This window comes from Salmonella sp. 741265050_HSA (assembly GCF_046569445.1).
Taxonomy (GTDB): Bacteria; Pseudomonadota; Gammaproteobacteria; order Enterobacterales; family Enterobacteriaceae; genus Salmonella; species Salmonella enterica.
In genome coordinates this window covers 1-225,240 of the sequence record NZ_JBKFSV010000004.1, presented here as the reverse complement: position 1 = coordinate 225,240, position 225,240 = coordinate 1, and the positions used below count along the sequence as shown (strand labels likewise).

Below are 225,240 nucleotides of genomic sequence, written 5' to 3'. Positions count from 1 at the left end.
ACGTCGCCATCCGGCAGTCACAAAACAGTACCCGTCCGTAGGCCGGATAAGACGCTTCGCGTCGCCATCCGGCAGTCACAAAACAGTACCCGTCCGTAGGCCGGATAAAACGTTTCACGTCGCCATCCGGCAGTCACAAAACAGTACCCGTCCGTAGGCCGGATAAGATGCTTCGCGTCGCTATCCGGCAATCAGATGAGCGTTATCAGGACACCAGCAACTGGTTCATACGGCGGATAAACTGGTTCGGATCTTCCAGCGTACCGCGTTCAGCGAACAGCGCCTGATCCAGCAGCAGCTCGACCCACTCTTTAAACTGCGCTTCATCCTCGGTATCGGCAGTGCGTTTGACCAGCACATGATCCGGGTTGAGCTCAAAGATGTATTTCACTTCCGGCACGGACTGACCGGCCGCGGCGAACAGTTTCGCCATCTGGGTGCTCATTTCATCCGCATCGGTGGTGACAATCGCCGGCGTGTCGGTTAAACGATGCGTCAGACGCACCTCTTTCACGCGATCGCCCAGCAGGGTTTTGACACGCTCCACGAACGGCTCAAGCGCCTTTTCCGCTTCTTTCGCGTTTTCGTCGACTTCATCCGCCAGTTTTTCGATGGACTCATCGGCTTTAGCGACCGACTGGAATGCTTTACCGTCAAACTCGGTCAGGTAGTTCATCATCCACTCGTCGATGCGATCGGAGAGCAGCAGCACTTCGATGCCTTTCTTACGCAGCAGCTCCAGGTGCGGGCTGTTTTTCGCCGCCGCATAGCTGTCTGCGGTGATGTAGTAGATTTTTTCCTGCCCTTCTTTCATCCGGGAGACGTAATCTTCCAGCGACACGGTCTGGGCGGAAGAGTCGGTATGGGTAGAGGCAAAGCGCAACAGTTTAGCGATCGCTTCCTGGTTGGCGTGATCTTCCGCCGGGCCTTCTTTCAGCACCAGACCGAACTGTTTCCAGAAGGTTTGGTATTTTTCCGCGTCGTCTTTCGCCAGTTTTTCCAGCATTTGCAGGACGCGTTTGGTCAGAGCGCTACGCAGATTACGCGTTACCGTGCTGTCCTGCAGGATTTCACGGGAGACGTTCAACGGCAGGTCATTAGAATCAATCAGGCCGCGCACGAAACGCAGATAGTTCGGCATGAACTGCTCGGCATCGTCCATAATGAACACGCGCTGTACGTACAGCTTCAGACCATGTTTGTGATCGCGGTTCCACAGATCCCACGGCGCCTGCGATGGGATATACAGCAGGCTGGTGTACTCCTGCTTACCTTCCACGCGGTTGTGGCTCCAGGTCAGCGGATCGGTGAAATCATGCGCGATGTGCTTGTAAAACTCGTTGTACTCGTCGTCTTTAATTTCCGACTTGTTGCGGGTCCACAACGCCTGAGCCTTGTTGATTTTCTCCCAGGAAATCACGGTTTCGCCGTCTTTTTCTTCCCGTTTTTCAATCTCTACCGGCAATGCGATGTGATCGGAATATTTACTGATAATTGAGCGTACGCGCCAGTCATCGAGGAATTCATCTTCGCCTTCACGCAGGTGTAAGGTGATTTCCGTACCACGGTCATTTTTGGTGATATCGGCAACGGTGTATTCGCCTTCGCCTGCCGATTCCCAGAACACGCCATTTTCCGGCTTGTCGCCTGCCGCACGGGTACGTACGGTCACTTTATCGGCCACAATAAACGCGGAGTAGAAGCCTACGCCAAACTGACCAATGAGCTGGCTATCTTTCGCCTGATCGGACCCCATTGATTCGAGGAAAGATTTGGTGCCGGACTTGGCAATGGTGCCTAAGTGGTCAATCACCTCATCACGATTCATCCCCACGCCGTTATCGGCAATGGTCAACGTACGCTTATCTTTATCGAAAGAGACGCGCACACGCAGCTCGCCATCTCCTTCATACAGATCCGGGTTTGACAGAGCGCGGAAACGCAGCTTGTCCGCCGCATCTGAGGCGTTAGAGATGAGTTCACGCAGGAAGATTTCTTTATTGGAATAAAGAGAATGGATCATCAGGTGCAGAAGCTGTTTAACTTCTGACTGAAAACCACGCGTTTCTTGTCCTTTCATGTGGATAGACCTCAACAATGCCATTTTTAATGGTAAAAATACGTTGAGGGTGAGATGGGGACAAGCGGGTGTGATTTCAAGCGGAGGCCGCGAATGCCGCCTCCGTTTGTTCAGAAAATAATCTTATGGCGTCCCGCCAGCGAGTGGGACAGCGTCGTACCGTCGACCATCTCCAGTTCGCCGCCAACCGGCACGCCGTGGGCGATACGACTGGCTTCGACGCCGGCCTCCGCGCACAGCTCGGCAATATAATTCGCGGTAGCCTCCCCTTCAACCGTCGGGTTGGTCGCGAGGATCAGCTCACTGATTTTTTCTGACGCCAGCCGCTGTTCCAGACGATCGAGACCGATATCATCCGGCCCGATGCCGTCCAGCGGCGACAGGTGGCCCATCAGCACGAAATACCGCCCGGAAAATTGCCCGGTCTGCTCAATGGCGTAGATATCCGCAGGACTCTCCACCACGCAAATCTGGCCGTTTTCCTGACGCCGCGGGTTCGAGCAGATATTACAGACATCCTGCTCGGTAAAGGTACGGCAGTCGGCGCAGTGGCCGATTTCCGACATCGCCCGGGTCAGCGCCTGCGCCAGGCGCATTCCGCCGCTGCGATCGCGCTGCAACAGGGTAAACGCCATCCGCTGCGCCGACTTAGGGCCGACGCCCGGAAGGCAGCGCAACGCTTCCATAAGCTGAGTTAACAGCGGACTGGTTTGCATCAGAATGGCATCTTAAAGCCTGGCGGCAGTTGCATACCGGAAGAGACGGAAGCCATCTTCTCTTTTTGCGTCTCTTCAATGCGGCGCGCCGCATCGTTGAAGGCCGCAGCGACCAGATCTTCCAGCATCTCTTTGTCATCTTCCAGCAGGCTTGGGTCAATTTCCACGCGGCGGCAGTTATGCGCGCCGTTGATGGTAACCTTCACCAGACCCGCGCCGGATTCGCCGGTCACTTCCAGCTGCGCAATCTCTTCCTGCATTTTCTGCATTTTTTCCTGCATCTGCTGGGCCTGTTTCATCAGATTGCCCAGACCGCCTTTTCCAAACATAAGCTCTCTCTCTTGATGGTTCACAATCGCAAGCCAGGCTTACGATCAAATGGGGCGGATACTCTCTTCATCCAGCTCGGCGTCGAAGAATCGACGCAGCGTCTGAATGTTATTATCCGCGATAATTGACTCACGCGCTTGCGCGAGTTTCTCTTCATAAATAGCCTGACGCCATTCCAGCGGCGTACGCACCGCGGGATTATCATCTTCAACGATGGTCAGTTCAACCGTCGTTCCCGTCAGATCGCTGAGCGCTTGCGCCAGCTTTTGCTGCGCGCCGCTGGAATTGAGGTGCCGCTGCGTCGAGCGCAGATGCAGACAAACCGCGTTGCCGTTCTGCTCCTTCCAGGCATTAAGCGCCACCTGCTCCACCAGCTTAGGCAAAGAAAGCTGGCTTACCTGCGCCGCCCACGGATCGCGCTCAATCGCTTCCGCCGCCAGTTTAGCCGCCAGCTCCGGCGTTTTTTCATGCTCCAGAGCTTTCTTAAGCGCTTTTGGCGTAGCCACCACTTCTTTGGTTTGTACTACCGGCGTGGTGGCCTTCCAGCGATAAGCCTCTTTCTTTACTGGTGCCGTTTCCAGCGCAGACGGCGCCGGGCGCGCCTGTACGCGCTCCGAAACCGAGGCCAGCCGCTCCAGCGCAGAGTTATTCACCGGCCGCGCGCGGGATGCGGCTGCCGGTTCACTCTTTTTTGTTTTGGTTACTCCCTGCGCGCGCTGTAGCTGATTGCGCGCCGCCAGCACCTGACTGGTAGACGCCGGCAGTGGCGCTGGCGATGTCTGCGGCGCGGGCGCCGACGGCTGCTGCACCTGCGGCGGCGTCATTACCGCCGTTGGGGCCACGGGCGCAAAAGACTGCCGCGGCGTTTCAGGCTCCGGCAATGGCATACGCGGGTGAAACGCCAGCGCACGCAGTAACGTCATTTCAACGCCCATCCGCCGGTCCGGCGCCCAGGGCAATTCTTTGCGACCAATCAACAACGTCTGATAATAGAGCTGAAGATCGCCGGGAGGCACCGTCCGGGCAAGTTCGCGCATCCGTTGCTCGATAGCCGCCATATCGCTGCCTAACGCGGCAGGCGAAAGTTGCACCATCGCAATACGGTGCAGCAGGCTAAGCATTTCGACCAGCAGCGCTTCCCATTCAATACCGCGCGCCGCCGCCTCGTTGATAAGCGACATGACGCGTTCGCCGTTAGCGTCAACCACCGCCTCGACTAATGACAAAGCCTGGTCGTCGTCCAGCGTACCGAGCATGGCGCTTACCGCCTGCGTCGAAACCTGCCCGTCGCCGCTGGCGATCGCCTGGTCAGTCAGACTTAATGCATCGCGCAGGCTGCCGTCAGCCGCCCGTGATAACAACTGCAACGCGCGGGGTTCGTGAGCGATATGTTCCTCATTGAGAATATGCTCAAGCTGATGGCGAATCTGTTCAACATCCAGCGCTTTGAGATGAAACTGTAGGCAGCGCGACAAAATGGTCACCGGCAGCTTCTGCGGATCGGTGGTCGCCAGTAAAAATTTCACATGCGCTGGCGGCTCTTCAAGCGTTTTAAGTAACGCATTAAAGCTGTGGCGCGACAGCATGTGGACTTCATCGATCAGATAGACTTTAAAGCGACCGCGCGCAGGCGCGTACTGGACGTTATCCAGCAGGTCGCGGGTGTCTTCGACTTTGGTACGCGATGCGGCGTCAATCTCAATGAGATCGACAAAACGCCCCTGCTCAATTTCCCGACAATTATCGCAAACGCCGCACGGCGTCGCGGTAATACCGGTTTCGCAGTTCAGCCCCTTCGCCAGCAGTCGGGCGATAGAGGTTTTACCGACGCCGCGCGTGCCGGAAAAAAGATATGCGTGATGAATGCGCCCTAACGACAAGCCGTTCGCCAGTGCGGTCAGCACATGTTCCTGGCCGACGACGTCAGCAAAGGTTTGTGGGCGCCATTTTCTGGCTAAGACCTGATAACTCATTGGCAGGCTCTGAAACGCTGGAAGGTGGATTCATAGAAGGGTAATGCTAACACAACCTCGCCGATACAGCGAGGTTGTCTCTCTGGCTAAAATAGCAGTGCGGATAGCCTGAATCAATGCCCTGGAAACGGCACCAGGCTATAACAGGTAATCCCCTGCTTTTCCAGACGCTGCTCGCCGCCCAGATCGAACAAATTGATGATGAACGCCGCATCGGTGACTTTCCCGCCCAGACGACGGATCAGCTTCACGGTCGCCTCAATGGTGCCGCCAGTCGCCAGCAGATCGTCCACGACCAGCACGTTGTCGCCAGGTTTAATCGCGTCGACATGGATTTCCAGCTGATCGGTGCCGTACTCTAATTCATAGGTCTCGGCAATAGTTTCACGCGGTAATTTGCGCGGTTTACGTACCGGAACAAAACCAACGCCCAGCCCAAGCGCAACCGGCGCGCCAAACAGGAAGCCACGCGCTTCGGTGCCGACCACTTTGGTGATACCCGCATTTTTATAACGCTCAACCAACAGTTCAATACTGAGCGCGTAGGCTTTCGGGTCTTCCAGTAAGCTGGTGACATCACGGAAAAGAATGCCCGGTTTCGGGTAATCCTGAATGCTTTTGATGCTGTTTTTGAGAAACTCAAGCTGCTGTGCAGTCGCGGTCATGGATATATGCCTGCTAAGTACGGTGTTACTCACGGCGCAATACTTTTCAGTCAGGGGTAACGCTCGGTTACTCTTTGACCGCCTGCGCCTGTGCTCGAAAACGGTCGAATTTACTGGCTGTGAACGACAATTGCAACAGCGATTCGTGTGCTTCAGCGCTTTTGTTGCTTTTCATCAATCACCGGTATCCGCCACATAAAAATCAGCAGGCAGGCCAAAATAACCAACAGCAGCACCCGCACCCACATCATATTCACCAGCCACAGCGAGATACCAAAGGTCAGCAATATCAACGCGATCGCTCGCGGTTTCGCTCCCGGCGGCATGGCCCGATAGCGCTGCCAGTGGCGCAGATAACCGCCAAACCATGAGCGGTATAACAACCAGGCATGGAAACGCGGCGACGAGCGGGCGAAACACCAGGCCGCCAGTAAAATGAACGGCGTAGTCGGCAACAGGGGCAAAACCACGCCCAGTGTCCCTAATACTACCGCCAGCCAGCCAATGATGATTAAAATAGTACGTTGCATAATGCGAATCGTTATCAAACAGAAGGCTACTGTAGCACAGCCTGTCTTATTTTCATCGGGGTGTTGAATTGAAAACCGCTATGCTGTTACAGACGCTGGAAGAGAGGCTGGCGACGCTACGCCAACGCTGCGCGCCGCTGGCGCAACATGCGACGTTAAGCGCGCGCTTTGACCGACACCTTTTCCGTACCCGCAGTACTCTGTTGCAGGGATATCTGGAAGAGGCTGACGCCAATCTCGCCGCGTTGCGTCAGGCGGTAAAACATGAGCAACTGCCGCAAGTCGCCTGGCTGGCGGAACATCTGGCTTCGCAACTGGAGGCGATATCGCGTGAAACCGCCGCCTGGTCGCTGCGCCAGTGGGACACCGCCGCGCCAGGGCTTGGCCGTTGGCAGCGCAGACGAATACAGCATCAGGAGTTTGAACGTCGACTACTGGCGATGACACAGGAGCGCAAAATTCGTCTGGCGCAGGCGACCGGCCTTGTCGAACAACAAACGCTGCAAAAGGAAGTCGAGATCTATGAAGGACGGCTGGCGCGCTGCCGACATGCGCTGGAGAAAATAGAAAACGTACTGGCGCGTTTAACCCGTTAACCCTGGAGAAAGTATGTCGCTTGAAAATGCCCCTGATGAAGTCAAACTGGCCGTGGATTTAATTGTGCTGCTTGAAGAGAATCGCTTACCGGCACGAACGGTGCTACGCGCGCTGGAAATAGTTATGCGTGATTATGAAAACAAGTTAAAAAGTACGGAAGACGACTCGCAAACAGAGTAATTGCCCGCTGGTTTGTCCTCGTTGTCGCTGACAGAGTGGTCGCTACCGTCAGGCAACAAGGGATGGGTCATGGAACGTCTACCCACCACGCCGCACGATGCGGTATTTCGACAAATGCTGATGCAAAAAGAGGTCGCCCGCGACTTTCTGGCTCTCCACATGCCAGAAGACTTTCTTGCAATCTGCGATCTGGATTCACTGAAGCTGGAGTCGGGGAGTTTTGTTGAAGACAATTTACGCAGCCGCTATTCAGATATTCTCTACTCTCTGCATACCCAACACGGCCCCGGGTATGTTTACGCGCTCATTGAACATCAGAGCAAATCAGACCGGCTGATGGCTTTTCGCCTGATGCGGTACGCCATTGCCGCCATGCAGCGTCATCTGGATGCCGGTCATGATACCTTGCCGCTGGTGGTACCAATCCTCTTTTATCACGGTCCGGAAAGCCCGTGGCCCTATAGCCTTAACTGGCATAATATGTTTGTGAAACCGGATATGGCGAAGGCCTTATACAGTCATGAATTTGCGCTGGTCGACCTGACGACAATGCCGGATAATCAGCTTTTGCAGCATCGGCGGATAGCGATGTTAGAGCTCCTGCAAAAACATATTCGTCAACGCGATTTAAGCGAACTGCTCGACCCCCTTATCACGCTTTTAACGCAGGATTATTTGACGGACGCGCAGCTCAGTGTGCTGATCAACTATATGTTGAAAGCAGGAAACGCCGCAGAACCCGGAGCGCTGATTCGTCAACTGGCGCAGGGCGCGCCGCAGTATAAGGAACAACTGATGACAATAGCGGAATGGCTGGAAGAAAAAGGCCGAACGGAAGGGTTGCAAAAGGGTCTGCAAAAAGGCCTTGAGCAAGGGTTAGCACAAGGCCGTGAGGCCGAAGCGCGCGCTATTGCCCGCAAAATGCTTGCCAACGGGCTGGAACCCGGGCTCATCGCCAGCGTCACCGGCATTACGCCGGAAGAGCTTTCTACGCTTTCACATTAGCGGCGCCGCGCGCACTCATAAAGCGCGCAGCCCACCGCCTTTTAGCTTGCCGTAGGCGCCAGATCGCCGCCGTTGAGATCGCGCTTCACTTCAGTGACTTCGTCGCCCTTCGCGTTATGCAGATGCACCTCAAGCTGGTTAAAGGCGATATTGATATCATTTTCACGGCACAGTCGATCGATCGCGCGGTTCAGTTCATCCACCGTATGGCTACGATCGCGCAATTCACGCACATACAGACGCAGTTCATGATCCAGAGTGCTGGCGCCAAAGGTGGTGAAGAATACGGCAGGTTCCGGATCGTGCATCACCTTCGGATGCTCCATCGCCGCCTGTAGCAGGACTCTTTTCACTTTCTCCAGATCCGAGCCATAAGCCACGCCAAGCCGGATCACCAGACGAGTCGTGGTATCGGAGAGGGACCAGTTAATCAGCCGCTCCGTTACGAACGCTTTGTTCGGAATGATCACTTCTTTACGATCAAAATCGGTAATAGTGGTGGCGCGAATACGAATCTTACTGACCGTGCCGGAGTAGGTGCCGATCGTTACCGTATCGCCAATGCGTACCGGACGTTCGAAGAGGATGATTAAACCCGAGACAAAGTTACCGAAGATCTCCTGTAGCCCAAAGCCGAGACCCACCGACAACGCCGCCGCCAGCCACTGGAGTTTATCCCACGAGACGCCGAGCGATCCGAATACTGTCATCGCGCCAACAGCGATAATGACGTAGTTAAGGATCGTGGTGATCGCATACGAAGCCCCCTGGCGCATATTCAGACGTGAAAGCACCAGCACTTCCAGCAGGCCGGGTAAGTTGCGGATGAGCGCCCAGGCCACCATCGCGGCAATAATGGCGAATAGCAAGCTGCCCATCGTCACGCTTTTCACCACCGCAGCGCCAGCTTCGGAGCCGTTGTAGTGCCACAGCGTGATGCTATCAAGATAGCTGAATACGGTGATCAAATCGGACCAAATCGCCCAGAACATAACGCCGAACAGGGCAAGCATTAGCAGCATCGTGATACGTAATGTTTGCTGGTTAATCTGCTCCAGCGCGATGGTGGGTTCTTCCTGTGGCTCCGCGCCTTCCGCTCCCTCTTTTACCAGGTTCTGACGACGAGCCAGCGCGCGTCGCCAGGCAATCCGGCGTGCCGCTACGCTTAACCCGCGCAGCACCGTTTGATAAAGCAGGTTCCAGATAATGACCAGATAGACGGTTTCAATCCAGCGTCCCGCCAGGCGCAGGGTGGTATAGAAATAGCCGGTCGCCGTTAATACCATTAACGCCACCGGAATGATGGAAAGAATCGTCACGGTCACCAGTCGAATGCCGTGAGATTCTTTATCGCGCCAGCTTTCCCGGCACAGTGGCCACACCAGCAATGTTATGACCAGCAGATTGAGGAAAATAACCGCCTGCCCCAGCACGTCATCCATCAGATTCAGCGGCGACAACTCCGCCACCACAGACCAAAAGTGCAGCGGCAGCAATGCGAGGCTAATGCGTACAATCTGGCGACGCCAGTGGCTGGTCAACTGCGCCGGCATACCAAAATGGCGTATCGCCACGCCCTCTTTTTCCAGCACCTTCCAGCACAGCCCAAAGACCAGCCAGAACATTGCGAGCTTTTTACTAAAGGCCCAGAGCAGATCGCTGATATTTAGCTGCATGGTCAGCAGGATCAGTCCAAGCGCGAGGATAATCAGACACACCGGCAGCGCGCGGATCAGATCGATCAGAATAGCTTTTGGCGTATTGAGTTGACTATCGTTACGCAACGATCCCACGGCGGCGGCCAGCTTCTGTTGATACGCTTTTAACCATTTCAGACGCCAGCGGATTAAACCGGCGATGAGCAAGAGCGGCAACCCGGCCAAAAAAGCAATAAATACCGCGGGCCAGGCTTTTTGCCAGTTCACCGTGATTTTCATGGCGCTGAATTGCTCTTTTAACGTTTGGGGGAACGCTTTAAGCCAGTCCCAGTCCATAGGGCGGTTACTGTTCACCCAAAAAATCTGCTGCGTCAGAATGGCTTTCAGATTTTTCGAGACGCTCATCAACTGCTGCTGGTTAACTTGCAGGTTAATCGCCATCATCAGCTGGTTACCCAACTGTTTATTTAGCTGATCCAATAGCTCACGGCGCATCTCCACCACCTGAAGCAACGCATCATGAACTTCATCATTTACCTCGCTGGTATGCCCCTCCTCCAGCTTGTCGACAAAGGCATCGCTTTGGAATAAGGCATCACGCTGCTGGTTGATTTCAAACTGCTCCAGACGCAAATCCGCAATGCGGTTGGTCATATCTTCGAGTTCGTCGGCGGAGGGCAAGGTTTGCTGCTGTTGATAAAGAATACGCGACAGCAACAGGCTGCCTTTTAAGACGGCAATCTGTTCTTTGATATTTCTTTCCGACTGCAGCGCGCGATCGAGCCAGTTTTTTACTTTAATGTTTTGCTGCATCAACATATTGCCGTTTTCGGTCGCGACAATCAGACGCTGGCTGAGTTGATGGTTAATATCCAGTTCCTGTTTTACCAGCGGGTTCGCCTGGATACGCGCCGTTTCGTCCGGCGAAATGGCCTCCTGGGCCGTTTTTTCCGTTAGCGTAAGTCGTTTACTGTTGACCGCCTCCTGTAAAAGTTGAAGCTGATGTTCAAGGCGATTACTGTTGGCCGTCACGTAATCCCGCTGTTTTTGCAGGGTGTCCTGCAAAACGGTATTTCCTTCAAGACTCTTACGTTGCTGGTCGATCTGCGCATTAAGCAGCGCCTGTTGTGCCTGTAATAACACCTGTTGGCTGGGGCGAAGCGCGGCTTCGCCGACGTTATTGCCGTCCAGACGGTTACGGATTTGCTGTATTTGCTGTGAGGCGGTATACATGGCGTTTTGCACGCGCTCAGGCTGGGTCTGTAGCGAAACAAGCTGGCTGTTATAAGCGGCAAGATCGTTTTGCGAATTTTGCAAATCATCCAGTACCTGCGCCACGCGCAGCTCAAGCTGACGTAGCGAAAGCGCACTCAGCGTTTTTCGCATTTCATCATCATTATCGACGTCGCTCAGCGCATTCAACGCAGCCGTCGCCTGACGCATTTTTTCAGGCGCCTGCGCCACCTTCTGCCGTAGCTGTACGGTCTCCTCTTTCACCCGCTCGATTTTATCCAGCGTAGCTAACGTATCAATAAGGTCCTGCTGGACAAGCTTATCCTGGGCGGAGAGATCTTTTTGCTTATTCAGCGTATCCAGCTGGTTTTGCACATCTGCTTTTGACGGCAGGTCGCCATTCGTTTGCCCCCGGGCAAATGCCAGAGACTGACAGGACAGCAGGATAATAAGGACGCTAATTGTAATAAAAACAAAATGCTGTGAACGTTTATAAAGCTGCAACATAGTCATGAGAATGAAGTGTCTGAACCGGCAAGCAGACCGGAAATAATTGAGTCGCAAGAATATCACGCCTGTAACAAACAGAATAGCGACACAGAAAATGTCCAGGAGTTTTCCTGGAATATTATCAGGGGGAGCCGTTGAACGTCGACGCGCGCAGCGTCGGACACAATTGATACATCTCCAGCAGGATCGTGACGTAGGCGCGAGCTTCTTTTTTTAAATCAAACGTTTGCGGTGCAAATAACCAGTTTTCCATGAGCCCTGAAATAAAGCTGCGCATCAGTATCGCCGCACGACGGGTCAGCAGATTTTCAGGCAGCATTTTAGCATTAATACAATGTTTTAACGTTTGTTCAATCCGATCGTAACTTTCCAGACAAAGGCTACGTTGCGCCTGTTGAACCACAACCATTTCTCCGACAAACTCACATTTATGGAATATAATCTCCATCAATAAGCGGCGTCGTTCTTCTGTTACAGTAGCTTCAAGAATATGAACTAAAATTTCTCTTAATACAGATAGTGGATCGTCGGGGAATTTTGCCTGATACTCAATCTCAAGCTCACCAATATTGGATTCTGATAGCTCCCAGATCTCACTGAATAAATCCGACTTATTTTTGAAATGCCAATAGATTGCGCCGCGCGTCACGCCAGCAGCGTTCGCAATCTCCGCCAGCGAGGTTGCTGATACGCCTTGCTGCGAGAACAAACGCAGGGCCACATCCAGGATGTGTTGTCGTGTCTCCAGCGCTTGTTGTTTGGTTTTTCGTGCCATATGTCGGTGAATTTACAGGCGTTAGATTTACATACATTTATGGATGTATGTACCATAGCACGACGATAATATAAACGCAGCAATGGGTTTAAGGACCTTTGACCATTGACCAATTTGAAATCGGACACTCGAGGTTTACATATGAACAAAAACAGAGGGTTAACGCCTCTGGCGGTCGTTCTGATGCTCTCAGGCAGCTTAGCGCTAACAGGATGTGACGACAAACAGGACCAGCAAGGCGGCCAGCAGATGCCAGAAGTTGGAGTTGTCACACTAAAAACGGAACCACTGCAAATCACAACTGAACTTCCGGGTCGTACCGTTGCTTACCGTATCGCCGAAGTTCGCCCACAGGTAAGCGGCATTATCCTGAAGCGTAATTTCGTTGAGGGAAGTGATATCGAAGCGGGAGTCTCTCTCTATCAGATTGATCCTGCGACCTACCAGGCGACTTACGACAGCGCTAAGGGCGATTTGGCAAAAGCGCAGGCCGCCGCGAATATCGCTGAACTGACGGTGAAGCGTTATCAAAAGCTGCTGGGTACGCAGTACATCAGTAAGCAGGAATACGATCAGGCGCTGGCTGACGCGCAACAAGCGACTGCCGCCGTTGTCGCAGCAAAAGCCGCCGTTGAAACCGCACGTATCAACCTGGCGTATACCAAAGTCACCTCACCGATTAGCGGTCGTATTGGTAAGTCATCCGTAACGGAAGGCGCGCTGGTACAGAACGGTCAGGCGTCGGCGCTGGCGACAGTGCAGCAGTTGGACCCTATTTATGTCGATGTGACCCAGTCCAGCAATGATTTCCTGCGCCTGAAGCAGGAGCTGGCAAATGGTTCGCTGAAGCAGGAAAACGGCAAAGCGAAGGTCGATCTGGTGACCAGCGACGGTATCAAATTCCCGCAATCCGGTACGCTTGAATTCTCCGACGTTACCGTTGACCAAACCACCGGATCTATTACTTTGCGCGCCATCTTCCCTAACCCGGATCACACCTTATTGCCAGGAATGTTCGTTCGCGCACGTCTGCAGGAAGGGACAAAACCGACGGCATTACTGGTTCCACAACAGGGCGTTACCCGTACTCCACGCGGCGATGCCACGGTGCTGGTGGTTGGCGCTGATAACAAAGTGGAAACCCGCCAAATCGTCGCAAGCCAGGCGATCGGCGATAAGTGGCTGGTGACTGACGGATTGAAAGCGGGCGACCGCGTAGTCGTCAGCGGGCTGCAAAAAGTCCGTCCTGGCGCACAGGTTAAAGTGCAGGAAATTACCGCGGATAACAAACAGCAAGCCGCAAGCGGTGATCAACCTGCTCAGCCTAGGTCTTAACTTAAACAGGAGCCGTTAAGACATGCCTAATTTCTTTATCGATCGCCCTATATTTGCGTGGGTGATCGCCATCATCATCATGTTGGCAGGGGGGCTCGCGATCCTCAAATTGCCGGTAGCGCAATATCCGACGATTGCGCCACCAGCAGTGACGATCTCCGCAACCTACCCTGGCGCTGATGCGAAAACGGTACAGGATACCGTCACGCAGGTTATCGAACAGAATATGAACGGTATCGATAACCTGATGTATATGTCCTCCAACAGTGACTCCACGGGGACCGTGCAGATCACACTGACCTTTGAATCCGGCACCGATGCGGACATCGCGCAGGTTCAGGTTCAGAACAAGTTGCAACTGGCAATGCCGTTACTTCCCCAGGAAGTACAGCAACAGGGCGTGAGCGTTGAGAAGTCCTCAAGTAGCTTCCTGATGGTAGTGGGCGTCATTAACACCGACGGCACCATGACCCAGGAGGATATTTCGGATTACGTTGCCGCCAATATGAAAGATCCGATCAGCCGTACCTCTGGGGTGGGCGACGTCCAGCTGTTTGGTTCGCAGTATGCGATGCGTATCTGGATGAATCCGACAGAGCTGACCAAATACCAACTGACGCCGGTCGACGTGATTAACGCGATCAAAGCGCAGAACGCCCAGGTCGCGGCAGGTCAGCTCGGTGGTACGCCGCCGGTTAAAGGCCAGCAGCTTAACGCATCGATTATTGCCCAAACGCGTCTGACCTCAACGGATGAGTTTGGCAAAATCCTGCTGAAGGTGAATCAGGATGGCTCCCAGGTTCGTCTGCGGGATGTAGCGAAAATTGAGCTTGGCGGCGAAAACTACGACGTCATCGCGAAATTTAACGGTCAGCCAGCGTCAGGTCTTGGCATCAAACTGGCTACCGGCGCCAACGCGCTGGATACCGCTACCGCTATTCGCGCCGAACTGAAAAAAATGGAACCATTCTTCCCGCCAGGGATGAAAATCGTCTACCCGTATGACACCACGCCGTTCGTGAAGATCTCTATTCATGAAGTGGTAAAAACGCTGGTCGAAGCGATTATCCTCGTGTTCCTGGTGATGTACCTGTTCCTGCAGAACTTCCGCGCGACGTTGATTCCGACTATTGCGGTTCCGGTGGTGTTGTTGGGAACCTTTGCCGTGCTTGCGGCATTCGGTTTCTCGATAAACACGCTGACGATGTTCGGGATGGTGCTCGCCATCGGCTTGCTGGTGGATGACGCCATCGTGGTGGTCGAGAACGTCGAACGTGTTATGACGGAAGAAGGCCTTCCGCCGAAGGAAGCGACGCGCAAATCCATGGGCCAGATTCAGGGCGCATTGGTGGGTATCGCGATGGTACTGTCGGCGGTATTTATTCCGATGGCCTTCTTTGGCGGCTCAACCGGGGCAATTTATCGTCAGTTCTCTATCACCATCGTATCGGCGATGGCGCTGTCGGTGCTGGTCGCGCTGATCCTGACGCCCGCGCTGTGCGCGACGATGCTCAAACCCGTCGCCAAAGGCGATCATGGCGAAGGGAAAAAAGGCTTTTTCGGCTGGTTTAACCGCCTGTTCGATAAGAGCACGCATCACTACACCGATAGCGTAGGGAATATTCTGCGCAGCACCGGGCGTTACCTGCTGCTCTATCTCATTATCGTCGTCGGTATGGCTTATCTGTTCGTTCGTCTGCCAAGCTCTTTCTTGCCGGATGAAGACCAGGGCGTATTCCTGACAATGGTCCAGCTCCCCGCCGGCGCGACGCAAGAGCGCACACAAAAAGTGCTGGATGAGGTCACGGATTACTATCTGAACAAAGAGAAAGCCAACGTTGAATCGGTATTCGCCGTCAACGGCTTCGGTTTTGCAGGGCGCGGTCAGAATACCGGTATTGCATTCGTGTCGTTGAAAGACTGGGCCGATCGTCCAGGCGAAAAAAACAAGGTTGAAGCGATTACCCAGCGGGCAACCGCAGCGTTTTCACAAATTAAAGATGCGATGGTCTTCGCCTTTAACCTACCGGCGATTGTTGAACTGGGCACCGCAACCGGGTTTGACTTCGAGTTGATTGACCAGGCGGGACTTGGCCATGAAAAACTCACCCAGGCACGTAATCAGTTGTTCGGCGAGGTGGCGAAATATCCTGATCTGCTGGTCGGCGTTCGACCTAACGGCCTGGAAGATACGCCGCAGTTTAAAATCGATATCGACCAGGAAAAAGCTCAGGCGCTGGGCGTGTCTATTAGCGACATTAATACCACGCTGGGCGCAGCATGGGGCGGCAGCTATGTAAACGACTTTATCGATCGCGGTCGTGTGAAGAAAGTTTACGTGATGTCCGAAGCGAAATACCGCATGTTGCCGGATGATATTAACGACTGGTACGTTCGTGGTAGCGATGGTCAGATGGTGCCGTTCTCCGCATTCTCCTCTTCCCGCTGGGAATATGGTTCGCCACGTCTGGAACGCTATAACGGTCTGCCTTCGATGGAAATTCTGGGTCAGGCGGCGCCGGGCAAGAGTACCGGTGAAGCGATGGCGATGATGGAAGAACTGGCCAGCAAGCTGCCGTCAGGCATTGGGTATGACTGGACCGGGATGTCCTACCAGGAGCGGTTGTCCGGCAACCAGGCCCCTGCCCTGTATGCTATCTCGCTGATCGTCGTCTTCCTGTGTCTGGCGGCATTGTATGAGAGCTGGTCTATCCCGTTCTCCGTAATGCTGGTTGTTCCGCTTGGGGTTATCGGCGCGCTGCTGGCTGCGACCTTCCGCGGACTGACTAACGACGTTTACTTCCAGGTGGGCCTGCTCACAACCATTGGGTTGTCGGCGAAGAACGCGATACTTATCGTCGAATTCGCCAAAGACTTAATGGATAAAGAAGGGAAAGGTCTGGTAGAAGCGACGCTGGAGGCCGTCCGGATGCGTTTGCGCCCGATTCTGATGACCTCGTTAGCGTTCATGCTGGGGGTTATGCCGCTGGTTATCAGTTCCGGCGCGGGTTCCGGCGCGCAGAATGCGGTAGGTACTGGCGTACTGGGCGGGATGGTAACGGCAACCGTACTGGCTATTTTCTTCGTACCGGTCTTCTTCGTGGTGGTACGCCGCCGCTTTAGCCGTAAAAGCGAAGATATTGAGCATAGTCATTCGACAGAACATCGCTGATTTGCCCACTGTTGATAAGGCCGCACAAGCGGCCTTTTTTACGCAAAAATCATAAAATACGCTTATTGTTAGATTGATTATTTCTTGCCATATTAATAAAAGGTATAATCCTTACTGCGTTAAAGGTTTTTCTTAGGAAAGTTGGCCATTTCTTAATTCAGCCATTAATTAAGAAATATTAAGAATATTCCTGGCTATTTTCTCCTGTCAGAGTCTATTGTTTTAGCCTGAAAAGCTAAAAAACGTTAACCCAATGATTACACAAACAATAAAACTGGTTCCTTTTTAGGCGACCGACGATCACTGTTAAAATTCGAAAAAGTATGGCAACACGCGGCTTTCACGCAATTGTAATTTTTCGTAATATGACGATGAAAAGTTTTTTAGAGTAGATTATAGTTAAATCATAAGGTGACGTGGGAAGTACCAGGTTAGTTAGTTGTATCCATCCCGAAGGTGTTCGGTTAGTTTAAGCCACTAAAAAGGGGATGCATTATGGACGAATACTCACCCAAAAGACATGATATAGCACAGCTTAAATTTCTTTGCGAAACCCTGTATCATGACTGTCTTGCAAACCTTGAAGAAAGCAACCATGGCTGGGTTAATGACCCGACCTCAGCAGTCAACCTGCAGCTCAATGAGCTGATAGAGCATATTGCAACTTTCGCGCTTAATTATAAAATTAAGTACAATGAAGACAATAAATTGATTGCGCAGATAGATGAATACCTGGACGACACCTTTATGTTGTTCAGCAGCTATGGTATTAATACGCAGGATTTGCAAAAATGGCGTAAATCGGGCAACCGCCTGTTCCGTTGTTTCGTCAACGCCACCAGGGCCAATCCTGTTAGTTTGTCTTGTTAAAAATTATTACAATCATAGGTAGAATTTATGTCTGATAAACCATTAACTAAAACTGATTATTTGATGCGTTTACGGCGCTGTCAGACAATTGACACTCTGGAGCGCGTCATTGAGAAAAATAAATATGAATTGTCCGACAATGAGCTGGCTGTATTTTACTCAGCTGCGGATCACCGTCTTGCAGAATTGACGATGAACAAACTCTACGACAAGATCCCCTCTTCAGTATGGAAATTCATTCGTTAATCACGCTACATTACTTTTTAGAGAACACGCAGGTGTTATCTGCCTCCTCGTTCTGGCTAATAACACAACGGGCTATTATAGAACAGTGATATAGATCACATACCAATAGCAGGGAACGTTCCCTCTAATACTTTATTATTGCTTCTATTGCGATAATATCCACCAAGGGGAGCGCGCGATGAGTGACGAAAAACAAAAAATGATCGCTGGGGCACTGTATTGCCCGACCGATGAAACTTTATGCCAGGATCGACTGCGGGCGCGTCAACTCATCCATCAATACAATTATACTACGCCTGATGAAATAAATAAGCGTCAGGCGATTTTACGCGACCTGTTGGGTCGATGCGAAGACGCCTATATTGAACCTTCCTTTCGTTGCGACTACGGCTATAATATTTTTCTTGGTCACTCCTTTTACGCTAACTTCGACTGCGTCATGCTTGATGTTTGCCCAATTCATATTGGCGATAATTGTATGCTCGCGCCAGGGGTACATATCTATACCGCCACGCACCCGCTGAACGCCGTCGAACGCAACAGCGGCAGAGAATTAGGTAAACCCGTCACTATTGGAAATAACGTCTGGATAGGCGGACGAGCCGTCGTTAATCCTGGCGTAACCATCGGCGATAACGTCGTCGTCGCTTCAGGCGCTGTGGTGATAAAAAACGTACCGCCAGACGTCGTGGTAGGCGGAAATCCGGCGCGAATCATTAAAAAATTGTAGTCAAAATGATAACTGTTATGCTAATTCGTGGTTAATCTGTTACTTTTTTCACGTTACACCTCCCTTTAAAATGGGCTGTTATTACCTCCTATGTCGCAGAAATCATGAAGGCAAAAGATGACAGAGATACAGCGCCTGCTTAGCGAAACTATTGATGACTTAAACGTCCGTGAAAAACGCGATAACAGGCCGCGTTTTAGTATCAGTTTTATCCGCAAGCATCCTGGGTTATTTATCGCGATGTATGCAGCCTGGTTTGCGACGCTGGCGGTCATGCTGCAATCAGAAACGCTGGTGGGGTCAGTGTGGCTGTTAGTGGTGTTATTTATCGCATTTAATGGCTTCTTCTTTTTCGACATCGCCCCGCGTTATCACTATAACGACATCGATGTGCTGGACCTCCGGGTCTGTTACAACGGCGAATGGTACAACACCCGCTTTGTTCCCCCCACGCTCATTGAGACGATTCTTCAGTCTCCACAGGTGGATAATGAACATAAAGTCCAGCTGCAAAAAATGGTTGCCCGTAAGGGCGAACTTTCCTTCTACGATATTTTTACGCTGGCCCGCGCAGAAGCCAGCCGGTAATAAAAAAGTGCGCACCCTCCCTGGTACGCACTGCTTTCCCTGAACCGTTGGTTTTTTAACGTCTTTTTTTACGCCCCTGAACCGCCTTAAAACGCGGATTTGTTTTACAAATCACGTATAAGCGTCCTTTGCGTTTGACTATCTGGCAATCCGGATGCCGTTGTTTTGCATTGCGAAGTGAGTTTAACACCTGCATTTCATTTACCCCTTTTAGCGCCGATAAAATGACCGAAACGTTTCTGGAAGCGTGCGGCGCTACTTTCGCTATCAAACGTTTTCTGTCTACCGGTATAAAAAGGATGCGATTTTGATGACACATCAATAGTGACATACGGATATGTCACGCCGTCCAGTTCGATTTCACGTTCAGTTTTGATAGTTGATCCCACTTTCACATATTCATTTGCGCTGGTGTCGTGAAATACGACGGTGCGGTATACAGGATGAATATCAGGTTTCATTGCGCTCTCTCAGTTATGTTATAACATAACAATAAAATACGCTATCAACGCTCCTTTTTCAACCGGTAAACATTCACGATCTCTTCCTGGCGGCAAAAGCAACGTGGCGTAACGCGTTAGTCTGGCCCCTGTATCTGTAAAATCGATAAAATAGCTTTATCATTCGAGGGCGCGATTTACGATCGGATATACTTTCTCTACGCTGTGTTTATAAGGACATCACTGTGACAACACGACATCTGGTCAGCCTGGTAACGGGAGTGCTTATCCTGTCTGTCCTTTTCCCGATAGGATTGAGCCTGTGGCTGGCGCACCGTCAAGTTGAAAAAAGGTTTAACGAAGAGCTGGATATCTTCTCGTCCCGGGTGGCGCTACGTACAGAAAGGGTCAGTGACCAGGCAAAAGCCGCGTTAACGCATATTGCCTCCTTTAAAGGCGAGCCCTGCAGCAGCACCCATTTACTCGCCATGCGCCGCGTGTCTTATAGCTTTCGGTATGTCCAGGAAGTTCTGTATCTTAAAAATTCGATTCCCGTTTGTTCCTCACTTGAAAAAGAGAGCCATATTCCCGCTTTCCCTCCGCCTATGAAAATCACTCGCGACGGTTATCGCACCTGGTTTACGGCGCAAAACGATCTGGGTATAAAACGCTATATGGCGGCACTCGGGAGCGACAGCTATATCGTGATGATCGACCCGGCATCCTTTATCGATGTGATTCCGTTTGGCGCATGGCCGATTGACGTCGCTATTATTGGCCGGGAACGCAATACTGTGGTTGCCAGCAGCGGTAACCTTGACCCCGCTATTCTTCCGCTCATTCACCATGAGACGCCCCTGCGGCTGGAAAACCGAGGCATTCAGTATGCTATTCACCCCTTTCCGGAAATGGGCATTACTATCGTAAGCTGGGCACCGACCGCTCCGCTGGAAAGGAGCTGGTATCGACAGGCATTTATCTGGCTACCGGCGGGCATCGTAACGGGTCTGCTGGCCGCGGCCTTTATTCTGCGTATTTTGCGTCGGCTACAGTCGCCCCGCCACCGTCTCCAGGATGCGATAGATAATCGCGAATTTAACGTACACTATCAGCCTATTGTCTCCCTGAGCAGCGGAAAAATTGTCGGTGCCGAAGCCTTAGCTCGCTGGCAACAGACGGACGGCACCTTCCTTTCGCCGGAAATTTTTATCGCGCTGGCTGAACAAACCGGGCTCACGGAGCCGCTAACCCGGCTAATCATCGAAACCGTTTTTGAAGACATGGGAAGTTGGTTAAAGTCCCATCCCGAACAACATATTTCAATCAATCTTGAGGCATCCGATCTGGCGTCGGAAACGTTGCCGACGCTGTTAAGCACGCTGCTGAACCGTAGCCAAATTTCTCCGTCGCAAATCGCGCTTGAATTAACAGAACGCGAGTTCGCCGATCCGAAAACCAGCGCGCCAATTGTCGCCAGATACCGTAACGCGGGACATTCAATTTATATTGATGACTTTGGCACCGGCTATTCCAGCCTCAGCTACTTACAAAATCTGGATGTAGATGTCCTTAAAATTGATAAATCTTTTGTCGATGCGCTGGAATATAAAAACGTCACGCCGCATATTATTGAAATGGCGAAAACGCTCAAACTTAAGATGGTCGCAGAAGGCATCGAAACGATCAGGCAAGAACAGTGGCTACGCCAGCATGGCGTACATTATGGTCAGGGCTGGTTATACAGTAAACCCCTACCCGCTACGGCATTTATTCTTTGGGCGGAACAGCGGCTATAACGTCGCACAGCAGAAAAGAACAGTGTGGAGAGGCACAAATGGGTGGGGGCCCTGCCAGCTACATCCCGGCACACGCGTCATCTGCCTTGGCTGCTTCCTTCCGGACCTGACCTGGTAAACAGAGTAGCGTTGCGGGAGAACCAACAGAGCCCCCATTGAGAGCGTTGTGAACCAACGCGCAGGCGCATTATCACTGCTATATCGTGCAATTGCAACCCATCAGGCATCGGATGCTGGTTTCTTGCGCATCCGGGCTTTCCTCCCCCCTTATTCCAGATTATCCTGAAGCATTAACGCAGGATTCTATTATGGATATTCAGGACACATTTCCTCAACGCGTCTGGCAAATCGTCGCTTCGATCCCGGAAGGATTTGTCACGACCTACGGCGATGTCGCCCGGCTTGCCGGTTCGCCTCGGGCAGCGCGTCAGGTCGGCGGAGTTTTAAAACGTCTGCCGGAAGGCAGCACTTTACCATGGCATCGGGTGGTGAACCGCCACGGCGCAATATCACTTACCGGGCCGGATCTACAGCGGCAACGTCAGGCATTACTGGCGGAAGGCGTGGTGGTGTCGGGAAGCGGACAAATCGATTTACAACGCTATCGCTGGGTGTATTAACCCTCTCCGTAACGGAGAGGGTTGGCGCAGGATTAATACTGGGTAGGCGCAGGAACGGCAGAAGACGGATTGACCTGGGTCGGTGAGGTCGATGGAACCGTCGTCGTCGCACCGCCGCTGGCCTGCACAGGCACCGCCGTTTGCTGTACCGGTACCAGCGTCAGATCCGCTTTAGTGCCGCCATTATTAATCACCGGTTTCACGCTATCGGTAATAAATACCAGCTTATTATCAACGGTGATGGCCGCGCTCAGGAGAATGCGCGCGTTAGGTTGAATATCTGATGGGTTAAACGGCAACACAAAACTGAAAGGCGCCTGTTTACCTTCGGTACGTACCGCTTTTTGCGACAGCACCTTAGACGGCGCATCAGCCAGCGAAGCATCTGAAAGCGTCACGGTCAGCACCGCATCTGGCGGCAGAGCGACCTTCTGGCGGATCCAGACGGTACCGGAAACATTGGGTTGCTGAATAGTAGACTGGTTAGCTGTAATCGACATGTTAGGGTTTGGCGCAGGCGTCTGGATATCAGCGCTTTTATCAGCGCAGGCCGCCAGAGATATCGCAACCGCTAAACCACTTACGATGTGCACGAGTTTCATTCAATTCTCCTTATCATCAATGCACCAGCAGGCCTTTCCCCCCGCCGGAAGAGTGGTTAACAGAAACATAACGTGATTAAGTGTGGCACATGTCACTCATTTTTGCCTGGAATTGGTCTGTTATTCAGACTTTTGTACCCATCGGACCACTTGCAAAATTGCGTTATACTCTGCCCTACCTCGCTTCGGCATCGTTGTCACCTGGAGAGTATGTATGAGTCAGACACTGAATAATTTGCTGACATTATTGAATCTGGAAAAAATTGAAGAAGGACTCTTTCGGGGCCAAAGTGAAGACTTAGGGCTGCGCCAGGTATTTGGCGGTCAGGTGGTGGGCCAGGCGCTCTATGCCGCCAAAGAAACGGTGCCGGAAGCGCGACTGGTACATTCATTCCACAGTTATTTTCTGCGGCCAGGCGACAGCCAAAAACCCATTATCTATGACGTAGAAGTGCTGCGCGATGGGAACAGCTTCAGCGCCCGCCGCGTTGCCGCTATTCAGAACGGGAAACCCATCTTTTATATGACCGCCTCATTCCAGGCGCCGGAACCGGGTTTTGAACATCAAAAAACCATGCCGACGGCAGTCGGGCCGGAAGGACTACCGTCAGAAACGGAAATCGCGCAATCGCTGGCGCATTTACTGCCGCCGATTCTGAAAGAAAAGTTTCTCTGCGATCGCCCGCTGGAAATTCGTCCCGTCGAATTTCACAATCCGTTGAAAGGTCACGTCGCCGCGCCTGTGCGTCAGGTATGGATTCGCGCCAACGGCACCGTTCCGGATGACATTCGCGTCCATCAATATTTACTGGGATATGCCTCGGATCTGAATTTCCTTCCCGTCGCGCTTCAGCCTCACGGCATCGGTTTTCTGGAAAAGGGCATTCAGATCGCCACTATTGATCACTCTATGTGGTTCCATCGTCCGTTCAATTTTAATGAATGGCTACTTTATAGCGTGGAGAGCACTTCCGCCTCCAGCGCCCGGGGCTTTGTTCGCGGCGAGTTTTATACTCAGGATGGCGCGCTGGTCGCTTCAACCGTGCAGGAAGGGGTAATGCGTAATCACAATTAAAAAACATGCCGCTATGCGGCGTTAATGGCCTGATGACGCTGCGCTTATCCGGCCTACAGTAGACTGGGTAAGCGCAGCGCCATCAGGCATGTTGCGCAATCACGCGTTATACGCATTCTCGCCGTGACTGTTCACATCCAGCCCCTCGCGCTCCTGCTCTTCCGGTACACGCAGTCCAACAAAGATATCCGCCAGTTTGTAACCAACAAACGCGACAACACCGGACCAGACGACCGTAATAGCAATACTTTCCAGCTGTACCATCACCTGATGTCCCATCGTAACGCCGTCGACAAAGCCAACGCCGCCCAGCGAACTGGCGGCAAAAACGCCGGTCAGGATACAGCCGACTATTCCGCAAACGCCGTGAACGCCAAATACGTCGCACGGATCATCTACCCGTAGCAGACGTTTAAGCATGGTGACTCCCCACAATCCCGCCAGACCCGCAATAACGCCGATAACCAGCGCGCCGCCAACGCCAACATAGCCACAGGCTGGCGTCACGCCGACCAGACCGGCAATCGCGCCGGAACAGGCTCCCAGCAGGGAAGGCTTACCGCGTAGCGTCCACTCGCCGATAATCCACCCCAGAATCGCGGCGGCGGTCGCCACCACGGTGTTCACAAAGGCCAGCGCTGCTATCTCGTTTGCGCTCCCCGCAGAACCCGCGTTAAATCCAAACCAGCCGATATATAGAATCGCAGTACCGGTAAAGACCATCGGCAGGTTATGGGGTTTAAATGCTTCTTTCCCAAAGCCGACGCGTTTGCCAATTAAATAAGCCCCCACCAGCCCGGCGATAGCGGCGTTAATATGCACCACCGTACCACCGGCAAAATCCAGCGCGCCGTGAGCAGCCAGCAGGCCGCCGCCCCACACCATGTGCGCAATCGGGATATAAGAGAGCGTGAACCACACCACGACAAAAATCAGCACCGCCGAAAAACGAATACGCTCCGCCAGCGCGCCGACAATCAGCCCGACGGTAATACAGGCGAAAGATCCCTGAAACGCGACATGAATATACTGATAAATCGTACCCGTTACCGCCGTCAACGCGATATTCTTCAACATCGCCCCATCGGCATTACCGAAGAAATGATTCCCTTCGCCAAAAGCCAGCGAATAGCCGTACACCACCCATAAAATACAGACCAGCGCAAAGGTGACGGTCACTTGCGTTAACATTGACAGCACGTTCTTGGCGCGAATTAATCCGCCGTAAAACAGCGCGATACCCGGTATCGTCATGAACAGCACCAGCGCGGTGCAAATCATCATAAAAGCACTATCCGCTTTATCGGCAACCGCTGGCGCGGCTATCGTTAGCCCAGGCAGCAGCGCCATTGAAGCCAGTGTGGTTTTTATCATCGCTATCTTCATTTTTTCATTTCCTGTTGCTGTGTGGCGGGTCTTACAGCGCTGCTTCGTCAGCTTCGCCGGTACGAATCCGAATAACGCGCATGAGCTCCGCGACGAAAATTTTGCCGTCGCCAATTTTTCCGGTGTAAGCCGCTTTACTGATGATATCGATCACCTCTTCCAGTTGGTCGTCGGCGATAGCCACATCAATTTTGACCTTCGGCAGGAAATTCACGCTGTACTCCGCGCCGCGATACAGTTCGGCGTGTCCTTTCTGACGGCCAAACCCTTTCACTTCGGTGACGGTCAGTCCCTGAATGCCAATGGAAGAAAGCGCCTCCCGCACGTCCTCCAGCTTGAACGGTTTGATAATCACGGTAACCAGCTTCATAGAACCCTCCAGTCAGAATTAGGTAACGGCTGCCGCCGCGCATGGACTCTTCAGAATGGATATTGCAAAGGATGTGCCAGAAGCTGGCGAGCGAGGAAAAGCGCGGTTAGCGGCGCGTCTTTATATTGACGCGCCCCAAAATCGAAGCAGGGAAAGAAAAACGCACCACGACGGTGCATAATGGGCGAGGCTTTGCCCTGTGGCGCCAAACCTTACGCCGCAGGGCCGGGTTCTTCGTGTACGCTGGCGGCTAACTCCTCGCCAACTAACTGTAATTGATACATTTGCCAGTAGCGCCCTTGCGCCGCCAGCAATTGTTGATGCGTCCCGCGCTCCACCGCCTGGCCGCGATGGAGAACCAGAATGGTATCTGCCTCCACGATTGTCGATAGCCGATGGGCAATAACCACCAGCGTGGTGCGCTCGCGAATCGCCGCCAGCGCCTGCTGTATCGCCTGCTCCGTGCCGGAATCGATGCTGGCCGTCGCCTCATCAAGAATTAATATTTGCGGGGCGTCAACCAGCACGCGCGCCAGCGCCAATAGCTGTTTTTGCCCGACGGACAGCGTATTTCCCTGCTCGCCGAGATGCGTATGCAGCCCGTCGCTCAGCCCGCGCGCCAGGTCTGCCAGTTGTACCGTTTCCAGCGCCTGCCACACCTGCGCCTCGGAGACATCGCGCCCCAGCGTCACATTAGCCAGAAAGGTATCCGCCATCACTACCGGGTCCTGTTGAACCATCGCCACGCCCTGGCGTAAAACGCGATGATTAAGAGAGGCGATTTCTCGCCCATCCAGCCGAATTTCGCCTTGTGTCAGGGGGTAATACCCCATTAATAAGCTGGCGAGCGTGCTCTTCCCGCTGCCGGTGTGCCCCACCAGCGCCACAAAGCTACGGGACGGTACTGAGAGCGTAATGTCCTGTAAAACAAGATTATCGTCGCGGTAAGCAAACGACAGATGATCAATATCAATCGCCCCGCTTTGTAACGGCCTGTCGTCGCTGCCATAGCGCTGGCGCGGGCGATCCATCAGTTCAAAAACACGCTCTCCCGCCACAACTGCCTGCTGTAGCATGGATTGCTGGGTGGTCAGTTCAATAAGCGGCTCGTTCAGACGTGACAAATAGCTAATGAACGCATACAGCACCCCGACCTCAATCGTGCCGGCAGACGTAAAGCTGAAAAGCATTAACAAACCGCACAAAATGAGCGCAGAAAAGAGGCTAAGCAGCGGACGCAATAAAAAGCCGTCCAAGCGCAACGTCTGCATTCGCGCCATATAGTGCGAGCGGCTGGCCTCGCCCATGCGTTCGCCGAAGCGCGCCTGCTGGCGAAACTGCTGTATTACGCTCATCCCGTTGATGATTTCGTTAAAGCCGTCGTTAATATCCGCCAGGTATGCCCGCACGCGGCGTACAATCGGCGTGCTGTAGCGCTGATAAATGACCATCACGGTCAATACCGCCGGAAAAATCAAAATCGCCACCAGCGCCATCCGCCAGTCAAGGCTGAACATGGCGACCAGCATGGCGCCGATCAACGCCGCGCTACGTAATACCGTTGCGACGACCGTGACGTACAGATCGCGGATGACTTCCGTATCGTTGGTCACGCGTGAAATTAATTGTCCGACAGGCTGCGTGTCGAAGGCGCTTAGCGGCTGGCGCAAGGCGGCATCCATGACGTCCGTGCGCAAGGACTGAACCACGCCAACGGCCGCCCGGTTAAATAATAAAGACTGGGCGTAATGCAGACCCGCCGCCAGAAATTGTAGCCCCACATAGGCGGCCGCCAGCCCCGCGACCTTGCCCAACGGTAAATGGTGGCGGGCCACCATGTTATCAATGAAATAGCTGATCAACAGCGGACCGCTAACCTCCGCCGCCGCCGCAATCCACAGCATCATCACCGCGACAGAGAGCGGTTTTCGCCATGGCGAGCCATACGCCAGCAACCGTTTCAGCGTCGGCCATAGCTGTCCAAAACTACGCATTCACCGCCTCCTCGCCGCGTTCCGGCGCGTCATCCAGCGCGGCCTCCAGTTGCTGATAGCGATACATATCGCGATACCAGCCAATCTGCTGCGCCAGTTGATCGTGATCGCCGCGCTGAACAACATGACCATGTTGCATAACGATAATTTCATTGGCGTCGGTCAGCGCGGATAAACGATGCGCGCTGATGATGACCGTACGCCCTTCGCCCCACTGGCGCAAATTATGCAAAATCTGATGCTCCGTGCGACCATCTACTGCTGAGAGCGCATCATCAAGAAGCAGAATTTCCGCATTCAACAGCAGCGCTCTGGCAATCGAGATACGCTGTTTTTGCCCTCCCGATAACATGACGCCACGTTCACCTACCTGCGTGTCGTAGCCCTGAGGCAAACGGAGAATATCCTCATGTACGCTGGCTAAACGCGCCACCTGTTCAATCTCCTCCTGAGTCGCCTCCGGGCGTCCGAGCGCAATATTATTGGCAATAGAGTCCGAGAACAAAAACGGCGTCTGGCTGACGACCGCCAGTCGGCTACGCCAGCTATCCAGTTGCAGATGCGTCAACGGCACGTCATGGAAACGGATCTCTCCCTGCGTCACATCAAAATGGCGCTGGATAAGCGACAATATTGTGCTTTTCCCCGCGCCGGTCGGACCGCATATCCCCAGCATCTGACCCGGTTTAAGACGAAAGTTCACATTCTCCAGCGCCGGATGCGTCGTTTGCGGATAGCAAAACTCACGAATGGCCGCCGTCAGTTCGCCGCGCCCCGCCGGGACCGGCTCTTCGCCATCCTTAACTACCGGCGCTTCCGCCAGCATGGCGCGGATGCGGCTGTATGCGGCGCTACCCCGCTCCACGATATTAAACATCCAGGCCAGCGCCAGCATCGGCCAAATCATCAACCCCAGATACATCATAAAGCTGGTGAGTTCGCCCAGCGTCAGGCTGCCGTTAACCACCATCCAGCTTCCGCCGCTAATCGCGAGCAGGTTCGCCATGCCAATGGCGATGTAAATGGTTGGATCAAAACGCGCGTCAATACGCGCCACGCGCATATTTTTCTTGCCGGTATCTTCGGCATCCGCCGCAAACAGCGAAGACTGGCGATCCTCCAGACCAAACGCTTTGATCATGCGGATGCTGGTCAGACTCTCCTGCGTGCGGTCGTTCAGGCTGGAGAAGGCGGCCTGCGCCAGTTTGAAATAATCATGCAGCCGATCGCCGTAACGTTTGATCATCAGCGCCATAATCGGCATCGGCAACAGCGCTAATAGCGTTAGCTGCCAGCTAATTTGCGTCGACATGACAATCAGTACCGCACAGCCCATTACCAGCGAATCAACCAGCGTCAGAACGCCCTCGCCCGCCGCAAATACGACGCGATCCACATCATTCGTCGCACGCGCGATAAGATCGCCCGTCCGATGGCGCTGATAAAATTCAGGATGCTGACGACTCAGCTGGCGATAATAATCTTCACGCAGTTCGACGGCTAATTGATAAGAAGCGCCAAATAGCAGCACGCGCCAGACATAGCGCAACAAATAAACCACTACGGCGATCAGGGCAATGGTGCCAATCCACATCGCTATTCGGCCTGGAGTAAAATGCTGTGCGGTTACGCCATCCACGACAATCCCCACCACTTTGGGCGGGATCAGCTGAAGCATCGCAATAAGCATAAGCAGGGCCACCGCGCCAAGATAGCGACGCCATTCCCGGCGAAAGTACCAGCTTAATTGAGCAAATAATCGCACGCGTTATTTCCTGATATGATTTCCGGCAATACCGGGAGAATTATTCAATGGGCAGAGAGGTGGTGTACTTAATCTGTTCCATCGCAAAACTGGAGGTGACGTCTGACAGTCCAGGGACGCTATTGACCAGACGTTTATAGAAGTCGTCATACCGCTTCATGTCGGCCACCTGAACTCGCATCAGATAGTCGTATTCCCCCGCCATCCGCCAGAAGCCAAGCACTTCCGGCATCTCAGAGACGACGGTCACGAACCGACAGTACCATTCACTGCTGTGGTGCTGCGTTTTTATCAACACAAAAGCGGTTAACCCCAGCCCCAGTTTTTCCGGGTCCAGCAGCGCGACCCTGCCAAGCAGGATACCGTCATCTTCCAGGCGTTTAAGCCGCTTCCAGCAAGGCGTTGTCGTCAGATTAACGGCATCCGCCAGCGCCTGCAAAGAGAGGGTACAGTCCTGCTGCAATAAGCAAAGCAGTTTACGGTCAATTTTATCTAACATACCCACTCCATAGAGAATATTTTTCTCCTTACATTGTAATTTAAAGGCCAAATAGCAACAATTTTTTCCGTACTTTTCGCTACTCTTGGCACAAAATGATAAATGGATATTAATGATGAGTAGCAATTGGGTTAAAAATGCCATTAATGAAATTAACGCTGACCACCAGCGCTCGGCGGATACGCATCTTATTCGTTTGCCCCTGTCGGCATTTCCAGGTATCCAGCTTTACCTGAAAGACGAAAGCACGCATCCCACCGGTAGCCTCAAGCATCGTCTGGCGCGCTCGCTGTTCCTTTATGGACTGTGCAATGGCTGGATTAAAGAAGGCACTCCGATTATTGAAGCGTCATCAGGCTCAACGGCGATTTCCGAAGCCTGGTTCGCGCGTTTACTGGGACTGCCGTTCATCGCCGTCATGCCCGCCTGTACCGCAAAACGTAAAATCGAACAGATTCAATTTTACGGCGGCCACTGTCATTTAGTGGAGAGCGCCTGCGAAATTTATGCCGCCTCCGAGCGGCTGGCGCATGAACTGAACGGTCACTATATGGACCAGTTTACCTACGCAGAACGAGCTACCGACTGGCGGGGCAACAATAATATTGCCGACAGTATTTTCCGCCAGATGCGCAACGAACCCCATCCGGTACCGCGATTTATCGTCATGAGCGCCGGAACGGGCGGAACCTCTGCGACGATTGGGCGCTATATTCGCTGCCAGGGCTATGATACTCAGCTCATGGTGGTGGATCCGGAAAATTCCGTCTTTTTACCTTACTGGCAGGATCGCGACGCTTCATTACGCAGCCCGGTGGGCAGTAAAATTGAAGGAATTGGTCGTCCGCGAGTAGAGCCTTCTTTTATTCCGGATGTCGTGGATGAGATGCTGCGCGTGCCGGACGCCGCCAGCGTTGCCACCGCACACTGGCTGGAAACGCAGCTGGGCCGTAAAGTCGGCGCCTCTACCGGCACGAATATGTGGGGAGCGCTGCAGCTTGCGGCCCGGATGCGCGAGGCTGGAGAAACCGGCGCTATCGTGACGTTATTGTGCGATAGCGGCGATCGCTATCTGGATACCTATTACCATCCGTCCTGGGTTAGCGACCATATCGGCGATTTGACGCCGTGGTCAGCGGCCATCGCAAAATTACTTACCGGCGACTAGAAACCAAAAAAAAGCCAGACTGAATGTCTGGCTTGCTGGAAGAGATCTCTCATTCGGGGGAATAAGGTAGATGCGGATTGTCCAGCCAATGCGTCAAAAAGTGTGATACCGCTTGATTACCACAATGTCCGATAACCGAAAGGTGTGGCAGCGCGGCGATAAGCTGCGGCATGGCATTGCCCATAATGAGCCCCCGCCCGACGCTGCCCAGCATTTCCCGATCGTTCATCGCGTCGCCAAACGCCATGCAATCTGCCAGTGAAAGCCCTAAATGGTTGCTCAATACCGCCAGCGCCGATCCTTTATTGCACCCCAGCGGTAGCACTTCCAGGCAGTCGACGGCAGAGAAACAGAGGTGCGCGCGTTCTTCCAGCGCCTCATTGAGCTGAATGCGCAAACGGATCAGATCGTCATGATCGCCGCAAAAACAGATCTTCGTCACCTGATGGGCCGGAATACTTTTTATATCGATAACCTGATAACGAAAGCCGCTGTAGACGTGCGCCTGGAGTAGCGCGGGCATCTCCTGGCCTGTAAACCAGCCGTTGTCATTAAACACATGCATACTGGCTCGGGTATCCCAGGCATGGTGCATCACCGTATCGGCAACCTGAGGATCGAGATCCTGACGATGCAGCACGTCGCCTTCCAGCGAGTGAATTCGCGTCCCGTTACCGGTAATAAGATAAGCATCCAGTGAAAGCGTCCCCAGAATATGCCGCATCTCCAGCACATGACGACCCGTAGCGAATGTCAGGGTGATATCGCGTTCGCGCAGACGCGACAGCGTGGCGATCGTTTCTCTACCCAAATGGTGATCGGACATTAATAACGTGCCATCCATATCAAATGCTGCCAGACGGGCCATCTCTTTCTCCACACTGTGACGCGGTTAACTTGTTGTTCAGTATTACCTGAGATATACGGAAGTAATAGTGAACAGATAAAAGGAAGTGTTCCGGGTTTCTATGAGGCTACTGAATCGGCTTAATCAATATCAACGCCTCTGGCAGCCTTCCGCCGGGGAAACGCAACATGTCACCGTTAGCGAACTGGCCGAACGCTGTTTTTGTAGCGAGCGCCATCTGCGAACGCTGCTGCGTCAGGCCCAGCAGGCGGGTTGGCTAAGATGGGAGGCGCAGTCCGGGCGCGGGAAACGTGGACGGCTCCAGTTTCTGGTCACGCCGGAATCGCTCCGCACCGCCATGATGGAACAGGCGCTGGAAAAAGGGCAGCAGCTCAACGTACTGGAACTGGCGCAACTGGCGCCGGGCGAGTTACGGGCGATGCTCCAGCCTTTTATGGGCGGCCAATGGCAAAACGATACGCCGACATTGCGTATTCCCTACTATCGTCCGCTTGATCCGCTGCAGCCGGGTTTCCTGCCAGGACGCGCGGAACAGCATCTCGCAGGGCAAGTTTTTTCCGGGTTAACGCGCTTCGACCGCGACAGTCAATATCCTTGCGGGGATTTGGCGCATCACTGGGAGGTTTCCGCCGACGGTTTACGCTGGGATTTTTATATTCGCTCCACGCTGCACTGGCATAATGGCGATGCGGTGGACACCGCGCAGCTACACGAACGCCTGGAAAGGCTGCTTACCCTACCGGCGCTAAGCAAATTGTTTATTAGCGTCGCACGGATCGAAGTAACGCATCCTCAGTGCCTGACCTTTCTCCTTCACCGACCTGATTACTGGCTGGCGCATCGTCTGGCGAGCTATTGTAGCGGTCTGGCGCATCCTGACCTGCCGCTTATCGGCACCGGTCCTTTTCGCCTGGCGTTGTTCACGCCGGAACTGGTGCGTCTGGAAAGTCATGACCATTATCACCTCAGCCATCCGCTGCTGAAAGCGATTGAATTCTGGATCACCCCGCAACTGTTTGCCCAGGATCTGGGCACCAGTTGCCGCCATCCGGTGCAGATTGCCATCGGCAAACCGGAAGAGCTGGCGACGCTGAGTCAGGTAAGTAGTGGTATCAGTCTTGGCTTTTGTTATTTAACCCTCAAAAAGGGCTCACGGCTCAACGTACAGCAGGCGCGGCGTCTGATACATATTATCCATCATACTTCGCTGCTGAAAACCTTACCGGTAGATGAGAACTTGATTATGCCAAGTCAGGGGCTGCTACCCGGCTGGACAATCCCGCAATGGCAGGACGTTGATGAAACGCCATTGCCGAAAAAACTTACCCTGGCGTATCACCTTCCCGTAGAGCTGCATACGATGGCGGAACAGCTTCGACATTACCTGGCGACGCTCGGCTGTGAGTTAACGTTGATTTTTCATAATGCCAAAAACTGGGATAACTGCCCTGCGTTGGCGCAAGCGGATCTGATGATGGGCGACAGGCTGATCGGCGAAGCGCCGGAATATACGCTGGAGCAGTGGCTACGTTGCGATCAGATCTGGCCACATGTCCTTGACGCGCCTGCGTTTTCCCATCTGCAGGCTACGCTTGACGCTCTGCAAATTCAGCCCAATGAAAAAGATCGCCGCGCCGCGCTACAACAAGTTTTTGCCAACCTGATGGATGACGCCACACTTACGCCACTATTTAATTATCACTATCGCATCAGCGCCCCACCGGGCGTTAACGGCGTTCGACTCACCCCTCGCGGCTGGTTTGAATTTAGCGAAGCCTGGCTTCCTCCGCCTTCGCCGTGAAGAAGCTGGTCGGGATTATCCGTACGCGTTACCATATTGGCTTTCGTCATTGATCAGGATAACTATGAAACGCGCCGTTGTTGTATTTAGTGGAGGTCAGGACTCCACCACTTGTCTGGCGCAAGCGCGGCATCAGTATGATGAAGTGCATTGTGTCACGTTTGATTATGGTCAGCGCCACCGCGCAGAGATTGATGTCGCGCGCGCACTGGCGTTAAAACTTGGCGCACGCGCGCATAAAGTGCTGGATGTCACTTTGCTGAACGAACTGGCGGTCAGCAGCCTGACGCGGGATAGCATTCCGGTGCCGGACTATGAACCGAACGCTGACGGTATCCCCAATACTTTCGTACCGGGACGCAATATTCTCTTTCTGACGCTGGCGGCGATTTACGCTTATCAGGTCAAAGCCGAAGCGGTGATCACCGGCGTTTGCGAGACCGATTTTTCCGGCTATCCAGACTGTCGCGATGAGTTCGTCAAGGCGCTGAATCACGCGGTGAATCTGGGCATGGCGAAAGATATCCGTTTCGAAACACCCTTAATGTGGATTGATAAAGCTGAAACCTGGGCGCTGGCCGATTATTGGGGCCAACTGGATTTAGTTCGCGAAGAGACGCTGACCTGCTATAACGGCATTAAAGGCGATGGCTGTGGTCATTGCGCAGCCTGTAATCTGCGCGCTAACGGCCTGAATCATTATCTGTCGAATAAAGCGGCGGTGATGGCGGCAATGAAGCAAAAAACCGGGTTAAGGTGATTGTTTTGCCGGATGGCGGCGCACGCGCCTTATCCGGCCTGGCGATATGCACCATGGTCAATATCGCCAGGTCTGATCAGTTCAACGCCATCAGACAGCGAGGCGTTATTGCACCATCTGTTCCAGCTTTTCACGCAATTCGCCTTCCAGCGGCAGCGCTTTTTGCGTTTTTAAATCAATACAAACAAACGTGATGAGCGCATCAGCCACCACCTGCCCTTCTGGCTCCAGCGTAATCGTCTGGCTTAATACGCCGCTTTTACCGTTAAGCTGTTGTACCTGGCTGGTCACGGTCAGTAGATCGCTCAATACCGCCGGGCGACGGTAATTTATATTGATGTTTACCACCACAAAGGCAATATTGCGGGCCGTCATCCACTGAAAGCTGTCGCTGTTTTCCAGCCCATCCCAACGGGCCTCTTCCAGAAACTCCAGATAGCGGGCATTATTAACATGTTGATAAACATCAAGATGATATCCACGAACTTTGATTTGTGTTTGCATAGCGCAATAACCTTACGTTGTTGTTATAAGTAAACGACAAGTACAGAGGTCATAACTGGTATGACCTCTACAGTCTGGCAAATTTTGGCCACTGTGCAAGTGATTACAATGTTAAAACTGCCAGATTACGCTCCACCAGCGCGCTTCCCATTCCCGGCACCTGCTTTAAATCATCCACCGTTTTAAAAGGACCATACTCCTCCCGATAGCTCACAATAGCCTGCGCTTTTTTCAGCCCAACGCCGTTCATCACCCGCGCCAGATCCTCCGCAGACGCGGTATTAATGCTCACCCTGGTACCTTCATCATCGCTGGCTTTAGCAGGTAATGCCGCTTTGGCGGAGGATGAAGAAGGCGTATCCGCTTTTGTTTCCACTGCTGCATTTTTTGCGACAGGCGTCGCCGCCAGCGCGCTATGGGCCATGCCCGCGCAGGTTAAAGAAAGTGTAATAAGCAGTGCTTTAATTCCGTGTTTCATACTGTTTTCTCCTTGTTTGTTAACAGTGCAGCCACGATAGCGGGGCGGAGAAAAACGAACAAACGGCAATTCTCAGAAATGGAAAAGGCCGCGAAAGCGGCCTTTGTGGGATACAACGTTTTGCAATTTTTTGCGAAGCGCCTCGACGATTACTGCTGTTCCAGAGCGTCGCCGATTTTGATTTTCGCCTCTTTACGCAGATTGCTCATCAGCGCCTCAAAGACAATTTGCGCATTGTTCTGCGTGATGCCCTGCACCATCGCTTTTTTCTGCGCTTCCGGCATGGCGCCCGCTTTCACCTCGTCAAACGCCAGCAGAACGACGTTACCCTGCATATCGTTCGCCACGCCATAAACTGGCTTATCTTTCGTCGGAAGGCTTAACGCAAAGGCCGCCTGACTCACCGGATCCTGACTGGTACGACTTAACGTTTTAGGCTCGCCAAAACTCAGACCCGCCGCTTTCATCGCTTCCGCGCCTTTGCCCGCTTTCAGCTCGACCAGCAGTTTTTCCGCATCCAGCTTCGCCTGTTGTTCCGCTTTGTTATGCTTCACCAGGGCAGTGACCTGTTCTTTCACTTCTGCCAACGGCTTCACGGCTTCAGGTTTATGTTCGCTCACGCGCACAACAAAAGCCCGGTCGCCATCTACGGTGATAATGTCTGAATTCGGCCCCGGCGTACCGTTTTCGCCTACCAGACCGCCATTAAAGATAGCATCGGCTACCGGTTTGAAGTTCAGCTCTTCCGGTAAGGTGTCACGGCTAAACCAGCCGGTTTCAACCGCTTTTACGCCAGCGACCTGTTCAGCGCCTGCTAACGACTCATTGTCGTTGCTTGCCGCATCGCTCACCTTCTGCTGCAACGCATAGTAAGCATCCAGCGCTTTTTCTTGTTTCACTTTCGCGGCAATGTCGTCGCGAACCTCGCTTAACGGTTTCACTTTGGCAGGCTGAATATCATCCAGACGCGCCACCAGAAAACCGACAGACGACTTAATCACGCCAGATATCTGGCCTTTTTCTTTTAATCCGGCGTTTTTCAGTTCCGGCACCGTGGCAGACTCTTCCAGCCAGCCCATATCGCCGCCATTACGCGCAGAGATGATATCGGTAGATTTCTCTTTCGCCAGCGTGGCGAAATCTTCGCCCTTGTTCAGCGCATCCAGTACCGCTTTCGCATCATCTTCCGTTTTGGTCTGAATAATGCTGTAACGAATACGCTCCGGCTGAGTAAACTGATCTACATGCTGGTCATAATAGGCCTGAATATCCGCATCGCTGACCGGTGCCTGCATCGTCGCGGCATCCAGCTTGATATAGCTTACGCGGAACTGTTCCGGCGTCATAAAGCGGACTTTATTCTGATCGTAGTAGCTGGACACTTCCTGATCGGTCACCTGCTGCTTCGCCGCCAGCGCGTTGACATCAATAACGGCTTCACGCACCACGCGCTGTTGAGAGACTAATGCCGCCAGTTCGTCGGTTTCCCCTTTCAGCATAAAATCAGTACCGGCCACGCCGTTGATCAGTTGCTGAGTGGTAAGCTGGTTACGCAGCGCCTGAGCGTACTGATCGGCCGTCATTCCCATCTGATTCACAATCGCGTTATAGCGGTTGTTGTCAAACTTACCGTCCACCTGAAAAGCGGGAGTGGCGAAAATCGCCTGCTTTACCTGCTCATCGCTGATGCCCAGTTTCAGTTCGCGGGAATATTGATCCAACAGCGCTTCGTCTATCAGACGATTCAGCACCTGCTGGCGCAGGCTTTTCATGTAACCTTCGTTGGCCGCCAGTTCAGAATACCTGTCGCCCAACTGCTGCTGCATACGGTTACGTTCGTTATTAAACGCATTCTCAAACTGTGCCCGGCTGATTTCCTGGCCATTCACTTTTGCGGCGTAGTTATTGCTTCCGCCAATCAGGTAACCACTAACGCCGGTCAAAATGAACGACACGATAATGATAACGAAAATAATCTTGAGCACGAGACTGTTTGCAGCCGTGCGTAAGCTGTCCATCATGGTGTAACCACACTCCGCTGTAGGTGACTTTACACTTTATCTTTCAGGCGGCTTCTCTGCTGGCAACCGAGTGATTCGCTCAGTAGCCGCGTCGACGCAACCTGAATGATTTGCGTATAGAGACTTCACGCGCATCGCATTTTCTGAACGCGGCGCACAAAAGCCTATTGTGACAAGAAACGAGGGCAATTGTCAGCCCGCAACGCACAGAAAGTCCCGAATCGCCAATAAAAAAGGCACATCAGTTGATGCGCCCTTGTACTTTGTCACATCCCCCGAGGGGATCACGCTTAGTTTACCGCGTCTTTCAGCGCTTTACCTGCACGGAAACTCGGCACTTTGGCAGCGGCGATGGTGATCTCTTTACCTGTTTGCGGGTTGCGACCAGTACGGGCAGCACGCTCTTTAACAGCAAAAGTACCAAAGCCTACCAGTGCAACGTCATCCCCTTCTTTCAGAGATTCGGTAACAGAAGCAATAATCGCATCTAACGCACGTCCAGCCGCAGCCTTAGAGATATCAGCCCCTGCAGCAATTTTTTCGATCAGTTGAGATTTATTCACTCTTCTCTTCCTCTTTATAATTTATATCGCACCTGAATCCTTCGAAGTACGACCGCGCAGCAGTTATATCAGGCCTGCCACGCCCTTACAACACCCGTTAATGGTGGCAGACCCAATCAACCATCTAAATTAGCTATACAAAAAAAGGCTGGCAAGTCCGAAATAGCCTGCCAGCCCTGTTTTTATTAGCGCTATTTGCGCGAGGTCACTATTTTGCGGTTACAACCTGCATTCCAGACGGTTCGTTTTGCAGAGCAAGCGTCAGAACTTCCTCAATGCGCTTCACAGGATGAATATCCAGATCGGCAATCACGTTGTCCGGAATTTCCTCCAGGTCACGTTTATTTTCGAATGGAATTAAGACCGTTTTAATCCCGCCGCGATGCGCCGCCAACAGTTTTTCTTTCAGGCCGCCGATCGGCAATACCTGACCACGCAGCGTGATCTCGCCGGTCATTGCCACATCTGCGCGCACCGGATTACCGGTCAGGCAGGAAACCAGCGCGGTACACATCGCGATACCGGCACTTGGACCGTCTTTCGGCGTTGCGCCTTCCGGCACGTGAACGTGGATATCGCGTTTTTCGTAAAAGTCCGGATTAATACCCAGTTTTTCCGCGCGCGCGCGCACCACGGTCAGCGCCGCCTGAATGGATTCCTGCATCACTTCACCGAGCGAGCCGGTGTAGGTCAACTTGCCTTTGCCCGGTACGCAGGCGGTTTCGATGGTCAACAGATCGCCGCCCACTTCCGTCCACGCCAGGCCCGTCACCTGACCTACGCGGTTTTCGCTATCCGCGCGGCCATAATCAAAGCGCTGCACACCGAGGTAGTCGTGCAGATTATCGCCGTTAATTTCGATATGTTTTAACGACTTATCGAGCAACAGTTGTTTAACCGCTTTGCGGCACAGTTTGGAGATTTCACGCTCCAGACTACGCACGCCCGCTTCACGCGTGTAATAGCGGATAATACCGATAATCGCGCTATCGTCGACCGTCAGTTCGCCTTTCTTCAGCGCGTTACGCTCGATCTGCTTCGGCAGCAGGTGACGTTTAGCAATATTCAGCTTCTCATCTTCGGTATAACCGGACAGACGGATCACTTCCATACGATCCAGCAGCGGCGCCGGAATGTTCATGGAGTTGGAGGTGGCGACGAACATCACATCGCTGAGATCGTAATCCACTTCCAGGTAATGATCGCTGAACGCCACGTTCTGCTCCGGATCCAGCACTTCCAGCAGTGCGGAAGCCGGATCGCCGCGCATGTCAGAAGACATTTTGTCGATCTCATCGAGCAGGAACAGTGGGTTTTTAACCCCCACTTTGGCCATTTTTTGGATCAGTTTACCCGGCATAGAGCCAATGTAAGTCCGGCGATGACCGCGGATTTCCGCTTCATCACGCACGCCGCCCAGCGCCATACGGATGTATTTACGCCCTGTTGCTTTAGCGATGGACTGGCCCAACGAGGTTTTACCTACCCCCGGCGGCCCCACCAGACACAGGATCGGCCCCTTGATTTTATTTACACGGCTTTGAACCGCGAGATACTCAAGGATGCGGTCTTTCACGCGCTCCAGACCATAATGGTCAGTATCGAGGATTTCCTGCGCCTGACGCAGGTCTTTTTTGACCTTGCTACGCGCATTCCACGGCACCTGCACCATCCAGTCGATGTAGCCGCGCACCACGGTCGCTTCCGCCGACATCGGAGACATCATTTTCAGCTTCTGCAGTTCCGCTTCCGCTTTCTCTTTCGCCTCTTTCGGCATTTTCGCCGCGTCGATCTTACGCTTCAGCGCTTCGTTTTCGTCCGGCGCGTCGTCCATCTCGCCAAGTTCTTTCTGAATCGCTTTCATTTGCTCGTTCAGATAGTACTCGCGCTGGGATTTCTCCATCTGCTTTTTCACGCGGTTGCGAATGCGTTTCTCAACCTGCAGCAGATCGATTTCAGATTCCATCATCGCCATCAAATATTCCAGACGTTCGTTAACGTCGGACATCTCCAGTACGGACTGTTTATCCGCCAGTTTCAGCGGCATATGCGCGGCGATGGTGTCAGCCAGACGTGCAGGGTCGTCAATGCTATTGAGTGACGTCAGCACTTCCGGCGGAATTTTTTTGTTCAGCTTGATGTAGCCTTCGAACTGGCTGATAGCGGTACGCACCAGCACTTCTTGTTCTCGCTCATCAATGGCTGGCGAATCAAGGTACTCCGCCTTCGCGGAGAAATGTTCGCCGTTGTCAGACAGCGCGGAAATACGCGCGCGCTGTAACCCCTCGACCAGCACTTTTACGGTGCCGTCAGGCAGTTTCAACATCTGCAAAATAGAGGCCACGGTCCCGACGGTGAAAAGATCGTTTACACCCGGCTCATCCGTTGATGCTTCCTTCTGGGCGACCAGCATGATTTTTTTATCATGGTCCATAGCCGCTTCCAGACAACGGATAGATTTTTCCCGCCCTACAAATAAGGGTATGACCATGTGCGGATAAACCACCACATCGCGCAAGGGCAATACGGGGATTTCAATGCGTTCAGAACGCTCAGGATTCATAGAGCTCTCTCTTAGTTTAGTGTCCGCCAGGTAATCAGATAGTATAGCTGTGCTCCATACCACCTATAACATGTACGTCAGTATATGGGGATGTTTCCCACACATTCAACGGCGTGTTTACAGGAAAAACGAAAGGGGAGATAAAATCCCCCCTTTTTTGGCTAACTGATTGTATGAATGTTTAATTATTCGCCAGAAGCCTGCGCTTCCGGTTTGCCGTAAATCAGCAACGGCTTACTCTGACCGGCAATAACGGACTCGTCGATCACCACTTTTTCGACGTCTTCCATAGATGGCAAATCGTACATGGTATCCAGCAGCGCCGCTTCGACGATAGAACGCAGACCACGGGCACCGGTTTTACGCGCCATTGCTTTCCTGGCGATAGCGTCCAGCGCTTCGTCACGGAATTCCAGATCGACGCCTTCCAGGTTAAACAGCGCCTGATACTGCTTGGTCAGCGCATTTTTCGGCTCTTTCAGGATTTGAATCAGCGCTTCTTCGCTGAGTTCGTTCAGCGTCGCCACCACTGGCAGACGACCGATAAACTCAGGAATCAGACCAAATTTGATCAAATCTTCCGGTTCAACCTGCGACAACAGCTCGCCTTCGCTGGCTTTGTCGGACTTCGCTTTCACCGTCGCGCCAAAACCAATGCCGGAGCCGGTTTCAACACGGTTAGCGATCACTTTATCCAGACCGGCAAACGCGCCGCCGCAGATAAACAGAATCTTAGAGGTATCTACCTGTAAGAACTCCTGCTGCGGATGTTTGCGACCGCCCTGCGGTGGAACCGCGGCGACGGTGCCTTCGATCAGTTTCAGCAACGCCTGCTGTACGCCTTCGCCGGAAACATCGCGGGTAATGGACGGATTGTCTGATTTACGCGAAATCTTATCGATTTCATCAATGTAGACAATCCCACGCTGCGCTTTTTGCACGTCGTAGTCGCATTTCTGCAACAGTTTCTGAATGATATTCTCGACGTCTTCCCCCACGTAACCCGCTTCGGTTAGCGTGGTCGCATCCGCCATAGTGAACGGCACATCCAGCAAGCGCGCCAGCGTTTCCGCCAGCAGCGTTTTACCGGAACCGGTCGGTCCAATCAGCAGAATGTTGCTTTTGCCTAACTCGACGCCATTGCTGGTATCGCCGTTACGCAGACGCTTGTAGTGGTTATAGACCGCCACCGCCAGCACTTTTTTCGCCTGCTCCTGGCCGATAACGTAATCGTCCAGGTGAGTACGAATTTCATGCGGCGTCGGCAGCGCACTACGTTCACGGTGCGGAGCAACTTCTTTAATTTCTTCGCGAATAATGTCGTTACATAAATCGACGCATTCGTCGCAGATATACACGGATGGACCGGCAATCAGCTTGCGCACTTCATGCTGGCTTTTGCCGCAAAAAGAGCAGTACAACAATTTGCCCGAGCCATCTTTGCGTTTATCTGTCATGAGTCAAAACCTCTTCTTTGTTCTTTGTGCCGCACACGACGACGCAAATGCCATTCTCAGGCGCAAGCCGCTAATCAGCGTTGTGCCGCCCTTCATTAGTATATACACAAAATCATTCGAGCTACATCAAGGCGGCAACTCAGCGACTCCGCAGGCGCTTACATAAGTAAGTCACTGGGAGGCGCGCTGGCAGCCAACACCGAGGTAGCGTGAAGGATGAAGTGTATAGCGGCACACTTGCGTCCAGGGCATCAATTACGATGGGTCAAAATTGAGTCAACCAAACCGTACTCTACCGCTTCAGGCGCGGAGAGGAAGCGATCGCGCTCAGTATCACGTTCAATCTGCTCAAGAGATTGACCCGTATGATGCGCCATAAGTTCATTCATGCGCCCTTTTACTTTCAAAATTTCGCGGGCGTGAATTTCAATATCCGTCGCCTGGCCCTGATAGCCGCCCAGCGGCTGGTGGATCATGACGCGAGAGTTCGGCAAGCAGAAACGTTTGCCTTTCGCCCCGGCAGTCAGCAAAAACGCCCCCATAGAGGCCGCCTGTCCCATACAAATGGTGCTGACGTCTGGCTTAATAAACTGCATGGTGTCATAGATGGACATCCCCGCAGTAATTACGCCGCCAGGAGAATTAATGTACAGATAGATATCTTTTTCCGGGTTTTCCGCTTCCAGGAACAGCATCTGCGCCACGATCAGGTTAGCCATATGGTCTTCGACCTGGCCGGTCAGAAATATGACGCGTTCCTTAAGTAGACGAGAATAGATATCAAAAGAGCGCTCACCGCGTGAGGTCTGTTCAATGACCATCGGCACCAGCGCCATATGAGGGGCCAAATTATCTCGTTCTCCGCTGTATGACATTTCCGTCTCCTGGATAAAAATTGAAAAAATCTGCTGTACTGATTGTAACCTGATGGACGGATTATCAGCCAGTCCCTCTGTAATGGGTACGGCATCGCCATAATTCAAGCATAACAATCTTTTGCTCTAACGCTAACACTGAAACGCGGTTTTCGCACCCTTACCATGCAAAATGCGTGACAAAAAAAACCCGTCACTGAAAGGTGACGGGTTTTTGTGCAAATTTCGTGCTTTTAACGCGAAAAATTACGCCTGCTGGTTCATCAGCTCATTGAAGGAAGTGGCTTTTTCAGACACTTTCGCTTTTGCCAGAACCGCTTCAACAGCCTGTTCTTCCAGAGCGACGTTACGCATATTGTCCATCAGCTCTTTATTTTTGCTGTAGAACTCAATCACTTCTTTCGGATCTTCGTAAGCAGACGCCATCTCTTCGATCAGGCCTTTAACGCGTTCTTCGTCCGCTTTCAGCTCGTTGGTACGAATGACTTCGCCGAGCAGCAGACCGACAACTACACGACGCTTAGCCTGTTCTTCGAACAGTTCGCGCGGCAGCTCCAGAGCCTGTTTCTCGTTACCACCAAAACGCTGCGCAGCCTGACGACGCAGAACGTCGATTTCGCTGTCGATCAGCGCAGACGGTACGTCGATGTCGTTAGCTTTTACCAGACCTTCGATCGCCTGAGACTTAACGCGGTTACGCACCGCGCCTTTCAGCTCGCGTTCCATGTTTTTACGTACTTCAGCGCGCAGACCGGCTACGGAACCATCTTCAACGCCGAAACGTTTGATGAATTCTTCGGTCAGTTCCGGCAGTTCGCGTTCTTCAACTTTCTTCAGGTTGATAACGAACTTAGCCGCTTTACCTTTCAGGTTTTCAGCGTGGTACTCTTCCGGGAAGGTCACATCGATAGTGAACTCTTCGCCAGCTTTGTGGCCTTTAACGCCGTCTTCAAAGCCCGGAATCATACGACCCTGGCCCATCGCCAGAACGAAATCGGTCGCTTTGCCGCCTTCGAACTCTTCGCCGTCTACAGAGCCGGTGAAATCGATGGTCACGCGGTCTTCCGCATCCGCAGCGCCGTCTTTTTCTTTCCAGGTCGCCTGCTGCTTACGCAGGGTGTCCAGCATCACATCAACGTCAGCGTCGGTGACTTCAACAACCGGTTTTTCAACTTCGATAGACTCGAGGCCAGTCAGCTCAACTTCCGGATAGACTTCAAACTCGACGGAGTAAGTGAAGTCTTCACCCACTTTGTATTCGCCCGGAACATAGTTCGGCGCGCCTGCCGGGTTAATTTTTTCTTTGATGATCGCGTCAACGAAGTTGCGGCTCATCAGATCGCCCAGCACGTCCTGGCGAACAGAAGCGCCATAACGCTGAGCGACGATATTCATCGGTACTTTGCCTTTACGGAAGCCGTCAATACGTACTTTTTTCGCTACGTTGACCAGCTCGCTTTTTACAGCGGTCTCGATGCTGTCAGCAGCGATTGTAATCGTTACACGGCGGCCAAGGCCCTGAGTGGTTTCAACTGAAACTTGCATCTTGTTACCTCAAAAAATCACAGTGCTCGGTCAACTCTACTCCGCAAGCACGTGCTATTTGCTTCGCGGAACCGGGATGTTCTCATAATCAATCACATTCCCTGTCGTCAGAATCATCCCGAAGACGTTCATATATAAGACGGCGCATTATAGCGGCATCACTTTTGTGAGTCGAGAACGGTGATTGTGCGATGCTGCGGCGGTTTTCACAATTCTCGGCTAATTTTTGTCTGAATACTGTACGACACGCTCAAAATTCAGACAAAACAAAACGGCCCGCAGGCCGTTTTCACATAATTCTGTAGCAACATACTGGAAAAGCGGAGGTAGTTGCAAATCCGTTTTGCTACGCGATGCTTCCCGCGCCGCGACAAGGAGGCGACGCGAAGATAGTATCCTGCAACCCTTCCCACTCTTTGAGGGTATAAGTATGCAGTGCCAGCGCATGTACGGTTGTGGAGAGTTCCGCCGTTAACGTACCGTAAATCATCCGATGACGATTAAGAAAACGTTCGCCTGTAAAGCGATCGCTCACCAGCACGACCTTAAAATGGCTTTCCGATCCTGCAGGAACATTGTGACGATAGCTTTCATCCACAACTTCGAGAAACACGGGGTCGAACGCTGTCCTTAATTTTTCTTCTATTTGCTCACGTATCATCATGAAAATCTCCTCCGACAACGCTGTGATGTCACCCATCCCTTTAAATACTAGCCGCTTTTACCGTTTCCATTACAGCATGACAACAAAAATTTAGCTTTCGTCTGATTATTTCAGCCAAACGTATGAAGTTTACTGCCTTAATCATTCTTTTAGCGCTCAAAATCCCCGCTCGCGCCGTTATCAATACCAAATCGGACATTACGACGAATTTACCTGCGTTGACCACTTCCCCTCGCCGTTAGCGGTGTTATGATGGCGGGAATTTTTACCTATCACGTTTTAAGCGTCATTGAGAGCCTGAATATGTTAAAAAAACTTCTCTTTCCGTTAGTCGCTCTGTTTATGCTGGCAGGATGCGCCACACCGCCGACAACCATTGACGTCGCGCCGAAGATCACCTTGCCACAGCAGGACCCGAGCCTGATGGGCGTCACCGTTAGCATTACCGGCGCGGACCAGCGCCAGGATCAGGCGTTAGCGAAAGTCACGCGTAACAACCAGCTGGTAACGTTAACCACCTCCCGCGATTTACGCTTCCTGTTACAAGAAGTCCTGGAAAAACAGATGACGGCGCGGGGCTATATGATCGGGCCTAACGGCGCGGTTAATCTGCAGATTATTGTTAACCAACTGTATGCTGATGTTTCCCAGGGCAGCGTGCGCTACAACATCGCGACCAAAGCGGATATCGCGATTATTGCGACCGCGGCAAATGGCAGCAAGATGACCAAAAACTATCGCGCCAACTACTCTATTGAAGGGGCGTTCCAGGCCTCTAACCAGAATATTGCCGACGCGGTGAACAGCGTTCTGACCGATACCATTGCTGATATGTCTCAGGACACCAGTATTCACGATTTTATCAAGCAAAATGCCCGTTAATAGCAACAACAAGACCCGGCAGAAGCCGGGTCTGTAGATGCCTATGTCAAGTCAATATTTACGTATTTTCCAGCAACCGCGTTCAGCCATTCTGCTGATATTGGGTTTTGCCTCTGGCCTCCCGCTGGCGCTCACCTCCGGTACGCTACAGGCGTGGATGACCGTCGAGAATATCGATCTTAAAACGATTGGCTTCTTCTCGCTGGTTGGTCAGGCCTATGTGTTTAAGTTTCTCTGGTCCCCGCTGATGGACCGCTACACGCCGCCTTTTTTAGGTCGTCGTCGCGGTTGGTTACTCGCCACCCAACTGTTGTTACTGGCGGCGATTGCGGCGATGGGCTTTCTTGAACCCGGCACGCAGCTACGCTGGATGGCGGCGCTGGCGGTGGTGATTGCTTTTTGCTCCGCCTCGCAGGATATCGTGTTCGACGCCTGGAAAACCGATGTTTTACCCGCAGAAGAACGCGGCGCTGGCGCGGCAATCAGCGTGCTTGGCTACCGGTTGGGGATGCTGGTTTCCGGCGGACTGGCGCTATGGCTGGCCGATCGCTGGCTCGGCTGGCAGGGCATGTACTGGCTGATGGCGGCATTGCTGATCCCCTGCATTATCGCCACCTTACTGGCGCCGGAACCGACCGATACTATCCCGTCCCCGAAATCGCTGGAACAGGCCGTCGTCGCGCCGCTACGCGATTTCTTTGGCCGTAATAACGCCTGGCTGATTTTACTGCTCATTGTGCTTTATAAACTGGGTGACGCCTTCGCCATGAGCCTGACCACCACCTTTTTGATTCGCGGCGTCGGCTTTGACGCCGGCGAAGTCGGCGTGGTCAATAAAACGCTGGGCCTGCTGGCGACGATCGTCGGCGCGTTATACGGCGGCATATTAATGCAGCGTCTTTCGCTGTTTCGCGCGCTGCTGATTTTCGGCATTTTGCAAGGCGCGTCCAACGCCGGTTACTGGTTGCTCTCCATTACCGATAAAAACATGTTCAGCATGGGCGCGGCGGTCTTTTTCGAAAATCTGTGCGGCGGGATGGGGACTGCCGCCTTTGTCGCCTTATTAATGACGCTATGTAATAAGTCGTTTTCCGCAACACAGTTTGCCCTACTGTCGGCCCTCTCCGCAGTAGGCCGCGTTTATGTTGGTCCTGTAGCGGGCTGGTTCGTTGAAGCGCACGGCTGGCCGACATTCTACCTCTTCTCGGTTGTCGCCGCCGTTCCCGGGCTGTTACTGTTGCTGGTCTGTCGGCAAACGCTGGAATATAGCTGGCAGAGCGAGCGTTTCATTCCCCGCACGCAATACCGTGGCGCCTACAATTTCGCGCTTTCAATCCTGCTCGCGGGCGTCGCTTTGCTGGCGGTCTGGGTACTCCTGCTGACCATGAACGCGGTGGATTACACTAACTTCTCATTCCTGTCCGGATTGCTTGAGACTGCGGTAGCGGTTGCCGTGTGCGGCATTGTCTTTGGCGGGTTACTGGATTACCTGGCGCTACGAAAAACACGCCTGCTCTAAAACATTATTTGCCGTTGTAATAACGACCCGGAATTATAACGGCTAAATAACCATCAATTGATAAAAAATATATTTGTCTTTTTGTGCGCAACAGAATTTTGGAAATTATTGGTAATTTCTACGCTACCTATTTTCTTTACACGATTCAGCCGATTAAATTTAAATTTCCGCCGTTGATTGTCCTTTTATTGATAAAAAATTGTTAAGTAATTGTTTTATTTTTACATTGGTTATACCAATTATCCCTCAACATCCCACTTACAGACCTCATCCGTTATAACGCAAAGTTTCAACAGTGTCTTAAAGTTATTTCGACATACTTGGCAACATATGTGACATGCGCGGCAGAACTTGGTAACACAGAACCAATCATGTTTACAGTAATGTAACCTTACCGTAAAATGCCCCTACACTTTAAACGCCACCAGGTCCCGTGGAATTGAGGTCGTTAAATGAGACTCAGGAAATACAATAAAAGTTTGGGATGGTTGTCATTAATTGCAGGCACTGCATTACTCAGTGGCTGTAATTCTGCGCTGCTGGATCCCAAAGGACAGATTGGACTGGAGCAACGTTCGCTGATACTGACGGCATTTGGCCTGATGTTGATCGTCGTTATTCCCGCCATCTTGATGGCTGTTGGTTTCGCCTGGAAGTATCGTGCGAGTAATAAGGATGCGAAGTATAGCCCGAACTGGTCACACTCCAATAAAGTGGAAGCTGTGGTCTGGACGGTGCCTATCTTGATCATCATTTTCCTTGCCGTACTGACCTGGAAAACCACGCACGCGCTTGAACCAAGCAAGCCGCTGGCGCATGACGAAAAACCGATCACCATCGAAGTGGTTTCCATGGACTGGAAATGGTTCTTCATCTATCCGGAGCAGGGTATCGCCACCGTCAACGAGATCGCCTTCCCGGCGAACACGCCGGTTTATTTCAAAGTGACCTCCAACTCCGTGATGAACTCCTTCTTTATCCCGCGTCTGGGTAGCCAAATTTATGCCATGGCCGGTATGCAAACACGTTTGCATCTGATCGCCAACGAACCCGGAACCTACGATGGCATCTCCGCCAGCTATAGCGGCCCGGGCTTCTCTGGTATGAAGTTTAAAGCTATCGCCACCAAAGACCGCGCAGAATTCGACCAATGGGTCGCAAAAGCGAAGCAGTCTCCGAACACCATGAATGATATGGCGGCGTTCGAGAAAGTGGCTATGCCAAGCGAGTACAACAAGGTGGAATATTTCTCCAGCGTGAAACCAGATTTGTTCAAGGACGTTATTAACAAATTCATGGACCACGGTAAGAGCATGGACATGACCCAACCTGAAGGTGAGCACAGCTCGCATGAAGGAATGGAAGGTATGGACATGAGCCACGCGGAATCCGCCAACTCCAAGGGTTGAGGAAGATAAGATGTTCGGAAAATTATCACTGGATGCAGTACCGTTCCATGAACCTATCGTCATGGTAACGATCGCTGCAATTATCGTCGGGGGACTGGCGATACTGGCAGCGATTACTTACTTCGGTAAGTGGACCTACCTATGGAAAGAGTGGTTAACGTCAGTTGACCATAAACGCCTCGGCATCATGTATATCATCGTCGCGATTGTGATGCTGTTACGTGGTTTCGCCGATGCCATCATGATGCGTAGCCAGCAGGCGCTTGCCTCCGCCGGCGAAGCGGGTTTTCTACCGCCGCACCACTACGATCAGATCTTTACCGCTCACGGCGTAATCATGATCTTCTTCGTGGCGATGCCCTTCGTTATCGGTCTGATGAACCTGGTGGTTCCGCTGCAGATCGGCGCGCGCGACGTTGCGTTCCCTTTCCTGAACAACCTGAGCTTCTGGTTCACCGTTGTCGGCGTTATCCTGGTTAACCTCTCGCTGGGCGTGGGTGAATTCGCGCAGACAGGGTGGCTGGCTTATCCGCCGCTATCGGGAATAGAGTACAGTCCCAGCGTCGGGGTCGATTACTGGATATGGGCGTTGCAACTCTCGGGTATTGGTACGACGTTAACCGGTATCAACTTCTTCGTGACGATCCTGAAGATGCGTGCGCCGGGTATGACAATGTTCAAGATGCCGGTCTTTACCTGGGCCTCTTTGTGCGCCAACGTACTGATCATCGCCTCTTTCCCGATTCTGACGGTTACCGTCGCGTTGCTGACCCTGGATCGCTATCTGGGCACCCATTTCTTTACCAACGATATGGGCGGCAACATGATGATGTACATCAACCTGATTTGGGCCTGGGGCCATCCGGAAGTGTACATTCTGATTCTGCCGGTCTTCGGGGTATTCTCCGAAATCGCAGCGACCTTCTCGCGTAAACGTCTGTTCGGCTATACCTCGCTGGTTTGGGCGACCGTCTGTATTACCGTACTGTCGTTTATCGTTTGGCTGCACCACTTCTTCACGATGGGCGCAGGCGCGAACGTTAACGCCTTCTTCGGTATCACCACCATGATTATCGCCATCCCGACCGGGGTGAAGATCTTCAACTGGTTGTTCACCATGTATCAGGGCCGTATCGTCTTCCATTCCGCAATGATGTGGACCATCGGCTTTATCGTGACCTTCTCGGTCGGCGGTATGACCGGCGTTCTGCTAGCGGTACCGGGCGCGGACTTCGTCCTGCACAACAGTCTGTTCCTGATTGCGCACTTCCATAACGTGATCATCGGCGGCGTGGTGTTTGGCTGCTTCGCGGGTATGACCTACTGGTGGCCGAAGGCGTTTGGCTTCAAGCTGAACGAAACCTGGGGTAAACGCGCCTTCTGGTTCTGGATTATCGGTTTCTTTGTAGCCTTTATGCCGCTGTACGTACTGGGCTTCATGGGCATGACCCGTCGCCTCAGCCAGCAAATTGATCCGCAGTTCCATACGATGCTGATGGTTGCCGCCGCCGGCGCCGCGCTGATTGCGCTGGGTATCCTGTGCCAACTGATTCAGATCTTCGTTTCTATTCGCGACCGCGATCAGAACCGCGATCTGACCGGCGACCCATGGGGTGGCCGTACGCTGGAGTGGTCAACCTCGTCTCCGCCGCCGTTCTATAACTTTGCCGTTGTGCCGCACGTTCACGAACGTGACGCCTTCTGGGAAATGAAAGAAAAAGGCGAAGCGTACCAACAGCCTGGACAGTATGAAGAGATTCATATGCCGAAAAATAGCGGTGCCGGTATTGTTATCGCCGCCTTCGCGACGGTATTTGGCTTCGCCATGATCTGGCATATCTGGTGGCTGGCGATAGTGGGTTTCGCAGGCATGATCATCAGCTGGATTGTAAAAAGCTTTGATGAAGATGTGGATTACTACGTGCCGGTCCCGGAAGTCGAAAAACTGGAAAACCAGCATTTCGATGAGATTACTAAGGCAGGGCTGAAAAATGGCAACTGATACTTTAACGCACGCGACTGCCCACGCGCACGAACACGGGCACCATGACGCAGGCCAGAACAAAATCTTCGGATTTTGGGTCTACCTGATGAGCGACTGTATTCTGTTCTCTATTCTGTTTGCTACCTATGCCGTTCTGGTGAACGGCACCGCTGGCGGCCCGACAGGTAAGGACATTTTCGAACTGCCGTTCGTTCTGGTTGAAACCTTCCTGCTGTTATTTAGCTCCATTACCTACGGCATGGCGGCGATCGCCATGCACAAGAACAACAAGAGCCAGGTTATCTCCTGGCTGGCGTTGACCTTCTTGTTCGGTGCCGGATTTATCGGGATGGAACTCTATGAATTCCATCACCTGATTGTTAACGGTATGGGCCCGGATCGCAGCGGCTTCCTGTCTGCGTTCTTCGCGCTGGTCGGCACGCACGGTCTGCACGTCACTTCCGGTTTGATCTGGATGGCGGTGCTGATGGTGCAAGTTGCCCGTCGCGGTCTGACCAGCACTAACCGTACCCGCATCATGTGCCTGAGCCTGTTCTGGCACTTCCTGGATGTGATTTGGATTTGCGTATTCACTGTTGTTTATCTGATGGGGGCGATGTAATGAGTCATTCTACCGAGAGCGGCGGCGCATCCCACGGCAGCGTAAAAACGTACATGACCGGCTTTATCCTGTCGGTCATCCTGACGGTTATTCCATTCTGGATGGTGATGACCGGCGCTGCCTCTCCGGCCGTTATTCTGGGATCTATCCTGGCAATGGCAGTGGTGCAGATTTTGGTGCATCTGGTGTGTTTCCTGCACATGAACACCAAATCTGATGAAGGCTGGAACATGACGGCCTTCATCTTTACCGTGCTGATCATCGCCATCCTGGTTGTGGGCTCCATCTGGATTATGTGGAACCTCAACTACAACATGATGATGCACTAAGAGCGGCGAGTATGATGTTTAAGCAATACCTGCAAGTAACGAAACCAGGCATCATCTTTGGCAACCTGATCTCGGTGATCGGGGGATTTCTGCTGGCTTCAAAGGGCAGCATTGACTATCCCCTGTTCATCTATACGCTGGTCGGGGTGTCACTGGTTGTGGCGTCGGGTTGTGTATTTAACAACTACATCGACAGGGATATCGACAGGAAGATGGAAAGGACCAAGAATCGGGTGCTGGTCAAAGGCCTGATTTCTCCTGGCGTCTCGCTGGTATACGCCACCCTGCTGGGTATTGCTGGCTTTATGCTGCTGTGGTTTGGCGCTAATCCTCTGGCCTGCTGGCTGGGGGTGATGGGCTTCGTGGTCTACGTTGGCGTGTACAGCTTGTACATGAAGCGTCACTCCGTTTACGGAACGCTGATTGGTTCTCTCTCCGGCGCAGCGCCGCCGGTGATTGGCTACTGCGCCGTAACGGGCGACTTTGACAGCGGCGCGGCGATCCTGTTGGCTATTTTCAGCCTCTGGCAGATGCCGCACTCTTACGCCATCGCCATTTTCCGCTTTAAGGACTATCAGGCGGCCAATATCCCGGTTCTGCCGGTGGTAAAAGGAATCTCAGTCGCTAAAAACCACATCACGCTGTACATCATTGCGTTTGCCGTTGCAACGCTAATGCTAACGTTGGGCGGTTATGCTGGTTACAAATACCTGGTGGTCGCCGCGGCGGTCAGCGTTTGGTGGCTCGGCATGGCGCTACGCGGTTACAAAGTGGAAGATGATAAGGTCTGGGCGCGCAAGCTGTTCGGCTTCTCTATCATTGCGATTACCGCGCTGAGTATCATGATGTCCGTTGATTTTATGGTGCCGAATTCGCAGAATCTGCTGACTTACGTCTGGTAAGTTCATCGTCACCTCTTCTATGCCGGATGGCGGCTTATGCCTTATCCGGCCTACAAAAGCAAGTTACCTGTAGGCCGGATAAGCGACGTGAGTATCGCCATCCGGCATTTTTCGTCTCTCGTGGCCTACCCTCACCACCACAACATTTGTTAATAAAGCGCATATTTACCCAACCAACCTGGCGCTTTACACTAGGTGCGAATTTCATACAGAGGTGGCAATGAACGATTATAAAATGACGCCAGGGGAGCTGCGTGCCACATGGGGTTTAGGGACCGTCTTTTCGTTGCGTATGCTGGGCATGTTTATGGTTCTACCAGTACTGACCACATACGGTATGGCGCTACAGGGTGCCAGCGAAGCATTAATCGGCATTGCGATCGGCATTTACGGGCTGGCGCAGGCTATCTTTCAAATTCCCTTTGGGCTGCTGTCCGACCGCATTGGCCGCAAACCGCTGATTGTCGGCGGACTGGCGGTATTTGTCGCGGGTAGCGTCATTGCCGCGCTCTCTCACTCAATCTGGGGCATTATTCTGGGGCGAGCGCTACAGGGGTCCGGCGCTATTGCCGCCGCCGTCATGGCGCTCCTGTCTGACCTCACCCGCGAGCAAAACCGTACCAAAGCGATGGCGTTTATCGGCGTCAGCTTTGGTATCACCTTCGCGATTGCGATGGTATTAGGGCCGATTGTTACCCATAGTCTGGGATTGAACGCGTTGTTCTGGATGATCGCCGCCCTCGCCACCCTGGGCATTCTTCTGACGATCTGGGTGGTTCCCAACAGTACCAACCATGTGCTGAATCGCGAATCCGGGATGGTCAAAGGCAGCTTCAGTAAAGTGCTGGCGGAGCCGAGGCTGCTCAAGCTCAATTTCGGCATTATGTGTCTGCATATTTTATTGATGTCCACCTTTGTCGCCCTGCCCGGCCAGCTTGCCGATGCCGGTTTTCCTGCCGCCGAACACTGGAAGGTGTATCTGGCAACCATGGTGATCGCCTTTGCCGCCGTCGTGCCTTTTATTATCTATGCTGAAGTCAAACGGCGGATGAAGCAGGTATTCCTGTTCTGCGTGGGGCTCATTATCGTCGCAGAAATCGTGTTATGGGGAGCGGGCCAGCATTTCTGGGAGCTGGTGATTGGCGTACAACTCTTTTTCCTCGCCTTTAATCTGATGGAGGCGCTGCTGCCTTCGCTTATTAGCAAAGAGTCGCCCGCGGGGTATAAAGGAACGGCGATGGGCGTCTATTCTACCAGTCAGTTTCTTGGCGTGGCGCTTGGCGGCTCGTTGGGCGGCTGGATAGACGGCACGTTTGATGGGCAAACCGTTTTTCTTGCCGGGGCCGTACTGGCGATGGTATGGCTGGCGGTGGCAAGTACCATGAAAGAGCCGCCCTATGTCAGCAGCCTGCGCGTGGAAATTCCTGCGGATATCGTTGCTGACGACAGGCTAAAACAGCGACTGTTGGCAATGAAAGGCGTAAGCGAAGCGCTGATCGTGGCGGAAGAGCATTCCGCTTACGTCAAAATCGACAGCAAAGTGACCAATCGCTTTGAAGTTGAACAGCTTATCAGCAAAGGATGAATGCTGCATTGCCGGATGGCGGCTAGGCTCTATCCGGCATAACAACTTAATCGCGGAAGTTTTTGAACTGGAACGGCTGGCCCAAATCGCCGCCGCGAACCAGCGCCATTACCGATTGCAGATCGTCACGTGATTTGCCCGTCACGCGAATCTCTTCCCCCTGAATTTGCGCCTGCACCTTCAGTTTGCTGTCTTTAATCAGCTTGACGATTTTCTTCTGCACGGCGCTTTCAATGCCCTGCTTCAGCTTCGCTTCCACATACCAGGTTTTACCGCTATGCACGAACTCGTCCGGTACATCCAGCGAAGCGCCTTCAATACCGCGTTTAAGCAGCTTGGCGCGCAGAATATCGAGCAACTGATTGACCTGGAAATCGGACTCGCTCAGCACCTTGATGGTTTTATTGGCATCGTTCAGTTCAATAGTCGCCTCTACGCCACGAAAGTCAAAACGAGACTCAACCTCGCGAACCGCGTTATCCACGCCGTTACGCGCTTCCTGCAGATCAACTTCAGAAACAATATCGAAAGATGGCATCTTTTCTTCTCCCTTCATTTTCGTTGCGTTGCATAATACCTGCAACGAGGCTTAACGAGAAGCTTAGCTGATGACGCTATAATTAGCGCCATAACACCTGGCGCTGTTGCAGGTGAGGAGGAACAATGAAAATTACTGTACTGGGATGCGGAGCCTTAGGACAACTTTGGCTTTCGGCACTGTGCAAACACGGACATGATGTACAGGGCTGGCTACGGGTGCCACAACCTTATTGCAGCGTAAATCTGATCGATACCGATGGTTCCTTTTTCAACGAATCACTGACGGCAAACGATCCGGATTTTTTGGCGAAGAGCGAACTGTTATTAGTCACGCTGAAAGCGTGGCAGGTTTCCGACGCAGTACGAACCCTGGCGTCAACCCTACCGGTGACGTCGCCTATCCTGCTCATTCATAATGGAATGGGAACCATAGAAGAACTGCAAAATATCCAACAGCCGATGTTGATGGGGACTATCACCCATGCTGCGCGCCGCGACGGTAATATCATTATTCATGTCGCTAACGGTACTACGCATATTGGCCCGGCGCGCGAGCAAGACGGCGATTACAGTTATCTCGCCGATATCCTGCAGGGGGTACTGCCCGATGTCGCCTGGCATAACAATATCCGCGCAGAGATGTGGCGCAAACTGGCGGTCAACTGTGTTATCAACCCGCTCACCGCGCTTTGGAACTGCCCGAACGGCGAGCTGCGCCATCATACTGATGAAATCAACGCGATTTGCGAAGAGGTCGCCGCCGTGATTGAACGTGAAGGCTACCACACATCGGCAGACGATTTACGCTATTATGTTGAGCAAGTGATTGACAGTACGGCAGAAAACATCTCATCCATGTTGCAGGACGTGCGCGCCATGCGCCATACCGAAATTGACTACATCACCGGTTATTTACTCAAGCGCGCCCGCGTGCACGGTCTCGCCGTTCCGGAAAATAGCCGCCTGTTTGAAATGGTAAAGCGAAAGGAGAGTGAGTATGAGCGCTCAGGCACTGGTATGCCTCGCCCCTGGTAGTGAAGAGACCGAAGCGGTCACCACTATCGATCTGCTGGTTCGCGGCGGAATCCACGTCACTACCGCCAGCGTCGCCAGCGATGGCAACCTGACGATTGTCTGCTCGCGCGGTGTAAAGCTACTGGCGGATGCGCCGCTGGTTGAAGTTGCCGACGGCGATTATGACATCATCGTGTTGCCCGGCGGAATTAAAGGCGCCGAGTGCTTTCGCGACAGCCCGCTGCTGGTCGAAACCGTAAAACAGTTTCACCGCTCCGGGCGCATTGTCGCAGCCATTTGCGCCGCAGCCGCCACAGTGCTCGTGCCGCACGATATCTTCCCTATCGGCAATATGACCGGTTTTCCAGCGCTGAAAGATAAGATCCCCGCCGAACAGTGGCAGGATAAGCGTGTGGTGTGGGATGCGCGGGTAAAATTATTAACCAGCCAGGGACCGGGTACCGCTATCGATTTTGGTTTGAAAATCATCGACCTGTTGGTTGGTCGTGAAAAAGCGCATGAAGTGGCTTCGCAACTGGTGATGGCGGCGGGGATTTATAACTACTACGAATAAGAATGATTGCCGGATGGCGGCGTAAACACCTTATCCGGCCTACAAATGTGCAAGAACCGTCGGCCCGGTAAGCGTTGCGCCACCGGGCAATACTCAGCTTCCGTGCTGATTAGAACCACGGCGATCCGCTCATCACATTGCAATAAAACAGCATTCTTCCCGCCAGCTCACCGGTCACAATGAAGGCGATCCACGCCCAACTATGCACACCGTAGCGCAAACGAGAAACGCCCCATACCGCGACACAAAGGCTGGCGCATAACTGCCACCAGAGTAACGGGCTTGCAGCATCAGCGCCCGGAACACGGTATCGGACCCACAACGCGCCTGCGCTCAGCACGATGCCAAGCACAATGCCTCCCCGACACAACGCTGAAAACGAGTTATACCAATAACTATACGCCACCGCGACGCTCATAAAACCAAGCAGTACCGCCGTGCCCAGGAACCCCACCGGCGTAGCGACCGTGTGCCACAGCGGATGCAGCGCCATCTGATAATAGACTTGCGACGTCACCAGAATAGAAGCCAGCCCCACCAGCGCCGTCACCCCGCCCAAAATGCGCACCAGATAATGATTCGGCTTAAGCCAGCCTAACGCTAACCAGCAAAACATCGCGCCATTCAGCAAAATAAAGGCTATCACTTCCCGGCTAAGCCAGGACTTGCCTAACCCAACCAGCGAGCGGTATGCGCCAGCAGGTGTCCCCAGATGCACGAGAGAGGCCAGTGAACCTGTCACCGTAACGATCCAGAATAGCAACGCTAACAGGCGCTGCTGTTTTGCACTAAATTTCGCCGAGCTGAAATGCTGACACAGCGTTAACGCCAGCACGCCACCAATTCCCCATTGCGCGAAAACGGTGAAAAAGACCAATGGCAATTCATAGTGTTCCATTTTTCGCTCCTTAGCTCCGCGCCGGAATAATGACGATATTAGGTCCGCTGAGATTGTGATCCGGCAAGCCGTAGCGTTTTTCCAGCACCGTCCACTCCGTAGTGTATTCTTTGCGTAGCTCCTCAATATCACCAAAGCGCAGCACGCCTGCCGGACAGGATTCCACGCAGCGCGGCAGCAATCCTTCATCCAGCCGCTCCGCACACAGATTACACTTACTGGTTTTTCCCTCTTGCGGATCGTAAACCGGCGCGCTCCACGGACAGGCCATGATGCACATCCGGCAGCCAATACAGCGTTCATGATCCTGTACCACAATACCGTCCGCCCGCTTGGTATACGTGCCCGCCGGACACACCTTCATACACTGGGGATCGTCACAATGGTTGCAGGACATGCTGATAAACGCCTGCGTGTTGGGTTCATCGGTACGGCATTCGCGCACTCGACGCCATAACACGCCAAGCGGCGTCATATTTTCGGATTTGCAGGCCATGCTACAGGTCTTGCAGCCATAACAGTTCTGCATATCGATAAGAAATCCATATTGCTTCGTCACGATTAAGCCTCCCTTCTCACATCAACCAGTGTGCTGTTACAACAGTGTCCGTTGCTCAATAGCTCCACCTGATCGTTGGTCACATGGCTACTGCTTCCGCCCTGCTGCTCCCACCAGCCATTATCGAGGCTCACCACGCCTTGCTTAATATGCGTTGTGACGTCGGCAATGGCCCGGTGCTCGCCACGATGGTTGAAGACGACGACCCATTCTCCCGCCTTAATCTGGCGCTGACGCGCATCTTCCGGATGGATCATCACGTTAGGGCGATTACGCTGAACTTCCAGAATCCATTCATTCATACCATGACTGGAATGCACGCTACGCGCCAGTTTGCGCTGTACCGCCATCAACGGATATTGGCGGGCAAGTTCTGGCGATCCTTTCACCGACTCGCTGACCTGTTTCCACGTCACTACGGGCAGAAATTGCTTTTTCGCCCACTCCTCAATATAAAAATGGGCCTTGCCAGTAGACGTGCGGAACTGACCATCTTTGAAGGGAACCCAGTCCTCCTCAACGGGACACACCGGTCCTTTCTTCAACATTTCACGGGTGATACCCGATCCTTTAAGACAGGCGTCGATATAGTGCTCGATGGGTTGATTAAACACCTCGCCAAAACCAAAACGTTCAGCCAGACGGGCAAAAATCCAGTAGTCGGGCTTTGCTTCTCCAGGCGGCTCTACCGCTTTTTCCATTAACTGTACATAGTGGCTGCGCACGCCCGCCATTAAACTGACATCTTCAAAAATCGTCGTGACGGGCAGCACCAGATCGGCATACAACGCAGACGAACTCATCAGGTTATCCGCTACCACGACAAACGGTACTTTTTTAAAGGCCTCCCGGACCTGATTAGTATTGGGAAGTTGCGTCATCGCGCCCAGCGTCATGTTCCACCAGAACTTAATAGGATGCGGTTTTTCATTAACGATCCAGTCGCCGATTTTAGGAATGGGAATCGGGGGGATTTTTGCCGCATGGGACGCAGGAGGAATAATCGGCGAAAATTTTGCCATCTGTCTGACGCCGCCAGCATCACAAACGCCCGCGCCACGTTTACCGATATTGCCAGTGATCAATGCCAGGTAAAACTGGCTGGCGGCGACATAGGTGCCAAACTCCGTTCGCTGCGCCCCTGACATATTCTGGATAATCATCGCCGGCTGGGTAGAGGCATAGTCGCGCGCCAGGCGTAACACGGTCTGCGCAGGCACGTCGGTTTCGGTTTCTACTTTCTGCGGCGTCCAGGGTTTCGCCTGTTCCCACACCGCATCCAGCACCGTGGTAAATGCGCTATTGGTCGGCAGCTCCTCGCTGAGCAGTGCCGGAACCACGCCCGCTTCATCATGCCGCTTCAACGTTTTGGTCACGGTATCAAAGACCAGATAGCTATCTTTATCCTGTGGATCGGCGCGCATGAGCTGCTGTTGGTCATCCACCAGATACACCGCGCCCGTATGCGCGCGCAGAAAATCAGCATCGTGCCGCTTTTCCTGCATAATAATGTTAATCATTCCCAGCGCCAGCGCGATATCCGTACCGGGGACAATCGGCACCCACTCGTCCGCTTTGGCTGCGGTTTCATTAAATCGGGGGTCGATAACCACCAGCCGCGCCCCATTACGTTGCGCCTGCGAATAATGTTTAAAATAGGCGTGCATGGTCACTGCCGGGTTATTTCCCCAGCACAGGATATAACGACTTTCGGCTATTGTGTCGCGGGTATCGGCATAGCGTAAACCGACCATCGGCATCATAGCCGCAGTGACGGCGGCGCAGCATAACGATCCGGCATGTTTTGTCGAGCCGCCCAGATAATCAAAAAATGCCTTACCCATATCATTCTTGATGGAGTCCATGTTCCCTGATGCGGCAGTCAGTAATAAACCTTTGTTGCCGTCCGTAGCGAGGGTTTCGCGAATTTTCTCCTCAATTAAATCCAGCGCCGCATTCCAGGTAATCGGTTTAAATTTGCCTTCGCCTTTTTCTCCCGTCCGCAGCAAAGGTTGTGTCAGACGTAACGGGTGGTACACCCATTTCGTGCGGCTAATTCCGCGCAAACAGCACTTCACGTTGAAACCTTTCGTCGCTTCGATTTTCATTAAGCGATCTTTCCATACGTAAGCGGTGAGATTGCAGTGCAGACACTCCATGGCACAGGTCGACTGAAATGTGCGGTAATCCGACGCCTTCAGGCGAAAACGCGGCAGCGGCGTACCGTTAGCCTGCCGTAACGTTAGAAAACTCGCGCTCAACGAGGCCAGCCCCACGACTCCCAACCCTTTCAATAAGGTTCTTCTTTTTAAACGAATATGACGTAATGCTTCCATGATTCAATCTCCAGAATATTCACCATTAGTGAACCAAAGTACACCATTGATTAACTTGAGATGTATCAAGATCTAATCACTTAGTGGTAGATCTTTTTAAAAGGCAAAAGCAGTCATGATTTCCCGCACGATGGTATAATTGCGGGGAATTTGAGAAGAGAAAAAATATGGCTGAAATATCTCAAGGCGTGAATTCGGTTGATATCGCCGTTAACATTCTGACTTTTGTTGCCAGCCAGAACGGTCAGGCCAGGGCTATTGATATCGCGACAGGCTGTAACCTGTCTAAAAGCCGCTTACATAAATATCTGGTCTCCCTGTGTCGTACTGGCATGTTATGCCAAAATGAGAAAGGGCTTTATTTGTTGGGCGCAACGCTACGCCAACTGGTAGAAAGTCGTTCATTTGAACACGATCCGATCCGCGACCTTAACAACGTATTGATCACGTTTCGCGATACCTTTAATCACTCCACCGGCGTTGTGGTGGCGACGGATGCCGGGTTAGTGCTTAAACATTATCATCGCAGCTTCCGTAACGTTGATATCGATTTTCTTCCCAATACGCCGGTTCCGCTCCACGCCAGCGCCGCAGGGCAAATATGGATGAGTTTTTCCGGCTTTGAGGCGCAAGACAAAACGCAAGCAGAGCTGATTAGCCAGGCAAAAATGAAGGGTTATGCGGTTCGCTACAATCCAACGCAAGGGATCCCTGGCGCGCAGTCTATTGCCTGCCCGCTTCTGGATAGTAAAGAGAAGTTAATTGCGATTGCGGTGACGATGGGATTTTTTAGCACAGAAGCCATTCCAGATATCGCCAGCCAGCTACTACACGCGCTCGCCCCTCTGCATTAACGGGAGGCGCTTTGCCCCGGCGCGTATCGGTCCGGGGCAAATGGTCATTACGGGCGATACACCTTCACATTGGCAAACCCCTGCTCGCGCAGATAGAGCGCCTGCAGGCGACTCATTACGCCGCGTTCGCACCATAGCAGCCAGGTTTTGCTCTGATCGAGGTCGCCAAATTTAGTGCTCAGCTTGTAGAAAGGCAGCGAAACCACGTCGACGCCTTCCACTTTCAGCGGCTTGTCATCCTGCTCATCGACAGAACGGATATCCAGAATCACATCGTTGGCGCCAAAACCGCTCACGGTTTCTACTTCCACCACCTCCTGCTGGGTCTGCTGGGCGATTTCACGAATATCGACGTTGTTCGCTTCTTCTACCACCTTATCGAGAATACTGAAGTCGAAATTTTCTTCTTCGGCTTCAATTTTCGCTTTAATGGCTTTCACCGTCGGACTTTTTGAAATCACGCCACAGTATTCCGGCATGGTACGGGCAAAATCTTCCGTACCAATCTGGCGCGCCAGGTTGATAATGTGCTCTTTATCGTAAGAGATCAGCGGGCGCAGGATCAGCGTGTCAGACACGTTATCGATCAAGCGCAAGTTGGTTAGCGTCTGGCTGGACACCTGGCCCAGCGCTTCGCCGGTCACCAGCGCCTGTACGCCGTAACGTTCCGCCACTTTCGACGCCGCGCGTACCATCATACGTTTGAGCACCACGCCCATCTGGCCGTCGTCAACTTTCTCCAGAATCTCGCCGACCACCGGTTCGAAGTTAATCGCCACAAAACGCACGCGATGGGAGCTGCCAAAGCGGTTCCACAGGTAATGCGCCACCTGGCGAACGCCGATTTCATGCGCCGCGCCGCCAAGGTTAAAGAAGCAGTAGTGTACGCGGCAGCCGCGACGCATCAGCATATAGCTGGAGACGCCGGAGTCAAAACCGCCGGAGATCAGCGACAGCACATCTTCCTGGGTGCCAATCGGGAAACCGCCAATACCTTCATAACGCCCTTTGATCAGCAGCAGGCGATCATCTTCCACTTCCAGATGCACCGTCACATCCGGGTTAGTGAGCTTCACGCGCGCCGATTCAATATGCTGATTTAATCCGCCGCCGACATAGCGCTCCACCTCAATGGAGCTAAACTCATGCTTACCGCGACGTTTTACGCGCACGCAGAAGGTTTTGCCTTCAAGCTGCTCGCGATACTGCGCCAACGCTTTCTCGAAAATGTCGTGCATATCGGTGAACGGCACATCTTCGACTTCAAGAATATGGTGGATCCCCGGAATGCGGGTCAGCGCGTCGCGAATCGCCAGACGCTGGTTTTCATCTTTGGCGCGAACTTCAATGTTATCCCAGTGACGGACAACCGCGAGGGTCTCATCGTAGTGCTTTAAAACGTTACGGATGTTCCCGGTTAAAATTTTTATAAAGCGCAAACGCACAGATTGGCTTTTGATAGTGATTTCCGGGAACAATTTAATGATAAACTTCATGGCGGCAATGGTTCTTTAGCAAGCTATCTAAGGCTTGTCGTGGAGAAATAGTACAGCAGCCCATACCTACGGCTGCATCCAGGCGCAGAAGTATATCACTATCACGGACATCTTGCGCATTTCCCCTTACCATTGCGCGTTATTTGCTTATCAGTGTGAGTCCGTTACCATAGACTTGTACTGCCATTACAGAGAGTCAAACAGTCATCATGCCGAAGAAAAATGAGGCGCCCGCCAGCTTTGAAACTGCGCTGAGCGAGCTGGAACATATTGTTACCCGCCTGGAAAGCGGCGATTTGCCGCTGGAAGACGCGCTGAATGAATTCGAGCGCGGCGTACAACTGGCGCGTCAGGGGCAGGCAAAACTGCAGCAGGCGGAACAGCGCGTGCAAATTTTGCTGTCTGATAATGAAGAGGCTTCACCTGAGCCTTTTATCGCGGATAATGAGTAAATGGACTTTACGCAGCAGCTACAGGCTTGCGTAACGCAAGCGAATCAGGCGCTGAGCCGTTTTATCGCGCCACTGCCCTTTCAGAACACTCCCGTGGTCGAAGCCATGCAGTATGGCGCATTATTAGGCGGTAAACGCCTGCGGCCATTTCTGGTTTACGCCACCGGTCAAATGTTTGGCGTCAGTACGGCAACGCTGGATGCGCCAGCTGCGGCGGTCGAATGCATTCATGCCTATTCGCTGATCCATGACGACCTGCCAGCAATGGACGATGACGATTTGCGTCGCGGCCTGCCGACTTGCCATATTAAATTTGGCGAAGCCAACGCAATCCTGGCGGGAGACGCGTTGCAGACGCTGGCGTTTGCCATTATCAGCAACGCGCCGATGCCGGAAGTCGCCGATCGCGATCGTATCGCGATGATCGCCGAACTGGCAAACGCCAGCGGTATCGCCGGTATGTGCGGCGGTCAGGCATTGGATCTGGCGGCAGAAGGCCAGCGGATCACTCTGGACGCGCTGGAACGCATTCATCGCCATAAGACCGGCGCGCTCATTCGCGCCGCCGTTAGACTTGGCGCATTGAGCGCGGGCGATAAAGGACGGAATACTCTGCCGATACTTGACCGCTATGCAGAGAGTATCGGCCTTGCCTTCCAGGTTCAGGATGACATTCTGGATGTGGTGGGCGATACTGCAACGTTAGGTAAACGTCAGGGCGCAGACCAGCAGCTTGGCAAAAGTACCTACCCTGCACTTCTGGGTCTTGAGCAAGCCCGGAATAAAGCCCGGGACCTGATAGAGGACGCCCGTCAGTCGTTACATCAGCTGGCCGCGCAATCACTGGACACCTCGGCACTGGAAGCGCTAGCGAACTACATAATCCAGCGTGATAAATAAACCCCATATCCAATGAGCTTGCGATGAGTTTTGATATAGCCAAATACCCTACCCTGGCATTGGTCGACTCCACCCAGGAGTTACGACTGTTACCGAAAGAGAGTCTGCCGAAACTCTGCGACGAGCTACGCCGCTACTTACTCGACAGCGTAAGCCGTTCCAGCGGGCACTTCGCTTCCGGGCTGGGCACGGTAGAACTTACCGTGGCGCTGCATTATGTCTACAACACCCCGTTTGACCAGCTAATCTGGGATGTTGGACACCAGGCTTATCCACATAAAATCCTTACCGGTCGTCGCGACAAAATCGGCACCATTCGCCAGAAAGGCGGTCTGCACCCGTTCCCGTGGCGCGGAGAAAGCGAATACGATGTGCTGAGCGTTGGGCATTCCTCCACCTCCATCAGCGCCGGTATCGGTATTGCCGTGGCGGCGGAGAAAGAAGGCAAAGATCGCCGCACCGTCTGTGTGATAGGCGACGGCGCCATCACCGCCGGTATGGCGTTTGAAGCAATGAATCACGCAGGCGATATCCGGCCCGACATGCTGGTCATTCTGAACGACAATGAAATGTCGATTTCGGAAAACGTCGGCGCGCTCAACAACCATCTGGCGCAGCTACTTTCCGGTAAGCTTTACTCTTCTCTGCGCGAAGGCGGAAAAAAGGTCTTCTCCGGCGTACCGCCAATTAAAGAACTGCTCAAGCGTACCGAAGAACATATTAAAGGCATGGTTGTGCCGGGCACACTGTTCGAAGAGCTGGGCTTTAACTACATCGGGCCGGTCGATGGTCACGATGTCATGGGGCTTATCAGCACATTGAAGAACATGCGCGACCTGAAAGGCCCGCAGTTCCTGCATATCATGACCAAGAAAGGCCGCGGCTATGAGCCCGCGGAAAAAGATCCGATCACTTTCCATGCGGTGCCTAAATTTGATCCTTCCAGCGGATGTTTGCCGAAAAGCAGCGGCGGTCTGCCCGGTTATTCAAAAATCTTCGGTGACTGGCTGTGTGAAACTGCCGCCAAAGACAGCAAGCTGATGGCGATCACCCCGGCAATGCGCGAAGGTTCCGGCATGGTGGAATTTTCACGTAAATTCCCGGATCGCTATTTTGACGTCGCCATCGCCGAGCAGCATGCCGTCACCTTCGCCGCAGGTCTGGCGATTGGCGGCTATAAGCCCGTCGTGGCGATCTACTCTACTTTCCTGCAACGCGCCTACGATCAGGTTATCCATGACGTCGCTATCCAGAAACTGCCGGTCATGTTCGCCATCGATCGCGCCGGTATCGTTGGCGCGGATGGACAAACACACCAGGGCGCGTTCGATCTCTCCTATCTGCGCTGCATCCCGGATATGGTGATCATGACGCCAAGCGACGAAAACGAATGTCGCCAGATGTTATTTACCGGGTATCACTATAACGACGGCCCGACGGCAGTACGTTATCCACGCGGTAATGCGCAGGGCGTGGCACTAACCCCGCTGGAAAAACTGCCTATTGGTAAAGGCCTTGTGAAGCGTCATGGCGAAAAACTGGCGATTCTGAACTTTGGCACCTTAATGCCTGAGGCGGCGAAAGTCGCCGAAGCGCTGAACGCCACGCTGGTCGACATGCGCTTTGTTAAACCGCTGGACGACACGCTAATTCTGGAGATGGCCGCGCAGCATGACGCGCTGGTGACGCTGGAAGAAAACGCCATTATGGGCGGCGCTGGCAGCGGCGTAAACGAAGTGCTAATGGCCCATCGTAAACCTGTACCTGTGCTGAATATCGGTCTTCCGGATTTCTTTATCCCGCAAGGAACGCAGGAAGAAGCCCGCGCGGAACTGGGGCTCGACGCCGCAGGCATTGAAGCCAAAATCAAGGCCTGGCTGGCATAATCCCCTCTTTGCTCCTGCTATGCTTGAAGAGTGACGGGTATAACAGGAGCGGAGTCATGCAATACAACACGTTAGGAAATACAGATCTTCGGGTGTCCCGCCTTTGTCTGGGCTGCATGACATTCGGCGAGCCGAGTCGCGGCAATCACGCCTGGACGCTTCCCGAAGAGAGCAGCCGTCCCATCATCAAGCGCGCCCTGGAGGGCGGCATTAACTTTTTTGATACCGCCAACAGCTACTCCGACGGCAGCAGCGAAGAGATTGTCGGTCGCGCGCTGCGTGATTTCGCCCGGCGCGACGAGGTGGTGGTAGCGACGAAAGTCTTCCATCGCGTCGGCGATCTGCCGGAAGGATTGTCCCGCGCGCAAATCCTGCGCTCTATTGACGATAGCCTCACCCGTCTGGGAATGGAGTATGTCGATATCCTGCAAATCCACCGCTGGGATTACACCACGCCGATAGAAGAAACTCTGGAAGCGCTAAACGACGTGGTGAAGGCGGGTAAAGCCCGCTATATCGGCGCTTCCTCAATGCACGCCTCACAATTTGCCCAGGCGCTGGCGCTACAAAAACAACACGGCTGGGCGCCGTTTGTCACCATGCAGGATCACTATAACCTGATCTACCGCGAGGAAGAGCGTGAGATGCTACCGCTGTGCTGGCAGGAAGGCGTCGCCGTGATTCCGTGGAGCCCGCTGGCGCGCGGGCGCTTAACTCGCCCCTGGGGAGAAACCACGGCCCGCCTGGTCTCGGATGACGTGGGCAAAAATTTATACGCTGAAAGCGATAAAAATGATGCGCAAATAGCGGAACGGCTGACTGGCGTCAGCGAGGCGCTTGGCGCAACGCGAGCGCAGGTTGCGCTGGCCTGGCTACTCAGCAAACGAGGCGTCGCCGCGCCGATTATCGGCGCTTCGCGTGAAGAGCAGTTAGATGAGTTGCTGAATGCCGTTGATTTAACGCTCAAACCGGAGCAGATTGCCGAACTCGAAACACCGTACAAACAACATCCGGTGGTGGGATTTAAATAATCTGCCATTGCCCGATGGCGCGGCGCTTATCGGGCCTGCGAAATCGACATATTGTTCGGGGGTAGGCCGGATAAAGCATTTACGCCGCCATCCGGCAAACCCTTTAAATAATACCGAGCGGCCAGTGATGACCGATAAAATACAGTATGCCGGCGGATATCACCCCGGCGACGATATCATCGATCATAATCCCCATGCCGCCGTGCACGTTGCGATCAAACCAACGGATCGGCCAGGGTTTCCACATATCCAGAATGCGGAAAATAACGAACCCGGCAGCCACCCACTGCCAGTCCGTCGTCGGCAACGCCATTAGCGTTATCCACATACCGATAAATTCATCCCAGACAATACTGCCGTGGTCGTGTACGCCCATATCTTTCGCCGTCTGATGGCAAAGATAAACGCCAATGCAGATCCCAAACATCACGACCAGCGAATAAAGCTGCCACGGCAGAAACGTCATCAAATACCAGAAGGGGATCGCCGCCAGCGAGCCCATCGTGCCCGGCACCACGGGGCTCAGCCCGCTGCCAAAGCCGGTAGCGAGCAGATGCCACGGATTGCGCAAATTCAGGCGGCTTTTCGCAACATCTTTATGGCGTGGCAAAATGGTCATATCCTTTCCAGTCAAAGGTGACAGGCATTCCGTCACGTACAAAATTCAGCCCTTCAATATCTGCGCTCATTTGACCTATGCAGGTAAAGGGAACACCCAGTTGACCAATGGCGACATCCAGCGCGCCACGGTTCAGTTCCGGCACCGTAAAGCACAGCTCATAGTCTTCGCCGCCGGAAAGCGCCCAACGCAGCGCCTGCCCGTCATCAACATGGCGCATCATCGCATCGGATTTTGGCAGCGCATCAACATCTACTCTTGCCCCACAGCCGCTGGCCTTGACGATATGCCCCAGATCGGAAATCAAACCATCGGAAAGATCGATAGCCGCGCTGGCGATATCACGCAGCGCCTGGCCGTGTAAAATACGCGGCGTCGGGCGTAAATGCCGTTGAATTAAATAGTGAGCGTCTGTCTCCTCCGACACCTGTAGCCGGTTTTGCAAAACCGCCAGCCCGGCAGCGCTGTCGCCCGGCGTACCGGTGACATAAATCCAGTCGCCCGGCTTCGCGCCAGATCGCTTGAGCGCGCGCCCTGCCGGGATATAACCGTGGATACCCAGCGTCATCGACAGCGGTCCACGCGTGGTGTCGCCGCCAATGAGCTGCATATCGTAGTAATTCAATAGCGCAAACAGACTGTCGCTAAAAGCCTCCAACCACGCCTCATCCACTTCCGGCAACGTTAACGCCAGCGTTAACCAGGCCGGATCGGCGCCCATCGCGGCCAGATCGCTTAAATTCACCGCCAACGCTTTATAAGCCAGATCGGCAGGATCGATATTGGGGAGGAAGTGGTTGCCCGCCACCAGCGTATCGGTACTGATCGCCAGGGTCTGCTTTTCAGGAATATTCAGGAGCGCGCAATCGTCGCCAATACCGGTTTCAACATCAAGACGAGAGCTTCTTACACGGTCAAAATAACGGGCAATCAGGGAAAACTCGCCACATGCCATACGTTATGCCTCAGCAGAAAAAAAGAAAAGGCCGGAGACGGCGGGTATCGATCGCCCGCTATCTTTCCGGCCTGTGAATCACTTTTTGTTGGGACGAATCACCGGAGCTGCTTTATCCAGTACGCCGTTGACGAATTTGTGGCTGTCTTCAGCGCCAAAGGTTTTCGCCAGTTCAATCGCTTCGTTGATGGCCACTTTATAAGGCACATCGCTGCGTTTTGACAGCTCAAACAACGCAATACGCAGCACGGCTTTTTCAACCTGTCCCAGCTCTTCAAGCAGGCGGGACAGATAGGGTTTCATTAAACCATCCAGGTACGCGCTGTTAGTCGCCACCCCGGACAGCAGTTCACGGAAATAGAGAACGTCGACGTCTTTTACGTCCTGTTCCGCCAGGAACTGGTATTCAACATCAGCGATGTCGTTCTGGGACAACTGCCAGGAGTAAAGCGCCTGGACGGCACACTCACGGGCGCGGCGACGAGCAGCAGGTTTCACGGAATTCCCCTTACAAAAAATCAGGCCTTAATGGCTTTCAATACATTAATCATTTCAAGCGCGGTCAGCGCAGCTTCTGCGCCTTTATTACCGGCTTTTGTACCAGCACGTTCGATGGCTTGTTCAATACTCTCGGTGGTCAGAACACCAAAGGCTACCGGCACGCCGCTGTCCTGGGCAACGCTTGCCAGGCCATTGCTGGCGCCGCCTGCCACATATTCAAAGTGCGCAGTCCCCCCGCGAATCACGGTTCCCAGCGCAACCACGGCGTCATATTTACCGCTTTTCGCCAGCGCTTCGGTCGCCAGCGGCAGTTCATAGGCGCCAGGCACCCACACTACGGTAATATTATCATCTTTTACCTGACCAATACGCGTCAGGGCATCAACCGCGCCATCCAGCAGGCTGTCGTTGATAAACTGATTGAAACGCGCAATAGTGATGGCGACACGAGCGTCAGGGGCTGCAACGTTAGCTTTAATAATGTTCATATTCTCTCTTCCAGGGTTCATTTGGCCCCGCAGGGGGGCGGATTTTATCATAATAATTTGAGCGCTGCTCCCCTTTCGACGGGAGAACTCATGCGCTCACCATATGCAGGCAAACATCCGGGCCGACATGACGTATTTCGCTGAAGGTAAATTGCGGCGCGTCGGCGAGCTTCTCAAGCCCCGGCAATTCGCATAATCCCCGCGCCTGGGTTCCCAACAATTTAGGCGCGACATAGACAATCAGTTCATCCACCAGCCCGGCTTGCAGCAACGCGCCCGCCAGTCCCGGTCCGGCTTCAACCCATATGCTATTAATCTGCTGCCTGCCTAACTGCATCATCAGCACAACCAGATCCAAATGTCCGTTGTGCGCCGGCACGCTGATAGTACGAACCGCATCGGGCCACGCGCGGCTATCTTCCTGGGTACGCGCGATCCACGTTTCGCCAGGCTGCTGCACAATACGATGCGCAGGCGTTACCCGGTTTTGGCTGTCGATAACAATTCGCACCGGCTGGCGCAGATTTTCCTGCGGGTAAGACGCCTGCGTAGAAGCGTCTAGCTCCGCCCAACGCACCGTCAAGGCCGGATCGTCAGCCAATACCGTCGCGCTACTGGTTAAAATAGCGTGACTTTGCGCACGCAAGCGCTGAACGTCGCGCCGGGCCTGCGGCGAGGTGATCCACTGGCTTTCGCCGCTGGCCATCGCCGTCCGTCCATCCACGGAGGCACCCAGTTTAAGCTGAAGATAAGGGAATCCGGTACGCATCCGCTTGAGGAAGCCTTTATTGAGCGCCTCCGCTTCACTCATCATTAACCCGTGGCTGACCGCAATACCCGCCTGTTGCAGGCGATACAGCCCGCGCCCGGCGACCTGTGGATTTGGGTCCTGCATCGCGGCGACCACGCGCGCGACGCCGGCCGCAATCAGCGCATCGCAACATGGCGGCGTTCGCCCATGATGGCTACAGGGTTCAAGCGTGACATAGGCGGTTGCGCCTTTGGCTTTTGCGCCCGCCATCCGCAGAGCATGGACCTCGGCGTGCGGCTCTCCGGCGCGATGGTGATAACCTTCGCCGACGATGTCGCCATTGTTAACAATGACACAGCCGACATTAGGGTTCGGGTGAGTGGTGAAACGTCCACGCTGCGCCAGTTTGAGCGCTCGCGCCATGTAAAACTCATCCTGCATGGCTTAGTCCTGTAGGCGAGCGATTTCTTCGCCAAAGTCTTTGATATCTTCGAAACTGCGATAGACGGAGGCAAAGCGAATATACGCGACTTTATCGAGTTTTTTCAGCTGCTCCATGACCAGGTTGCCAATCATCTTGCTGGGAACTTCACGCTCCCCAGTAGCACGTAATTGTGACTTAATATGGTTCAATGCCATTTCAACATCATCTGCGCTGACGGGTCTTTTTTCCAGCGCTCTCAACATGCCGCTACGCAGCTTATCCTCATTAAAGGGTTCGCGCACATCGTTGCTTTTTATCACGCGCGGCATGACCAGTTCAGCCACTTCAAAGGTCGTAAAGCGTTCATTACACACCAGACACTGCCGACGGCGGCGCACGGACGAGCCCTCGCCTACAAGACGAGAGTCAATGACTTTGGTATCTACGGCGAAACAAAATGGGCAATGCATACGGCGTCCTGACCAGATGATTTAGAAAACACTATTTTACCCTGAACTGGCGCGACAACAAAGGCGGAGCGCTTTTGAGATAAAGGATCGGTGCCTTTGTGCATATAGCGCACTACCATTACGCTATCGGACCACGAAGGAAATGATCGACATGACAAGACGTTACCTAAGAATTCTCCTGGTGGGAAGTCTCTTGAGCCTGACCGCCTGCGCGCCGCAGAGCGAAGTTCGCCAGATGCATCAAAGCATTAGCACCCTGAATAAAGAGATGACCCAACTGAATCAGGAAACGGTAAAAATTACCCAACAAAATAAGCTGAATGCGGAGTCAACCCGCGGCGTCTATTTGTTGCCTGGCGCCAATACGCCTGCCCGGCTGGAGAGTCAGATCGGTACGCTACGTATGACATTGCTGGAGATTACGCCTGTCGCAGACGGCGCTCACGCAACGTTACGCATTCAGGGCGAGTCCCGCGATCCGCTGCCGGCATTCAGCGCTACCGTAGAGTACGGGCAAATTCAGGGCACTACGGAGAACTATCAGGAGGTGAATGCACAGAGCCTTCTGGTAAATGCGCCTGCCAGCTTGCTGGCGCCCAGTGATGTCAATATTTCGTTACCGTTGAAGGGGATCACTCCGGCGCAGTTAGGCTTCATTCGCATCCATGATATTCAGCCTGTTAATCAATAAACGTTCTGGCGGAGCGTTTTGTGCGTTCCGCAACATCCCCGCGCGACTTTTGTTGCCCTACTGACATTTCCGTCATTTATGACATGGATTGGTAATATTCATGAAAGATAGTACTGTCGCCGCGCCTAAAGTGCGCAAACGTGAACGCAATCGATTACGTAAATGATAGATATGTGAAACAAGACATATTTTTGTGAGCAATGATTTTTATAATAGGCTCCGCAGAAACACGAAATATTTAGAAACGCAAATTGCGTTCTTTTCACTCCCGCAAGGGATTTCAAACAGTGGCATACATATGAAAAAAACTTTACTCGCAGTCAGCGCAGCGCTGGCGCTCACCTCATCTTTTACTGCTAACGCAGCAGAAAATGATCAGCCGCAGTATTTGTCCGACTGGTGGCACCAGAGCGTAAACGTGGTAGGCAGCTACCATACCCGTTTCTCGCCGAAATTGAACAACGACGTCTATCTGGAATATGAAGCATTTGCCAAAAAAGACTGGTTTGATTTCTACGGCTATATCGATATTCCCAAAACCTTTGATTGGGGTAACGGCAACGATAAAGGTATCTGGTCCGACGGTTCTCCGCTGTTCATGGAAATCGAACCGCGTTTCTCGATTGATAAGCTGACCGGCGCAGACCTGAGCTTCGGCCCGTTTAAAGAGTGGTATTTCGCCAACAACTACATCTACGATATGGGCGATAACAAAGCCAGCCGCCAGAGCACGTGGTATATGGGTCTGGGGACCGATATCGACACCGGCCTGCCGATGGGCCTGTCGCTGAACGTGTATGCGAAATATCAGTGGCAAAACTACGGTGCTTCCAATGAAAACGAATGGGACGGCTACCGTTTCAAAGTGAAATACTTCGTCCCCATCACAGATCTGTGGGGCGGTAAACTGAGCTATATCGGCTTTACCAACTTTGACTGGGGATCTGATTTAGGCGACGATCCGAACCGTACCAGCAACTCCATCGCTTCCAGCCATATCCTGGCGCTGAACTACGATCACTGGCACTACTCGGTCGTTGCGCGTTACTTCCATAACGGCGGACAGTGGCAGAATGGCGCCAAACTGAACTGGGGCGACGGCGATTTCAGCGCGAAATCTACCGGCTGGGGCGGCTACCTGGTCGTGGGTTACAACTTCTAAACCTGCAAAAAAGGCCAGAGGTCGCCCTCTGGCCCGTTTCGGGCGCATGCGGCCATCCGGCGGCGAGTCGCGCCCACTTCACATTACTTCCGGCGATGCCACCAGCCTAAAAACAGACCTGTCGCAATCCCGACCAGCGTTGGTGCCGCCAGATCGTGCCAGATAGTAATGCTCAACTCTGTGAGCGTCATATTGCCGCCTTTGTGTCAACGCAAAGCAGAAATGTCCCCTTCGCAACAAAGCAGAAGTGTCCCCCTGACAGGTTTATTCGTCCCTTTTTGACTGAGATGATTTTGCTCTTTCTCTTGCTCGTCTTGATTGCCAGGGGTGGTCTGCTGCCGGTTTGACGTAATACTTCGATTTCAGGCTATGCCGAAGATTATCAACACGCTCATGCACGCTCTTTTCATCATCAAGCGGGAGTGGGGGCGGCCCATCAATATATTTTTCCCACTCCAGTAATTTTCCGTCGTTCAGGATGCTGAGTCTGCCATCAAATGCTTCGCATACTGTCACTGTGGCATGCCGAAGCCGGTAACCATGGCCCACGTTCTTCAGCTGGTATTCGCTGGATTTATACTGGAATGTCAGATTTTTAGAGAGGATACGGGAGCTCTGATAACTGAGAATGAAATCAAGTTCCTCCGCGCTATGACGAAGCGCCTGATGCGCATTTTCAGTATCGGCAGGCTGGATAGCAAACCGCTTGTTATAGGCGGTGATAAATTCTGGCAACCACGCATTGGCGCTCGCGATATCGGAGATATTCTGCAGGCGTAATTCTTTAACCAGCCGATCCTGGAGTGTCTGATTCGCCCGTTCCACCCGGCCCTTTGCCTGAGGCGTATTCGCATGGATAGGCTCTATTCCCAGCGTTTTTATTGCCCGGGTAAACTGGGTCAGTTCCCCTTCGCGATCGGGATTATTCACCCTGAATATACTGTGTTTGTCTGAATAAAGTGCCAGCGGTATACCATGCTGCGTGACATACTTCCCCAGCGTTTCCATATAAGCCTGAGTGGTTTCAGCAGGGGCAAAGCGCAGCCCCATCAGTGCGCTCGTGGCATCATCAATAAACACGATTAGCGTGCAGCGAGGCCCCCGGTCTTCAAACCAGTGATGCGGTGAACCATCTATCTGGATCAGCTCACCATAACAGGGGCGACGTTGACGTCGTTGATGGATACGGGCCGTTTTACGCCGCTTCTCCCGCCAGAGGTTTTCCGCAATCATCCATTTACGCAATGTCTCGGTGGAAAGGGACAAGCCATGCTCTTCATGGAGTTTTTCACCGGCAAGGGTGGGCCCAAAATCACGGTATCGTTCTTTCAACAGGGAGATGACATGGGTCCGGAACTGTGCGGAAAAAGCATTATTGGGGCGTTTGCCGCGCCGACGGGAAATCAGGCCCTCAGCGCCTTCAGTTCGGTAACGGTGTACCAGGCGTTTTATCTGCCGGACAGAGACCCCCGTGCGGGCAGCGGCCTGTTCCTGGGTGATATTTCTGCAAACAGTCTCCTGAATAATCTGAAGTCTGTTGAGCTCCTTATGGCTCATCGTCACAGCCTCTTTGAACATATCTTTCCCCCGGGAAAATCAGCAGGGGACATTTTAGAATTGGTCAAAGGGGACATTACAGCTTTGGGTTAACAATATTGCCGCCTTTGTTGCAATGGCAACGGTTCGCGGCTATCCTCAACTTGTCTGGAGTCAAGTTAGCCCCCGTAATGTTGCCGGTGAATACCGAACAATGTGCGGGGGTTTTCTCTTTCCAGCGACAAGGCCACCGGGGATCAAGCCCCCGCAACATTGCGCCTCACCGGGTTGCCCCGGCTTACCGCTGATTCTACTCTGCTCGCCAGTATCGGCAGGACTTAAAAACAAAAAAATCCCAACCTTGCGATCGGGATTCCAGTGACAATGTATGCGTTACAGGACGTTTGGGGCTGGCGACAAACTCCGGGGCTGAAAAAATGTCAGATTGCATCCGACCTACGAAAACCAATAATTCATTTATATTGCGGATTCCGTTGGGTGGAGCGAAGCGTAACCTAACATTCAACAGCACCAACAGCTTTGTCAGCAGTCTGCTTATTTCTTTTTGTTCATCATCGCTTTCAGATCGGCAAACGGGTTATAAGTCGCCTCGCCGACATCTTTTTGCGCATCTTCCCCGGCAATGACCGTCGAACCGTACTGATCGGCTTCGGTATATTTAGAATGCTCATGATCGTGGCAGTAGAGGCACAATAGCTCCCAGTTGCTGCCGTCTTCCGGGTTATTGGTGTGGTCATGATCGATATGATGCACCGTCAGCTCACGCAGATTTGAATACACAAACTCACGGGAACAACGTCCGCACACCCACGGAAACAGCTTCAGCGCTTTTTCACGATAGCCGCTTTCCAGGCGCGCGTAGTTTTTTGGGATGATAGCCATGATAGTTCCTCATGCAATCGAGTTTATTCTGGATAATAAAAAGCCGCAGCACCCTGCGATGTTGCGGCTTTTTTCAGTCATGTTAACGCCAGCTTACGGCAGAATGGACGGCTGATCCGCCCCTTCTTTTTCGACTTTCTGCTGCAGCATATGCTCGCGCTTCATACCGAGTTTCAGCGCCAGCGCCGATGCGACATAGATAGAAGATGCCGTACCAATAGAGACACCGATCAGCATCGTCAGCGAGAAGCCTTCCAGTACCGGACCGCCGAAGAGGTACAGCATCAGAATTACCACTAACGTCGTACCGGAGGTAATCAACGTACGGTGTAGCGTCTGGGTCAGCGACACGTTAAAGATTTCGTAAGGCGTCCCGCGACGGATTTTGCGGAAGTTTTCACGAATACGGTCGGAGACCACGATACTGTCGTTCAGCGAGTAACCGATCACCGACATCAACGATGCCACAATGGTCAGGTCAATCTCGATATGGAAAAGCGACAGTATCCCCAGCGTAATGATCACGTCGTGCGCCAGCGCGATGACCACCCCTGCCGCCAGTCGCCACTCAAAGCGGAAACCGACATAAACGAGGATAGAGATCAACGCCACCAGCAGCGCCATAGCGCCGGTTTGCGCCAGATCGGCGCCCACGCTTGGCCCCACGAATTCAATACGCTTCACGGCCGCGTTCTGGTTGGTGGCTTCATTAATGATCGTCACCACTTTGCTACCCAGTACCTGACCGCCGGTTTCACCTTCGGTTGGCGGCATACGCACCATAATGTCGTGACTGCTGCCAAAGTTCTGCAACTGCGGCTCTTCATAGCCCGCTTTTTGCAGCGCTTCGCGCATCACGTCCATTTCAGCCGGTTTTTCCAGCGTGATTTCAATTACCGTACCACCGGTGAAATCCAGCCCCCAGTTAAACCCGCGTACGCCCATAATGACAATGGCCGCGATCAGCAACAGCCCGGAGATGCCGAATGCCCAGAAGTCCCAGCGCATAAAGTCATAGACTTTACGGCCGTGGTTTAGTTGTTCAACAGTGTATTCCTGTGCCACATCGCACTCCTCAGATTGACAGCTTAGTGACGCGCTTGCCGCCATATAGCAGGTTTACGATAGCACGCGTACCGATAATCGCGGTAAACATCGACGTCGCCACACCGATACCGGTCGTAATCGCGAACCCTTTAATTGCCCCGGTACCGACAGCATACAGAATGATGACTTTAATCAGCGTCGTGATGTTCGCATCGAAGATGGAACTGAACGCGCCGGCATAGCCTTCGTTTATCGCCTGCTGTACCGTGCGGCCATTACTCAACTCTTCTTTGATACGTTCGTTAATCAGAACGTTGGCGTCGACCGCCACCGCAAGGGTTAACACGATACCCGCAATCCCCGGCATACTGAGCGTTGCCCCCGGCAACAGCGACATGATACCGACAATCAACACCAGGTTAGCCACTAACGCGCTGGTCGCAATCAGACCAAACTTCTTATAGAAGAAGATCATGAACAGGATGGAGACCACCAGACCGGCCAGACAGGCTTCCAGGCCCTGCTTAATATTTTGCATACCCAAAGTCGGGCCAATGGTGCGCTCTTCAACGATCTGAATCGGCGCAATCAGGGCACCCGCACGCAGCAACAACGAGAGCTGACGCGCTTCGTTCGGGTTGCTGATACCAGTAATACGGAAGCTGTTACCCAGCCGAGACTGGATGTTGGCAATGTTAATCACCTCTTCCTGTTTCACCAGTACGGCGCGACCGTTAGCGTCTTTCTTACCACTGTCTTTATACTCCACAAACAGGGTCGCCATCGGTTTGCCGATATTGTCCTTAGTGAAGTTAGACATGATATTGCCGCCTGCGCTATCCAGCGAGATGTTAACCTGCGGTTGGTTATATTCATCCTGGCTGGACGTCGAGTCGGTGATATGGTCGCCGGTGAGGATCACGCGTTTGTACAATACCACCGGCTGACCTTCGCGGGTCTGTTTCACTTCGGAATCACCCGGTACGCGCCCGGCAGCAGCGGCGGCCTGGTCAACGTTGGTATTCACCAGACGGAATTCCAGCGTCGCGGTCGCGCCGAGAATTTCTTTCGCGCGAGCGGTATCCTGGATACCCGGCAGCTCAACCACAATACGGTCTGCGCCCTGGCGTTGTACGACAGGCTCCGCGACGCCCAGTTGGTTAACACGGTTACGCAGAATATTAATGTTCTGCTGAACGGCGTATTCACGCGCTTCGCTCAGGCGCGCATCGGTCATTACCGCGCGAAGTTGATTGCCGCTCTGGCTGGAAATCACCAGGTCACGATGACGCGGCGTCAGATAGGCGATCGCCTCATCACGCGCTTTACTGTCACGGAACGTGATGCTCAGCCCATAATTATTTTCTTTACGAACGGTGGTATAAGGAATGCCTTTTTCACGCAGATCGCTGCGCAGGCTATCGATATTTTGTTCCTGGAGTTTACCTAACGCGGTATCCATATCCACTTCCATCAGGAAGTGAACGCCGCCGCGCAGATCAAGACCGAGCTTCATCGGATCGGCGTGAATAGCCGCCAACCAGCGCGGCGTAGCCGGCGCAAGGTTAAGCGCCACGACATATTTATCCCCCAGCACGCTCATCAGCGCTTCACGGGCGCGTAGCTGGGTATCGGTGGTGTCGAAGCGCGCAAGAATAGCGCCCTCTTCCAGTGCCACAGACTTAGCGGGAATTTTTTCTTCTTGTAACGTTTTCTGGACCTGGATCAGCGTTTGCTCACTGGCGGCGACGCCGCGCACGCCAGTGATTTGAACAGCCGGATCCTCACCATACAGGTTGGGAAGTGCGTAAAGCAGGCCGACGATAATCACGACGACCAGCATGATGTACTTCCACAAAGGATAACGGTTTAACACGGCAGTTCCCTTTGGGAAAACGAAATATTACAGCGCCTTCATGGTGCCTTTCGGCAGAACGGCAGCTACGAAGTCACGTTTGATAACCACTTCCGTGGTGTCATTCAGCGCGATGGCAATGTAGCCGGCTTCCGCTACTTTGGTCACTCGACCGACCAGACCGCCATTCGTCAGAACTTCATCACCTTTCGCAATGGAGTCCATCAGCTTTTTGTGCTCTTTGGTGCGCTTCTGCTGCGGGCGCAGGATCATGAAATAGAAAATCAGACCAAACACCACCAGCATTAAAATCAGAGACATCGGGCTGCCCTGCGCCGGAGCACCTGTTGCCGCTACCGCATCAGAAATAAAAAAGCTCATTCAAATTCCCTCATTATTAAAATTAATCAACGTTCAAAGGTGGAACGGGTCGCCCCTGACGTTGGTAAAACTCGGTTACGAAGCTCTCTAATTTACCCTCTTCAATAGCCTTGCGTAAACCCGCCATCAAACGCTGGTAGTAACGCAAGTTATGAATGGTATTGAGACGCGCACCTAATATTTCGTTGCAACGGTCGAGATGATGCAAGTAAGCGCGTGAATAATTGCGACAGGTGTAGCAATCGCACTCGGCGTCAAGCGGGCTGGTGTCGCTTTTATGCTTTGCATTACGAATCTTCACCACGCCGTCGGTCACAAACAGATGACCATTACGGGCATTTCGCGTTGGCATGACACAGTCAAACATATCAATACCGCGACGCACCCCTTCCACCAGATCTTCCGGTTTACCCACGCCCATCAGGTAACGCGGTTTGTCAGCCGGGATCTGCGGGCAAACGTGCTCCAGAATGCGGTGCATATCTGCTTTCGGCTCACCGACAGCCAAACCGCCGACAGCGTAGCCATCAAAGCCAATCTCTACCAGACCTTTCACCGAGATATCGCGTAAATCTTCGTAAACGCTGCCCTGAATGATGCCAAAAAGCGCATTCTTATTGCCAAGGCTATCAAAACGGTCGCGGCTACGCTTCGCCCAACGCAACGACATCTCCATCGAGCGTTTAGCATAGTCCCAGTCTGCCGGGTACGGGGTACATTCATCAAAGATCATCACGATATCGGAACCGAGATCGTACTGGATCTCCATCGACTTTTCCGGATCGAGGAAAATCGGATCGCCGTTGATCGGGTTACGGAAGTGCACGCCTTGCTCGGTAATCTTACGAATATCGCCGAGGCTGAAGACCTGGAAGCCGCCGGAATCGGTGAGAATAGGCCCTTTCCACTGCATAAAATCGTGCAGGTCGCCATGCAGCTTCATGATCTCCTGACCCGGGCGCAGCCACAGGTGGAAAGTGTTGCCGAGAATAATCTGCGCGCCGGTCGCTTCCACTTCTTCCGGCGTCATGCCTTTTACCGTACCGTAAGTACCCACAGGCATAAAGGCTGGCGTTTCCACTACGCCACGATCAAACACCAGACGACCGCGACGCGCGCGACCATCGGTGGTATCTAACTCAAATTTCATTATCACTCCTGCGTCAGAAAAACAGTCCGACGTTTAACGACTCGCTACGGAATGATTCCATAGCTAATAAATTCCCGAAGGCGTCATCGGCGCAGCCAGTTTGGGGTCGACCAGCGCACAACCACCGGAGCGTACACGCAGTACGTGAGGATGGCGAGCACTGCCCGGCGTCAAAATGGCAAGTGAGATAGCCTTCTTACGGACGCTCAGAAATAGCCTGCGGATTGTACGTGATAAACATCGCGTCCCCGTAGCTAAAAAAGCGATATTTTTGTTCTACCGCAGTCTTATAGGCATTCATGGTGTGTTGATAACCGGCAAATGCGGAAACCAGCATAATCAACGTCGATTCCGGCAGATGGAAGTTGGTGATCAGCGCATCAATCACTTTGTATTGATAACCTGGATAAATAAAGATTTGCGTATCGCCGAAGAACGGCTCTATCAAATCGCTTTTTGCCGCCTGCGCCGCGCTTTCCAGCGAGCGTACCGAGGTGGTGCCGACCGCAATCACGCGGTTACCGCGCGCTTTCGCCGCCAGCACCGCGTCGACCACCTCTTGCGGCACCTCAGCATATTCGGAGTGCATGATGTGATCTTCAATGGTATCGACACGCACCGGCTGGAAAGTGCCCGCGCCTACGTGTAGCGTAACAAACGCCATTTCGACACCTTTCTCACGAAGCGCCGCCAGCAGCGGCTCATCAAAGTGCAGCCCGGCGGTCGGCGCGGCGACGGCGCCCGGTTTTTCACTGTAGACCGTCTGGTACAGTTCGCGGTCGGCGTCCTCGTCCGGACGGTCGATGTACGGCGGCAACGGCATATGGCCGATGGCGTTGAGAATATCCAGCACCGGACGCGGGTCATTAAACTCAACTTCAAACAGAGCGCCGTGACGCGCGGTCATGGTCGCGTGAATACTTTCGTCGTCGCCCAGCAGCAGTTCCGTGCCCGGTTTTGGCGCTTTAGAAGCGCGAATATGCGCCAGGATGCGTTTATCATCGAGCATACGTTCGACCAGCACTTCTATCTTGCCGCCGCTGGCTTTACGGCCAAACAGCCGCGCCGGGATCACGCGGGTATTATTGAAGACCAGCAAATCGCCAGGGTTGAGCTTATCGAGCAGATCGGTGAAAGTACCGTGCGTCAGCGCGCCCGTCGGCCCCTCTAATGACAGCAAACGGCAGCGACTGCGTTCCGGCTGTGGGTAGTGGGCAATCAGGGATTCGGGTAGTTCAAAGGAAAAATCGGTAACGCGCATGACTCTGACTCAGACTAAAATAAGAGGCGGGTAGTCTAGTGCCGGGGCGTTCCCGCTGCAACCGTTACCCGCTTTTTGGACAGAGAATCAATAATGAATTTTCTTGCTCACCTGCATCTGGCGCACCTTGCCGACAGCTCGCTTTCCGGTAATCTTCTGGCCGATTTTGTCCGCGGTAACCCGGCAACGCATTATCCTCCTGACGTGGTAGAGGGTATTTATATGCATCGGCGTATTGACGTCATGACCGACAACCTGCCGGAAGTTCGTGAGGCGCGAGAGTGGTTCCGCCATGAAACGCGGCGCGTGGCGCCCATTACGCTGGACGTCATGTGGGATCATTTTTTATCGCGCCACTGGACGCAAATCTCTCCCGATTTTCCACTTCAGGCGTTTGTCGGCTACGCCCATGCGCAGGTCGCGACGATTCTGCCCGACTCCCCGCCGCGCTTTGTCAACCTGAATGATTATCTTTGGTCAGAAAAATGGTTAGAGCGGTATCGCGATATGGATTTCATTCAAAACGTGCTGAATGGCATGGCGAATCGCCGTCCCCGGCTGGATGCCTTGCGTGATTCCTGGTACGATCTGGACGCGCACTACGACGCGTTAGAAGAGCGCTTCTGGCATTTTTATCCGCGTATGATGGCACAGGCCGCCCGCAAAGCGCTGTGACGGCCTGATAGCGAGGGCGTGCGTCAGATCCGCCGTTGGCAGAAAGATGGTTCGCTGTCATAAAGGGGTCATCATTACGATTTATAATGACCCGATCGATAGGCAAAAGCTGTCTCATTGATTGTCAAGACCGCATTGTTTTGTCGCTTCGCCCTCCCTATACTGCCCGCGTTGCGTTCTAAAACCCTTAATATTGCAGGAGAATTATTATGGTACTGGTTACTCGTCAGGCCCCGGATTTCACCGCTGCGGCGGTACTGGGTAGCGGTGAGATTGTTGATAAATTCAACTTCAAACAGCACACCAATGGTAAAACAACCGTTCTGTTCTTCTGGCCGATGGACTTCACTTTTGTTTGCCCGTCTGAGCTGATCGCCTTCGATAAACGTTATGAAGAATTCCAGAAGCGCGGCGTTGAAGTGGTCGGCGTTTCTTTCGACTCTGAGTTCGTCCACAACGCATGGCGTAACACCCCTGTCGATAAAGGCGGCATTGGCCCGGTGAAATACGCAATGGTTGCTGACGTGAAGCGTGAAATTCAGAAAGCTTACGGTATCGAACATCCGGACGAAGGCGTTGCGCTGCGCGGCTCTTTCCTGATTGACGCTAACGGTATTGTTCGCCACCAGGTCGTAAACGATCTGCCGCTGGGTCGTAACATCGACGAAATGCTGCGTATGGTCGACGCGCTGCAGTTCCACGAAGAGCACGGCGATGTCTGCCCGGCGCAGTGGGAAAAAGGCAAAGAAGGCATGAACGCCTCTCCGGACGGCGTGGCTAAATACCTGGCTGAGAACATTTCCAGCCTGTAAGTCAGTGCATTGATAAAAGGCTCGCGAATGCGAGCCTTTTTTATGCGTGAGGTGTTACGAACCACCTCGCCTCAACGATTCATCCATACCGTCGCGGAAATCGCGGGTAAACGAAGTCTTCCCTCGCGGATGTTACCGCTTCCCGTTTTACATTGCCATCCGGCCACGTTCAGCAACGGCAACGCTTCCAGCGCCACTTCACAGGCCTCGCCCCGGTTAATCGCCACCAGCGCCCGCTGCTGCTGATAAACCCGCACGAATACCACTACGTCACCTTCGGCATACAGCGCCTGGCATCCGCCACGACGCAGCGCCAGACTGCGCTGACGCAGTTTCGCCATACGCTGGTACAGCGCCAGCAAGTTGCCGTCCTGCTTGCGTTCATCCCACGGGAACGGTTTGCGGCACATGGGGTCATTTGCGCCGTCCACGCCGACTTCATCGCCGTAATAAATACATGGCACGCCGGGCCATGTAAACAGCCAGACCACCGCCAGCGGCAGGCGCGCCGCGTCTTTACCGAGCAAGGTTTTAAAGCGCGCAGTATCATGGCTGTCGAGTTGATTAAACATGCGTAGTTGTTGCTGATGTGACAGCCCGGCGCGGTAGTTATCCATCCACGCGATACAGGTCCGGGCATCAATATGCTGTGGTTCGTAAGCGATATCAGTATTGGCGAGAAATCCCCATAGCGGGAAGGTGAAGCCGCGATAATTCATGGCGGCATCTTCCGCATCGGCCTGTAGCCACTGCCGCGCATCGCCGAAATGTTCCCCCACAATATAGGCTTCAGGCTGCGCCTCTTTTGCCGCCCGGGTAATGCCGGCGACGTGCTGCAAATTGTGGCGCGCCCCGCCCGCCTCGCCCAGCATATGTACGACATCCAGCCGCCAGCCGTCCATATTCCACGGTGCCTTTAGCCAGTGACGAACGATACTGTCCTCACCGCGATAGATCTCATCGACCAGTGTTTCTGATTGATAATCGAGTTTCGGCAGGCTCGGATAACCCAGCCAGTCCAGCGCCACGCCTTGTGGTGAAAAGGAGTACCAGTCGCGCCACGGCGAGTCCGGGTGATGGCACGCGCCGCCAGTGCTGCGGTTATGCCTGTCAAACCACGCATGCGAGTCGCCGCTATGATTAAACACGCCATCCAGCACCAGCCTCATGCCCTGCGCCTGGGTTTCACGCCGCAGGCGTAGCAGCGCCCGATCGCCGCCAAATTGCGGATCGACATGGCGATAATCTTCCGTGTCGTACTTATGGACGCTCGGCGCGGTAAATACCGGATTCAGATATAGCGCTGTGACGCCCAGTTTTTTCAGATACGGCAGCTTCTCACAAATGCCATTCAGACAGCCGCCGTAAAAGGTGGAACCGCCCGCCTGGGGGGTTAAAGGATCGTCCCAGTCGCGCAGCACAATCTCCTGACCTGCGGCATGATGGTAATACACCCGGTCCTGATCGGCTTCACGCGTCGCGCTGCGGGCAAAACGATCCGGGAAGATCTGATAAAAAATTTGATCGGCGACCCACTGCGGGCCGCTATCCGGCGCATCAACCGCAAATTGTTCCAGCCGCGCAGGCGGAAAACGGCTAAGTCCCTGCGGCGTAAACCAAAGCTGGCGGTCATGCCAAAGCAATTTAAAGCTGTAACGGCGACGGGGCTGCCCTAACGCGATATTGAGCGTCGCTCGCCACGCCGTCACGCCCGGCTGCGGCTGGCGGCGCTGTTTGCGCATCGCCAGTGAGATTTCTTCATTATCGAATTCTGAGCGCAACGTCACGCGAGACGGCGGATTTTCTCCGCTCAGCCACAGCGTAATGGTTAATTTATCGTTATGTTGCTTCACAAATGGGGCAACCGGTAGGTGCCAGGCATTCAACATCTCGTATCCCCTCTACTGAAAATGGGGCCACCTTGCCATAGAGATTTAAAGGATAACTCATCATCCAGGGGTTTATTAGGGGAGGAGACTCCAGGAGGAGAAGCGGCTCCGCTTATCCGGCCTGCCGTTGCCTGCAGACCGGATAAGGCAGAGAAAAACGACTACGCCTGCGCCAATTGACGGTCGCGACGGCGTTTAAATATCCAGCCAATCAACAGCAGAACTATCCAGGCGAAGCCCACATACAGTGAGATGCGGGTATCCGGATGGTAGCCGATAAGCGCAATAATGAAGACCAGGAAAATCAGACCCGCTATCGTCGTTACGACACCGCCCGGCACCTTAAATTTCAGCGCTTTTACCTCTTCCGGCGGTAAACGACGACGGAAGGCGATTTGCGACAGCAGGATCATAATCCATACCCATACCGTCGCAAACGTCGCCAGCGAAGCAATCACCAGGAAGACGTTTTCCGGCATGATGTAGTTCAGGTAAACCGCAAACAGCAGCGCAATCGTCATCACCAGTACAGTGACCCACGGAATACCACGGCGTGACGTTTTGGCAAAAATTTTCGGCGCGCTCCCCTGCTCCGCCATACCATGCAGCATACGGCCTACGCCAAACACATCGGAGTTGATAGCGGAAAGCGAGGCGGTCAATACCACAAAGTTCAGAATGCTGGCGGCAAAGGTAATCCCCATATGCTGGAACGTCAGCACAAATGGGCTGCCGTTTGTGCCGACCTGATTCCACGGATAGATAGACATAATGACGAACAGCGTGCCGACATAAAATACCAGGATACGCATCGGTACTGAGTTAATGGCGCGCGGAATGGATTTCTCCGGGTCTTTCGCTTCCCCGGCGGTGATACCGATAATCTCAATCCCGCCGTAAGCGAACATCACCATTTGCAGCGACATGATCATTCCCAGCCAGCCATTGCTGAAGAAGCCGCCGTTACTCCACAGGTTATGAATGCCGGTCGGCTGCCCGCCGTTGCCAATTCCCCACACAATGATGCCGATACCCGCGACAATCATGATAATAATGGTGGCGACTTTGAAGAAGGAGAACCAAAACTCCAGCTCGCCGAACACCTTGACGCTCATCAGGTTGATGGCGCAAATGATCAGCACCACGCTAAGTACCCAAATCCAGTGCGGCACGGCGGGGAACCAGACTCCCATGTAAATGCCGAACGCGGTCACGTCGGCAATGGCGACGATCAGGATCTCAAAACAGTAGGTCCAGCCGGTAATGTAGCCCGCAAGCGGGCCGAGGTTTTCCTGCGCATAGCGCGAAAATGAGCTGGCGGCAGGGTTGTGAACGGACATTTCCCCCAATGCGCGCATAATGATATATGCCGCGACCCCGCCAATAATATAGGCCAACAGCACGCTCGGCCCCGCCATTTTGATGGCGTCCGCCGAGCCGTAAAACAGGCCGGTGCCGATTGCCGAACCTAATGCCATAAAGCGAATGTGCCGGGTGCTCAGCCCACGCTTTAGCTTATTATTGCTTTCCATCAATTTCTGACCTATCAACACAATAAAAAACCACGGGGCGTTAAGCCCCGTGGTGTACACATATGTCAGCGATTTTAGTGAGCGCTGGAGGTCACCTGCCGACCCGCCGCGCGATCCCAGATAATCGCCAGGATCACCATCACCACCGTTGGCATCAACCACGCCAGTCCCTGTTCCGCCAGCGGTAAACGCTGACTCCAGGCTGGCAGCATATCGCCAAAGGCAGATGCTTTGATGCCGTCAAGGATACCAAAAAGCAGACTGATAAACATGGCCGGCGCGATGATGCGGGTGGAATTATGCCACCATGAGCGGGTAAAACTTAATACAACCAGTGCGATACACGGCGGATAGATAGCCGTCAGCACCGGAATGGAGATTTGAATCAGATGGCTCAGTCCAAGGTTTGACACCACCATAGAGAAGCCGCCGAGAATAAAGACCAGCGTGCGGTAAGACAGCGGAATATACTGCGCGAAAAACTCAGCGCAGGCGCAGGTCAGCCCCACCGCCGTCACCAGACACGCGATAAAGATCAGCGCCGCCAGCAGGAAGCTTCCCGCGCCGCCAAAGGTATGCTGAACGTAGGCATGAAGAATCGCCGCGCCGTTCGCTGACTGATCGACCAGCGTCGCGCTATCAGAACCTAAGCGGAACAAGGCAAGGTAAAGCAGCGTCAGCCCCACGCCCGCCATCAGGCCGGCCCAGACCGTGTAACGCGTCAACAGGCGCGCTTCGGTCACGCCGCGAGAACGCGCCGCGTTCACAATAACGATACCAAACACCATCGCGCCCAGCGTATCCATCGTCAGATAGCCGTTCACAAATCCGTTAGAAAAGGCCGCATTCTGATAAGCGTCCAGGGCGTTGCTGATTGGACCGGCAGGCCAAACGATAGCCGCGACGGAAAGGATGACCAGCGCAATAATTTTCAACGGCGCCAGGAAATTCCCCACCGTATCCAGCAGCTTACCCGGATAGAGGGAAACCAGAATAACGATAGCGAAATAGACCACGCTGTAAATCAGCAACGGCATTGCAGAATCGCCGGTCAACGGAGCGATACCGACCTCAAACGACACCGTCGCGGTACGCGGCGTCGCAAATAACGGCCCGACGGCCAGATAGCAAACGGTCGCCAGCAGGAGTCCCGCCACTTTACCAATCGGCGTACTGAGGCTGTCTACGCCGCCGCCGACTTTCGCCAGCGCCACAACAGTAAGAACCGGTAGCCCTACGGCGGTAATCAGAAAACCAATAGCGGCTGTCCAGACGTGTTCACCCGCCTGCAAACCGACCATAGGAGGAAAGATAATATTGCCTGCGCCAACGAACAGCGCAAATGTCATAAAGCCCAGGGCGATGATATCGCGCGATTTTAACTGATGGGTCATAAAGTCTTACTGCCTGTGGATGGTGATGTTGTAAACATTAAAATTTTTGCCTTTCCCGGAGGATTATAAAGCGGCGTTTTTTATCAATTTCAGCGGGAAAAGCTCCCGGACCGATGCGGCGAAGAATTGTTTTTCGATTTACCGCGCAAATGCAGTCGTAATGACAGCACCTGAAGCGCAATTTAAACGCTTATAACGTTTTAAAGCAAGGTGGGATCTAAAAACCAGATGAATATAGCGATATGAAATTTACAACCAGAATAAAACACCATTCTCATGAAAAAGTTATGGCTAATCATGCGAACAAAAAATCACCAAACGTTGAATGTTTCAACGAGACCATCTTAACTGCAAAGAAAATAAGCCAGCATCCGCTGGCTTATGGAAAGTTATACTTACGAAAGGCAATTAATCGCTATTTTTGGCAATTAAACGTTCCGGCAGCACAAAGCTAAATCGCGTTCCTTTGCCAGGCGAACTGTCGATTTCAAGGCGGCTTTCATGGTGATTCAACGCATGTTTCACAATCGCCAATCCCAGGCCGCTGCCGCCCGTTTGCCGCGAACGCGCTTTATCGACGCGGTAGAAGCGTTCGGTCAGACGAGGAATATGCTCGGCAGCAATTCCCGGACCGTTATCTTGAATGCAAAATTCAGCGCCATGCGCGGCACGTCGCCAGCTCACCGTAATATGCGTTCCCGCCGGCGTATGGTTTACCGCGTTATACACCAGGTTTGAGATCGCGCTACGTAGCTGCTCTTCATTGCCCAGTACGCTAAGACTATCGTCGACCTCAAACGTAAAGGTATGTTTCTGCTGGCTGAGCGTCTGCGCTTCACGCTCCACGACCCGCAGCATCATTGGTACATCCACTTTTTCATTTAATAACAGCGCCGGGGCCGCCTCAATTTTAGACAGCGTAAGCAGTTGTTTTACCAGCCCTTCCATACGATACGTTTGCTCGCGCATCGTATGCAGCGCTTTCTCTCGCGTCGCCCCCTCCAGCGCCTGTTCCTGCATCATTTCCAGATAGCCTTGCAATACCGTCAGGGGCGTACGCAACTCATGGCTAACGTTGGCGAAAAAGTTACGTCTGGCGCCTTCAAGCTGATGCATTTGCGTCACATCGCGCGCCACCATCAGGAGTTGTTTATCGGTATAAGGCATAACGCGGATCTCCAGATGCCGCCCGGTATTGAGCACCAAATGAAGCGGACGGGTGAAATCACGCGTTTTTAAATACTGGGTAAACTCCGGATAACGCAGTAGATTGAGAATATTCTGCCCGTTGTCATCCGGCCAGCGTAGCCCCAGTATCTGTTGCGCCAAACCGTTACACCAAAAAATACCGCCCTCTTCTGTGGTCAGTACCACGGCATCAGGCAGCGACTCCGCGCCGCTGCGAAAACGTTTAATCAGGTTCCCCAGCTCGCGGCGACGCTTCTTATTTCGCAACTGCATCTGGTGTAAACCGTATAACAGCGGTTCCCAACTTCCCCGTCCCGGCGGCGGCGTCATACTTCTGTCGACCCAAAGCCACCAGGAGAGGCGTAATAAATTCCAGAAATGCCAGACAAGCAGTCCCGTCACCGCCGCCAGTAAAAACCACGGCAGATAACCAAAAAAAGCGCTAAGGATAAGCGCGGGGATGCAACAGAGCACCAGCTCCAGCACCAGCCTTTTCCATGACAGCCGTTCCAGCACGCGTCATACTCCCTCAAGAATGGAAAGCCTTCTCCGCCAGAAACCTGTGTTCTACTGGCGGAAAAGGCATTAAAAGCGGGTCGAAAAACGATACCCTGTCCCGCGTACCGTTTGCACCATCCGGTCATGGCCGCTGTGCTCCAGCGCCTTACGCAAACGGCGAATATGCACGTCGACCGTCCGGTCTTCAACGTACACATTGGTGCCCCAGACATGATTGAGTAGCTGTTCGCGGCTGTAAACCCGTTCCGGGTGCGTCATAAAGAAATGGAGTAATTTAAATTCGGTCGGCCCCATATCCAGCGGGCTGTCGCCGGTCATCACGCGGTGAGAGCCAGGATCAAGGCTCAGTCCCTGCATCTCGATCACCTCTTCGACCGCCATCGGCGAGATGCGCCGCATAACAGCTTTAATGCGCGCCACCAACTCCTTGGGGGAAAACGGCTTGGTAATGTAATCGTCAGCGCCGGTTTCCAGCCCGCGCACGCGATCTTCTTCCTCACCTCTCGCGGTCAGCATAACCACCGGAATATCCCGGGTCAGGGCTTCACGTTTGAGATGTTTAATAAACTGTAACCCTGACCCGCCGGGCAACATCCAGTCAAGAAGGATGAGATCCGGCCAGGGTTCATTAAGTTTATTCACCGCACTGTCATAATCTTCGGCTTCTACGGGCTGAAAGCCATTTTGTTCGAGCACGAAGCACACCATTTCACGGATCGGCGCCTCATCTTCTACGACCAGAATACGTCTCGCCATAATTTGCCCTGTTAGTCGTTAGTTATCAATGCCGCGCCATTATGCGTCAGATTTATGACAGATTTATGAAAAAAAAAGGCGGCATTGATAGCATGTTGATGATTTATGACACCGGTGAAACCGTGCATTACCGTGTACCGGCGGTAAATTGCGCCCAAAAATGGAGGGGATGACGTGTATAATCCCGTTCACGCTTTTTTTGCATGGAACAATTATGCGCATCCTCCACACCTCTGACTGGCATCTGGGACAAAACTTCTACAGTAAAAGCCGCGCCGCGGAGCATCAGGCTTTTCTGGACTGGCTGCTGGAGACCGCGCAGGCCCATCAGGTGGATGCCATTATTGTCGCTGGCGATATTTTTGATACCGGTTCGCCGCCAAGCTATGCCCGAGAACTTTATAACCGTTTCGTCGTTAATTTACAGCAAACGGGCTGTCATCTGGTGGTGCTAGCCGGTAATCATGATTCCGTCGCCACGCTAAACGAGTCGCGCGACATTCTGGCGTTTCTCAATACAACCGTGATCGCCAGCGCGGGCTATGCGCCGCGGCTACTTCATCGTCGCGACGGTTCTCCGGGCGCCGTACTGTGCCCCATTCCCTTTTTGCGCCCGCGCGACATTATTACCAGTCAGGCGGGATTATCCGGCAGCGAGAAACAGCAGCAACTTCTTCATGCAATTGCCGATTATTATCAACAGCAGTATCAGGAAGCATGCCAGCTACGCGGCGAACGAAAGCTGCCGGTTATCGCGACGGGGCATTTAACCACCGTCGGCGCCAGCAAAAGCGATGCGGTTCGCGACATTTATATCGGTACGCTGGATGCCTTTCCGGCGCAGCATTTCCCCCCAGCGGATTATATCGCATTGGGACACATTCACCGCGCGCAATGTGTCGGCGGCACAGAGCATATCCGCTATTGCGGCTCGCCCATCGCCCTCAGCTTTGATGAGTGCGGCAAAAGCAAATGCGTGCATCTGGTGACCTTCGAGCAGGGAAAATGGCAAAGTACCGAAAGTCTGGCTGTCCCCGTGACTCAACCGTTGGCGGTTTTAAAAGGCGACCTGGCATCAATTACCGAACAGCTTGAGCAGTGGCGCGGCGTTGAGCAATCGCCCCCCGTCTGGCTGGATATTGAAATCACAACCGATGACTATCTGCACGATATCCAACGCAGAATACAGACATTAACGGAGTCACTCCCCGTAGAGGTATTACTGGTGCGCCGTAGCCGCGAACAGCGCGAGCGCTCGCTGGCGAACGAGCGGCGGGAAACATTAAGCGAGCTTAGCGTGGAAGAGGTTTTTGCGCGGCGTCTGGCGCTGGAAGCGTTAGATACCCCGCAGCGCGAGCGCCTGAATCAGCTCTTTTCCAGCACGCTCTACGCGTTGAATGAGGAGCATGAGGCATGAAAATTCTCAGTTTGCGTCTGAAAAACCTGAACTCGCTGAAAGGAGAATGGAAGGTCGACTTTACCGCCGAACCGTTTGCCAGTAACGGGTTATTCGCCATTACCGGCCCGACCGGCGCGGGAAAAACCACCTTGCTTGACGCCATCTGCCTGGCGCTGTACCACGAAACGCCGCGCCTGAATACGGTATCGCAGTCGCAAAACGATTTGATGACGCGCGATACGGCGGAATGTCTGGCCGAAGTAGAGTTTGAGGTAAAAGGCGAAGCCTGGCGCGCGTTCTGGAGCCAGAACCGAGCCCGAAATCAGCCTGACGGCAATCTCCAGGCCCCACGCGTGGAGCTGGCGCGGTGTTCAGACGGAAAGATCTTTGCCGATAAGGTAAAGGATAAACTGGAGATGATCGCCACGTTGACCGGGCTGGACTACGGGCGCTTCACCCGTTCGATGTTGTTATCACAGGGGCAGTTCGCCGCCTTTCTTAACGCCAAAGCGAAAGAGCGCGCAGAGCTTCTGGAGGAGCTCACCGGCACTGAGATTTACGGGCAGATCTCCGCACAGGTATTTGAAAAACATAAATCAGCCCGTCTCGAACTGGAAAAGTTACAAGCGCAGGCCAGCGGCGTCGCCCTATTGGCGGACGAACAGTTACAGCAACTGGAAGCCAGTTTGCAGGCGCTTACTGACGAAGAGAAACGCCTGCTGGCCGACCAGCAGGGACAGCAGCAGCACCTTCACTGGCTGACCCGAAAAAACGAGCTCCACACTGAATTACACGCCCGGCAGCAGGCGCTGTACGCGGCGCAAGAGGCGCGAGAAAAAGCGCAGCCGCAGCTCGCGGCGCTGACGCTGGCGCAACCTGCTCGCCAGTTGCGCCCGCATTGGGAGCGCATTCAGGAACAAACCCGCGCCGTTGAGCGTGTTCGCCAGCACAGTGATGAAGTGAATGCTCGCTTACAAAGCGCGTATCGCCTGCGCCAGCGTATCCGCGCCTGCGCGCATCGACAATTCACGCAACTGAACGCCACAGGGCAGCGGTTGAAGACATGGCTGGCGGAACACGACGGCATCCGCGTCTGGCGCAGCGAACTGGCGGGGTGGCGAGCATTATTAACACAACAATCCCACGATCGGGCGCAACTGAGCCAATGGCAACAGCAGTTGCTGAGCGATACGCGTCAGCGTGATGCGCTACCGCCGCTCACGCTCGACCTCACGCCACAGGCGCTGGCGGAAGCCAGGGCATTGCATACCCGGCAGCGTCCGCTACGCCATCGTCTCGCCGCGCTTCAGGGGCAAATTCACCCGAAACAAAAGCGTCAGGCGCAGCTACAGGCAGCTATCGCGCGTCATCATCAGGAACAGGCGCAATACACCCAACGTCTGGCGGATAAGCGCCTGAGTTATAAGACTAAAGCGCAGGAGCTTGCGGACGTTCGCACTATTTGCGAGCAGGAGGCGCGCATCAAAGATCTGGAAAGCCAGCGGGCGCACTTACAGTCCGGCCAGCCGTGTCCGCTTTGCGGCTCGACGACGCACCCCGCCATCGCCGCCTATCAGGCGCTGGAACTGAGCGCGAATCAAACCCGCCGCGACGCGCTGGAAAAAGAGGTCAAAACGCTGGCGGAAGAAGGCGCGGCGCTGCGAGGACAGTTAGATGCCTTAACGCAACAATTACAGCGGGATGAAAGCGAGGCGCAGTCGTTGTTGCAGGAGGAGCAAGCGCTTACTGAGGAATGGCAAACGCTATGCGCTACGCTGGGCGTTCAGCTCCAGCCGCAAGAAGACCTCGCGGGCTGGCTGGCCGCCGCGGAAGAGCATGAGCAACAGTTGGATCAGCTCAGCCAGCGTCATGCTCTACAAACGCAAATCGCGGCGCATACTGAACAGGTAGCGCGCTTTACCGCGCAGATTGCGCAGCGTCAGGCGTCGCTGACGGCTGATTTGGCGCAGTATACGCTTTCCCTTCCAGCGCCAGAAGACGAGGCTTCGTGGCTGAATGAGCGCGCCGACGAAGCGAAAATATGGCAACAGCGTCAGACCGAGTTCGCGGATTTGCAAACGCAGATCGACAGGCTTGCCCCGTTGCTGGAAACGCTACCGCAAACGGATACCGCGGATTCCGACGACGACGTGCCGCTGGATAACTGGCGGCAGGCGCATGATGAGTGCGTGTCATTACAAAGCCAGTTGCAAACCCTGCAGGAACAAACGACGCAGGAGCAGCAGCGCGCCGCCGAGGCGATAGCGCACTTTGATGCGGCGTTAAAAAATAGCCCGTTTGACAGCCAGGCAACGTTCCTGGCGGCGTTGCTGGATGAAGAGACCGTGACCCGTCTGGAAAAACAACAACAAACGCTGGAAAGTCAGCTACAACAAGCGAAGGCGTTAAGCGCGCAGTCCGCGCAGGCGCTGGCTGACCATCAGCAACAGCCGCCCGCCGGTCTGAACCCAACGTGTACGGCGGAGCAGCTCGCGCAGCGGCTGGCGCAGTTGGCGCAACAACTGCGTGAAAACACGACACGCCAGGGGGAAATCCGCCAGCAAATTAAACAGGATGCAGATAATCGGCAGCGCCAACGGGCGCTGATGGCGGAAATGAAACAAGCCTCTCAGCAAGTGGAAGACTGGGGCTATCTCAATGCGCTGATCGGCTCTAAAGAAGGTGATAAGTTCCGCAAATTCGCCCAGGGACTGACGCTGGATAATCTGGTCTGGCTGGCGAATCATCAGCTCACCCGCCTGCATGGCCGCTATTTATTGCAGCGCAAAGCCAGCGACGCGCTGGAACTGGAGGTTGTCGATACCTGGCAGGCCGACGCCGTGCGCGATACGCGAACGTTATCAGGCGGCGAAAGTTTCCTGGTCAGCCTGGCGCTGGCGCTGGCGTTATCAGATTTGGTCAGCCATAAAACGCGCATTGATTCTTTGTTCCTCGACGAAGGCTTCGGCACGCTTGATAGCGAAACGCTGGACGCCGCGCTGGATGCGCTCGACGCGCTGAATGCCAGCGGGAAGACCATCGGTGTGATTAGCCACGTGGAAGCCATGAAAGAACGTATCCCTGTGCAGATAAAAGTGAAAAAAATCAATGGGCTTGGTTATAGCAAACTGGACAAAGCGTTTGCTGTGGAGTAACGCGAGTGTCATCCTGCGCACAGCATACCGTCATGACATAGCATAATAATGAATACACAAAGACGGATAAGGAATGGTATTACCTCGCGCTTATCCGCAAGCTATACGTTGATTGGCTGTGACAATTCACAGCCACAGCGCGCAACATGCGCCTTTATTTTCGGCAGGTGGTATGAAAAAAGTTATTTTTTCTTTGGCGCTGGGTACGTTCGGACTGGGGATGGCCGAGTTTGGCATTATGGGCGTGCTGACGGAGCTGGCACGCGATGTCGGGATAACAATTCCCGCCGCCGGGCATATGATCTCGTTTTACGCCTTCGGCGTCGTGCTGGGCGCGCCTGTTATGGCGCTCTTTTCCAGCCGCTTTTCGCTTAAACATATACTGCTGTTTCTGGTCACGCTGTGCGTGATGGGCAATGCCATATTTACCTTTTCCTCGTCATATCTGATGCTCGCCGTCGGCAGACTGGTTTCCGGCTTTCCGCACGGCGCCTTTTTTGGCGTCGGCGCCATTGTCCTGTCAAAGATTATCCGCCCCGGGAAAGTCACCGCCGCCGTCGCGGGTATGGTTTCAGGGATGACGGTGGCGAATCTGGTGGGCATTCCGGTCGGCACTTACCTGAGCCAGGAATTTAGCTGGCGCTACACCTTTTTATTGATCGCGGTTTTCAACATCGCCGTGCTCACCGCAATTTTCTTCTGGGTGCCGGATATTCGCGACAAAGCCCAAGGCAGCCTGCGCGAGCAGTTCCACTTCTTGCGTAGCCCCGCGCCGTGGCTCATTTTCGCCGCCACGATGTTCGGCAATGCGGGCGTTTTTGCCTGGTTCAGCTATATCAAGCCATTTATGATGTACATCTCCGGTTTTTCGGAGACGAGCATGACGTTTATTATGATGCTGGTCGGGCTGGGGATGGTGTTAGGCAATCTGTTAAGCGGCAAACTCTCCGGCAGATATACTCCGCTGCGCATCGCGGTAGTGACTGACCTCGTTATCGTGCTCTCTCTCATGGCGCTCTTTTTCTTCAGCGGATACAAAACGGCATCGCTGACTTTCGCGTTTATCTGCTGCGCTGGTCTGTTTGCGCTCTCTGCGCCGCTGCAAATCCTGCTGCTGCAAAACGCCAAAGGCGGCGAACTGCTGGGCGCGGCGGGAGGGCAAATCGCCTTTAATCTCGGTAGCGCGATTGGCGCCTGGTGCGGCGGGCTGATGCTGACGCTAGGTTTTGCGTACCACTACGTGGCGCTTCCCGCCGCCCTGCTCTCGTTTTCCGCCATGTCGTCGTTGCTGGTATACGGACGTCTAAAACACAAGCAGCCATCGGTCACGCCGGTTGCCGGATGACGCGCCATCCGGCTAAAAACGTTACGCCAGCGGCCACAGCCAGGCCGCGCCGCGCACGCCGCTCGAATCGCCATGCCGCGCCTTACGTACCGGCGTCTCGCACTCGCCGCCAAAAACAAACGATTTCATCAGCGACGGAACCGTCTTGTACAGGCGCTCAACATTGCTCATACCGCCGCCCAGCACAATGACATCCGGATCCAGAATATTCACGACATGAGATAATGCTTTCGCCAGCCGCAGCTCATAACGGCTTAACGCCAGTTCCGCCACGGCGTCCTGCGCGTCGACCAGACGAATAATCTCATCGCCTTTTAGCGTTTTACCGCTCAAACGCTGGTAATCCGTGGCGAATCCCGTACCGGAAATAAAGGTTTCGATACAGCCTTGTTTACCGCAATAACAGGGAATTTCTTCGCGGTAACGCAACTCATCGTCATCCATCCACGGCAACGGATTGTGGCCCCATTCACCTGCCGTACCGTTGCTGCCGATGTGCGCCCGGCCATTTAGCGCTACGCCCGCGCCGCACCCGGTACCGATAATCACCGCAAATACCGTTTGCGCCCCCGCCGCCGCGCCATCTACCGCTTCCGATACCGCCAGGCAATTGGCATCGTTGGCTAACCGCACTTCACGCTTCAGACGACGGCTCACATCGCTATCGAACGGCTGGCCGTTAAGCCACGTAGAGTTAGCGTTTTTTACCACGCCGGTGTAAGGCGAGAGAGAACCGGGAATGCCAATGCCAACGCTACCGGTCTGGCCGGTCGCCTGTTCCGCCATGTCGACCAGCGTAGCGATGGTTTCTATCGTTTGCTGATAATCCTCCCGCGGCGTAGGCAGACGATGGCGAAACCGCTGCTCTCCTGCATCATCAAGCGCAATGACTTCCGTTTTTGTGCCGCCTAAATCGATACCAATACGCACATACCGCTCCTCATTTTTTGGGAATATCAACAGGGTAGAATTCACCGTTCTGATTGGCAATGCAAGCCTGCCGACAATTCGTTACTATACCGCCTGGATTTAACGACAAGGCCGTGGAAATTATCATGCTGTGGTTCAAAAATTTAATGGTTTACCGTCTTAGCCGCGATATCACATTACGCGCCGAAGAGATGGAGAAACAGCTCGCCTCAATGACGTTTACCCCATGCGGTAGCCAGGATATGGCCAAAATGGGCTGGGTTCCGCCGATGGGCTCTCACAGCGATGCGTTAACGCACACCGCCAATGGCCAAATTATTATTTGCGCGCGCAAAGAAGAGAAAATCCTGCCATCGCCAGTGATTAAACAGGCACTGGAGGCGAAAATCCAGAAACTGGAAGCCGATCAGGGACGCAAGCTGAAGAAGACGGAAAAAGATTCCCTGAAGGATGAAGTGTTGCATTCGTTGCTGCCGCGCGCGTTTAGCCGCTTCAGTCAGACAATGATGTGGATTGATACCGTTAACGGCCTGATTATGGTTGACTGCGCCAGCGCGAAAAAAGCGGAAGATACTTTAGCGCTACTGCGTAAAAGTCTTGGCTCGCTGCCGGTCGTCCCGCTGGCGCTGGAAAATCCGATTGAGCTGACGCTCACCGAGTGGGTGCGCTCCGGTACGGTCGCTCAGGGTTTCCAGTTGCTGGACGAAGCCGAATTGAAAGCGATGCTGGAAGATGGCGGCGTGATCCGCGCGAAAAAGCAGGATCTGGTCAGCGACGAGATCGCCGTTCATATTGAAGCGGGTAAAGTGGTCACGAAGCTGGCGCTCGACTGGCAGCAGCGCATTCAATTCGTCATGTGCGATGACGGCTCCATTAAGCGTCTGAAATTCTGCGATGAGCTGCGCGACCAGAACGAAGATATCGACCGGGAAGATTTTGCCCAACGTTTTGACGCGGACTTTATCCTGATGACCGGCGAGCTGGCGGCGCTGATTCAAAGCCTGGTGGAAGGATTAGGCGGCGAAGCGCAGCGCTAACCAGATGGCCCCTCTCCGCCGGAGAGGGGACTCACCGTTACAAATAGCGGCACAGATACGAGGTGGGCTCAGCAACCTGGAGATGAAACTCGCTGTGGCCAGGCACGTTAAACACCTCACCGGCTGTATACACTTTCCATTCGACAGTTCCCGGCAACAGTACCTTCAACGCGCCGCTCACAACCGTCATCTCTTCGGGTTCGGCGGTGCCAAATGTATACTCCCCTTCCGCCATCACACCAACGCTGGCCCGGCCGGTGCTACTGCTGGTAAATCCAATAGACTTCACTTTCCCGGAAAAGTATTCATTGCTTTGTAGCATAATCAGGCCCCGTCTCATTATTAAATTAACACCCAATATAGAGTCCTGACGTTCGGCCTGTCACGTAAAATTAGACAAGCAGTTCTGAAGCTAACCGCGCAATCAAAACGTTAGAGAGTAAAACCGGCACATCCAGCGCCTGCTGTAAAATATCCCGATGACGCTGATGAAAACCCAGACAATCCAGCATAATGACGTCCGCGCCTTGATCCAGTAGCGCCTGCCCGGCATCAATTAACTGTTGCTCAGAACCGTGAACCGGATTCGCCAGCGAATACACCGGCGGCATTTGCAATACCTGCCATTTTTTCTCCTGGGCCGCCAGAAGTTCTGCAACAGGCACAATCACGCCCACCTGATGCCCATCCACAATAGAGGCGACAAGCGGTGGAATAATACGCAGCGGTTCAAGCAAAATAGAATTACGGGCTGCCATACTTTTAATCGCCGCGGTGCTCATCAGTATAATGACATCATAACCCTGGTTATCCAGCACCTCGACAACGCTCTGTAAATCTCGCTCCACCTTCTGGCGGGAAACATGGGCTATCTGGTTATCATTCAGCAACGTCAAAAGCGGATCGTCGCCAGGCTCTACAGCGTAATCCGCCATAACGTCTTCCCGGCTCATTTTTCCCAGCAGGCTATGATGGGTGATGTGTTGTTCGTCGATGTATTCCGTCAGAAGCGGTAACACTTCGCTCATTGGCACAACGCCGATTGTGAGGATTGCCAACGACGCACTCATTTTTATTCCACCTTATTACTTCGTCGTAATTCCCGGGCAAATATTCACACGCTCACCGCGCTACCTGCCCTACAAATCTCAGAAAGCGTAGCAGCAGATGAGCAACGTATTGTGTAAAGATTCCAAATAACTCCAATATTGTATTGTTATCGCTTAATTTACGGTTTTAGTTGCCAGTATAAATGTTTCAAGAATGTGATGGAGATACAATTTAGGGGTACTCAGAATCCCTTCCGAGTGGTTCATGCGTCTATGATTTATCCGGATCTTCGTAACGTTTTTTCGCATCCATCGCTTCTTCTGCGGTCGGATGCTCGCTGATGAGCGAATCAGGTTTCGGATGGTCAGCCCGTAGCTGATACCACGTCACCGTCTGGCCCGGCGTGCCTTTTTCAATGGTGACGATATAAGCCTCCCGCGGATAAGGTGGTCTGGTTGGCATAGCGTTTCCTTTATTCTGGGTGAGCGTTAAGTATAGACATCTCCCTGTAACCGTTGCGTCGACGGCGGCAGCGCCGCGATAATTTCAGAAACGACCTGGGCCGGCGCTTTCGTCGCGTCAATAATGTAATGCGCCGTTTCGCGATACAACGCGTCACGCTGCTCAAGCACTTCCCGAACCTCTTCGCTCAACGGCTTGCCGGTGAGGGTCGGGCGCAGATCCGCTTCAGGTTCAGCCTCAAGCCGGTTAACCAGCGTGGATACCGGCGCGCACAGATAAATCACTACGCCAACACGGTGCATATAACGTCGGTTATACTCCGTGAGAATAATACCGCCTCCTGTCGCCACGACAGTCGAAGGCGCGCTTACCGCCTCCAGGGCCGCGGTTTCCCGGGCGCGGAACCCTCCCCAGCCTTCTTTTTCAACGATATCAGCGACGCTCATCTGCACGTGCGATTGCAGCCAGCGGTCGGTATCCGCAAACCGGAAACCGGTTGCCTGCGCCAGCGCCATACCGATGGTGGTTTTCCCACAGCCCCGCGGGCCAACAAGATAAAGAGGTTGCATCATAGCAGGCGTTCCCCCAGGAACTGCGCATACGCAGGATTTGATATCAGCAATGTTATAATCATATCATCTAACTAGTACAACGCATAAATGTAAATAATGATTTACACAAAGGTACTAAAGTCACAATATTAGTACTATAGCAAGAATCAGAAATGAATAAACTGTAAATTTTTCATTACACGATTTATTTTTTACGCTGGTTTTCCAGCCACCACTTATCCAGCTCGGCGGCAAAATGCTGACGATCGCGCGGCGAGAGAGTGTTTGGTCCCCCCGTTTGTACGCCGCTGGCGCGTAGCGTGTCCATAAAGTCACGCATCGTCAGACGTTCGCGAATCGTGGCGTCGCTATAGCGTTCTCCCCGGGGATTAAGAGCCGCAGCACCTTTTTCCAGCACTTCAGCCGCCAGCGGAATATCTGCGGTAATCACCAGATCGCCCGCTTCGCATTGACGGACGATTTCGTTATCCGCCACGTCAAACCCGGCGGCCACGCGGAGCGTGCGGATAAAACGCGAAGGCGGCACGCGCAAGGCCTGATTGGCAACCAGAATAAGCGGCAACTGCATCCGCTCGGCGGCGCGGTACAAAATTTCTTTAATGACATTCGGACACGCATCCGCATCCACCCAGATGGTCATAATGTCTCCCGTACGGTATACAATCTTTTATTGTCTCGCGCTTTTGCCTTTCATCAAAGTGCTGTTTCTCCTTCTGCCCGTTTTCAATCCGCGTTAAGCTAACCATTCCCCATAACACACAAACATAGGGAGTGACGAGATGGAGAAGAAAATCGGTTTTATTGGCTGCGGTAATATGGGCAAGGCTATTCTTGGCGGACTGATTGCCAGCGGTCAGGTACTTCCCGGCCAGATCTGGGTCTACACCCCCTCCCCCGATAAAGTTGCCGCCCTGCATGACCAGTACGGCATTAATGCGGCGCAAAGCGCGCAGGAAGTCGCTCAGGTCGCGGATATCGTTTTCGGCGCGGTAAAACCGGGCATTATGGTGAAAGTGCTCAGTGAAATCTCCTCCAGCCTGAACAAAGACTCGCTGGTGGTCTCTATCGCCGCAGGCGTAACGCTTGATCAGCTTGCGCGCGCGCTGGGACACGACCGTAAAATCATTCGCGCTATGCCGAATACGCCGTCGCTGGTCAACGCAGGAATGACCTCCGTCACGCCCAACGCGCTGGTCACACCGGAAGATACAGCTGATGTGCTGAATATTTTCCGCTGCTTTGGCGAGGCGGAAGTGATTGCTGAGCCGATGATCCATCCGGTGGTTGGCGTGAGCGGATCTTCGCCGGCCTATGTCTTTATGTTTATCGAGGCGATGGCGGACGCTGCCGTTCTGGGCGGTATGCCTCGCGCTCAGGCTTATAAATTCGCCGCGCAGGCCGTCATGGGGTCGGCGAAAATGGTACTCGAAACCGGAAAGCATCCCGGCGAACTGAAAGATATGGTGTGCTCGCCTGGCGGAACGACGATTGAAGCCGTACGCGTTCTGGAAGAACGTGGCTTCCGCGCTGCGGTAATAGAAGCGATGACGAAGTGTATGGAAAAATCAGAGGCGCTCAGTAAATCCTGAAGCCCGGCTGGACGTCATGCCGCCACTTCGGTGCGGTTACGTCCGGCATTCTTTGCTTTGTAAAGCGCCATATCCGCAGACTTTAACCATTCCCGATAATGACCGATTTGTGGCGTTAACGGCGCCACGCCCACGCTGATACGTAACATGACCTGCGGCGCGCCCGGCAAGCGTAAGGTATTTAGCCGTTCATGCACTCGCGACATGGCGGTAATCGCGCTGTCTGCCGGCGTTCCGCACATAATCACCGCAAATTCGTCGCCGCCAAAGCGCCCGATAATATCACTCCCGCGTAGCGTTATCTGTAATTGACGCGTCAGGGCGATAATAGCCTCATCCCCAACATCATGTCCCCAGGTGTCGTTAATGCTCTTAAAATGATCGATATCGATAATCAACAATGTCGCCTCCCGATGGTGGCGTCGGCTGTGATCGAATTCATTACGTAATAAAATTTCCCAGTGGCGTCGGTTATAGACGCCGGTCATGCCATCCCGCGAACTCATCGCCTGCAAGCGTCGCTTATGTTCCGCTAATTTAATGGCCGTTTGATAACTTACCCAGGCGAACAGAAGCGGATACAACATAATGACGGGCAAAGAGAGCGTGACTTCCAGCGATGAGCTTCGCATAGCGACGGGTAGCCCGGTAAGCTGCAACGTCACCAGACATGACGCCAGCAAAAGGCCCATTCCGACAGTGAATAGCCGCCGCCCGCCAGCGCCCATCAGATTCATGCTCATCATCATAAACAGCGCGGCGGCAGGCAACATATTGACGCCCATCAACGCGATCCACATGCCGGAGAGGATCGCATCCACTTTCAGGTTGTAAATTTCCTGGCGTAGCGGATCAAGGGCTTTCGCCGCCCACTGCCACGCCAGATGCGGCCAGACAAAAGACCAGCCGACCAGCAATAGCCACCAGCCGCCAAAGACAGGTTGCGACACTAACACGGCGGCTACCGGTAAAAACATCCCCCCTAACCCCACCGCGCGCGGTAGCCTGATGCGCCGGGCGAAGCGCAATCCGGAGCGCTGACGATCATCAGAAGGGTCAGGCGGCGCTACCGCCTGTTCAACCGCTTTTCGGTAAAAATTTTCATCATTCATTATTTTTGGGAACATTTAGAAACAATTTTCCCAAATTATAGAAACAGAGCGCATGGAGGAAGTATGAAATTTCGGGTGAGTGTTTTTCAGGGCTCACCCGATAGCACTACGCCGCTTTTTTCAGGCAGGCGCTCATAAACTTGCTACGGTCATCGCCTTTCAGGGATTGTTCCGTCGCCTGAACATTGCATTCACGCATTTTCTGCTGTTGCGGCGTCAGGCTTTTCTCGCCAGGGGCTGACTGACTGTTTTTCAGGCAGTCGCTAAGGTAGGTTTTACGCGCATCGCCTTTCAACGCTTGCGCTGTCGCCTGCTGATTACAGGTCGTCATGCGCTGCTGTTGCGGCGTTAACGATTTCTCGGTTGCGCCGACGGCGGTTAAAAAGACCAGGCCAAAAAGTAAAGTCACCAGTAATGTTATTTTCATAGCACCATCCTTTTGTCAGTGTACACATTACACGTTGTCCCTTTGGGAAATATCCCAGGGACTTTATATAAGTCTGGCCGTTACTGGCAAAAATACCACCCGGTTGTAAAAGTATTACTTACCGTTAGCAATAGATTTTTTATTGATTGACAAACCGTAGGCTAATGTGCAATTCGATTATCCACAGTCACACTGGCAGGATGCAGAAGAACAGCGCATAACGTTACACTGTTATTACCATAGCCGCTTCGTTTTTATTTTGCTCTGTATTAACCAGAAGAAAATAAAAACGAAGCGGCTATGTTATTTCATAAAAGTAACGTTATAACAACTGTGTTGTTTTAAAATACGATTAGTGCCGGGGGTGTCTCAGCAACTTTTTTACATATTGGCGCAGCAATTCCGTATCGTGATCAGGAACGCTGGCATCCGGCTTTACGCCTTCAAGTGCCCCCTCTACCTGACGTATCAACATCTCCTGCTCGTTTTGCGCCATGTTACGTAACATTGCTGTGACGATAATCTCTAACGCTTCTACCTGAGCAACCAGTTCTTTCGACTCTTCTTCTTTTTGGGCTAGCTTAAGCAACAACTCTGCTATGAGATTTTTCATGACCATATTTCCTTATTAGTTCCAGGGTGACGTTATCACTATGAAGAACCACTGCCTAGAGGCTGAAAGTACTATTTTTATGATACAGGAAGAACTTTACACAAATAATTATCACTGTCGCCGCAGCGAAACGTTTCTCAGACCGAAAACGAGACGATAATAAACCATCAAAAAACAATAATCACGCTATATCATAATTTAAGGTTATGCCATCTATAGAAAAACTTCACGGATAAAGAATATATCTTTTAATTTAAACCATATCGTAACGGCAGAAGCGCCGTTACGATGCACCGCTATTGGACTTTCGCTTTTTGCGCGTTACGCCGACGACGTAACGCCAGGGTCAGTTGTCCAATATTGATCAACACGATCGCCGCCGTAGCGATAAAAACCCAGCGGAAACCGGCCATCGCCGATACCGTCGCGCCCATCAACGGCCCAACCACGTTGCCCAGGTACATAAATGACTGGTTGTAGCCAAAAATACGTCCGGTAATTTGGTCGCTGGAGTATTTCACCAATAACGTTTGTACGGCGGGTAACATCGCGCCATCGGCAAAGCCCAACAAGAAACGCAACAGTCCCAACTGGAACGGCGTGGTGACCCAGGACATCGCGAAGAAAAGCAGCACTGCGCAGATAAGCGTGGCCATCAGAATTCTTTCCGTGCCGATTCTGTCGCCAAGTTTTCCCAGGCGAGGCGCGGAGATAAGCGCGGAGATACCGGGCACCGAGGCGATTAACCCGCTAAGAAAGGCGATGTTATTACTGTCCGGCATCATTGATTTGATAAACAGCGCCAGGATTGGACTGATGGAACCATTACAGAGTTGAATGACCATCGTGGTAAAAAACAAACTGATCACCAGCGCAGGATAAGGTAACGACGCAAAAACGGCTTTACCGCTCAGGCGTTCGCTTTTCTTGATGACCGGACGCACGCCTTCTTTAATTAAAAATAGCGTGACCAGAAAGCTCACCACCAACAGCATGGCGGTAATCAGGAATACCGCCCGCAGCCCGATATGATCCGCGACAAAGCCGCCCATTAACGGCCCGCCGATAACGCCGCTGATCTGCGCGGTAGAAAGCGTACTGAGCGCCCAGCCGCTACGTTCGCGCGGTACCTGAGAGGCTACCAGCGCCATGGCATTGGGGATATAGCCTGACGTTAACCCCATGATTCCGCGCAGCAGGAAAAGTTGCCAGACATGGGTCGCAAATGCCTGCAGTAGAATAGCTATCGCCATCCCGAGCGACGCGCGCAATAGCATCAGTTTACGCCCTTTACGATCGGCGAGACTGCCCCACATCGGCGACACAATGGCGGAAATAAGAAACGTGATGCTAAACGTTAACCCGGACCACATTGATAACGCTTCATGGGAAGAGACGCCAAGCTGGGAAATATAAAGGGGTAAGAATGGCAGGATTTGGCTGATTGCCAGCCCGGTAAAAAAACATCCAAACCAAACGGAAATTAGATTAACTTTCCAGGATTCCATAAGACTCGTAACGGTAAGTAGCTGAAAATACGCGTTAGCTTAGCAAGTTCTCTTTTTCCTGGTGGTTCCAGAGGTGCGATACGTCACACTTTGCTATTTTGTCTCCCCGTTCATCATTTTTGTGAAACATGTCACATTATATAGCCACGCAAGGCAGACGTTTATGCTTTAACGACACACGCCGTAGCCCCGCATTCCAAGATGAAAATGGTTAGCATGAGCAGCGTTATAGTCAGGCCCGAGCCCATTGCCATAATAATGGCAACTGGCGTTTAACATAGCGCGTAACCAGGGCCCCGTCTCCTGACGCCCCCAGCCGCGCAGAACAGTGATTTTTCGGCCATCTGATAGCTGAAACCCGCTGACATCCAGCGCTTCTGCGCTGGCATGTTCACTGCGACGCGCATCCGGGCGGTGATAAATATTACGGCAGGCATAGCTGCCCAGATGTTCGATGCGGGTCAGGCGGCGCTTCATCCACGTTTCTGTTAAAGGTTTTGCCTGCTGTTCGACAAACAGCGCGGAGCGCAGCGCCAACGGGCATGAGGCTAAAAAACTGCTGCTCAGTTTGACCTGGCCAAAATCTCTGACGCGCACAACATGGGACAAGGGACATTCACCAGCGCTATCCGCAACAGGTTGTGATGAAATTAATCCCTGTTGATTGGCCGCCGTCAACAGCTCCCGGCACTGCGACGGCGTCAGGCGCTGTAGTTTGAAGGTAGTGATCCAGCCTGGCGGATCGGCAAGTTGTAGCGGAGCAAAAGGATTATAATAAGAGGGAAGATAACGATATCCCAGTCCGCCAATGCCGCCCAACAGCACAATAATCAGAAAACCCTTACCTCTCACGCGGCCTCCGTTCTCACATCCCATAAACATTATGGCAGAACCCCGCGAAACCCGCGTTTTGTCGTGGTAATGTATACGCTTTGCATTCGATGGAATGGGTTTTTAAGATGGCGAAATTGCGGGTAGGAATAGTATTTGGCGGTAAGTCGGCGGAACATGAAGTGTCTTTGCAATCAGCGAAAAATATCGTTGATGCGATCGATAAAACCCGCTTCGACGTGGTGCTGTTAGGGATAGATAAGGCAGGACAATGGCATGTTAACGATGCGGAAAATTATTTGCAGAATGCAGACGATCCGGCACATATCGCGCTACGTCCTTCGGCAATCAGTCTGGCCCAGGTGCCTGGCAAACACCAACACCAGTTGATTAACGCCCAGAACGGGCAGCCGCTACCGACGGTAGATGTTATTTTTCCTATCGTCCACGGTACGCTGGGCGAAGACGGCTCATTGCAGGGGATGCTGCGCGTCGCAAACTTACCGTTTGTCGGTTCAGACGTGCTGAGCTCCGCAGCCTGCATGGATAAAGACGTCGCCAAACGACTGCTACGCGATGCAGGACTGAATATCGCTCCGTTTATTACACTCACCCGAACGAATCGTCACGCGTTTAGTTTTGACGAGGTTGAATCCCGTCTGGGACTGCCGCTGTTCGTTAAGCCCGCCAATCAGGGCTCTTCGGTCGGCGTTAGTAAAGTCGCTAACGAAGCGCAATATCAGCAGGCGGTCGCGCTGGCTTTCGAATTCGATCATAAAGTGGTGGTGGAGCAAGGGATCAAAGGGCGCGAGATCGAATGCGCCGTATTAGGTAACGATAACCCACAGGCCAGTACCTGCGGCGAAATCGTACTGAATAGCGAATTTTACGCCTACGATACTAAGTATATTGATGATAACGGCGCACAAGTTGTCGTGCCTGCGCAGATCCCTTCCGAGGTGAATGACAAGATCCGCGCGATCGCGATCCAGGCTTATCAGACGCTGGGGTGCGCGGGTATGGCGCGTGTCGATGTCTTCTTAACGGCAGACAATGAGGTCGTGATTAACGAGATCAATACGCTGCCAGGTTTTACCAATATCAGTATGTATCCAAAACTCTGGCAGGCGAGCGGATTGGGCTATACCGATTTGATCAGCCGTCTGATTGAGCTGGCGCTGGAACGCCATACGGCGAATAACGCCTTAAAAACCACGATGTAATAGCGCACGCCCGATAGCGCAACGTTTATCGGGCGTCTTTTACCTCATCATCTTCGCGCCGGCGCATGATGAACCCCGCCAGCCAGAAGCTGATAATCCACGTTACCAGCCCAACGCCATAGGTTTGCCATCCTTTCGCCTCAAAACCCAGCAATCCTACGACACCATTCAAAATAAAGATAAGGCCAATAGAGAAGGCATAGTAGTGCCAGTCACGACGAATTTTTACAGGCAAACGCATAACGACTCCGACGTATTAACAGCAACAAAAACGTATTTTTGCATACTTCTTGCGAGCGAGTCTGTGGGGGATACGGAATTTCTTAAATGTTAATTGATTTTGATAAAAGTGATCGTTTTGTGACAACTAACAAAAATTTACGCGATGGATACATTCCGTATGTGAAATTACCATGATTCTGATATTGACAAACACAATGACCTGTCAGACTTCACAGTAAGCCGATGGCATAACGCCAGATCGTAGCCGATCATCCTGGAGGTCTTTATGGCTGATTTCACTCTCTCAAAATCGCTGTTCAGCGGGAAGCATCGAGAAACCTCCTCTACGCCCGGAAATATTGCTTACGCCATATTTGTACTGTTTTGCTTCTGGGCCGGAGCGCAACTCTTAAACCTGCTGGTTCATGCGCCGGGCATCTATGAGCATCTGATGCAGGTACAGGATACAGGTCGACCGCGGGTAGAGATTGGGCTGGGCGTCGGGACGATTTTTGGCCTGGTGCCCTTCCTCACGGGCTGCCTCATTTTCGCCGTTATCGCCGCGTTTTTACGCTGGCGTCACCGTCACCAATAAACCTTAGCGCGCTGGAGAAAATATCCCAGCGCGAAATTTATCGCCCCATACACCGCGCCCGCCGCTCATCAACTCGTTTAGCAAACCAGGCGGTCGTCAGCTTACGCGTAATCTTCGGACTTTCCAGTTGAATACCGGGCAACATTTCCCGCGCAAGCGTCTTACCCGTTTTGGCCTCGGCCAGTTTATAGACTTTCTTGTAGAGCGCCGTTTTTTCAAACGCCAGGCTATCGCCTTTCTCCAGTTGGCTGCGAATTTCACGCTCACTCATTCCCAACTGCCCTGCCAGTTTGCGCACCGCTAACTCTGTTTTGCCCGGCTCCTTGCTGTTATAACGAATCAGATCGCCATCCAGCGCCAGTTTTACCCCACTGGCTTTACTAACGGCATTCTGGAACGCAGCGTTACGGCTGGCGTACCATCCCGCGTTGAAATCGGCGAAGCGGAAAACAGGCGCGCTGTAGTTCGCCGGGTAATTCAGCAAATGGTAGGTTCCAAACCACAATCCGCCACGGCGCGTAAAGACCTCCTGACGTACCGTACCCGTCATCTTCCACGGATAGCCTTTCGCGTGCTGTTCGGCAAAGGCAATGCTGACCTGCATCGGGCCGCCCGTATGCACCGGGTTATATGAGCCAAATAGCGTCTGCCCCATAGGGACCATATTGATAAAATCGTCAAAAATAGCGCTAAGCTGTTTTTCGGTTTTTACCGTGTCCAGGCGTTCGCTATAGCTTTTGCCGTTGGGGGAGTTAATTTTCAGCGCGGTGTGCACCAGAAACAGCGGAATGTGTAGTCGTTCAGCGCGGCGATCAATCTCCTGCCAGGCGATTTTACTTAGCCCCGGCACGACAGGATCCGCCTGATAACCGGACTCCTGCTGGGCGACAGCCAGCACCGAACAGATATTTTCTACCGTCGGCGCCAGCCCCTGGCTCTTAAATGTTGTCGCGATATCTTTCGCCCAGGCCTCTCTGTCTTTGACAGTGGCCGGCATTTTCTGACGAACTACGCTTGCCACGTCGACAGGCTTCTCGCCCTTGCTCACCGGCTGCCCGGATTGACTACTACAGCCAGCCAATATGGCGACCGCCAGAAAAGGCAGAGGATAAAGACGGGACGCCGCCGACATAACGTTTCCTTCTGTTAGCTAAAAGAGTGGGTCACTTCCTGAACTGGCTGACCATCCAACTGGCGTTCAAAGCTACGTAAACGTTTATAAATAGACATCAGCTCCACCAGAGTCGTCCAGGAGTTAATCAAATACTGGAACGAACCGCGCACCTGACCAAACACGTTGGTGATTTGCGTCATCAGCCCCAGCGTAATCGTACCGGCAACAATGGAAGGAAACAGCAGGAACAAACCGAAAACGTTATCGACCTGCAAATAGAGAATGCGCGCGATGTTGAAATACATATAGTGAAAGTAGAGACGGAAGTAGTTATGGCGCACCGCGCTAAACAGTTCACGGACGGTTGGCGGCGTGGCGCGGCTGGCGTCATCTTCACCGTAGACCAGCTCCTTACGATAAGCGGCTTCCACTCGCTGATTTTTAAATTCCAGCCCTGGCAATTTGATCCCGACGACCGCCAGCAGGCCCGTCCCCATTAATGACCAGACTATGGCGGCAATGACCAGGCCGTAAGGGATATGTCCTACGATGGGTAAATCCGGCACATGCGCTGACAGGGTGACCAACACCGGCAGAAAGGCGATAAGCGTCATGATGGCATTGATAAAACTCACGCCCATGTTCTCCAGTGTAGAGGCAAAACGCATGGTGTCTTCCTGCACACGCTGGGCAGCCCCTTCGATATGGCGCAGGTACTGCCAGTGCGCCATATAGTGCTCATTCATTGCGGTACGCCAGCGAAATACATAGTGGCTGACAAAGAAGTTGTTCAGCACGCCGATCACCACGGCGATAAGCGCAATACCGAGAAACACCCCCACTTCATGATAAAATTGACCAAGAGTGACCTTGTGCGGCGAGCTGAGCGCCGTTTGAATCAAATCATAGAACGGCGCGTACCAGGCGTTAACCGCGACGCCAACCTCCACCAAAAACCAGGTGACAAAAATAATGAGCGAGGTGCCAAGTATCGACCAGTACTGCCAGCGGTGCGGGCTATAGATGAACCAGAACGTTGCAAATAATCCCACGCAAATCAGGTAATAAGCATAAAAAATCAGATAGTCCAGCGACCAGAAGCGCGCTGCGCTGATAGGCACTTCATCGGATGCCCCTACAAGTCGCGCCACCCAATCTCCTCCTCCCGCCTGCCAGAAAATGACGGCGATCAGCGCCCAAACAAACGCCGACATGAAAAACGGCCCTGGCTTTGGGAAAAAAGATTTAAACATCATGCTCTCCTGCTAACTTCTTCTCTTTATTACGGCTGCTGTGACGGCGGCAATAGCACGCCATGCCCACGCAAATGAAAGGGCTAAACCAGGCATTGTGACCTACGTTGTGACGCTTAGTTCGCATTTCTGCTCAACAGAATTGTTTCGACGAGTTTCATACACAGCAGGCACGCTGACGCTATCAGGTTATCACAAGCGCTCTATCACAAAAGTAAACATTCTTCATCACGAAAACCCGCCGTTACGTTTTTTCACCCACTTTTTTCTCTTTAACGTTTTGCAATGTGCCGCCGGGTAGTATAAATACGCATAACCACCGTTATTTCACTTATGGACATCACCGTTGAAACGTAGTCTGCTTTTTACTGCCATGCTGTTTGCGGCATCACTTACTTCTGTCCAGGCGGCTCAGCCGATTGCCGATCCGGTTTTTGCCTCTGATATCGTTGATCGTTATGCCGAGCATATCTTTTATGGTAGCGGCGCCACGGGCATGGCGCTGGTGGTGATCGACGGCAATCAACGCGTGTTTCGTAGTTTCGGTGACACCAGACCTGGCAATAATGTTCGTCCACAGCTTGATTCGGTCATTCGTATCGCTTCTCTCACCAAGCTAATGACCAGTGAAATGTTGGTAAAATTGCTCGATCAGGGAACGGTAAAATTAAACGATCCTCTCAGCAAATATGCGCCTCCCGGCGCACATGTCCCGACGTATCAAGGCACGCCGATTACGTTGGTCAACTTAGCGACCCACACCAGCGCGCTTCCGCGAGAACAGCCCGGCGGCGCGGCGCATCGTCCGGTATTTGTCTGGCCAACCCGCGAACAACGCTGGAACTGGCTCTCCACAGCAACGTTAAAAGTCGCGCCAGGCTCGCAGGCGGCCTATTCCAATCTGGCGTTCGACCTGTTAGCCGACGCGCTGGCGACCGCCTCCGGCAAACCTTATACGCAACTGTTTGAAGAAAAGATTACCCGCCCGCTGGGAATGAAAGACACCACGTTTACCCCTTCTCCCGATCAGTGTAAGCGTCTGATGGTGGCAGAAAAAGGCGCAAGCCCCTGTAATAATACGCTGGCTGCCATTGGCAGCGGCGGGGTCTATTCTACGCCAGGAGATATGATGCGCTGGATGCAACAGTATCTGTCGTCAGATTTCTATCACCGTAGCCAACAGGCCGATCGTATGCAAACGTTGATTTATCAGCGCACACAGTTAAAGAAAATCATTGGGATGGACGTACCGGGTAAAGCCGACGCGCTCGGTCTGGGTTGGGTCTATATGGCGCCAAAAGACGGACGTCCTGGCATTATCCAGAAAACAGGCGGCGGCGGCGGTTTTATTACCTATATGGCGATGATCCCACAATATAATATTGGCGCTTTTGTGGTCGTAACCCGTTCCCCCCTCACTCGTTTTACCAATATGAGCGACGGGATTAACGATTTGGTTACTGAGCTAAGCGGCAATAAACCGATTGCTATTCCTGCATCCTGAGTCGTCGCGCCTCGCGCTATATCAGACGAGGCGCAACATTTTTGTTAATATTCGGAGGGCAAACGGTTAATACTGATCAGTTTGCCTTTATTCATTTCAATGTAATTACCCTTACGCAGGGCCGCGAGAACTTCCGCCACCACCGATCGCGATACGCGCGTTCGTTGATGAATATAATTCATAACACCAATACGTGAGCGAAGTTCTTCATCCCACTCAATCATTGTCATTAACGTCGCACGAATTTGGTCGTAAGAATTATTACCAATGAGCTGCTTGTCACGAAGTTCCAGTACCTGACTTTTCCATACTATCCAACAGAAGGCTTCACGCCACAGTTGGTTCTGCTCAATGATGGCGAGAGTTTGTGATGATGAGAGGCGATAACCGATGCAACCGCTCTCCGCAATTAATTTATATTGTGCCTCTTTTTTCGCCACACCATCGGCTAAACCGAAAATAAAGGGGGCCTGCACAATACCAATAAGAACTTTATCACCGCGAACTAACGAAACAACCCCCTCTAAAATAACAAAGGTATGGGTATTACTTTCATCAGGTGAACAGATAATCTCTTTATCATTAACAAACTCGAAACGCGTACCATGCTTAGAAAGGCATTTATCGAGTCTGTAGAATTCCTGTAGTGGCTTGCTTAAAGATAACATATGCATTCCTTGCAATAATGCCCGTCAAGTCCTTGACGGGCATTTTTCAGTTTAAATTACCTTTATTTCTCCTGAGAGAAAATGATTACCAGGTATATTTAACACCAACGTTTGCAGACCAGTCTTGATCAACATCACCGCCGCCGAGGTAGTTAGCATCGGTGTAGGCGCTGAAGTTCTTCGTGAAGCTGAACTGAGTACCCAGACCAACACGTACCGCAGAACCTTCTACGCCGTTGTCGATAGAGTCGCCGTTTACGTCAGCATCGTTGTTGGAGTCGTCGTAAACGTAAGCCAGTTTGAAGTACGGGGTCAACGCCTGATCTTCGCTGTAAGTGAAGGTATAACCTGCATCTACACCGAGTTCATAACGCATGCTGTCGTAAGACTGACCGTCAACTTTCATGTCGTTGCTCAGCTGGTAGTCGTCGCCGGACTGGAACAGACCAGACACGCTGCCGTACGGAGTCAGGTAGCCTGCATCACCCAGTTTCCAGTCGTAGCCCAGTTTCAGACCGAAGCCCCAGGCGTCAGAAGAGGTGTTGCCGTCAACGTAAGTACCGTCGCTCATGTTAGCAGACAAATCGTTGTTGAAGTGAGAGTAGCTCAAGTTACCGTCAACAAAGATGTTGTTTGCGAAGCGAGCGGAAGAGTAGATGTAGGCAGACTGGCTGTCCTGATCCACCTGACCGGTACGATCGCTCATATCACCTTTCGCGAAGCCTGCTGCCGCACCAACGATCCACTTAGCGTTGTTACCGTCAACTTTGGTATCAACACCGACCATGATGCCATTAACATCCTGATCGTAGTTAATGGTACCGTTGTCGCCGTTGAAGTTACCGCCGAAGTAGCTTACCCATGCGCCGCCGTTATCCGCCAGGCCATGACGAGCGTTGGTCAGACGAGTACCAACGGTGTCTTGTTCCAGGTTCCAGATATTGGTGTTCGCAGAAGGAATGCTCAGCGCCATGTTAGCGTAGTCGGTCAGTTCCATCTGTTCCAGCACGACAGTGTTGCCTTCCTGCTTAGCCTGATAGGTGTAAGCACCCAGGTCAGCTTTGTTTGCTGCAGAGAAGGTAGCGGTGCTGTTCTTATCGTTAACATAGATCAGCTCATTACCTTTATAATCCGCAACAGAACCCGTGCCTGTAGCATTGTCGATACGTACTTTATAGTTACCGGTTGCAGCTGCAACATTGTCACCAACGTTATCAACTTCATCCTGACCTGCTTCCGTCTGGTCGGTATCGTAAGTATCGCCGTTACCGTTAATGGTCAAATGACCATCAGAGTTCATCGCAATCACGCCATAACCGTAGTTAGACTTAGTCGTGTCGTTAGTACGATCGTTAGTCAGGTCAGCATCCAGTACGAAACGGTTACTTTCGATGTTGAAAACACCTGCGTTCACATAACCGTTAGCATCGGTGTAGCTGGTCAGGTTCAGAGTATCAACCTGCAGCGCATTAGAAGCGCTATTACCAACATCCAGTACACCATTATTGGTTACGTTGATAGTGTTTGCGTACAGGGCAGCATCATTTACGCTCCAGCCAGCAGAAACATCATCAGCAATCGTAACGGTACTGTTATCGATAGACAGGGTATCAGTTGCAACATGACCATCTTCATTGATGTTCAGAGCAGAACCACCAGTCAGGCCGATAGTGTCAGAAACCAGAGTAGAATCAGCAACATTGACAACAGAACCACTATTGATACTCAGCGTATCAATCAGAGAAGTTTTAGTAGTGTCCCACTGTGATCCGGTATTCAGGGTCACGTTAAACAGGCCGCTCTGATAAACTTCGTTACCAACGATATGGTTATACTCACTGTAGTCAGTATAAATGTTATCAACACCTACAGTTGATAATGGCCACAGACTATTAGCTGCGATATCGATCAGAGTTGCAGTTGCCTCGGTACCTACAGCATAAGAATCGTAAACTCCATCCGGAGATGTGGCATCAAGAATACCGTCGCCGTTAGTATCTACAGTATATTCAAAAACACCGTCTCCATCGGCATCAGTACCAGTGTCTGTCATATGTACAGACATTGCTGCACCAACCCATTTGCTACCATTATTCAGGGTAACATCCATACGGTCAGTGCCATCCCAACCGTTCGTGTCGCGGTCAGCATCAGTATCACGATAGCTATCCGCTCCATTCGGGAAGAAGTTCTCATCGAAATTGCTGGAGAATACAACATCGCCCATCAGCGTGGAGTTGCTGAGGTTGACCGTCGTCTGCATTGCATTATCAGCATATGGGTTTGCAATTGCCGCAATCGCAATGTCATCAGCAGTATAAGAACCGCTGTAATCGCTAGCGTTATTAGTATTACCAAACCAGCCGGAAGTACCTTCATCAGACCATGAACCAGAGGTTACGGTAGAATCAGCAACATTGATTGTGTTATTAAATACTTCACCGCTGTTTACACCAGTGCTAACGGTGTTATCGTCGATATCTTCCCATTCGTAGCCCTGAGTCAGGGTAATACCAGCAACATGAGAATTATTTACAATAGACAGATCAACTTCCTGATCCAGTGTAATCGCGGTACCCATGTCATAAACATCAACAACATGCGTATCCGCAGTACCATCGGTATAGGTACCGTTATAGGTATAATGCTCGTAGTTGTCATCAATGGTAGAATTATCAACGGTCAGCGCCAGGCGATCATATACATACCCGGTGTCACGATTTACGCAATCGGTAGTCATACACTCGGAGGTAATCATACCGTGAATAGTACTGTTTTTAATTGTCAGGCTATTCGCATTAGTATTGGTAGTAACGCCATCATCCAGATAGTAGGTAGAAATAACGCCATTAACTCGCGCGTTATTGATTACAGGATAAATGTCACCGTTATAGTAACTATCAGTTGCGTAGTTGTTCCAACCTACATAGCCATCATAATAAACGCCATCAGCGTAGGTCGCATCGTTGTAGTGATGAAACGTATTGTAAGTGGTACCAGAAATATCATTAGTAGTAGCATTCGCCTGAGAAGTGATTGCCAGAGTGCAAGCCAATGCTAATTGTGAGACTACAAGTTTCTTTTTCCAGGAGTGCATTTGTCATCCCTCCTCAGGGACGTAATATAGTTGATCCATCAATTATCAATGCATAAAAACATATAGATGTTTAGCAAGGAGGATTATGCGGCGTCATTGCTAAAAGGTTCAATTATTCTTTATCCCCAGTCCGGATTCGGACATGAATTAAAAAGACGTAATAAAAGTAAAATGGATAATTAAAAATCATTCTTTTTCATGAGGTTACAAGAAAATAAAAAAATAAAATACATATGAGATAAATATGGATTAAAGAAAAATAAAATAAATATGAATAATGTTAAAACCCACATTTACTTAAATAACGATGAAATAAAACTAAAAACAACGTAAAACTAATTCTTATTTTAAATGATATAGTGCCTGAGATATTAATCTCCGGTATATAAAAGAAGCGCCATGTTCTGCCGCCGCCGGGGCTGCGCCTGCTACGTTAAGGACCGTTTTCGTAAAACATCTGCCTGCAGATTCAGGTATACTGGGCCTTCGATTCCACAAACATCAGGCAGACCATGACAGACCTTATCCATCGCCCTCGCCGCCTGCGCAAATCCGCTGCGCTGCGCGCTATGTTTGAAGAGACAACACTTAGCCTGAACGACCTGGTGTTGCCGATCTTTGTTGAAGAAGAACTCGACGATTACAAAGCTATTGATGCCATGCCCGGCGTAATGCGTATCCCGGAAAAGCAGCTGGCGCGAGAGATTGAACGTATCGCAAATGCTGGTATTCGTTCCGTTATGACCTTCGGCATTTCCCACCATACTGATGACACCGGCAGCGATACCTGGAAAGAAGACGGCCTGGTGGCAAGAATGTCCCGCATCTGTAAGCAAACCGTGCCGGAGATGATCGTCATGTCCGACACCTGCTTCTGCGAATACACCTCGCACGGCCACTGCGGCGTGTTGTGCGAACACGGTGTGGATAACGATGCGACGCTGGCCAACCTCGGCAAGCAGGCCGTTGTCGCGGCGGCGGCTGGAGCAGATTTTATTGCGCCCTCCGCAGCTATGGATGGACAAGTCCAGGCTATCCGCCAGGCGCTGGATGCCGCCGGTTTTACCGATACGGCAATAATGTCCTACTCCACCAAGTTCGCCTCTTCTTTCTACGGCCCCTTCCGTGAAGCAGCGGGTACCGCGTTAAAAGGCGACCGCAAGACGTATCAAATGAATCCGATGAACCGCCGTGAAGCGATTCGCGAATCACTGCTCGACGAAGCCCAGGGCGCGGATTGCTTAATGGTGAAACCGGCCGGCGCGTATCTGGACGTGCTGCGTGAAATCCGCGAACGCACAGAGTTGCCGCTTGGCGCTTACCAGGTGAGCGGTGAATACGCCATGATTAAATTTGCTGCTATGGCTGGCGCCATCGATGAAGAAAAGGTCGTGCTGGAAAGTCTGGGCTCGATTAAACGCGCCGGCGCCGATTTGATTTTCAGCTACTTCGCGCTGGATCTGGCTGAGAAAAATATTCTGCGTTAATTCTGTTACCGGGCGGCGCGCTGCCGCCCTTTCCCGACGTTACCCCCCACTATTCAGTCGCTGAGTCTAACCCGTTGCCGGACGCGGCTTATCCGGCTTACGGCTATTCCTCGATCGCCTGGCGAATTTGCTGCAACGACGCGGGATCGTCAATGGTTGTCAGATCACCCGGATCGCGGCCTTCACAGATCGCCTGGATCGTGCGGCGAAGCATCTTTCCGGAACGCGTTTTGGGGAGCTGCGAAACAAACCAGACATGCGCCGGACGACCAAAGTGACCGATCTGGTTGTCCACCAGCGCCATAATCGCTTTTTCCTCGTCGCACGCCGCCTCGCGATCCGCCAGCGTATCGCTCTGCTTCGGAATGACAAACGCCACCGCCACCTGCCCTTTCAGAGCGTCTTTTATCCCCACCACCGCCACTTCCGCTACGTTCGGGTAGCTGGAGATACTTTCTTCTATTTCTCGCGTCCCCAGCCGATGACCCGCAATATTAATCACATCATCGGTACGGCCCAGAATAAAGTAATACCCCTCGGCGTCGCGGATTCCCCAGTCGAAAGTGGCATAAACCTGACGGTTAAACAGCGACCAGTAAGTCTTCACAAAACGCGCATCGTCGCCCCAAATAGTCTGAATACAGCCTGGCGGCAGCGGCCCTTCGATCACCAGCATCCCCTTTTCATTTATGCCGCAGGGCTCGCCGGTGACTTCATTGAGTAGCTGGACGTTATAACCGTACATCGGCACCCCGGGACTTCCCAGACGCGACGGCCTGTCGTCCAGCGCGCGGGCTAGCGCCATGATCGGCCAGCCGGACTCCGTCTGCCAATAATTGTCGATAACCGGCACACCCAGCGTCTCCGTCACCCAACTGGCCGTCGGCTCGTCCAGCGGCTCACCGGCCAGATAAAGCGCCTCCAGCGAGGAGAGATCGTGATTGCGGATTTGCGCCGTCGGGAATTTTTTCAGCACGCGAATCGCGGTCGGGGCGGAAAACATCTGGTTAACCTGGTATTTCTCGACAATTTTCCACCAGACCCCGCAGTCCGGGTACGTCGGCAGTCCTTCGTAAACAATAGTCGCCATGCCTGCCAGCAACGGCGCGTAAACGATATAGGAGTGGCCGACGACCCAGCCGATATCCGATGCGCAAAAGAATACGCCGCCCGCCTTGCCGCCAAAAATGGTGTCCATCGAGGTTGCCAGCGCCACCGCATAACCGCCGACGTCGCGCTGGACGCCTTTCGGTTTGCCGGTAGTGCCGGAGGTGTAAAGAATGCACGAGGTTTCATTGGATTCCAGCCACGCCACCGGCACGCTCGCGCCGAGATGCTGCTGGCGCAACGTGGCAAAATCCAGATCGCGCCCATCCACCCACGCCATTTTCGCCAGCCCTCTGTCCACCAGCAGAACGTGTTTCGGCTGATGCTGCGCCTGCGCAATAGCGTCATCAAGCAGCTTTTTATACGGCAGGATTTTACCGCCCCGCGCTCCGGCATCCGCCGACACAATCAGCGCCGGTCTGGCATCGTCAATGCGCGCCGCCACGCTGTGCGAGGCAAAACCGCCAAAGACCACCGAATGGATCGCGCCAATGCGCGCGCAGGCCAGCAGGGTTATCTGCGCTTCGGCAATCATCGGCATATAGACCAATACGCGATCGCCACGCTGCACGCCCAGCGACAGCAACATGGCGGCCACAGCGTTGACTTCATCATGCAACTGGCTGAAGGTAAATGTGCGCTCTTCATCGGTCTCTGATGAGACGGCAATCAGCGCCAGCGCCTCCGGCTGTTTATCCCGCCAGCGGTCGACGGCGTTATGACATAAGTTAGTGGTGCCGCCGCAAAACCAGCGGGCAAACGGTGGGCGGCTATGATCCAGCGTCTGCGTAAACGGCTGTCGCCAGTCGATACGCCGGGCCTGCTCGGCCCAGAACGCCTCCGGTTCGTTAATGGAACGCTGATAAAATTCGCTAAAAGACATCACGCTCTCCTGTTGAACTTACGCCTTATTGCTGGCTGGCTCAGATGACATATAAATCGAGGTATTCGTTAACCGGCATCTGCTCCAGGCGGGCTCTGTCCAGGGAGACATCCAGAATGCGTTGCTGCTGGCGAGTCGGGAACTGACGCGCCAGGTTAATTTTAAATTTTTCGATAAGCTTCGGAATACCGTCGGCGCGGCGACGCGCATGACCAATCGGATACTCCACGACAACCTCGCCAAAGCGTGAGCCATCAGTAAACTCCACGGTGATCGCATTGCCGATAGCTCGTTTTTCCGGGTCGTGATAGTCGGCGGTAAAAGCCGGGTCCTCATAACACACGATTTTCTCGCGCAGGGCGTCAATACGCTTGTCCTGCGCCACCTCGTCTTCATAATCCGCCGCGGTTAACCGCCCGAACAGCAACGGCACGGCGACCATATACTGGATACAGTGATCGCGGTCCGCCGGGTTATTGAGCGGGCCTTTTTTATCGATAATGCGAAGACAGGCTTCGTGGGTGCGGATGGTCACTTTCTCGATATCCGCTGCCGTTTTACCCGCGGCCTGCATCTGCTCATACAGCGTCATCGCCGCTTCGACGGCGGTTTGCGAGTGGAATTCTGCCGGGAAAGAAATTTTGAATAGCACGTTTTCCATCACGTAGGAGCCATAAGGACGCTGGAAACGGAACGTTTCACCTTTGAATGAAACGTCGTAGAAGCCCCAGGTTTTGGCGGTGAGCGCCGAGGGATAGCCCATCTCGCCGGTTTTCGCCATCAGCGCCAGACGTACCGCGCGCGAAGTCGCATCGCCCGCCGCCCAGGATTTGCGCGTACCGGTATTCGGCGCATGACGATAGGTACGCAGCGACTGGCCATCCACCCACGCCAGCGATACCGCGTTGAGGATCTCATCGCGCGTCAGCCCCAGCATTTCAGCGACCACCGCGGTCGAGGCCACTTTGACCAGCAGCACATGATCAAGCCCGACACGGTTGAAGGCGTTTTCCAGCGCGATGCAGCCCTGAATTTCATGGGCTTTGATCATCCCGCTCAATACCTGTTTCATGGTCAGCGGCGCTTTGCCGGCGGCGACGGCGTTGCGTGACAGCCAGTCAGCCGTCGCCAGAATACCGCCGAGGTTGTCGGAAGGATGGCCCCACTCGGCGGCAAGCCAGGTATCGTTAAAATCGAGCCAGCGGATCATCGCGCCAATGTTAAAGGCTGCCTGTACCGGATCGAGCTGGAACTGGGTGCCCGGCACGCGTGCGCCGTTGGGCACCACCGTGCCTGGCACGATCGGCCCAAGCAATTTTTTACAGGCCGGGTATTCCAGCGCTTCCAGACCACAGCCGAGCGTGTCGAGCAGGCAATAATGCGCGGTGTCGTACGCCACCTTTGAGGTGATCTCGTAATTCATAACGTAATCCACGATATCGACGATTTCGCGGTCAAAGTCTGGGCGGATGTTCAGTTCTTGGGTAGACATAGGGTACGTTTCCTGCGTTTTATTTTTAATAAGAGTGAGTTAGCAACGATCGTCTATCGAGACAAACGGACGATCTTCCGGCCCGGTATAGTTGGCAGAGGGACGAATAATTTTGTTGTCCTGACGCTGTTCAATAATGTGCGCCGCCCAGCCGGTAACGCGGGCGATGACAAACAGCGGGGTGAACATTTCGGTAGGGACGCCCATCATGTTGTAAGAGACCGCCGAAAACCAGTCGAGATTCGGGAACATCTTTTTGGTCTCCCACATCACCGTTTCCAGACGGTCGGCGATGTGGTACATCTTCAGCGAGCCGCCTTCTTCTGAAAGCTGTTTCGCCACCCGTTTAATCACCTGATGGCGCGGGTCGGCGATGGTGTAAACCGGATGTCCAAAGCCAATCACCACCTCTTTGTTTTCCACGCGTTTACGGATATCCGCCTCTGCCTCGTCCGGTGTTTCATAACGCTGTTGAATTTCCAGCGACACCTCATTCGCTCCGCCGTGTTTCGGGCCGCGCAGCGCGCCAATCGCGCCGATAATCGCGGAGTAGACATCCGAACCGGTTCCGGCAATCACCCGGCTGGTAAACGTCGAGGCGTTGAACTCATGCTCGGCGTACAGCACCAGCGAAATATGCATCGCCTTTTCCCAGCTTTGGGTTGGCTTTTCACCGTGCAGCAGATGCAGGAAATGGCCGCCGATGGAATCATCGTCGGTTTCCGGCTGAATACGTTCGCCGTTGTGGCTGTAGTGATACCAGTAAAGAAGGATAGAGCTGAGCGAGGCCAACAGCTTATCGGCAATATCGCGCGCGCCGGAGACGGTATGTCCCTCTTTTTCCGGCAGGGTGCAGCCCAGCGCGGAAACGCCGGTACGCATCACGTCCATCGGGTGCGAGGCCGCCGGTAACGCTTCCAGAACGGTACGGACATTGGCGGGTAATCCGCGCAGCGCTTTTAACTTGCTTTTATACGCGTTCAGCTCGTCGCGGGTCGGTAATTTTCCGTGGATCAGTAAATGCGCGACTTCTTCAAATTCGCAGTGCTCCGCCAGATCGAGAATGTCGTAACCGCGATAGTGCAGATCGTTACCGCTTTTTCCCACGGTACACAGAGCGGTATTTCCGGCAGGTACGCCGGAAAGCGCGACCGATTTTTTAGGCTTAATGACATGCGTGTTGTTTTGCAGGATCGTCGTGTCTGTCATATTGTCCTCGTCATTATTGTAATGTGTAGGGTATTGAGGCGTGTAGGCCGTACCGTAGGCGGGTTAAACGTAGTGCCATCCGGCATTGCCTGATGGCGGCTTCGCCTTATCAGGCCTACAGGCTACGATTTTTTATTCCTGTACAGCGCGTCCAGCTTCTCTTCGAACTGGTAGTAATTGATGCTTTCGTACAGCTCGTTGCGGGTCTGCATGATGTCGATCACGTTCTTTTGCGTCCCTTCCTGGCGCAGCACGGTATAGACTTTTTCTGCGGCGCGGTTCATGGCGCGAAACGCCGACAGCGGATAGAGCGCCATCGCCACGTTTGCGCTACGCAACTCGTCGGTCGTAAACAGCGGCGTCGCGCCAAACTCAGTGATGTTGGCGAGGATCGGCACCTGCGCCACGTCGGCGAACTGGCGGTACATCGACAGTTCGGTGATCGCCTCCGGGAACAGCATGTCTGCCCCCGCGTCCACGTAAGCCTGCGCGCGATCGAGAGCCGCCTCCAGTCCTTCCACCGCCAGCGCATCGGTACGCGCCATGATCACAAAGTTCGGATCGGTGCGCGCATCCACTGCCGCCCGAATTCTGTCTACCATCTCCTCTTTCGAGACGATCGCTTTGTTTGGACGGTGTCCACAGCGCTTAGCGCCAACCTGGTCTTCAATATGCAGCGCGGCGGCGCCCGCTTTGGCTATGGACTTTACCGTCCGCGCGACATTAAAGGCGGAGGAGCCAAAGCCAATATCCGCATCCACCAACAGCGGCAGCGGGCAAACATCCGTGATGCGACGGATATCGGTTAACACATCATCCAGCGTCGAAATCCCCAGGTCCGGCAGTCCGAGCGAGCCCGCCGCTACGCCGCCGCCAGAAAGATAGATAGCCTGATACCCGGCCCGTTGGGCCAACAGAGCATGGTTAGCATTGATCGCGCCGACAATTTGTAATGGATTCTCTTTAGCGAGCGCGGCGCGAAATGCCTGCCCCGGCGAATGTAAAGACATATCTCGTCCTCATGTTAGTAAATTGTTACTCAGAATGTATTCACCAAAGCAAAGGCTATGCCAGGCAAAGAGGTTGCGAGAAAATTAAATACAATGAGATTTAAAAACAGGTGATTACAGTCATTCCTGTTATGAATAAGCGCGATTAAGGGAAAAGAAAAACGTGTCAGCTAACGTTTCATGAAACGAATCGCCCTGTTTCATTGCAACATTTATGAAACACGTTTAAAACAAAAAATCGCCCCTTAAAGATGAACCTACTGCGATGACGACTGCCCACAGCGCTCCGCGCGATAATAGCGATAAACCGGTGATCTGGACGGTCTCCGTAACGCGTCTGTTCGAACTGTTTCGGGATATCAGCCTGGAATTCGATCATCTGGCGACCATCACGCCTATTCAACTCGGCTTTGAAAAGGCGGTGACCTACATTCGCAAAAAACTGGCGACCGAGCGCTGCGACGCGATTATCGCGGCGGGTTCGAACGGAGCCTATTTAAAAAGTCGCCTGTCAATACCGGTGATCCTCATCAAGCCCAGCGGATTCGATGTATTACAGGCGCTGGCGAAAGCGGGAAAGCTCACCTCGTCTATCGGTATCGTGACCTATCAGGAGACCATTCCGGCTTTACTTGCCTTTCAGAAAACGTTTCACCTCCGTCTTGAACAGCGAAGCTATGTCACCGAAGAGGACGCGCGCGGGCAAATTAACGAACTTAAGGCCAACGGTATTGAGGCCGTCGTCGGCGCGGGATTAATTACCGATCTGGCGGAAGAAGCGGGAATGACCGCCATCTTTATTTATTCCGCGGCGACCGTTCGTCAGGCTTTTCATGATGCGCTGGATATGACCCGTCTGACACGGCGCCAGCGCGTGGATTACCCATCCGGCAAGGGATTACAAACCCGGTATGAACTGGGCGATATACGCGGCCAGTCGCCGCAAATGGAGCAGCTCCGCCAGACGATTACGCTCTATGCTCGCTCCCGTGCGGCAGTGCTGATTCAGGGGGAAACAGGGACCGGAAAAGAGCTGGCGGCGCAGGCGATTCACCAGACGTTTTTTCACCGCCAGCCTCACCGTCAGAATAAGCCATCCCCTCCCTTTGTCGCCGTCAATTGCGGCGCGATTACCGAGTCGTTGCTGGAAGCGGAACTGTTTGGTTATGAAGAGGGCGCGTTTACCGGTTCACGACGAGGAGGCCGGGCGGGGCTGTTTGAAATCGCACACGGCGGCACGCTGTTTCTGGATGAAATCGGCGAAATGCCCTTGCCGTTACAAACCCGACTTTTGCGCGTACTGGAGGAAAAAGCCGTCACTCGCGTCGGCGGACACCAGCCGATCCCGGTGGATGTCCGGGTGATCAGCGCTACGCATTGCGATCTGGATCGGGAGATAATGCAAGGACGTTTTCGCCCCGATCTCTTTTACCGCCTGAGTATTCTGCGTCTGACGCTTCCTCCTTTGCGCGAGCGGCAGGCTGATATTTTGCCGCTGGCGGAAAGCTTTTTAAAACAGTCGCTGGCGGCGATGGAAATTCCGTTTACCGAATCGATACGTCATGGATTGACACAGTGTCAGCCGCTTTTGCTGGCCTGGCGCTGGCCCGGTAATATTCGCGAACTGCGTAATATGATGGAGCGCCTGGCGCTTTTTTTAAGCGTCGATCCCGCGCCAACGCTGGACAGGCAATTTATGCGGCAGTTATTACCTGAGCTTATGGTGAACACAGCAGAGCTGACGCCTTCAACCGTGGATGCGCACGCGTTACAGGATGTACTGGCGCGCTTTAAGGGCGATAAGACTGCGGCGGCGCGTTATCTGGGGATTAGCCGCACCACTCTGTGGCGTCGTTTAAAAGCAGGAGCCAAAGACCAGTCGGGTAATTAAGACAAATGACAGCGTCCTGAATGCCTGATGGCGCTACGTTTACTGCAGGCCGTCATCCGGCAAAACGGATGCCGGTTGCCAGGAATAAATATACCCGCCGGAAACCCAGGCGGGTATTTTTATGATGCAACGCTTTTATTTCTTTTTATAAATATCAGCCGTACCATGAATTTTATTTTCTGTCTGCCCGGACGTCAGCACCACCACATCCGCCCCTTTTTCATCCGCCTTTTTGATTAAATCTTCTCTGGCGTCCAGCGGCGACATTTCCCCGGTGGTGGAAATCGTGCCAATTTTCGTGTATTCGGAGGCGACTTTATCAAAGTCCGTTTTTTTCATGATTTCTGCGGCATAAACGTTTGTCACAACAAACGCTAATGCGCCAAGCATAACCTTGTAGCCAGTTTTCATAGCAAAACCCTCGTTTTATTATTACGCCATCATCGCTTTATCAGAACAAAAAGGCCGTTCGGACTGATTAAATAAGTAGTGTAGATTGCTGGAAAAATCCAGTCAGCCCCCGTTCTGTCGGCGTAACAACGCGGATTAAAACGCCCCTGCTTTGTGATCTCACTCGCAATCATCTGGTTTGACTATTAATAAGATGAACGTTATTTCTTGAGGCTAAGAGAAGAGTTGCCTATGGAGCCGTTTCATGCCGTTGTGCTTACCGTCAGTCTGTTTGTGTTAACCTTTTTTAATCCCGGCGCGAATCTGTTTGTGGTGGTGCAAACCAGCCTCGCATCAGGACGCCGGGCGGGAGTCATCACCGGCCTGGGCGTCGCCACGGGAGACGCCTTTTATTCCGGGCTAGGGCTTTTCGGTCTGGCGACGCTCATTACGCAATGCGAAGCGGTATTTTCTCTTATCAAAATTGTCGGCGGCGCCTATTTATTATGGTTCGCCTGGAACAGTATTCGCCACCAGGCGACGCCGCAAATGAGCACGCTCCAGACGCCGATTGCCGCCCCGTGGACAATTTTCTTTCGCCGGGGATTAATGACCGATTTATCCAATCCGCAAACCGTACTGTTTTTTATCAGTATTTTTTCCGTAACGCTTAGCGCAGAAACGCCCACATGGGCAAGGTTAATGGCCTGGGCCGGAATTGTGCTGTCATCCGTTATCTGGCGTATTTTTCTCAGCCAGGCCTTTTCGCTCCCCGCAGTCCGCCGCGCTTATGGGCGAATACAGCGCATTGCCAGCCGTGTTATCGGCGCCATTATCGGGATGTTTGCGCTCAGACTTCTCTATGAAGGCGTGACGCACCGCTAATGTTTGCCCGGTAGCCTTTGCTACCGGACGATAAGCGTTATCAAAACGCCCATGAAACGCTGCCTACAATGCTACGCTCGGCACCAAAATAACAATAAGAGAGCGAATTACAGGCAGCGACATAGCGTTTGTCCGTCAGGTTATTTACGTTGAGCTGGGCGCTCAAGCCATTTAACCCAATGCTGGATAAATCATACCCTACCACCATATCGACCAATGTATAGGACGGCAACGTGTGGGTATTCAGGCGATCGCTGGTCACGCCGTTGACGTACCGGATGCCGGAGCCCAAAGTCAGCCCCTCTAACAGACCGCTTTTCACATCGTAGCTTAGCCAGGCGCTGGCCTGGTTCCGTGGAGCATAAACCGCGCGCTTACCCTGCTCTTGCGGGCTACTTTTCTTATAACGGATATCAGTATAGGTATACGCCGCCTGCAAACGGACGCTATCCGACAAATGGCTAATGGCCTCCAGTTCCACCCCTTTAGACTCAATTTCACCAATCGAGCGGTACGGATCGGTAGGTTCTTCTTTGGTCGCGATATTGGTCTGGTTAATACGATACACGGCGGCGCTAAACTGGCTATTCCCCCCCAGCGGTTCGTATTTTACCCCCGCCTCCCACTGCTTGCCTTTCATCGGTTCCAGCACATTGCCGTTTTCGTCGGCGAAGCTGGTCGGCGTAAACGCGGTAGAATAACTGAGATAGGGGGCGACGCCATTGTCGAACAGATAAAGCAACGCGGCACGGGTACTGACGTTGTTTTTATCGAGATCGCTGCGTGAATCATGAAGTTTGTCGATGTTAGACACGCTGACCCGATCGTAACGACCACCCAACATAAAACGCCAGCGATCCCATGACATCTGATCCTGTAAATAGTATCCGGTCTGCCGCAGCTTATGTTTTTCACGGCTATACAACGTAATGTAATCCGGCTGAGCGCCATAAACAGGGTTGAAAGCGTCAATCGGCGGAAACGCACCATAATAGCCAGTAGTATGATTACTGCGATCCTGATAATCGATCCCCACCAGCAGACGATGATTAATCGCCCCGGTATCCACGCTGCCGTCGAGCTGATTATCCAGCGCGATAGCCGACATTTTCTCCCCGGAGCCGGAATAGCCGCGATTCAGCGCCGTTTCATTCAACCAACCTGCGGCATAGACCTGATTCAACGTCACTTTGGTATGCAAATAGCGCAATTTTTGCCGTACCGACCAGCCGTTATCGAACAGATGCTCAATGTTATAACCCACCATATTTTCACGGCGATCGTATTTGTCGTAGTCATCTTCACCTTCAAAGAAAGTGTTAGAAATTTTTCCGCCGTTATAAGGTACAACCGTGCCTTGATAAGGCAGTCCGGAGTGGCTACCGCCTTGCGGATCACGGTGCAGATAGGCCATAAGATCAAGGCGCGTCCGATCGGTAATTCGCCAGGTCAGGCTCGGCATCAGCGCATAGCGTTCCTCTTTCAAGGGGGTAAACTGCGAATCGGCGTAACGTGTCATGCCGCTAAGACGCGCCGCCACACGTTCATTGTCATCCAGTGGGCCGGTCACATCAAAAGCCGCCCCGCGCTGGTTGTGATTGCCGGCAAACAGCTTCACCTCTCCCCCGGCATCAAACGCCGGTTTTCGCGACGTCAGCGCGACAATGCCGCCTGGCGATGAACGTCCATACAGAACGGACGCCGGGCCGCGTACCACCTCGATATCTTCCAGAAACCAGGGGTCAACCACCAACGAACTGTGCGAATTGGTGTCGCCCATCATTTTTAACCCGTCGAGATAGACGTTATCCAGACTACCGTCCGAAAAACCACGCAATACGATGTAATCAAAGCGGTTAGAGGCGCCTATCTGATTACTGTATACGCCTGGGGTGTAGCTGACCGCCTGACGCACGCTGGTTGCGCCCTGCTCTTCAAACTGCTGGCGGGTAATAATGGATACCGACTGCGGCGTTTCAATATCTGGCGTCGCCAGCTTGGTCGCGCCACTCTGAACGGGCGAGGTGACAATGACGGTATCATTTTTTGTGGTTTCCTGGGCAGAAAGAGGAAAAGTCGCGCCGCCGATAGCTCCGCCTATCAATAGCGCCATACGCGTTGTCGCAAACATGAACATCTCCAAAGGCATCTTTATTGTAAATAAGAATTATTACCTTTTAGAGATAACGGACCACTATGCGTAACGCCAGATTGCCTATGCGCAATGATAAAAAATCCCCCAAAGCGGCAGAAAACCGGGTTAGCGGCGGATATTACCGCTCTGGCGGAGCGCGTTACGCACAGTGTCGGGACGCCGTCAGAGACGCGTCACGCAGCTCGCCGGGCGAGCAGCCATAACGCCGACGAAATGCCGTCGCAAAGTTTGTGGCATGTTGATAGCCTGACATCCAGGCGGCCTGCTGCACGCTGTATCCCTCCATCAGATAACGACGCGCGCGCGCCAGGCGGCAATCGCGCAGATAATCAAACACGGTACACCCATAGGTATGGCGAAACTTGCACCGCAGACTACTTGGACTCATTGCCGCCCGACGCGCCAGTTCGTTCAGCGTGTAGGCTTTTTCCGGCGTCTGCTCCAGTAAACGCCGAATGAGCTCCAGCCGCTGATATTCACCGGTGACGGGAAGCCCGCGTTTTTGCGTTGCGGGCTGACATAGATTTAGCGCATAGCCCAGCAATTGCAGCATGATGCCTTCCAGCATTAACTGGCGTGACGCCGCATGAGGTCCGGGCTGCTGCGCATAACGTAGCCCTGAAAGCAGAAACTCCGGCACCTGCCAGACCCTCGCCGAGGCCGCGCTACGTTCCCACTCGTCTGCCAGCGAGACAGGCAAACGCTCCCGCCACCCGCCGTCCGGGTACATTCCCAGCGACAAGGTGCGCAATTTACTGTCTGCGCCGTGATGGGCGCGTATCGTCTGCTGCTCACTCAGTTGCGAGCAAAACGCCATCCCCGCGCTCAACAAAAAGGTCTGCTCATTGACAGCCAGCGCGACGTTACCTTCCAGCACCACCAGCATATACAGCGGACTGCTATGGCGAGAGGTGGTTTCATAAGGTTGTAACACGTGAACATCCGAGCGTGTAATGCAAATCCCGCCGGGAAGCGCTATCTCTTCGATATCGCCATGAAGTACGGGACTACTCTGCGTATACTGCGGTAACGCAGGGAAGCGGTAATCAATGCCATAACGCTCGCCAAACGCGATGAAGTCGCTGACGGAAAAGATCTTTTTCATCGCCGGGGCGACGGAAGAGTGACAGGAGATCGGAGACATTATCAATACCGTTTATCTGCGTTATACCAGAGCGTTAGCCACTGTGTAACCATATCACTGCGGCCCGGGAACGACAATAAAGATGAGAATAATTATCAACCGCTATTGAGGGGAGAGATAAGGCGAACAAAGGTGATCGATAAACGCCGATCTGTCGATAAAAACGCGCTTTCGCGAGAGACGAAAGCGCGTCCGGGGGATATCAGTCAGGAGCGAAATCCTGCGGAGGTCATGAGCAGTCTGAATAACATTCCGACGCCCGCCAGCAGAAGCACGCTGGCGCACCATATCGCGACCATCCATACGACTCGCCGCGACCATTTTTTCACTTTAACCATCAGTGATATCCCTCTCCATGTCGCACTTTTCCACGGAAGACGTAGTAGCTCCAGAAGGTATAAGCCAGAATAATCGGGATGATTATCAGCGCCCCAACCAGCATAAAGCTTTGACTTTGCGGCGGCGCGGCGGCGGCATACAGCGAAATATCCGGTGGAATAATATTCGGCCAAATACTGATGCCTAACCCGCTGAACCCCAGAAAAATCAACCCTAGCGTGAGAATAAATGGACGCGCATGGGATTCTGGTTTTTTCACGCTACGCCATAGCCAGACGCTAAAAGCCAACACCAGCACAGGCACCGGCAGGAAGTAGTATAAATTGGGCAGCGTGAACCAGCGCTCGGCGATGTCGTCGTGGGTGAGCGGCGTCCACACGCTGACGCCTCCCATCACCAGCAACAAGACGATCAACAACGGGCGCGACAGCGCGCACATCCGGCTATGCAGCGGATCTTCGCTTTTCATAATCAACCAGGTAGCGCCCAGCAGCGCGTAGGTGACAACCAGACCGACACCGCAGAACAGATTAAACGGCGTCAGCCAGTCAAGCTGCGAACCGCTAAAGGTTCGCCCTTCCACTTGAAAACCGCTCACCACCGCGCCCACCACAACCCCCTGGGCAAAGGTCGCCAGGATTGACCCGACGATAAAGGATTTATCCCAGAACGCGCGATGCGACTCGGTGGCTTTAAAACGGAATTCAAAAGCGACGCCGCGAAAGATAAGACCAAGCAGCATAACCACCAGCGGGATAGTCAGCGCGTCGGTGATGACGGCATAAGCCAACGGGAACGCGCCAAAAAGCCCGGCCCCGCCCAGCACCAGCCAGGTTTCGTTCCCGTCCCATACCGGCGCGACCGAGTTCACCATAACATCGCGATCGTGTTTATCACGAATAAACGGAAACAGGATACCGACGCCCAGATCGAAACCATCCATCACGATATACATCAGCGTGGCGAACACGATAATAGCAAACCAGATAACCGGAAGATCGATGGTCATTCGCGTTTCTCCTGCTCAAGCGATTCTCCCACGGCAGAGATAGGACGCGCGGGTCTGCCATCGGTTTCAGCGGTCGGTGTCTCCGCCGGCTGCGGCCCTTTCTGGATAAGGCGAATCATATAAATATAGCCAACCCCAAAGACCAGGGAATAGACCACAAAGAAGGCCAGCAAACTGATGCTCATCTGCAAGGTGCTGTGCGCGGAAACCGCATCACGCGTTCGCAGCAGGCCATAGACCACCCACGGCTGACGTCCTACTTCAGTCGTCACCCATCCGGCAAGGATGGCGATAAGCCCGGACGGCCCCATCCACAGCGCAAAGTGCATAAAGGGCCGCGAATGATACAGTCGGCGTCGGTAGCGTAGCCACAGGCTGGCCAGCCCCAGGAAGATCATCAGTACGCCCATGCCCACCATCAGACGGAAAGACCAGAACACCACGGTAGAGTTGGGGCGATCCTCTTTGGGATAATCTTTTAGCGCAGGCACCTGTTTGTCCAGGCTATGCGTCAGGATCAGACTGCCCAACGCCGGGATCTCAAGCGCATAGCGGGTCCGTTCCGCCTCCATATCCGGCCAGCCTACCAGCGTAAGTGGCGTTGGCTCGCCGGGCGTATTTTCCCAGTGCCCCTCAATCGCGGCAATTTTGACCGGCTGATACTTCAGGGTGTTAAGGCCGTGCATATCGCCAATCAATGCCTGAACGGGCGCCACTACGACCGCCATCCATAACGCCATCGAGAACATACGGCGGATAGCCGGCGTATCGTTACCTTTCAGTAAATGCCAGGCTGCGGACGCGCCGACAAACATCGCGCTACTTAAAAACGCCGCAACGGACATATGCAACAGGCGATACGGGAACGACGGGTTGAAAATCACCGCGAACCAGTCCACCGGGACCACCTGACCGTTGTGAATTTCAAATCCCTGCGGGGTATGCATCCAGCTATTAGACGCCAGAATCCAGAACGTCGACATTAACGTACCCAACGCCACCATACAGGTAGACAAGAAATGCAGGCCCGGCCCGACTTTGTTCCAGCCAAAAAGCATCACGCCTAAGAATCCCGCTTCCAGGAAGAATGCGGTGAGCACTTCATAGGTTAATAAAGGCCCGGTGATACTGCCGGCGAACTGGGAGAAACCGCTCCAGTTCGTTCCGAACTGGTAAGCCATGACCAGACCGGAGACCACGCCCATCCCGAAGTTGACGGCAAAAATTTTGAGCCAGAACTGATAGAGCGAGCGCCAGACAGGATTACGCGTTTTTAGCCATAAACCTTCCAGTACCACCAGGTAACTGGCTAAGCCAATCGTAATCGCGGGGAAAATAATATGAAAAGAGACGGTAAAGGCAAACTGGAGTCTCGCTAAAAAGAAGGCATCAAACTCCATGTTCCCTCCCGTTTATATATAGTCACTTCGTGTAAAATATTCACTGTTCGCAACCAGGTTGAAACGAAACGGTTATTTCCCCAAACGTAAAAACGTCGGGGAATATCCAGATAAATTACGATTTTTTTTGCGGCTGGCTGTCAGGCTTATCGCCCGACTCTGGCGCTTCGGAGGGGTCGTCTTTTTCGACTGCGAAACGGTAGTATCTATTTAGCATAACATGTCTCCCTTAGTTACATTCAATTGGCAATATCTACCTGGCCGTTATAAAAATAACGGCAAAACAAAAAAACAGAGTCCTCAAGACTATTTGCAATTTCAGCAAAATACGCTTAGCTGAAAGTTAAGAATAGACGTAAAACGATAACCTTCAAGTCAACGCGGTTTACGGGACGGGGGATTAGCACAGGGAGAATGACCGCAACGCTCGCTGCGCGGCGGCCATTTTATATGGTCTATCAAAAAGATAACCGTTAAGGTCCATTCAAACCCGTTAGTTTACCTTCCCCTCAATCAAGCCATTGATCGTAGAAAATACCGCCGGCGCGCTGGTCGCTTCCGCAAACTCGACATTGATATTTTGCCGACGCAGCATATCGAAGAATTTACGTTGCGCATCAAGAATAACCTGATCGCCTACGCGCATATTTTCTGCTTTAGTTTCAACCAGTAAATAAACGCTGTCGGCGTCCTGACGCTCAATACGGTACACAAAATCCGGCGTAGTAGAGCCTCCCGTATATTTGGGGATCTGAATGGCCCGCTTAGGCAGTTTGCCAAACACAGAAACCTGTTGCGGATAATCGTATTTTAATAGCGGCAATTCTGGATCGACGCTGTCATAACGCAACGGCGGTATTTGATAGAGAGAACGGGGATCGTCTATCGCATTCTCGTCCACATTTTTCCCCACAATTTCAGCGCTAATCTCCTCTCTGAACTGCCGTGCCGTGGAATCAAATACCGACGTTGAAGCCTGAAAATCGAGAGGCAGATAATCGTGGCGCTGCGCAAAATGCGCATTAATCCGCGTCTGTAATGCGCGGGTCATATTGTCCAACGAGATCTCGCTTAAATAGCGTGAATCTCCGTGCAAAACATCACGCAGCATCGCCATTAACACCGGGTGCAGGACGTTAACCGGCAGACTGGTGCGTAACGCCAGTTGCTTAAGAAAATGGCCATATTTCATGCCCGCCATAAATTCGCTGGCGGCTAATTCGCCTTCCCGCTGCGCCACTTCAAAACGGCCATTATCTTCATTCGATACCAGCCGTTGTTGCACCTGGCTTGGCTTCTGGCGAATATACAGCGCCGGATCGCGCAGCACCTCGGCGGCAATTTGTTCCAGAGAAGCGCCGCTACGCTCGAATTGCAGCATATAACGGCGGGAAAACTGCTCCCAGATACTGCTAAGTTGTTCCCAATTCTCTTTGCGTAACCTGACTCGCAGCCGGGAGGCGGGCTTATTGTCACGAATGCGATCCGCTCGCACCCGCGCCTGCGTCAGCTCAGGGTAGAACTCCAGTAGCCACGCAAAACCACTTTTGGTTTCCCCGTTAAGCGTGACGCTGGGTTTAAACTCATTACTCCGGTTGATCAGTTTTTTATCATCCAGATCTTCCAGCAAACGAAGCTCCGTAAACGCAGGATCGACTTTTTGCCGCTCGGTGACGATGAGAGTGATCATCGCCTCATCCAGTTTCTGCTCGTTAAGCTGAACTTTGCTGTCGCGATTAATCTCATCAACCAGCATACTGGCAAACGCTTTTTCATCATAACCAATCAGAAACGACAGTCGGGACGGCCACTCTTCCTGATGAACGCGATGGCCGTTTTCATCTACCGGTAGCCGCAGGCCGCGCCCCACTTCCTGAATTTTGCTCGACTCGCTACCGGAAGAACGTAATTTAGCAATGACAAAAACATTCGGGTTATCCCAGCCTTCGCGAAGCGTCCATTTTGAAAACAGAAAGCGGCGCGTTTCCCAGTTGCCGTGATGGTCTGAAAAACTGAGCAACTTCTCTTTATTTTTCAGAATATCATCTACCTCAGCCTGGATCGCCTCATCGCCGCTTCCACGGTCTTCGCCAAAGTAACCAGCGTGGACGTTTTGGTTATCCGAGTGCAGGCTGGCGAGCGTGGCCTGCAGAAACGACAGATACTCCACTTCTCGCGGCAGGGTCTTGCGCTGATAATCGTCAATCAGTTGCGTCAGTTTCTTTTTCAGCAAACGCTCAAAAGTGACTTTCAACCAGCCTTCGTCATCACGATAGCTTTTAATACTGTCAATAAAGAAAAGGCTTAAGGTCTTAATACGCGGGGCATTATTTTCTGGCTCATTGCTGCGTAAGAAATTTGCCTGCTCGGTGTCAAAATGCTTATCAATGGCGTCCTGAATAATCAGTTCCTGGTAGCTCGCGCCAAAGGTTCCTGGCACCAGCGCCATCCCTGCCTCCAGCTCCAGATCGTTCGACAACATTTTACTGCCGGCATATTCGATACTGCCTTCAAATCCTGCATCGACATCGGCGAGATTTTCGCCCACGCCAACCTCGGCAATTTTGCTCCCCCGTCGGAGGATTAATTTCTTTGCCGTGACGCTGTCAACGATATAACGATTGTTGGCCTGTTCTTCGGGGAGATTCGGGTAATAAATATCAATACCTTTCACCAAACCATCGTTAAAACTGTCCACCGCGTTGAGATCAAACTGCGGTTGCCGGCGATAGTAATCTTTACGTACACATTTATTTTTACCCTTACCTTCGACAATATCCGGGAAGGTAGCGCCAAAGCGGACGATCATTTGCGGCTGAATAGCCTGAATCGCTCGATAAAATTTGTTATCTCGCGCAAAACGATGCGGTTCATCAATAATGACCACCGGTCGCGTCATTTGCAGCCCTTTAACAGGCGACGTCAGCCCGCCCAGTAGCGTTTGATCGTAATCGTCTCGCGTCATACTGGCGGAATTGAGCATTTGCGCATTGATCAGCAAAACCTGAATCGTATGGCTATCACGACGGCTGGCATCAGTAAAACTTAATAACTGGGCCGGAAAATTTTTACGCCCCGACTTTACTTTAAAATCACCGGCGTTAATGGTGCAAAGTTCCATCCGCGTATTTTCGTAGAACTGTGAAAAATGCTGTCTGGCGTAATCGCTGGTGATAAAGTTCCGCGCGCCTTCTTTAATGGCTGGCGTCGGCACCACCAGCACAAATTTGAAGAGGCCGTAGTTCTGATGCAGTTCATACATCAATCGGGTATAGACATAGGTTTTGCCCGTCCCGGTCTCCATTTTAACGTCAATATTGGCCTTATCGTCGTAACGTTCCTTAATCAGCGGATTAGCATAGTGATTATGATCGGCCTGCGCGTGATCGATACCGGTGAAACTCGCCAGAATCGCCGCTAACGCCTGTTCCTGATGGGGAAGTTCTTCCAGTAAAATATTCATCATCATCCCCTCTTAATAACGCTTCACCAGGTTCACTTTTTGATCAAGCTGTTTTAAGCCGATTTCCAGTTCACGAATGGATTCAAGGTCGAAAGAGTAGCCGTAAATGACAATAGTCTGAACCGGAAGCTGGTGCGTACCAATGTGGTTGAGAAGATCGCGGGTCTGCTCTGTTCCCCATCGTTCATCAATCAGATACAGGCGCGTATTATCAACATACCTGGCGCAATAGCCGGAAAAATCAACGGCCTGTACGTCAATATCCATTTTATAACCATCGGCGACCAGCCATGTCGTTAATAAGGTCTCTTCGCCGCTTGCGCCGCCCGGCACGCCCAATCCTCTGGCGGAAAAAGGATTGATCATGTCGGTAAATCCTGACTCGGTGAAAGCGGCCAGTTGACCGCTGGTATTGATAAAATGGCCGGTAGCAATATCGAAGCTATCCAGATCGTCCAGCGTCTGCTGTGTCGGAGTGGCAAAACGATAATGTTTAAAACCGAGGTCGCTATTGGTCGCGGGATTGTTGGCGCGGATCTTCGCCGCAACGCGTGTAATTCGCTCGCGGCTGATTTCATCAATAGTGTTATAACCTGCTTTTTTCGCGATAGTGTTATTGCTTAATGCCTGATCGATAGTACACAGAATAAACGTGCGCTGCCCCCCATCTTCTTCATTCAGCGCCATTACTGCATGGGCCGTGGTGCCGGAACCGGCAAAAAAGTCCAGAACGACGCCGTCTTTATCAATAGCGAGCTTGATGATTTTCTTCAATAATGCGGTCGGTTTCGGCGTATCAAAAACGTTGTCGCCGAAGAGATCCAGAATCTCCTTTTTCCCCTCTTTATTCGACGCGACGTTATCCCAGTAATTGGTCGTTGGTTGCCCTTTACTGTGATGCGCGTACATGACTCGCTGGGGAATACCGCCGTTATCTTTGCCAAAATAGACCAGATTATCGGCCACCAGTTTTTGGTAACTGGCTTCAGGATAAGCCCATAGTCTTTCGTGTACCGTACCGTTCGGCGTGGTAATTTTATAGGTATAGCCGCCGCCGCTTAGCCCTTTTGACACCGTTAACGGCACCGGCCGCCATTTCCCTTCTGGAAACTGTTCGGTCGGTTCTTTATAGGATTTCTGAATATACTCTTTAGAAAGCGGTTCTAAACGTAAAGCGCCCTGACCGGTTTTGGCATAAACAAGAATGTATTCCCCCTGGATGGAAACGTTATCAGAGTCGTTAGAAATCTCTTTTTTGCGCTTCCACATCACATTGGTGACAAATCCGCCTTCGCCAAAAATCTCATCCATCATTAATTTAAGATTGGCGTACTCATTATCGTCGATAGAGATAAAAATAAATCCGGTATCTTTCAGGAGCTTCCTGGCCAGGAAAAGACGCGGATACATGAAAGATAACCACGCGGAGTGCGTCGATTTACCCTGAATGGATTTTAAACGTGCCAGTTCAGTATCATTAAGACCAAACATATCCTGCAACGCCCGATCGCTATATTCAAAATGATCGGGATAGACAAACCCGTCCGATCCGGTGTTATAAGGGGGATCGATATAGATCATATCGACGGTATCGGCGTAATTATTTTGCAGATGGCGTAACACATCCAGATTATCTCCGGTCAGAAAAAGATTATGGCTATTTTTATTTTCTGCCAGAGTATTGTGTTCCACGTCAGGAACGATAACGGTAACGGATTTTTCACCCGCCTGTTTTTTTGCGTAATCTTTGCCAATAAAATCAATCTGATAACCGCTAGTCAGCTCATCAATATTACGCGCTTTCAGCGCGCGCTCAAATTTGGCGAGATCAAATCCGCCTTTCGCGATCAGTTCGCCCTGCTCGTTATAGCGATCGGCGGTAAAAAATTCCGGTAATGCACGTTGTAACTCAGACAGAAAGGCGCTATTCGGGGCAACAGACTCGTTGTGTTTTTGGTTATCTTTCAACATGATATCTTCGCTCCGTTGACAATTTTAAGGTCCAACAATCAATTTCTTATAAAGAAAAAAGTAAGCGATGATTGTAATGGTCACGAAAGGCAGATGCCATCATTAACCTTTGTTGTTCGTTGAAAGGGCGTGAAAACGACGGGGGGAAGGCGTGCTCCCGGCGACAGTATGCGCCAGGAGCGTAGTGTTTACGTGCGATGACTGATGGCCGACTCAGGGAGGGTGTCGCTATCTGTACCGGAGATGACGACTCCCCGGGTCTCGCGACCAAATGCCACAAATACACAGATTAAAATAGCCACCGCGCCAGCCACGATCGCCATTGCCAACCCGTAATTGCCACCATGCGTTTCCGCGATGCGGGCCTGTAACGTCGCATTAACCGACGCCAGTAAATTACCGAGTTGGTAAACAAACCCTGGCAGTACAGCGCGCGCATTCGCCGGAACCAGCTCGTTTAGCCAGGTCGGTACGACTCCCCAGGCGCCCTGCACCATAAACTGCATCAGGAACGCGCCCAGGCCAATCGTGAATGATCCGCTGGAAAATGCCCATAGCGGGAGTACCGGAAGCGCAAGAAAGGCGGCGATCATGATCGCTTTTTTACGCCCAATACGTTCCGATAGCGTACCGTAGAAAATACCGCCGAGCATGGCGGCAATGTTATAAAAAATCGCAATGATACTGATCAGATGCGGATCAAAACCATGCTGCATCTTCAGGAAGGTAGGATAGAGATCCTGCGTGCCGTGACTGAAAAAGTTAAAGAACGCCATGACCAGCACCAGATACAGACACAACTTCCACTGCTTGCGCAGAACAGGAAGCAGCGCGGTATTCTCTTTACGCGCTCTGGCCGCCAGCCAGACGGGGGATTCCGGCACTTTAAACCAGATATAAGGCAGCAAGACAACAGGCAGGGCGCCAATCAGGAACATACCGCGCCAGCCTACCATACTGTAGAAGAGGCCAAAAATAACCGAGGCGAACAGATAGCCGCAGGGATAGCCCGCCTGAAAAATGCCCGACATCAGGCCACGCGAACGATCGGGAATGGTTTCCATCGCCAGTGATGACGCGACGCCCCATATCCCGCCCATCGCCACGCCGTACATGACCCGAAAAATCAGAAATGCCATGAAGGTGGGCGACCAGGCGGAAAGCAGTTCAAACACCGTAAAGAACAGAATATTGAGCATCAGTATCGGTCGACGTCCGTACTTTTCCGCCATTCGACCAAATAGCAGCGCGCCAATGGGACGTACCGCCAGGGTCAGCATAATCGCAATGGAAACGTCCGATACGGAAGCGTGAAACCATTCGGCGAGATCGCTAAGTACAAAGACAAGGATAAAGAAATCAAACGCATCCAGCATCCAACTGGTAAAGCTGGCAAACGCCACATGTCGTTGTGTCGTCGTCCAGTTCAGGGGGGTGTACATAGGTAGTGTCCTGCATCAAAAAATAACATCAAGCTTTGAAGCGGCGAAACGCTGGAGCGCTCCCGTCGTCAAAGCGACGTAACAAGGTAGCGTTGCGCTACTTATTTGTTATCTTTTTGTATATAGCAGGTAAAATGTTAGCAAAAATAGACAAATCATTACATATTATTAACAAAGCTTACTGGCACATGATTTGTCACATTTTTTATGGGGATTATCTCACGCAAAGAAAAGCGAAGCGTGGCTAGCGTATCGCGACCGGCCTGTCGCCAGACCGATCGCCATTGACGATTACCTTTCGCGCGGCGGGAAACCGGCCTTTTGCAGGGCGGCGGCAATCTGCTCCGCGGATAGCGACGTTTCAACGTCAACCAGACGCGTCGCCGGGTCAGTTCTCACCGTCGCATTAGCATCGAGAGTCAGAATCGTCTTTTTTACCGTACTGGCGCAGCCGCCGCAGGTCATGTCATCAATATGGAACTGCATGGTGAACTCCTTTTGTGTGGGAACTGTTGCCAGTCTGGGCCTTGCCAGTGTTGGAAGGTCAAGCGTAATCTCAGGACTTACAGACGCTTTGCCAGTCCGTGGCGACGAGGACGGCGCAATACCGCTCCGGTACGCGCCTCCGGCTCGCTATCGTCAGGTTGTCCAAGCGTATGCAGAATGGGGCAATCTGGCAGCGCGTCGCCGGCGCAGCAGTGAATCAGCGCTTTGAGGGTTTGCGCCATGTGCTGCATGTTCTGGATACGTCTGTCCAGTTCATCAATGTGCGTCTGCGCCAGGCGTTTGACGTCAGCGCTTTGCCGCGACTGGTTATTCCAAAGATTCAGTAAGTCGCTGATTTCAGCAACTGAAAAGCCGAGGTCGCGCGCGCGGCGTATAAAATGCAATTGATTAACATCAGCCTGGGTATAGGCCCGATAGCCGGAATCCGTCCGACTTGCCGCGGGAATCAGACCAATCTGTTCATAGTAGCGAATCATTTTGGCCGAGACTTTCGATGCTTTAGCTGCTTTACCGATGTTCATGACGCTCCTCCTCAGGTCGTGGATGTGTCGGATGGGGTTGCCATCGGCGCCCGGAAACGGCGCAGCCGCAAAGCGTTGCCCAGCACGAACACGCTCGACATCGCCATCGCCCCTGCGGCGAATACCGGGGACAATAATATGCCCCAGACCGGAAATAGCGCGCCTGCCGCGACAGGAATCAGCGCCGTATTGTAAGCAAAGGCCCAGAACAGATTCTGGTGGATATTGCGGATGGTCGCTTTAGACAGCGCGATAGCATTCGGCACGCCTTGCAGGTTGCCGGACATTAGTACAACGTCGGCGGATTCCACCGCCACATCGGTGCCGGTGCCAATCGCCAGCCCCACGTCGGACTCCGCCAGCGCTGGCGCATCGTTGATGCCATCGCCGACAAACGCCACCTGCCCATACGCCGCTTTCAGGCGCCGTATCGCCTCGACTTTCCCTTCCGGCAATACCTCGGCGACCACGTCATCAATTCCTAACTGTCTGGCGATAGCCTGTGCCGTGCGGGCATTATCGCCAGTGATCATGGCGACCTTAATGCCGAGCTGATGTAAAGCGTTAATTGCGGCGGGTGTGCTGGGTTTGATCGGATCGGCCACGGCGATAATCGCTGCCAGTTGACCGTCAATAGCCGCATAGAGCGGCGATTTCCCTTCCTGCCCTAACCGTTCGGCGGTGGTGGCGAAGCCGCTAATATCCACGCCAATTTCGCGCATATAGCGATCGGCCCCCACGTCAACACGCGTACCGTCAACGGTAGCGTATACGCCCATCCCGGTCACCGATTCGAAGCCGTTCATGCCTGGTAGCGCGATCCCTTCCTCTTCTGCCGACACGACAATCGCACGGGCAATCGGATGCTCTGAACGCGATTCTACCGCCGCGACTTTCGCCAGCACCTCACGGCGCTCAAAGCCGCTGGCCACGTCGAGATCGGTCAGTACCGGGCGGCCTTCGGTAAGCGTCCCGGTTTTGTCTACGGCCACCACCTTAGCGTCTTTGAGTAGCTGTAACGCCTCCCCCTTACGGAACAGCACGCCCATTTCCGCCCCACGACCGGTTCCCACCATAATAGAGGTCGGCGTCGCCAGGCCCATCGCGCAAGGACAGGCGATAATCAGAACCGCAACGCCATTGATTAGAGCGAAAGTCAGCGCTGGCGACGGCCCAAACGCCAGCCATACCACAAAGGTCAGCGCAGCAATAAGCATTACCATTGGGACAAACCACAGCGTCACTTTATCCACGACGGCCTGAATCGGCAGTTTTGAACCCTGCGCCTGTTCCACCAGACGAATGATTTGCGCCAGCATGGTCTGTCCGCCGACGGCGGTCGCCCGCAGTGTGAGCGCGCCTTTTTGGTTGACGGTACCGCCCACCACCGCGCTTCCTGCGGATTTCTCAACCGGTATCGGTTCGCCGGTAATCATCGACTCGTCAACGAAGCTGCGGCCTTCGGTCACTTCGCCGTCAACCGGTATCCGCTCGCCTGGCCGAACCTCCACACAGTCTCCCAGCACAACCTCGTCGACAGGGATATCCACGATGCGGCCCTCGTGTAACACATGCGCGACTCGCGCCTGTAGCCCCACCAGACGTTTAATCGCTTCGGAAGTCCGCCCCTTCGCCCTTGCCTCCAGAAAGCGCCCCAGCAGAATAAGCGCGACAATCACTGCGGCGGCCTCGTAATAGACGTTTACCGTCCCTTCAGGCAGCAGGTCGGGCGTAAAGGTCGCCACCAGCGAGTAGCCGAACGCCGCTGCGGTTCCCACGGCGACCAGCGAGTTCATGTCCGGCGCCAGACGCGCCAGCGCCGGAAACCCTTTAAGGTAAAAACGGCGACCGGGGATCGTCAGCACCAACAGGGTCAGTGCAAATTGCCAGAACCAGCTTTGTTGCAGGCCAATCGTTTTTATCACCCACTCGTGCATACCAGGAATAAGGTGCGAACCCATTTCAAGCACAAAAACGGGGAGCGCCAGCACGCTGGCGAGAATCAGATCGCGCTTCAGCCTGACGCGCTCGGCCTCTTTTTTCTCTTCAGAGTCGTCTTCGCCCTGCCCCGCCGTCTCTACCGGTCGCGCCTCATACCCCGTTTTTTCAATCGCCGCGATCACCGCCTCCGCCGACGCCGTCCCGCGGACGGTGGCGCGCTCCGTCGCCAGATTCACCGTAGCGTCCGTTACGCCAGGCACAGCCTTAATACCTTTTTCAACGCGAGCGACGCACGACGCGCAGGTCATACCTTCAATAAGTAAGCTTATCGTGTCGTGACGATTTTCTGACTGACTCATGACGACTTCCCCATCCTGACTATTCGGTATCAGAAAGCCTAAAGCTTGCCATTGTGGGAAGGTCAAGCGTATTCAGGCTGCACGGTTCGGCGAGAATGTGAGATGGCTCATAAAAGAGGATGATGCGAGACATTTACGCCACGATGCCGACCTACATCCCGTAAAAACCCGCCAGGAACGCTTGACCTTTCCTTCGTTGTAACGCCTAGCCTTTGCCAAAAATTCTGCGGCAGCGTTGCGGAATGGCCGACACGCTGCGGTAAAGAGGGAAACGACATGCGTAGAACATTCAAAATTATGTTGATAGCCGGCGTCATCGCCGCCATCGGGGGCGTGATTTACATGGCCGGCGAAGCACTATGGGATAAAGACAACGCCGTCGGCCCCCCGGCCAGCGCGCCGCCTCCACCGTCGGTACCGGTTGCTAAAGCCCTTAGCCGCACACTCGCGCCTACGGCGGAATTCACCGGTTTTCTGGCCGCGCCGGAGACCGTGGAGCTGCGTTCGCGCGTGGGAGGAACCCTTGACGCCGTCAGCGTTCCGGAAGGACGTCTGGTAAGCCGCGGACAACTGCTGTTCCAGATCGATCCGCGCCCGTTCGAGGTCGCCCTCGACACCGCCGTCGCGCAATTACGTCAGGCTGAAGTACTGGCCCGCCAGGCGCAGGCGGATTTCGATCGCATTCAACGACTGGTCGCCAGCGGCGCCGTATCACGTAAAAACGCTGACGATGTCACCGCCACGCGTAATGCGCGACAGGCGCAGATGCAATCGGCCAAAGCCGCCGTCGCCGCAGCGCGCCTTGAACTCTCCTGGACCCGTATTACCGCGCCCATTGCCGGACGCGTTGACCGCATACTGGTGACCCGGGGCAATCTGGTCAGCGGCGGCGTAGCGGGTAACGCCACGCTTCTGACGACTATCGTGTCTCACAATCCCATGTATGTGTATTTCGATATTGACGAAGCCACCTGGCTGAAGGCGTTACGGCATACCCGCTCCGACAAAAATCCACCGGTAGTCAACATGGGGTTAACCACCGATAACGGGCTGCCTTATCAGGGCGTACTCGACTTTATGGGCAATCAGATGAACCGCAGCACCGGCACTATCCGGGCGCGTGCCGTGATTCCTGACCCCGACGGAATGCTTTCTCCCGGCCTGTTTGCCCGAATCAGTTTGCCCATCGGCGAGCCGCGGGAAACCGTGCTAATTGACGATCTGGCGGTGAGCGCCGATCAGGGCAAAAACTATGTGCTGATCGTCGGCAAGGAGAATCAGGTGGAGTATCGTCCGGTTGAGCTGGGACAAATGGTCGATGGACTCCGCGTCGTTACACAGGGAGTACTGCCGGGAGAAAAAATCATCCTCAAGGGGCTGGTGCGTCCTGGCATGACCGTTGCGCCGCGTCTGGTGCCGATGCGGCAGAATATGCCCGACAAACAGACCGCGACATTGACTAAAGCGGACGGCGACAGCGCGTCGAAGGCGGTGCGCCAATGAAATTCACCCACTTTTTCATCGCACGGCCCATCTTCGCCATCGTCCTGTCGCTGTTAATGCTGCTGGCTGGCGCTATCGCCTTTTTAAAACTGCCGCTGAGTGAATATCCGGCCGTTACGCCGCCCACGGTACAGGTTAGCGCCAGCTACCCCGGCGCTAACCCGCAAGTGATTGCCGATACGGTAGCCGCGCCGCTGGAACAGGTGATCAACGGCGTTGACGGCATGTTGTATATGAATACCCAGATGGCCATTGATGGTCGCATGGTTATCTCTATCGCCTTCGAACAGGGAACCGATCCTGATATGGCGCAAATTCAGGTGCAAAACCGGGTATCCCGCGCGCTGCCTCGCCTGCCCGAAGAAGTCCAGCGAATTGGCGTTGTAACGGAGAAAACGTCCCCCGATATGTTGATGGTGGTCCATCTTGTCTCGCCGCAAAAACGCTATGACTCGCTTTACCTGTCTAACTTCGCCATCCGGCAGGTTCGCGACGAGCTGGCCCGTTTACCCGGCGTCGGCGATGTTCTCGTCTGGGGCGCGGGCGAGTACGCCATGCGCATCTGGCTGGACCCGGCGAAAATCGCCAACCGCGGTCTTACCGCCAGTGATATCGTTACGGCGTTGCGGGAACAAAACGTACAGGTCGCCGCCGGTTCCGTCGGGCAACAGCCGGAGGCCTCCGCCGCTTTTCAGATGACGGTGAACACGCTGGGCCGCCTGACCAGCGAAGAACAGTTCGGCGAGATTGTGGTAAAAATCGGCGCTGACGGCGAGGTGACGCGTCTGCGTGATGTTGCCCGCGTCACGCTGGGCGCAGATGCCTATACGCTGCGCAGTTTACTGAATGGCGAAGCGGCGCCAGCGTTACAGATTATTCAAAGTCCAGGCGCCAATGCGATTGACGTTTCTAACGCGATTCGCGGCAAAATGGATGAGTTACAGCAAAACTTCCCGCAGGATATCGAATACCGGATTGCCTATGATCCTACGGTCTTCGTGCGCGCATCGCTACAATCGGTGGCGATTACGTTGCTGGAAGCCCTCGTGCTGGTCGTCCTTGTCGTGGTGCTGTTCCTGCAAACCTGGCGGGCGTCCATTATTCCTCTGGTGGCGGTTCCCGTTTCGCTGGTCGGCACCTTTGCCTTGATGCATCTGTTTGGCTTTTCGCTGAATACGCTTTCGCTGTTTGGTTTGGTCCTGTCGATAGGTATCGTTGTCGATGACGCCATCGTTGTGGTCGAAAACGTGGAACGGCATATCTCGCAGGGCAAAAGTCCCGGAGAGGCGGCAAAGAAGGCGATGGATGAAGTCACTGGTCCCATTCTTTCTATTACCTCGGTGCTGACGGCGGTCTTTATCCCTTCCGCATTCCTGGCGGGCCTGCAGGGTGAGTTTTATCGTCAGTTCGCGTTGACCATCGCTATTTCGACCATCCTTTCGGCCATTAACTCGCTGACGCTCTCCCCTGCGCTGGCTGCCATTTTGCTAAGACCGCACCACGATACTGCGAAGGCTGACTGGCTAACGCGGTTGATGGGCACGGTCACTGGCGGTTTTTTCCATCGCTTTAACCGTTTCTTCGACAGCGCGTCGAACCGCTATGTTAGCGCCGTCCGTCGGGCCGTGCGCGGCAGCGTCATTGTGATGGTGCTCTATGCCGGCTTTGTGGGGCTGACCTGGCTTGGCTTCCATCAGGTGCCGAACGGGTTTGTGCCTGCGCAGGATAAATACTATCTCGTCGGCATCGCCCAGCTCCCAAGCGGCGCATCGTTGGATCGCACAGAGGCGGTCGTGAAACAGATGTCCGCTATCGCGCTGGCGGAACCCGGCGTTGAAAGCGTCGTCGTCTTCCCCGGCCTGTCGGTTAACGGCCCGGTAAATGTGCCAAATTCGGCGCTGATGTTCGCCATGCTGAAACCCTTTGACGAGCGTGAAGATCCTTCACTTTCCGCTAACGCTATCGCCGGAAAGCTAATGCACAAATTTAGCCACATTCCCGACGGGTTTATTGGCATCTTCCCACCGCCGCCGGTTCCAGGGCTTGGCGCGACGGGCGGCTTTAAATTGCAGATTGAAGATCGTGCGGAACTGGGATTTGAAGCGATGACAAGGGTGCAAAGCGAGATTATGTCTAAGGCGATGCAGACGCCCGAACTGGCCAATATGCTGGCCAGTTTCCAGACGAACGCCCCGCAATTACAGGTGGATATCGACCGGGTAAAGGCGAAATCAATGGGGGTATCGCTCACCGACATCTTTGAAACGTTGCAAATTAACCTCGGCTCGCTTTACGTCAACGATTTCAACCGATTTGGCCGCACCTGGCGGGTGATGGCGCAGGCCGATGCGCCATTCCGTATGCAACAAGAGGATATCGGCCTGCTTAAAGTCCGCAATGCGAAGGGCGAGATGATCCCGCTTAGCGCTTTCGTCACGATTATGCGCCAGTCAGGGCCGGACAGAATCATCCATTACAACGGCTTCCCCTCGGTAGATATTAGCGGTGGACCGGCTCCGGGCTTCTCCTCCGGACAGGCGACGGACGCGATTGAAAAGATCGTGCGTGAAACGTTGCCGGAAGGGATGGTCTTCGAATGGACCGATCTGGTTTATCAGGAAAAACAGGCCGGCAACTCCGCGCTTGCTATCTTTGCGCTGGCGGTGCTGCTGGCCTTCCTGATCCTGGCGGCGCAGTACAACAGTTGGTCGCTGCCCTTCGCCGTCCTGCTTATTGCGCCTATGTCATTACTCTCGGCCATTGTCGGCGTGTGGGTATCTGGCGGAGATAACAATATCTTTACGCAGATTGGTTTCGTGGTGCTGGTCGGCCTGGCGGCCAAGAACGCCATTTTGATTGTCGAGTTTGCCCGCGCCAAAGAACACGACGGCGCAGACCCGCTGACCGCCGTGCTGGAAGCGTCCCGCCTGCGTCTGCGTCCTATCCTGATGACCTCATTCGCCTTTATCGCAGGCGTAGTACCGTTGGTACTCGCGACGGGTGCCGGCGCGGAAATGCGACATGCGATGGGCATCGCCGTGTTTGCCGGCATGTTGGGCGTCACGCTCTTCGGCCTGTTATTGACGCCTGTATTTTACGTGGTGGTTCGCAGGATGGCATTAAAGCGTGAGAACCGCGTTGATTCACATGATCAGCAAGCATAATGATGGGAATGGCATAATGAAGATCACTTTTACAGGCTATCGGCAGACCGCCACGCTGGCGACGCTTGCTTTCGTCACCACGCTTGCTGGCTGTACGATGGTGCCGAAGCACGAACGCCCCGCATCGCCGACTGCGATGGTCTATCCCTACGCAACGTCAACCGTTTCTGGCGCGCCGGATGCCGCTGACATTGGCTGGCGTGATTTCTTCCACGATCCGCTTCTACAGGAACTGATCGCGATCGCGTTACGCAATAATCGGGATTTACGCAAGGCAGGGCTCAATGTTGAAGCCGCCCGGGCGTTATACCGTATTCAGCGCGCGGAGATGCTGCCGACGCTCGGCATCGCCACCGCCATGGACGCCAGTCGCACTCCCGCCGATCTCAGCGTCACGGACGAGCCTGAGATTAACCGACGCTACGAGATGGCTGGGGCGACGACGGCCTGGGAACTGGATCTCTGGGGGCGAGTGCGAAGCCTTAGCGACCAGGCATTAGCCGCCTATATGGCGCTTGATGAGACGTACATTGCGGCGCGAATGAGCCTGGTTTCCGAAGTCGCCAGCGCCTGGCTGACGCTACGGGCTGACCGGGAGCTGCTGCGCTTAACCGAGGATACGCTGGCCGCGCAAAAAAGTTCATACACATTGACAACCCAGCTTGCCCGGACAGGCAACGCCACACAGCTCGATCTGCGTATGGCGGAGATCGCGCTGCGTTCTGCCGAAATCAATCGCGCGGCGTATACGCGACAGTTGGCGCGGGATCGTAACGCGCTGGAATTGCTGTTGGGCCAGCCGCTCACGCCTGAACTGTCGCGTCGACTAAACGAAGCGGTCACGCTTACGGAAGGCGAGATCCCGACCACTCTGCCAGGCGGATTACCGTCAGATCTGCTGGTACGCCGCCCGGATATTCGCGCCGCCGAGTACAGGCTGCGTGGCGCAAACGCCCGGATAGGCGCAGCGCGCGCCGCCTTCTTCCCGACCATCAGCCTGACAGGCGCGGCGGGAACGGCCAGCGCGTCTCTTAGCGGACTCTTTGAACCGGGATCGGGAAGCTGGCGTTTTCTACCGCAAATCACCTTGCCTCTCTTTCACGGCGGCGCATTACGCGCTGACCTGGATAGGGCGCATGTCCAAAAACAGATTGAAATCGCCAGGTATGAAAACGTTATTCAGCAAGCCTTTCGCGACGTGGCGGATGGTCTGGCGGGACAGCGTACGCTGAATGACCAGGTGCAATCAGAACAACGCGCGGTTGAAGCCAGTCAAATCGCCTATGAGCTGGCCGGACTCCGTTTTCAGGAAGGCATCGATGACTACCTTACGCTGCTTGATACCCATCGTATGCTTTATGGCGCGCAGCAGCGCCTGGTACGCACACGGCTCATGCAACAGCTGAATATCATTAATCTGTATAAAGCATTAGGCGGCGGTTGGCGGGAATACAGCGAGAAAAAGCAAGGTTAGCCCAAATAGCGCGCGTCGCCAGTGCGGCGCGCGCGCTAAACAGGCATATATTGCCTGCAAAATAAGGTTAACGAGGGCAACGATAAACGTTCCCGCTTAACGTGACATTGGTTTGTTTGCTTGAGCCCGAACCGTGCCATGAACTTCCTGTCTGGCCTGCACGCTGGGTTAACAGGACTACCGTATTGCCGCCCATTTTATAAGCTTTGTTTTTCAGATCGTTACGGGCACCCGTTTCCAGGTTACTATTGGAAGTCCAGCCACCGGTAAAGAAATTCCCCTGACTGCCCGTGATATCCCCTAAGTAGCTGCATTCCTTACCTGGCTCGCTGGTCATCACCCGTACCTGTTCAGCGCCATAATTCAACGAATTAGCGCTACATGCGGTTAAAGCCAAGCCGACGAAACATACTAAGATCTTTTTCATACTAATACCTGGTCTATTAACCATTAAATAATAACGCGTTCTTGCTCCTGAACGCCGTCAAGGAACTATATTTAAGATGTAACGAATGTCTTTCATTTGCTGAAGAAAAGTCTCTGTCATGATGCTATCATGTATGCTTGAGGCTATTTCTTGTTCAGTTTTTTCAATATGCTCTCTGAGCCTTATTTTTGTTTTTTCGTCAAGCGCCGAGATAAGTATCTTAATGGCAAGCAGCATAGTAGGATTGATGCTTTCACACTCTCTCATCGTTAACTTTTTCATCTTGTTTGCTTCAAGCCTGATCGGCGTTTTTGTCTACACGGCAAATTTTAGATGCGAAGATATGGCGACTTCTTTGGTAAATAAATAGCAAATGGAAAAAGCGTTTGAAGCCATATTTACGACAGATACGCAATCTATGAATGTACAAAGTCTTACGACTCATGCCATAGCTACTGGCGATCTGACTCATCGACTTTTTATATAAAAAGTGCCATAACAACTCCTCCTCCTTTTTTGTCAATGGCGCAAGTTCACCGACCGCTACTTCGTTTGCACAAGCGTATTTAATGAAATGCTCAATAAAAACAGGCTTTGCCAAATCGGGATCGATATCAGGATCTCTATCGCAGCCATGTGGATAAAGTTTTCCAATATCTCTGCGCGTGAGCCAGATTCGACGAGTATGTGGATAATGCTGCATGAGCGCCTTAAAACCTTTCCAGACCCCCTGAATCAAAACTCGTCCATCAATAATAATTATGATATCTTCGCTAGCTGATATCTGACACGAATTATATTCTCCATTGAGTGGGAACATAAAGCACTTCCCATCCTCAAAGAGTGAAGCGATGCCTAAATAAGTATAATAATCATCCGTTAAAACTATACCTATCGTTTTTAACGGAAGTTGTTCCGATAGTGAATTTATCATAATTTCATCAATAGAATAACGCTACGGTGAGTGTTTTATCTTCCTCTTAAGATTACCTGAGCGCTCATAACCATCCCTATTCTGTAGCAGCGCCATATTATTTTTAATTCCTTGCCATAAACGTAACGCTTATACTTTTAATATCAGAAGCGATAACCTACGCTGACACCAAATGTATTGGTATCCACAGCGAAGAAACGACTGGCTTCCCATGATGCATCGATAGATATACTCTTAACTGGATTAAATATTACGCCAGCGCCGTAGGCAAAGGAGTCTTCTTTTGAGTGTTTATTAAATTTCATCGTCGCTATACCCGCATTGCCGTACAGGCTCACATAGTCATTAAAACGATATGTTGGTCCAAACATCAAAGAACCATAGTCCACAGAATCGGAACCATTTTTATGCAATTTCCCCTCTTTCCAGGTGTAATTCTCCATTTCATTGCGCGTCGCGGTGAATGAGCCTAACATCCCCCAGGTCTCATTAAACTCGTAACGATATTTAAAATTAAAGCCTCGCAGATCTTTGCTATCGCTATTTTTCAATGAACTGAGATGAGTTTGTGCATAACCAAACGATACGGTGTGCTGATCGTTAGCCAAAGCTAAAGGTGACGCTAATAATAAACCTAAAAAAACAAGGAACGAAGACCGTCTTTTCATTAAAACCACTCCATTTTTGATATATAATTAAGGCGGTACCGGAACTTATGGCACACAAATAGCATTTAGATTAAGAGCACCTAATGCGCTTATTACCAGTCATGCCAACTGCGGAGGTAATATAACCTGATATATTCGATAATGGATATGAAATCAGTCTTACAGAGTTCTTACTTTTTTATTAATGGCGGATTCATAGTTGCTTCAGACCCGATCCTGGCATCGCATCCGTCAGGCGGACTGCGAGAGGTTATCAGCGAGTATCAGTCACCTTCCCGAAGAGTCAAAAATTCATAAATAACTGTTTTATATACATTTTAATTAACATTCAAGTTAACCTTTACCCTTGCGGAGGGCAATTTCGCAACTCGCTTTCTGACGCATTCAGACAACATTCAGATCTACTGCGCGGTACAAACGTTATAAAGCTGCCGATTAAGAGAATAAAAAAAGGTTTTCTCACCCACTTTAGATATTCGAATCTCATTAGCCGCTTCCGGATGCAGAACCCGTAAATATGATAACATATCGCCAGCCGTGTCCGTGGCAAAGACTTTTACCTGGGATACTTCGAACGTATAAACACCAGGCGCTGTTCGATGTAAATTTTTCATATACACGTCCCGGTATAATATTTTTACACCGTTATCTTTTGTTTTTATTTCATATTGAAGCGTAATTCTCTTCATCTTAAAATCAAGAACAAGACTACCATCGGCATGGATATCTTTAGGCTGTATCGTCGTTACCGTTCTTGTCGTGCATAAAAATTCATTAGTATTAATAGAACTATGGCTACTGTTTCGTACCCAAACTACCATCAGTACGACTGAAACAGCCAACATACCAAGCGTCGCCACGCTTAATAACGTTCTTTTATGGAAATGCATTTTGGCTCCGCTATATCAAGTTGGTTAAGACACTGGACAAAAATATTTGTATTAGGAACGCGAATGTAATAAATGATTTTTCCGTTTTGTTTATGTATTTCATTACTCATCTCAGAGTACGCTTCAACGATATCCGTCAGATGGGTTTTATCATGCCCGACACTATAAAAAGTGTATCCATCATACGAACCCTGGAGGGTAAAGTAATCAATATTTTCACCCTTAACTTTATACATCATAAAAAACATCAGAAGCGCGGCCAGGCAAAAGTAGAGCCAATCTTTTCTATTCACAGCGCCCGGTATTGGGGGGTTAATAGTGTCATCGCGTCGCACTTCAACCGTCGATAATTCTGTTTCAGCAACAGCAGGCAACGGCATATTTTGCGCCTCATCACTCAACGGTTCAATGGAAACTGAGAGTAAAACACCCACGCGAGGGCGAGTCACAACAGATGCCCCCTTAAGACCAATTTTATCAAATGATCCTCGTAGCTGGTTAATCAGTTTATAATAACTGGCATCAGAGACCACGACACCTTTGCGCCCCCAGACATAGTTAATTAAATCATCTTTTTTAAAAAGGCCTTCATGAAAAGCGATAAGCAAACTGCGTTCCGATTCAGATATCGTTATCGACTCTCCGGCGCAGGAAAGCGTCATTCTTTCACAATCAAGAATAACTCTTTTGTCAATCAGATAATTGTTCTGACTCATAAAAATATCCGCCCCAGTGCTATCACGTTTCTTCACGGCATAAACATATTACCAGGATATATCGCGCTATTGAATTTTTTTCCGTAGCGAGCTCCTGTATTATTCAGCCACCAGGCCACTCGCAGATTCGTTTTCCCCCTTGAGCAGACCATTTTGCCTCTGGGCTGACTTGCCAAGCCAGCTCATAAAGTCATTAGCCTCCATCGGCCTGGCATAAAGAAATCCCTGAACGAATCCTACCCCGTGGCTTAAGATATAACGCAATTGGTGCTGGGTACTGACCCCTTCGGCAACCACATTGAGTCCCAGTCGCTGACTCAGCGTAATGATAGTATCCAGGACAGGAACATCATCGCTGCTGGTATCAATGGTATCGATAAACGTTCTGTCTATTTTAAGATAGTCTACAGGTAATTGTTGGAGATAGGAGAGTGAGCAATAGCCGGTCCCAAAATCATCAATCGCTATTAACACGCCTTTTTCACGGAGCGTTGAAAGTTTTTCCGCGACCTGTGAAGGTTCTACAATCAGGCTACGCTCGGTGAGCTCCAACATAAGCGTTATCGTTCCCAAACGAGTCCTGAGCGCCTCTATATCTTGTATAAAACCGTCATCCATAAGATGCGCAGGCGATATATTTACGCTGATATAGAAATCATCCGGTACAGTCCAGTTTATCACGTCATGAGCAATCAGTTCGAACAGATGACGAGAGAGTGGAATAATCATGCCTTCATTTTCTGCGGCGGTAATAAAAATATCCGGGGTTATAAAACGGCCATCCGGTTGCGGCCAGCGCATTAGCGCCTCCACGCCGCCGCAACTACCGTGTTTAACGTTAAAAACAGGTTGATAATGTACCGTAAACTCATTGTGCGTTATCCCCCTGGCAATCTCCCGGGCCAGAGATAAACGTTTTAAATACCAGCGCCTGTAAAACAACATCATCCCTACAGAAAGACACAATGACAGCGGAATAAAAATAAAAAGGTTTTGTAACCAGTATGCCGATAACGTTGAGAAAGGGGTTCGCACCATCAGCTGGATAGTGTGATCGGTTGAGGTGAACCGCTGCGTTAAAAACGCCTTACCGCGCAACGTCGCAGCGCTGGTAATCGCCTCCCCTGCGCCGAATGTCAGGCTAAAGGCTGATGCTCTCTCTGCAGCCAATATCTCCATGAGCTCCTGGACATACTGCGAATCCACAATGACAAAAGCCGCTTTATTCGCTGCTACTTTTTTCACATAAACCACAACAAGGCGATCGGGTCCTTCGGCCATACTACCGATAGATCGCAACCACCGTTCCGGATAAGAAGCAGGTAAAGAAAGCCCTGCCAGTCGGGAAAAATGATAGCGTTCGGTTCCTGTGACAAAGGAGCAAGTGATATCACCATTTTCCAGAAACCCAATGTCACGGACATAAGGAGTGAAGGCCCGCGTTCTGGACAGTTCTTTCAGCGTATCAGTACAGGAACTCTCAGCCAGTCTGGCGGCTTTTCCGGCGACTTGCCAGGAGGCGGCTGATATATCCGCGCTAAACCGCAGCAGCGTATTGGCGCTGACGGCGATATCTCGTTTTAGCTGGAAGATACCCGCGAGTAACCCCACCAATATCATTACGATCAGTGGAACGGCAATAAACAACATCAGAAATAGCTTTCTTACTTTCAAATCATTGCCCTCTTACCGGCCTTCCTTTTGCCACTGTACGCTTTTATAGGATAACTAAAGTAACATTAATATAGAAAAGCAATATTGAGAGATAGGTTATACGTTCTTAATGATAGCAAGATGGCACTCCCTGTGCCGAAAATAGACAAGAAAATATCAATACCCAACAGGTGCAGGATACTATCGTTAAAATAAACGATAGCAGATATCTAAAATACAGACGCATTCAATATGTTAGTCTGATGCCAGGTTCGCTGCCTGATGAGGCATAAATCACGGAACGAATTCCCATCAATACAGGGATTATTGGCTACAACTCAACGTTACTACTGGTGGTACACACATTATACAAATGTCGATTAAGCGAAAACATGTAGGTATTTTTCCCAATTTTGACCATCTTTAACTCATTAATCGTACCAGGCTGTAACAGTCTCAACCAGGAAAACAAATCGCCAGCAGTATCAGACTCAAAAGTCTTAACTGAATTGACTTTAAAAGTAAATGTTTTCATACCCGTTCTGCGCAGTTTGCTGATGCAGATATCACGAAAAAAAAGCCGTTTCTCTTTCGTATCGGTAGTAACATCGTAGTGCAGGGTAATCCTGCCGGATTTAAGATCCAGCACAAGTCCACCATCCATGTACAATTTTCGTGGTTCAATATACGCTTCTGATTTTGTCGTGCATATAAGATTATTGGTTCTATAAGAGTCACGATTTACCCACTCAAGCGCTATTATCGATCCGATTGCGACAATGGCGATAAATATTACAAATATAATCAGTAACGTTCTTTTACTGTAATACATTTTGGCACCGCCATTTCAACAGGATTTAAGCATTGCAGAAAAATATTCATATTAGGCTCCCTGATATAATAAAGATGGCGTCCATTTTGCCGGTAAATTTTAATTTTTAGAGAGTTAAAAGCAAAAACTACTTCACTTAATGTGACCTTATCCTCTTTTGTTTTATAGATTGCATAATCGTTATATTCGCCAAGATATGTAAAAAAACTATCAGGGCTGTTACGAACAGGCGCTTTATATATAGTAAATACACCATAGAGCAATGCCAGAAGAATGGCTCCTGTTAATACCACAAATACGCTGTGACGTTTAATTTTGTAAAATATGTTCTCCCGAGTCGGGGTGCCTTTAACGTTTTCATCACTCACCTTTAGGGAGGTGATTTTTTTTATAGGTTCAATGGCAACAGACAGCGACACCCCCACCCGAGGGCGAGTTACGATGTCAGATGACTGTAGACCGATGCTACTAAAATCATTTCTCATTTGATTAATGAGTTTATAGTAACTTGATTCTGAGACGCAGCCTCCACGATTTTCCCAAACAAAATGAATAATATCTTCTTTTTTGTAAAGACCATGCCAAAAAGCAAGAAGCAGATGGGTCTCAGCTTCCGATATTCTGATTATCTCATTACCATGCGATAAGGTCATCTTCGTACTATCAAATACAACACGCTTATCAAGTAAAAATATGCTTTCATTCATGACAATCCTAAAGGTAACTGCATCCATCATTCAGACGACATATTATCATGCTTAAAAAAGAATTCAGCCCCCTAATTAACCTGAGTTTAACTTATAAGTCTCACTTATAGTAAACAATAATTGACACAAGTATTACCTGCACATTACAAATCAAACATTTATAGGTAAACCTGAACACTTTTCTTTACCTTAACGCAAACTCAGGAAACTTCTGAAAGGCCAAAAGTAAGAAAAAAGTAAGACTAATTATACTGTTTCAGAAGCACATTTCAGAAAATTTACCTTAATCTCACCATCGTATTATCCATCGGGAGGTTTAACTGATACGGATTTTACATAGCAAAAATGTGCAGGTTTGTATTGCAACATAGTCTATCTATTCAGACGCGGAGAGAATTGTTATCGGATTACACTCAATCAAATGATAACACTATCAGTTGTACTAATGAGATGTATGGACGAAAGCGCTTATCGCTCTATTTCATGATAAGAGAAATAAGTCTGTTTGTTTTATATCGCATTATCAATAGTCAGGAGGGTATAGCTCACATCCAAAAATAGAGTTAATGATCGTTATTTTTACCACTCCTCCATAAGCACGAAACATTCGGGCGAATTGCACTCGTCCTGAAAAAGTAAAGATTAATACAGGAACATTATCATATGTCTATGAAAAAGTATTTAGCAATGATCACAGGCTCACTTCTTGTCTCCAGCAGCGCGATGGCTGTTTCTGATAACACCATCACCTTTCAAGGGGAAGTCTCTGATGAAACATGCTCTGTCGTGATTAATGGTAATCAGGCTAAACCCGTCGTGTTATTGCCAACAGTAAGTACTAAAGATTTATCAGAACAAGGGAAAACTGCGGGGCCAATAACGTTTGATATTGGGCTGTCCGGGTGTACCGGCTCTAAGGACAAAACAACAAAAATTTCCACTGTCTTTGTCGGTAATCAGGTCACCAGTAACGGTAACCTGGGTAATACTGGCAGCGCGAAAAATGTTGAAGTCCAATTACTCGACACTTCAGGGGAGCCAATCAATCTGACCGGCGGCTTTACTGGCGACGGCGACCTACAGCTGGAACCAAATGCTTCTGAAGCGAGCGCGACTTATACCGCGCGGTATTACTCTACCGGGAAAGCAGAGGCTGGGACAGTCGCTGCCACCCTACAATACGCCGTTTCGTATAAATAATTGTCGCTACGGTCTGGCGTTGAAACGCCAGACCATTTTCAATCGCCAGGGAGTTGTTGAGATGAAAATGGATACCCGACATTCCGCATTATATTACTTAATAGTTTTTCTATTGCTGGCCCTACCCGCCACAACATCGTGGGCGAGCGTTACTATTTTGGGTAGCCGAATAATTTACCCATCAACAGCCTCCTCCGTAGATGTGCAGTTAAAAAATAATGATGCAATACCTTATATCGTACAAACCTGGTTTGACGATGGCGATATGAATACCAGCCCGGAAAATAGCAGCGCGATGCCGTTTATTGCCACGCCGCCAGTATTTCGTATTCAACCCAAAGCAGGCCAGGTGGTACGTGTAATTTATAACAACACGAAAAAATTGCCGCAGGATCGTGAGTCAGTATTCTGGTTTAACGTATTACAGGTACCACCAACGAATATTGGCAGCGACAGTGGGCAAAATAAAATGTTGGTGATGCTGCGCTCAAGAATAAAACTTTTCTATCGTCCTGACGGGCTAGGCAAACCTGATAATCTGGCGAAAAAATTACAGATTAAAACGGTAAATAAGGGTTCCGGAAAAAGCGGTATTGTTATTGTTAATCCGCAGCCCTGGTTTGCCTCTTTAAGTAACCTGAATGTAAAAGTGAACGGCGCTTCGTATAACCTGGATGCTGACATGATTGCCCCTTTCTCCAGTCAAACCTGGTGGCTGCCGGGCAAACGGCCACTCAAATCCTTCTCCGGTACAGTCACCGTTACTTTGGTTAACGACCTGGGCGCAAGGATAAGCGAGAGCTACGATGTCCCCCACCATTAATTTGAACCGCAAAAGCCTTGCGCTATTGATCGCCATAGTTTGCTCAGGCTCCGCGCAGGGTGAAGAGTATTATTTTGATCCTGCGCTACTTCAGGGGGCCACTTACGGACAAAATATTGCCCGTTTTAATGAACAGCAAACGCCTTCCGGAGACTATCTTGCCGACGTTTACGTTAATGGCACGCTGGTAACAGCGAGCACTAATATTCGATTTAATGCTGTAAAAGAGGGTCAACAGACTGAACCCTGTCTGCCCTTATCGGTGATGAAAGCGGCACAGATAAAATCACTCCCCGCGACCGACGCTGCGACCGAGTGTCGCCCGCTCAGGGAGTGGGTACCTCATGCCGGCTGGCAATTTGATAGCGCCACGCTTCGCCTGTTGCTGACGATTCCAATGACCGAACTTACGCACAAACCGCGCGGTTATATCTCCCCTTCAGAGTGGGATAGCGGCGCGCTGGCGCTGTTTTTACGCCATAACACAAACTGGACCCACACCGAAAATACCGACAGCCATTATCGCTACCAATACTTATGGAGCGGTTTAAACATGGGCGTTAACCTCGGACTTTGGCAGGTCCGTCATCAAAGTAATCTGCGCTATGCCAATAGCAACCAGAGCGGAAGCGCCTGGCGCTATAATAGCGTTCGAACCTGGGTGCAAAGACCTGTCGCGTCTATTAACAGTATCCTGTCGCTGGGCGATAGCTATACGGACTCCAGCTTATTCGGCAGTCTGTCTTTTAACGGAGCTAAACTAGTCACCGACGAGCGGATGCGCCCGCAGGGCAAACGCGGTTATGCGCCGGAAGTTCGGGGCGTAGCGGCCAGTAGCGCGCACGTGGTAGTAAAACAACTGGGGAAAGTGATTTATGAAACCAACGTTCCGCCGGGCCCATTTTATATTGACGATCTGTACAACACCCGTTATCAAGGCGATCTGGAGGTAGAGGTTATCGAGGCCAGCGGTAAAACCTCACGTTTCACCGTGCCTTATTCTTCCGTGCCGGATTCGGTACGTCCCGGTAACTGGCACTATTCGCTGGCCTTCGGCAGGGTTCGTCAGTACTACGATATTGAAAATCGTTTCTTTGAGGGAACGTTCCAGCACGGCGTTAATAACACCATTACCCTCAACCTCGGTTCACGAATTGCGCAGCGTTACCAGGCATGGCTGGCGGGCGGCGTCTGGGCCACCGGTATGGGCGCGTTCGGCCTTAACGCCACCTGGTCGAATGCGCGCGCAGAGCATAACGATCGCCAACAAGGCTGGCGCGCGGAACTCAGTTACAGCAAAACGTTTACCACCGGCACTAACCTGGTGCTGGCGGCTTATCGTTATTCAACCAACGGCTTTCGCGATCTTCAGGACGTGCTCGGCGTACGCCGGGAAGCAAAAACGGGGATTGATTACTACTCCGACACGCTGCATCAGCGCAATCGCCTGTCCGCGACGGTAAGCCAGCCGTTAAGACGGCTTGGCACGCTTAACCTCAGCGCCAGCACCGCAGACTACTACAATAACCAATCGCGTATAACACAGCTACAAATGGGGTATAGCAACCAGTGGCGGAATATAAGCTACGGGGTGAATATCGCACGACAGCGCACCACCTGGGATTACGATCGCTTTTATCACGGCGTTAACGAACCACTGGACGTGAGTAGCCGACAAAAATATACCGAAACCACAATGTCGTTTAATGTCTCTATACCGCTGGATTGGGGCGAAAACAGAACGTCTGTCGCCATGAATTATAACCAGTCCAGTCAAAGCCGTTCCTCAACCGTATCCATGACCGGCAGTAGCGGTGAAAACAGCGACCTGTCATGGTCGGTTTATGGCGGCTACGAGCGTTATCGCAATAGTAATAGCGATAGCAGCGCGCCAACGACGTTTGGCGGTAATCTACAACAGAACACCCGGTTTGGCGCACTTCGCGCCAACTATGACCAGGGTGATAACTATCGTCAGGAAGGGCTGGGCGCGTCCGGCACCCTGGTACTTCACCCTGGCGGTCTGACGGCTGGCCCCTATACCAGCGATACCTTTGCGCTTATTCATGCCGATGGCGCGCAGGGCGCGATCGTACAAAATGGCCAGGGCGCTGTGGTTGATCGCTTTGGTTACGCCATTCTGCCTTCGTTATCTCCTTACCGCGTCAATAACGTTACGCTCGATACCCGTAAGATGCGCAGCGATGCCGAACTGACGGGAGGAAGTCAGCAGATTGTGCCCTATGCCGGCGCCATCGCGCGTGTCAATTTCGCCACTATCAGCGGCAAAGCAGTGCTGATCTCCGTGAAGATGCCGGATGGCGGCATACCGCCAATGGGCGCTGATGTTTTCAACGGTGAAGGCACAAACATCGGCATGGTCGGCCAGAGTGGGCAGATTTATGCCCGTATCGCCCATCCGTCGGGTTCTCTACTGGTGCGCTGGGGAACAGGGGCAAACCAGCGTTGCCGGGTTGCCTACCAACTCGATCTTCACACCAAAGAACCGTTTCTCTATCTGAACAAAATCTGCGAGAAGGAATAGCACAATGCTTTTTAGTTTCCGAATGCTATTGTTTATCACCAGCCTGTTCGTCAGCGCCGGAACATGGTCGTCATGTATCAAAGTCACCGATAAGAGCGCGCTCTCTGACGCGGCGATAAAAGCGGGCTACACGGCGCAAAACTGGATCGGCGCAACTGACACGAATACCGGTAATATCGGTTTGCCAACGGTGATTAGCGTCAGTAATAGTGAAACATTTCAACCCTCCGGCACGCTATTGGCCAGTGGGATCGGTAACTTCCTGACGGCCGCCACCGGCACGCCCTATTCCAGTAAACAGGTACTTTACCGCTGCGATTCCGCCGATGCCGGGAAGCTCTATGAGATGTATTCGACAAATGGCGATAGCGCTTTTGCGGGGGCATTTTTTACTCCCGAAGTAGAAGGCGCTTATTATGATGTGGAGCGTAATGTTGCTGTCCGTATGACAAACCTCAGTACCGGCGAATATTACAGCCGTTTCTGGAAAGAACGCCAACTTACCGCAGACAGTTGGTTTCAGGATGACAAATATATTTATATTCCTGCCAGCGCGTTTAGCAACGTGCTATATGAGATGTTTAAAATTGACTCAAGAAAATATTTTGCCTACCAGAATCCAATGGACCGAGATACCTGGACGCAGCCTCGGGGTTATATCGCGTTTAAAGGCCCAGGCTTGATTACCGAGCGGATCAAAGCGGGACTGGATCATGCCAGCGATTATTATGGCTGGCCCAGCTATTGGCCCGGGGCATGGAGTACATATAATAGCGTCACCTATGTTCGCGGCGCGTTATGTAAAATCACAGATTATCCTGCGATCGTGAAAATTCCCCCTGTCGCCGTCGGCATATTAGCCGCCGGAGGCAATAGCCAGGCGCCTTTCCACGTCAGCCTGGAATGTGAGTCCGGCGCCGTGTCCAGTGCCCTCCCGTCCACCAGCGCCGCTAATGTCGCAATGGGGTTTGTCGTTAATCAACCCACCGCCGTGGCGGCGGCGCGTCGCCTGGGGCTAACCACATCCGCAGGCGGTCTGTCGTGGCTACTGGACACCCATTATGGCGAACCTGGCGTAGCTTCCGGAGTGGGTATCCGCATCTATAACGATGCCGGTACGCCGATTAACCTGTTACCCGATCGGATCAAGACAGGCACTGGCAACGCCCGAGGCTGGTATGGCTATAAAGATCTAACCACACGGGTATCATCCGGTTCAGTAGAAACCTATAGCGGTGATTTTACTGCCTCGCTTGAGGCGATCGGCGGACAAACAGTAACGGCAGGAAGCGTGAATGCGCAATTACAGGCAGTGGTTAGTTTTCAGTAAAGTCATATTAACGCTACTTGGGTTGACGGGATGGTATGGCCCGGCACAAGCCGCCGTTAATATTGACAGAACCCGAATTATTTTTGCTTCAGATGAGGTCGCTCAATCGTTGACATTATCCAACGATAATACAACGCCGATGCTGTTACAGGTATGGACCGACGCCGGAAACATTGACGCCTCTCCGGATAACAGCAAAACGCCGCTGGTGGCGCTGCCGCCGGTATTTAAAATGCAGCCAGGAGAACTGAGAACGCTTCGCCTGCTCCTGAGTTCCCGCCAGCAGCTGGCAACGGACCGGGAGAGTCTCTTCTGGCTAAACATTTATCAGATACCGCCAGTCACCCAGGACATTAAAAACCACCCGCGAAAACTGGTATTACCGCTTCGTTTGCGGCTAAAAATTTTAATTCGCCCGACCGGATTAAAAGCGCCAACGGAAGCGGAGGAGAAAAAATTACGCTTTATTGCTAAAGAGAATACTATACGGATAGTTAACCCCACCTCGTGGTATATGAGTTTAACGCTAACGATGGATAACAAGAAAAGTATCGGCGATATCATGGTTGCGCCGAAAACAGCACGTGATGTGCCGCTAACACGCTCGCCAACGCCGGGTGCATCGATAAATTATGCAGTAATCAACGACTTCGGGAACTGGCGACAATATACCGCCATACTGGAAAAATATATTAGTGAGAGTAATTTTATTGCTGAGTTTTGATGGGAAATATTCAGGGATACGATCGTATCCCTGAGACAGGCCAGAATTCAGCATGTACCATTGTCAAAAATAGCATTAAGCTGATATTTTACTTTTTGCACGGCATCTTTGTTCTGTTGAGTTCCCTTCTCCTCAACAGACATATCCCATACTTTTTCATTATCTGATTCAATTAATGTGTAGAACGTATTATTATTACGCATCATATAACCGCGAAATTATTTTCGATGCCCGTTGTCACAGGCTTAGCAGCCCCTGAAATAACAGACTCCGTCTCTTTATTGAAAAGCTGATATTGAATATTTGCGCAGTTTAAATCACAGGGAGAACATTTAAGATTTAAAACAAGCAGTATCGTGTTATTTTCAAAAACAAGGGCATAATGATTGCTGGCAGATGAACATAACGGGAATAGCGCGAGAAGAAGAATTATTATCAATTTCATATGCTTATATAGACTCCATCAAAGAAAACTTTCATTTCACACCCCTGAGAATAGCGAAAGGCATACCATGCAGAACGAATGCTTTGCGGACTGACGTCCTCATAGACATCTATACCATGCTAAACAAGTACGCGAGAAAGAAAATGAGAAGATTGTTATGAAAGAAAAGGTTGTAACGATAACAGGAACAATACCTATTTCATATTCATTTAATTAATAATATTAATTTTCTATTTCATCTTTGGTGATACACCCAATGGATTTTCCGCCTATAATGCTGCACAGGTAGCTACTTCTCTTTTGCTGTGAGAAAACATTACATTGGTATAACTAATGAGAATGAGCAGAGGCATTAAGTCACGTAATATTGCATTTCCTCTGTTAAGGCTTTTGTGTGAAAAGAGCATTACTTTTAGTCAGTTAGGTAGCATTACATAAGCAGAACTAAATTTGAGAAAACCTCGAAAAATCAGCAGATTGAATTGATGGATGGTATTGTTTTTTAAAAGAATTTTAATTGCCAACCTGCGATAATACGCTTAAGATGAACACATATCTATTGAGCTAAAGTAGTCGCTCAATCAATCTGATTGTTATGGAGTGAGTGTGTGATACTTACAATGCCATCCAGCCGATACCAATAGAATCCTCAACCTCCGATAATTGTCACCCAAAAATCAGGAGATAAAATATGACGTTAAAACCAGGTGAGAAATCCGGTAATAATGGAGGTATCTATGTGGAGGTTGGGCCGCGTGGTGGGATAAAAGATAACTTCGCCACGATAGCGGAAACAAAACCGCGCCACCAACGCAACGCCCTAAAAGCTACTGGGTGCTGGTAAAAAGAACACCTAACAGTAAACGTAAGTCAGAGCATCTGGCGCCACGACAGTTGGCGCCGACTGATCACAGTACGCCCGGTGCTTTACCGCCTGGCAAGCATTGTGCAAGATGCTCCGTGAGGAAATCGATGCAGATTTTGATACGATCAGAACTTGATGAACGCCGGGTATATACAGCCCAGATATTCGCTTCCTGATACCACTGAGGCAACACGCGAACCAGCTCACCTCGTTCAATATACTGCGCAACATCCCATTCCGACCGCAATGTAATGCCATGGCCTTTCAGGGCCCAAATAAGCACCACACTGCCGCTGTTGGAAGAATGAAAACCGTTTAGTCGGCAATGTGTCTGCTGCTTACCGTCCGTTAATATCCAATTGCCAAATGCCGAGTTTTTTTCCTGAATCATTAGGCAATCGTGCTGCACAAGCGCACTAACAGACTCTGGCTTGCCGTGGCGTTCGAGGTATTCAGGGGAAGCACACAGGATCCGTCGATTAGTGGCTAACTGCCGTGCGATATACAATTCGTTGATGTCATCCCCAACACGAATTTCAATATCGACTCCCTCTTCTACAAGATCCACTTCACGATCCGTTAGCGTGAGTTTTACCGTAATATCAGGATAGGCGATCATAAATGACGACAGCGCCTCTGCGACATATTTATGCCCAAAACCAAATGAGCAGTTGATGGTGATATTACCCGCCAACACGCCACGTTGATTATCCAAACGACTGACAAAACCATCCATTTCACTGACGACCTGCATAGCCCCACACAGCGCATTTTCGCCTTCCGGTGTGAGACGCATCACTCTGTTATTTCGAAAAAAAAGCCGGGCGTTGAGACATTTTTCAAGGATAGCGATACGTTTGCTGATATAGGAGGGAGATAACCCCAGCTCCAGCGCTGCCCGGGCAAATCCACCGTTGCGAGCAACGGTGACAAAAACGAAAAGATCTTCAACAGAAGGCCAGCCCTCAAGGGGCTGGCGATGTTTTTTTCCTACAGGTGTCGTTTTCATAGCATCAGTGCGAAGTTGCAAAGGATGACCGAGTTATAACACTGAATGTAAAAAGGACTGAAGTTTCTGGATAAAGTACTCAGGACACTCTTCCTGCGGGGAGTGTCCGCAAGGCAATGCTTCCCCCTGAACGTTTAGCGCCTTTTCTTTCCAGGTACCAACCACATCATATAGTTGCCCTACCGTTCCCAGCCCTCCCCACAGCAACTGTAACGGACACCGGATACGCGCCGACGTATCTGCGGCATCATCGTCCAAATCAATCGTCGCAGCAGCCCGGTAGTCCTCACAGATCGCGTGGATCATCTCAGGGTTCTGGTAACAGCGCAGGTATTCATTGAATGCTTCCTGCGAGGTCGCGCCCTCTATTTTTAGCTGGCCAGAAATATGCTTACGTAGAAAAAATGCCGGATCGTGCGCAATCATCGTTTCGGGTAACGGGAAAGGTTGAATCAGGAAAAACCACCAAAAGTAACGCGTAGCAAAGGATTTATCGGTCAAGGCGTACATCGTCGCGGTTGGAGCAATGTCGATAAAAGTACAACAGGTCACACGATCCGGATAATCCAGCGCGAGCCTGTGTCCTACGCGTCCGCCACGATCGTGCCCTACGAAGGCAAAACGGGAAAAGCCGAGCGCATCCATTAACATGACGATATCCTGCGCCATGGTGCGCTTTGAATAGGTACGGTGCGCCGGATCGCTCGTTGGTTTATCGCTGTCGCCATAGCCACGCAAATCCGGCAAAATGACTGTATGATTTTGCGCCAATGTCGGTGCGACTTTCCGCCATGTTGTATGATTCTGCGGATGCCCATGTAGCAGTACCAAAGGTGAACCGCTGCCTCCGATAGCCACTCTTACCGTCAGACCATTTTCCAGACGAACATCCTTGAGCGCAAACCCCGGAATAAACGGAGAGGCGCCGCATTCAATCAGTGTACTCATCACTTTCTCCCGTCATGCCAGCTAACAGATGATGTTAAATAACGGCTATCCCGGACGACATTGCGCAGGGTTCCAATATGTTCAATCTCAACTTCAATAACATCACCATCGTGTAAAAACAGCGGTGGAACGCGTTTTTTGCCCACTCCACCAGGCGACCCTGTGAGGATCGTGTCGCCAGGGGAAAGCAGAGTAAAGGTGCTTATATAAGCAATGAGTGAAGCGATAGGATGGATCATATTTGCCGTAGATTCGTTCTGCACCTCCCGCCCGTTTAGTCGTGTCAGTAAACGTAGCATCTGGGGATCGGGAATGTCGTCTGTGGTCACCAGACACGGACCGAATGATCCTGTCGAAGGCCAGTTTTTTCCAGCCGTAAACCAGCTATGCTGCCAGTCCCTCACTGAACCATCCATATAGCAGCTGTATCCGGCGACATAATCTAAAGCATCCTCAGCGCTGACCCGGGAGCATCGCCCCCCAATCACTACGGCTAATTCACCTTCGTAGTCGAACTCATTGGTATTTTCAGGCTTCAGCAGCAGGCCATTATGCCCGGTCTGAGAATCCGCAAAGCGGACAAAAAGGGTTGGGGCCGGGTTGGTTTCATTAAACTCAATACGCTTATCGGCGTAATTCATTCCGACACAGATGATCTTCTGCGGATCGTCAATCACCGGCAGAAAAGTGACTTCCTGGTAGTAATAATCCGCCGGCTCATCACACCATAACGCCGCATCCGTCAGCGCATTAGCGCACAGTAGAGATTTCAAAGTGGGATATTTGTCGCCAAGCCGCTGCGAGAGATCAATTATTCCGGTTTCCTGCATAATGCCGTAGCGTTTGCCACCGTTCACAAGATATTGAACCAGTTTCATTGCAGTCTTCTTCCTTAACCGCGCGGGGATGCAGGGCGTTTTAACCACGGCCGCCGTGAATAATGCGCAACCTCAAAATTTTCAATCTCCGGCAAGTATTGCAATGTCCAGGCTATCGCATCTTCGCCTGCGGCCAGCATCGCCCGTTTGAGTTCACTGATCACAAAGGAGATCGTTTCCTCTGCCGTCGTAATTTCACAGCGATCGAGTGAAACAGTGATAGAATTGGTATCAGCACTCGCGGCAAGCTGCGCCAGGCGCGCCAAAGCAGGTTCATCTAATGAGACCGTGAGGATCCCGTTGCGTTGGCAGTTATCATCGAAAATGCCTGCAAATGTGCTACCTATCAGCCCCCGCACTCCCAGTTGTTTTAATCCCCATACGGCGTGTTCACGACTCGATCCACAGCCAAAATTGGGGCCAACCAGCAGGAATGTCGCGCTCTGCCAGCCCGGCATGTTCAGAATAAAATCAGGATTTGGTTGGCCGCCAGCCATAAAGCGACGATCGAAAAACACCCCTTTATCCAGCCCCTGGCGATCGATCCCTTTCAGGAACTGTTTTGGCATAATCACATCAGTGTCGATATTCGGTTCCAGCATCGGCGCAATTCGCCCGCTGATTTGCTTAAACGTATCCATCTTATTCCCCTGCCTGAAGTAATGACCGAACATCGACCAGATGCCCCTCTACCGCCGCCGCTGCAACCATCGCCGGGCTCATCAAATGCGTTCTTGCTCCAGCGCCCTGTCGTCCAGGGAAATTACGGTTCGTACCTGATGCACAGCGATCGCCGGGCGACAACACATCTTCATTCATCGCAAGGCACATTGAGCAACCCGACTGCCGCCATTCAAAACCGGCAGCAATAAAGATTTTCGCCAGTCCTTCTTCTTCCGCCTGGCGTCTTACCATTGTTGAACCAGGCACAATGATCCCGCGAACATGGCTGGCGATTTTGCGCCCTTCAAGCACCTTCGCAACGGCACGCAAATCCTCAATGCGACCATTTGTGCATGAACCAATAAAAGCGTGAGAGATACGAATATCTTTCAGCAACATGCCAGCCGTTAATCCCATGTAATGAAGGGCCTTCTCAAGCGCCAGGCGCTTAAGCGGATTGGTTTCCTGTTCCGGGAAAGGCACACGTCCGGTGATGGAACCTGTTTGATCCGGACTGATTCCCCAGGTGACTTTAGGCTCAAGATCATGGCAGTTGATCGCCACCGTCTTATCAAATACCGCATCTGCATCGCTGCTCAACTGTGACCATTCCAGCAATGCCTGCTGCCAGAGTTCACCTACAGGCATTTGCGGTTTACCGTAGATATAGTCAAAAACCTTTTTATCCGGCGCAATAATGGCACCACGCGCCCCCGCTTCTACCGCCATGTTGCAGAGCGTCATTCGTCCTTCAACGCTCAACGCGCTGATGGCCTCACCCACAAATTCAATGGCATATCCCGTCGCGCCATCAGCGCCAATACGTTCAAGCAATTCAAGAACAATATCTTTTGCGGAACAGGCGAAAGGTAGCTCTCCCTGAACACTTACGCGCATGGTTTTGAGCTTGCGGTAAACCAGCGTCTGCGTGGCCAGCAGATGTTCAATTTCCGACGTCCCGATACCAAAGCCCAGCGCGCCAAATGCACCATAGGTTGTCGTGTGACTATCCCCGGCGGCGATCACCATGCCAGGCATCACTAGCCCTTGTTCATGAGCAACCACGTGTTCAATCCCCTGACGCGGATCCAGCACATCAAATAATGTGATGCCAAAGTCAGCGGCATTTTCCCGAAAGTAATCAACCTGTAGCTGTCCTCCCGGATCGGTCATTAAGACATCCCGTTGCGACCGCGTGGGATTAACATGGTCAATATTCAATAAAAACGTGTCGGGGTGCCGAACGGTGCGACCGCGTTCTCTTAACCCGCTAAATGCCTGCGGGCTGGTATATTCATTCAGTATTGAACGATCAATATAAAGTAAAACATGTCCTTCGTTATCAAGTTCACGAATGGTATGTGACTCAACTAATTTTTCATACAGCGTTTTAGCAGACATATATATTCCTGGAGCAACGAATATCCGGGTAGCCAAATATTCACAATTTAAGCTTTTAGCTATAGTGACACATTAATAAAAAAATGATGATTCCATTATGGAAAGTATAAAAACACACTTCGTGTCTATAATCAGAAACTCTCCTGAACTGACTGTTTTTTGATTTGCGGTTGTTTCTCATATTTTGCGAAAATAAACCGGCAGATAAATAATCCTATCCCCAGCATCATCAGACATGATGCCGCAATAGCATTCCATCCCTGCCAGGAGAAAAGATACCCGTTTAAATACCCCATTACTGCACCGCCAGAGTAGTAGCAAAGCAGATAAAACGATGTCGCCTGTCCTTTTGCGTTTGGACTCCGTGAACTGACCCAGGCTAATACGGTGGAATGAGCAGAGAAAAATGCGACTGACAGTAAAACGATACCTGAAATGAAAACCCACAGAGAAGGGGCGATTAGCGTAAGAAATGCACCGACCATCATACAGATGATCAGCATACTGAGCGCATTCATCGACCCAATATTCAACGCGACACGGGCAGCATATGGCGCAAGAAAAAAAGTTAATGAGAAGCTAACTGGAATCAAACCTATCCAGGTGTAGCTCAGCTCATAAGGCGGTCGATGCAGGTAAAACGCCAGAAAATTAAAGATGGACGTAAAAGAGCCGAAAAGAATAAATCCAATGACAAAACATAATGATACGTGGATATTCTTAAAATGTTCCAACCCGCCTTTCAACACTGCACCAAGCTGTAGTGAAGGCGTAGGAACAAACTGTCGGGATGTCGGGAGAAACAACTTCACCGCGAGTGCCATAGCAATCAGAACGCCACCGAAGATAAAGAAAATCGTATCTATAGATACATGCTCCATCATCAAAGTTGCAAACACACGACCAGACATACTCCCTAGCGAATTGCCAAAAATAAAATATCCAGTAATAATCCCTGCCAAAGCAGGAGAGACTTCTTCACTGATATAGACTGTAACGGCCGCCGTAATACCACTTACTGCAATGCCGAGCAAAGCGCGGTATACCACCAGCATCGGCCATGATGATGCAGTTGCGCACAGTAGAGTTAAAATACCTCCTGCCAGCAACGAATAAAAAATGATTGGCTTTCGCCCAAAACGGTCAGATAACGTGCCGCTAAATAACATGGCTAATGCCAGAAACCCCACCTCAGCAGACAAAATCATCCCTACCTGATTCAATGGGATATTATAAACCTCACTTAACTTTGGTAATAAAGCCTGGATTGAATATAAAGAAGCTAACTCTGCCAAACCCGCCAGAGGTAATATCATTAAAATAGGCAAGTACTTACCTATTGTCTCTTCAATATTATTTTTCATACACAATGTTCCGTAAAAAATCCTGATTGCCATCTGCCTGTTTGCCAACAAACATCCGCGTATACAATATTTATCTTTTACGTTTGCAGAATTGACAGCGTTCACATTTTATTTTTCTTAATAGAGACAAAATGGAATCAAGTGTTTTATGAAATGTAGATCATCTAAGAATGACGCGGTAATGGCAACGTAGTAAGTTATGAACTATATATTTATTCAATAAATATATAGACATTAATTTGACGAAAAGAAATGAATCGGCAGTCCAAAACTGTCACTGGCAACCCTTCTGGACGCCGCCATCCTTAGATGGAAACGTCCGTTAGCGTTTTATTCGATAGTCAGCTCACACGAGTTCTTTGAGCTGCTCCTGCATATAGGTCGAAAAATACTCTGGGTTTTTGATAAGGATGCGGTTACCGGAGGCGACTTTTTCTGCCCATCCGGCCACTTTTTTCGTGAACTCAGGATTCCATCCCTCCTGCTCACCCCGTGCCACCACAACTTCCGGGCTTACTGGCACGCCTAAATCATGCAAATACTTTAAAATTCCCTTAGCGGTACTTTCATCCATTGAATGGGGTACTGACGCCGAAGTATTCATACCACCAATAAAATCCAAGGCTTTTTCAATTGCTGTTGGCATGCTCTTATCCTTAAAATTAACCACGTGAGAGACACCTTGATACTATGTACCCAACTCTGCCGGGATATCAAAGAGAACATCGCCTTTCTTTGACTTACCCCGCAGCTAAACGCTTTCGCGGCTATTTTCTGCACTATTTTTTGGCTTCTCCGGCTAAAACCAGCCCGGTCGCCACCGCATTGCGCGGGCCTTCAGTACCACGGATATTACCCTGCCCGGCGACAACGCCGGACTGCGCCATCGTTATTGATAATGGCGGCATCGGTGGATCCTGCGCCTAAATCGAGGATCGCCAGCGGCGCGGCGCATCCAGGCGTCGTTAACGCGCCAGCCACAGCCATGTTGGCTTCCACACCACCGACTTCAACTGGGGTATTTAACCGGGCGCTTAGCTCGCTGGCGATAGCCTGCATCTGTAAGCGATCGGATTTCACCATTGCCGCAATGCCAACGGCGTTTTCCATTGAACCTTCCCCGGCAATGCCACCCTGCACCGCGCGGGGAATAAACGTATCCACCGCCAGAAGATCCTGTATATGCACGGCGTTCATGTCATGACCGGTCAGCGAGGCCATTGATCTTACCCAGCAATAGTGGACACGCGACTAAGTGAGTAAACTCACAAGTAAGAAGTGACTCACATGACAAAACCAGCATCAACCACCAAAAAGCCACGCAAGCAGCACACGCCTGAATTTCGTCAGGAAGCCCTGAAACTGGCTGAACGCATTGGGGTGGCCGCTGCCGCCCGCGAACTTAACCTGTATGAATCACAGCTCTACAACTAGCGAAGCAAACAGCAAAATCAGCTCTCTTCTTCTGAACGCGAGCAGGAGATGTCCGCTGAGATCGCCCGTCTGAAACGTCAACTGGCAGAACGGGATGAGGAACTGGCCATTCTCCAGAATGGCCGCGACATACTTCGCGAAGCGCCTGAAATGAAGTATGTCTTCATCGAAAACCATCAGGCTGAGTTCAATATCAAAGCCATGTGCCGTGTATTATCAGGTTGCCCGTAGCGGCTGGTACGTCTGGCATCAGCGTCGTCATCAGATAAACCGGCGTCAGCGGTTCCACCTTGTCTGTGATAACGTCTTCCGGGAAGCATTCAGTGACGCAAAACAACGCTATGGTGCGCCACGCCTGACGGATGAGCTTCGTGCTCAGGGTTACCAGTTCAACGTGAAAACCGTGGCGGCCAGCCTGCGTCGGCAGGGGCTGCGGGCGAAAGCCTCGCGCCGGTTCCGTCCGGTCAGTTACCGCAAACATGATCTGCCAGTCTCAGAGAATCTGCTGAAGCAGGACTTTTACGCCAGCGGCCCGAATCAGAAGTGGGTGGGTGACATCACGTATCTTCGCACTGGTATCTGGCCGTGGTTATCGATCTGTGGTCGCGGTCAGTCATTGGCTGGTCGATGTCTTCGCGGATGACAGCACAGCTTGCCTGCGATGCGTTACAGATGGCGCTGTGGCGGCGTAAATGTCCGGAAAATGTCATCGTGCATACAGACAGAGGCGGTCAGTACTGTTCAACGGATTACCAGAGCTTACTGAAACGCCATAATCTGCGGGGAAGTATGAGCGCCAGAGGTTGTTGTTACGACAATGCCTGTGCGGAAAGCTTCTTCCATACGCTGAGGGTGGAATGTATCCACGGAGAGGACTTTGTCAGCCGGGAAATAATGCGGACAGCAGTGTTTAATTATAGTGAGTGTGATTACAATCGGTGGCGTCGTCACAGTGCCTGTGGCGGTCTCAGTCCGGAACAATTTGAAAACCAGAACCTCGCTTAGGGTTGTGCCCATATTACGCGGGTAGGATCACAGCTCTTTCCTTCTGCCACAAGTTTTCGGGCATCATCACGACGAGAACTGACATCTGCAAGTGTGATCGTCGGATACACACCCAGCGAGATCATTTTTGGCTTACCGGCAAAACGATAACGGAACCGCCAGCTCTTGCTTCCATTAGGTTCAATTAGCAATGACAACCCTTGCCCATCTCCGAGTGTATAGGCTTTAGTTTCAGGCTTAGCGCGGCGAATCTGCATATCGTTTAAAGGCATGTGGATAGGAATCCAAGACCGAACAGGAACATATACACAATCCTATACACATTCAGTGTCGGATTCTACTGGATGGTTACGGACGGTGATGGACAAAAAAGCAATAAAGTCGTTATAAATCAGTGTATTTATGGATGAATACGGACGTTTGAGGAACTTGAGATGGTGCCGATAATAGGAGTCGAACCTACGACCTTCGCATTACGAATGCGCTGCTCTACCAACTGAGCTATATCGGCCCTGAGAAGGGTGTGTTCACGCGGGTGAATCACGGGGTAGAAGGTTAAAACTAACCGGGCGGTGCGTCAATAGCCTTGCTACTCAACCGGCTATTTTTGCACCGCTCGTCATTAATTACGCACGAATCGTACCATCGCCAAAGCCTATCCACTTATAGGTGGTAAGCGCTTCAAGCCCCATCGGACCGCGGGCATGTAATTTCTGCGTGCTGACCGCCACTTCTGCGCCAAGCCCAAACTGCCCGCCGTCGGTAAAACGGGTAGAGGCGTTGACATAAACCGCAGCGGAATCCACTTCGTTCACGAAACGCGCAGCATTATGCATATCACACGTCAAAATCGCATCGGAGTGCTGAGTGCCATGTTCGCGAATATGGCCGATAGCGCCATCCATATTTTCGACCACCACAACGTTCAGATCCAGAGACAGAAACTCGTTATCCAGCTCTTCCGGTTTCAGCGGCACCAGTTTGGCAGGGCCATGCAGTACCTGCATGACGGTTTCATCCCCATGCAACGTCACGCCGCTCTCCGCCATCTGCTTGCTCAGCGCAGGCAAAAAGCGTTCTGCGATGTCCTGATGCACCAGCAAGGTTTCCACCGTGTTACAGGTGCTCGGGCGCTGGGTTTTAGCGTTGACAATAATCTTCAGCGCCGAGGCGATGTCTGCGCTGCTATCAACAAAAATATGGCACACGCCAATCCCGCCGGTAATCACCGGAATGGTGGATTGCTCGCGGCACAGTTTATGCAAGCCTGCGCCGCCGCGCGGGATCAGCATATCGATGTACTTATCCATACGCAGCATTTCATTGACCAGCGAACGGTCCGGATTATCAATCGCCTGAACCGCCGCTTCCGGTAAACCGCAAGCTTTCAGCGCCTTCTGAATGACACGAACGGTTGCGGCATTCGTGCGATGCGTCTCTTTCCCACCGCGTAGAATCACCGCATTACCGGTTTTCAGACACAAAGAAGCCACATCAACGGTAACATTCGGACGCGCCTCATAGATAACGCCAACCACGCCCAACGGCACGCGGCGGCGCTCCAGACGTAGCCCGCTGTCCAGCAGACCGCCGTCGATCACCTGCCCGACCGGGTCAGCGAGATTACAGACCTGGCGCACATCGTCAGCAATCGCTTTCAGACGCGCAGGGGTCAGCGCCAGGCGGTCCAGCATCGCTTCGCTCAGGCCGTTGGCTCGCGCCTGCTCAACATCTTGTACGTTCGCGCTGAGGATACTTTCCATTTGCGCTTCCAGTTCATCGGCTATTTTTTCCAGCACGCGATTTTTTTCACCGCTGGAGATCAGCGCCAGCTTATACGACGCCGCTTTAGCAGCAATGCCCATTTGTTCCAGCATATGCCTGTTCCTTATCGAGTAATCATGTCATCACGATGAACAGCGACCGGGCCATATTCATAGCCAAGAATCGCATCGATTTGTTGAGAGTGGTGACCGGCTATCCGCCGCAGAGCATCACTGTTATAACGGCTGACGCCATGAGCGATATCACGCCCTTGCAGGTTACAAATTCTGATGACCTCCCCCCGCGAGAAATTGCCCGTCACGCTTTTGATGCCTTTTGGCAGAAGTGAACTGCCACGTTCCAGCATTGCCGCGGTCGCGCCTTCATCAACCGTAATTTCGCCTGCCGGCGGCGCGCCGAAGATCCAACGTTTGCGGTTCTCCAGCGGCGAGGCTTGCGCATGAAAACGGGTGCCGACGGAAATCCCCTCCATCACATCGCCGATCACGCCCGGTTTACTGCCTGAGGCAATAATCGTATCAATACCCGCGCGACAGGCCACGTCTGCCGCCTGAAGCTTAGTGCTCATACCACCGGTTCCCAGCCCAGAAACGCTGTCTCCCGCGATAGAGCGCAGCGCATCGTCAACGCCATACACATCTTTGATAAGCTCCGCCTGCGGATTGCTACGCGGATCGGCGGTGAATAATCCTTGCTGATCGGTCAGCAGCAGCAGTTTATCCGCGCCTGCCAGGATCGCCGCCAGCGCGGAGAGGTTATCGTTATCGCCCACTTTAATTTCCGCTGTCGCAACGGCATCATTTTCATTGATAACCGGCACAATATGGTTATCCAGTAATGCACGCAGCGTATCGCGGGCGTTCAGAAAGCGCTCTCTGTCTTCCATATCCGCACGCGTCAACAGCATCTGCCCGATATGGATACCGTAAATTGAAAACAACTGCTCCCACAGTTGAATCAGGCGGCTTTGCCCTACCGCCGCCAGAAGCTGTTTAGAGGCGATCGTTGCCGGCAGTTCCGGGTAGCCGAGATGTTCACGTCCGGCGGCAATCGCGCCAGAGGTAACAATAACAATACGATGTCCCGCGGCGTGTAGCTGCGCGCACTGGCGGACAAGTTCTACGATATGGGCACGGTTCAGGCGGCGCGATCCGCCTGTTAGCACGCTGGTGCCGAGTTTTACGACCAGCGTCTGGCTGTCACTCATGATTCTCTGCCGTTCAAAATAAGAAATAAAGACCAAATGAACGTTTTAGCAGGACTGGCTCCGGTTGCCAACAACCTGTACGCGTAGCGTGAAATTTTGTTGCGCAGGATCAGCAAGCGTAGCGGCGGAATTTGACCATTTTATTACCGCAACAATTAAACATATTTTTTTAAAAAAATTCTCACTTTGTCATAAATATTTCATTACCGAACGTTAAAAACCTTCCTGTTTTTTACCGGGTTTCCCGACAAATCATAGCGCGTAATTAAAACAGGAATGGAAATGAATAAGAGCACTCTGGCAATAGTGGTGAGTATCATCGCATCAGCATCTGTTCACGCCGCCGAGGTTTACAATAAAAACGGTAATAAGCTTGATGTGTATGGAAAAGTTAAAGCCATGCACTATATGAGCGATTATGACAGCAAAGATGGCGATCAAAGCTACGTTCGTTTTGGTTTTAAAGGCGAAACGCAAATTAACGATCAATTGACCGGCTACGGGCGCTGGGAAGCTGAGTTTGCCGGTAATAAAGCCGAAAGTGATTCGTCCCAGCAAAAAACCCGCCTGGCCTTTGCTGGCCTGAAATTAAAAGATATCGGTTCTTTTGACTATGGACGTAACCTGGGCGCGCTGTACGATGTTGAGGCCTGGACGGATATGTTTCCCGAATTCGGCGGCGACTCTTCCGCCCAGACCGATAATTTTATGACTAAACGCGCCAGCGGGCTGGCGACTTACCGCAATACCGATTTCTTCGGCATCGTTGATGGACTGGATCTTACCTTACAGTATCAGGGGAAAAACGAAGATCGCGATGTGAAAAAGCAAAACGGCGACGGCTTCGGCACATCCGTGAGCTATGATTTCGGCGGCAGCGATTTTGCCATCAGCGGCGCTTATACTCTCTCCGATCGCACCAGGGAGCAAAATCTGCAGCGCCGCGGTACGGGCGATAAAGCCGAAGCCTGGGCTACGGGTGTAAAGTATGACGCGAATGATATTTATATTGCGACTTTCTATTCAGAAACCCGCAACATGACGCCAGTTTCCGGCGGATTTGCCAATAAAACCCAAAACTTCGAAGCGGTTATCCAGTATCAGTTTGATTTTGGTCTGCGTCCGTCATTAGGCTATGTGCTGTCAAAAGGCAAAGATATTGAGGGCGTCGGCAGTGAGGATTTGGTGAATTACATTGACGTTGGCGCAACCTATTACTTCAACAAAAATATGTCCGCGTTTGTAGATTACAAAATCAATCAGCTTGATAGCGATAACACGTTAGGCATTAATGACGATGATATTGTGGCAATAGGGTTGACCTACCAGTTCTGATAAGTCGCATTGTGCCTGATGGCGCTACGCCATCAGGCATGACAGCAGGGTTATGCCGACAGTTTTACCGGCTCGTCGTTGAAATCGTCAGACGGCTCCAGCGCCAGCTCCATAGAAATCAGCAGGTCGCGTAGCTTCTCATGAAACTCGCGTAGCGTGTATTCCAGTCGCTCCACCACTTCGGTTTCGTTAATCGGCACTGCGGTCCAGTTGCCCTCTTTATCAAACAAACCAAACTGATAACGATAAGTGAAGCGTTTCTCTTGTGCTTCCAGCTCCATCCACCAGCCCCAAAATTCACGCTTCTCTGGCGCGGGCTTCACGTTGACGCAAACTGCCAGGCAATCGAAAAAAAAACGATTGTCTTCGCACTGCCCTTCCCGGATATAGGGGCCAAGCGCGGTAAATTTCTTGATCAATCTACTTTTCGGGTGTCCACTCGGTAACGTCATTGCGATCTCCTTTAATGAAGCAACTGTTTTACCAAATCAATAGAATTTATCAATCTATTAACACAATCTATGATTAATCCAGTCGGTAATTTCTTGCAGCGCGCGGTCAAAATTGCGGTACACCGGGTTAAAAGGGATCTCTATCAGCTTACCGTCTGAAGATGATGTTGTAATTAAGCGAGACTCTTCTTCCGGGCTGAAAGGATCGTTTTTCCAGAAGCCGGAAAGCATTGGCGTAGGACAACGTCTGCCCAGTAGCCCCTGTACTTTCAACGAATAGCGATTGAGCTCCACACGCAGCGCCTCATCCGAAGCATCATGCATACCCAGACGGCTGGCCAGCACATCCAGATACATCTCCGGCACCGTGCTCTGTCGTTGCGGATCGCTAAGTAGCGCATGGACCACCGGCCCCAGGCAAGCCACCGCCTTCAAACGCGGCGCTTCCAGATAGGCCAGACGCACCGCAACATTGGCGCCAAAACGGAAACCAAACGCCGCAACACGGGTATGATCCACCCAGGGGACATTAGGAAGCGCTTTTAACACATGCTGATGGAGCAAGCTGGAATCCTGGGTTAATTTCCACTTTGATGAAAATCCAACCGAAGGCATATCAAGCGTTAACATCGCAATACCGCGAGGCGCGAAATAGCGTTCATACAGGGTGTAATAGTCGGTTTGCATGGCGTCCAGGCCGCCGCACATGAGCACCGTCGGAAACGGACCATCCCCTTTCGGCATATGTAAAAACGCGGTGACAGGCGAACCGCCAGGAACGGCAAATTCCATTTCACGTAACGAGCCTGGCAACCGCTGCGCGGCCTCTTCATAGGCGCGATTCGCCAGCGCCTGCGCCTGCTCCGCCAGCTCATCGCCCTTCAAATGCGGGTAGGCGGCAATGTTATAGAGCGTTGAGGCATGAAGCCAGTAGCGTCCGCTGCGCATGGCGTCCTGTTCCTGACAGGCTTTCTGCTGCCAGTCCATCGCCTGCTTTGCCCACTCATAAATCCAGTTGCCGCCGCGGTAACCGATGACCGTATCGTATAAATCATCATCCGTTCGCTCTGCGTCGCTCATCACAATGCGCGCCTGCACATCAAGGATTTCTCGTGGATCAACGCCGCGCCAAATCCACATCAGGCGGTTTATCATGCGATACCAGTGCGGGACGTTCTTACCGTCCAGCGCGGATTGCATGGGCGGCTGCGACCCACGATTGAACCGACGGACAAGGGTAGACGTTTCAGTATGTTTAAAGCGGGGTTTGAACAGGGTTTCGCTGAGGTTAGCCTGTGTCATTCGTGCAGCCTCCTTGGATACTCATAGAGGCTTATTGTAACCAATAAAACAGCGCCCGGCATTGCCGGGCGCTCTGAAAAGCTGCTGATTAACGACCTGAAATCGGCGGTACAAATACCACACCCATATCCCAGGGCTGCTCAATCCAGGTGTTCTGAGGAATATCAATAACATAATCATCAACCAGCGGACGGCCCGCCGGTTTAGCGAAAATCGTGACGAAATGCGCTTTAGGGTACATTTCGCGAATCGCGACGGCGGTGCCGCCGGTATCGACCAGATCGTCGATGACGATAAAGCCTTCGCCGTCGCCTTCTGCACGTTTCAGCACTTTCAGTTCGCGCTGGTTATCGTGATCGTAGCTGGAGATGCATACGGTATCGACATGACGAATGCCCAATTCACGCGCCAGTAGTGCGCCCGGTACAAGGCCGCCACGACTTACGGCAATAATGCCTTTCCATTGTTCTGAAGGCATGAGGCGGCTCGCCAGTTTGCGTGCGTGAATCTGCAACATGTCCCAGGTGACGACGTATTTTTCGCTCATGTGAAGTGTCCCAGCCTGTTTATCTACGGCTTAAAAAGTGTTCGAGGGGGAAATAGTTGCGCGAGATTATAGAGACCTGACGCGCTAAAAACCAGTGTTTAGCGGAATCCACGCCTCTTTTTGTATGCTTTATACTACCCGCAGGCGGAGAAAGTGGTATTCTCAGTCGCATCTCGTAAGAGTTATCAATTCCGCTAACCCTGTGGCCTGTAAGAACGTTTTTCAGACCACCGCCAAGGAGACTTATCGTGTCTGAACTGTCTCAGTTATCACCACAACCTTTGTGGGATATTTTTGCCAAAATCTGTTCTATTCCTCACCCGTCCTATCACGAAGAGCAACTCGCGGAACATATTGTGAGTTGGGCCAAAGAGAAAGGCCTTTACGTGGATCGCGACCAGGTCGGTAATATTCTGATCCGTAAGCCCGCCACTGCAGGTATGGAAAATCGCAAGCCGGTCGTTTTACAGGCGCATCTGGATATGGTGCCGCAAAAAAATAGCGACACCGTTCACGACTTCACTACAGATCCTATCCAGCCTTATATTGATGGCGAATGGGTTAAAGCGCGCGGTACTACGCTCGGCGCCGACAATGGTATTGGAATGGCTTCTGCGTTAGCGGTACTGGCTGATGATAATGTCGTCCACGGCCCGCTGGAAGTGCTGCTGACCATGACCGAAGAAGCCGGCATGGATGGCGCGTTCGGCCTCCAGTCCGGCTGGTTGCAGGCCGACATCCTGATCAACACCGACTCTGAAGAAGAAGGTGAGATCTATATGGGCTGCGCAGGCGGCATCGATTTTACCTCTAATCTGCCGTTGACCCGTGAAGCTGTACCCGCAGGATTTGCATGCTTTAAGCTAACCCTGAAAGGCCTGAAAGGCGGCCACTCCGGTGGTGAAATTCACCTCGGCCTTGGCAATGCTAACAAATTGCTGGCGCGTTTTCTGGCCGGGCACGCAGAAGAACTGGATCTGCGTCTGATCGATTTCAACGGCGGCACGCTGCGTAACGCGATTCCGCGCGAAGCGTTCGCTACCCTCGCCGTTGCCGCAGACAACGTAGGCGCGCTGAAAACATTAGTGAACGCTTACCAGGATATTCTGAAAAACGAACTGGCGGAAAAAGAGAAAAACCTGACGCTGCAACTCAATGAGGTTGCCAGTGATAAAGCCGCATTGACCGCGCCATCACGCGATACCTTTGTGCGCCTGCTGAACGCAACGCCGAACGGCGTGATCCGCAATTCAGACGTGGCGAAAGGCGTAGTGGAAACATCGCTGAACGTTGGCGTGGTCACAATGTCTGATGCGAATGTCGAAATTCACTGCCTGATTCGCTCTCTTATCGACAGCGGTAAAGATTATGTGGTGAGTATGCTGGATTCGCTGGGCAAGCTGGCTGGCGCGAAAACCGAAGCAAAAGGCAGCTATCCGGGCTGGCAGCCCGATGCGAACTCGCCGGTCATGCACCTGGTGCGGGAAACCTATCAGCGTCTGTTCAACAAGACACCGAACATCCAGATTATCCACGCCGGCCTGGAATGCGGTCTGTTTAAGAAACCCTATCCGGATATGGACATGGTTTCTATTGGGCCTACCATTACCGGACCTCACTCTCCGGATGAGCAGGTACATATCGAAAGCGTCGGCCACTACTGGACTCTGCTGACCGAATTGCTGAAAGCGATTCCTGCGAAGTAAGAAAGCGCTAAAATGCCCGTCCCATTTCTGGACGGGCTATCAATATGGAATATCGGGTATCCATTGCCAGATAAGCTCTCCTGGATGCGCTGAATAGCGCTGCGGCTACACGCGAATAGCCAGACAGCCCTATAACAGCGCTGGTAGCACCGAATTATTGTGGCGTAAACGCCATTCCTTTAAATATCCGCAGCGGATTGCCGCGCTCAATCTGATGATGGAACAGACGCCTTTCAGACTTCAACGCCGCACACTCATTTTGCCGTTGCTGTTCCAGCCGCCAGGCAATCAGCAGCCGGGCCAGACGCTTATTCGCATGTTGACTGCGCTCCGACTGAACCTTCACGCTAATCCCGCTCGCCAGGTGCGTGGCCCGCACTGCCGAGTCGGTTTTATTAACGTGCTGCCCACCCGGGCCGGAAGAGCGCAGAGTCTCGAAACGAATCTCATCAGACTGTATGTGCTCGTCGGCGGAAAAGCGCCCAATGCCGATGTACCAGTTTTTTCGCCCATGGTGCGGGCGATACGGGCTGGTACAAATCCACAGTAACGTGCCGCACCAACGTTCACTGAAAGCCATAGCTTTTTCGCCGTCCAGCGAGACCAGCGCGGAACGTAGCGTGTCTGGTAATCGTCCCGGCTCTGTTTCAAGTCGCGTCAACGATACCTTTTCTCTGGCAGCTTCTTTCGTCAGACAATCCAGCGCTTTTTTTACCGCCAGACAACACTCGTCCGGTCCCTGCGCAGAAGAAAGTTGCAGTAAGATCATGCGCTTTTCTCCCCTGAGGTTTTCAGCGTCAGCACCGGACGCAGGCAGGCAACTGGCGTAATCAGTCCGGCGTCTGCCAGACAATCCACAACGCTATCGATGGATTTATACGCCTGCGGCGCTTCTTCATAAATGAGCTGGCGATCGCGGCAAATCACCCGGCTACCCATCCCGGTACGGCAGAGCTGTCGCGGGGTAAATTTTGCCGATAACCGGTCTTTACACTCGGTACGCATCCATTTGCGCCCCGCGCCATGCGCCAGGGAGAAGAGGCTCTCCTCGCTGACGACGGGTTTCACCAGCCAGCTATAATCGCCGCGCGAGCCGGGGATAATCACCAGTCCCTGCCCATCTGGCGTAGCGCCTTTACGGTGCAGCCACCCCGCCTCACCCGCGACAGTACAGGGTTCAACGAAGTTATGCGCCACATCCAGCCGCGGTTCGCCCTCAGCCCTGAGCTGTTGCAGTATCCGGCGGGCAATCAGCGCGCGATTACTGCGGGCAAATGCCAGCGCATCGTCATGTTCTGCAAGGTAGCGGCGCGCATCGTCGCTATCTTCCGGCAAACCGTTATGCGAAAACGCCTCCACATGACGACGCAGGATAGCTTGCCCCAGACCGCGTGAACCACTGTGTACCAGCAGTAATAACTGCGTTTTTTTTAACCCTGACAATGCGAACGAATCAGCATCGACGATGCGATCGACCTGTTGCAGCTCGGCAAAATGATTGCCGCCGCCAATAGAACCCAGCGCAGAGCGCCACGAATGATGCTGCATTGCGGCGGGGACATTCTCCTCCAGCCACTGCGCGTCCGCCACGTCAGGCAGCGACGCCAGCCGCTTCTCCAGTTTATCGGCGTTATATTTACGCCCTAAAATATCCGTTTGCCATAACGCCATGCCGCAGCCGATATCGTTGCCGACCAGCGCCGGATAAAAACGTCCACGTGAGAAAAAGGCTGCGCCAATAGGGTAGCCGCGCCCCGGATGCAGATCTGGCATCCCGATAACGCGTTTCATACCGGTTAACTTAGCCGTCGTATATAATTGTTGGATCGCGGAATCTTCGATCCACAGGTTATCCGATGCGATAGAAAATACCACATCTGATAAAGGACGAATATAATTGCCCATATACCATTCCATATATGAATTAAAAAATCAGGAAATGGCAGACTAATCCAGGGCAATAAAAGAAAATTAATCCTGGAAAGGTCTGCAAAGTGCGTTCAGAGAATAAAGTGTCATGATGAACCTCCTTTGCAGTTATTGAGAATGAGAAAACGTGGGTATAGTAATACTGAAATTTAGATGGCGCAATCGTAATAGTGATAAAATATTAATGGCCTGACTTATAACCCTAACACCAACTGTCGTTCCAACTGAGGGTCGAGCAGCGTTACGTGTAACCCCACCAGCCGTACGCCGCGCTCGCCGCGACGCTCGTCCCAGGTTTTACGGGCGGTGGTAATTAAGTCATCTTTATTTAATTGCGGCCAGACATGTTCCTGAGTGGTTTGCTGAAAATCATTAAATTTTAATTTAACGCCCTGTCGGGCAATCAGTAAATCGGGCTTTACTATAGCCAGACGACGCTCCAGTTCCGGATATAAATGTTCAATAATGGCCTCGCAGTCCGACCACTCATGAATATCCTCCGCCAGAGTACGCTCAACGCCTACCGATTTACGCAGCCTTTCGCTGTTAACATCACGCTCGTCAATACCCTGACTACGCTCCCATAATACCCGGCCAAATTTACCAAAGCGTTTGAGAAGCATCGCCAGATCGCACTGTTGAATATCCCCGCAGGTTCTTAACCCCATATTTTCCAGTTTGGCGGCGGAAACTTTCCCCACGCCTGGAATTTTGGCTAACGGCAACGTTTTAAGAAAGTCGGGTACATCGGCTGGCGTAATAACATATTGTCCGTTCGGTTTATTGAGATCGGAGGCGATCTTCGCCAGAAATTTCACTGGCGCAACGCCGGCGGAGGCGGTGAGTTGCAGTTCATTGAAAATAGTCTGACGAATCTCCCTGGCGATCAGAGTTGCCGAACCATAACAGTGCGGGCTGTCAGTCACATCCAGCCAGGCTTCATCCAGCGAGAGCGGTTCAATCAGTGAAGTGTAGCGGGAAAAGATGTCACGTACATGCCGCGAAGCCTCTTTATAGGCGTCAAAGCGGCCAGGCAGTAAGGTGAGATGGGGGCACAGCTTTAGCGCCATGGCGGTCGGCATCGCGCTACGTACGCCAAACTGGCGCGCAGGATAGTTGGCGGTACTGATAACGCCTCTTCGCTCACGACTCCCGCCAATGGCAATGGGAATATCGCGTAACGCCGGATTATCACGCATCTCTACCGCGGCAAAAAAACAGTCCATATCAACATGTATGATTTTGCGCATCGCTCGCCCCCACAATACTGTTTAAGTGTACAGTATGTTTTATTGCGCGCAAAGAGACATTCGCGTTAAAAATGCGACATATTCGAAGGTATGACGACGAAAGCGGCGGGAAAATTGTAAACGTACACACGGGGACTTGCGAAAAACTGCCGTGGTGCTAATGTGAGCGCTCCAAATCCAGATTACTCCGATTTGGGGACTCTTTTGCCGTTCTGGCGTGTGTAACCGTTTTATCAAGGAACAAGCAGTATGCGTAAAATCGCATTTTTTCTTGCGATGCTTCTGATGCCGTGCGTCTCATTTGCCGGTTTGCTGAGCAGCAGCAGCCCCGTCACGCCGGTCAGTAAAGAGTATAAGCAGCAGTTAATGGGCTCACCGGTCTATATTCAGATTTTTAAAGAAGAGCGCACCCTTGATCTCTACGTCAAAATGGGTGAGCAATACCAGTTGCTTGATAGCTACAAAATTTGCAACTATTCCGGCGGGTTAGGCCCGAAACGCCGTCAGGGCGATTTTAAAAGTCCGGAAGGGTTTTACAGCGTTCAGCGCAATCAACTCAAGCCAGACAGCCGTTTTTATAAGGCCATCAACATTGGTTTTCCCAATGCCTACGATCGCGCGCATGGCTATGATGGTAAATATCTGATGATTCACGGCGCCTGTGTTTCCGTCGGCTGCTATGCCATGACCGATAGCGGCATTGATGAGATTTTCCAGTTTGTCACCGCCGCGCTGGTCTTTGGTCAGCCGAGCGTGCAGGTGAGTATTTATCCGTTCCGGATGACCGACGCCAATATGCAGCGTCATAAATATTCATATTACAAAGATTTCTGGGCGCAGCTAAAACCCGGCTACGATTATTTTGAACAAACGCATAAGCCGCCAACTGTTTCTATCGTTGATGGGCGTTACGTCGTGAGCAAACCGTTGAGTCACGAAGTCGTTCAGCCACAGCTGGCCTCAAATTATACGCTCTCCGAGGCAAAATAACGCCCATTCGCCTGGCATAATCTTTTGCCAGGTTTCATTCCCCGTTAGCGGCTGGGTAGCAATCACGGTAACCACGTCATTTGGCGTGGTCTGTGAACTGAAATCAATTTCCATATCCTGATCCACCAGCGTGGCTACGCCAAACGGCGCCCGGCGAGTGATCCAGTGCAAATGGGTTGAGCAAAACGCCATCACATATCGCCCATCTGACAGCAGCATGTTAAAAACGCCTTTTTCACGTAATACCGTCGCCAGTGTCGCAATATATTTAAATACCGCTGTCATGTTGCCCGGCGTGCGGGGATAACGCTGCGTTAATTTATGCAATAGCCAGCAAAACGCTTTTTCGCTGTCGGTTTCCCCCACCGGACGAAAATTACCGGTTTCCAGCGACTTATAACCGTTGAGCTGACCGTTATGAGCATAAGTCCAGTTGCGTCCCCATAATTCCCGGGTAAAAGGGTGTGTATTTTCCAGCGCCACTTCACCGCGATTAGCCTGACGGATATGAGCGATAACCGAGCAGGACTTGATCGGGTAATTCTGTACCAGTTTCGCAATCGGCGAATGGTAGCTCGGTTGCGGATCTTTAAACGTGCGACAGCCCTTTCCTTCGTAAAAGGTAATTCCCCAGCCGTCTTTATGCGGCCCGGTTCCGCCGCCACGCTGCACCAGTCCGGTGAAGCTAAAGCAGATATCCGTCGGCACATTGGCGCTCATCCCAAGCAGTTCGCACATACATCACCTCCACAAACGCCTTAAGCGGGAAGGCGTAATTTTTACAGCCAATCAAATCTCAAAATATCAAAGAAAACAATATGCTATACCCTAAATAATTCGAGTTGCAGGAAGGCGGTAAGGGAGGAAATCCCCAGGAACATAGATAACTATGTGACTGGGGTTTCTGAGCGCAACCAACGCACCTGCAGCTTGAAGTATGACGGGTATAGTTATTTAACCATCTCTTTTTCGATCAGTTGAATCAGGATATGAATCACTTTGATATGAATTTCCTGAATACGATCGGCATAACCGAAGTGCGGTACGCGAATTTCAATATCCGCCGTTCCCGCCATTTTGCCGCCGTCTTTGCCGGTCAACGTAATCACTTTCATGCCTTTTTCACGGGCCGCGGCAATCGCTTTAATCACGTTACCAGAGTTACCCGACGTCGAGATCCCTAACAGGACATCGCCTTCGCGCCCTACCGCCTCAACGTAACGAGAGAAAATATAGTCATAGCCAAAATCATTACTGACGCAGGATATATGGCTAACATCAGAAATCGCAATTGCCGGGTAGCCCGGACGATTTTCACGATAACGACCTGTCAGCTCTTCAGCAAAGTGCATCGCATCGCAATGGGAGCCGCCGTTACCGCAGGAAAGTACCTTACCACCCGCTTTAAAACTGTCAGCCAACAGGACCGCCGCGCGCTGAATAGCGTGAATATTGGCGTCATCTTTTAAAAAATTAGCCAGCGTTTCCGCCGCTTCGTTCAGTTCGTTACGAATAAGATCCTGGTACATGAGGATATCCTTCAGCATGAATGTAAATGACAGTATGCAGTGTACCGGATAGCAGTACAGGCGAGAAGCATAAGCCGAATTAACGCCTCACGCTTTTGATTTTTCGTGCCCCCAAAAACGGCAACAATGTGAGCTTTGTTGTAATTATTTTGTAAACACATTGCTAAAAAATTTTACATCCACTACAACCTAATCATCACAAGTGGTCAGACCTCCTACAAGCAAGGGAGCTTTTCGTTATGATGATTTTGAGTATTATCGCTACGGTTGTTCTGCTCGGCGCATTGTTCTATCACCGCGTGAGTTTATTTCTCAGCAGCCTGATTCTGCTCGCCTGGACCGCCGCACTTGGCGTCGCTGGCCTGTGGTCCATCTGGCTGTTGGTTCCTCTGGCCATTATCCTCGTGCCGTTTAACCTCACACCGATGCGAAAATCAATGATTTCCGCACCGGTGTTCCGCGGCTTCCGTAAGGTCATGCCGCCGATGTCGCGCACTGAGAAAGAAGCGATTGATGCCGGTACAACCTGGTGGGAAGGCGATCTGTTCCAGGGCAAGCCAGACTGGAAAAAACTGCACAACTATCCGCAACCGCAACTCACTGCCGAAGAGCAAGCGTTTCTCGACGGCCCGGTAGAAGAAGCGTGCCGGATGGCGAACGATTTCCAGATTACCCATGAACTGGCGGATCTGCCGCCGGAACTGTGGGCTTACCTGAAAGAGCATCGTTTTTTTGCGATGATCATTAAAAAAGAGTACGGCGGGCTGGAGTTCTCCGCTTATGCGCAGTCCCGTGTACTGCAAAAACTGTCCGGCGTCTCCGGGATTCTGGCTATCACCGTCGGCGTTCCAAACTCACTCGGCCCTGGCGAGTTGTTGCAGCACTATGGTACGGAAGAGCAGAAGAATCACTATCTGCCGCGACTGGCGCGCGGCCAGGAGATCCCCTGCTTTGCGCTGACCAGCCCGGAAGCAGGTTCTGATGCAGGCGCCATTCCGGATACCGGCGTGGTTTGCATGGGCGAATGGCAGGGCCAGCAGGTGCTGGGTATGCGCCTGACCTGGAACAAGCGTTACATTACGCTGGCGCCGATAGCTACCGTGTTGGGCCTGGCGTTTAAGCTTTCCGATCCGGATAGATTGTTAGGCGGAGAAGAAGAGCTGGGTATTACCTGCGCCCTGATCCCCACCTCAACGCCGGGTGTGGAAATTGGTCGTCGTCACTTCCCGCTTAACGTTCCGTTCCAGAATGGCCCAACCCGCGGTAACGATATTTTCGTGCCTATTGATTATATTATCGGCGGCCCCAAAATGGCCGGACAGGGCTGGCGTATGCTGGTGGAATGTTTGTCGGTAGGACGCGGTATTACCCTGCCGTCCAACTCCACTGGCGGGGTGAAATCCGTCGCGCTGGCAACCGGCGCCTATGCTCACATTCGTCGTCAGTTCAAAATTTCTATCGGCAAGATGGAAGGTATTGAAGAACCGCTGGCGCGTATTGCAGGTAACGCTTATGTGATGGATGCCGCCGCATCGTTAATCACCTACGGCATTATGCTGGGCGAAAAACCGGCGGTACTGTCGGCTATCGTGAAGTACCACTGCACCCACCGCGGCCAGCAGTCCATTATCGACGCGATGGATATCACTGGGGGTAAAGGCATTATGCTGGGCGAGAGCAACTTCCTGGCGCGTGCTTACCAGGGCGCGCCTATCGCGATTACCGTGGAAGGCGCGAATATCCTGACCCGTAGCATGATGATCTTTGGTCAGGGCGCCATTCGCTGCCATCCTTATGTACTGGAAGAGATGGCCGCAGCGCAGAATAATGATGTAAATGCCTTTGATAAACTGTTGTTTAAACATATTGGTCATGTCGGCAGCAATACCGTCCGCAGTTTCTGGCTTGGCCTGACCCGCGGATTAACGAGCCATACGCCAACCGGCGACGCCACGAAGCGTTATTACCAGCATCTGAACCGACTGAGCGCAAACCTGGCACTGCTGTCCGACGTGTCAATGGCGGTACTGGGCGGCAGCCTGAAACGCCGCGAGCGTATCTCCGCGCGTCTGGGCGATGTGTTGAGTCAGCTTTATCTGGCCTCAGCCGTACTGAAGCGTTACGACGACGAAGGTCGCCACGAAGCCGACCTGCCGCTGGTGCACTGGGGCGTACAGGATGCGCTGTATCGTGCTGAACAAGCGATGGACGATCTGCTGCAAAACTTCCCGAACCGCGTCGTGGCCGGATTGCTCACCGCGATGATCTTCCCGACTGGCCGTCATTATCTGGCGCCGTCTGATAAGCTGGATCACGCCGTTGCGAAGATCCTGCAGGTGCCGAACGCCACACGTTCACGCATTGGGCGCGGTCAGTATCTGACGCCCGCCGAACATAATCCGGTCGGTTTACTGGAAGAAGCGCTGCGTGATGTCATCGCTGCCGACCCTATCCACCAGCGCATCTGCAAAGAACTGGGTAAAAATCTGCCGTTTACTCGTCTGGATGAACTGGCGCGCAATGCGCTGGCGAAAGGGCTTATAGATAAAGATGAAGCCGCCATCCTGGCGAAAGCGGAAGAGAGCCGCCTGCGCAGTATCAACGTTGATGATTTTGAACCTGAAGCGCTGGCGACCAAACCGGTAAAGCTGCCGGAGAAAGTGCGTAAAGTCGAAGCCGCATAATCAGTCTCGCGTCTTTCCTGCCCCGCTTTCGCGGGGCTTTTTCTTGCCACTTTTTTATTATTGCTCATGCTACAGTGTAAAGACGCTGTTCAATGAGGAGCTCCGATCGTGTCTGGTTTGAAAATTACTCTGTTGCAACAACCTTTAGTCTGGATGGACGGCCCGGCAAACCTGCGTCATTTTGACAGACAGCTAGAGCTCGTATCTGGCCGGGATGTGATTGTTCTGCCTGAAATGTTTACCACCGGCTTTGCGATGGAGGCCGCTAATAACTCACTTTCGCAAGATAGCGTGATTACGTGGATGCAGGCCAAAGCCCGACAAACTGACGCTCTGATTGCCGGCAGCGCGGCGCTACAAACTGAGCGTGGCGCCGTAAATCGCTTCTTACTGGTTGAACCGGAAGGCAAGGTTCATCTCTATGATAAGCGCCATCTGTTTCGTATGGCGGATGAACATCAACATTATGCCGCAGGCGATAAACGCATCATCGTGCAGTGGCGCGGTTGGCGCATTCTGCCGCTGATCTGTTACGATCTGCGCTTTCCGATATGGTCGCGCAACCGCAATGATTACGATCTGGCGCTGTATGTAGCGAACTGGCCCGCGCCGCGCTCGCTACACTGGCAAACATTACTGACAGCACGCGCTATTGAAAATCAGGCTTATGTCGCAGGCTGCAACCGGGTTGGCACCGATGGCAACGGGTTACATTATCGCGGCGATAGCCGGATCATTAATCCCCAGGGTGATATTATCGCCACCGCCGAACCACACCAGGCGACACGTATCGATGCCGATCTTTCTCTCGTCGCCTTGCAGGACTATCGCGAAAAATTTCCAGCCTGGCGCGATGCCGATCCATTCACCTTGTAAGCAACCTGCCGCTCACCGCGGCGGGATTGTTTCACTCCGTAACTCTCCGTAAAACAAATTCGCGTGGCGTAATGTGGCAGGCAACGTATTCTGACTAAGAGCCTATCCCATTAGGGCTATTTTACTTGCCATTTTGGACCTGGGCAGTGCTCAAAATCCTCACGTACTACGTGTACGCTCCGGTTTTTGCGCGCTGTCCGTGTCCAAACTGGCTGCGCCAATAACGCCTAATGGGATAGGCTCTAAGATAATTGCTCGCCATTCGTGGGTAATAAAAACGGTTAATCACTCCCTTATCAGGATATCTTCATGAAAAACTTTGTACGCACAACTTTACTGGCAGCGACTCTGGCGGGCGTTTCTTTTGGCGCTTTCGCCACCGCTGTTCCCAATCCTCCCCTGCCCGCCCAGGATCCTATTGTCCAGCATCTGAAGCTGACAAACGATCAGATTACCCGGATCAAAAAACTTCACCAACAACTGGAAACCGACGTCAGTCAGATTTCTATGAAGGGAATTAAAGACGGTGCGCTGATAGAGGTGATTAAATCCGGTAAATGGGATGACGCCGCCGTAAAACAGCAGCTTGCAGCCTTCAGTAACATAGAACAACAGGCTCGCTATTATCGGGTTAAATATTATTTTGATTTAAGCAAAGTCTTAACACCAGAACAGCGTCAACAGGTACAACAAGATCTCGCCCAGGCACTTGAGTAAATATTTTTGCCCGTTATTCCGGGATAACGGGCTTTATCCAGGTCGGGTACAAATTCATCTTCATCTTTTTCTTACAGCATCGCACCATCTCACACTACCCGTTACATAACGTAGAAGTGAAACCGTACGTGGGGGAATTTGGCGAGGAGATGGATTTCCATACCGACGATTATCGTATTGTTATTTAAAATCTTCATCTCATTTTTTACCCGCTTACAGAAAACCCAGCGTTACAATAGACCGTTTTTTGGGCTTCGTTTATGTAATCGTTATATCACCCCCTATACCGTGAAACTTGTCTTTTAGCCCAATGTTAAGGCAGGTTCTGAAATGAAAAACTTTTTCGCAGTCTGCATCATTCCCCTTGTGGTAACCTGGTCCGCTACTGCATCAGCAAAAGAAGGGATCTATATCACCGGGAAAGCGGGGACATCCGTAGTAAATGTCTATGGAATCAACTCAACCTTCAGCCAGGATGAGATAGTCAATGGTCATGCAACGTTACCTGACCGTACCAAAGGCGTTTTTGGCGGCGGGGTTGCTATCGGTTATGACTTTTATGATCCATTCCAGCTTCCAGTACGTTTAGAACTGGATACCACTTTCAGAGGTGAGACGGATGCTAAAGGCGGGCAGGATATTATTGCATTTGGTCAGCCAGTACACATAAATGTAAAAAATCAGGTCCGAATGACCACTTACATGGTTAATGGCTATTATGATTTTCACAATAGTACGGCATTTACACCCTATATCAGCGCAGGCGTTGGCCTCGCTCATGTGAAGCTAAGTAATAACACCATTCCTGTTGGTTTTGGTATTAATGAAACTCTGTCTGCTTCAAAAAATAACTTTGCCTGGGGCGCAGGTATCGGTGCAAAATATGCTGTAACAGATAATATTATGATTGACGCCAGTTATAAATACATTAATGCAGGCAAAGTAAGCATTTCAAAAAATCACTATGCTGGTGATGAACATACCGCTTATGATGCAGACACAAAGGCTGCCTCCAATGACTTCATGCTCGGCATTACTTACGCCTTTTAAACACTATCGGTAAAATAGCTGGTTCTGTGGGTTCCCGAAGGCGCAATGGAGGATATCAGTAATGAATACTCCTGCGCCTTCAGAAAATCGTTGAACAGGTGCAACCTGGCGCCATTTTTCAGTACACTGCAACGTTTCTGGTATGGGCTTAACTTCCGGCTGCCCAAAAACAGCCCCGTCCTGTTTCCGGGTATTATCATTTCCGTCAGTCGGCATCATGTTTTGTATTGGGCATCGTCAAAAGACGACTGGCTGACCAGTCGCATATCTCGATGCCTCAATTCAGTCATCATCATGTGGGTTTAAGTCAGGAACGTATCAAAACCATTCCAAACGGGTTAATCATCATTCAGAAAATCAATTTGTGGGCGATTATTCCATTTATCTTCAATAAAAGACAGAAAGCGTTGAAATAAAGGAGAATAATACTGACGATGACGCCATACAAGATAAATGGGGAGATCTGGAACCCTCCATTCAGGAAGTATAATTTCAAGTTCATTATTTTTTAAGTATTTGGTGGCAAGCCAGGCCGGAGTCATGAGGTTGATACCCTTTCCTTCTAAAACCAAATTAAGAACACTCAAAAGATTATTGGAAGATAAATGAACATTAACAGCGCCACTAATAGTGTATGATTCATCTTGACGGAAAAGAGTAAGAGGTCCGGAAAGACCATGGTTGTGAAGACCCACAATAATGTGATTTTCCAAATCGCCAGGGTGTGAGATCCTGCCATATTTTCTGATATATTTCGGACTCGCACAAAGAACCAACTTTAAAGGGCTTATCTTTCGATACACGAGATCCTCACTTTCGATTATGCCACTTTTAAAAACCAGCTCATCAAACTCCAGGGATTTACTAAAAAAATCGCTACGCTCTCGTGAATCCAGGTAGATTTTTGTATCCGGATAGCTAGCTGTAAATTCCCATATCCACTTATTGGCAAGAAACTCACAGACAATAGCCGGAGCCGAAAATTTTATACTCCCTCTGATAATTTTATCCGGATTTCGCAATTCATCCAGCAAGGACTGAAAGGAAGATGTTATCCTTTTCATGCTTGCATAGGCTGTCTGACCAGCTCCAGTCAGTTCTAAGTGATGTGAATCGCGCCGAAGTAAAGTAACCTCAATAGAATTCTCAAGGCGGCTAAGCGATTTACTGACAGCAGAAATGCTAATATCTAATTCCCGCGCAGCCCGGGAAAGATTCCCTACTTCCGCCACTTTAATAAATATCATCCAGTCTCGCATACCACGATTATTGATCAGTTCCATCATTATCTTCCGTTGATAAAAGAAATTCTTATATTAAAGGAGCTATCAACGACTTACTGATGCGTCATTGTGTGCCTCAATGTCCTTGATATCATCTTAATAAAAAATCTATTGGCTGCAAAATAGCATCTGAATCGATCATGATTTTGCATCCATCTCCGGTTACTAATTGAACCTGTTTACCACTCAGTGTAAATACCCTATCTCAGAAGTGATCGTCAAGGTTGTCGCCGAACCAGATACCAATAATAAAGTGGTTCATTGTCATGCGCCCGTTCTGCAAAGGCATTCTCCTTTTCTGTGACGCAGTCTGGAGCGCATTAATTGCATCGTTCACCTAACAAAGTATCCCGTGGAAACAAGCAAAACATCGCCAGATTATTCTTACTTGAGTCCCCCCCACCCGGTTCGACATTATTTGTGAAAGTGGAGGAAACAGAACAGACGGTTTAAATAAGACGCTTACTCAAAACATAAACCTATGTGCAGGCTCCTCTCATTTCGTCACGTCGCTGATATCCAGCTTTACTGGCGCCAGGGGAAGATATCTGCGCAAGGCAATAATTCCGGCGCAACAACAACCACTCCCGCTGGGCCTCTGTACATTCAAAATCTCCCATGACCAAAAGCCAGCGGGTAGAAGCCCTGCGCCAGTGACCTGCTGCCTCCAGATTCTGCGCAACCGGGTCTATCACGGCCTCCGGTGTTATCTTATTTCTGCTCAAAATCAGCACCATCATTTGGGATATAGCCTACAACCCCTGCCCGCCGATGATGGGGGAGGATTCGGTATGCAGCACTTTCATCCTGGTCTCCGGCTCAGTCAGCTATCCGACGTGCCCCCTTATGCCGGGCCAGCAGCGAAGAAAATCCGGGCGTGGTGTGATAAAACAGACGACGTTTCAGCCAGCCCACATTCTTTCGCTCCTTTGTGTTGATACGACCAATACGCTGTGAACCGATGACTGGATTGTTCATACGCCTTTCTGTGGTATACAGGTATGTGAACCCCAGCTCTTCAGCCACATGAATATAGTCAGAACAATACCAGCCCTCAGGCCAGCACAGATGCTGACTGCAATAACCCAGCATCTCCCTCATCCGCTTACGACTAAGAAGAATATCGACACGAAGCAAATCCGACGGATTACGGGACACAGGTTTCTGGTCCCAGCGTCGGTGGGTGTGCGTGTGCGAGTGAAACTCAACAAGGCCACTGAGGTGCATCTCCCGGACCTCTGACCAGCGCAGCATGACCTCATCAGCCCGGCCTTGTTTAACCAGCATCTGACACTCATCATGAGAGTACACCGGTTCGCCTGCAGGAATACGGACCGGTCCGTCACTGATCAAACTGGTCACAAGAAAGAGATGCGCATGCAGATTAAACTCCTGCAGCACCGGAAAAACCTGCAACCAGTTATCCAGCCAGCCGCCATCAAAGGTCAGCATGACGCTTTTACGAGGCAATCTTGCACCATGATAAAAAGCTTCCACCTCTGCTGCGGTAACGGTTTTCCAGCCAGATTCAGCCAGCCATTTCATCTGCGCCCGGAACGTACGGGGAGATAAGGTTATCTGTCCGGGTTTATCACTGACATGGTGATACATTAATACCGGTAAATGTCGTGCATAAGACATATGCTTTATTCCTTTATGTAAAAAATAAATTATTTTTACGCCTGAGGGGACAAGAAAAAGCCCCCTAAACATAAAATCTTAAATATCACATATGAATACCTGACAGATAAACAAACCTTATACCAGGGGCTTATAAAGCCCCGCTCACAAAAGAGTGAATCAAACAAACCCATAAAACAGAAAATAATAAAGGCATCAGTGTCTGTTAAATTATTTTACGAAACATAATATTCCTCTCCCTACAAAAAAAGATGAATTTCAGATTTTAAAATCAATCAGCAATTGATTTTTCTGCAATGAAGATTGCTAACCATATTTGCCTTGAGTAAATTTTCAATACATCCTCGAACCTGATATACAGTATTCGCCTTATTCACTTATACAGGAAGTATGAGTGGAACAGACGGCTACGTATCCTCCTGCGCCAATGCACAGGCCTTAAAATCCAGCGTCCAGGTATCCGCAGGCACTTCCTGATTGCCATCAACGACCACACTGAAACTGGCGTTATCTGCAGCGGTTCTTAAAATGGCGCCACGACCACTCACCGTATCTGGTTGCCACCCCTCGCCCTCCAGGCGAACCTGAATGTGATGGCGGGGATCCTGTTGCCCGCTCAGCAGCAATACGGTAGGCGTGTTACCCGCCTTTTGCTCATCGCTCCATACCCGAAACCCGCTGTGACTGCCGTGATAAGTCACCCAGCCTTGCGCAAGCACCATCCCATCTGGCACGTGCCCAGCCCGAAAGTAAGTCCCTACACGTAGCGTTGTCTGAAGTTTTTCTGCGGCGTTCGCTATCGGCACCAAGCTACTGGCAGTGACCAGTAAGGTTACGCTATAGATAACCGTTTTCATTCGCTGTATTTTCATCCACATTATTCTCTCCTTCAGAATCGGCTATCTGCAGAGACCGCTCATTTGATACAAGCCCGCGATTCCCTTGTGGGCAGGTAGCTGGTAGTTAACCCGACATTGCTGTGCTCCCCATTTCACCGTCAGTTCGCCCTTATCCGCCAGACCAGTGAGATAAACCTGGCTATCAGTATCCACCAGAGCAGCACTGCCATCCTGCCCATTGACTGTAACCTGCGCCCCGAAAGGAATGGCGCTCCCATCTTCCCGTTTCAGCGTCATCAGTGCCCTGGCCCCGATGCGAGTGTGAAACTTCGCTTCCACCACCGCCCCTTCGGTTGGCACCACGCGCACATCGGTTTGTGTGACCTCTGCGTCATCCGGTAGTCGCGACGGATCGAGGCTGACTGTATTCTCCTGATAGACGTTCAGGTTGCCCACTGTGGTGTCGCCACGAAAATCCGTCTTAACGCCAGGCCAGCCGCCAACTGGCACCCCCGAGGCCCCTGGCGCTTCAACCAGCGCCACTGAGCCTTGCAAAGGTTGCCCCAGCGTCACACCATGATGGTGGATAACTATACCTCCCGCGATATTGACTCCCATCTGGCGCATCGCCCGGCTGTAGCTATAGTCACCACCTAACAGGCCGTAAGCCCCATTCCATGCCAAGTGCAATGCGCTGTTATTACCACCACCTGGTGGGGCATCGGCACGGTAACTCTGACGCACCTCCCAATCCAGTTGCTGACTGAATGCCTCTCCGTTGACCCCCACTTGTTGCGTCTGACCACCGTGTGATGGTGAAGTCATCTGCCAACTAGCACTTACATTATTCCCCGTCCAGCGGCTTAATGGCATACTGAACCACAGGCTGGTTATGTTCTCTTTACGGTGCGCGCCATTGCGCCACAGCGTCCTGTTTTGATTCCAGTTCAATGACAGCGAGCCCCCTCCGATAGAGGTTCCCCAACTCAGTCCGTAGCTGTCATCATGACCGGGGCGATTACGCCAGTCGGTACGGGAACCGGTTAAACTCAGATTGCCCAAATGCCTCCCCCATGACTGACTCAACATCAGGGTAGTACGCGAGCTCGGCTGCAAATTTTCCCGCCACGACCATAGACGGTTGCCATTATGTCGATAACTGTCGAGCACATCGGATAGGGTGTTATAGCCCTGCGAGGCATACTGCCATCTCGTCAGAAAAAAATTTGTCCCCGTCGCAGTCAGCTGGTTGCTGTAACGCAGTCGCCAGGAGGCTCCTTGCTGTACCGCCTCCCCCTGACGCTGACTGTGTGTGTCGCTTCCATCGACAGATAAACTCCCCCACCGCCCGAGAGATCCCCCCAAACCAAGCAATGCAGCTTGATAGTGCGTTGCACTCTGTATACCGCCGTATGCAGTGAGATTCCACGGCAGACCATACATCAACGTAGCCTGCGCGATCTGCGCCTTATCCGTTGCAGAGTCTGACGATCGGTATCGGCCCGCCAACAGGCTGTACTTCAAATATCCCTGGTGCAGTGCTATCGCCGGGGTCTGATACGGCACCACAAACATTTGTGTACTGCCATCGGCCTCCCACACGGTGACATGCAGATCACCACTACTGTCTGTTACCGACAGATCCCGCAGTGCAAACGGTCCGGGCGCCACGGTGGTGTTGTAAATGGTGTAACCATTCTGTTTGACCTCCACCCGAGCCTGCGTGCGGGCAATCCCACGCACTACCGGAGCAAACTGCCGCTCACTGTAGGGCACCATGTTGTCATCCGATGCCAACATCACACCGGTAAATGGCACACTATCAAATATCTCCCCCTGCGAAGTCTTTTGCCCCAGAGTCAGACGACTTTTTAGTGAGTACAATCCACGCTCAGCATAGGTATATGCTGCCTGCCACTTCCCCGACTGTTGACCACTCCGCTGCCAGCTGGTCGCATTGCGGACACGCCACGCACCTATATTGATTCCCGGTTGCAGTTGTACCCAGGAAGAGTTGTCACGCCTCTCCATATCCATTTTGTAATCCGTCTGCGTTGTCCTCGCACTGTAGTTCATCAGAAACGCCGGAATACCATCATCCCAGAGATCTTCAGGAGCGATCCCCTTAAATTCCGGACGCAACGCCAACTGCGGAATACTCAGTTGCAGTTGCTGATTATTGATATCCAGTACCGCTTTAGCCTGTGGAATGGCGGTCAGATCCGCACACTCATCTGGGGGCTTTGCTGCTTTCCACAACTGAGGGTAATCTTCCGTTTTTACGCCGTAGCGTGAAAGCTGACTGACCGTCAAACAAGGAGCCAGAAAAGGCGTTCCTTGCCCATCCTTTTCCAATTTGAACACCACATCACGGCTGTCGACACGTTTACCATTCACCATCACGTCCACGCGATAAGTCCCTGGCTGTTGTACCCCCTGGTTAAAGAGCGACATATCAACCCCTTTCGCTGCATCGCCCAACATCGATGCATCGAATGTGTAAGCGTGCGCATTTGCGCAGTGAACCACTCCCGCGATAAACAGTAGCAAGGCAGGTTGTTTGAACTTCATTTTCTGCCGCTAAACCCCTGGATTTATTTAAGAACGTAGTGGAACGGATGACTTTCACCACCAAAGTCTGTAATAACTCTCCACTCAATATCACCATGGGCACTACCTGGCATATTTAGTGTTTTGTCAGCAAAGGGGGGGACATACTCAAGCCCTGTAATGGGCTTTCCCCCTACTGTGACAGAGGCTAAATTCATGTAAAACGGGGTGGGGTTCTCCACCTTAAGTTTGTTGCCCGTCTCCACCCATCTTAAATTTCCTGCAACATCTTCCGGCGTCCCCTTCACGGCATCCGGGCGGAAAATCAGCTTATCACAGGCGTTGATGGACAAATTGAGGTCAAGGGTCGCGCCCTTAGCCTGTGTATCCGACGGTTCATTTTCGGGTGGTACCGCCTTTATACAGACCCACTGTAAAGTCTCACGATCCGTTGGCATTTCACCACCAGTACGGACAATACGCAGTTGACTCTGCTGGTTCGCTTCTAAACGAAATAGAGGCGGCATCACCAAAAAGGGAGCAGGCGAACTTTTGTCTGCTGCTTTGACTGAAGACTGAACCAAAATAGGGTAATTCTGCGGGTTGCTCACCGAGAGCGTCGCTCCAGCCGTACCAGCGTGATAAATCACTCGTGTAGCCCCCAGCTTCACGCTGAATAATTTAGTGGCTGAATTTAATTGCTGGTTGGCGGCATATACTGAAACCATAGAATTAGTGGCGAACAAAGCTACCGCCATTACAGCAAAATTAACTACTTTCATATCAAAAATTGTAAAAGAAAAATAGATGATTTGATGTGTATTGCGCCTTAAACAAGGCACAATACACTAATAGTTGTTTACTATTAAGGTTGATATCCCACTACGTCTACAGTTATTGGGTACGTGTCAGCTGTGACATTCTGCGCCGCTCCTGTCAGGACAATATCAAGTGCGTCATTGCTATTAAAGGTCATCCAGTTCACCCCATTCCATTTTTCCGTGCCATCAGCTCTTCTAAGACTGTCACTTGATAAGCCCACAACGATCTCTTTACCAGTATTTTTACCAGCTACACGCCATGCAGTGCCAGTAAGGTCTACCATTTTGTTAGCAATCCCCCTGACCCCGAATTCTTTAAGAGTAGTAGAATTAACTTCAAGCTTCGCAATTTTCGCGCCAAGAGCATTTGGCCCAGCCTTTAAGCCCGACACAGGAATAAGCGATACGGTTAAATCTTGGGGAGAGGAAAACACAATATCCACTGATTTTTGTTGCTCTGAGTTCGGCAAAAATGAGCCAGCATAACAACTAGCAGCCATCATGCTCAACGCACTTGCGATAATCAATTTTTTTATGCTTTTCATTTGAAAAACCACCTTTTTTAACCAAATTAAAAAAATCCAGCACATCCAGAATACATAACACCATACTAAATCTTACCGTATGGAAAATCCGTGACTGGTAATAACAGCTTGTACTTATTGGTATTTGTTACCAATTCAAATAAGTAATGTCATAAAAATCTATATATCAGAGCACCTCTTAATCTGAAAAAAATTGCGTTATTGCCAATATAAACAGTGTTTATGTTAACATCGTGTTGTCAGGGTGGAATAGAATACTAGTCAAAAAGCAATTATACCTTCCATTTACATTCAAGTGATAACATTACAATGACACCCACCACACTGGTAGGTGGGAAACTTATCTTCGAAGAGAGGATAATTATCAGGCATCGTTGCAACATTGTTTATACTTAAACATACATCTCCTAACTCGACGGTAAGATTATTAGTTAACTTTTCCTCGCAGGGAAGATCTTTAATGGAAAATCTTGTTTTCCGAAACGGAAAAGCAATTATAGCGCTCCAACGAGAGTCTCAACACTAAGAGCTGACTGACACAGGCCAGACTGATTATACAGGCATGAAAAAGCTCACCCCTTCCTTTCAGTTCTTGCTGGATTATGCAAACGTCGCACCACCTCCCCGTGAACATGGCACATTAATTTGAAGCAGCTCTCATCCGGTATCGCTTTTCAGTACAGCGAAATTCATCGCAGGTGGCCCCTGTAAATAGACCCGTTTTAGTTCCATGCATTTTTAAGATTCCGGCCAGATAACGTTATTGGCGGTATTCCTCCGGTATCATATTGTTCCGCGATTCATATGGACGTTCGCAGTTATATTCTGATAACCCTTTATCCGCAATTTCCCGCACCTCATTCAGCGTTCTGAACAGATAAGAATTGAGTATTTCTGTACGGTATGTCCGGTTAAAGCGCGTGATGAAAACGTTTTTCTTCGGCTTACCCGGCTGGATAAACGCCAGCTTTACTACATGTTTCTTTGCCCATTCAGCCAGTGCCAGCGAGATAAATTCCGGTCCCTTATCCATACGCAGCATGGCCGGATAACCGCGGTTGCTGTAATCCTGTCGAGTACACGGACCACTCGCAGAGCTGGCAGATTCAGATCGATTTCAATCGACAACGCTTCACGATTACAGTCATCAACAACATTGAACGTGCGAAAACGAAGCCCATAAACCAGCTCTGGTTCAGCGCTTCCGGCGTGACCAGTGGCGAGGGATTGCGTACCGGCAGCCGTTGTTTACCCTTACGGCGAAAATTCAGCTTGAGCAGACAGTAAATACGGTGGAGCCTTTTGTGATTCCACGCGTATCCCTGCCGCCGTATCCAGACCTCCAGTTGTCCCTGGTGGCTTCAGAAATACCGGCCTCCCGGTAGACATCTTTAACAGTCAGTCCGGATTCGACTGATCTAATCACAGTGATGATCTGGTGCGCAGTAATACGGGCTTTACGCATAGCGATCTCCTGCGTTGGCAGATTGATTATGTCGGATGATCTCTAAATGTGAATGGCTCGATTATGCGGGATACTTACATACTCACGCATTGAGAGACTTTCAGTTCGTTTGTACGGTGAATGGATGCCGCAGGCGGGGTTTATTAACGGGATGCCCGTCAAGGTGCGGGTAATGAGGGATTGCATCGTGATCACGCCGCAGCATACCCACGGACTCTTTGTCTGTATTGAAGGGATGGGCGTAACCCGCATTAATAAACGGAATGCAGAACAGTGGTTAAAAACATTTCCGGGGCGCTGAACGATACCGGAGATATTCCGGTGATTAAACGCAAAAGAACGGAACAGGAGTTAATGAGTAATTGATAATAAAAAGCCGGGAAAAGATAACCCCTCCGGCTTTTACACATTATCCCTCCGGTTCCAGATGTTTTATTTCAATCCTTTTGGTTTTATTTCGGGATGTTTTTCATATAATGGATTCATTATTTTAATAAGCATTTCACCCATGATCAAACCAACCGCTTCTCGATATACCTTAAATTCATCCTCATCACAACGGGACTGAACAACAGCAACAGATTCATCAAGCTCCTTACCGAATCTCAACATTAAATCACTAATTAATATAGCTGTATCCTTATCGTTAACCATATCTATTCCTGTAGTAAAAACATCAATAGCCTTGATTTCCTTTACATTCGTTAACACAATTCCAGCAAGCAAATCCGTTACTTTTTGTAGGTAAAGACATAAATGAGCATTCAATAATGCAATTATTTTCAACCATTTTTCATCTTAATAATTTGCCAGAATCACCTCTATCAGTACCACAAGTAATAAGGCCAAGAGGATCACTATCTGTAATAGGATTCAGAGGATAATGATATCGGCTCCATCCCCCTTTCAGCCCTATTGGATCTACGTAATATACCTTCCCAGTCCCGGATTATAGAAACGGCGCTAGTTATAATACAGCCCCGATTCTTCATCGCATTGGGATAGGTTCTAACTGGAGTTATCACACATTAATGTAATTTAATTACCTCCCCATGTTTCCCCGCATCATCCGTATATATTGCTTGCAAGCATATTTTTTGTCCATCATTTTTAATATAATTAAATTCTTCAATTAAAGAATAGTTAATATAGTCCACTCTATAATATAACTCCACGGATTTTGAATTAATGACATTGCTATATTGAAGTTTTCGCCCTTTAAATTCACCGAGTATTTTCATTTTAGTTCCCATAACTGTTAAAAAATCTTTTCTCGCAGTGGCATTTTTGAAAGAGTCACATGACAAATCATATATCTCAGCATACTCCCCTTCATTATAAAGAGAAAAAAGCTTATCAACTTCTTCTTTCGCAACTTCTCGAATAGCGCTATCATTTTTAATATTCTCTCTACCTAACCATGTAAAAAATAGAATAACGAACAACACAATCAACACCATAAATAGTAACGATAGAAAAAATCTATTTCTTTTCACTTGAATTCACCTGATAACCAATCATATCCCTTATCCATCAGATCGAAAATCTCCGATAGACACCTCGAATGCCGGGAGCATGTGAGTTCCCCCTAGTCTCCAAATCCGGGTCCCATACTCACACCTTTTGTATATTTATAACTATCAGTTTGATCACAAGCATCTGTATAAGCCATTCCCGCAAGAAGTGCCTCCATAAGAATCCCCTCCAGACTCTGATATTCCTGGTAATAAATCAGCATCAGGGGCTGATATTGTGAATAACAAACCAGCAGAAGTACCTGTACCGCAATGATCACACAATGAATAATACGCACAAACCTCTCTTTCCTTTGGGGGTGTGTACTCCAGCTCCAGTTGCCCCACCATCTGCTCTGGCGTCAGCCTCCCGTAACAGTCATACCGGTACAGTTACTGCATATCTTCCGTGATGCGGTTATCCGCCCATAATGATTTCCCGGCTTTTATTCAACGAATGATTAATAATTTCATGTACAGTCTCTGATATTCTTTACTCAGAGTTATCAGCCTATCCCCCAAAATAAATCACATATTATCTTGATTATTTTTTTAAGATTATCTCTAAACATCCCTCTTTTCGATAAAGTGGCATATAATACCCATATTATCGCGCTTATACTTCCAATAATAAAGATCAACATGGATATTTTATTAATCATATTCATCAAACATCAATGTCCCTATCTTTTTGATGAAATTCATTGGAGAATCCATCATGTTATGGTATTTCTCTTTATACACATCGCTAATTGATGGCTTACCTGGATCGTCAAACTGTTCGCTATAAGGGAATACATCTAATAAATTTCTCCAGCACCTATCCTTGTCGGTTTCATTAAGTGATTCTGATAATCATAAATTTGCCCTGTTATATGAAGCAGTTGCTAATTTGATATTCCCCCCATGCCAGAGAGACATTGCCCACTGGAGACAATATAGTAAATCCATCAGCAGCAATACCTATCCCGAGTTTGGCTACCCCACTTGTGTGCAATCTTGCAGAATTAGCCGTATTTAAACTAGCCGTTAACATTTTTGCCGGATTAAATGGAAGATTATCCAGACTATTATTAGTCTCATCTATCATGCGACTACATATTTCACATGTAAACAATCCCAGCGGATCTATATCTATGACGGGATTCAACGGATAGTGGTAAGGATTTAATCCCCTTTCAGCCCTGTCGGGCCTGACTGACGAACCTGCCACACTCCGGTGCATAATATCTGAACAGATTTTAATGCAGGCCCGTTTCATCGTCAAAATACGGCCCCGGCAGCCGGTTGCTCATCACCGCCCGGTGCTGGCCGGGGAGAGGGAGGCGCGGTGCCATGATGTCGCGCCCATACTCGCTCACCCTGAGCTCCACAATCAGCCAGCATCCGGCGGAGAATTAAGAATTTATTTAGTCAGCAAATATGAATGCCTCCGGCGCCAGCGTCCGCCACATCAACAGCGAAACCTGTATGACCGCCTGTTACTCACAAATCCCCAGCGGCGACTGCCAGGAAGAAGCGGGATTTGAGACCGGGGCGAGCGTTGTTGTAAAGATCTCCGAGCGGGGTTTGATCCTGATTGCAGAAACGGATGAAGTGAGGGATCTACGGAAGGAGCTTTATCAGGTGAAAAAGTCGATGAAGCATATTAAGGCGGGGGTAAATAATGTGGTGAACGGGAATTAAATAACAAAAGAGCCGGGAAGATTTAATTTCTTACCCGGCTTTTTATTTAAACTACTAATTCTAAATCCATGGGATTGTTTATATTGATTTTTAATCTAATATTAGAGCTTGATTCTACTATAATAATATCAGGTATATATTCAGACACATTAATAAACGGGTTAGATTCTTCGGAATAAAGAACCCAAACTAAGTTTTTATTTTCATCGAGATAGGCGACAAAGCCTTCAGAACCATAGCTACCTTCTCCAACGCAACAATAGCAATTATTCGCTAATTTAATTTCTCTAAATTTATCAATGTCAGTAACTTCATCTTTATTTTTTTCATAAAAGGCAGAGAAATCAAATTCACCATTTCTCTCAATATGAAGAGTAGGATAATCCATTATTTTACAAAGAAAAGATCTGCCGTTGGAAAAATAAATAGCATCTTTTATCGGTAATAAGTTATCTTCCCATAACTGAATGATATTTTTCATTTGCAACCTCTTGATGTTCTTTCCGGTCGAGAATTTAATCCTTTATCTGGTACTATTCCACCGGCCTTTATATTTCTTCTGTCTCTAAATCTCTCTCGAAATTTTTGCAACCATGTTTTTCCAGTAGATGAGTCAGGATGAGGAGCATTAGGGTCAATCCTAATAATTTTAACCTTATCTAATCCGGCCTCTAGAGCTGCGTCTAATCGCCTATTATCATAAGAGACTAATTGCCCATCAATATCAATTACTCTTAATGGAGACCTATCCCAATCCCAACCACCATTACGCATAATTTCGGCATAATCATGAGGTGATATTGTTCTTTGAGAGAAATTAATATCTTTGGGATTAACCCACTCCCCTGTCAATCCCAGCGGATCGATCCAGCTTAACGGATTCGGTGCATACGCATATAAGTTTATTCCGCCCCTCAGCGAGATTGGATCGCCCGATATAAACTTCCCGATATCCGGATCATAAAATCTGTACAAATTGTAATGCAGCCCCGTTTCCCTGTCCAGATATTGCCCCTGGAAACGCAGGTTCTGCTGTACGGGCCGGGTTTCTTTTTCATGCGTCAGGTTCCCCCATACCTGATAGCCCGCTTCCCAGACAATATTGCCCCCGCCGTCCGTCATCTCCTCCGGCGCGTCGTACACGAACCCGTAACGCCGTACGGTGCTCCCCCGGATGACCGCCACTTCCGTCAGCCGGTGCTCCGCGTCCCAGCGGTAGTGCTGCGTGCCGTTGCGGCCCCGCTTTTCAACCACCCGGCCATATTCATCGTAACGGTAATGCAGCCCACGGTATGACGTTATCCGGTTGAACGGCACCACGCTGCCTGCACCCGCCTGCGCGGTCTCTCCCTGCCGCCTGTCCAGCAGGTTCGCCGCCGCGTCGTACTGCCAGCTGTCCAGGTATGCCTCATTCCGGCACGCCGTGATGCGCCCCGTCGTGTCGTAAAAATAATCCGTCACCCCCTGCCGGCTGTGCCGCTTTTTCAGCAGCTCGTCCTGGCCGCTGTACGCATATTCCCGGTCAATAAACGTCTCCGGCACCACGCCGCGCTGCAGAAGCTACACGAACAGCTTTACAAGGCTGAACAGGTGGTTAAGGGGATGCGGGACGTGATTGTTTAATAAAAAGGCCGGTAACTCGGCCTTAATTTTACCTAGATAACTTCTTCATAAAGATTATTTATAAAATCAGAAAAAGATTCATTGATTAAATAAACATTACTCATATCAGGAGTCTCTCCTTCATCAACTTCAATCTCATGATCCCAAAAATAAATTTTATTTTCGTTATCTTTCAGCCCCATAATAATAAGGTTACCTCCCGCATCATGAGCAATAGGGATAAAGCCTGATGGGATTCTATCTTTATAATTATTGTAATATTTAAGAAGGTTACTATTTTTCTCTTTACCTAAGCTAAGAAACCGATCAACTGAAGATGCATCATTTCTATCAGAAAAAAATTTGAACGAGTCAGGCTGAGGTTGCCCTCCATTATGTTTCATCAAAAAATTTTTATAATCAATTGGTAAAACCCCCTTTATCTCTCTCTCAAAATCAGAGATATCCTCTAATGTTGCCGGTTTTTTAGAATAAATGATATTGATCACAAATTACCTCTTACTTGTGGAAATCCCACCTGAATGCCTTATTGCATCATGTAAATCAGTAGGAACTAATTGCATATATCCAGAATCCTGATGGTGATGCCAAGTATATCCTTCAGGACGAGGATTTCCGGGACCATATCCCACAGCACGATCAGCCCTGCCAAAATCCACATTCCTTGACGCACCCAATTCAATGCGAGTATTTTTAATTGAATAACGTGAAAAATCAGGGAATCCTGCATGATTAAATGGTACACCATGAGGATATTTTCCTCTTATATCTACTGGTAATTTGCTGGCCGGATAGATTTTTCCTGCAAATGAACTATTGCTAGGATTACGTCCATTGATTTTCTTCACCATTGGGCCACAACTCAGCCCAAGTGGATCGATCCAGCTTATCGGATTAGGCGCATACTGATAAAGATTTATCCCGCCCCGGATCGAAATAGGGTCGCCCGATATAAACTTCCCGATATCCGGATCATAAAATCTGTATAAATTGTAATGCAGCCCCGTTTCCCTGTCCAGATATTGCCCCTGGAAACGCAGGTTCTGCTGTACGGGCCGGGTTTCTTTTTCATGCGTCAGGTTCCCCCATACCTGATAGCCCGCTTCCCAGACAATATTGCCCCCGCCGTCCGTCATCTCCTCCGGCGCGCCGTTTACGTCCGTATGGTAATACAGCACCTCATCCGCTTCGCCCGGCGCCGCCCTGTCCACCCGCGCCAGCGGCTCGTGGCTCCCCTGGTCGCTGTAGATATACAGGCTGCTGCTTCTTCCCAGCCTGCACTCCTGCGCCAGCCGCATTCCGTCCCATAAAAACGTCGTCCGGTTATACGGCTTTCCTTCCGCGTCCAGTTCGTGCTTCTCCACCCGCCTGCCCGGCGCGTCGTACACGTACCCGTAACGCCGTACGGTGCTCCCCCGGATGACCGCCACTTCCGTCAGCCGGTGCTCCGCATCCCAGCGATAGTGCTGCGTACCGTTGCGGCCCCGCTTTTCCACCACCCGGCCATATTCATCGTAACGGTAATGCAGCCCACGGTATGACGTTATCCGGTTGAACGGCACCACGCTGCCTGCACCCGCCTGCGCGGTCTCTCCCTGCCGCCTGTCCAGCAGGTTCGCCGCCGCGTCGTACTGCCAGCTGTCCAGGTATGCCTCATTCCGGCACGCCGTGATGCGCCCCGTCGTGTCGTAAAAATAATCCGTCCCCCCCTGCCGGCTGTGCCGCTTTTTCAGCAGCTCATCCTGGCCGCTGTACGCATATTCCCGGTCAATAAACGTCTCCGGCACCACACCGCGCATTCCTTTACAGGTCAGTTTCCGCGTTAACCGGCCCGTCCGGTCGTACATCCGCCGCGTGTCCAGCCGCCCCTGGCTCCGCTGCACCTCACGGTGCAGGTGGTCACGCGTGAACTCGCTGATGACATCACGCCCCAGGTTGATTTGCTGGAGATGGCCGCTCCCGTAGTACAGGTACCGCAGCGTCCGCCCGTCCGGCATCTGCGTTTCTGTGCGGTTGCCCTGAACATCGTACCGGTGCTGCAGCACGCCCTGCGCCGTCTCCTCGCTCAGCAGGTTACCCGCACTGTCGTAGCTGAACCGGATAACTTCCGGCTCTCCGCCTTCCGCCGCATCATGCCGCCTGCGGCGGATTTCCAGCAGACGGTCCGCCGCGTCGTACCGGTATTCCGTGCGCGTCTCCGGCGTGGTTTTCGCCGTCAGCCTCCCCGCCGCATCACGCTCCAGACCGTGACGGATTTCTCCCCCGCGCTCCCCGCCGTATATCACCGCCGTCACCGCATTCAGCGCGTTATACCCGTATGCCCGGCGGCTGCCGCCGGGGTCCGTCTGTTCCGTCACCCGGTCCAGAACATCGTACCGGAACCGGTAGCTTTCCCCGTTCTCGTTCGTGAGCGTGGTCAGCCGCCCGTAAGCGTCGTACTCATACGCCGTCCTGCGACCCGTCGCATCCGTCTGCCTGCGCACCCGCCCCTGGCCGTCCCGCTGCCAGCGTGTTATCTGCCCCGCCGGGCTGGTGTATTTCACCAGCCGTCCCGCCGCATCCGGCTGGTAACGCTCCGTACGCCCGTCCGCGAACATGACCTCCGTCAGATGTCCGTTGCCGTCATAGCTGTAACGCGTACTGTTACTCTCCGCGTCCGTCACCCTTTCCAGCCGCGTGCGTTCATCATAAAACCATGCCGTCTGCGAGCCAGAACAGTCCGTGTGGCGCATAAGCTGCCCGTCTTCGTTCCACTGCAGGTATTTATCTCCGCCCCGCGCGTCGGTTATCCGCACCACCTGGCCGTGCCGGTCATACCCGTATACCGTGCGCTGGTGCAGCGGGTCGCTGACCGCCTGCAGGTTGCCCCGCTCATCATACTCATAACGCCACGCCGCCCCCGCGGCATCCACCTCCGTTTCCGGCTGGTGCCACACCGGATGCCACTGCGTCTGCTCAACCCGGCCCAGCGGGTCATGCGTCTCCGTCAGGTGGCCGAGACGGTCATAGACATAACGCCATTTGCCGCCCTGCGCGTCCGTCATCCCCAGCAGTAACCGCTCTTCATCGCTCCAGCGGAAAGTGGTCATCTGCCCGGCCTCGTCCCGGTACGCCGTCACCAGGCCCTGCGCATCCCACCAGTGGCAGCGCGTACGCCCCAGGCTATCCGTCACGCACAGCGAGCGTTCTGCCAGATTCCAGTCCAGACGGTACTGCTCGCCGCTGTCCGTATGATGGCCCGTCACCCGCCACGCCGCATCGTCCGGGCCTTCAAACCACGCCCAGGTGTAGTAATACCGTTCGCCGCCCGGCTCCCGGTGCATCGTCATGCAGTCGTTGTCGTCGTACGCAAACTCGCGCTGATACTGACCTGCGTTGTCCACCACCCCATTCAGCCGCCCCGCCTCATCGTAGCGGTAACACCGCAGCAGCTCCGGCTCCCCTTCCGGGTAATGGCGGAAGATGCGCGTCACGCGCTGCGGGTGCGCAGCCAGCTCATAGTGCAGCCGGATGCAGGGGCGCTGCCGGTCGCCGCTGATTTCCACCAGACGCCCGTGGTTGTCGTAGGTCAGGTGCTGGCAGTTACTGTTGCGGTCGCCCAGCATTTTCAGCCGCCGGCGCTGTGGGCTGGACGGGTCCGCTTCAAACAGCCTGTACACGCCGTCATCACTGCTGATAAGCCAGTGGCCCTGTTCGCTGCGCCGTACCGCCAGCCCCTCGCCGGGGCTGTAAAAACCGCTTCCCGGCTCCACCGCCTGCAGGTCAATTCGCCGTCCCATCGGGGCCACATACGTCATGCAGTTTTCATCCGGGTTGTCCGGCGTACGCTCCAGGCACACTTCATACAGCACGCTCCAGCCCCGCCCGAACATCCCCTCCGTCCGTTCATCACGGCTGCTGTAGGTCCGCTGCCACTCCAGCGTGAAGTGGCCGGGCAGACTGAAATCAACGTCATCATCGCCTGCCAGGTACTTGGCTCCGGTGGCGGCGTTTACCGGGCGGTTCAGCGCACTCCCAGCCTGCTGAACCATCATGTTAATGCCCATCCCCATCATAAAGCAGGCACTTTTAGCTGACGCCCGTCCGGGCTGCATGAACGCCAGCGCAATGGTGGTCACCAGGGTTATTTGTGACTTACCGCTTTTGATATCCCGTACCACCAGAAGCGGCCCGCCGATACGTACATCACCGGATACATGTACGCCGTTCTCAGGCTCATCCACCACTTTTGCCTCGCAGGTACAACGTACCCCGCTGCGCGCCGCAGGCTGGCTGTTGATACGCACATCCCGCGTCCCTTCGGCGATATATTCTGCTGCGGGCGGCTCATCGTCACCTTTGAACAGGTTCGACACGCTGCCGATAAGCGCGCTTGCCGCCTGAAAACCGGTTTCCAGCGCACCGAAAGGGTTCATCGCCCCCAAGACCGTCCCCACCGGGTCGTCCGTCAGCGCCTGCAGTTTCTGCGCCATAAACTGGCTGAATGAAGAGGGATGTTTGTGGCAGTCGATTTTATCATCCTGTTTCGGGTCAGACCCCGGATATGCGGTTGCCACCGTGGGCTGCCACATCTCTGAAATAAAGTGGCCCGTGTCGGAAAGCATATCGCCCGCCTCCGCCAGAGCATCATTTCCCAGCGAGGCCCATCCTTCCGCTGATCCCATCCGGCTCACCACGGAAACGACGCCCTTAGCCATATTCTCTGCCCGGCCTTTTACTGCATCCAGATATTCCCCGGCCACATCCCACATTGATTTGGCGTCCTGCCTGCGTTTTTCTTCTTCTGCCTCTGCCTGCGCCTGCGCGTCCAGGGTTTCCACATCATGGCGTGATAATGCCGTTGCCGCCGCCCGCGCCGCCCGTTTGCTGTTAATCCGGGTGTCGCCTGAGCCGGTCAGGATATATCCCTCAATTTTCGGCGGAAAAAGGCTGTTGGCTATGTCTTCACAGGCTTTACTGATTTTCTCCCCGGCGCCACTCAGCAACATCGTCGCGCCGACCACGGTCCCCACAAGTAATACAGCGCTGCATCCCAGCGTTGCCACCGTAGCCCCCGTCGCCAGCGCCACAACAGCCAGTGCCGCAAAATCAATAGCCGCATTGATGGCGAGTTCCAGCGCACTGCCCACCAGATCTGCCAGAAAGGACGTATGCAGCAGCGCGTCGCCTTCCCTTGCCGCCCAGAATGCTTCTCCCATACCACACTCCCTGTGTTATTGTCCGGTTGCCGTGTTTTCCGGGTCCAACCTGAAACGCAGATTCTTTTTGATATCCGCCCAGCGCACCCTATCCGCTTCGGTTAACACTGTTGAGCGGGCATAGGTCAGGGCCATCATTACCCGGCTGCTCTGTAGCACAAATACCGCCTGGTACTGATATACATGCTCATTACCCCGGATGAACTGACTCTGTATTTCCAGCCCTTCCATTTTCCCGTCAATACCCAGCCGGACAACCTGTGCTGGCGTATAACGCAGTTCCTTAACCTGCTTTTCCAGTTTTTTCATCTGTTGTTCAACCTGGGACGCCAGTTCATCACCGTCCTGCATTTTGCCGCGGCTGATAATCAGCGCCGCATCCGGATCGCTCAGGCGGATCATATTGAGGGTGCTGTCCTGGGATATATTACCGGAGAAACTCAAGATGGCTTCGTTGATATAATAGTTCGTCATGATTATATAAAATCCTTTTTGGTCTGAAAGTGTTGATAAGTCCGGCACTAAAATAAAAACTATTCTTTGGGTGGAAAAGTTTCCTTAATTACTGCTGCCATCGCTGTTTTTTCTGACTCACCAAATGTTCCCACTTTGGGTTCTCTTTTATCCATATTTAAATCCAGCTGCCCTTTTATAGTATTAATCTGACCATCGGCATCTGTTGCAGTAATATTGAACGTTTTACAGGTTACGTAAAATTCCCCCTTACTGCTCATGTACAGAACGGTGTCACCACAACTCAGGGTAATAGAATCACCCGCTGCCAGATATAACTCTTTTACCGTCTGAATGGTTTTATTTCCTCCGGCCAGAGAGGTATCGTCATACTGAACTTTATGGTCGCGGACAGCGCCAATAGTGGCTATTTCTGACTGATCAATGACCTTAACCCGATTATTCCCCACCCAGTGACTTTCATTATTATTAACTTCAATACGCTGATCTTTTTCAGCATGTAGCCAGACCTCTTCACTACCGGGTTTATCTTCAAAACGCAGGGCGTTGGCATTGGTCGGTCCGCCGCCGATAGTGTGGCTGTATATCCCGCTCTGTGTTGCCGCGCCCGGCAGTCCCCACGGCGGCATGGTGTCCTGGTTGTAGGTGCGCCCCACGATGATCGGCAGATCCGGATCGCCGTTTTTGAAATCCACCAGCACTTCCTGGCCTATACGCGGGATCTGGATCATCCCGAAGCCTTTGCCCGCCCACGGGTAGCTGACGCGTATCCAGCAGGAGCTGTTTTCATCCATTTTGCCGTAGCGATCCCAGCCAAACTGTACCTTTACCCGCCCGTACTGATCCGTCCAGATTTCCTGGCCCGACGGGCCGGTGACGATGGCGCTCTGCGGCCCTTTGGTGTGGGGTTTGCTCACCGTCCGCTGCGGGCGGAACACCTCACGGGTGGGGTGCAGTTCAAAACGGGTGGAGAAGGTAAAGTGCTGGTCCTGCCCGCTGTGCTGCGCGTTGTCCTGCACAAACAGCGTAGTCTGCGCCAACAGATATTCCTGATTGAGTTCTGCCGTAGGGTGATTCATCAACGCAAAGGTGTAGCCAGTCATCAGCGTACGGATATTCCCGGCACCGTGAACCCGGCTGCCAGGGCTGCGCTGCGCTTCCATACGGATGCGCGTCAGCATTTCGCCTTCGCCCTTGTCGAAATAATCGCCCGGCCATTCGTAGTGTTCGTAACTGGCATGGCCGGTTTCACGCGGGTTTGCCACTGTGTTCGCCAGCCGCGAGCGCGGTTTTTTAAAGTCAAAATCATCCAGTACCCACTGCCCGGTACGCAGACTTTCATTGGCTATAATGGTGTGGATAAATGCTTTATCCAGCTTTAACCCTTTTTGATGCCATTCCACCTCCGGTGAATCCGGGCAGGCGTGATGTGTACTGATGGCATCCGCCAGCACCAGCGTGTGGCTGTCCTCGCTGTGCTCAAACCACCAGTAGATGCCCCACTCCTGCATCAGTCGCTGAAGAAAATCAAAATCAGTTTCACCGTACTGTACCTGCCAGGTGCGTACCGGGTAGCTTTCCACCAGTCGCTTTTCCACCGGATACGGATACTCAGCCAGCACTTCATCCAGAATGTCCACCACGGTTTTATTCTGGAATGCCTTGTAGTCGCTGGTGTGGGTCAGCAGTTTTACCCACGGCTCCATACGCAGCTCATAGGTAACAGAACGCCCTTCATGGCCCACCACCCGCGCCGCCGTGACCAGCCCGCTGATATGCCGTTTGCCGCCGCCATCCAGTTCGATGTTGACGCACAAATCTTTGCCCACCATGGCTTTAAGCGGCAGGTTGGCTGCGGGGGAGACATAGCCCAGATTCAGGGTGTCGGGCGTTTTTAGCTGTACGATGTAGGTAAACAAGCTACCGAGAGCTTCCGAGCCGTTCAGACTGGAAAACAGCAGCATCTGCGGTGGAACTGCGCTGCCGCTGACCGTCACGTTATGTGCGCCCGGCCCGCTGGTTGCACCAGAAATTAGTGCCGATATCACATCCTGCGCCGCGCCCGCCGCTGCCGCAGCCTGTGCCGCCGCAGCCACCGCTGCTTTCACCAACCCCGACGGTTCAGGCAGGTCGCCCATCAGAGATCCCAGCGCCTGTTCCACTGCCGCTTCTGCGGCTCCCGCCACGCTTCCGGCAACCGAACCTGCTGTAGCTCCACTGTTTTCACCTGTTATCGGCGGCGTGGTTGTCGTCAGCCCCCCCATACCGGATTTATTATTTGTGGATACAAAACTCATGGTATTTGCTCCTTTAATACTAAATTTAAGCGCAGTATCTGGCAGTCGGAAATAACATTCCACTGGCACAAACATATTTTAAAAAGCACAAAAAAACGCTTACGTTTCAAAAAAATGCAATGCTTATCTTATTTTTTTGAAAGCCAGCAAAATAAGTGGCATACAAATTAAAAAACCCACAACTGAAACAATGAACACATAATTATGATCCGATAAGAGTTGTCTGGCAAACCAGACACACTGGGACGAACTAAAATCCCCTCCCATGCTCATCGTTTCCGAGTAGTTCACTGCAAATATAATATTAAAATAAAAAACAACAATATAATAAATGGCAGAGATAAATAAAATAATCCCCCAGCGTATCCAGAATTTATTTGTCATTGTATGAACTCCCCAGAGAACCGCCAGATGTACCACCAGAATATGGCGACGAGGTACCTGATGAAGCAGAACTTTTTGCTCCCACCCCCATCAGTACAGCGCTCAATCCCTGTGCTGCTCCACTTTTATCACCAATATTAGGATATTGTTGCCTGAATTCACTGGTCATATTCATTACTGACATTGATGAAAAATCAGAACTTTTCTCAATAAGGTATTGTTGTAATGAGAAAGGGATCGTGAAATCTATCTCTGTGTCAACTGTTAACTGTGGCGAAGCAGATACCCCAAATGATGACTGTATAGAAGGTAATATATATTTTGTCTCAAATATTTTCGAACCAGAATATTTAATCCCCTCAACGGAGTGTGTCGTACAATTATTTCCGGTTACATCATAAATATCAATTGTACGCCCCCGCAACTTTACCCTGTCCGTCATTGATTTTGTAGGAACAGGTGGTTTTGCTGCATTCCACAATTTTTCAAAAAATTCACGAACCAATATCGGATTAGCATCATTTATTTCAAACACATGTGCTTCCATCTGATATAGCTCATAACGATAATAAGATCGAGCATCTTCATCTTCAAAGAAGTTTAAAATACCATCTCCGACAGTCGCACTAGAGCCAGTCCTTCCATACCGCCCGTAAGTGTACAAATAAACAGAATTATCCATATGTACAGAGACAAAAGCATGACCCGCACCTGTGGTTTCAACCCACAAAAATACACCGTTTAACAACAAATTATCTTCTGGCTTACAGGTTGCAGCGAAACTATTTTGTTCTTGCGTGTTCAGTGCTGTCTGCCATAAGTCTTTCACTCTTCCCTCCTGTTATTCCCCACCAGCCGCAGCGCATCCACATACCGCCCTTCACTGTTCTGTTGCCAGAACCAGCCTTGCCCCGGTGTTGCCTGCCCCAGCGTCTTACCCGGCCAGCCCGGCCACGGCAGATAACGCACGCCCGGCAGTTCTACTACCGGTGCTTCATCCGGCAGCCCGGTCAGTTCCCGGCTGCGTTGCGATGTACGTCGTAACCCGCGCAGCCACTGCGCCCACCACGGCCCCGGCTGCCACATCGCCCATAGCTGGTCCACCTGCTCGGTCAGCCGCCCGCGCCGCATCGTGTCCGGCGTGATATGCTGCGCCGCCAGCCTCGCCAGCCAGTACAGCCAGCCCTGCGTCTCCTGCAAACTCTCGTCCAGCCACTCCCGACCGCAGCGCTGGTAAATCACCAGCGGCCACGGGCGTCCCACGCTATCCCGTGACGCCATCAGCACTCCGGTCAGCCAGTCAGTCGTCCCACCCATCGGCAAAAATCCCGGCGACATCACAAAGCTCCACGGCAGCGGATGGTGTTCCGGCGCGGGCATATCATGTTCGCCACGCGGCGACAGGTGCATCCAGTCGTCACGTTCTTCATCGGTCGTCTGGCCTTCCGGCAACACGATATGCCGCCCGCTGCCCACCCATGTCTGGCGGTTCAGCCAGTCCTGCCATATTCGTCCCTCTTCAGCGCCCACCCGCCAGCGCACATAGTCGCGCTGGTCCGGCAGCCTGCCGAACATCGCCGGGGCTGATACCACCGCTGGCCGGCGCATTACAACGCCCTCGCCGGACAACTGAAGTTCTGCAACAGCTCCCGGCTGACCGGGTTAAAATCCCGCCCGGCAGTGATTTCCAGCACCACCCGGCGACCGTCAAAATCATATTCCACCAGTTGGCGCCCCCGCACCGCCGTTTCCTGTACCATTCCGGCGTCCAGCAGATGAAACAGCGCCCACGGCCCGCCGGTCAGTAGCGTTGAGGTGTCCTGGCGAATACGCGGGCTGGCGGTGATTTCCGCCATCGAGCCGTTGCGCGGTCCCGGCCACGTCACTTTCAGGGGCCGGTCCGGACCATGGGCGTAGCGCAGCACCTGACCGTCGATATCAATCACCAGTTCCGTGATGGCCGGGTCCATATCCACCACGCTAATCTGCATCGACCAGGAAAATTTTTTCCCGCCCTCGCTGTTAAAAAACACGCTGCGAATCTGCTTCGCCTGCTGAAACGGCGTTAAATCCGGCCCCTGCAACGTCATGTTGCCTTCGGTCGGTTTGTAGCGCCACGGGTCGCTGGCGGTGTCCGCCAGCGGAGCCAGTTGTTTGCTCCAGAAAGCATCCAGTACGCCGCCGCTGGCGAAGATGCGGTTAAAGTCCTCGGCGCTGACCTCCTGCGGGCTGTCGGCGAACGGATAGCGCCCGTCGATGGCGTCACGGCAGTCGTCGCCCATCATCGCCTCCATCTGGGTGTTCAGCACGTCGCCGGTCCCGGCGTTGATTTTGCGCGTTCCCTGCTTCGTCAGATCCAGCAGGATGTTTTTCAGCGGCGCAGGCAGTTTCGCCGCCTCCAGTTGCAACTTGTCTGCGGCAGTAATGCGCGCTGGCAACGTCCCCGCCGCCAGCGCGCTATCAGCAATGGTCAGTTGGGTGTAATACTCGTTGAGCATGGTCAGCAGCGAAGCGATCTGCATCGTCCCACCACCGCTCTGTCCGCCGTCCGCCCGCCCGGCAATGACCTCGCGCAGCGCGGCGAAACGATCATCCACCAGCGTTTTTTCCAGCCGCTCTTCCGGGTGAATATCCTGGAACAGTTTTGCCGTCTGTACCACTTTCCCCGCGTTACCGGATGCGCGCTGCGCCAGTTGTTTCTGTCTGGCCTGCGGGTCCGGCGGCGGCACCAGCGTGGTCTGCTCCACCACCGCTTTTCCCAGCCGCATCAGCGGTGAGTCCGGCGACGCCAGAGTGCGCAGCACCTGTAAATCATAGGCCAGGCCAGAACTGCCCTCTTCCCCGGCACTGTTGATACTATGGATACTGTCCAGAAAATCCTGCCAGCGGCGGGCATATTCCGTCAGGTACAAACGGCGGACTTCGCGGGCGACAGACTGCTCCTGCCCCGGTATCTGGCTGCGCAGGCTGTCAGTCAGCTTTTTTGGCGTACTCTCCCGGCCCATCACCCAGCCATCGTTCGCCGTCGCCGCCGCCACAAATTCCGGTAATCGTTTGTCGAACAGCTCCCGGTAACCTTCACGGGTAAAAATACCCGGCACGCCCCGATCCAGCGGCGCGCCGTTGCTACGCACAAACACCGTTCCCGCATCCGCGCCGACGGCGCGTACCAGCGTGAACTCCTGCGGCGCTTCGCTCTCCATTGCCGCCAGCGCCCGCGCATAGATACGCTCGGTACTGGTGTGACCGTCGAGGAATGCCCGCGCCTGGCGGATCAGTGCCTCATTTTTCTCATACGGTGAATGCACCATCCGGCTGCCGTCAAACAGCGCTTCGATATGCGTCAGCACGGCGGCGCGCCCGCCAAACCCGGCCACGCTGTCGCTGTTCCCCAGATCGTTAATCACCCACGACTGGATCTCCGCCGCGTTGTATTTATCTTCATGATCTTTATCCAGATTCAGTAGCAGATAGATGCGCAGGGCATCGTAGGCAGCTTTACTGTCCTGACGGGCAATGGCGTCCGCCAGCACATACTCCATCCGTTTCACCAGCGGCGGCAGCAGCAGTTGATCCAGCAGGCGGTTGTACAGCGACGCCACGCTGTCGGTTACCGGCGGTACGCTGTACAGGCCGTAGCGCCAGGTCAGCGGCGGCGCGTCCGGGTCCAGTTCCGGCCAGGCGGACAGTTCCCTTGCGCTGTCCAGCAGTGCCGGGACGGGAGCCATCGCCGGTTTACCGGTGTAGGCTTTCACTTCACCGTCCAGCCGGGTCGCGCGGGCGCTGATTTCATTCAGATAGTCGCCGTTGGTCTGCTGGCTGGTCTGCATTCCCTGCCACAACAGGAATGCCAGCACCAGTACCAGCAGGTGCCCGCCGAGGCGCAGCAGGCGGTAACGCCAGGCCCACTGGAGGTTTGGCTCCACCAGGTGCGCTTCACGGAAAATAAACTGTGTTAGCAGATCATGCAGAAAGTAGCTGCGGTTGCCGTCCGGCAGAGCGTGTGGGAGAGAGGCGGATGATTCGCCACGGGCGGTTTTTATCGCCCGGACAAAGCGCTGCCAGATACTCAACTGGTCGGCCACGGCGTCGGCCTGCGCCTGCGCGGCACTGGTGAAAAACACCCCGCGCAGCGTGTTATTCAGTTGCGTGGCATCGAATTTTGAATCGAGGAAGATCTGTTCAATAGCCTCCAGCAACGGCTCGCCGAGGGCGGCGAACTCACGCGGGAAGGTATACAGCCGCTGGCGGCTTTTAAGGTCGTACTCTTCCTGTAACCGGGTATCCAGTCCCTGATCCAGCCGCAGCGTCAGGCGCGCCAGCTCCTGCGCGCAGGCGGCGTGCAGCGCCTGCGGGTCGCCCGCTTTTCGCCTGCGGCTGTACGGCAACGTGAAGCCCCAGATTTGTGCGCGAAGATGGCTGGTCAGCGTGCGAAAATACTCGCTGAACCCCGGCAACAAATCCATTTTGGTGACCACCAGATAGACCGGAAAGCGAATCCCCAGGGTCTCGCGCAGTTCTGCCAGTCGCGCCCGCAGAGCGGCGCAGGCCGCCAGGCGTTCCGCCGGTGACTGTGCGGTTAAATCCGCCACGTTTAGCGTCAGGATCACGCCGTTAAGCGGCGCGCCGGGGCGATGTTTACGCAGCAGACCGAGAAAGCCCTGCCACTCTCCGGCGTTACGCTGCGCGGCGCTCGCTTCGCCGCCGTCATCGTGGCGGGCGTAGCGTCCGGCGGTATCAATCAACACCGCTTCGTTGGTAAACCACCAGTCGCAGTGTAGCGTGCCGCCACCCGGTACTGTCAGGATACGCGAGGTCTGCTCCATTTGCTCCGCCAGCGGGAACTGCAATCCGGTGTTCAGCAGGGCCGTGGTTTTGCCGTCGCCGGGACTGCCGACCACCATGAACCACGGCAGCTCATACAGAAAGCGTTTTCCCTCGAAGATTTTACGCCAGCCGGGCATGTCCACCCGCAACTGCCGCAGCTGCCGGATGGCCTGCGTGACAATATGGTTGACGGTGCGCAGGTCGGCTTTGATCTCGCCAGCCACCGGTACCTCTTCCCCGCGCGGATGCAGGAAGCGACGCAGCAGTTGTTCATCCATACGCAGCGCACGCCACAGCCGGTACAGGCCGTACAGCGCATACACCAGCAGGATGAAACCAATCAGGGTCAGGCGGACCCACAGCGGCGCAAACGGATGGACATCGCCCAGGGCCAGCAGCGGTGTGACGAAGCCAATCGCCAGGCACAGGACACTGATGCCGATAATGCTCATCGACCAGTTGACCAGCCACAGTACCAGCAGCATCAGCAACAGAGCAATGGTCACTACCCGGCTACCCACGGAGGCCAGCGGGCGCAGGGTATCAAATGACACCAGCGGCCCGACAAACCAGACCAGCAGCGCCAGAACCAGAACGCCCACAACTGCCAGCGCGCGCCGGGAAAAAAGCAGACTAAGAAATTTTTGCATTATATTTCGACTCGCCACCCAATAATCAATATTTTAAAATTCCCTGGATAAAGTAATATAACCATTAAATCTTACAGAACACTCATCAGCATTCATGAAGCTGGATGCAATGAAAATATCTTTTTCTTTATCTTTGTTAATATAGGTATATTTTGCCACGATAGATTTAACCTGATTTTCATAGTAACTATCGAAATAGGATTTTTTATCTAATATTGCCACTTTATTTTTGGCCTTATCTTTTTCATAATCCATCCTGGCCAGAGATTCTGCATAGACCTTAGATACAGGCGAGAGATCAAGAATCTCTACCTTTGTTTTATCCTTTATAATAGTAGCGACATCTATATTCAGGTCATTTTTTATGGCATCAAATAATGATGACTCCATTGATGCTCCAACCGTAGCACACCCATAATCGTGCGCATAAGAAATGGCAGGAATACCCACCAACAGACAGACCATTATCTTAAACATATCAATCCCTTACTACCAAGACTTTACCACCAATACTTATCTGAACTGGCAGCGATAACATTATCACAGGGTATACCTGTCATACTTCAGGCTGCATGTGCGTTGGCTTTCCTCGCTCACCCCAGTCACGAACTAATGTACGTTCCTGGGGATTCACTCCCTTGCCGCCTTGATGCAACTTGAATGATTTTATATATTACAGGGATACTCTATTAATTTATTTATGATAAGTTCAGCCGCGCGAGAATTAAGTTCTTTATGTGTTTTATTTTTAAGAAAAACATAGACAATTTCATTTAATGTTAGCGTCTTAAATAAATCGTATCCACACCATAGTTTTTTCTCTGTCGCATCCTCCACGCCAAGCAGATAGATACCCGCCCTGAGTTTATCCCGTTGATTACCAGATACCCAAAATTTAAAAAAGTCATTACCTGAAAGATTAAGCGCATCCGGCGTCAGGGATAACACAGGAGATGACCGGGAAGCAATTTTTACGGAGGGTTCAGTCCCCTGACAGGGGAAATTTTTAACTAATGCTTCCTCTATCAGCACCGAAGCTCTTGCATCAGGCTTTTTCACAGAGTACCGATCAAGCCAGGCCAGCACAGTATGGTTTATTGTTATACTGTCAACCTGACCATATCCACACCACGTCTTACCTTCTGTGGCATCCGCTACCCCCAACACATACATCAGTGTATTATCTTTTTTCTGTACGTTGTCAGTGGCATAAAATTTCAGGAAATCCTGAGTGCTGAGGTTGACATTATCGGGGGAAATGAATCCTGCGTTAATCGGGGATCCGGCAAAAGCGCCACCGGGTAACAGGCAACATAAGATGATCAAAAAAACACGAACAGATCGTTTTATGTGATATGTCGCTGAGATCCGATAATAATCCCCCGTCACGCCACATACTGGCGAATGATGAGACACATCATAGGTTGATTTTTTCATCAATTTATTCCACCACCAGAATTTCCACCCGACGGTTTTTCGCCCGCCCGGCTTTACTGCCGTTATCCGCCACCGGCACCGTATCGCCCTTGCCGACGATATGTACCCGTCCGGCAGGTACGCCGCCGGAGGTCAGCAACGCCGCAACTTCCGCCGCCCGTTTTTCCGACAGCACCAGGTTGGATGGGAATTCAGCCGAATGAATGGGCTGGCTGTCAGTGTGACCCGTTACAGTGACTGCGCCGCCCACGCGGGCGATTTCCCGCGCCGCTTTGTTAATCACTGGCCGGATTGCGTCACTCACCGTTTTTTGTCCCGGTACAAACATGGCGTCGCCACGGAAGACCACCCTACTGTGCTGGTCATCTTCGTCCACGGTCAGCAGGCCACGGGCGATTTCGTTTGCCAGCAGGATTTTCAGCCGCAGCTTATGAACCGGCACGGGCGGCGGCGGCAGTTTTATACCAATCGCATCAATATGCTGTTGTACGGTGACGGTCTGCACATCCATCCGGTGGCTGTAAAGGCCAAACAGCGTCAGCATCGCCAACAGGGCTATCCCGGCGCTCAGCCAGACCGGCACCCGGCGCATCCGCCGCAGTCGTCCGCTTATCGCCCCCTGAAAGTCAGGCGAGAGCGCGGGCATGACCGGATCGCGACGCTGTGAAAGCTGTGTCAGCAGTTGCTGGCGAATATTGTCCAGTTGCTTACGCCCGTCTGGCTGCACGCTGTAGCGGCCTTCAAATCCCAACCCCAGCAGGTGGTAGATAACCTCCAGTACGTTGCCATGCTCCTGGAAGCTGGCCGCCAGACGCCCGATGATCTGGAAAAGTTTTATCCCGCCTTCGCTTTCACCATGAAATGTTACCAGCAGGCTTTTTCCGGCCCAGATGCCGCGCCGTCCCCAGGTTGTGTTATTGGCGGCTTCATCAAGCGCCGTACACAGGCAGTAACGTACCGCCAGTACGTGCTCGCGCCGCAGGTTCGCCTGATCGCATAATGTCTGGTACAGATGCATCTCGCGTACCAGCAAATTACGGTAAGGCTCTACCAGGGCCGCATCCAGCTTAGCGGGCATGGCTGCGAGAGCGCACAATAAAGGCCGGGCAGCGGCGAGCAACGGGTTAGCCGCCGCGCTGATTTCAGCCAGCCGGAGTTTGCTGTCCGGACCGTCTTCAACGATGACATTGAGTTCCGTGCGCTGGCTGGTGTGTACCGGCGTTTCATATTCACTGTCCTTATGCTCCGGCGTGGTGGACAAAAAGGACATCATGTCCGCCGCTGGCGGCGTCAGGGTACTGTCTGTCATTTATCGCGCACTCCCCACAGTTCTGTCTCCAGCCCCGGAAATTCCCCGGCGGTATGCATGGCCATCCCGCCGTAACGGGCAATGTGTTCCCACAATGCTCCCTCGCGGCGGATGTCGTAATAGATGTATCCGGCCTGAAACGGGATTTGGCGCGGTGGTACAGGCAGAACCTGCAAAGCCAGCCCCGGCAGATGCGAGCGGATCAGTTCCGGCAGGCGATCGGATGGCCCGATTTTGGTCTGGGCGGCAAAATGTTGCAGTAGCACATCGGTCGGCATTGAAGCCTTTATCGCCAGTACCAGCGTGCTGAAATCGGCAAGATCGGAAGGAGCCACCACCGCATTCAGGATGCCGTAAGTCCCCTCTTTCAGTTCGATGCGCTGCGCGCCCCGGATCAGTACCGCATTCAGCAGGAACTGCACCTCATCAACCAGCGATTTCAACCCGGCATAGGGCGTCAGGTGTTTGTACTCTTTGTATTCAGCGGGTCGTCGCGTTTGTGGACGCACATAGGTGGAGAGTTCCCCGGCCAGTTCGGACAGGTAGCGATACAACACTTCCGGGGCCAGCGGGGTTTTCGCCAGGTGGGTCAACAGCGGCTCAAAGCGATTGAGAATTTGCAGCAGCAGGTAATCGGAGACCTCTGCTGCTTCATGGCCGTGGTTGTCGCTGCCGGTCAGCCGTTCCGCCAGCGAATCGGCCCGCATCCGGATGAGATCGTTGATCCACGACAGCCAGGTACACATCAGTGAACTGGCCTGATAATTAATGATGGGCGGGATCAGGTCGTGGTCGATATCTATCCGCCCGTCAGGATTCAGCCCGATGATGCGGGTCAGCGGCAGGCCAATCCAGGCGCCCGTCACCGCCTTTTCCGGCAGCAGCCGCAGGCGCAGGTGACTGAGCTGTAATAACTGCGCGCCACGTCCCAGCGAGTTGGCGTCGCGGATGTCGTGTTCGTGTACCGAGAAACGCGCCAGTGATTCCGGGTTATTGTCAAACGTAGTTTCTTCGCTGTTCGGCGCGCGTACCGGTACCGCCAGACAAATCTGCTGGTTCAGGTGCTCCGGCAGGATGGTCAGCGGCGGCGGTAGCGGGGTGTGGCCCGGTGCGTTAAACGGCGTGCCGTCAGGAAAAATCCCTGATGCCTCTTTCAGTATCAGTTTACCGATGTTCAGCGCTTCGCCATCAATATTGTAGTGGCTGAATCCCCAGAAAAAGGGGGTCAGCGGCAGGCTGCGGTAATGCATGACGTGTTCCAGATAACGCTCTTGCTGCTGAAACATCTGCGGCAGTAAAAATTGTCCTTCACTCCAGACTACGCGGTCATTCCAGCTCATAATTCATTTATCCCGTTCCGTAATTACAATGGCGCTTTGTTCCAGTTCCGCCTCCAACTGCACTTTTCCTTTCCCCGGTACGAAGCTGCTGTACCAGGCTTTTTCCGGGGCTTCCGGGATTTTGTAGGTTACCCGCCAGACCGATTTGGCCAGGTTACGGTATCCGGCCAGTATGCCGATTGCCGTGGTCTGCGCATTCAGCGGGCGACGCAGTTTTTTCTCTTCGCCGGGACGCAAAATAAAGCTGTCGCGACGCACTAAATCGTCGGTAAGGACGGATTTGTCGTTGTCATGGAGCGACCAGTAATCGGCTGTCGTGAAAGCGGCGTCATTTTTCAGTTCATAAACACGTATCTCAATGGGCGCGGCCTTCTTCTGATTGTCAGGATTCACCTTATCGGAGGCTTTCACGCTCAGGTCGAGTCGCTGTGATTCGAGGTCAGGTAGCGCATCGCTACTGCCGCATCCGGAAAGCAGGAGCAGTGCAAAAGGCATAGCTACCGCACATAACCACCCAGTGGGGTTACGCCATTTATTCACTGTAAATTCCTTTAAAATCAAAATAATAAATCCGACCAGACATAAATCTGACCGGAAAACAACCGTTAAATTTCTTTGTTGGCCTTGAAGTCGTAGCCTGCGGTAATGGTGCCGCCGCTGCCACCCTGCTGGTTCTGCACCACGTATTCCTGCTTCACGGTGCTGAAAGAGAGTTCAATTGATTCGCGAGACGCAATTTCCCCTCCCTGGCTTCCGCTGGGCGATACCATTGCAATAATCAGATCTGTGAAGGTGTACTTGAGGTACTCCAGCGGATTGCCGCCAGCCTTACGCATAGCCAGAATGGCCTGCGGAATGTGCTTGCCGGAAGAGCAGTATTTGAACAGGTTCGGGCTGGCGCGATCGATGTAATGTTCAAATGAAAGATGAGTAACAGATACTTTACCGGAACCGAGGCCGCTACCGGCGTGCATGGTGGATTCCTGATGGATATTCCAGCGCCAGCTCAGTACTTCAATTTCATTTTTGTGTTTGTCATCCATCGACTCACCGTCGATGCCGTCAATTTTCAGAAAAATATCATAAGACATATCTACTATCCTTTTAACTACCTAAATAACGTCCTGATTTGTCTGCTTTATTAGGTGAACAGATTAACTATTCCTGTACAGCTCTTTCTTACCCATAAATTCATCAGAGCAAGAGAACGTATGCTTTTAATATCTTTGAATTTTACTTCTCGACACGCCTTTTAATTAATTCATTTAATTCCCTGTCGTGGATAAAATCTATGCACTTCATGGTATTAAAATCTGATGATATCGAGCCGTTATATTTCAACCCTGAATATTTTTTCGCAATCTCATCAATTTCATGGTAAATCTCCACAGATTGTTTACCATATTCAAGGTAAGCACTGGCCGTAGCTCTGGCATCGTTTTTAACGACATCATCTTTGTATACTAATGCCAGACAATGACTCAGCGCCCAATTTTTTAAGAGTTCCGACTGTGAATATTGTGTGGTCAATGCTTCTTGTGCAAAAGATGGCTGCCATACCAGCATTCCACTTATGCTGAAAGTAACTAATATTAACCATTTCATGGCAGTATCCACAGAGTCCCAACTTCAGGAACAAATGGTCCATTATCTGGGTCATTTAATAAGTGGCACTGATCTGAACAGATACTGCCATTCCATAATGTAACGTGTCCTCTGGCATTGCTCCAGCCATGCCCTTTTACTACGATAATTCCTTTCTTCCCTATAAAGTCACTCTGTTTTGGATTATTAACAATAAGATCAGGCTTGCCCATATTATGAGTAAGATGATCAATCATATCATTCACACGATAAATATAGAATTTATTATCGGCACCACTAACCTTTGCATACGGGGAGTTACGGGCTATTGGGAATCCTGTCGCATTCAAAACATAGCTCATTCGAATAGGACAGGCATTTTGAAAATAACCACCAGTTATATTTTTCCCAACGTTTCCACCAATAATGCTACCCACATCAGCGACGGAATGATTCACCTTCCTAAAAGCTAGCCACGCTTCATTGAATGAAGGTCTGTTCATTTTGCTTACCCTCTAAAAATTCTGTGTAGCTCATTAATTCTCAACACGTATCTTCATGGACGCCGCTTTCTTCTGATTGTCAGAATTCACCTTGTAAAACGCTTTCACGCTCAGGCCAGGCCGCTGCGATTAGGGGTCAGGTAGCGAATCGCTACTGCCGCATCCGGAAAGCAGGAGCAGTGCAAAAGGCATAGCTACCGCACATAACCACCCAGTGGGGTTACGCCATTTATTCACTGTAAATTCCTTTAAAATCAAAA

General features: G+C 52.0%; 197 protein-coding genes, 1 tRNA gene, 1 other RNA gene, 16 pseudogenes and 1 other annotated feature. Of the genes and pseudogenes, 66 read left to right on the top strand and 149 right to left on the bottom strand.

The genetic code is table 11. The features are described 5' to 3' along the window. Positions 1-205: 205 nt before the first annotated feature. The 6 genes from htpG to ACLD4F_RS11930 form a co-directional block, all read right to left on the bottom strand. On the bottom strand, positions 206-2,080 hold the full coding sequence (gene htpG, locus ACLD4F_RS11955; RefSeq protein WP_001523272.1) for a molecular chaperone HtpG: 1,875 nt from the start codon (positions 2,078-2,080) through the stop codon (positions 206-208). A gap of 110 nt (positions 2,081-2,190) precedes the next feature. Then, entirely contained in the window at positions 2,191-2,796 is a 606-nt protein-coding gene (gene recR, locus ACLD4F_RS11950; RefSeq protein ID WP_001195023.1) for a recombination mediator RecR, read from the bottom strand. After that, positions 2,796-3,125 (bottom strand): YbaB/EbfC family nucleoid-associated protein, encoded by a 330-nt coding sequence (locus ACLD4F_RS11945; protein ID WP_000467098.1) that lies wholly within the window; start codon positions 3,123-3,125, stop codon positions 2,796-2,798. The genes recR and ACLD4F_RS11945 overlap by 1 nt, the downstream gene beginning before the upstream one ends. A 45-nt stretch (positions 3,126-3,170) precedes the next feature. Continuing rightward, on the bottom strand, positions 3,171-5,099 hold the full coding sequence (dnaX, locus tag ACLD4F_RS11940; protein ID WP_000121967.1) for a DNA polymerase III subunit gamma/tau: 1,929 nt from the start codon (positions 5,097-5,099) through the stop codon (positions 3,171-3,173). Further along, positions 3,774-3,838: a sequence feature (DnaX frameshifting element), on the bottom strand. Its footprint overlaps the gene before it by 65 nt. Before the next feature lie 113 nt (positions 5,100-5,212). Next, positions 5,213-5,764, bottom strand: a complete 552-nt coding sequence (apt, locus tag ACLD4F_RS11935; protein WP_000127350.1) for an adenine phosphoribosyltransferase — start codon at positions 5,762-5,764, stop codon at positions 5,213-5,215. A gap of 152 nt (positions 5,765-5,916) precedes the next feature. Then, complete coding sequence (locus ACLD4F_RS11930) at positions 5,917-6,294, bottom strand: DUF454 family protein (RefSeq protein ID WP_001189860.1); 378 nt, start codon at positions 6,292-6,294, stop codon at positions 5,917-5,919. Positions 6,295-6,362: 68 nt separating this feature from the next. Between ACLD4F_RS11930 and priC the strand changes: the two genes are divergently transcribed. From priC to ACLD4F_RS11915, 3 genes are all read left to right on the top strand, one after another. After that, positions 6,363-6,890: a primosomal replication protein N'' gene (gene priC / locus ACLD4F_RS11925; protein ID WP_001519637.1), complete on the top strand. Its 528-nt coding sequence runs from the start codon at positions 6,363-6,365 to the stop codon at positions 6,888-6,890. 13 nt (positions 6,891-6,903) lie between these two features. Beyond that, the gene (rsmS, locus tag ACLD4F_RS11920; protein WP_000051161.1) at positions 6,904-7,071 is read left to right on the top strand and encodes a pleiotropic regulatory protein RsmS; all 168 of its coding nucleotides are present in this window, start codon (positions 6,904-6,906) and stop codon (positions 7,069-7,071) included. A gap of 69 nt (positions 7,072-7,140) precedes the next feature. Next, positions 7,141-8,076, top strand: a complete 936-nt coding sequence (locus ACLD4F_RS11915; protein ID WP_097363409.1) for an Rpn family recombination-promoting nuclease/putative transposase — start codon at positions 7,141-7,143, stop codon at positions 8,074-8,076. Between the two features lie 41 nt (positions 8,077-8,117). On the opposite strand, the gene mscK is transcribed toward ACLD4F_RS11915, so the two are convergent. Further along, complete coding sequence (mscK, locus tag ACLD4F_RS11910; protein ID WP_000178234.1) at positions 8,118-11,480, bottom strand: mechanosensitive channel MscK; 3,363 nt, start codon at positions 11,478-11,480, stop codon at positions 8,118-8,120. A gap of 118 nt (positions 11,481-11,598) precedes the next feature. Further along, positions 11,599-12,252 (bottom strand): multidrug efflux transporter transcriptional repressor AcrR, encoded by a 654-nt coding sequence (acrR, locus tag ACLD4F_RS11905; RefSeq protein ID WP_079944481.1) that lies wholly within the window; start codon positions 12,250-12,252, stop codon positions 11,599-11,601. Between the two features lie 141 nt (positions 12,253-12,393). On the opposite strand from acrR, the gene acrA reads away from it, so the two are divergent. From acrA to ACLD4F_RS11875, 6 genes are all read left to right on the top strand, one after another. Further along, positions 12,394-13,587, top strand: a complete 1,194-nt coding sequence (gene acrA / locus ACLD4F_RS11900) for a multidrug efflux RND transporter periplasmic adaptor subunit AcrA (RefSeq protein ID WP_001039202.1) — start codon at positions 12,394-12,396, stop codon at positions 13,585-13,587. A 22-nt stretch (positions 13,588-13,609) separates the two neighbouring features. Then, positions 13,610-16,759: an efflux RND transporter permease AcrB gene (acrB, locus tag ACLD4F_RS11895; RefSeq protein ID WP_001132508.1), complete on the top strand. Its 3,150-nt coding sequence runs from the start codon at positions 13,610-13,612 to the stop codon at positions 16,757-16,759. A gap of 495 nt (positions 16,760-17,254) precedes the next feature. Continuing rightward, on the top strand, positions 17,255-17,629 hold the full coding sequence (gene tomB, locus ACLD4F_RS11890; RefSeq protein WP_000344807.1) for an Hha toxicity modulator TomB: 375 nt from the start codon (positions 17,255-17,257) through the stop codon (positions 17,627-17,629). A 27-nt stretch (positions 17,630-17,656) separates the two neighbouring features. Then, positions 17,657-17,875: an HHA domain-containing protein gene (locus ACLD4F_RS11885; protein WP_001280991.1), complete on the top strand. Its 219-nt coding sequence runs from the start codon at positions 17,657-17,659 to the stop codon at positions 17,873-17,875. A gap of 178 nt (positions 17,876-18,053) precedes the next feature. Then, positions 18,054-18,605: a maltose O-acetyltransferase gene (maa, locus tag ACLD4F_RS11880; protein ID WP_080210685.1), complete on the top strand. Its 552-nt coding sequence runs from the start codon at positions 18,054-18,056 to the stop codon at positions 18,603-18,605. A gap of 117 nt (positions 18,606-18,722) precedes the next feature. Then, positions 18,723-19,193 (top strand): YlaC family protein, encoded by a 471-nt coding sequence (locus ACLD4F_RS11875; protein WP_000136183.1) that lies wholly within the window; start codon positions 18,723-18,725, stop codon positions 19,191-19,193. A 55-nt stretch (positions 19,194-19,248) separates the two neighbouring features. Here the strand turns inward: ACLD4F_RS11875 and ykgO are convergent, their stop codons facing one another. Both ykgO and ACLD4F_RS11865 read right to left on the bottom strand, forming a co-directional pair. Further along, positions 19,249-19,389 carry a type B 50S ribosomal protein L36 gene (ykgO, locus tag ACLD4F_RS11870; protein ID WP_001197749.1) on the bottom strand — a complete coding sequence of 47 codons (141 nt, stop codon included), beginning with the start codon at positions 19,387-19,389 and terminating at the stop codon, positions 19,249-19,251. Position 19,390: 1 nt separating this feature from the next. Then, complete coding sequence (locus ACLD4F_RS11865; protein WP_000801416.1) at positions 19,391-19,654, bottom strand: type B 50S ribosomal protein L31; 264 nt, start codon at positions 19,652-19,654, stop codon at positions 19,391-19,393. A 224-nt stretch (positions 19,655-19,878) separates the two neighbouring features. Here ACLD4F_RS11865 and ACLD4F_RS11860 point away from each other — a divergent pair, with 224 nt between their 5' ends. Continuing rightward, positions 19,879-21,429 (top strand): EAL domain-containing protein, encoded by a 1,551-nt coding sequence (locus tag ACLD4F_RS11860; RefSeq protein WP_411010853.1) that lies wholly within the window; start codon positions 19,879-19,881, stop codon positions 21,427-21,429. Between the two features lie 49 nt (positions 21,430-21,478). Here the strand turns inward: ACLD4F_RS11860 and ffs are convergent. Next, positions 21,479-21,575, bottom strand: an RNA gene (ffs, locus tag ACLD4F_RS11855) — signal recognition particle sRNA small type. 84 nt (positions 21,576-21,659) lie between these two features. Between ffs and ACLD4F_RS11850 the strand changes: the two genes are divergently transcribed. After that, positions 21,660-22,049 (top strand): MGMT family protein, encoded by a 390-nt coding sequence (locus ACLD4F_RS11850; RefSeq protein WP_000961285.1) that lies wholly within the window; start codon positions 21,660-21,662, stop codon positions 22,047-22,049. Positions 22,050-22,081: 32 nt separating this feature from the next. Here the strand turns inward: ACLD4F_RS11850 and ACLD4F_RS11845 are convergent, their stop codons facing one another. Further along, positions 22,082-22,651 (bottom strand): YbaY family lipoprotein, encoded by a 570-nt coding sequence (locus ACLD4F_RS11845; RefSeq protein ID WP_000779802.1) that lies wholly within the window; start codon positions 22,649-22,651, stop codon positions 22,082-22,084. A gap of 214 nt (positions 22,652-22,865) precedes the next feature. On the opposite strand from ACLD4F_RS11845, the gene tesB reads away from it, so the two are divergent. After that, positions 22,866-23,726, top strand: a complete 861-nt coding sequence (gene tesB, locus ACLD4F_RS11840) for an acyl-CoA thioesterase II (RefSeq protein WP_000084176.1) — start codon at positions 22,866-22,868, stop codon at positions 23,724-23,726. Positions 23,727-23,825: 99 nt separating this feature from the next. On the opposite strand, the gene amtB is transcribed toward tesB, so the two are convergent. The 5 genes from amtB to decR all read right to left on the bottom strand — a co-directional run bounded on the left by amtB (position 23,826) and on the right by decR (position 29,740). Further along, positions 23,826-25,112 carry an ammonium transporter AmtB gene (amtB, locus tag ACLD4F_RS11835; protein WP_000684924.1) on the bottom strand — a complete coding sequence of 429 codons (1,287 nt, stop codon included), beginning with the start codon at positions 25,110-25,112 and terminating at the stop codon, positions 23,826-23,828. 31 nt (positions 25,113-25,143) lie between these two features. Beyond that, a complete protein-coding gene (gene glnK / locus ACLD4F_RS11830) occupies positions 25,144-25,482 on the bottom strand; it encodes a P-II family nitrogen regulator (RefSeq protein ID WP_000780341.1) in 339 nt (112 codons plus the stop codon). A 212-nt stretch (positions 25,483-25,694) separates the two neighbouring features. Then, positions 25,695-27,476 (bottom strand): SmdB family multidrug efflux ABC transporter permease/ATP-binding protein, encoded by a 1,782-nt coding sequence (locus ACLD4F_RS11825; RefSeq protein ID WP_001256078.1) that lies wholly within the window; start codon positions 27,474-27,476, stop codon positions 25,695-25,697. After that, positions 27,469-29,241, bottom strand: a complete 1,773-nt coding sequence (locus tag ACLD4F_RS11820) for a SmdA family multidrug ABC transporter permease/ATP-binding protein (RefSeq protein WP_001235566.1) — start codon at positions 29,239-29,241, stop codon at positions 27,469-27,471. The genes ACLD4F_RS11825 and ACLD4F_RS11820 overlap by 8 nt, the downstream gene beginning before the upstream one ends. 40 nt (positions 29,242-29,281) lie before the next feature. Continuing rightward, complete coding sequence (decR, locus tag ACLD4F_RS11815; protein WP_000884593.1) at positions 29,282-29,740, bottom strand: DNA-binding transcriptional regulator DecR; 459 nt, start codon at positions 29,738-29,740, stop codon at positions 29,282-29,284. A 112-nt stretch (positions 29,741-29,852) separates the two neighbouring features. On the opposite strand from decR, the gene cdsH reads away from it, so the two are divergent. Continuing rightward, complete coding sequence (cdsH, locus tag ACLD4F_RS11810; protein ID WP_079944483.1) at positions 29,853-30,908, top strand: cysteine desulfhydrase; 1,056 nt, start codon at positions 29,853-29,855, stop codon at positions 30,906-30,908. A 49-nt stretch (positions 30,909-30,957) separates the two neighbouring features. Here the strand turns inward: cdsH and cof are convergent, their stop codons facing one another. Beyond that, positions 30,958-31,776 carry an HMP-PP phosphatase gene (gene cof / locus ACLD4F_RS11805; RefSeq protein WP_411010852.1) on the bottom strand — a complete coding sequence of 273 codons (819 nt, stop codon included), beginning with the start codon at positions 31,774-31,776 and terminating at the stop codon, positions 30,958-30,960. Positions 31,777-31,876: 100 nt separating this feature from the next. Between cof and ACLD4F_RS11800 the strand changes: the two genes are divergently transcribed. Both ACLD4F_RS11800 and queC read left to right on the top strand, forming a co-directional pair. After that, complete coding sequence (locus ACLD4F_RS11800; protein WP_001238162.1) at positions 31,877-33,577, top strand: SgrR family transcriptional regulator; 1,701 nt, start codon at positions 31,877-31,879, stop codon at positions 33,575-33,577. Between the two features lie 64 nt (positions 33,578-33,641). Next, entirely contained in the window at positions 33,642-34,337 is a 696-nt protein-coding gene (gene queC, locus ACLD4F_RS11795) for a 7-cyano-7-deazaguanine synthase QueC (protein ID WP_000817201.1), read from the top strand. A 105-nt stretch (positions 34,338-34,442) separates the two neighbouring features. On the opposite strand, the gene fadM is transcribed toward queC, so the two are convergent. From fadM to bolA, 9 genes are all read right to left on the bottom strand, one after another. Continuing rightward, positions 34,443-34,841: a long-chain acyl-CoA thioesterase FadM gene (fadM, locus tag ACLD4F_RS11790; protein WP_001194543.1), complete on the bottom strand. Its 399-nt coding sequence runs from the start codon at positions 34,839-34,841 to the stop codon at positions 34,443-34,445. Positions 34,842-34,944: 103 nt separating this feature from the next. After that, the gene (locus ACLD4F_RS11785; RefSeq protein WP_000680322.1) at positions 34,945-35,319 is read right to left on the bottom strand and encodes a helix-hairpin-helix domain-containing protein; all 375 of its coding nucleotides are present in this window, start codon (positions 35,317-35,319) and stop codon (positions 34,945-34,947) included. Between the two features lie 149 nt (positions 35,320-35,468). Next, a complete protein-coding gene (ppiD, locus tag ACLD4F_RS11780) occupies positions 35,469-37,340 on the bottom strand; it encodes a peptidylprolyl isomerase (protein WP_000969434.1) in 1,872 nt (623 codons plus the stop codon). Between the two features lie 290 nt (positions 37,341-37,630). After that, on the bottom strand, positions 37,631-37,921 hold the full coding sequence (hupB, locus tag ACLD4F_RS11775) for a nucleoid-associated protein HU-beta (RefSeq protein WP_254888479.1): 291 nt from the start codon (positions 37,919-37,921) through the stop codon (positions 37,631-37,633). Between the two features lie 190 nt (positions 37,922-38,111). Next, entirely contained in the window at positions 38,112-40,466 is a 2,355-nt protein-coding gene (gene lon / locus ACLD4F_RS11770) for an endopeptidase La (protein ID WP_001067723.1), read from the bottom strand. A 185-nt stretch (positions 40,467-40,651) separates the two neighbouring features. Further along, positions 40,652-41,923 (bottom strand): ATP-dependent protease ATP-binding subunit ClpX, encoded by a 1,272-nt coding sequence (gene clpX / locus ACLD4F_RS11765; RefSeq protein WP_000130314.1) that lies wholly within the window; start codon positions 41,921-41,923, stop codon positions 40,652-40,654. Between the two features lie 251 nt (positions 41,924-42,174). Further along, positions 42,175-42,798, bottom strand: coding sequence for an ATP-dependent Clp endopeptidase proteolytic subunit ClpP (gene clpP / locus ACLD4F_RS11760; protein WP_000122257.1), 624 nt, complete (start codon positions 42,796-42,798; stop codon positions 42,175-42,177). Between the two features lie 246 nt (positions 42,799-43,044). Next, positions 43,045-44,343: a trigger factor gene (tig, locus tag ACLD4F_RS11755; RefSeq protein WP_001198406.1), complete on the bottom strand. Its 1,299-nt coding sequence runs from the start codon at positions 44,341-44,343 to the stop codon at positions 43,045-43,047. Between the two features lie 346 nt (positions 44,344-44,689). Beyond that, on the bottom strand, positions 44,690-45,007 hold the full coding sequence (bolA, locus tag ACLD4F_RS11750) for a transcriptional regulator BolA (RefSeq protein ID WP_000973433.1): 318 nt from the start codon (positions 45,005-45,007) through the stop codon (positions 44,690-44,692). A gap of 303 nt (positions 45,008-45,310) precedes the next feature. On the opposite strand from bolA, the gene ACLD4F_RS11745 reads away from it, so the two are divergent. From ACLD4F_RS11745 to ACLD4F_RS11710, 8 genes are all read left to right on the top strand, one after another. Next, positions 45,311-45,889, top strand: coding sequence for a lipoprotein (locus ACLD4F_RS11745; RefSeq protein WP_411010851.1), 579 nt, complete (start codon positions 45,311-45,313; stop codon positions 45,887-45,889). Between the two features lie 43 nt (positions 45,890-45,932). Then, positions 45,933-47,408 (top strand): muropeptide MFS transporter AmpG, encoded by a 1,476-nt coding sequence (gene ampG, locus ACLD4F_RS11740; RefSeq protein ID WP_023203028.1) that lies wholly within the window; start codon positions 45,933-45,935, stop codon positions 47,406-47,408. Positions 47,409-47,860: 452 nt separating this feature from the next. Continuing rightward, positions 47,861-48,817 (top strand): cytochrome o ubiquinol oxidase subunit II, encoded by a 957-nt coding sequence (cyoA, locus tag ACLD4F_RS11735; protein ID WP_001239448.1) that lies wholly within the window; start codon positions 47,861-47,863, stop codon positions 48,815-48,817. Between the two features lie 10 nt (positions 48,818-48,827). Further along, entirely contained in the window at positions 48,828-50,819 is a 1,992-nt protein-coding gene (gene cyoB / locus ACLD4F_RS11730) for a cytochrome o ubiquinol oxidase subunit I (RefSeq protein ID WP_000467158.1), read from the top strand. After that, a complete protein-coding gene (locus tag ACLD4F_RS11725; RefSeq protein ID WP_000179833.1) occupies positions 50,809-51,423 on the top strand; it encodes a cytochrome o ubiquinol oxidase subunit III in 615 nt (204 codons plus the stop codon). The genes cyoB and ACLD4F_RS11725 overlap by 11 nt, the downstream gene beginning before the upstream one ends. Next, a complete protein-coding gene (locus ACLD4F_RS11720) occupies positions 51,423-51,752 on the top strand; it encodes a cytochrome o ubiquinol oxidase subunit IV (RefSeq protein ID WP_000019878.1) in 330 nt (109 codons plus the stop codon). The genes ACLD4F_RS11725 and ACLD4F_RS11720 overlap by 1 nt, the downstream gene beginning before the upstream one ends. A gap of 11 nt (positions 51,753-51,763) precedes the next feature. After that, complete coding sequence (gene cyoE / locus ACLD4F_RS11715; protein WP_000971352.1) at positions 51,764-52,654, top strand: heme o synthase; 891 nt, start codon at positions 51,764-51,766, stop codon at positions 52,652-52,654. A gap of 220 nt (positions 52,655-52,874) precedes the next feature. Further along, positions 52,875-54,239 (top strand): MFS transporter, encoded by a 1,365-nt coding sequence (locus tag ACLD4F_RS11710; RefSeq protein ID WP_001000935.1) that lies wholly within the window; start codon positions 52,875-52,877, stop codon positions 54,237-54,239. Between the two features lie 46 nt (positions 54,240-54,285). Here ACLD4F_RS11710 and ACLD4F_RS11705 read toward each other — a convergent pair whose 3' ends face one another. Continuing rightward, the gene (locus ACLD4F_RS11705; RefSeq protein ID WP_001138913.1) at positions 54,286-54,777 is read right to left on the bottom strand and encodes a YajQ family cyclic di-GMP-binding protein; all 492 of its coding nucleotides are present in this window, start codon (positions 54,775-54,777) and stop codon (positions 54,286-54,288) included. Positions 54,778-54,902: 125 nt separating this feature from the next. Here ACLD4F_RS11705 and panE point away from each other — a divergent pair, with 125 nt between their 5' ends. Then, the gene (gene panE, locus ACLD4F_RS11700; protein WP_000705816.1) at positions 54,903-55,814 is read left to right on the top strand and encodes a 2-dehydropantoate 2-reductase; all 912 of its coding nucleotides are present in this window, start codon (positions 54,903-54,905) and stop codon (positions 55,812-55,814) included. After that, a complete protein-coding gene (gene yajL / locus ACLD4F_RS11695) occupies positions 55,777-56,367 on the top strand; it encodes a protein deglycase YajL (protein ID WP_001275809.1) in 591 nt (196 codons plus the stop codon). Before panE ends, yajL begins: the two co-directional genes overlap by 38 nt. Positions 56,368-56,476: 109 nt before the next feature. On the opposite strand, the gene ACLD4F_RS11690 is transcribed toward yajL, so the two are convergent. Genes ACLD4F_RS11690 through ACLD4F_RS11680 form a run of 3 tightly spaced genes read right to left on the bottom strand, consistent with a single transcriptional unit; the run spans position 56,477 to position 60,160 of the window. Next, positions 56,477-57,265: a dimethyl sulfoxide reductase anchor subunit family protein gene (locus ACLD4F_RS11690; RefSeq protein WP_079944487.1), complete on the bottom strand. Its 789-nt coding sequence runs from the start codon at positions 57,263-57,265 to the stop codon at positions 56,477-56,479. A 10-nt stretch (positions 57,266-57,275) separates the two neighbouring features. Further along, positions 57,276-57,824, bottom strand: coding sequence for a 4Fe-4S dicluster domain-containing protein (locus ACLD4F_RS11685; protein WP_001533962.1), 549 nt, complete (start codon positions 57,822-57,824; stop codon positions 57,276-57,278). A gap of 2 nt (positions 57,825-57,826) precedes the next feature. Continuing rightward, on the bottom strand, positions 57,827-60,160 hold the full coding sequence (locus ACLD4F_RS11680) for a molybdopterin-dependent oxidoreductase (RefSeq protein WP_000387839.1): 2,334 nt from the start codon (positions 60,158-60,160) through the stop codon (positions 57,827-57,829). Positions 60,161-60,327: 167 nt separating this feature from the next. Here ACLD4F_RS11680 and ACLD4F_RS11675 point away from each other — a divergent pair, with 167 nt between their 5' ends. Then, positions 60,328-61,014, top strand: a complete 687-nt coding sequence (locus ACLD4F_RS11675; RefSeq protein ID WP_000808044.1) for a helix-turn-helix domain-containing protein — start codon at positions 60,328-60,330, stop codon at positions 61,012-61,014. A gap of 47 nt (positions 61,015-61,061) precedes the next feature. On the opposite strand, the gene thiI is transcribed toward ACLD4F_RS11675, so the two are convergent. Further along, complete coding sequence (gene thiI, locus ACLD4F_RS11670) at positions 61,062-62,510, bottom strand: tRNA uracil 4-sulfurtransferase ThiI (RefSeq protein ID WP_000668648.1); 1,449 nt, start codon at positions 62,508-62,510, stop codon at positions 61,062-61,064. Between the two features lie 209 nt (positions 62,511-62,719). Here thiI and xseB point away from each other — a divergent pair, with 209 nt between their 5' ends. From xseB to ACLD4F_RS11645, 5 genes and pseudogenes are all read left to right on the top strand, one after another. Continuing rightward, on the top strand, positions 62,720-62,962 hold the full coding sequence (xseB, locus tag ACLD4F_RS11665; RefSeq protein ID WP_001124944.1) for an exodeoxyribonuclease VII small subunit: 243 nt from the start codon (positions 62,720-62,722) through the stop codon (positions 62,960-62,962). Beyond that, complete coding sequence (gene ispA, locus ACLD4F_RS11660) at positions 62,963-63,862, top strand: (2E,6E)-farnesyl diphosphate synthase (protein WP_046598419.1); 900 nt, start codon at positions 62,963-62,965, stop codon at positions 63,860-63,862. 23 nt (positions 63,863-63,885) lie between these two features. Beyond that, the gene (dxs, locus tag ACLD4F_RS11655) at positions 63,886-65,748 is read left to right on the top strand and encodes a 1-deoxy-D-xylulose-5-phosphate synthase (RefSeq protein ID WP_000006777.1); all 1,863 of its coding nucleotides are present in this window, start codon (positions 63,886-63,888) and stop codon (positions 65,746-65,748) included. A gap of 56 nt (positions 65,749-65,804) precedes the next feature. Further along, entirely contained in the window at positions 65,805-66,779 is a 975-nt protein-coding gene (locus tag ACLD4F_RS11650; RefSeq protein ID WP_080108270.1) for an aldo/keto reductase, read from the top strand. Between the two features lie 7 nt (positions 66,780-66,786). Then, a pseudogene (locus tag ACLD4F_RS11645) lies at positions 66,787-66,878 on the top strand (hypothetical protein); the annotation flags it as partial. Between the two features lie 4 nt (positions 66,879-66,882). On the opposite strand, the gene pgpA reads toward ACLD4F_RS11645, so the two are convergent. From pgpA to nrdR, 6 genes are all read right to left on the bottom strand, one after another. After that, complete coding sequence (gene pgpA / locus ACLD4F_RS11640) at positions 66,883-67,398, bottom strand: phosphatidylglycerophosphatase A (RefSeq protein WP_000154063.1); 516 nt, start codon at positions 67,396-67,398, stop codon at positions 66,883-66,885. After that, complete coding sequence (thiL, locus tag ACLD4F_RS11635; protein WP_023207506.1) at positions 67,376-68,353, bottom strand: thiamine-phosphate kinase; 978 nt, start codon at positions 68,351-68,353, stop codon at positions 67,376-67,378. The genes pgpA and thiL overlap by 23 nt, the downstream gene beginning before the upstream one ends. Before the next feature lie 78 nt (positions 68,354-68,431). Continuing rightward, positions 68,432-68,851: a transcription antitermination factor NusB gene (gene nusB / locus ACLD4F_RS11630; protein ID WP_000801129.1), complete on the bottom strand. Its 420-nt coding sequence runs from the start codon at positions 68,849-68,851 to the stop codon at positions 68,432-68,434. A 20-nt stretch (positions 68,852-68,871) separates the two neighbouring features. Beyond that, complete coding sequence (ribE, locus tag ACLD4F_RS11625; protein ID WP_001021372.1) at positions 68,872-69,342, bottom strand: 6,7-dimethyl-8-ribityllumazine synthase; 471 nt, start codon at positions 69,340-69,342, stop codon at positions 68,872-68,874. A gap of 88 nt (positions 69,343-69,430) precedes the next feature. After that, positions 69,431-70,534 carry a bifunctional diaminohydroxyphosphoribosylaminopyrimidine deaminase/5-amino-6-(5-phosphoribosylamino)uracil reductase RibD gene (ribD, locus tag ACLD4F_RS11620; protein ID WP_001150216.1) on the bottom strand — a complete coding sequence of 368 codons (1,104 nt, stop codon included), beginning with the start codon at positions 70,532-70,534 and terminating at the stop codon, positions 69,431-69,433. A gap of 3 nt (positions 70,535-70,537) precedes the next feature. Continuing rightward, positions 70,538-70,987: a transcriptional regulator NrdR gene (gene nrdR / locus ACLD4F_RS11615; RefSeq protein WP_000543533.1), complete on the bottom strand. Its 450-nt coding sequence runs from the start codon at positions 70,985-70,987 to the stop codon at positions 70,538-70,540. 151 nt (positions 70,988-71,138) lie between these two features. Here nrdR and ACLD4F_RS11610 point away from each other — a divergent pair, with 151 nt between their 5' ends. Together ACLD4F_RS11610 and ACLD4F_RS11605 are read left to right on the top strand one after the other, a co-directional pair. Next, positions 71,139-71,678, top strand: a complete 540-nt coding sequence (locus ACLD4F_RS11610) for a DUF3251 domain-containing protein (RefSeq protein ID WP_000198486.1) — start codon at positions 71,139-71,141, stop codon at positions 71,676-71,678. Positions 71,679-71,976: 298 nt separating this feature from the next. Further along, positions 71,977-72,840: a nucleoside-specific channel-forming protein Tsx gene (locus ACLD4F_RS11605; RefSeq protein WP_000752021.1), complete on the top strand. Its 864-nt coding sequence runs from the start codon at positions 71,977-71,979 to the stop codon at positions 72,838-72,840. A gap of 83 nt (positions 72,841-72,923) precedes the next feature. On the opposite strand, the gene ACLD4F_RS11600 is transcribed toward ACLD4F_RS11605, so the two are convergent. Both ACLD4F_RS11600 and ACLD4F_RS11595 read right to left on the bottom strand, forming a co-directional pair. Further along, entirely contained in the window at positions 72,924-73,031 is a 108-nt protein-coding gene (locus tag ACLD4F_RS11600; RefSeq protein ID WP_000176312.1) for a type I toxin-antitoxin system toxin Ldr family protein, read from the bottom strand. Positions 73,032-73,104: 73 nt separating this feature from the next. Then, a complete protein-coding gene (locus ACLD4F_RS11595; RefSeq protein WP_024146079.1) occupies positions 73,105-74,418 on the bottom strand; it encodes an ISNCY family transposase in 1,314 nt (437 codons plus the stop codon). Positions 74,419-74,492: 74 nt separating this feature from the next. Here ACLD4F_RS11595 and impX point away from each other — a divergent pair. Continuing rightward, a pseudogene (impX, locus tag ACLD4F_RS11590) lies at positions 74,493-74,684 on the top strand (nucleoside efflux transporter ImpX); the annotation flags it as partial. Positions 74,685-74,931: 247 nt separating this feature from the next. On the opposite strand, the gene yajD reads toward impX, so the two are convergent. The 6 genes from yajD to queA form a co-directional block, all read right to left on the bottom strand. After that, entirely contained in the window at positions 74,932-75,279 is a 348-nt protein-coding gene (yajD, locus tag ACLD4F_RS11585) for an HNH nuclease YajD (protein ID WP_000974818.1), read from the bottom strand. A gap of 93 nt (positions 75,280-75,372) precedes the next feature. Then, entirely contained in the window at positions 75,373-76,344 is a 972-nt protein-coding gene (gene secF / locus ACLD4F_RS11580) for a protein translocase subunit SecF (RefSeq protein ID WP_000046629.1), read from the bottom strand. Between the two features lie 10 nt (positions 76,345-76,354). Continuing rightward, positions 76,355-78,202, bottom strand: coding sequence for a protein translocase subunit SecD (gene secD / locus ACLD4F_RS11575; RefSeq protein WP_000934811.1), 1,848 nt, complete (start codon positions 78,200-78,202; stop codon positions 76,355-76,357). 27 nt (positions 78,203-78,229) lie between these two features. Continuing rightward, complete coding sequence (gene yajC, locus ACLD4F_RS11570) at positions 78,230-78,562, bottom strand: preprotein translocase subunit YajC (protein WP_000007628.1); 333 nt, start codon at positions 78,560-78,562, stop codon at positions 78,230-78,232. Between the two features lie 22 nt (positions 78,563-78,584). Then, positions 78,585-79,712, bottom strand: coding sequence for a tRNA guanosine(34) transglycosylase Tgt (tgt, locus tag ACLD4F_RS11565; protein ID WP_000667305.1), 1,128 nt, complete (start codon positions 79,710-79,712; stop codon positions 78,585-78,587). 196 nt (positions 79,713-79,908) lie between these two features. Further along, positions 79,909-80,973 carry a tRNA preQ1(34) S-adenosylmethionine ribosyltransferase-isomerase QueA gene (queA, locus tag ACLD4F_RS11560; RefSeq protein WP_001266530.1) on the bottom strand — a complete coding sequence of 355 codons (1,065 nt, stop codon included), beginning with the start codon at positions 80,971-80,973 and terminating at the stop codon, positions 79,909-79,911. Between the two features lie 93 nt (positions 80,974-81,066). Here queA and acpH point away from each other — a divergent pair, with 93 nt between their 5' ends. Next, the gene (gene acpH / locus ACLD4F_RS11555; RefSeq protein ID WP_001009858.1) at positions 81,067-81,648 is read left to right on the top strand and encodes an ACP phosphodiesterase; all 582 of its coding nucleotides are present in this window, start codon (positions 81,067-81,069) and stop codon (positions 81,646-81,648) included. 209 nt (positions 81,649-81,857) lie between these two features. After that, the gene (locus ACLD4F_RS11550; RefSeq protein ID WP_000244731.1) at positions 81,858-82,460 is read left to right on the top strand and encodes a peroxiredoxin; all 603 of its coding nucleotides are present in this window, start codon (positions 81,858-81,860) and stop codon (positions 82,458-82,460) included. 71 nt (positions 82,461-82,531) lie between these two features. Here ACLD4F_RS11550 and malZ read toward each other — a convergent pair whose 3' ends face one another. The 5 genes from malZ to phoB form a co-directional block, all read right to left on the bottom strand. Continuing rightward, positions 82,532-84,349 carry a maltodextrin glucosidase gene (malZ, locus tag ACLD4F_RS11545; RefSeq protein WP_411010850.1) on the bottom strand — a complete coding sequence of 606 codons (1,818 nt, stop codon included), beginning with the start codon at positions 84,347-84,349 and terminating at the stop codon, positions 82,532-82,534. Between the two features lie 161 nt (positions 84,350-84,510). Beyond that, the gene (gene proY, locus ACLD4F_RS11540; RefSeq protein ID WP_000445556.1) at positions 84,511-85,881 is read right to left on the bottom strand and encodes a proline-specific permease ProY; all 1,371 of its coding nucleotides are present in this window, start codon (positions 85,879-85,881) and stop codon (positions 84,511-84,513) included. A 74-nt stretch (positions 85,882-85,955) separates the two neighbouring features. Beyond that, positions 85,956-87,275 (bottom strand): branched-chain amino acid transporter carrier protein BrnQ, encoded by a 1,320-nt coding sequence (gene brnQ, locus ACLD4F_RS11535; RefSeq protein WP_000149625.1) that lies wholly within the window; start codon positions 87,273-87,275, stop codon positions 85,956-85,958. Between the two features lie 408 nt (positions 87,276-87,683). After that, on the bottom strand, positions 87,684-88,979 hold the full coding sequence (phoR, locus tag ACLD4F_RS11530; RefSeq protein ID WP_000893642.1) for a phosphate regulon sensor histidine kinase PhoR: 1,296 nt from the start codon (positions 88,977-88,979) through the stop codon (positions 87,684-87,686). A gap of 69 nt (positions 88,980-89,048) precedes the next feature. Further along, positions 89,049-89,738, bottom strand: coding sequence for a phosphate response regulator transcription factor PhoB (gene phoB / locus ACLD4F_RS11525; RefSeq protein WP_000113918.1), 690 nt, complete (start codon positions 89,736-89,738; stop codon positions 89,049-89,051). A 214-nt stretch (positions 89,739-89,952) separates the two neighbouring features. Between phoB and sbcD the strand changes: the two genes are divergently transcribed. The 3 genes from sbcD (at position 89,953) to araJ (ending at position 95,637) form a co-directional block, all read left to right on the top strand. Continuing rightward, entirely contained in the window at positions 89,953-91,155 is a 1,203-nt protein-coding gene (gene sbcD / locus ACLD4F_RS11520) for an exonuclease subunit SbcD (protein ID WP_039589587.1), read from the top strand. Beyond that, the gene (sbcC, locus tag ACLD4F_RS11515; RefSeq protein ID WP_411010849.1) at positions 91,152-94,292 is read left to right on the top strand and encodes an exonuclease subunit SbcC; all 3,141 of its coding nucleotides are present in this window, start codon (positions 91,152-91,154) and stop codon (positions 94,290-94,292) included. Before sbcD ends, sbcC begins: the two co-directional genes overlap by 4 nt. A 172-nt stretch (positions 94,293-94,464) precedes the next feature. After that, the gene (gene araJ / locus ACLD4F_RS11510) at positions 94,465-95,637 is read left to right on the top strand and encodes an MFS transporter AraJ (RefSeq protein WP_000755630.1); all 1,173 of its coding nucleotides are present in this window, start codon (positions 94,465-94,467) and stop codon (positions 95,635-95,637) included. 21 nt (positions 95,638-95,658) lie between these two features. Here araJ and mak read toward each other — a convergent pair whose 3' ends face one another. After that, the gene (gene mak / locus ACLD4F_RS11505) at positions 95,659-96,567 is read right to left on the bottom strand and encodes a fructokinase (RefSeq protein ID WP_079944533.1); all 909 of its coding nucleotides are present in this window, start codon (positions 96,565-96,567) and stop codon (positions 95,659-95,661) included. Between the two features lie 125 nt (positions 96,568-96,692). On the opposite strand from mak, the gene rdgC reads away from it, so the two are divergent. Continuing rightward, complete coding sequence (gene rdgC, locus ACLD4F_RS11500) at positions 96,693-97,604, top strand: recombination-associated protein RdgC (protein WP_000964305.1); 912 nt, start codon at positions 96,693-96,695, stop codon at positions 97,602-97,604. Positions 97,605-97,641: 37 nt separating this feature from the next. On the opposite strand, the gene ppnP is transcribed toward rdgC, so the two are convergent. The 5 genes from ppnP to ACLD4F_RS11475 all read right to left on the bottom strand — a co-directional run bounded on the left by ppnP (position 97,642) and on the right by ACLD4F_RS11475 (position 100,328). Further along, entirely contained in the window at positions 97,642-97,926 is a 285-nt protein-coding gene (gene ppnP, locus ACLD4F_RS11495) for a pyrimidine/purine nucleoside phosphorylase (RefSeq protein WP_000941953.1), read from the bottom strand. A 70-nt stretch (positions 97,927-97,996) separates the two neighbouring features. Further along, positions 97,997-98,674 carry an AroM family protein gene (locus tag ACLD4F_RS11490; RefSeq protein WP_001276437.1) on the bottom strand — a complete coding sequence of 226 codons (678 nt, stop codon included), beginning with the start codon at positions 98,672-98,674 and terminating at the stop codon, positions 97,997-97,999. Between the two features lie 250 nt (positions 98,675-98,924). Further along, the gene (gene yaiA, locus ACLD4F_RS11485) at positions 98,925-99,116 is read right to left on the bottom strand and encodes a protein YaiA (protein ID WP_001143161.1); all 192 of its coding nucleotides are present in this window, start codon (positions 99,114-99,116) and stop codon (positions 98,925-98,927) included. Positions 99,117-99,142: 26 nt separating this feature from the next. After that, on the bottom strand, positions 99,143-99,688 hold the full coding sequence (gene aroL, locus ACLD4F_RS11480; RefSeq protein ID WP_000983569.1) for a shikimate kinase AroL: 546 nt from the start codon (positions 99,686-99,688) through the stop codon (positions 99,143-99,145). Between the two features lie 184 nt (positions 99,689-99,872). Then, complete coding sequence (locus tag ACLD4F_RS11475; protein WP_000158136.1) at positions 99,873-100,328, bottom strand: YaiI/YqxD family protein; 456 nt, start codon at positions 100,326-100,328, stop codon at positions 99,873-99,875. A gap of 139 nt (positions 100,329-100,467) precedes the next feature. Here ACLD4F_RS11475 and proC point away from each other — a divergent pair, with 139 nt between their 5' ends. Further along, on the top strand, positions 100,468-101,277 hold the full coding sequence (gene proC / locus ACLD4F_RS11470; RefSeq protein WP_000412193.1) for a pyrroline-5-carboxylate reductase: 810 nt from the start codon (positions 100,468-100,470) through the stop codon (positions 101,275-101,277). 14 nt (positions 101,278-101,291) lie between these two features. Here the strand turns inward: proC and adrA are convergent, their stop codons facing one another. The 5 genes from adrA to ACLD4F_RS11445 form a co-directional block, all read right to left on the bottom strand. Next, entirely contained in the window at positions 101,292-102,404 is a 1,113-nt protein-coding gene (gene adrA, locus ACLD4F_RS11465; protein ID WP_000484097.1) for a diguanylate cyclase AdrA, read from the bottom strand. Positions 102,405-102,495: 91 nt separating this feature from the next. After that, complete coding sequence (gene psiF, locus ACLD4F_RS11460) at positions 102,496-102,816, bottom strand: phosphate starvation-inducible protein PsiF (RefSeq protein ID WP_079944532.1); 321 nt, start codon at positions 102,814-102,816, stop codon at positions 102,496-102,498. A 352-nt stretch (positions 102,817-103,168) separates the two neighbouring features. Further along, positions 103,169-103,429 (bottom strand): anti-adapter protein IraP, encoded by a 261-nt coding sequence (gene iraP / locus ACLD4F_RS11455; RefSeq protein ID WP_001518423.1) that lies wholly within the window; start codon positions 103,427-103,429, stop codon positions 103,169-103,171. A 296-nt stretch (positions 103,430-103,725) separates the two neighbouring features. After that, the gene (locus ACLD4F_RS11450; RefSeq protein ID WP_076726145.1) at positions 103,726-104,937 is read right to left on the bottom strand and encodes a multidrug efflux MFS transporter; all 1,212 of its coding nucleotides are present in this window, start codon (positions 104,935-104,937) and stop codon (positions 103,726-103,728) included. Between the two features lie 168 nt (positions 104,938-105,105). Further along, positions 105,106-105,819, bottom strand: coding sequence for an extensin family protein (locus ACLD4F_RS11445; RefSeq protein ID WP_000480794.1), 714 nt, complete (start codon positions 105,817-105,819; stop codon positions 105,106-105,108). A 77-nt stretch (positions 105,820-105,896) separates the two neighbouring features. Here ACLD4F_RS11445 and ddlA point away from each other — a divergent pair, with 77 nt between their 5' ends. Further along, on the top strand, positions 105,897-106,991 hold the full coding sequence (gene ddlA, locus ACLD4F_RS11440) for a D-alanine--D-alanine ligase (protein ID WP_076726143.1): 1,095 nt from the start codon (positions 105,897-105,899) through the stop codon (positions 106,989-106,991). 25 nt (positions 106,992-107,016) lie between these two features. Here ddlA and ACLD4F_RS11435 read toward each other — a convergent pair whose 3' ends face one another. Further along, positions 107,017-107,232: a DUF2754 family protein gene (locus tag ACLD4F_RS11435; RefSeq protein ID WP_079944531.1), complete on the bottom strand. Its 216-nt coding sequence runs from the start codon at positions 107,230-107,232 to the stop codon at positions 107,017-107,019. A 267-nt stretch (positions 107,233-107,499) separates the two neighbouring features. On the opposite strand from ACLD4F_RS11435, the gene ACLD4F_RS11430 reads away from it, so the two are divergent. After that, entirely contained in the window at positions 107,500-107,808 is a 309-nt protein-coding gene (locus ACLD4F_RS11430) for a YaiY family protein (RefSeq protein WP_000763139.1), read from the top strand. 37 nt (positions 107,809-107,845) lie between these two features. On the opposite strand, the gene yaiW is transcribed toward ACLD4F_RS11430, so the two are convergent. Together yaiW and sbmA are read right to left on the bottom strand one after the other, a co-directional pair. After that, on the bottom strand, positions 107,846-108,940 hold the full coding sequence (yaiW, locus tag ACLD4F_RS11425; protein ID WP_023182347.1) for a surface-exposed outer membrane lipoprotein YaiW: 1,095 nt from the start codon (positions 108,938-108,940) through the stop codon (positions 107,846-107,848). Positions 108,941-108,954: 14 nt separating this feature from the next. Further along, entirely contained in the window at positions 108,955-110,175 is a 1,221-nt protein-coding gene (sbmA, locus tag ACLD4F_RS11420; RefSeq protein WP_000477023.1) for a peptide antibiotic transporter SbmA, read from the bottom strand. A 346-nt stretch (positions 110,176-110,521) separates the two neighbouring features. Here sbmA and ampH point away from each other — a divergent pair, with 346 nt between their 5' ends. After that, the gene (ampH, locus tag ACLD4F_RS11415; RefSeq protein ID WP_000830777.1) at positions 110,522-111,679 is read left to right on the top strand and encodes a D-alanyl-D-alanine-carboxypeptidase/endopeptidase AmpH; all 1,158 of its coding nucleotides are present in this window, start codon (positions 110,522-110,524) and stop codon (positions 111,677-111,679) included. Positions 111,680-111,723: 44 nt separating this feature from the next. On the opposite strand, the gene iprA is transcribed toward ampH, so the two are convergent. Together iprA and ehaB are read right to left on the bottom strand one after the other, a co-directional pair. Further along, entirely contained in the window at positions 111,724-112,347 is a 624-nt protein-coding gene (gene iprA, locus ACLD4F_RS11410; protein WP_000950242.1) for a hydrogen peroxide resistance inhibitor IprA, read from the bottom strand. An 85-nt stretch (positions 112,348-112,432) separates the two neighbouring features. After that, positions 112,433-115,444, bottom strand: coding sequence for an autotransporter adhesin EhaB (ehaB, locus tag ACLD4F_RS11405; protein WP_411010848.1), 3,012 nt, complete (start codon positions 115,442-115,444; stop codon positions 112,433-112,435). Positions 115,445-115,956: 512 nt separating this feature from the next. On the opposite strand from ehaB, the gene hemB reads away from it, so the two are divergent. Continuing rightward, positions 115,957-116,931: a porphobilinogen synthase gene (gene hemB / locus ACLD4F_RS11400; protein WP_000130728.1), complete on the top strand. Its 975-nt coding sequence runs from the start codon at positions 115,957-115,959 to the stop codon at positions 116,929-116,931. A 103-nt stretch (positions 116,932-117,034) separates the two neighbouring features. Here the strand turns inward: hemB and prpE are convergent, their stop codons facing one another. The 4 genes from prpE to prpB form a co-directional block, all read right to left on the bottom strand. After that, the gene (prpE, locus tag ACLD4F_RS11395; protein ID WP_411010847.1) at positions 117,035-118,921 is read right to left on the bottom strand and encodes a propionate--CoA ligase; all 1,887 of its coding nucleotides are present in this window, start codon (positions 118,919-118,921) and stop codon (positions 117,035-117,037) included. 40 nt (positions 118,922-118,961) lie between these two features. Next, positions 118,962-120,413 carry a bifunctional 2-methylcitrate dehydratase/aconitate hydratase gene (locus tag ACLD4F_RS11390; RefSeq protein WP_000107071.1) on the bottom strand — a complete coding sequence of 484 codons (1,452 nt, stop codon included), beginning with the start codon at positions 120,411-120,413 and terminating at the stop codon, positions 118,962-118,964. Between the two features lie 39 nt (positions 120,414-120,452). Beyond that, positions 120,453-121,622, bottom strand: coding sequence for a 2-methylcitrate synthase (gene prpC / locus ACLD4F_RS11385; protein WP_000132749.1), 1,170 nt, complete (start codon positions 121,620-121,622; stop codon positions 120,453-120,455). A gap of 122 nt (positions 121,623-121,744) precedes the next feature. Then, on the bottom strand, positions 121,745-122,632 hold the full coding sequence (prpB, locus tag ACLD4F_RS11380; RefSeq protein ID WP_000052223.1) for a methylisocitrate lyase: 888 nt from the start codon (positions 122,630-122,632) through the stop codon (positions 121,745-121,747). Between the two features lie 265 nt (positions 122,633-122,897). Here prpB and prpR point away from each other — a divergent pair, with 265 nt between their 5' ends. Continuing rightward, entirely contained in the window at positions 122,898-124,523 is a 1,626-nt protein-coding gene (gene prpR, locus ACLD4F_RS11375) for a propionate catabolism operon regulatory protein PrpR (RefSeq protein ID WP_094913711.1), read from the top strand. Positions 124,524-124,658: 135 nt separating this feature from the next. On the opposite strand, the gene yahO is transcribed toward prpR, so the two are convergent. Then, positions 124,659-124,934: a DUF1471 family periplasmic protein YahO gene (yahO, locus tag ACLD4F_RS11370; RefSeq protein WP_000848026.1), complete on the bottom strand. Its 276-nt coding sequence runs from the start codon at positions 124,932-124,934 to the stop codon at positions 124,659-124,661. 231 nt (positions 124,935-125,165) lie between these two features. Here yahO and ACLD4F_RS11365 point away from each other — a divergent pair, with 231 nt between their 5' ends. Further along, positions 125,166-125,798 carry a LysE family transporter gene (locus ACLD4F_RS11365; protein ID WP_000433131.1) on the top strand — a complete coding sequence of 211 codons (633 nt, stop codon included), beginning with the start codon at positions 125,166-125,168 and terminating at the stop codon, positions 125,796-125,798. Between the two features lie 40 nt (positions 125,799-125,838). Here ACLD4F_RS11365 and foxA read toward each other — a convergent pair whose 3' ends face one another. The 13 genes and pseudogenes from foxA to golT form a co-directional block, all read right to left on the bottom strand. Beyond that, complete coding sequence (gene foxA / locus ACLD4F_RS11360) at positions 125,839-127,947, bottom strand: ferrioxamine B receptor FoxA (RefSeq protein WP_411010846.1); 2,109 nt, start codon at positions 127,945-127,947, stop codon at positions 125,839-125,841. A gap of 145 nt (positions 127,948-128,092) precedes the next feature. Next, positions 128,093-129,097, bottom strand: a complete 1,005-nt coding sequence (foxR, locus tag ACLD4F_RS11355) for a ferrioxamine uptake transcriptional regulator FoxR (RefSeq protein ID WP_156010211.1) — start codon at positions 129,095-129,097, stop codon at positions 128,093-128,095. A gap of 95 nt (positions 129,098-129,192) precedes the next feature. Then, positions 129,193-129,385, bottom strand: a pseudogene (locus ACLD4F_RS11350) (hypothetical protein). Further along, positions 129,364-129,435: pseudogene (locus ACLD4F_RS11345) on the bottom strand (DUF2474 family protein); the annotation flags it as partial. The pseudogenes ACLD4F_RS11345 and ACLD4F_RS11350, both read right to left, overlap by 22 nt. Next, positions 129,435-130,445, bottom strand: a complete 1,011-nt coding sequence (gene cydB, locus ACLD4F_RS11340) for a cytochrome d ubiquinol oxidase subunit II (RefSeq protein WP_000151047.1) — start codon at positions 130,443-130,445, stop codon at positions 129,435-129,437. The gene cydB and the pseudogene ACLD4F_RS11345, both read right to left, overlap by 1 nt. Continuing rightward, complete coding sequence (locus ACLD4F_RS11335) at positions 130,442-131,845, bottom strand: cytochrome ubiquinol oxidase subunit I (protein WP_001749091.1); 1,404 nt, start codon at positions 131,843-131,845, stop codon at positions 130,442-130,444. Before ACLD4F_RS11335 ends, cydB begins: the two co-directional genes overlap by 4 nt. Positions 131,846-131,960: 115 nt before the next feature. Beyond that, entirely contained in the window at positions 131,961-132,062 is a 102-nt protein-coding gene (gene ssaA / locus ACLD4F_RS11330; RefSeq protein ID WP_000934834.1) for a small effector SsaA, read from the bottom strand. Between the two features lie 276 nt (positions 132,063-132,338). Further along, a complete protein-coding gene (locus ACLD4F_RS11325; protein ID WP_077916001.1) occupies positions 132,339-135,311 on the bottom strand; it encodes a type III restriction-modification system endonuclease in 2,973 nt (990 codons plus the stop codon). A 9-nt stretch (positions 135,312-135,320) separates the two neighbouring features. Continuing rightward, positions 135,321-137,279, bottom strand: coding sequence for a site-specific DNA-methyltransferase (locus ACLD4F_RS11320; RefSeq protein WP_024156807.1), 1,959 nt, complete (start codon positions 137,277-137,279; stop codon positions 135,321-135,323). A gap of 188 nt (positions 137,280-137,467) precedes the next feature. Further along, positions 137,468-138,721 carry an MFS transporter gene (locus tag ACLD4F_RS11315; RefSeq protein ID WP_023261494.1) on the bottom strand — a complete coding sequence of 418 codons (1,254 nt, stop codon included), beginning with the start codon at positions 138,719-138,721 and terminating at the stop codon, positions 137,468-137,470. A gap of 291 nt (positions 138,722-139,012) precedes the next feature. Next, positions 139,013-139,207 carry a gold resistance metallochaperone GolB gene (golB, locus tag ACLD4F_RS11310; RefSeq protein ID WP_001159470.1) on the bottom strand — a complete coding sequence of 65 codons (195 nt, stop codon included), beginning with the start codon at positions 139,205-139,207 and terminating at the stop codon, positions 139,013-139,015. A gap of 77 nt (positions 139,208-139,284) precedes the next feature. Next, the gene (golS, locus tag ACLD4F_RS11305; RefSeq protein WP_001020583.1) at positions 139,285-139,749 is read right to left on the bottom strand and encodes an Au(I) sensor transcriptional regulator GolS; all 465 of its coding nucleotides are present in this window, start codon (positions 139,747-139,749) and stop codon (positions 139,285-139,287) included. 11 nt (positions 139,750-139,760) lie between these two features. Continuing rightward, complete coding sequence (gene golT / locus ACLD4F_RS11300) at positions 139,761-142,049, bottom strand: gold/copper-translocating P-type ATPase GolT (RefSeq protein WP_411010845.1); 2,289 nt, start codon at positions 142,047-142,049, stop codon at positions 139,761-139,763. Positions 142,050-142,325: 276 nt separating this feature from the next. On the opposite strand from golT, the gene mdsA reads away from it, so the two are divergent. The 3 genes from mdsA to mdsC are packed head-to-tail and all read left to right on the top strand — an operon-like array spanning position 142,326 to position 148,190. Next, on the top strand, positions 142,326-143,552 hold the full coding sequence (mdsA, locus tag ACLD4F_RS11295; protein ID WP_172496719.1) for a multidrug efflux RND transporter periplasmic adaptor subunit MdsA: 1,227 nt from the start codon (positions 142,326-142,328) through the stop codon (positions 143,550-143,552). After that, a complete protein-coding gene (mdsB, locus tag ACLD4F_RS11290; RefSeq protein WP_411010844.1) occupies positions 143,549-146,716 on the top strand; it encodes a multidrug efflux RND transporter permease subunit MdsB in 3,168 nt (1,055 codons plus the stop codon). Before mdsA ends, mdsB begins: the two co-directional genes overlap by 4 nt. Before the next feature lie 16 nt (positions 146,717-146,732). Continuing rightward, on the top strand, positions 146,733-148,190 hold the full coding sequence (gene mdsC / locus ACLD4F_RS11285; RefSeq protein ID WP_411010843.1) for a multidrug efflux transporter outer membrane subunit MdsC: 1,458 nt from the start codon (positions 146,733-146,735) through the stop codon (positions 148,188-148,190). Between the two features lie 67 nt (positions 148,191-148,257). On the opposite strand, the gene ACLD4F_RS11280 is transcribed toward mdsC, so the two are convergent. The 9 genes and pseudogenes from ACLD4F_RS11280 to ACLD4F_RS11240 all read right to left on the bottom strand — a co-directional run bounded on the left by ACLD4F_RS11280 (position 148,258) and on the right by ACLD4F_RS11240 (position 155,017). After that, entirely contained in the window at positions 148,258-148,617 is a 360-nt protein-coding gene (locus ACLD4F_RS11280) for a DUF4156 domain-containing protein (RefSeq protein WP_000722978.1), read from the bottom strand. 57 nt (positions 148,618-148,674) lie between these two features. Then, a complete protein-coding gene (locus ACLD4F_RS11275; RefSeq protein ID WP_000737127.1) occupies positions 148,675-148,899 on the bottom strand; it encodes a membrane protein in 225 nt (74 codons plus the stop codon). A 10-nt stretch (positions 148,900-148,909) separates the two neighbouring features. Then, entirely contained in the window at positions 148,910-149,551 is a 642-nt protein-coding gene (locus tag ACLD4F_RS11270; protein WP_156010217.1) for a helix-turn-helix transcriptional regulator, read from the bottom strand. 143 nt (positions 149,552-149,694) lie between these two features. Then, the gene (locus ACLD4F_RS11265) at positions 149,695-150,219 is read right to left on the bottom strand and encodes an Ail/Lom family outer membrane beta-barrel protein (RefSeq protein WP_000830237.1); all 525 of its coding nucleotides are present in this window, start codon (positions 150,217-150,219) and stop codon (positions 149,695-149,697) included. Between the two features lie 401 nt (positions 150,220-150,620). After that, a complete protein-coding gene (locus tag ACLD4F_RS11260; protein WP_001749087.1) occupies positions 150,621-151,109 on the bottom strand; it encodes a hypothetical protein in 489 nt (162 codons plus the stop codon). Continuing rightward, positions 151,082-151,825, bottom strand: coding sequence for a transcriptional regulator (locus ACLD4F_RS11255; RefSeq protein ID WP_079821234.1), 744 nt, complete (start codon positions 151,823-151,825; stop codon positions 151,082-151,084). The genes ACLD4F_RS11260 and ACLD4F_RS11255 overlap by 28 nt, the downstream gene beginning before the upstream one ends. 99 nt (positions 151,826-151,924) lie before the next feature. Then, the gene (locus tag ACLD4F_RS11250) at positions 151,925-153,499 is read right to left on the bottom strand and encodes an EAL domain-containing protein (RefSeq protein WP_080208028.1); all 1,575 of its coding nucleotides are present in this window, start codon (positions 153,497-153,499) and stop codon (positions 151,925-151,927) included. 510 nt (positions 153,500-154,009) lie between these two features. Next, positions 154,010-154,310, bottom strand: a pseudogene (locus ACLD4F_RS11245) (hypothetical protein). Beyond that, positions 154,283-155,017, bottom strand: a complete 735-nt coding sequence (locus ACLD4F_RS11240) for a transcriptional regulator (protein WP_001005866.1) — start codon at positions 155,015-155,017, stop codon at positions 154,283-154,285. Before ACLD4F_RS11240 ends, ACLD4F_RS11245 begins: the two are co-directional and overlap by 28 nt. Positions 155,018-155,680: 663 nt before the next feature. Between ACLD4F_RS11240 and ACLD4F_RS11235 the strand changes: the two genes are divergently transcribed. From ACLD4F_RS11235 to stbE, 5 genes are all read left to right on the top strand, one after another. Beyond that, positions 155,681-156,217 (top strand): fimbrial protein, encoded by a 537-nt coding sequence (locus ACLD4F_RS11235; protein ID WP_000062033.1) that lies wholly within the window; start codon positions 155,681-155,683, stop codon positions 156,215-156,217. A gap of 61 nt (positions 156,218-156,278) precedes the next feature. Then, positions 156,279-157,040 carry a fimbrial biogenesis chaperone StbB gene (stbB, locus tag ACLD4F_RS11230; RefSeq protein ID WP_126524245.1) on the top strand — a complete coding sequence of 254 codons (762 nt, stop codon included), beginning with the start codon at positions 156,279-156,281 and terminating at the stop codon, positions 157,038-157,040. Next, positions 157,024-159,585, top strand: coding sequence for a fimbrial outer membrane usher protein (locus tag ACLD4F_RS11225; protein ID WP_411010842.1), 2,562 nt, complete (start codon positions 157,024-157,026; stop codon positions 159,583-159,585). Before stbB ends, ACLD4F_RS11225 begins: the two co-directional genes overlap by 17 nt. A 4-nt stretch (positions 159,586-159,589) precedes the next feature. Beyond that, complete coding sequence (gene stbD / locus ACLD4F_RS11220) at positions 159,590-160,915, top strand: fimbrial usher protein StbD (protein WP_079944517.1); 1,326 nt, start codon at positions 159,590-159,592, stop codon at positions 160,913-160,915. Then, positions 160,881-161,639: a fimbrial biogenesis chaperone StbE gene (gene stbE / locus ACLD4F_RS11215; protein ID WP_411010841.1), complete on the top strand. Its 759-nt coding sequence runs from the start codon at positions 160,881-160,883 to the stop codon at positions 161,637-161,639. The genes stbD and stbE overlap by 35 nt, the downstream gene beginning before the upstream one ends. A gap of 47 nt (positions 161,640-161,686) precedes the next feature. Here the strand turns inward: stbE and ACLD4F_RS11210 are convergent. Then, positions 161,687-162,084, bottom strand: a pseudogene (locus ACLD4F_RS11210) (hypothetical protein). Positions 162,085-162,775: 691 nt separating this feature from the next. Here ACLD4F_RS11210 and ACLD4F_RS11205 point away from each other — a divergent pair. Next, positions 162,776-163,048 (top strand): annotated as a pseudogene (locus tag ACLD4F_RS11205) (cytoplasmic protein). Here the strand turns inward: ACLD4F_RS11205 and ACLD4F_RS11200 are convergent. From ACLD4F_RS11200 to ACLD4F_RS11160, 9 genes and pseudogenes are all read right to left on the bottom strand, one after another. Continuing rightward, positions 162,993-163,958: a LysR family transcriptional regulator gene (locus ACLD4F_RS11200; RefSeq protein WP_058821337.1), complete on the bottom strand. Its 966-nt coding sequence runs from the start codon at positions 163,956-163,958 to the stop codon at positions 162,993-162,995. The pseudogene ACLD4F_RS11205 and the gene ACLD4F_RS11200 overlap by 56 nt on opposite strands. A 33-nt stretch (positions 163,959-163,991) precedes the next feature. Beyond that, positions 163,992-164,906 carry an alpha/beta fold hydrolase gene (locus ACLD4F_RS11195; protein WP_000105592.1) on the bottom strand — a complete coding sequence of 305 codons (915 nt, stop codon included), beginning with the start codon at positions 164,904-164,906 and terminating at the stop codon, positions 163,992-163,994. Then, positions 164,906-165,784, bottom strand: a complete 879-nt coding sequence (locus tag ACLD4F_RS11190; protein WP_000780206.1) for a fumarylacetoacetate hydrolase family protein — start codon at positions 165,782-165,784, stop codon at positions 164,906-164,908. Before ACLD4F_RS11190 ends, ACLD4F_RS11195 begins: the two co-directional genes overlap by 1 nt. Positions 165,785-165,798: 14 nt before the next feature. Then, on the bottom strand, positions 165,799-166,425 hold the full coding sequence (leuD, locus tag ACLD4F_RS11185) for a 3-isopropylmalate dehydratase small subunit (RefSeq protein ID WP_000379343.1): 627 nt from the start codon (positions 166,423-166,425) through the stop codon (positions 165,799-165,801). A gap of 1 nt (position 166,426) precedes the next feature. After that, entirely contained in the window at positions 166,427-167,848 is a 1,422-nt protein-coding gene (gene leuC, locus ACLD4F_RS11180; protein WP_001274862.1) for a 3-isopropylmalate dehydratase large subunit, read from the bottom strand. A 131-nt stretch (positions 167,849-167,979) separates the two neighbouring features. Further along, positions 167,980-169,218 (bottom strand): MFS transporter, encoded by a 1,239-nt coding sequence (locus ACLD4F_RS11175; RefSeq protein WP_077905097.1) that lies wholly within the window; start codon positions 169,216-169,218, stop codon positions 167,980-167,982. Positions 169,219-169,558: 340 nt separating this feature from the next. Next, entirely contained in the window at positions 169,559-169,882 is a 324-nt protein-coding gene (locus ACLD4F_RS11170) for a DUF1889 family protein (RefSeq protein ID WP_001539227.1), read from the bottom strand. A gap of 109 nt (positions 169,883-169,991) precedes the next feature. Beyond that, a complete protein-coding gene (locus tag ACLD4F_RS11165; RefSeq protein WP_159420139.1) occupies positions 169,992-170,099 on the bottom strand; it encodes a diol dehydratase reactivase ATPase-like domain-containing protein in 108 nt (35 codons plus the stop codon). Continuing rightward, a pseudogene (locus tag ACLD4F_RS11160) lies at positions 170,068-170,433 on the bottom strand (diol dehydratase reactivase ATPase-like domain-containing protein); the annotation flags it as partial. The gene ACLD4F_RS11165 and the pseudogene ACLD4F_RS11160, both read right to left, overlap by 32 nt. Positions 170,434-170,499: 66 nt before the next feature. On the opposite strand from ACLD4F_RS11160, the pseudogene ACLD4F_RS11155 reads away from it, so the two are divergent. Beyond that, positions 170,500-171,651: pseudogene (locus ACLD4F_RS11155) on the top strand (IS3 family transposase). 17 nt (positions 171,652-171,668) lie between these two features. On the opposite strand, the pseudogene ACLD4F_RS11150 reads toward ACLD4F_RS11155, so the two are convergent. The 4 genes and pseudogenes from ACLD4F_RS11150 to proB form a co-directional block, all read right to left on the bottom strand. Next, a pseudogene (locus tag ACLD4F_RS11150) lies at positions 171,669-171,923 on the bottom strand (Arm DNA-binding domain-containing protein); the annotation flags it as partial. 163 nt (positions 171,924-172,086) lie between these two features. Then, positions 172,087-172,162: transfer RNA gene (locus tag ACLD4F_RS11145), tRNA-Thr, on the bottom strand. Between the two features lie 115 nt (positions 172,163-172,277). Continuing rightward, positions 172,278-173,528 carry a glutamate-5-semialdehyde dehydrogenase gene (proA, locus tag ACLD4F_RS11140; RefSeq protein WP_411010840.1) on the bottom strand — a complete coding sequence of 417 codons (1,251 nt, stop codon included), beginning with the start codon at positions 173,526-173,528 and terminating at the stop codon, positions 172,278-172,280. A gap of 11 nt (positions 173,529-173,539) precedes the next feature. Next, on the bottom strand, positions 173,540-174,643 hold the full coding sequence (gene proB / locus ACLD4F_RS11135) for a glutamate 5-kinase (RefSeq protein ID WP_001285275.1): 1,104 nt from the start codon (positions 174,641-174,643) through the stop codon (positions 173,540-173,542). Between the two features lie 282 nt (positions 174,644-174,925). Between proB and phoE the strand changes: the two genes are divergently transcribed. Beyond that, entirely contained in the window at positions 174,926-175,978 is a 1,053-nt protein-coding gene (gene phoE / locus ACLD4F_RS11130; RefSeq protein ID WP_023165961.1) for a phosphoporin PhoE, read from the top strand. A gap of 50 nt (positions 175,979-176,028) precedes the next feature. On the opposite strand, the gene crl is transcribed toward phoE, so the two are convergent. From crl to gpt, 3 genes are all read right to left on the bottom strand, one after another. Continuing rightward, positions 176,029-176,430, bottom strand: a complete 402-nt coding sequence (gene crl, locus ACLD4F_RS11125) for a sigma factor-binding protein Crl (RefSeq protein ID WP_000174693.1) — start codon at positions 176,428-176,430, stop codon at positions 176,029-176,031. Positions 176,431-176,487: 57 nt separating this feature from the next. Beyond that, on the bottom strand, positions 176,488-177,732 hold the full coding sequence (frsA, locus tag ACLD4F_RS11120) for an esterase FrsA (protein WP_000189588.1): 1,245 nt from the start codon (positions 177,730-177,732) through the stop codon (positions 176,488-176,490). A gap of 88 nt (positions 177,733-177,820) precedes the next feature. Further along, positions 177,821-178,279, bottom strand: a complete 459-nt coding sequence (gpt, locus tag ACLD4F_RS11115; protein WP_001292018.1) for a xanthine phosphoribosyltransferase — start codon at positions 178,277-178,279, stop codon at positions 177,821-177,823. 248 nt (positions 178,280-178,527) lie between these two features. Between gpt and pepD the strand changes: the two genes are divergently transcribed. Next, on the top strand, positions 178,528-179,985 hold the full coding sequence (gene pepD / locus ACLD4F_RS11110) for a cytosol nonspecific dipeptidase (RefSeq protein WP_001292977.1): 1,458 nt from the start codon (positions 178,528-178,530) through the stop codon (positions 179,983-179,985). A gap of 154 nt (positions 179,986-180,139) precedes the next feature. Here pepD and prfH read toward each other — a convergent pair whose 3' ends face one another. From prfH to dinB, 3 genes are all read right to left on the bottom strand, one after another. Continuing rightward, positions 180,140-180,754: a peptide chain release factor H gene (prfH, locus tag ACLD4F_RS11105; protein WP_000602083.1), complete on the bottom strand. Its 615-nt coding sequence runs from the start codon at positions 180,752-180,754 to the stop codon at positions 180,140-180,142. Continuing rightward, the gene (locus ACLD4F_RS11100) at positions 180,751-181,890 is read right to left on the bottom strand and encodes an RNA ligase RtcB family protein (RefSeq protein WP_000528878.1); all 1,140 of its coding nucleotides are present in this window, start codon (positions 181,888-181,890) and stop codon (positions 180,751-180,753) included. Before ACLD4F_RS11100 ends, prfH begins: the two co-directional genes overlap by 4 nt. Before the next feature lie 218 nt (positions 181,891-182,108). After that, on the bottom strand, positions 182,109-183,164 hold the full coding sequence (gene dinB, locus ACLD4F_RS11095; RefSeq protein WP_411010839.1) for a DNA polymerase IV: 1,056 nt from the start codon (positions 183,162-183,164) through the stop codon (positions 182,109-182,111). Positions 183,165-183,413: 249 nt separating this feature from the next. Here dinB and dpaA point away from each other — a divergent pair, with 249 nt between their 5' ends. Further along, the gene (gene dpaA / locus ACLD4F_RS11090; protein ID WP_001225658.1) at positions 183,414-184,154 is read left to right on the top strand and encodes a peptidoglycan meso-diaminopimelic acid protein amidase; all 741 of its coding nucleotides are present in this window, start codon (positions 183,414-183,416) and stop codon (positions 184,152-184,154) included. Here the strand turns inward: dpaA and ACLD4F_RS11085 are convergent. Beyond that, positions 184,125-184,892, bottom strand: a complete 768-nt coding sequence (locus ACLD4F_RS11085; RefSeq protein ID WP_000333387.1) for a class II glutamine amidotransferase — start codon at positions 184,890-184,892, stop codon at positions 184,125-184,127. The two genes, dpaA and ACLD4F_RS11085, sit on opposite strands and share 30 nt — an antisense overlap. 212 nt (positions 184,893-185,104) lie before the next feature. Continuing rightward, positions 185,105-185,683 carry a D-sedoheptulose 7-phosphate isomerase gene (gene lpcA, locus ACLD4F_RS11080; protein WP_000284051.1) on the bottom strand — a complete coding sequence of 193 codons (579 nt, stop codon included), beginning with the start codon at positions 185,681-185,683 and terminating at the stop codon, positions 185,105-185,107. 239 nt (positions 185,684-185,922) lie between these two features. Here lpcA and fadE point away from each other — a divergent pair, with 239 nt between their 5' ends. The 4 genes from fadE to pagN all read left to right on the top strand — a co-directional run bounded on the left by fadE (position 185,923) and on the right by pagN (position 191,010). After that, positions 185,923-188,367: an acyl-CoA dehydrogenase FadE gene (gene fadE / locus ACLD4F_RS11075; RefSeq protein WP_000973041.1), complete on the top strand. Its 2,445-nt coding sequence runs from the start codon at positions 185,923-185,925 to the stop codon at positions 188,365-188,367. Between the two features lie 108 nt (positions 188,368-188,475). Beyond that, positions 188,476-189,243 (top strand): amidohydrolase, encoded by a 768-nt coding sequence (locus tag ACLD4F_RS11070; protein WP_000015789.1) that lies wholly within the window; start codon positions 188,476-188,478, stop codon positions 189,241-189,243. Positions 189,244-189,552: 309 nt separating this feature from the next. After that, entirely contained in the window at positions 189,553-189,960 is a 408-nt protein-coding gene (locus tag ACLD4F_RS11065) for a Spy/CpxP family protein refolding chaperone (RefSeq protein ID WP_000788200.1), read from the top strand. 330 nt (positions 189,961-190,290) lie between these two features. Then, the gene (gene pagN / locus ACLD4F_RS11060; protein ID WP_000787612.1) at positions 190,291-191,010 is read left to right on the top strand and encodes an adhesin/invasin protein PagN; all 720 of its coding nucleotides are present in this window, start codon (positions 190,291-190,293) and stop codon (positions 191,008-191,010) included. Positions 191,011-191,013: 3 nt separating this feature from the next. On the opposite strand, the gene ACLD4F_RS11055 is transcribed toward pagN, so the two are convergent. The 10 genes and pseudogenes from ACLD4F_RS11055 to ACLD4F_RS11010 all read right to left on the bottom strand — a co-directional run bounded on the left by ACLD4F_RS11055 (position 191,014) and on the right by ACLD4F_RS11010 (position 200,154). Further along, positions 191,014-191,229 carry a hypothetical protein gene (locus tag ACLD4F_RS11055; RefSeq protein ID WP_031618225.1) on the bottom strand — a complete coding sequence of 72 codons (216 nt, stop codon included), beginning with the start codon at positions 191,227-191,229 and terminating at the stop codon, positions 191,014-191,016. A 119-nt stretch (positions 191,230-191,348) separates the two neighbouring features. Beyond that, the gene (locus ACLD4F_RS11050) at positions 191,349-192,296 is read right to left on the bottom strand and encodes a LysR family transcriptional regulator (protein WP_000970302.1); all 948 of its coding nucleotides are present in this window, start codon (positions 192,294-192,296) and stop codon (positions 191,349-191,351) included. 496 nt (positions 192,297-192,792) lie between these two features. After that, positions 192,793-193,030: pseudogene (locus ACLD4F_RS11045) on the bottom strand (PerC family transcriptional regulator); the annotation flags it as partial. Between the two features lie 82 nt (positions 193,031-193,112). After that, the gene (locus tag ACLD4F_RS11040) at positions 193,113-193,934 is read right to left on the bottom strand and encodes a polysaccharide deacetylase family protein (protein WP_000119391.1); all 822 of its coding nucleotides are present in this window, start codon (positions 193,932-193,934) and stop codon (positions 193,113-193,115) included. A gap of 407 nt (positions 193,935-194,341) precedes the next feature. Further along, on the bottom strand, positions 194,342-194,812 hold the full coding sequence (gene afaD / locus ACLD4F_RS11035; RefSeq protein ID WP_023242248.1) for an AfaD family invasin: 471 nt from the start codon (positions 194,810-194,812) through the stop codon (positions 194,342-194,344). Between the two features lie 21 nt (positions 194,813-194,833). Then, the gene (locus tag ACLD4F_RS11030; RefSeq protein ID WP_411010838.1) at positions 194,834-197,344 is read right to left on the bottom strand and encodes a fimbrial biogenesis outer membrane usher protein; all 2,511 of its coding nucleotides are present in this window, start codon (positions 197,342-197,344) and stop codon (positions 194,834-194,836) included. Positions 197,345-197,367: 23 nt separating this feature from the next. Next, entirely contained in the window at positions 197,368-198,105 is a 738-nt protein-coding gene (safB, locus tag ACLD4F_RS11025) for a pili assembly chaperone SafB (protein WP_079944509.1), read from the bottom strand. An 83-nt stretch (positions 198,106-198,188) separates the two neighbouring features. Beyond that, on the bottom strand, positions 198,189-198,701 hold the full coding sequence (locus tag ACLD4F_RS11020; RefSeq protein WP_079965553.1) for a pilus assembly protein: 513 nt from the start codon (positions 198,699-198,701) through the stop codon (positions 198,189-198,191). 710 nt (positions 198,702-199,411) lie between these two features. Next, positions 199,412-200,023: pseudogene (locus tag ACLD4F_RS11015) on the bottom strand (integrase core domain-containing protein); the annotation flags it as partial. Then, positions 199,957-200,154 (bottom strand): transposase, encoded by a 198-nt coding sequence (locus tag ACLD4F_RS11010; protein ID WP_079944507.1) that lies wholly within the window; start codon positions 200,152-200,154, stop codon positions 199,957-199,959. The pseudogene ACLD4F_RS11015 and the gene ACLD4F_RS11010, both read right to left, overlap by 67 nt. Positions 200,155-200,206: 52 nt before the next feature. Here ACLD4F_RS11010 and ACLD4F_RS11005 point away from each other — a divergent pair, with 52 nt between their 5' ends. Then, the gene (locus ACLD4F_RS11005; RefSeq protein WP_078054901.1) at positions 200,207-200,455 is read left to right on the top strand and encodes a SymE family type I addiction module toxin; all 249 of its coding nucleotides are present in this window, start codon (positions 200,207-200,209) and stop codon (positions 200,453-200,455) included. Between the two features lie 131 nt (positions 200,456-200,586). On the opposite strand, the gene ACLD4F_RS11000 is transcribed toward ACLD4F_RS11005, so the two are convergent. From ACLD4F_RS11000 to ACLD4F_RS10980, 5 genes and pseudogenes are all read right to left on the bottom strand, one after another. Beyond that, the gene (locus ACLD4F_RS11000; RefSeq protein ID WP_079944536.1) at positions 200,587-200,865 is read right to left on the bottom strand and encodes a hypothetical protein; all 279 of its coding nucleotides are present in this window, start codon (positions 200,863-200,865) and stop codon (positions 200,587-200,589) included. Positions 200,866-200,995: 130 nt separating this feature from the next. Beyond that, positions 200,996-201,153, bottom strand: a pseudogene (locus ACLD4F_RS10995) (RHS repeat-associated core domain-containing protein); the annotation flags it as partial. A gap of 29 nt (positions 201,154-201,182) precedes the next feature. Next, positions 201,183-201,650 (bottom strand): sugar tyrosine-protein kinase, encoded by a 468-nt coding sequence (locus ACLD4F_RS10990; RefSeq protein ID WP_079944506.1) that lies wholly within the window; start codon positions 201,648-201,650, stop codon positions 201,183-201,185. Positions 201,651-201,742: 92 nt separating this feature from the next. Then, positions 201,743-201,967 carry a hypothetical protein gene (locus tag ACLD4F_RS10985; protein WP_023138331.1) on the bottom strand — a complete coding sequence of 75 codons (225 nt, stop codon included), beginning with the start codon at positions 201,965-201,967 and terminating at the stop codon, positions 201,743-201,745. An 815-nt stretch (positions 201,968-202,782) separates the two neighbouring features. Further along, positions 202,783-202,954, bottom strand: a pseudogene (locus tag ACLD4F_RS10980) (RHS repeat-associated core domain-containing protein); the annotation flags it as partial. 136 nt (positions 202,955-203,090) lie between these two features. Between ACLD4F_RS10980 and ACLD4F_RS10975 the strand changes: the two are divergent. After that, positions 203,091-203,354 carry a hypothetical protein gene (locus tag ACLD4F_RS10975; RefSeq protein WP_079944505.1) on the top strand — a complete coding sequence of 88 codons (264 nt, stop codon included), beginning with the start codon at positions 203,091-203,093 and terminating at the stop codon, positions 203,352-203,354. A 46-nt stretch (positions 203,355-203,400) separates the two neighbouring features. Here the strand turns inward: ACLD4F_RS10975 and ACLD4F_RS10970 are convergent, their stop codons facing one another. From ACLD4F_RS10970 to ACLD4F_RS10885, 18 genes and pseudogenes are all read right to left on the bottom strand, one after another. Next, positions 203,401-203,835 carry a hypothetical protein gene (locus ACLD4F_RS10970; protein WP_000789494.1) on the bottom strand — a complete coding sequence of 145 codons (435 nt, stop codon included), beginning with the start codon at positions 203,833-203,835 and terminating at the stop codon, positions 203,401-203,403. Next, positions 203,832-204,905 (bottom strand): annotated as a pseudogene (locus ACLD4F_RS10965) (RHS repeat domain-containing protein); the annotation flags it as partial. The gene ACLD4F_RS10970 and the pseudogene ACLD4F_RS10965, both read right to left, overlap by 4 nt. Before the next feature lie 104 nt (positions 204,906-205,009). Next, a complete protein-coding gene (locus tag ACLD4F_RS10960; protein ID WP_079944503.1) occupies positions 205,010-205,465 on the bottom strand; it encodes an SMI1/KNR4 family protein in 456 nt (151 codons plus the stop codon). A gap of 3 nt (positions 205,466-205,468) precedes the next feature. Continuing rightward, positions 205,469-210,175, bottom strand: a complete 4,707-nt coding sequence (locus ACLD4F_RS10955) for an RHS repeat-associated core domain-containing protein (RefSeq protein WP_411010837.1) — start codon at positions 210,173-210,175, stop codon at positions 205,469-205,471. Between the two features lie 15 nt (positions 210,176-210,190). Further along, the gene (locus ACLD4F_RS10950) at positions 210,191-210,649 is read right to left on the bottom strand and encodes a DcrB-related protein (RefSeq protein ID WP_079944501.1); all 459 of its coding nucleotides are present in this window, start codon (positions 210,647-210,649) and stop codon (positions 210,191-210,193) included. Between the two features lie 59 nt (positions 210,650-210,708). Continuing rightward, positions 210,709-212,946 (bottom strand): type VI secretion system Vgr family protein, encoded by a 2,238-nt coding sequence (locus tag ACLD4F_RS10945; RefSeq protein ID WP_079944500.1) that lies wholly within the window; start codon positions 212,944-212,946, stop codon positions 210,709-210,711. A gap of 373 nt (positions 212,947-213,319) precedes the next feature. After that, positions 213,320-214,159, bottom strand: coding sequence for a hypothetical protein (locus ACLD4F_RS10940; protein WP_000654209.1), 840 nt, complete (start codon positions 214,157-214,159; stop codon positions 213,320-213,322). Then, complete coding sequence (locus tag ACLD4F_RS10935) at positions 214,156-214,938, bottom strand: TagF domain-containing protein (protein ID WP_079944499.1); 783 nt, start codon at positions 214,936-214,938, stop codon at positions 214,156-214,158. Before ACLD4F_RS10935 ends, ACLD4F_RS10940 begins: the two co-directional genes overlap by 4 nt. After that, positions 214,938-218,807, bottom strand: a complete 3,870-nt coding sequence (icmF, locus tag ACLD4F_RS10930) for a Type VI secretion protein IcmF (RefSeq protein WP_079944498.1) — start codon at positions 218,805-218,807, stop codon at positions 214,938-214,940. The genes ACLD4F_RS10935 and icmF overlap by 1 nt, the downstream gene beginning before the upstream one ends. A gap of 33 nt (positions 218,808-218,840) precedes the next feature. Continuing rightward, on the bottom strand, positions 218,841-219,272 hold the full coding sequence (gene sciR / locus ACLD4F_RS10925; protein WP_077943634.1) for a Shiga-like toxin A subunit SciR: 432 nt from the start codon (positions 219,270-219,272) through the stop codon (positions 218,841-218,843). A gap of 201 nt (positions 219,273-219,473) precedes the next feature. Further along, a complete protein-coding gene (locus ACLD4F_RS10920) occupies positions 219,474-220,247 on the bottom strand; it encodes a Rap1a/Tai family immunity protein (RefSeq protein WP_139763218.1) in 774 nt (257 codons plus the stop codon). A gap of 1 nt (position 220,248) precedes the next feature. Next, positions 220,249-221,553 (bottom strand): type VI secretion system protein TssL, long form, encoded by a 1,305-nt coding sequence (tssL, locus tag ACLD4F_RS10915; RefSeq protein ID WP_000132479.1) that lies wholly within the window; start codon positions 221,551-221,553, stop codon positions 220,249-220,251. Then, positions 221,550-222,893: a type VI secretion system baseplate subunit TssK gene (tssK, locus tag ACLD4F_RS10910; RefSeq protein ID WP_079944497.1), complete on the bottom strand. Its 1,344-nt coding sequence runs from the start codon at positions 222,891-222,893 to the stop codon at positions 221,550-221,552. Before tssK ends, tssL begins: the two co-directional genes overlap by 4 nt. A gap of 3 nt (positions 222,894-222,896) precedes the next feature. Next, on the bottom strand, positions 222,897-223,433 hold the full coding sequence (gene tssJ, locus ACLD4F_RS10905; RefSeq protein ID WP_079944496.1) for a type VI secretion system lipoprotein TssJ: 537 nt from the start codon (positions 223,431-223,433) through the stop codon (positions 222,897-222,899). A 65-nt stretch (positions 223,434-223,498) separates the two neighbouring features. Beyond that, positions 223,499-223,984: an Hcp family type VI secretion system effector gene (locus tag ACLD4F_RS10900; protein ID WP_024797313.1), complete on the bottom strand. Its 486-nt coding sequence runs from the start codon at positions 223,982-223,984 to the stop codon at positions 223,499-223,501. Positions 223,985-224,126: 142 nt separating this feature from the next. After that, complete coding sequence (locus ACLD4F_RS10895; protein ID WP_079944495.1) at positions 224,127-224,510, bottom strand: type VI secretion system amidase immunity protein Tai4; 384 nt, start codon at positions 224,508-224,510, stop codon at positions 224,127-224,129. Further along, positions 224,495-224,980 carry a type VI secretion system amidase effector protein Tae4 gene (locus ACLD4F_RS10890; RefSeq protein WP_001081548.1) on the bottom strand — a complete coding sequence of 162 codons (486 nt, stop codon included), beginning with the start codon at positions 224,978-224,980 and terminating at the stop codon, positions 224,495-224,497. Before ACLD4F_RS10890 ends, ACLD4F_RS10895 begins: the two co-directional genes overlap by 16 nt. A gap of 42 nt (positions 224,981-225,022) precedes the next feature. Further along, positions 225,023-225,217, bottom strand: a pseudogene (locus ACLD4F_RS10885) (type VI secretion system lipoprotein TssJ); the annotation flags it as partial. Between the last annotated feature and the right edge of the window lie 23 nt (positions 225,218-225,240).

Excerpts from the sequence above, each read along its gene's own strand:
- htpG (WP_001523272.1), bottom strand. The coding sequence starts at position 2,080 with ATGAAAGGACAAGAAACGCGTGGTTTTCAGTCAGAAGTTAAACAGCTT.
- recR (WP_001195023.1), bottom strand. The coding sequence starts at position 2,796 with ATGCAAACCAGTCCGCTGTTAACTCAGCTTATGGAAGCGTTGCGCTGC.
- ACLD4F_RS11945 (WP_000467098.1), bottom strand. The coding sequence starts at position 3,125 with ATGTTTGGAAAAGGCGGTCTGGGCAATCTGATGAAACAGGCCCAGCAG.
- dnaX (WP_000121967.1), bottom strand. The coding sequence starts at position 5,099 with ATGAGTTATCAGGTCTTAGCCAGAAAATGGCGCCCACAAACCTTTGCT.
- apt (WP_000127350.1), bottom strand. The coding sequence starts at position 5,764 with ATGACCGCGACTGCACAGCAGCTTGAGTTTCTCAAAAACAGCATCAAA.
- ACLD4F_RS11930 (WP_001189860.1), bottom strand. The coding sequence starts at position 6,294 with ATGCAACGTACTATTTTAATCATCATTGGCTGGCTGGCGGTAGTATTA.
- rsmS (WP_000051161.1), top strand. The coding sequence starts at position 6,904 with ATGTCGCTTGAAAATGCCCCTGATGAAGTCAAACTGGCCGTGGATTTA.
- ACLD4F_RS11915 (WP_097363409.1), top strand. The coding sequence starts at position 7,141 with ATGGAACGTCTACCCACCACGCCGCACGATGCGGTATTTCGACAAATG.
- mscK (WP_000178234.1), bottom strand. The coding sequence starts at position 11,480 with ATGACTATGTTGCAGCTTTATAAACGTTCACAGCATTTTGTTTTTATT.
- acrR (WP_079944481.1), bottom strand. The coding sequence starts at position 12,252 with ATGGCACGAAAAACCAAACAACAAGCGCTGGAGACACGACAACACATC.
- acrA (WP_001039202.1), top strand. The coding sequence starts at position 12,394 with ATGAACAAAAACAGAGGGTTAACGCCTCTGGCGGTCGTTCTGATGCTC.
- acrB (WP_001132508.1), top strand. The coding sequence starts at position 13,610 with ATGCCTAATTTCTTTATCGATCGCCCTATATTTGCGTGGGTGATCGCC.
- tomB (WP_000344807.1), top strand. The coding sequence starts at position 17,255 with ATGGACGAATACTCACCCAAAAGACATGATATAGCACAGCTTAAATTT.
- ACLD4F_RS11885 (WP_001280991.1), top strand. The coding sequence starts at position 17,657 with ATGTCTGATAAACCATTAACTAAAACTGATTATTTGATGCGTTTACGG.
- maa (WP_080210685.1), top strand. The coding sequence starts at position 18,054 with ATGAGTGACGAAAAACAAAAAATGATCGCTGGGGCACTGTATTGCCCG.
- ACLD4F_RS11875 (WP_000136183.1), top strand. The coding sequence starts at position 18,723 with ATGACAGAGATACAGCGCCTGCTTAGCGAAACTATTGATGACTTAAAC.
- ykgO (WP_001197749.1), bottom strand. The coding sequence starts at position 19,389 with ATGCAGGTGTTAAACTCACTTCGCAATGCAAAACAACGGCATCCGGAT.
- ACLD4F_RS11865 (WP_000801416.1), bottom strand. The coding sequence starts at position 19,654 with ATGAAACCTGATATTCATCCTGTATACCGCACCGTCGTATTTCACGAC.
- ACLD4F_RS11850 (WP_000961285.1), top strand. The coding sequence starts at position 21,660 with ATGCTGGTTTCTTGCGCATCCGGGCTTTCCTCCCCCCTTATTCCAGAT.
- ACLD4F_RS11845 (WP_000779802.1), bottom strand. The coding sequence starts at position 22,651 with ATGAAACTCGTGCACATCGTAAGTGGTTTAGCGGTTGCGATATCTCTG.
- tesB (WP_000084176.1), top strand. The coding sequence starts at position 22,866 with ATGAGTCAGACACTGAATAATTTGCTGACATTATTGAATCTGGAAAAA.
- amtB (WP_000684924.1), bottom strand. The coding sequence starts at position 25,112 with ATGAAGATAGCGATGATAAAAACCACACTGGCTTCAATGGCGCTGCTG.
- glnK (WP_000780341.1), bottom strand. The coding sequence starts at position 25,482 with ATGAAGCTGGTTACCGTGATTATCAAACCGTTCAAGCTGGAGGACGTG.
- ACLD4F_RS11825 (WP_001256078.1), bottom strand. The coding sequence starts at position 27,476 with ATGCGTAGTTTTGGACAGCTATGGCCGACGCTGAAACGGTTGCTGGCG.
- decR (WP_000884593.1), bottom strand. The coding sequence starts at position 29,740 with ATGTTAGATAAAATTGACCGTAAACTGCTTTGCTTATTGCAGCAGGAC.
- cdsH (WP_079944483.1), top strand. The coding sequence starts at position 29,853 with ATGATGAGTAGCAATTGGGTTAAAAATGCCATTAATGAAATTAACGCT.
- cof (WP_411010852.1), bottom strand. The coding sequence starts at position 31,776 with ATGGCCCGTCTGGCAGCATTTGATATGGATGGCACGTTATTAATGTCC.
- ACLD4F_RS11800 (WP_001238162.1), top strand. The coding sequence starts at position 31,877 with ATGAGGCTACTGAATCGGCTTAATCAATATCAACGCCTCTGGCAGCCT.
- queC (WP_000817201.1), top strand. The coding sequence starts at position 33,642 with ATGAAACGCGCCGTTGTTGTATTTAGTGGAGGTCAGGACTCCACCACT.
- fadM (WP_001194543.1), bottom strand. The coding sequence starts at position 34,841 with ATGCAAACACAAATCAAAGTTCGTGGATATCATCTTGATGTTTATCAA.
- ACLD4F_RS11785 (WP_000680322.1), bottom strand. The coding sequence starts at position 35,319 with ATGAAACACGGAATTAAAGCACTGCTTATTACACTTTCTTTAACCTGC.
- ppiD (WP_000969434.1), bottom strand. The coding sequence starts at position 37,340 with ATGATGGACAGCTTACGCACGGCTGCAAACAGTCTCGTGCTCAAGATT.
- lon (WP_001067723.1), bottom strand. The coding sequence starts at position 40,466 with ATGAATCCTGAGCGTTCTGAACGCATTGAAATCCCCGTATTGCCCTTG.
- clpX (WP_000130314.1), bottom strand. The coding sequence starts at position 41,923 with ATGACAGATAAACGCAAAGATGGCTCGGGCAAATTGTTGTACTGCTCT.
- clpP (WP_000122257.1), bottom strand. The coding sequence starts at position 42,798 with ATGTCATACAGCGGAGAACGAGATAATTTGGCCCCTCATATGGCGCTG.
- tig (WP_001198406.1), bottom strand. The coding sequence starts at position 44,343 with ATGCAAGTTTCAGTTGAAACCACTCAGGGCCTTGGCCGCCGTGTAACG.
- bolA (WP_000973433.1), bottom strand. The coding sequence starts at position 45,007 with ATGATGATACGTGAGCAAATAGAAGAAAAATTAAGGACAGCGTTCGAC.
- ACLD4F_RS11745 (WP_411010851.1), top strand. The coding sequence starts at position 45,311 with ATGTTAAAAAAACTTCTCTTTCCGTTAGTCGCTCTGTTTATGCTGGCA.
- ampG (WP_023203028.1), top strand. The coding sequence starts at position 45,933 with ATGTCAAGTCAATATTTACGTATTTTCCAGCAACCGCGTTCAGCCATT.
- cyoA (WP_001239448.1), top strand. The coding sequence starts at position 47,861 with ATGAGACTCAGGAAATACAATAAAAGTTTGGGATGGTTGTCATTAATT.
- cyoB (WP_000467158.1), top strand. The coding sequence starts at position 48,828 with ATGTTCGGAAAATTATCACTGGATGCAGTACCGTTCCATGAACCTATC.
- ACLD4F_RS11725 (WP_000179833.1), top strand. The coding sequence starts at position 50,809 with ATGGCAACTGATACTTTAACGCACGCGACTGCCCACGCGCACGAACAC.
- ACLD4F_RS11720 (WP_000019878.1), top strand. The coding sequence starts at position 51,423 with ATGAGTCATTCTACCGAGAGCGGCGGCGCATCCCACGGCAGCGTAAAA.
- cyoE (WP_000971352.1), top strand. The coding sequence starts at position 51,764 with ATGATGTTTAAGCAATACCTGCAAGTAACGAAACCAGGCATCATCTTT.
- ACLD4F_RS11710 (WP_001000935.1), top strand. The coding sequence starts at position 52,875 with ATGAACGATTATAAAATGACGCCAGGGGAGCTGCGTGCCACATGGGGT.
- ACLD4F_RS11705 (WP_001138913.1), bottom strand. The coding sequence starts at position 54,777 with ATGCCATCTTTCGATATTGTTTCTGAAGTTGATCTGCAGGAAGCGCGT.
- panE (WP_000705816.1), top strand. The coding sequence starts at position 54,903 with ATGAAAATTACTGTACTGGGATGCGGAGCCTTAGGACAACTTTGGCTT.
- yajL (WP_001275809.1), top strand. The coding sequence starts at position 55,777 with ATGAGCGCTCAGGCACTGGTATGCCTCGCCCCTGGTAGTGAAGAGACC.
- ACLD4F_RS11690 (WP_079944487.1), bottom strand. The coding sequence starts at position 57,265 with ATGGAACACTATGAATTGCCATTGGTCTTTTTCACCGTTTTCGCGCAA.
- ACLD4F_RS11680 (WP_000387839.1), bottom strand. The coding sequence starts at position 60,160 with ATGGAAGCATTACGTCATATTCGTTTAAAAAGAAGAACCTTATTGAAA.
- ACLD4F_RS11675 (WP_000808044.1), top strand. The coding sequence starts at position 60,328 with ATGGCTGAAATATCTCAAGGCGTGAATTCGGTTGATATCGCCGTTAAC.
- thiI (WP_000668648.1), bottom strand. The coding sequence starts at position 62,510 with ATGAAGTTTATCATTAAATTGTTCCCGGAAATCACTATCAAAAGCCAA.
- xseB (WP_001124944.1), top strand. The coding sequence starts at position 62,720 with ATGCCGAAGAAAAATGAGGCGCCCGCCAGCTTTGAAACTGCGCTGAGC.
- ispA (WP_046598419.1), top strand. The coding sequence starts at position 62,963 with ATGGACTTTACGCAGCAGCTACAGGCTTGCGTAACGCAAGCGAATCAG.
- dxs (WP_000006777.1), top strand. The coding sequence starts at position 63,886 with ATGAGTTTTGATATAGCCAAATACCCTACCCTGGCATTGGTCGACTCC.
- ACLD4F_RS11650 (WP_080108270.1), top strand. The coding sequence starts at position 65,805 with ATGCAATACAACACGTTAGGAAATACAGATCTTCGGGTGTCCCGCCTT.
- pgpA (WP_000154063.1), bottom strand. The coding sequence starts at position 67,398 with ATGACCATTTTGCCACGCCATAAAGATGTTGCGAAAAGCCGCCTGAAT.
- thiL (WP_023207506.1), bottom strand. The coding sequence starts at position 68,353 with ATGGCATGTGGCGAGTTTTCCCTGATTGCCCGTTATTTTGACCGTGTA.
- ribE (WP_001021372.1), bottom strand. The coding sequence starts at position 69,342 with ATGAACATTATTAAAGCTAACGTTGCAGCCCCTGACGCTCGTGTCGCC.
- ribD (WP_001150216.1), bottom strand. The coding sequence starts at position 70,534 with ATGCAGGATGAGTTTTACATGGCGCGAGCGCTCAAACTGGCGCAGCGT.
- nrdR (WP_000543533.1), bottom strand. The coding sequence starts at position 70,987 with ATGCATTGCCCATTTTGTTTCGCCGTAGATACCAAAGTCATTGACTCT.
- ACLD4F_RS11610 (WP_000198486.1), top strand. The coding sequence starts at position 71,139 with ATGACAAGACGTTACCTAAGAATTCTCCTGGTGGGAAGTCTCTTGAGC.
- ACLD4F_RS11605 (WP_000752021.1), top strand. The coding sequence starts at position 71,977 with ATGAAAAAAACTTTACTCGCAGTCAGCGCAGCGCTGGCGCTCACCTCA.
- ACLD4F_RS11600 (WP_000176312.1), bottom strand. The coding sequence starts at position 73,031 with ATGACGCTCACAGAGTTGAGCATTACTATCTGGCACGATCTGGCGGCA.
- ACLD4F_RS11595 (WP_024146079.1), bottom strand. The coding sequence starts at position 74,418 with ATGTTCAAAGAGGCTGTGACGATGAGCCATAAGGAGCTCAACAGACTT.
- yajD (WP_000974818.1), bottom strand. The coding sequence starts at position 75,279 with ATGGCTATCATCCCAAAAAACTACGCGCGCCTGGAAAGCGGCTATCGT.
- yajC (WP_000007628.1), bottom strand. The coding sequence starts at position 78,562 with ATGAGCTTTTTTATTTCTGATGCGGTAGCGGCAACAGGTGCTCCGGCG.
- tgt (WP_000667305.1), bottom strand. The coding sequence starts at position 79,712 with ATGAAATTTGAGTTAGATACCACCGATGGTCGCGCGCGTCGCGGTCGT.
- queA (WP_001266530.1), bottom strand. The coding sequence starts at position 80,973 with ATGCGCGTTACCGATTTTTCCTTTGAACTACCCGAATCCCTGATTGCC.
- acpH (WP_001009858.1), top strand. The coding sequence starts at position 81,067 with ATGAATTTTCTTGCTCACCTGCATCTGGCGCACCTTGCCGACAGCTCG.
- ACLD4F_RS11550 (WP_000244731.1), top strand. The coding sequence starts at position 81,858 with ATGGTACTGGTTACTCGTCAGGCCCCGGATTTCACCGCTGCGGCGGTA.
- malZ (WP_411010850.1), bottom strand. The coding sequence starts at position 84,349 with ATGTTGAATGCCTGGCACCTACCGGTTGCCCCATTTGTGAAGCAACAT.
- proY (WP_000445556.1), bottom strand. The coding sequence starts at position 85,881 with ATGGAAAGCAATAATAAGCTAAAGCGTGGGCTGAGCACCCGGCACATT.
- brnQ (WP_000149625.1), bottom strand. The coding sequence starts at position 87,275 with ATGACCCATCAGTTAAAATCGCGCGATATCATCGCCCTGGGCTTTATG.
- phoB (WP_000113918.1), bottom strand. The coding sequence starts at position 89,738 with ATGGCGAGACGTATTCTGGTCGTAGAAGATGAGGCGCCGATCCGTGAA.
- sbcD (WP_039589587.1), top strand. The coding sequence starts at position 89,953 with ATGCGCATCCTCCACACCTCTGACTGGCATCTGGGACAAAACTTCTAC.
- sbcC (WP_411010849.1), top strand. The coding sequence starts at position 91,152 with ATGAAAATTCTCAGTTTGCGTCTGAAAAACCTGAACTCGCTGAAAGGA.
- araJ (WP_000755630.1), top strand. The coding sequence starts at position 94,465 with ATGAAAAAAGTTATTTTTTCTTTGGCGCTGGGTACGTTCGGACTGGGG.
- rdgC (WP_000964305.1), top strand. The coding sequence starts at position 96,693 with ATGCTGTGGTTCAAAAATTTAATGGTTTACCGTCTTAGCCGCGATATC.
- ppnP (WP_000941953.1), bottom strand. The coding sequence starts at position 97,926 with ATGCTACAAAGCAATGAATACTTTTCCGGGAAAGTGAAGTCTATTGGA.
- ACLD4F_RS11490 (WP_001276437.1), bottom strand. The coding sequence starts at position 98,674 with ATGAGTGCGTCGTTGGCAATCCTCACAATCGGCGTTGTGCCAATGAGC.
- yaiA (WP_001143161.1), bottom strand. The coding sequence starts at position 99,116 with ATGCCAACCAGACCACCTTATCCGCGGGAGGCTTATATCGTCACCATT.
- aroL (WP_000983569.1), bottom strand. The coding sequence starts at position 99,688 with ATGATGCAACCTCTTTATCTTGTTGGCCCGCGGGGCTGTGGGAAAACC.
- ACLD4F_RS11475 (WP_000158136.1), bottom strand. The coding sequence starts at position 100,328 with ATGACCATCTGGGTGGATGCGGATGCGTGTCCGAATGTCATTAAAGAA.
- proC (WP_000412193.1), top strand. The coding sequence starts at position 100,468 with ATGGAGAAGAAAATCGGTTTTATTGGCTGCGGTAATATGGGCAAGGCT.
- adrA (WP_000484097.1), bottom strand. The coding sequence starts at position 102,404 with ATGTTCCCAAAAATAATGAATGATGAAAATTTTTACCGAAAAGCGGTT.
- psiF (WP_079944532.1), bottom strand. The coding sequence starts at position 102,816 with ATGAAAATAACATTACTGGTGACTTTACTTTTTGGCCTGGTCTTTTTA.
- iraP (WP_001518423.1), bottom strand. The coding sequence starts at position 103,429 with ATGAAAAATCTCATAGCAGAGTTGTTGCTTAAGCTAGCCCAAAAAGAA.
- ACLD4F_RS11450 (WP_076726145.1), bottom strand. The coding sequence starts at position 104,937 with ATGGAATCCTGGAAAGTTAATCTAATTTCCGTTTGGTTTGGATGTTTT.
- ACLD4F_RS11445 (WP_000480794.1), bottom strand. The coding sequence starts at position 105,819 with ATGTTTATGGGATGTGAGAACGGAGGCCGCGTGAGAGGTAAGGGTTTT.
- ddlA (WP_076726143.1), top strand. The coding sequence starts at position 105,897 with ATGGCGAAATTGCGGGTAGGAATAGTATTTGGCGGTAAGTCGGCGGAA.
- ACLD4F_RS11435 (WP_079944531.1), bottom strand. The coding sequence starts at position 107,232 with ATGCGTTTGCCTGTAAAAATTCGTCGTGACTGGCACTACTATGCCTTC.
- ACLD4F_RS11430 (WP_000763139.1), top strand. The coding sequence starts at position 107,500 with ATGGCTGATTTCACTCTCTCAAAATCGCTGTTCAGCGGGAAGCATCGA.
- yaiW (WP_023182347.1), bottom strand. The coding sequence starts at position 108,940 with ATGTCGGCGGCGTCCCGTCTTTATCCTCTGCCTTTTCTGGCGGTCGCC.
- sbmA (WP_000477023.1), bottom strand. The coding sequence starts at position 110,175 with ATGTTTAAATCTTTTTTCCCAAAGCCAGGGCCGTTTTTCATGTCGGCG.
- iprA (WP_000950242.1), bottom strand. The coding sequence starts at position 112,347 with ATGTTATCTTTAAGCAAGCCACTACAGGAATTCTACAGACTCGATAAA.
- ehaB (WP_411010848.1), bottom strand. The coding sequence starts at position 115,444 with ATGCACTCCTGGAAAAAGAAACTTGTAGTCTCACAATTAGCATTGGCT.
- hemB (WP_000130728.1), top strand. The coding sequence starts at position 115,957 with ATGACAGACCTTATCCATCGCCCTCGCCGCCTGCGCAAATCCGCTGCG.
- prpE (WP_411010847.1), bottom strand. The coding sequence starts at position 118,921 with ATGTCTTTTAGCGAATTTTATCAGCGTTCCATTAACGAACCGGAGGCG.
- ACLD4F_RS11390 (WP_000107071.1), bottom strand. The coding sequence starts at position 120,413 with ATGTCTACCCAAGAACTGAACATCCGCCCAGACTTTGACCGCGAAATC.
- prpC (WP_000132749.1), bottom strand. The coding sequence starts at position 121,622 with ATGACAGACACGACGATCCTGCAAAACAACACGCATGTCATTAAGCCT.
- prpB (WP_000052223.1), bottom strand. The coding sequence starts at position 122,632 with ATGTCTTTACATTCGCCGGGGCAGGCATTTCGCGCCGCGCTCGCTAAA.
- prpR (WP_094913711.1), top strand. The coding sequence starts at position 122,898 with ATGACGACTGCCCACAGCGCTCCGCGCGATAATAGCGATAAACCGGTG.
- yahO (WP_000848026.1), bottom strand. The coding sequence starts at position 124,934 with ATGAAAACTGGCTACAAGGTTATGCTTGGCGCATTAGCGTTTGTTGTG.
- ACLD4F_RS11365 (WP_000433131.1), top strand. The coding sequence starts at position 125,166 with ATGGAGCCGTTTCATGCCGTTGTGCTTACCGTCAGTCTGTTTGTGTTA.
- foxA (WP_411010846.1), bottom strand. The coding sequence starts at position 127,947 with ATGCCTTTGGAGATGTTCATGTTTGCGACAACGCGTATGGCGCTATTG.
- foxR (WP_156010211.1), bottom strand. The coding sequence starts at position 129,097 with ATGTCTCCGATCTCCTGTCACTCTTCCGTCGCCCCGGCGATGAAAAAG.
- cydB (WP_000151047.1), bottom strand. The coding sequence starts at position 130,445 with ATGACCATCGATCTTCCGGTTATCTGGTTTGCTATTATCGTGTTCGCC.
- ACLD4F_RS11335 (WP_001749091.1), bottom strand. The coding sequence starts at position 131,845 with ATGGAGTTTGATGCCTTCTTTTTAGCGAGACTCCAGTTTGCCTTTACC.
- ssaA (WP_000934834.1), bottom strand. The coding sequence starts at position 132,062 with ATGCTAAATAGATACTACCGTTTCGCAGTCGAAAAAGACGACCCCTCC.
- ACLD4F_RS11325 (WP_077916001.1), bottom strand. The coding sequence starts at position 135,311 with ATGATGAATATTTTACTGGAAGAACTTCCCCATCAGGAACAGGCGTTA.
- ACLD4F_RS11320 (WP_024156807.1), bottom strand. The coding sequence starts at position 137,279 with ATGTTGAAAGATAACCAAAAACACAACGAGTCTGTTGCCCCGAATAGC.
- ACLD4F_RS11315 (WP_023261494.1), bottom strand. The coding sequence starts at position 138,721 with ATGTACACCCCCCTGAACTGGACGACGACACAACGACATGTGGCGTTT.
- golB (WP_001159470.1), bottom strand. The coding sequence starts at position 139,207 with ATGCAGTTCCATATTGATGACATGACCTGCGGCGGCTGCGCCAGTACG.
- golS (WP_001020583.1), bottom strand. The coding sequence starts at position 139,749 with ATGAACATCGGTAAAGCAGCTAAAGCATCGAAAGTCTCGGCCAAAATG.
- golT (WP_411010845.1), bottom strand. The coding sequence starts at position 142,049 with ATGAGTCAGTCAGAAAATCGTCACGACACGATAAGCTTACTTATTGAA.
- mdsA (WP_172496719.1), top strand. The coding sequence starts at position 142,326 with ATGCGTAGAACATTCAAAATTATGTTGATAGCCGGCGTCATCGCCGCC.
- mdsB (WP_411010844.1), top strand. The coding sequence starts at position 143,549 with ATGAAATTCACCCACTTTTTCATCGCACGGCCCATCTTCGCCATCGTC.
- mdsC (WP_411010843.1), top strand. The coding sequence starts at position 146,733 with ATGAAGATCACTTTTACAGGCTATCGGCAGACCGCCACGCTGGCGACG.
- ACLD4F_RS11280 (WP_000722978.1), bottom strand. The coding sequence starts at position 148,617 with ATGAAAAAGATCTTAGTATGTTTCGTCGGCTTGGCTTTAACCGCATGT.
- ACLD4F_RS11275 (WP_000737127.1), bottom strand. The coding sequence starts at position 148,899 with ATGAAAAAGTTAACGATGAGAGAGTGTGAAAGCATCAATCCTACTATG.
- ACLD4F_RS11270 (WP_156010217.1), bottom strand. The coding sequence starts at position 149,551 with ATGATAAATTCACTATCGGAACAACTTCCGTTAAAAACGATAGGTATA.
- ACLD4F_RS11265 (WP_000830237.1), bottom strand. The coding sequence starts at position 150,219 with ATGAAAAGACGGTCTTCGTTCCTTGTTTTTTTAGGTTTATTATTAGCG.
- ACLD4F_RS11260 (WP_001749087.1), bottom strand. The coding sequence starts at position 151,109 with ATGCATTTCCATAAAAGAACGTTATTAAGCGTGGCGACGCTTGGTATG.
- ACLD4F_RS11255 (WP_079821234.1), bottom strand. The coding sequence starts at position 151,825 with ATGAGTCAGAACAATTATCTGATTGACAAAAGAGTTATTCTTGATTGT.
- ACLD4F_RS11240 (WP_001005866.1), bottom strand. The coding sequence starts at position 155,017 with ATGAATGAAAGCATATTTTTACTTGATAAGCGTGTTGTATTTGATAGT.
- ACLD4F_RS11235 (WP_000062033.1), top strand. The coding sequence starts at position 155,681 with ATGTCTATGAAAAAGTATTTAGCAATGATCACAGGCTCACTTCTTGTC.
- stbB (WP_126524245.1), top strand. The coding sequence starts at position 156,279 with ATGAAAATGGATACCCGACATTCCGCATTATATTACTTAATAGTTTTT.
- ACLD4F_RS11225 (WP_411010842.1), top strand. The coding sequence starts at position 157,024 with ATGTCCCCCACCATTAATTTGAACCGCAAAAGCCTTGCGCTATTGATC.
- stbD (WP_079944517.1), top strand. The coding sequence starts at position 159,590 with ATGCTTTTTAGTTTCCGAATGCTATTGTTTATCACCAGCCTGTTCGTC.
- stbE (WP_411010841.1), top strand. The coding sequence starts at position 160,881 with ATGCGCAATTACAGGCAGTGGTTAGTTTTCAGTAAAGTCATATTAACG.
- ACLD4F_RS11200 (WP_058821337.1), bottom strand. The coding sequence starts at position 163,958 with ATGAAAACGACACCTGTAGGAAAAAAACATCGCCAGCCCCTTGAGGGC.
- ACLD4F_RS11195 (WP_000105592.1), bottom strand. The coding sequence starts at position 164,906 with ATGAGTACACTGATTGAATGCGGCGCCTCTCCGTTTATTCCGGGGTTT.
- ACLD4F_RS11190 (WP_000780206.1), bottom strand. The coding sequence starts at position 165,784 with ATGAAACTGGTTCAATATCTTGTGAACGGTGGCAAACGCTACGGCATT.
- leuD (WP_000379343.1), bottom strand. The coding sequence starts at position 166,425 with ATGGATACGTTTAAGCAAATCAGCGGGCGAATTGCGCCGATGCTGGAA.
- leuC (WP_001274862.1), bottom strand. The coding sequence starts at position 167,848 with ATGTCTGCTAAAACGCTGTATGAAAAATTAGTTGAGTCACATACCATT.
- ACLD4F_RS11165 (WP_159420139.1), bottom strand. The coding sequence starts at position 170,099 with ATGGCGCAGTCCGGCGTTGTCGCCGGGCAGGGTAATATCCGTGGTACT.
- proA (WP_411010840.1), bottom strand. The coding sequence starts at position 173,528 with ATGCTGGAACAAATGGGCATTGCTGCTAAAGCGGCGTCGTATAAGCTG.
- proB (WP_001285275.1), bottom strand. The coding sequence starts at position 174,643 with ATGAGTGACAGCCAGACGCTGGTCGTAAAACTCGGCACCAGCGTGCTA.
- phoE (WP_023165961.1), top strand. The coding sequence starts at position 174,926 with ATGAATAAGAGCACTCTGGCAATAGTGGTGAGTATCATCGCATCAGCA.
- crl (WP_000174693.1), bottom strand. The coding sequence starts at position 176,430 with ATGACGTTACCGAGTGGACACCCGAAAAGTAGATTGATCAAGAAATTT.
- frsA (WP_000189588.1), bottom strand. The coding sequence starts at position 177,732 with ATGACACAGGCTAACCTCAGCGAAACCCTGTTCAAACCCCGCTTTAAA.
- gpt (WP_001292018.1), bottom strand. The coding sequence starts at position 178,279 with ATGAGCGAAAAATACGTCGTCACCTGGGACATGTTGCAGATTCACGCA.
- prfH (WP_000602083.1), bottom strand. The coding sequence starts at position 180,754 with ATGATCTTACTGCAACTTTCTTCTGCGCAGGGACCGGACGAGTGTTGT.
- ACLD4F_RS11100 (WP_000528878.1), bottom strand. The coding sequence starts at position 181,890 with ATGGGCAATTATATTCGTCCTTTATCAGATGTGGTATTTTCTATCGCA.
- dinB (WP_411010839.1), bottom strand. The coding sequence starts at position 183,164 with ATGCGCAAAATCATACATGTTGATATGGACTGTTTTTTTGCCGCGGTA.
- dpaA (WP_001225658.1), top strand. The coding sequence starts at position 183,414 with ATGCGTAAAATCGCATTTTTTCTTGCGATGCTTCTGATGCCGTGCGTC.
- ACLD4F_RS11085 (WP_000333387.1), bottom strand. The coding sequence starts at position 184,892 with ATGTGCGAACTGCTTGGGATGAGCGCCAATGTGCCGACGGATATCTGC.
- lpcA (WP_000284051.1), bottom strand. The coding sequence starts at position 185,683 with ATGTACCAGGATCTTATTCGTAACGAACTGAACGAAGCGGCGGAAACG.
- fadE (WP_000973041.1), top strand. The coding sequence starts at position 185,923 with ATGATGATTTTGAGTATTATCGCTACGGTTGTTCTGCTCGGCGCATTG.
- ACLD4F_RS11065 (WP_000788200.1), top strand. The coding sequence starts at position 189,553 with ATGAAAAACTTTGTACGCACAACTTTACTGGCAGCGACTCTGGCGGGC.
- pagN (WP_000787612.1), top strand. The coding sequence starts at position 190,291 with ATGAAAAACTTTTTCGCAGTCTGCATCATTCCCCTTGTGGTAACCTGG.
- ACLD4F_RS11055 (WP_031618225.1), bottom strand. The coding sequence starts at position 191,229 with ATGATGCCGACTGACGGAAATGATAATACCCGGAAACAGGACGGGGCT.
- ACLD4F_RS11050 (WP_000970302.1), bottom strand. The coding sequence starts at position 192,296 with ATGATGGAACTGATCAATAATCGTGGTATGCGAGACTGGATGATATTT.
- ACLD4F_RS11040 (WP_000119391.1), bottom strand. The coding sequence starts at position 193,934 with ATGTCTTATGCACGACATTTACCGGTATTAATGTATCACCATGTCAGT.
- afaD (WP_023242248.1), bottom strand. The coding sequence starts at position 194,812 with ATGTGGATGAAAATACAGCGAATGAAAACGGTTATCTATAGCGTAACC.
- ACLD4F_RS11030 (WP_411010838.1), bottom strand. The coding sequence starts at position 197,344 with ATGAAGTTCAAACAACCTGCCTTGCTACTGTTTATCGCGGGAGTGGTT.
- safB (WP_079944509.1), bottom strand. The coding sequence starts at position 198,105 with ATGAAAGTAGTTAATTTTGCTGTAATGGCGGTAGCTTTGTTCGCCACT.
- ACLD4F_RS11010 (WP_079944507.1), bottom strand. The coding sequence starts at position 200,154 with ATGCGTAAAGCCCGTATTACTGCGCACCAGATCATCACTGTGATTAGA.
- ACLD4F_RS11005 (WP_078054901.1), top strand. The coding sequence starts at position 200,207 with ATGGCTCGATTATGCGGGATACTTACATACTCACGCATTGAGAGACTT.
- ACLD4F_RS10975 (WP_079944505.1), top strand. The coding sequence starts at position 203,091 with ATGAATGCCTCCGGCGCCAGCGTCCGCCACATCAACAGCGAAACCTGT.
- ACLD4F_RS10970 (WP_000789494.1), bottom strand. The coding sequence starts at position 203,835 with ATGAAAAATATCATTCAGTTATGGGAAGATAACTTATTACCGATAAAA.
- ACLD4F_RS10955 (WP_411010837.1), bottom strand. The coding sequence starts at position 210,175 with ATGGGAGAAGCATTCTGGGCGGCAAGGGAAGGCGACGCGCTGCTGCAT.
- ACLD4F_RS10950 (WP_079944501.1), bottom strand. The coding sequence starts at position 210,649 with ATGACGAACTATTATATCAACGAAGCCATCTTGAGTTTCTCCGGTAAT.
- ACLD4F_RS10945 (WP_079944500.1), bottom strand. The coding sequence starts at position 212,946 with ATGAGTTTTGTATCCACAAATAATAAATCCGGTATGGGGGGGCTGACG.
- ACLD4F_RS10935 (WP_079944499.1), bottom strand. The coding sequence starts at position 214,938 with ATGCGCCGGCCAGCGGTGGTATCAGCCCCGGCGATGTTCGGCAGGCTG.
- icmF (WP_079944498.1), bottom strand. The coding sequence starts at position 218,807 with ATGCAAAAATTTCTTAGTCTGCTTTTTTCCCGGCGCGCGCTGGCAGTT.
- sciR (WP_077943634.1), bottom strand. The coding sequence starts at position 219,272 with ATGGTCTGTCTGTTGGTGGGTATTCCTGCCATTTCTTATGCGCACGAT.
- tssL (WP_000132479.1), bottom strand. The coding sequence starts at position 221,553 with ATGACAGACAGTACCCTGACGCCGCCAGCGGCGGACATGATGTCCTTT.
- tssK (WP_079944497.1), bottom strand. The coding sequence starts at position 222,893 with ATGAGCTGGAATGACCGCGTAGTCTGGAGTGAAGGACAATTTTTACTG.
- ACLD4F_RS10900 (WP_024797313.1), bottom strand. The coding sequence starts at position 223,984 with ATGTCTTATGATATTTTTCTGAAAATTGACGGCATCGACGGTGAGTCG.
- ACLD4F_RS10890 (WP_001081548.1), bottom strand. The coding sequence starts at position 224,980 with ATGAACAGACCTTCATTCAATGAAGCGTGGCTAGCTTTTAGGAAGGTG.